The organism is Pseudomonas sp. B40(2017) (genome assembly GCF_002112855.1).
GTDB classification, from domain to species: Bacteria; Pseudomonadota; Gammaproteobacteria; order Pseudomonadales; family Pseudomonadaceae; genus Aquipseudomonas; species Aquipseudomonas pharyngis.
In genome coordinates this window covers 224,555-451,841 of the sequence record NZ_NEIT01000003.1, presented here as the reverse complement: position 1 = coordinate 451,841, position 227,287 = coordinate 224,555, and the positions used below count along the sequence as shown (strand labels likewise).

At 60.6% G+C, this 227,287-nt stretch carries 225 protein-coding genes, 4 tRNA genes, 1 pseudogene and 1 riboswitch (2 of these 231 cut by a window edge); of the genes and pseudogenes, 78 read left to right on the top strand and 152 right to left on the bottom strand.

What is annotated here, in order from left to right:
- Together CAF76_RS09570 and CAF76_RS09565 are read right to left on the bottom strand one after the other, a co-directional pair.
- Positions 1-991: the start of a 3-hydroxyacyl-CoA dehydrogenase NAD-binding domain-containing protein gene (locus tag CAF76_RS09570; RefSeq protein WP_085649382.1), read on the bottom strand. 1,154 nt of this gene lie to the left of the window's left edge; only the first 991 of its 2,145 coding nucleotides appear in the window; the start codon lies at positions 989-991; the stop codon falls past the left edge of the window.
- Between the two features lie 17 nt (positions 992-1,008).
- Complete coding sequence (locus CAF76_RS09565; protein ID WP_085613481.1) at positions 1,009-2,214, bottom strand: acetyl-CoA C-acetyltransferase; 1,206 nt, start codon at positions 2,212-2,214, stop codon at positions 1,009-1,011.
- Positions 2,215-2,498: 284 nt separating this feature from the next.
- On the opposite strand from CAF76_RS09565, the gene CAF76_RS28410 reads away from it, so the two are divergent.
- Together CAF76_RS28410 and CAF76_RS09560 are read left to right on the top strand one after the other, a co-directional pair.
- Positions 2,499-2,702 carry a hypothetical protein gene (locus CAF76_RS28410; RefSeq protein WP_143491825.1) on the top strand — a complete coding sequence of 68 codons (204 nt, stop codon included), beginning with the start codon at positions 2,499-2,501 and terminating at the stop codon, positions 2,700-2,702.
- 137 nt (positions 2,703-2,839) lie between these two features.
- Complete coding sequence (locus CAF76_RS09560) at positions 2,840-3,619, top strand: cytochrome c (protein WP_085649386.1); 780 nt, start codon at positions 2,840-2,842, stop codon at positions 3,617-3,619.
- Positions 3,620-3,762: 143 nt separating this feature from the next.
- On the opposite strand, the gene CAF76_RS09555 is transcribed toward CAF76_RS09560, so the two are convergent.
- From CAF76_RS09555 to CAF76_RS09510, 10 genes are all read right to left on the bottom strand, one after another.
- Positions 3,763-4,572, bottom strand: a complete 810-nt coding sequence (locus CAF76_RS09555; protein WP_085649381.1) for a transglutaminase family protein — start codon at positions 4,570-4,572, stop codon at positions 3,763-3,765.
- Positions 4,569-5,519, bottom strand: a complete 951-nt coding sequence (locus CAF76_RS09550) for an alpha-E domain-containing protein (RefSeq protein ID WP_007959974.1) — start codon at positions 5,517-5,519, stop codon at positions 4,569-4,571. Before CAF76_RS09550 ends, CAF76_RS09555 begins: the two co-directional genes overlap by 4 nt.
- Before the next feature lie 12 nt (positions 5,520-5,531).
- The gene (locus CAF76_RS09545) at positions 5,532-6,941 is read right to left on the bottom strand and encodes a circularly permuted type 2 ATP-grasp protein (RefSeq protein ID WP_039769936.1); all 1,410 of its coding nucleotides are present in this window, start codon (positions 6,939-6,941) and stop codon (positions 5,532-5,534) included.
- Positions 6,942-7,418: 477 nt separating this feature from the next.
- Complete coding sequence (locus tag CAF76_RS09540) at positions 7,419-7,766, bottom strand: ribonuclease E inhibitor RraB (protein ID WP_085649380.1); 348 nt, start codon at positions 7,764-7,766, stop codon at positions 7,419-7,421.
- A gap of 210 nt (positions 7,767-7,976) precedes the next feature.
- Complete coding sequence (locus CAF76_RS09535) at positions 7,977-8,210, bottom strand: hypothetical protein (RefSeq protein WP_085649379.1); 234 nt, start codon at positions 8,208-8,210, stop codon at positions 7,977-7,979.
- A 216-nt stretch (positions 8,211-8,426) separates the two neighbouring features.
- Positions 8,427-9,302 (bottom strand): polyamine aminopropyltransferase, encoded by an 876-nt coding sequence (gene speE / locus CAF76_RS09530; protein WP_007959983.1) that lies wholly within the window; start codon positions 9,300-9,302, stop codon positions 8,427-8,429.
- Between the two features lie 134 nt (positions 9,303-9,436).
- On the bottom strand, positions 9,437-9,628 hold the full coding sequence (locus tag CAF76_RS09525; protein WP_007959984.1) for a PLDc N-terminal domain-containing protein: 192 nt from the start codon (positions 9,626-9,628) through the stop codon (positions 9,437-9,439).
- Between the two features lie 71 nt (positions 9,629-9,699).
- Positions 9,700-10,230 carry a hypothetical protein gene (locus CAF76_RS09520; protein WP_085649378.1) on the bottom strand — a complete coding sequence of 177 codons (531 nt, stop codon included), beginning with the start codon at positions 10,228-10,230 and terminating at the stop codon, positions 9,700-9,702.
- A 90-nt stretch (positions 10,231-10,320) separates the two neighbouring features.
- Positions 10,321-10,839, bottom strand: coding sequence for an ankyrin repeat domain-containing protein (locus tag CAF76_RS09515; protein WP_039769928.1), 519 nt, complete (start codon positions 10,837-10,839; stop codon positions 10,321-10,323).
- A 96-nt stretch (positions 10,840-10,935) separates the two neighbouring features.
- Positions 10,936-12,774, bottom strand: a complete 1,839-nt coding sequence (locus tag CAF76_RS09510; protein ID WP_085649377.1) for a long-chain-acyl-CoA synthetase — start codon at positions 12,772-12,774, stop codon at positions 10,936-10,938.
- 389 nt (positions 12,775-13,163) lie between these two features.
- On the opposite strand from CAF76_RS09510, the gene CAF76_RS09505 reads away from it, so the two are divergent.
- Complete coding sequence (locus tag CAF76_RS09505; protein WP_039769924.1) at positions 13,164-13,442, top strand: DUF3509 domain-containing protein; 279 nt, start codon at positions 13,164-13,166, stop codon at positions 13,440-13,442.
- A 77-nt stretch (positions 13,443-13,519) separates the two neighbouring features.
- Here the strand turns inward: CAF76_RS09505 and mtnC are convergent, their stop codons facing one another.
- From mtnC to aroC, 5 genes are all read right to left on the bottom strand, one after another.
- A complete protein-coding gene (gene mtnC / locus CAF76_RS09500; protein ID WP_064594630.1) occupies positions 13,520-14,203 on the bottom strand; it encodes an acireductone synthase in 684 nt (227 codons plus the stop codon).
- A gap of 4 nt (positions 14,204-14,207) precedes the next feature.
- The gene (locus tag CAF76_RS09495; RefSeq protein WP_039770173.1) at positions 14,208-14,753 is read right to left on the bottom strand and encodes an acireductone dioxygenase; all 546 of its coding nucleotides are present in this window, start codon (positions 14,751-14,753) and stop codon (positions 14,208-14,210) included.
- Between the two features lie 91 nt (positions 14,754-14,844).
- Entirely contained in the window at positions 14,845-15,471 is a 627-nt protein-coding gene (locus tag CAF76_RS09490; protein ID WP_007959997.1) for a methylthioribulose 1-phosphate dehydratase, read from the bottom strand.
- Positions 15,468-16,613 (bottom strand): MFS transporter, encoded by a 1,146-nt coding sequence (locus CAF76_RS09485; RefSeq protein ID WP_085649376.1) that lies wholly within the window; start codon positions 16,611-16,613, stop codon positions 15,468-15,470. Before CAF76_RS09485 ends, CAF76_RS09490 begins: the two co-directional genes overlap by 4 nt.
- A gap of 31 nt (positions 16,614-16,644) precedes the next feature.
- Positions 16,645-17,736 (bottom strand): chorismate synthase, encoded by a 1,092-nt coding sequence (aroC, locus tag CAF76_RS09480; RefSeq protein ID WP_085649375.1) that lies wholly within the window; start codon positions 17,734-17,736, stop codon positions 16,645-16,647.
- A gap of 130 nt (positions 17,737-17,866) precedes the next feature.
- Here aroC and CAF76_RS09475 point away from each other — a divergent pair, with 130 nt between their 5' ends.
- Positions 17,867-18,820, top strand: coding sequence for an alpha/beta hydrolase (locus CAF76_RS09475; RefSeq protein WP_039769918.1), 954 nt, complete (start codon positions 17,867-17,869; stop codon positions 18,818-18,820).
- 97 nt (positions 18,821-18,917) lie between these two features.
- Positions 18,918-19,709, top strand: coding sequence for a hypothetical protein (locus CAF76_RS09470; RefSeq protein WP_085649374.1), 792 nt, complete (start codon positions 18,918-18,920; stop codon positions 19,707-19,709).
- Positions 19,710-19,751: 42 nt separating this feature from the next.
- On the opposite strand, the gene prmB is transcribed toward CAF76_RS09470, so the two are convergent.
- The gene (gene prmB / locus CAF76_RS09465; RefSeq protein ID WP_064594620.1) at positions 19,752-20,660 is read right to left on the bottom strand and encodes a 50S ribosomal protein L3 N(5)-glutamine methyltransferase; all 909 of its coding nucleotides are present in this window, start codon (positions 20,658-20,660) and stop codon (positions 19,752-19,754) included.
- A gap of 239 nt (positions 20,661-20,899) precedes the next feature.
- Here prmB and CAF76_RS09460 point away from each other — a divergent pair, with 239 nt between their 5' ends.
- From CAF76_RS09460 to CAF76_RS09440, 5 genes are all read left to right on the top strand, one after another.
- Entirely contained in the window at positions 20,900-21,490 is a 591-nt protein-coding gene (locus CAF76_RS09460) for a cysteine hydrolase family protein (RefSeq protein WP_011333204.1), read from the top strand.
- Positions 21,491-21,621: 131 nt separating this feature from the next.
- On the top strand, positions 21,622-21,942 hold the full coding sequence (locus tag CAF76_RS09455) for a hypothetical protein (RefSeq protein WP_085649373.1): 321 nt from the start codon (positions 21,622-21,624) through the stop codon (positions 21,940-21,942).
- 73 nt (positions 21,943-22,015) lie between these two features.
- Entirely contained in the window at positions 22,016-22,573 is a 558-nt protein-coding gene (locus CAF76_RS09450) for a Smr/MutS family protein (protein ID WP_085649372.1), read from the top strand.
- 77 nt (positions 22,574-22,650) lie between these two features.
- Positions 22,651-23,196, top strand: a complete 546-nt coding sequence (gene folE, locus CAF76_RS09445) for a GTP cyclohydrolase I FolE (RefSeq protein ID WP_003204506.1) — start codon at positions 22,651-22,653, stop codon at positions 23,194-23,196.
- Positions 23,197-23,297: 101 nt separating this feature from the next.
- Entirely contained in the window at positions 23,298-23,669 is a 372-nt protein-coding gene (locus tag CAF76_RS09440; protein WP_085649371.1) for a glutathione S-transferase N-terminal domain-containing protein, read from the top strand.
- Positions 23,670-23,700: 31 nt separating this feature from the next.
- Here the strand turns inward: CAF76_RS09440 and CAF76_RS09435 are convergent, their stop codons facing one another.
- Positions 23,701-24,867 carry a PLP-dependent aminotransferase family protein gene (locus tag CAF76_RS09435; protein WP_085649370.1) on the bottom strand — a complete coding sequence of 389 codons (1,167 nt, stop codon included), beginning with the start codon at positions 24,865-24,867 and terminating at the stop codon, positions 23,701-23,703.
- An 82-nt stretch (positions 24,868-24,949) separates the two neighbouring features.
- On the opposite strand from CAF76_RS09435, the gene CAF76_RS09430 reads away from it, so the two are divergent.
- The 4 genes from CAF76_RS09430 (at position 24,950) to CAF76_RS09415 (ending at position 29,334) form a co-directional block, all read left to right on the top strand.
- Positions 24,950-25,393 carry a MarR family winged helix-turn-helix transcriptional regulator gene (locus CAF76_RS09430; protein ID WP_085649369.1) on the top strand — a complete coding sequence of 148 codons (444 nt, stop codon included), beginning with the start codon at positions 24,950-24,952 and terminating at the stop codon, positions 25,391-25,393.
- A gap of 196 nt (positions 25,394-25,589) precedes the next feature.
- A complete protein-coding gene (locus tag CAF76_RS09425) occupies positions 25,590-26,939 on the top strand; it encodes an NCS2 family permease (RefSeq protein WP_064594610.1) in 1,350 nt (449 codons plus the stop codon).
- 87 nt (positions 26,940-27,026) lie between these two features.
- The gene (locus tag CAF76_RS09420) at positions 27,027-27,656 is read left to right on the top strand and encodes a LysE family translocator (RefSeq protein WP_085649368.1); all 630 of its coding nucleotides are present in this window, start codon (positions 27,027-27,029) and stop codon (positions 27,654-27,656) included.
- Positions 27,657-27,795: 139 nt separating this feature from the next.
- On the top strand, positions 27,796-29,334 hold the full coding sequence (locus CAF76_RS09415) for a hypothetical protein (RefSeq protein WP_143491826.1): 1,539 nt from the start codon (positions 27,796-27,798) through the stop codon (positions 29,332-29,334).
- A gap of 122 nt (positions 29,335-29,456) precedes the next feature.
- Here the strand turns inward: CAF76_RS09415 and uraH are convergent, their stop codons facing one another.
- Entirely contained in the window at positions 29,457-29,810 is a 354-nt protein-coding gene (uraH, locus tag CAF76_RS09410; protein WP_011333195.1) for a hydroxyisourate hydrolase, read from the bottom strand.
- A gap of 429 nt (positions 29,811-30,239) precedes the next feature.
- Here uraH and puuE point away from each other — a divergent pair, with 429 nt between their 5' ends.
- From puuE to CAF76_RS09370, 9 genes are all read left to right on the top strand, one after another.
- Entirely contained in the window at positions 30,240-31,166 is a 927-nt protein-coding gene (gene puuE / locus CAF76_RS09405; protein ID WP_064594599.1) for an allantoinase PuuE, read from the top strand.
- Positions 31,163-31,678 carry a 2-oxo-4-hydroxy-4-carboxy-5-ureidoimidazoline decarboxylase gene (uraD, locus tag CAF76_RS09400; protein WP_039769895.1) on the top strand — a complete coding sequence of 172 codons (516 nt, stop codon included), beginning with the start codon at positions 31,163-31,165 and terminating at the stop codon, positions 31,676-31,678. Before puuE ends, uraD begins: the two co-directional genes overlap by 4 nt.
- A 90-nt stretch (positions 31,679-31,768) precedes the next feature.
- Positions 31,769-32,764, top strand: coding sequence for an allantoicase (gene alc, locus CAF76_RS09395; RefSeq protein ID WP_007960036.1), 996 nt, complete (start codon positions 31,769-31,771; stop codon positions 32,762-32,764).
- A gap of 120 nt (positions 32,765-32,884) precedes the next feature.
- Positions 32,885-33,388 (top strand): ureidoglycolate lyase, encoded by a 504-nt coding sequence (locus CAF76_RS09390; protein WP_011333190.1) that lies wholly within the window; start codon positions 32,885-32,887, stop codon positions 33,386-33,388.
- Positions 33,389-33,439: 51 nt separating this feature from the next.
- Positions 33,440-34,753 (top strand): urate hydroxylase PuuD, encoded by a 1,314-nt coding sequence (locus tag CAF76_RS09385; protein WP_085649366.1) that lies wholly within the window; start codon positions 33,440-33,442, stop codon positions 34,751-34,753.
- Positions 34,754-34,921: 168 nt separating this feature from the next.
- Positions 34,922-36,280 carry a nucleobase:cation symporter-2 family protein gene (locus CAF76_RS09380; protein WP_085649365.1) on the top strand — a complete coding sequence of 453 codons (1,359 nt, stop codon included), beginning with the start codon at positions 34,922-34,924 and terminating at the stop codon, positions 36,278-36,280.
- 87 nt (positions 36,281-36,367) lie between these two features.
- Positions 36,368-37,153, top strand: coding sequence for an outer membrane protein OmpK (locus tag CAF76_RS09375; protein ID WP_085649364.1), 786 nt, complete (start codon positions 36,368-36,370; stop codon positions 37,151-37,153).
- A gap of 1 nt (position 37,154) precedes the next feature.
- The gene (locus CAF76_RS28650) at positions 37,155-37,496 is read left to right on the top strand and encodes a hypothetical protein (RefSeq protein ID WP_129973340.1); all 342 of its coding nucleotides are present in this window, start codon (positions 37,155-37,157) and stop codon (positions 37,494-37,496) included.
- Between the two features lie 30 nt (positions 37,497-37,526).
- On the top strand, positions 37,527-38,312 hold the full coding sequence (locus CAF76_RS09370) for an outer membrane protein OmpK (protein WP_085649363.1): 786 nt from the start codon (positions 37,527-37,529) through the stop codon (positions 38,310-38,312).
- 123 nt (positions 38,313-38,435) lie between these two features.
- On the opposite strand, the gene CAF76_RS09365 is transcribed toward CAF76_RS09370, so the two are convergent.
- Both CAF76_RS09365 and CAF76_RS09360 read right to left on the bottom strand, forming a co-directional pair.
- Positions 38,436-39,608: a patatin-like phospholipase family protein gene (locus tag CAF76_RS09365; protein ID WP_085649362.1), complete on the bottom strand. Its 1,173-nt coding sequence runs from the start codon at positions 39,606-39,608 to the stop codon at positions 38,436-38,438.
- A gap of 36 nt (positions 39,609-39,644) precedes the next feature.
- A complete protein-coding gene (locus CAF76_RS09360) occupies positions 39,645-40,577 on the bottom strand; it encodes a lipid A biosynthesis lauroyl acyltransferase (protein WP_064594584.1) in 933 nt (310 codons plus the stop codon).
- Positions 40,578-40,694: 117 nt separating this feature from the next.
- On the opposite strand from CAF76_RS09360, the gene minC reads away from it, so the two are divergent.
- The 8 genes from minC to CAF76_RS09325 all read left to right on the top strand — a co-directional run bounded on the left by minC (position 40,695) and on the right by CAF76_RS09325 (position 48,452).
- Positions 40,695-41,432 (top strand): septum site-determining protein MinC, encoded by a 738-nt coding sequence (gene minC, locus CAF76_RS09355; RefSeq protein WP_039769884.1) that lies wholly within the window; start codon positions 40,695-40,697, stop codon positions 41,430-41,432.
- A gap of 169 nt (positions 41,433-41,601) precedes the next feature.
- A complete protein-coding gene (minD, locus tag CAF76_RS09350; RefSeq protein WP_039769880.1) occupies positions 41,602-42,414 on the top strand; it encodes a septum site-determining protein MinD in 813 nt (270 codons plus the stop codon).
- Positions 42,414-42,668: a cell division topological specificity factor MinE gene (gene minE / locus CAF76_RS09345; protein WP_007960071.1), complete on the top strand. Its 255-nt coding sequence runs from the start codon at positions 42,414-42,416 to the stop codon at positions 42,666-42,668. Before minD ends, minE begins: the two co-directional genes overlap by 1 nt.
- A gap of 91 nt (positions 42,669-42,759) precedes the next feature.
- On the top strand, positions 42,760-43,395 hold the full coding sequence (locus CAF76_RS09340; protein ID WP_039769876.1) for an RluA family pseudouridine synthase: 636 nt from the start codon (positions 42,760-42,762) through the stop codon (positions 43,393-43,395).
- A gap of 46 nt (positions 43,396-43,441) precedes the next feature.
- On the top strand, positions 43,442-44,542 hold the full coding sequence (locus tag CAF76_RS09335; protein WP_085649361.1) for a hypothetical protein: 1,101 nt from the start codon (positions 43,442-43,444) through the stop codon (positions 44,540-44,542).
- Positions 44,543-44,618: 76 nt separating this feature from the next.
- Entirely contained in the window at positions 44,619-45,908 is a 1,290-nt protein-coding gene (locus CAF76_RS09330) for a M18 family aminopeptidase (RefSeq protein ID WP_085649360.1), read from the top strand.
- Positions 45,909-46,039: 131 nt separating this feature from the next.
- On the top strand, positions 46,040-46,216 hold the full coding sequence (locus CAF76_RS28720) for a hypothetical protein (RefSeq protein ID WP_165369545.1): 177 nt from the start codon (positions 46,040-46,042) through the stop codon (positions 46,214-46,216).
- 76 nt (positions 46,217-46,292) lie between these two features.
- Positions 46,293-48,452 carry a mechanosensitive ion channel family protein gene (locus CAF76_RS09325; RefSeq protein ID WP_085613507.1) on the top strand — a complete coding sequence of 720 codons (2,160 nt, stop codon included), beginning with the start codon at positions 46,293-46,295 and terminating at the stop codon, positions 48,450-48,452.
- A 440-nt stretch (positions 48,453-48,892) separates the two neighbouring features.
- Here the strand turns inward: CAF76_RS09325 and CAF76_RS09320 are convergent, their stop codons facing one another.
- The gene (locus tag CAF76_RS09320; RefSeq protein ID WP_011333178.1) at positions 48,893-49,606 is read right to left on the bottom strand and encodes a UTRA domain-containing protein; all 714 of its coding nucleotides are present in this window, start codon (positions 49,604-49,606) and stop codon (positions 48,893-48,895) included.
- Positions 49,607-49,957: 351 nt separating this feature from the next.
- Between CAF76_RS09320 and CAF76_RS09315 the strand changes: the two genes are divergently transcribed.
- The 6 genes from CAF76_RS09315 to CAF76_RS09290 all read left to right on the top strand — a co-directional run bounded on the left by CAF76_RS09315 (position 49,958) and on the right by CAF76_RS09290 (position 55,313).
- Positions 49,958-51,022 carry an ABC transporter substrate-binding protein gene (locus CAF76_RS09315; RefSeq protein ID WP_064594574.1) on the top strand — a complete coding sequence of 355 codons (1,065 nt, stop codon included), beginning with the start codon at positions 49,958-49,960 and terminating at the stop codon, positions 51,020-51,022.
- Positions 51,023-51,203: 181 nt separating this feature from the next.
- Positions 51,204-52,010, top strand: a complete 807-nt coding sequence (locus CAF76_RS09310; protein WP_085649359.1) for an alkaline phosphatase family protein — start codon at positions 51,204-51,206, stop codon at positions 52,008-52,010.
- A gap of 5 nt (positions 52,011-52,015) precedes the next feature.
- Complete coding sequence (locus CAF76_RS09305) at positions 52,016-52,852, top strand: ABC transporter permease subunit (RefSeq protein WP_172829520.1); 837 nt, start codon at positions 52,016-52,018, stop codon at positions 52,850-52,852.
- Entirely contained in the window at positions 52,839-53,639 is an 801-nt protein-coding gene (locus tag CAF76_RS09300; protein ID WP_039769862.1) for an ABC transporter permease, read from the top strand. The genes CAF76_RS09305 and CAF76_RS09300 overlap by 14 nt, the downstream gene beginning before the upstream one ends.
- On the top strand, positions 53,636-54,625 hold the full coding sequence (locus tag CAF76_RS09295) for an ABC transporter ATP-binding protein (protein WP_085649358.1): 990 nt from the start codon (positions 53,636-53,638) through the stop codon (positions 54,623-54,625). Before CAF76_RS09300 ends, CAF76_RS09295 begins: the two co-directional genes overlap by 4 nt.
- Before the next feature lie 34 nt (positions 54,626-54,659).
- Positions 54,660-55,313 (top strand): HAD family phosphatase, encoded by a 654-nt coding sequence (locus tag CAF76_RS09290; protein WP_085613511.1) that lies wholly within the window; start codon positions 54,660-54,662, stop codon positions 55,311-55,313.
- Positions 55,314-55,358: 45 nt separating this feature from the next.
- On the opposite strand, the gene CAF76_RS09285 is transcribed toward CAF76_RS09290, so the two are convergent.
- Positions 55,359-56,321, bottom strand: coding sequence for a zinc-binding dehydrogenase (locus tag CAF76_RS09285; protein WP_085649357.1), 963 nt, complete (start codon positions 56,319-56,321; stop codon positions 55,359-55,361).
- Positions 56,322-56,502: 181 nt separating this feature from the next.
- On the opposite strand from CAF76_RS09285, the gene CAF76_RS09280 reads away from it, so the two are divergent.
- Positions 56,503-58,587: a carboxy terminal-processing peptidase gene (locus CAF76_RS09280; protein ID WP_166742345.1), complete on the top strand. Its 2,085-nt coding sequence runs from the start codon at positions 56,503-56,505 to the stop codon at positions 58,585-58,587.
- Positions 58,588-58,721: 134 nt separating this feature from the next.
- The gene (locus CAF76_RS09275; RefSeq protein ID WP_064594563.1) at positions 58,722-60,512 is read left to right on the top strand and encodes a bifunctional diguanylate cyclase/phosphodiesterase; all 1,791 of its coding nucleotides are present in this window, start codon (positions 58,722-58,724) and stop codon (positions 60,510-60,512) included.
- Between the two features lie 16 nt (positions 60,513-60,528).
- Here the strand turns inward: CAF76_RS09275 and CAF76_RS09270 are convergent, their stop codons facing one another.
- The 8 genes from CAF76_RS09270 to CAF76_RS09235 all read right to left on the bottom strand — a co-directional run bounded on the left by CAF76_RS09270 (position 60,529) and on the right by CAF76_RS09235 (position 69,166).
- On the bottom strand, positions 60,529-60,945 hold the full coding sequence (locus tag CAF76_RS09270) for a hypothetical protein (RefSeq protein WP_178076169.1): 417 nt from the start codon (positions 60,943-60,945) through the stop codon (positions 60,529-60,531).
- A gap of 148 nt (positions 60,946-61,093) precedes the next feature.
- A complete protein-coding gene (locus CAF76_RS09265) occupies positions 61,094-61,459 on the bottom strand; it encodes a hypothetical protein (RefSeq protein WP_074687587.1) in 366 nt (121 codons plus the stop codon).
- Positions 61,460-61,465: 6 nt separating this feature from the next.
- Positions 61,466-66,232 carry an RHS repeat-associated core domain-containing protein gene (locus tag CAF76_RS09260; protein ID WP_085695471.1) on the bottom strand — a complete coding sequence of 1,589 codons (4,767 nt, stop codon included), beginning with the start codon at positions 66,230-66,232 and terminating at the stop codon, positions 61,466-61,468.
- Positions 66,233-66,458: 226 nt separating this feature from the next.
- Positions 66,459-66,866, bottom strand: coding sequence for an SEL1-like repeat protein (locus CAF76_RS09255; RefSeq protein WP_039769853.1), 408 nt, complete (start codon positions 66,864-66,866; stop codon positions 66,459-66,461).
- Positions 66,867-67,238, bottom strand: coding sequence for a hypothetical protein (locus CAF76_RS09250; RefSeq protein WP_003223109.1), 372 nt, complete (start codon positions 67,236-67,238; stop codon positions 66,867-66,869).
- Complete coding sequence (locus CAF76_RS09245) at positions 67,235-67,576, bottom strand: helix-turn-helix transcriptional regulator (RefSeq protein WP_007950435.1); 342 nt, start codon at positions 67,574-67,576, stop codon at positions 67,235-67,237. Before CAF76_RS09245 ends, CAF76_RS09250 begins: the two co-directional genes overlap by 4 nt.
- A 114-nt stretch (positions 67,577-67,690) precedes the next feature.
- Positions 67,691-68,146, bottom strand: coding sequence for a YkvA family protein (locus tag CAF76_RS09240; RefSeq protein ID WP_007950434.1), 456 nt, complete (start codon positions 68,144-68,146; stop codon positions 67,691-67,693).
- Between the two features lie 297 nt (positions 68,147-68,443).
- Positions 68,444-69,166, bottom strand: coding sequence for an FKBP-type peptidyl-prolyl cis-trans isomerase (locus CAF76_RS09235; RefSeq protein ID WP_085648469.1), 723 nt, complete (start codon positions 69,164-69,166; stop codon positions 68,444-68,446).
- 270 nt (positions 69,167-69,436) lie between these two features.
- Between CAF76_RS09235 and CAF76_RS09230 the strand changes: the two genes are divergently transcribed.
- On the top strand, positions 69,437-71,245 hold the full coding sequence (locus CAF76_RS09230; protein WP_085648637.1) for a di-heme-cytochrome C peroxidase: 1,809 nt from the start codon (positions 69,437-69,439) through the stop codon (positions 71,243-71,245).
- Positions 71,246-71,271: 26 nt separating this feature from the next.
- The gene (locus CAF76_RS09225; protein ID WP_178076171.1) at positions 71,272-72,408 is read left to right on the top strand and encodes a catalase family protein; all 1,137 of its coding nucleotides are present in this window, start codon (positions 71,272-71,274) and stop codon (positions 72,406-72,408) included.
- A gap of 144 nt (positions 72,409-72,552) precedes the next feature.
- Here the strand turns inward: CAF76_RS09225 and CAF76_RS09220 are convergent.
- The 4 genes from CAF76_RS09220 to CAF76_RS09205 form a co-directional block, all read right to left on the bottom strand.
- Positions 72,553-72,629 (bottom strand) — tRNA-Asp (locus tag CAF76_RS09220).
- Between the two features lie 19 nt (positions 72,630-72,648).
- Positions 72,649-72,724 (bottom strand) — tRNA-Val (locus tag CAF76_RS09215).
- Between the two features lie 190 nt (positions 72,725-72,914).
- Positions 72,915-72,991 (bottom strand) — tRNA-Asp (locus tag CAF76_RS09210).
- A 19-nt stretch (positions 72,992-73,010) separates the two neighbouring features.
- Positions 73,011-73,086 (bottom strand) — tRNA-Val (locus CAF76_RS09205).
- A gap of 159 nt (positions 73,087-73,245) precedes the next feature.
- On the opposite strand from CAF76_RS09205, the gene rdgC reads away from it, so the two are divergent.
- The 3 genes from rdgC to sugE all read left to right on the top strand — a co-directional run bounded on the left by rdgC (position 73,246) and on the right by sugE (position 75,639).
- Positions 73,246-74,166, top strand: coding sequence for a recombination-associated protein RdgC (gene rdgC, locus CAF76_RS09200; RefSeq protein WP_007950430.1), 921 nt, complete (start codon positions 73,246-73,248; stop codon positions 74,164-74,166).
- A 74-nt stretch (positions 74,167-74,240) separates the two neighbouring features.
- Positions 74,241-75,206, top strand: coding sequence for a bile acid:sodium symporter family protein (locus CAF76_RS09195; RefSeq protein ID WP_085611471.1), 966 nt, complete (start codon positions 74,241-74,243; stop codon positions 75,204-75,206).
- Between the two features lie 118 nt (positions 75,207-75,324).
- On the top strand, positions 75,325-75,639 hold the full coding sequence (sugE, locus tag CAF76_RS09190; RefSeq protein WP_003223093.1) for a quaternary ammonium compound efflux SMR transporter SugE: 315 nt from the start codon (positions 75,325-75,327) through the stop codon (positions 75,637-75,639).
- 104 nt (positions 75,640-75,743) lie between these two features.
- Here the strand turns inward: sugE and CAF76_RS09185 are convergent, their stop codons facing one another.
- The 4 genes from CAF76_RS09185 to CAF76_RS09170 form a co-directional block, all read right to left on the bottom strand.
- Positions 75,744-77,618, bottom strand: coding sequence for an MFS transporter (locus tag CAF76_RS09185; protein WP_085648471.1), 1,875 nt, complete (start codon positions 77,616-77,618; stop codon positions 75,744-75,746).
- Between the two features lie 110 nt (positions 77,619-77,728).
- A complete protein-coding gene (locus CAF76_RS09180; protein WP_085648472.1) occupies positions 77,729-78,880 on the bottom strand; it encodes a TDT family transporter in 1,152 nt (383 codons plus the stop codon).
- A 105-nt stretch (positions 78,881-78,985) separates the two neighbouring features.
- On the bottom strand, positions 78,986-79,297 hold the full coding sequence (locus tag CAF76_RS09175; protein ID WP_085648473.1) for a cupin: 312 nt from the start codon (positions 79,295-79,297) through the stop codon (positions 78,986-78,988).
- A 53-nt stretch (positions 79,298-79,350) separates the two neighbouring features.
- On the bottom strand, positions 79,351-80,538 hold the full coding sequence (locus CAF76_RS09170) for an MFS transporter (RefSeq protein WP_085648474.1): 1,188 nt from the start codon (positions 80,536-80,538) through the stop codon (positions 79,351-79,353).
- Positions 80,539-80,629: 91 nt separating this feature from the next.
- Between CAF76_RS09170 and CAF76_RS09165 the strand changes: the two genes are divergently transcribed.
- Both CAF76_RS09165 and CAF76_RS09160 read left to right on the top strand, forming a co-directional pair.
- Positions 80,630-81,172, top strand: coding sequence for a TetR/AcrR family transcriptional regulator (locus tag CAF76_RS09165; RefSeq protein ID WP_085648475.1), 543 nt, complete (start codon positions 80,630-80,632; stop codon positions 81,170-81,172).
- A 134-nt stretch (positions 81,173-81,306) separates the two neighbouring features.
- Positions 81,307-84,777 (top strand): hybrid sensor histidine kinase/response regulator, encoded by a 3,471-nt coding sequence (locus tag CAF76_RS09160; protein ID WP_085648476.1) that lies wholly within the window; start codon positions 81,307-81,309, stop codon positions 84,775-84,777.
- 9 nt (positions 84,778-84,786) lie between these two features.
- Here CAF76_RS09160 and rmuC read toward each other — a convergent pair whose 3' ends face one another.
- A complete protein-coding gene (gene rmuC, locus CAF76_RS09155) occupies positions 84,787-86,151 on the bottom strand; it encodes a DNA recombination protein RmuC (protein ID WP_178076170.1) in 1,365 nt (454 codons plus the stop codon).
- A gap of 175 nt (positions 86,152-86,326) precedes the next feature.
- Positions 86,327-86,650, bottom strand: coding sequence for a hypothetical protein (locus CAF76_RS09150; protein WP_082934370.1), 324 nt, complete (start codon positions 86,648-86,650; stop codon positions 86,327-86,329).
- Positions 86,651-87,604: 954 nt separating this feature from the next.
- Between CAF76_RS09150 and CAF76_RS09140 the strand changes: the two genes are divergently transcribed.
- From CAF76_RS09140 to CAF76_RS09130, 3 genes are all read left to right on the top strand, one after another.
- The gene (locus CAF76_RS09140; protein ID WP_007950419.1) at positions 87,605-87,829 is read left to right on the top strand and encodes a hypothetical protein; all 225 of its coding nucleotides are present in this window, start codon (positions 87,605-87,607) and stop codon (positions 87,827-87,829) included.
- A gap of 276 nt (positions 87,830-88,105) precedes the next feature.
- Positions 88,106-88,588 carry a hypothetical protein gene (locus tag CAF76_RS09135; RefSeq protein ID WP_064594536.1) on the top strand — a complete coding sequence of 161 codons (483 nt, stop codon included), beginning with the start codon at positions 88,106-88,108 and terminating at the stop codon, positions 88,586-88,588.
- Between the two features lie 146 nt (positions 88,589-88,734).
- A complete protein-coding gene (locus CAF76_RS09130; RefSeq protein ID WP_085648477.1) occupies positions 88,735-90,006 on the top strand; it encodes an OmpP1/FadL family transporter in 1,272 nt (423 codons plus the stop codon).
- Positions 90,007-90,103: 97 nt separating this feature from the next.
- Here the strand turns inward: CAF76_RS09130 and CAF76_RS09125 are convergent, their stop codons facing one another.
- From CAF76_RS09125 to cobO, 14 genes and pseudogenes are all read right to left on the bottom strand, one after another.
- Positions 90,104-90,664 carry a glutathione peroxidase gene (locus tag CAF76_RS09125; RefSeq protein ID WP_039769833.1) on the bottom strand — a complete coding sequence of 187 codons (561 nt, stop codon included), beginning with the start codon at positions 90,662-90,664 and terminating at the stop codon, positions 90,104-90,106.
- Positions 90,665-90,719: 55 nt separating this feature from the next.
- A complete protein-coding gene (locus CAF76_RS28830; RefSeq protein ID WP_007950415.1) occupies positions 90,720-90,842 on the bottom strand; it encodes a hypothetical protein in 123 nt (40 codons plus the stop codon).
- Positions 90,839-92,047, bottom strand: a complete 1,209-nt coding sequence (locus tag CAF76_RS09120) for an MFS transporter (RefSeq protein ID WP_011333148.1) — start codon at positions 92,045-92,047, stop codon at positions 90,839-90,841. The genes CAF76_RS28830 and CAF76_RS09120 overlap by 4 nt, the downstream gene beginning before the upstream one ends.
- Positions 92,048-92,101: 54 nt before the next feature.
- A complete protein-coding gene (locus CAF76_RS09115; protein WP_007950413.1) occupies positions 92,102-92,506 on the bottom strand; it encodes a MarR family winged helix-turn-helix transcriptional regulator in 405 nt (134 codons plus the stop codon).
- Between the two features lie 56 nt (positions 92,507-92,562).
- Positions 92,563-93,294, bottom strand: coding sequence for an adenosylcobinamide-GDP ribazoletransferase (locus CAF76_RS09110; protein ID WP_085648478.1), 732 nt, complete (start codon positions 93,292-93,294; stop codon positions 92,563-92,565).
- A gap of 1 nt (position 93,295) precedes the next feature.
- Entirely contained in the window at positions 93,296-93,871 is a 576-nt protein-coding gene (gene cobC / locus CAF76_RS09105) for an alpha-ribazole phosphatase family protein (RefSeq protein ID WP_074687573.1), read from the bottom strand.
- Positions 93,868-94,923 (bottom strand): nicotinate-nucleotide--dimethylbenzimidazole phosphoribosyltransferase, encoded by a 1,056-nt coding sequence (gene cobT / locus CAF76_RS09100; protein ID WP_085648479.1) that lies wholly within the window; start codon positions 94,921-94,923, stop codon positions 93,868-93,870. Before cobT ends, cobC begins: the two co-directional genes overlap by 4 nt.
- The gene (cobU, locus tag CAF76_RS09095) at positions 94,920-95,441 is read right to left on the bottom strand and encodes a bifunctional adenosylcobinamide kinase/adenosylcobinamide-phosphate guanylyltransferase (protein ID WP_085648480.1); all 522 of its coding nucleotides are present in this window, start codon (positions 95,439-95,441) and stop codon (positions 94,920-94,922) included. The genes cobT and cobU overlap by 4 nt, the downstream gene beginning before the upstream one ends.
- Positions 95,437-96,895: pseudogene (locus CAF76_RS09090) on the bottom strand (cobyric acid synthase); the annotation flags it as partial. The gene cobU and the pseudogene CAF76_RS09090, both read right to left, overlap by 5 nt.
- Entirely contained in the window at positions 96,892-97,902 is a 1,011-nt protein-coding gene (cobD, locus tag CAF76_RS09085) for a threonine-phosphate decarboxylase CobD (protein WP_085648482.1), read from the bottom strand. The pseudogene CAF76_RS09090 and the gene cobD, both read right to left, overlap by 4 nt.
- Positions 97,895-98,803, bottom strand: coding sequence for an adenosylcobinamide-phosphate synthase CbiB (gene cbiB, locus CAF76_RS09080; RefSeq protein WP_085648483.1), 909 nt, complete (start codon positions 98,801-98,803; stop codon positions 97,895-97,897). Before cbiB ends, cobD begins: the two co-directional genes overlap by 8 nt.
- Positions 98,800-99,450, bottom strand: a complete 651-nt coding sequence (gene bluB / locus CAF76_RS09075) for a 5,6-dimethylbenzimidazole synthase (RefSeq protein WP_085648484.1) — start codon at positions 99,448-99,450, stop codon at positions 98,800-98,802. The genes cbiB and bluB overlap by 4 nt, the downstream gene beginning before the upstream one ends.
- Positions 99,447-100,742 carry a cobyrinate a,c-diamide synthase gene (locus tag CAF76_RS09070; RefSeq protein WP_085648485.1) on the bottom strand — a complete coding sequence of 432 codons (1,296 nt, stop codon included), beginning with the start codon at positions 100,740-100,742 and terminating at the stop codon, positions 99,447-99,449. Before CAF76_RS09070 ends, bluB begins: the two co-directional genes overlap by 4 nt.
- On the bottom strand, positions 100,739-101,350 hold the full coding sequence (gene cobO, locus CAF76_RS09065; protein WP_007950401.1) for a cob(I)yrinic acid a,c-diamide adenosyltransferase: 612 nt from the start codon (positions 101,348-101,350) through the stop codon (positions 100,739-100,741). Before cobO ends, CAF76_RS09070 begins: the two co-directional genes overlap by 4 nt.
- Positions 101,351-101,430: 80 nt before the next feature.
- A riboswitch (cobalamin riboswitch) is annotated at positions 101,431-101,657 on the bottom strand.
- Positions 101,658-101,823: 166 nt separating this feature from the next.
- Between cobO and CAF76_RS09060 the strand changes: the two genes are divergently transcribed.
- Both CAF76_RS09060 and CAF76_RS09055 read left to right on the top strand, forming a co-directional pair.
- On the top strand, positions 101,824-102,408 hold the full coding sequence (locus tag CAF76_RS09060) for a hypothetical protein (RefSeq protein ID WP_039769816.1): 585 nt from the start codon (positions 101,824-101,826) through the stop codon (positions 102,406-102,408).
- A 65-nt stretch (positions 102,409-102,473) separates the two neighbouring features.
- On the top strand, positions 102,474-103,787 hold the full coding sequence (locus CAF76_RS09055; RefSeq protein ID WP_085648486.1) for a sorbosone dehydrogenase family protein: 1,314 nt from the start codon (positions 102,474-102,476) through the stop codon (positions 103,785-103,787).
- Between the two features lie 65 nt (positions 103,788-103,852).
- Here CAF76_RS09055 and CAF76_RS09050 read toward each other — a convergent pair whose 3' ends face one another.
- The 5 genes from CAF76_RS09050 to CAF76_RS09030 all read right to left on the bottom strand — a co-directional run bounded on the left by CAF76_RS09050 (position 103,853) and on the right by CAF76_RS09030 (position 108,527).
- Positions 103,853-104,389 (bottom strand): C40 family peptidase, encoded by a 537-nt coding sequence (locus tag CAF76_RS09050; RefSeq protein WP_011333136.1) that lies wholly within the window; start codon positions 104,387-104,389, stop codon positions 103,853-103,855.
- Between the two features lie 220 nt (positions 104,390-104,609).
- Positions 104,610-105,230 (bottom strand): C40 family peptidase, encoded by a 621-nt coding sequence (locus CAF76_RS09045; protein WP_039769810.1) that lies wholly within the window; start codon positions 105,228-105,230, stop codon positions 104,610-104,612.
- 214 nt (positions 105,231-105,444) lie between these two features.
- Complete coding sequence (gene hda / locus CAF76_RS09040; protein WP_007950396.1) at positions 105,445-106,149, bottom strand: DnaA regulatory inactivator Hda; 705 nt, start codon at positions 106,147-106,149, stop codon at positions 105,445-105,447.
- Between the two features lie 210 nt (positions 106,150-106,359).
- A complete protein-coding gene (locus tag CAF76_RS09035) occupies positions 106,360-107,433 on the bottom strand; it encodes an AI-2E family transporter (protein ID WP_064594507.1) in 1,074 nt (357 codons plus the stop codon).
- 35 nt (positions 107,434-107,468) lie between these two features.
- Positions 107,469-108,527: a DUF2066 domain-containing protein gene (locus CAF76_RS09030; RefSeq protein WP_085648487.1), complete on the bottom strand. Its 1,059-nt coding sequence runs from the start codon at positions 108,525-108,527 to the stop codon at positions 107,469-107,471.
- A gap of 375 nt (positions 108,528-108,902) precedes the next feature.
- Here CAF76_RS09030 and purM point away from each other — a divergent pair, with 375 nt between their 5' ends.
- Genes purM through CAF76_RS09015 form a run of 3 tightly spaced genes read left to right on the top strand, consistent with a single transcriptional unit; the run spans position 108,903 to position 111,333 of the window.
- Complete coding sequence (purM, locus tag CAF76_RS09025) at positions 108,903-109,961, top strand: phosphoribosylformylglycinamidine cyclo-ligase (protein ID WP_007950393.1); 1,059 nt, start codon at positions 108,903-108,905, stop codon at positions 109,959-109,961.
- A complete protein-coding gene (gene purN, locus CAF76_RS09020; RefSeq protein ID WP_064378664.1) occupies positions 109,961-110,611 on the top strand; it encodes a phosphoribosylglycinamide formyltransferase in 651 nt (216 codons plus the stop codon). Before purM ends, purN begins: the two co-directional genes overlap by 1 nt.
- Before the next feature lie 8 nt (positions 110,612-110,619).
- Positions 110,620-111,333: a DUF3108 domain-containing protein gene (locus CAF76_RS09015; RefSeq protein WP_007950391.1), complete on the top strand. Its 714-nt coding sequence runs from the start codon at positions 110,620-110,622 to the stop codon at positions 111,331-111,333.
- Positions 111,334-111,386: 53 nt separating this feature from the next.
- Here the strand turns inward: CAF76_RS09015 and CAF76_RS09010 are convergent, their stop codons facing one another.
- Positions 111,387-113,012: a methyl-accepting chemotaxis protein gene (locus CAF76_RS09010; RefSeq protein ID WP_085648488.1), complete on the bottom strand. Its 1,626-nt coding sequence runs from the start codon at positions 113,010-113,012 to the stop codon at positions 111,387-111,389.
- 130 nt (positions 113,013-113,142) lie between these two features.
- Complete coding sequence (locus CAF76_RS09005; protein ID WP_371857899.1) at positions 113,143-114,180, bottom strand: amidohydrolase family protein; 1,038 nt, start codon at positions 114,178-114,180, stop codon at positions 113,143-113,145.
- A gap of 147 nt (positions 114,181-114,327) precedes the next feature.
- Here CAF76_RS09005 and CAF76_RS09000 point away from each other — a divergent pair, with 147 nt between their 5' ends.
- Positions 114,328-114,744 carry an OsmC family protein gene (locus tag CAF76_RS09000; protein WP_007959010.1) on the top strand — a complete coding sequence of 139 codons (417 nt, stop codon included), beginning with the start codon at positions 114,328-114,330 and terminating at the stop codon, positions 114,742-114,744.
- A gap of 61 nt (positions 114,745-114,805) precedes the next feature.
- Positions 114,806-115,672 carry a pirin family protein gene (locus CAF76_RS08995; protein WP_085648490.1) on the top strand — a complete coding sequence of 289 codons (867 nt, stop codon included), beginning with the start codon at positions 114,806-114,808 and terminating at the stop codon, positions 115,670-115,672.
- A 216-nt stretch (positions 115,673-115,888) separates the two neighbouring features.
- Here the strand turns inward: CAF76_RS08995 and CAF76_RS08990 are convergent, their stop codons facing one another.
- From CAF76_RS08990 to CAF76_RS08975, 4 genes are all read right to left on the bottom strand, one after another.
- Complete coding sequence (locus tag CAF76_RS08990) at positions 115,889-116,617, bottom strand: dienelactone hydrolase family protein (protein ID WP_085648491.1); 729 nt, start codon at positions 116,615-116,617, stop codon at positions 115,889-115,891.
- A gap of 68 nt (positions 116,618-116,685) precedes the next feature.
- A complete protein-coding gene (gene htpG, locus CAF76_RS08985; protein WP_085648638.1) occupies positions 116,686-118,590 on the bottom strand; it encodes a molecular chaperone HtpG in 1,905 nt (634 codons plus the stop codon).
- 81 nt (positions 118,591-118,671) lie between these two features.
- Positions 118,672-119,124, bottom strand: a complete 453-nt coding sequence (locus CAF76_RS08980; protein WP_064594494.1) for a PaaI family thioesterase — start codon at positions 119,122-119,124, stop codon at positions 118,672-118,674.
- Entirely contained in the window at positions 119,121-119,597 is a 477-nt protein-coding gene (locus CAF76_RS08975) for a PaaI family thioesterase (protein WP_085648492.1), read from the bottom strand. The genes CAF76_RS08980 and CAF76_RS08975 overlap by 4 nt, the downstream gene beginning before the upstream one ends.
- A 158-nt stretch (positions 119,598-119,755) precedes the next feature.
- Here CAF76_RS08975 and CAF76_RS08970 point away from each other — a divergent pair, with 158 nt between their 5' ends.
- Complete coding sequence (locus tag CAF76_RS08970; protein ID WP_007959016.1) at positions 119,756-119,992, top strand: hypothetical protein; 237 nt, start codon at positions 119,756-119,758, stop codon at positions 119,990-119,992.
- 77 nt (positions 119,993-120,069) lie between these two features.
- Here the strand turns inward: CAF76_RS08970 and CAF76_RS08965 are convergent, their stop codons facing one another.
- The 12 genes from CAF76_RS08965 to sdhC all read right to left on the bottom strand — a co-directional run bounded on the left by CAF76_RS08965 (position 120,070) and on the right by sdhC (position 134,367).
- Positions 120,070-120,471, bottom strand: a complete 402-nt coding sequence (locus CAF76_RS08965; RefSeq protein WP_085648493.1) for an MAPEG family protein — start codon at positions 120,469-120,471, stop codon at positions 120,070-120,072.
- Entirely contained in the window at positions 120,471-121,208 is a 738-nt protein-coding gene (locus CAF76_RS08960; RefSeq protein ID WP_011333121.1) for a DUF599 domain-containing protein, read from the bottom strand. The genes CAF76_RS08965 and CAF76_RS08960 overlap by 1 nt, the downstream gene beginning before the upstream one ends.
- A gap of 151 nt (positions 121,209-121,359) precedes the next feature.
- Positions 121,360-122,673: a branched-chain amino acid transport system II carrier protein gene (gene brnQ / locus CAF76_RS08955; RefSeq protein ID WP_039769790.1), complete on the bottom strand. Its 1,314-nt coding sequence runs from the start codon at positions 122,671-122,673 to the stop codon at positions 121,360-121,362.
- A gap of 328 nt (positions 122,674-123,001) precedes the next feature.
- The gene (gene sucD, locus CAF76_RS08950) at positions 123,002-123,886 is read right to left on the bottom strand and encodes a succinate--CoA ligase subunit alpha (RefSeq protein ID WP_011333119.1); all 885 of its coding nucleotides are present in this window, start codon (positions 123,884-123,886) and stop codon (positions 123,002-123,004) included.
- The gene (gene sucC, locus CAF76_RS08945) at positions 123,886-125,052 is read right to left on the bottom strand and encodes an ADP-forming succinate--CoA ligase subunit beta (protein WP_064594483.1); all 1,167 of its coding nucleotides are present in this window, start codon (positions 125,050-125,052) and stop codon (positions 123,886-123,888) included. The genes sucD and sucC overlap by 1 nt, the downstream gene beginning before the upstream one ends.
- Positions 125,053-125,253: 201 nt before the next feature.
- Positions 125,254-126,690 (bottom strand): dihydrolipoyl dehydrogenase, encoded by a 1,437-nt coding sequence (lpdA, locus tag CAF76_RS08940; RefSeq protein ID WP_064594480.1) that lies wholly within the window; start codon positions 126,688-126,690, stop codon positions 125,254-125,256.
- A gap of 97 nt (positions 126,691-126,787) precedes the next feature.
- Positions 126,788-128,011 (bottom strand): 2-oxoglutarate dehydrogenase complex dihydrolipoyllysine-residue succinyltransferase, encoded by a 1,224-nt coding sequence (odhB, locus tag CAF76_RS08935; protein ID WP_085648494.1) that lies wholly within the window; start codon positions 128,009-128,011, stop codon positions 126,788-126,790.
- 42 nt (positions 128,012-128,053) lie between these two features.
- Positions 128,054-130,885, bottom strand: a complete 2,832-nt coding sequence (locus tag CAF76_RS08930) for a 2-oxoglutarate dehydrogenase E1 component (protein WP_039769786.1) — start codon at positions 130,883-130,885, stop codon at positions 128,054-128,056.
- 253 nt (positions 130,886-131,138) lie between these two features.
- Positions 131,139-131,843 (bottom strand): succinate dehydrogenase iron-sulfur subunit, encoded by a 705-nt coding sequence (locus CAF76_RS08925; protein ID WP_007959035.1) that lies wholly within the window; start codon positions 131,841-131,843, stop codon positions 131,139-131,141.
- An 11-nt stretch (positions 131,844-131,854) separates the two neighbouring features.
- On the bottom strand, positions 131,855-133,627 hold the full coding sequence (sdhA, locus tag CAF76_RS08920; RefSeq protein WP_011333114.1) for a succinate dehydrogenase flavoprotein subunit: 1,773 nt from the start codon (positions 133,625-133,627) through the stop codon (positions 131,855-131,857).
- A 3-nt stretch (positions 133,628-133,630) separates the two neighbouring features.
- Entirely contained in the window at positions 133,631-133,999 is a 369-nt protein-coding gene (gene sdhD / locus CAF76_RS08915) for a succinate dehydrogenase, hydrophobic membrane anchor protein (protein WP_007977503.1), read from the bottom strand.
- Complete coding sequence (sdhC, locus tag CAF76_RS08910; protein WP_011333113.1) at positions 133,993-134,367, bottom strand: succinate dehydrogenase, cytochrome b556 subunit; 375 nt, start codon at positions 134,365-134,367, stop codon at positions 133,993-133,995. The genes sdhD and sdhC overlap by 7 nt, the downstream gene beginning before the upstream one ends.
- Positions 134,368-134,731: 364 nt before the next feature.
- Here sdhC and gltA point away from each other — a divergent pair, with 364 nt between their 5' ends.
- A complete protein-coding gene (gene gltA / locus CAF76_RS08905; protein ID WP_007959044.1) occupies positions 134,732-136,021 on the top strand; it encodes a citrate synthase in 1,290 nt (429 codons plus the stop codon).
- A 1,035-nt stretch (positions 136,022-137,056) separates the two neighbouring features.
- Here gltA and CAF76_RS08900 read toward each other — a convergent pair.
- The 3 genes from CAF76_RS08900 to CAF76_RS08890 all read right to left on the bottom strand — a co-directional run bounded on the left by CAF76_RS08900 (position 137,057) and on the right by CAF76_RS08890 (position 140,105).
- Positions 137,057-138,715: a cation acetate symporter gene (locus CAF76_RS08900; RefSeq protein WP_085648495.1), complete on the bottom strand. Its 1,659-nt coding sequence runs from the start codon at positions 138,713-138,715 to the stop codon at positions 137,057-137,059.
- Positions 138,712-139,023 (bottom strand): DUF485 domain-containing protein, encoded by a 312-nt coding sequence (locus tag CAF76_RS08895; RefSeq protein ID WP_011333111.1) that lies wholly within the window; start codon positions 139,021-139,023, stop codon positions 138,712-138,714. The genes CAF76_RS08900 and CAF76_RS08895 overlap by 4 nt, the downstream gene beginning before the upstream one ends.
- 230 nt (positions 139,024-139,253) lie before the next feature.
- Positions 139,254-140,105: a glycine betaine ABC transporter substrate-binding protein gene (locus CAF76_RS08890; RefSeq protein WP_064594471.1), complete on the bottom strand. Its 852-nt coding sequence runs from the start codon at positions 140,103-140,105 to the stop codon at positions 139,254-139,256.
- Between the two features lie 287 nt (positions 140,106-140,392).
- Here CAF76_RS08890 and CAF76_RS08880 point away from each other — a divergent pair, with 287 nt between their 5' ends.
- Entirely contained in the window at positions 140,393-141,988 is a 1,596-nt protein-coding gene (locus tag CAF76_RS08880) for a beta (1-6) glucans synthase (protein ID WP_085648496.1), read from the top strand.
- Positions 141,989-142,092: 104 nt separating this feature from the next.
- Here CAF76_RS08880 and CAF76_RS08875 read toward each other — a convergent pair whose 3' ends face one another.
- A complete protein-coding gene (locus CAF76_RS08875; RefSeq protein ID WP_064594465.1) occupies positions 142,093-142,461 on the bottom strand; it encodes a hypothetical protein in 369 nt (122 codons plus the stop codon).
- Between the two features lie 223 nt (positions 142,462-142,684).
- On the opposite strand from CAF76_RS08875, the gene CAF76_RS08870 reads away from it, so the two are divergent.
- A complete protein-coding gene (locus CAF76_RS08870) occupies positions 142,685-143,983 on the top strand; it encodes a serine/threonine protein kinase (RefSeq protein ID WP_085648497.1) in 1,299 nt (432 codons plus the stop codon).
- Complete coding sequence (locus CAF76_RS08865; protein WP_085648498.1) at positions 143,976-144,764, top strand: VacJ family lipoprotein; 789 nt, start codon at positions 143,976-143,978, stop codon at positions 144,762-144,764. The genes CAF76_RS08870 and CAF76_RS08865 overlap by 8 nt, the downstream gene beginning before the upstream one ends.
- A 64-nt stretch (positions 144,765-144,828) precedes the next feature.
- Here the strand turns inward: CAF76_RS08865 and CAF76_RS08860 are convergent, their stop codons facing one another.
- Entirely contained in the window at positions 144,829-145,743 is a 915-nt protein-coding gene (locus tag CAF76_RS08860) for a DUF808 domain-containing protein (protein ID WP_007959291.1), read from the bottom strand.
- 134 nt (positions 145,744-145,877) lie between these two features.
- Between CAF76_RS08860 and CAF76_RS08855 the strand changes: the two genes are divergently transcribed.
- A complete protein-coding gene (locus CAF76_RS08855) occupies positions 145,878-146,483 on the top strand; it encodes a TetR/AcrR family transcriptional regulator (RefSeq protein WP_007959290.1) in 606 nt (201 codons plus the stop codon).
- A 91-nt stretch (positions 146,484-146,574) separates the two neighbouring features.
- On the opposite strand, the gene CAF76_RS08850 is transcribed toward CAF76_RS08855, so the two are convergent.
- Positions 146,575-147,015: a heme-binding protein gene (locus CAF76_RS08850; RefSeq protein WP_011333104.1), complete on the bottom strand. Its 441-nt coding sequence runs from the start codon at positions 147,013-147,015 to the stop codon at positions 146,575-146,577.
- Between the two features lie 268 nt (positions 147,016-147,283).
- On the opposite strand from CAF76_RS08850, the gene gcl reads away from it, so the two are divergent.
- The 8 genes from gcl (at position 147,284) to CAF76_RS08810 (ending at position 156,772) form a co-directional block, all read left to right on the top strand.
- A complete protein-coding gene (gene gcl, locus CAF76_RS08845; RefSeq protein ID WP_064594456.1) occupies positions 147,284-149,059 on the top strand; it encodes a glyoxylate carboligase in 1,776 nt (591 codons plus the stop codon).
- 137 nt (positions 149,060-149,196) lie between these two features.
- On the top strand, positions 149,197-149,979 hold the full coding sequence (gene hyi, locus CAF76_RS08840) for a hydroxypyruvate isomerase (RefSeq protein ID WP_011333102.1): 783 nt from the start codon (positions 149,197-149,199) through the stop codon (positions 149,977-149,979).
- Positions 149,980-150,022: 43 nt separating this feature from the next.
- Positions 150,023-150,916: a 2-hydroxy-3-oxopropionate reductase gene (locus tag CAF76_RS08835; protein WP_085648499.1), complete on the top strand. Its 894-nt coding sequence runs from the start codon at positions 150,023-150,025 to the stop codon at positions 150,914-150,916.
- 159 nt (positions 150,917-151,075) lie between these two features.
- Positions 151,076-152,350, top strand: coding sequence for a glycerate kinase (locus CAF76_RS08830; RefSeq protein ID WP_085611505.1), 1,275 nt, complete (start codon positions 151,076-151,078; stop codon positions 152,348-152,350).
- The gene (gene pyk / locus CAF76_RS08825; RefSeq protein ID WP_085648500.1) at positions 152,347-153,762 is read left to right on the top strand and encodes a pyruvate kinase; all 1,416 of its coding nucleotides are present in this window, start codon (positions 152,347-152,349) and stop codon (positions 153,760-153,762) included. Before CAF76_RS08830 ends, pyk begins: the two co-directional genes overlap by 4 nt.
- Positions 153,763-153,907: 145 nt before the next feature.
- Positions 153,908-154,822, top strand: a complete 915-nt coding sequence (locus CAF76_RS08820) for an urea transporter (protein WP_085648501.1) — start codon at positions 153,908-153,910, stop codon at positions 154,820-154,822.
- Between the two features lie 21 nt (positions 154,823-154,843).
- Positions 154,844-155,668: an ion transporter gene (locus tag CAF76_RS08815; RefSeq protein WP_039769763.1), complete on the top strand. Its 825-nt coding sequence runs from the start codon at positions 154,844-154,846 to the stop codon at positions 155,666-155,668.
- Between the two features lie 105 nt (positions 155,669-155,773).
- Positions 155,774-156,772: a sulfate ABC transporter substrate-binding protein gene (locus CAF76_RS08810; RefSeq protein ID WP_085648502.1), complete on the top strand. Its 999-nt coding sequence runs from the start codon at positions 155,774-155,776 to the stop codon at positions 156,770-156,772.
- 55 nt (positions 156,773-156,827) lie between these two features.
- Here CAF76_RS08810 and CAF76_RS08805 read toward each other — a convergent pair whose 3' ends face one another.
- Positions 156,828-157,448: a DUF5666 domain-containing protein gene (locus tag CAF76_RS08805; RefSeq protein WP_085648503.1), complete on the bottom strand. Its 621-nt coding sequence runs from the start codon at positions 157,446-157,448 to the stop codon at positions 156,828-156,830.
- Positions 157,449-157,689: 241 nt separating this feature from the next.
- On the opposite strand from CAF76_RS08805, the gene CAF76_RS08800 reads away from it, so the two are divergent.
- Positions 157,690-158,877, top strand: a complete 1,188-nt coding sequence (locus tag CAF76_RS08800) for an MFS transporter (protein WP_085648504.1) — start codon at positions 157,690-157,692, stop codon at positions 158,875-158,877.
- A 46-nt stretch (positions 158,878-158,923) separates the two neighbouring features.
- Here CAF76_RS08800 and CAF76_RS08795 read toward each other — a convergent pair whose 3' ends face one another.
- Positions 158,924-159,328: a type II toxin-antitoxin system HicB family antitoxin gene (locus CAF76_RS08795; protein WP_085648505.1), complete on the bottom strand. Its 405-nt coding sequence runs from the start codon at positions 159,326-159,328 to the stop codon at positions 158,924-158,926.
- Positions 159,329-159,608: 280 nt separating this feature from the next.
- Here CAF76_RS08795 and CAF76_RS08790 point away from each other — a divergent pair, with 280 nt between their 5' ends.
- Positions 159,609-160,076: a helix-turn-helix domain-containing protein gene (locus tag CAF76_RS08790; protein ID WP_085648506.1), complete on the top strand. Its 468-nt coding sequence runs from the start codon at positions 159,609-159,611 to the stop codon at positions 160,074-160,076.
- Positions 160,073-160,648 (top strand): PIN domain-containing protein, encoded by a 576-nt coding sequence (locus CAF76_RS08785; protein ID WP_085648507.1) that lies wholly within the window; start codon positions 160,073-160,075, stop codon positions 160,646-160,648. The genes CAF76_RS08790 and CAF76_RS08785 overlap by 4 nt, the downstream gene beginning before the upstream one ends.
- A gap of 52 nt (positions 160,649-160,700) precedes the next feature.
- On the opposite strand, the gene CAF76_RS08780 is transcribed toward CAF76_RS08785, so the two are convergent.
- The 10 genes from CAF76_RS08780 to ccmA form a co-directional block, all read right to left on the bottom strand.
- Complete coding sequence (locus CAF76_RS08780; protein ID WP_085648508.1) at positions 160,701-161,108, bottom strand: hypothetical protein; 408 nt, start codon at positions 161,106-161,108, stop codon at positions 160,701-160,703.
- A gap of 25 nt (positions 161,109-161,133) precedes the next feature.
- Complete coding sequence (gene ccmI, locus CAF76_RS08775) at positions 161,134-162,336, bottom strand: c-type cytochrome biogenesis protein CcmI (RefSeq protein ID WP_085648509.1); 1,203 nt, start codon at positions 162,334-162,336, stop codon at positions 161,134-161,136.
- Positions 162,333-162,803 (bottom strand): cytochrome c-type biogenesis protein, encoded by a 471-nt coding sequence (locus CAF76_RS08770; RefSeq protein ID WP_011333089.1) that lies wholly within the window; start codon positions 162,801-162,803, stop codon positions 162,333-162,335. Before CAF76_RS08770 ends, ccmI begins: the two co-directional genes overlap by 4 nt.
- The gene (locus CAF76_RS08765) at positions 162,800-163,336 is read right to left on the bottom strand and encodes a DsbE family thiol:disulfide interchange protein (protein ID WP_039769747.1); all 537 of its coding nucleotides are present in this window, start codon (positions 163,334-163,336) and stop codon (positions 162,800-162,802) included. Before CAF76_RS08765 ends, CAF76_RS08770 begins: the two co-directional genes overlap by 4 nt.
- Complete coding sequence (locus tag CAF76_RS08760) at positions 163,333-165,321, bottom strand: heme lyase CcmF/NrfE family subunit (RefSeq protein ID WP_085648510.1); 1,989 nt, start codon at positions 165,319-165,321, stop codon at positions 163,333-163,335. The genes CAF76_RS08765 and CAF76_RS08760 overlap by 4 nt, the downstream gene beginning before the upstream one ends.
- Before the next feature lie 3 nt (positions 165,322-165,324).
- Positions 165,325-165,780: a cytochrome c maturation protein CcmE gene (ccmE, locus tag CAF76_RS08755; RefSeq protein ID WP_011333086.1), complete on the bottom strand. Its 456-nt coding sequence runs from the start codon at positions 165,778-165,780 to the stop codon at positions 165,325-165,327.
- Complete coding sequence (ccmD, locus tag CAF76_RS08750; RefSeq protein ID WP_011333085.1) at positions 165,777-165,953, bottom strand: heme exporter protein CcmD; 177 nt, start codon at positions 165,951-165,953, stop codon at positions 165,777-165,779. The genes ccmE and ccmD overlap by 4 nt, the downstream gene beginning before the upstream one ends.
- Positions 165,950-166,705 (bottom strand): heme ABC transporter permease, encoded by a 756-nt coding sequence (gene ccmC / locus CAF76_RS08745; RefSeq protein ID WP_085648511.1) that lies wholly within the window; start codon positions 166,703-166,705, stop codon positions 165,950-165,952. The genes ccmD and ccmC overlap by 4 nt, the downstream gene beginning before the upstream one ends.
- Before the next feature lie 78 nt (positions 166,706-166,783).
- Positions 166,784-167,452 carry a heme exporter protein CcmB gene (gene ccmB / locus CAF76_RS08740; protein WP_011333083.1) on the bottom strand — a complete coding sequence of 223 codons (669 nt, stop codon included), beginning with the start codon at positions 167,450-167,452 and terminating at the stop codon, positions 166,784-166,786.
- Positions 167,449-168,084, bottom strand: a complete 636-nt coding sequence (ccmA, locus tag CAF76_RS08735; RefSeq protein ID WP_007959232.1) for a cytochrome c biogenesis heme-transporting ATPase CcmA — start codon at positions 168,082-168,084, stop codon at positions 167,449-167,451. The genes ccmB and ccmA overlap by 4 nt, the downstream gene beginning before the upstream one ends.
- A 197-nt stretch (positions 168,085-168,281) precedes the next feature.
- On the opposite strand from ccmA, the gene CAF76_RS08730 reads away from it, so the two are divergent.
- Both CAF76_RS08730 and CAF76_RS08725 read left to right on the top strand, forming a co-directional pair.
- Positions 168,282-169,856, top strand: coding sequence for a flagellar hook-length control protein FliK (locus tag CAF76_RS08730; RefSeq protein ID WP_085648512.1), 1,575 nt, complete (start codon positions 168,282-168,284; stop codon positions 169,854-169,856).
- Positions 169,853-170,182 carry an EscU/YscU/HrcU family type III secretion system export apparatus switch protein gene (locus tag CAF76_RS08725; RefSeq protein ID WP_085648513.1) on the top strand — a complete coding sequence of 110 codons (330 nt, stop codon included), beginning with the start codon at positions 169,853-169,855 and terminating at the stop codon, positions 170,180-170,182. Before CAF76_RS08730 ends, CAF76_RS08725 begins: the two co-directional genes overlap by 4 nt.
- 89 nt (positions 170,183-170,271) lie before the next feature.
- Here CAF76_RS08725 and CAF76_RS28400 read toward each other — a convergent pair whose 3' ends face one another.
- From CAF76_RS28400 to CAF76_RS08650, 16 genes are all read right to left on the bottom strand, one after another.
- Entirely contained in the window at positions 170,272-170,514 is a 243-nt protein-coding gene (locus CAF76_RS28400) for a hypothetical protein (protein WP_143491828.1), read from the bottom strand.
- 274 nt (positions 170,515-170,788) lie between these two features.
- Positions 170,789-171,184 (bottom strand): DUF2802 domain-containing protein, encoded by a 396-nt coding sequence (locus CAF76_RS08720; RefSeq protein WP_007959226.1) that lies wholly within the window; start codon positions 171,182-171,184, stop codon positions 170,789-170,791.
- Entirely contained in the window at positions 171,185-171,670 is a 486-nt protein-coding gene (locus tag CAF76_RS08715) for a chemotaxis protein CheW (RefSeq protein ID WP_007959223.1), read from the bottom strand.
- A 73-nt stretch (positions 171,671-171,743) separates the two neighbouring features.
- On the bottom strand, positions 171,744-172,697 hold the full coding sequence (locus CAF76_RS08710; RefSeq protein WP_085648514.1) for a CheW domain-containing protein: 954 nt from the start codon (positions 172,695-172,697) through the stop codon (positions 171,744-171,746).
- 2 nt (positions 172,698-172,699) lie between these two features.
- Positions 172,700-173,488, bottom strand: a complete 789-nt coding sequence (locus CAF76_RS08705) for a ParA family protein (protein ID WP_007959220.1) — start codon at positions 173,486-173,488, stop codon at positions 172,700-172,702.
- 43 nt (positions 173,489-173,531) lie between these two features.
- Complete coding sequence (gene motD / locus CAF76_RS08700; protein ID WP_011333075.1) at positions 173,532-174,422, bottom strand: flagellar motor protein MotD; 891 nt, start codon at positions 174,420-174,422, stop codon at positions 173,532-173,534.
- A 12-nt stretch (positions 174,423-174,434) separates the two neighbouring features.
- A complete protein-coding gene (locus CAF76_RS08695; protein ID WP_039769734.1) occupies positions 174,435-175,175 on the bottom strand; it encodes a flagellar motor protein in 741 nt (246 codons plus the stop codon).
- A complete protein-coding gene (locus CAF76_RS08690; RefSeq protein WP_085605808.1) occupies positions 175,175-176,311 on the bottom strand; it encodes a chemotaxis response regulator protein-glutamate methylesterase in 1,137 nt (378 codons plus the stop codon). Before CAF76_RS08690 ends, CAF76_RS08695 begins: the two co-directional genes overlap by 1 nt.
- 49 nt (positions 176,312-176,360) lie before the next feature.
- Positions 176,361-178,631, bottom strand: a complete 2,271-nt coding sequence (locus CAF76_RS08685) for a chemotaxis protein CheA (protein ID WP_085648515.1) — start codon at positions 178,629-178,631, stop codon at positions 176,361-176,363.
- A gap of 39 nt (positions 178,632-178,670) precedes the next feature.
- Positions 178,671-179,459: a protein phosphatase CheZ gene (locus CAF76_RS08680; protein ID WP_011333071.1), complete on the bottom strand. Its 789-nt coding sequence runs from the start codon at positions 179,457-179,459 to the stop codon at positions 178,671-178,673.
- An 18-nt stretch (positions 179,460-179,477) separates the two neighbouring features.
- On the bottom strand, positions 179,478-179,849 hold the full coding sequence (locus CAF76_RS08675; protein ID WP_003183998.1) for a chemotaxis response regulator CheY: 372 nt from the start codon (positions 179,847-179,849) through the stop codon (positions 179,478-179,480).
- A 167-nt stretch (positions 179,850-180,016) separates the two neighbouring features.
- Positions 180,017-180,757: an RNA polymerase sigma factor FliA gene (gene fliA, locus CAF76_RS08670; protein ID WP_011333070.1), complete on the bottom strand. Its 741-nt coding sequence runs from the start codon at positions 180,755-180,757 to the stop codon at positions 180,017-180,019.
- Positions 180,754-181,584 carry a flagellar synthesis regulator FleN gene (fleN, locus tag CAF76_RS08665; protein ID WP_003222917.1) on the bottom strand — a complete coding sequence of 277 codons (831 nt, stop codon included), beginning with the start codon at positions 181,582-181,584 and terminating at the stop codon, positions 180,754-180,756. The genes fliA and fleN overlap by 4 nt, the downstream gene beginning before the upstream one ends.
- Before the next feature lie 113 nt (positions 181,585-181,697).
- Positions 181,698-183,038, bottom strand: a complete 1,341-nt coding sequence (gene flhF, locus CAF76_RS08660) for a flagellar biosynthesis protein FlhF (RefSeq protein WP_064594406.1) — start codon at positions 183,036-183,038, stop codon at positions 181,698-181,700.
- Between the two features lie 11 nt (positions 183,039-183,049).
- Positions 183,050-185,179 (bottom strand): flagellar biosynthesis protein FlhA, encoded by a 2,130-nt coding sequence (gene flhA, locus CAF76_RS08655; protein WP_085611522.1) that lies wholly within the window; start codon positions 185,177-185,179, stop codon positions 183,050-183,052.
- A 187-nt stretch (positions 185,180-185,366) separates the two neighbouring features.
- Positions 185,367-186,035, bottom strand: coding sequence for a hypothetical protein (locus tag CAF76_RS08650; protein WP_085648516.1), 669 nt, complete (start codon positions 186,033-186,035; stop codon positions 185,367-185,369).
- 230 nt (positions 186,036-186,265) lie between these two features.
- On the opposite strand from CAF76_RS08650, the gene CAF76_RS08645 reads away from it, so the two are divergent.
- The 3 genes from CAF76_RS08645 (at position 186,266) to CAF76_RS08635 (ending at position 190,016) form a co-directional block, all read left to right on the top strand.
- Positions 186,266-186,604 (top strand): DUF6124 family protein, encoded by a 339-nt coding sequence (locus tag CAF76_RS08645; RefSeq protein ID WP_085648517.1) that lies wholly within the window; start codon positions 186,266-186,268, stop codon positions 186,602-186,604.
- A 242-nt stretch (positions 186,605-186,846) separates the two neighbouring features.
- Positions 186,847-189,162 (top strand): hypothetical protein, encoded by a 2,316-nt coding sequence (locus CAF76_RS08640; RefSeq protein ID WP_085648518.1) that lies wholly within the window; start codon positions 186,847-186,849, stop codon positions 189,160-189,162.
- Between the two features lie 479 nt (positions 189,163-189,641).
- A complete protein-coding gene (locus CAF76_RS08635; RefSeq protein WP_085648519.1) occupies positions 189,642-190,016 on the top strand; it encodes a DUF6124 family protein in 375 nt (124 codons plus the stop codon).
- A gap of 184 nt (positions 190,017-190,200) precedes the next feature.
- Here CAF76_RS08635 and flhB read toward each other — a convergent pair whose 3' ends face one another.
- The 39 genes from flhB to CAF76_RS08440 all read right to left on the bottom strand — a co-directional run.
- The gene (gene flhB, locus CAF76_RS08630) at positions 190,201-191,340 is read right to left on the bottom strand and encodes a flagellar biosynthesis protein FlhB (RefSeq protein WP_085648520.1); all 1,140 of its coding nucleotides are present in this window, start codon (positions 191,338-191,340) and stop codon (positions 190,201-190,203) included.
- Between the two features lie 3 nt (positions 191,341-191,343).
- Positions 191,344-192,129, bottom strand: coding sequence for a flagellar biosynthetic protein FliR (gene fliR, locus CAF76_RS08625; protein ID WP_039765607.1), 786 nt, complete (start codon positions 192,127-192,129; stop codon positions 191,344-191,346).
- A gap of 3 nt (positions 192,130-192,132) precedes the next feature.
- A complete protein-coding gene (gene fliQ, locus CAF76_RS08620) occupies positions 192,133-192,402 on the bottom strand; it encodes a flagellar biosynthesis protein FliQ (RefSeq protein ID WP_007951951.1) in 270 nt (89 codons plus the stop codon).
- On the bottom strand, positions 192,399-193,157 hold the full coding sequence (gene fliP / locus CAF76_RS08615; RefSeq protein ID WP_039765605.1) for a flagellar type III secretion system pore protein FliP: 759 nt from the start codon (positions 193,155-193,157) through the stop codon (positions 192,399-192,401). The genes fliQ and fliP overlap by 4 nt, the downstream gene beginning before the upstream one ends.
- Positions 193,157-193,615 carry a flagellar biosynthetic protein FliO gene (gene fliO / locus CAF76_RS08610; RefSeq protein ID WP_085648521.1) on the bottom strand — a complete coding sequence of 153 codons (459 nt, stop codon included), beginning with the start codon at positions 193,613-193,615 and terminating at the stop codon, positions 193,157-193,159. Before fliO ends, fliP begins: the two co-directional genes overlap by 1 nt.
- Entirely contained in the window at positions 193,616-194,074 is a 459-nt protein-coding gene (gene fliN / locus CAF76_RS08605) for a flagellar motor switch protein FliN (protein ID WP_007951948.1), read from the bottom strand.
- A 57-nt stretch (positions 194,075-194,131) separates the two neighbouring features.
- The gene (gene fliM / locus CAF76_RS08600; RefSeq protein WP_003222890.1) at positions 194,132-195,100 is read right to left on the bottom strand and encodes a flagellar motor switch protein FliM; all 969 of its coding nucleotides are present in this window, start codon (positions 195,098-195,100) and stop codon (positions 194,132-194,134) included.
- Between the two features lie 9 nt (positions 195,101-195,109).
- On the bottom strand, positions 195,110-195,613 hold the full coding sequence (fliL, locus tag CAF76_RS08595) for a flagellar basal body-associated protein FliL (RefSeq protein ID WP_064594377.1): 504 nt from the start codon (positions 195,611-195,613) through the stop codon (positions 195,110-195,112).
- A gap of 215 nt (positions 195,614-195,828) precedes the next feature.
- On the bottom strand, positions 195,829-197,190 hold the full coding sequence (locus CAF76_RS08590) for a flagellar hook-length control protein FliK (RefSeq protein WP_085648522.1): 1,362 nt from the start codon (positions 197,188-197,190) through the stop codon (positions 195,829-195,831).
- A 105-nt stretch (positions 197,191-197,295) separates the two neighbouring features.
- On the bottom strand, positions 197,296-197,643 hold the full coding sequence (locus CAF76_RS08585) for an Hpt domain-containing protein (protein ID WP_007951942.1): 348 nt from the start codon (positions 197,641-197,643) through the stop codon (positions 197,296-197,298).
- Positions 197,644-197,673: 30 nt separating this feature from the next.
- Positions 197,674-199,377, bottom strand: a complete 1,704-nt coding sequence (locus CAF76_RS08580) for a fused response regulator/phosphatase (RefSeq protein WP_085648523.1) — start codon at positions 199,375-199,377, stop codon at positions 197,674-197,676.
- A 5-nt stretch (positions 199,378-199,382) separates the two neighbouring features.
- Positions 199,383-199,688 carry an STAS domain-containing protein gene (locus CAF76_RS08575; RefSeq protein WP_039765597.1) on the bottom strand — a complete coding sequence of 102 codons (306 nt, stop codon included), beginning with the start codon at positions 199,686-199,688 and terminating at the stop codon, positions 199,383-199,385.
- A 101-nt stretch (positions 199,689-199,789) separates the two neighbouring features.
- Positions 199,790-200,239 (bottom strand): flagellar export protein FliJ, encoded by a 450-nt coding sequence (gene fliJ, locus CAF76_RS08570; protein ID WP_039765596.1) that lies wholly within the window; start codon positions 200,237-200,239, stop codon positions 199,790-199,792.
- A 6-nt stretch (positions 200,240-200,245) separates the two neighbouring features.
- Positions 200,246-201,604, bottom strand: a complete 1,359-nt coding sequence (fliI, locus tag CAF76_RS08565; protein ID WP_085648524.1) for a flagellar protein export ATPase FliI — start codon at positions 201,602-201,604, stop codon at positions 200,246-200,248.
- The gene (fliH, locus tag CAF76_RS08560; protein WP_085648525.1) at positions 201,594-202,400 is read right to left on the bottom strand and encodes a flagellar assembly protein FliH; all 807 of its coding nucleotides are present in this window, start codon (positions 202,398-202,400) and stop codon (positions 201,594-201,596) included. The genes fliI and fliH overlap by 11 nt, the downstream gene beginning before the upstream one ends.
- 4 nt (positions 202,401-202,404) lie before the next feature.
- Positions 202,405-203,424, bottom strand: coding sequence for a flagellar motor switch protein FliG (fliG, locus tag CAF76_RS08555; protein WP_007958288.1), 1,020 nt, complete (start codon positions 203,422-203,424; stop codon positions 202,405-202,407).
- Positions 203,417-205,204, bottom strand: coding sequence for a flagellar basal-body MS-ring/collar protein FliF (fliF, locus tag CAF76_RS08550; RefSeq protein WP_007958290.1), 1,788 nt, complete (start codon positions 205,202-205,204; stop codon positions 203,417-203,419). Before fliF ends, fliG begins: the two co-directional genes overlap by 8 nt.
- Positions 205,205-205,219: 15 nt before the next feature.
- Positions 205,220-205,549 carry a flagellar hook-basal body complex protein FliE gene (fliE, locus tag CAF76_RS08545; RefSeq protein WP_011333048.1) on the bottom strand — a complete coding sequence of 110 codons (330 nt, stop codon included), beginning with the start codon at positions 205,547-205,549 and terminating at the stop codon, positions 205,220-205,222.
- 128 nt (positions 205,550-205,677) lie between these two features.
- A complete protein-coding gene (locus tag CAF76_RS08540; RefSeq protein ID WP_085648526.1) occupies positions 205,678-207,069 on the bottom strand; it encodes a sigma-54 dependent transcriptional regulator in 1,392 nt (463 codons plus the stop codon).
- Positions 207,070-207,074: 5 nt separating this feature from the next.
- A complete protein-coding gene (locus CAF76_RS08535; RefSeq protein WP_039765586.1) occupies positions 207,075-208,286 on the bottom strand; it encodes a PAS domain-containing sensor histidine kinase in 1,212 nt (403 codons plus the stop codon).
- A gap of 110 nt (positions 208,287-208,396) precedes the next feature.
- A complete protein-coding gene (locus tag CAF76_RS08530) occupies positions 208,397-209,872 on the bottom strand; it encodes a sigma-54 dependent transcriptional regulator (RefSeq protein WP_039765583.1) in 1,476 nt (491 codons plus the stop codon).
- Between the two features lie 172 nt (positions 209,873-210,044).
- Complete coding sequence (locus tag CAF76_RS08525; RefSeq protein ID WP_039765621.1) at positions 210,045-210,341, bottom strand: hypothetical protein; 297 nt, start codon at positions 210,339-210,341, stop codon at positions 210,045-210,047.
- Positions 210,342-210,351: 10 nt separating this feature from the next.
- The gene (gene fliS / locus CAF76_RS08520; RefSeq protein ID WP_064594357.1) at positions 210,352-210,750 is read right to left on the bottom strand and encodes a flagellar export chaperone FliS; all 399 of its coding nucleotides are present in this window, start codon (positions 210,748-210,750) and stop codon (positions 210,352-210,354) included.
- A 129-nt stretch (positions 210,751-210,879) separates the two neighbouring features.
- Positions 210,880-212,346: a flagellar filament capping protein FliD gene (gene fliD / locus CAF76_RS08515; protein WP_064594352.1), complete on the bottom strand. Its 1,467-nt coding sequence runs from the start codon at positions 212,344-212,346 to the stop codon at positions 210,880-210,882.
- An 80-nt stretch (positions 212,347-212,426) separates the two neighbouring features.
- Positions 212,427-212,783 (bottom strand): flagellar protein FlaG, encoded by a 357-nt coding sequence (locus CAF76_RS08510; RefSeq protein ID WP_064594351.1) that lies wholly within the window; start codon positions 212,781-212,783, stop codon positions 212,427-212,429.
- 71 nt (positions 212,784-212,854) lie between these two features.
- On the bottom strand, positions 212,855-213,706 hold the full coding sequence (locus tag CAF76_RS08505; RefSeq protein ID WP_064594348.1) for a flagellin domain-containing protein: 852 nt from the start codon (positions 213,704-213,706) through the stop codon (positions 212,855-212,857).
- A 243-nt stretch (positions 213,707-213,949) separates the two neighbouring features.
- Entirely contained in the window at positions 213,950-214,216 is a 267-nt protein-coding gene (locus tag CAF76_RS08500) for a hypothetical protein (RefSeq protein WP_085648527.1), read from the bottom strand.
- The gene (locus CAF76_RS08495; protein ID WP_085648528.1) at positions 214,213-215,505 is read right to left on the bottom strand and encodes a motility associated factor glycosyltransferase family protein; all 1,293 of its coding nucleotides are present in this window, start codon (positions 215,503-215,505) and stop codon (positions 214,213-214,215) included. Before CAF76_RS08495 ends, CAF76_RS08500 begins: the two co-directional genes overlap by 4 nt.
- Before the next feature lie 86 nt (positions 215,506-215,591).
- Positions 215,592-216,518, bottom strand: a complete 927-nt coding sequence (locus tag CAF76_RS08490; protein ID WP_085611535.1) for a ketoacyl-ACP synthase III — start codon at positions 216,516-216,518, stop codon at positions 215,592-215,594.
- Between the two features lie 226 nt (positions 216,519-216,744).
- Complete coding sequence (gene pseI / locus CAF76_RS08485; protein WP_085648529.1) at positions 216,745-217,797, bottom strand: pseudaminic acid synthase; 1,053 nt, start codon at positions 217,795-217,797, stop codon at positions 216,745-216,747.
- Positions 217,794-219,296 carry a UDP-2,4-diacetamido-2,4,6-trideoxy-beta-L-altropyranose hydrolase gene (pseG, locus tag CAF76_RS08480; protein ID WP_085648530.1) on the bottom strand — a complete coding sequence of 501 codons (1,503 nt, stop codon included), beginning with the start codon at positions 219,294-219,296 and terminating at the stop codon, positions 217,794-217,796. Before pseG ends, pseI begins: the two co-directional genes overlap by 4 nt.
- Positions 219,293-219,988 (bottom strand): pseudaminic acid cytidylyltransferase, encoded by a 696-nt coding sequence (gene pseF, locus CAF76_RS08475; protein ID WP_085648531.1) that lies wholly within the window; start codon positions 219,986-219,988, stop codon positions 219,293-219,295. The genes pseG and pseF overlap by 4 nt, the downstream gene beginning before the upstream one ends.
- Positions 219,985-220,605, bottom strand: coding sequence for a pseudaminic acid biosynthesis-associated methylase (locus CAF76_RS08470; protein ID WP_085648532.1), 621 nt, complete (start codon positions 220,603-220,605; stop codon positions 219,985-219,987). The genes pseF and CAF76_RS08470 overlap by 4 nt, the downstream gene beginning before the upstream one ends.
- Positions 220,606-220,636: 31 nt before the next feature.
- Positions 220,637-221,794 carry a UDP-4-amino-4,6-dideoxy-N-acetyl-beta-L-altrosamine transaminase gene (gene pseC, locus CAF76_RS08465; RefSeq protein WP_085648533.1) on the bottom strand — a complete coding sequence of 386 codons (1,158 nt, stop codon included), beginning with the start codon at positions 221,792-221,794 and terminating at the stop codon, positions 220,637-220,639.
- Positions 221,791-222,792, bottom strand: coding sequence for a UDP-N-acetylglucosamine 4,6-dehydratase (inverting) (gene pseB, locus CAF76_RS08460; protein WP_085648534.1), 1,002 nt, complete (start codon positions 222,790-222,792; stop codon positions 221,791-221,793). Before pseB ends, pseC begins: the two co-directional genes overlap by 4 nt.
- 32 nt (positions 222,793-222,824) lie before the next feature.
- Positions 222,825-225,749 carry a TIGR00180 family glycosyltransferase gene (locus CAF76_RS08455; protein WP_085648535.1) on the bottom strand — a complete coding sequence of 975 codons (2,925 nt, stop codon included), beginning with the start codon at positions 225,747-225,749 and terminating at the stop codon, positions 222,825-222,827.
- A gap of 51 nt (positions 225,750-225,800) precedes the next feature.
- Positions 225,801-226,529, bottom strand: a complete 729-nt coding sequence (locus CAF76_RS08450) for a cephalosporin hydroxylase family protein (RefSeq protein ID WP_085648536.1) — start codon at positions 226,527-226,529, stop codon at positions 225,801-225,803.
- Between the two features lie 30 nt (positions 226,530-226,559).
- Entirely contained in the window at positions 226,560-227,225 is a 666-nt protein-coding gene (locus CAF76_RS08445) for an acetyltransferase (RefSeq protein WP_064594314.1), read from the bottom strand.
- A protein-coding gene (locus CAF76_RS08440) for a DegT/DnrJ/EryC1/StrS aminotransferase family protein (RefSeq protein WP_064594311.1) crosses the window boundary here: on the bottom strand, positions 227,222-227,287 show its 3' portion. 1,056 nt of this gene lie beyond the right edge of the window; only the last 66 of its 1,122 coding nucleotides appear in the window; its start codon lies off the right edge, out of view; the stop codon is at positions 227,222-227,224. Before CAF76_RS08440 ends, CAF76_RS08445 begins: the two co-directional genes overlap by 4 nt.

Here is a 227,287-nt window from a genome sequence, read left to right as displayed (position 1 = left end):
TTCCCGCCCCCATCATTCCGGCGCCGAGGACGCCCACGCGCTTCGTCACATAAGGCGCAAAACCCTGCGGACGCGAACCGCCAGCATTGATTTCATTGAGCTGGAACCAGAAGGTGCCAATCAGGTTTTTCGAGATCTGCCCGGTGGTCAGTTCGGTGAAATAACGGGTTTCGATCAGGTGCGCCGTGTCGAAATCCACCTGCGCACCTTCCACCGCCGCGCACAGAATCTTCTCCGGCGCCGGCAACGTGCCCTGGGTTTTGGTGCGCAGGATCGACGGCGCAATCGCCAGCATCTGCGCGACTTTCGGATTGGAGGGCGTGCCGCCGGGAATCTGATAGCCCTTCACATCCCAACGCTGCACCGCCGCAGGATTGGCCAGAATCCAGGCCCGGGCCTTGGCCAGCAGCTCATCGCGATCCGCTGCCAATTCATCAATCAGCCCCGCCTGCAACGCCTGCTGCGGACGGACTTTCTTGCCTTCGAGCAGATACGGCAAAGCCTTTTCGATGCCCAACATGCGCACCATCCGCACCACGCCACCGCCGCCCGGCAACAGGCCGAGGGTCACTTCCGGCAAACCGAGCTGCACCGACGCATCGTCCAGTGCCACCCGGTGGTGGCAGGCCAGGCAGATTTCCCAGCCGCCGCCGAGCGCCGCGCCGTTGATCGCCGCGACCACCGGTTTGCCGAGGGTTTCCAGGGTGCGCAACTGGCCCTTGAGGGTCAGCACCATGTCATAGAAGGCCTTGGCTTCGGGCTTGCCGACCTTGATCAGTTCATTCAGGTCGCCGCCGGCGAAGAAGGTTTTCTTGGCCGAGGTGATGATCACCCCGGCGATCTCATCTTTTTCCGCCAGCAGTCGGGCGACGCTTTCAGCCATGGCCTCGCGGTACACCGCGTTCATGGTGTTGGCGCTCTGGCCCGGCATGTCGATGGTCAGGAGAACGATGCCGTCCTGGCCTTTTTCGTAACGAATGGCTTGGGTCATGACAGGTTTCCTTGAGGTCAGAGGCGTTCGATGATGGTGGCGATGCCCATGCCGCCGCCGACGCACAGCGTCGCGAGGCCGTAGCGCAGGCGTCGGGCTTCCAGTTCATCGAGCAAGGTGCCGAGGATCGCGCAACCGGTGGCGCCCAGCGGGTGGCCCATGGCGATCGAGCCGCCATTGACGTTGACCTTGTCCGGGTCGACGGCCATGTCCTTGATGAATTTCAGCACCACCGAGGCGAACGCCTCGTTGACTTCAAACAGGTCGATGTCTTCCACCCGCAGCCCGGCCTTGGCCAGTGCCTTGCGAGTGGCCGGCGCCGGGCCGGTGAGCATGATGGTCGGATCGGTGCTGGTGACCGCCGTGGCGACAATCCGCGCCCGGGGTTGCAGGCCCAACGCGCGTCCCTTGGCCTCGGAGCCGATCAACATCAGCGCCGCGCCGTCGACGATCCCCGAGCTGTTGCCCGGCGTGTGCACATGGTTGATCCGCTCGACATGGCTGTAGACCCGCAGTGCCGTGGCGTCGAAGCCCATCTGGCCGATCATCTCGAAGCTCGGCTTGAGTTTGCCCAGACCTTCGAGGGTCGACTCGGCGCGAATGAACTCATCGTGATCGAGCAGGATGATGCCGTTCTGGTCCTGCACCGGCACCAACGACCTGTTGAACGAACCGTCGGCCCGGGCACGGGCGGCTTTCTGTTGCGAGTGCAGCGCGTAGGCATCGACGTCCTGCCGGCTGAAGCCTTCAAGGGTGGCGATCAGGTCGGCGCCGACGCCTTGTGGCGTGAAGTGGCTGTGCAGATTGGTCTGCGGGTCCAGCGCCCAGGCGCCGCCGTCGCTGCCCATCGGCACGCGGGACATGGATTCGACGCCGCCGACCACCACCAGCTCTTCGAACCCGGAGCGCACTTTCATCGCTCCCAGGTTCACCGCCTCCAGCCCGGAAGCGCAGAAGCGGTTGATCTGCACGCCGGCGACGCTGACGTCCCAATCGGCCACCTGCACGGCGGTCTTGGCGATGTCCGAGCCCTGATCGCCAATCGGCGTAACACAGCCAAGCACCACGTCATCGACCTGGCTGGTGTCCAACGCCGTGCGTGCCTGCAAAGCGGTCAGCAGCCCGGCCACCAGGTTCACCGGCTTGACGCTGTGCAGCGAACCGTCGGCCTTGCCCTTGCCACGGGGCGTGCGTAACGCGTCGAAAATCAAAGCTTGGGTCATGACGTCCTCGAACCTGTGCGGTGAGTGAAATTCGTGCTGTCACTGTTGTCTTCGCAGGCGACGGATTCAATGACCACAGCGCTCAATGACGTTGACGCGCACGCTCAGACGGACGGTCATCCATGGCTTGGTTAACCGGTTCAGGTGAGCGAGCTGTCTAGCAAACGGGCGGCAAAGAAGCTGGCAATGGGCCTCATGCCTTTTTAATCGCGACCGGCAGCAAGTACATACGAAATGGATCTAAGCAAAGCGTGACGCGGGCCCTAAGGTGAAGATGTACGTTGTTGTCGTCGGGTTTTGCCGAGGCAGACGTTCTTCAACAGGAAGTGCAGCGCTTGCCATCATGGATATGCAGGCAGGCATCAGGAAATAACAAAAAAGGCGGTCAAGCCATGTTCAAACAACCAAAAGTACGGCAAGCAGGGCTCATTCTTTTCGCCACGACGCTGTTGTTGATTCTGCCGAACCTCACCAAGGTCATCGGCTGATTCAAGCGGCAGGTATTGTTCATCGCCACTGAAAATGTGACTGGCCCGCTATCCGGGCCAGCGTGGCTGTGCCAACCTTTGCGCACTTCCACGACACGGACGGCGATCACTTGAAAACGCTCATTCTGTTCGGGGCCATGCTGCTGAGCATGCCCCTGTCTGCCGCGCAGCTGAACCTGGAGCTGGGCGCGAACAGCCGCACCTGGCAGACCGAGGAATTGCTCAAGCATCCTCAGGTACAAACCCTCACGGTCAAGAATGATGTGTCCTACAAAAAGGACATGACTTATCGCGCCGTGCCGATGGCCGCGCTGCTGACCGGCATCAAACCGGACGATCACCTGCAAGCCGTAGCGCTGGACGGTTTCGCCGCCGAGCTGTCCGCCGCGCCGCTACTGAACAATAAAGGCTCGCGCGCCTGGCTGGCCATCGAGGATCCGGCGCAGCCCTGGCCGCCGCTGTCGGAAGGCAAGCACAGCGCCGGGCCGTTTTATCTGGTGTGGACCGATCCGCAGGCCGGCAATATCAGCCCGGAACAATGGCCATTCGAAGTGGCGAGCATCAAGCGCATGGCTCCGGTGGCCGAGCGCTTCCCTGCCCTGTTGCCGGACCCTGCGTTGAAGGCCGATGACCCGGTGAATCAGGGGTTTGCGCTGTTCCAGAAGAACTGCCTGGCCTGCCATCGCCTGAATGGCGCAGGGGATGCGCAGTTCGGGCCGGATCTCAATATTCCCTACAACCCGACCGAGTACTTCGGCGCGGACTTCCTCAAGCGCTACATCCGCGATCCTCAGAGTCTGCGTCAGTGGCCGCAGGCGAAGATGCCGGGGTTTTCTGCCGAGGTGTTGCCGGATGCGGATCTGCAGAAGCTGATCGGGTATTTGCAGCATATGGCCGGGCGCAAGGTTAAGCCTTGATCACTTGAGTCTTGTAGTGCTCTCACTGGCCTCTTCGCGGGCAAGCCCGCTCCCACAGGTTATGCGCTGGATTTGAATCAGCGGCATTTCTGTGGGAGCTGCGGTGCGACGACTCGACTTGCCAGCGATCGGTATCTCGAATCTTACTGCTGCTGCACCGAGATGATTGGCGCTGGTGTCGGCGACACCAGCACTTTCGCATGCATCTGCTCTGACCCGCCGCCCCGGCGCATGCCGCGCACCGGGCAGGCATCCAGATAATCCAGACCCACCGCCAGTTTCAGGTGCCGCTCCGGCCGCGCCAGTTCATTGGTCACGTCAAAGCTGTACCAGGCGTCATCGATCCAGGCTTCGGCCCAGGCGTGACTGGCGAGATGCTCACAATCCTCGCTGTACAGATAACCCGACACATAACGTGACGGCACCCCGAGACTGCGCGCGCAGGCCAGAAACGCGTGGGCGTGATCCTGGCAAACACCCGCCCGTCCGGCGAATGCCTCGGCGGCGCTGGTGTCGACTTCAGTGGAACCCGGCTTGTAAGTCATGTGCTGGCTCAAACCGTGCATCAGGTCGATCAGTGCATTGCGGTCGCGTCGCTGCTTGCAGGATTGTTCGGCAAACGCCCGCAACGCCTCGTCAGCCTCGGTCAGCCGGGTGAAACGCAGGAACGGCAGCGCCGACTGACTCTCGTGCTCCGCCTCGCGCAATTCGTCGATATCAACCTGCCCCCGGGCGCCGATGATGATCGCTTCGTGGGGCTCGTCCATGGTCAGGACGTGCAGGATGTTGCCGAACGGATCGAGCTGGGCGCGCACCGGGCGCGGCAGGTCAAGCTGCCAGCTCAGCACGTGCTGACGCTCGCTGTCGTGGGGTGTCAGGCGCAGGTACTGGATGCTCGCGCGCACCTGATCTTCGTAGTGATAGGTGGTCTCGTGGCTGATGGAAAGTCTCATGCGGCCTCCAGGTAGGAACTGTGAATGGCGTTGCCCAACTGGCGCACCAGCGGGATGAATTCGGTGAGCCAGGCGTGCAGCCCTTCCTCGAGAATTTCTTGAATGCCGGTATAGCGCAGGCGCGCGTCCATTTCCGCTGCCAGGCGTTGGGCGGGACGGCCGTTGGCCCCCGGTAACTGCGCCAGAATCTGGTCGATTTCTTCGGTGCAGGCCCGCAGCGAGCGCGGCACATCGGCGCGCAACAGCAGCAATTCCGCCACATGCCGGGCGCCGGGCGCATCGCGATAGATCTCGGTGTACGCCTCGAACGAGGACAGCGCCCGCAACAACGCACTCCACTGGTAATAGGCGTGGGCCGTGCCGTCGCTGACCGCTTCGGCCTGATCGCCAGCCATTTCGTAACGGGCGTCGAGCAGACGCAAGGTGTTGTCCGCCCGCTCGATGAACGTACCCAGGCGAATGAAACGAAACGCGTCGTTGCGCATGATGGTGCCGTAGGACGCGCCCCGAAAAAGGTGCGAACGCTCCTTGATCCACTCGCAGAAGCGGCTCATGCCATAGCGGCTGAGGCCCTGATTGGCGATCCCGCGGATTTCCAGCCAGGTGGCGTTGATGTTTTCCCACATGTCCGCGGTGATCCGCCCGCGCACCGCGTGGGCGCTGGCTCGCGCCGCGCCGAGGCAGCTGTAGATGCTCGCCGGGTTGGCCGCGTCGAGGGCGAAGAAGTGCAGCAAGCGCTCGGCATGCAGCTCGCCGTGGCGTTCCAGGTAATCGTCCAGCGTGCCGGTGATCAGCAACGGCATCGCCAGTTCGTGCAAACCGTCGCCACGGCCGTCCTGCGGCATCAGCGACAGCGAATAGCTGACATCGAGCATCCGTGCGAGGTTTTCCGCCCGCTCCAGGTAACGCGACATCCAGTACAGATCCGAGGCAGTTCTACTTAACATGGCAGGCTTCCTTCAATCCTCGACCACCCAGGTGTCCTTGGTTCCGCCGCCCTGGGATGAATTCACCACCAGAGAGCCTTCACGCAGGGCGACACGGGTCAAACCGCCGGGCACGACCCGGGTTTCGCGGCCGGACAATACGAACGGGCGCAGGTCGATGTGGCGCGGCGCAATGCCGTTTTCGACAAAGGTCGGACAGGTCGACAGTGACAGCGTCGGTTGTGCGATATAGGCGTGAGGCTTGGCCTTGATCCGCTCGCGGAACGCATCGATTTCCGCGGTCGTCGCCGCCGGCCCCACGAGCATTCCGTAACCGCCGGAGCCCTGGGTTTCCTTGACCACCAGATCTGGAAGATTGGCGAGGACATGGGAAAGCTCGGACGGGTTACGGCATTGCCAGGTCGGCACGTTCTTCAGGATCGGTTCTTCGTCGAGGTAGAAACGGATCATCTCGGTGACAAACGGATACACCGATTTGTCATCCGCCACGCCGGTGCCGATGGCATTGGCCAGCACCACGTTGCCGGAGCGATAGGACGACAGCAGTCCCGGCACGCCGAGCATCGAGTCCGGGCGGAAGGCCAGCGGATCGAGGAACGCGTCGTCGAGCCGGCGGTAGATCACGTCCACCGCTTTCGGGCCGTCGGTGGTGCGCATGAAGACCTTGTCGTCGCGCACGAACAGGTCCGCGCCTTCTACCAGCTCCACGCCCATTTCCCGGGCGAGGAACGCATGCTCGAAAAACGCGCTGTTGAAGCGTCCCGGTGTCAGCACCACGACGCTCGGGTCGTCGATCGGGCTCGAGCTTTTCAGGGTGTCGAGCAGCAGGTTCGGGTAATGATCGATGGGCGCGATGCGCTGGGCCGCGAACAGCTCGGGAAACAGACGCATCATCATCTTGCGGTCTTCGAGCATGTAGCTCACGCCGCTCGGCGTGCGCAGGTTGTCCTCGAGCACGTAATACGTGCCGTCGCCGTCGCGCACCAGATCGACGCCGGAGATGTGCGAATAGATATCGCGATGCAAATCCAGCCCCTGCATCGCCAACTGGTATTGCTCGTTGGCCAGCACTTGTTCGGCGGGAATGATCCCGGCCTTGATGATGCGCTGCTCGTGGTAAAGGTCGGCGAGGAACATGTTCAACGCCTTGACTCGCTGAATGCAGCCGCGCTCGACAATCCGCCATTCGCTGGCGGGAATGCTTCGCGGAATGGTGTCGAAGGGAATCAGACGCTCTGTCCCCTGCTCGTCCCCGTAGAGCGTGAAGGTGATCCCGGCGCGATGGAACAGCAGATCGGCCTCGCGTCGCCGCTGGGCCAGCAGCTCGTCAGGTGTCTCGGCCAGCCACCGGGCAAACTCCCGGTAATGCGGGCGGATCTGGCCGCCGGCATCATACATCTCATCAAAATAGGTGCGGATCATGCCGTACTCCTTGTCACTCCGGACATACAGGCCTTCGCAAGGCCCGTGCCATCGGCATAAACGCTTTGATTTCAATCGGTTGGATATTCACGCCACACGCACCGCACCATTCCTGTGCGGCAAATGCTCCAACCTGATCGCCCCCGCTTCATTGCGACGCAGTCCCGTCGCCTATCACCAGCATAGTCAGAGTTGATTTCACTGCCCGCAGGCCACTGCGGATAATCCGCGCATCCGCTGCAAAAACGTCGTTGACGAAGTATGCAGCCTAACTGATCCGGCTTGCCTCGGCAGCCCTCCCGGCCGTAACCCTGACCGGTTTCCTCTCCTTCCGGTCTTCCCTTTCAGCCACCTTTTCAGGTGGCTTTTTTTTGCGCCGGTTTCTTGTTTCAGGGTTTTGCCATGCGCTTTCGGGGCCGTAGAAACGACAACGGCCGACCCGAAGGTCAGCCGTAGCTCGACGTGTTGCGAGAGTGATCAGTTCAAACGGTGCCGGTTGCGGATCTCCTGTTTCACGCCCCAGCCTTCGATGATGCCGCCCAAGGGCTCGACCACCGCCGAGAAGCCCTGCTCGAAATCGCCAATGTCGTCGTAGGTTGCGTACATCACCTTGCTCAATTCCAGATACCAGGCGCCGTCGTCGCGCGCACTGACCTGGGCATTGATGGATTCACCGCGAAATTTGCCTGCCGCCCTGCGTGCCCGCTCCTCGTCCGGGAAAATGGCGTAGAACTCGATGGGATGGAATCGGGAAAAATCGAAACCGCCTTCTTTCATGCGGCGCAGCACGCTGCTGCTGATGTCTTCTTGATAGGCTGTGCTCATGAATCGTCCCCCTCGCATAGATGGATAGACTTTCCGTATTCCCTGCACTGGCCCACTGGGCCCGGGTGCTTACGGCAACCGCGTTGCCGGCGGGAAACAAGCATGTAGCTGACAAGACCAGACCTTAGCGATCCGTTCGCTGATCTCGCTTGCAGAGTAGCCCCAAGATAGAGCCGCTGCCAAGGCCTGGTACATGAAGAAAATGAAGATTCAGATTGGGGTGATGCTGCGGATTTCGATGCTGTTCTGGGTTTTCAGGCTTTTTACGCCGGCATCGGCGGTGCGCCCTTCCAGATCGTTCAGGTCAAGCTCGGCGGCGACAGGAAGCAGTCGTTCCTTGATTAGTTGTGCGGCCTCATCGTCACTGGGGCATTCCGCACGCTCGAAGACTTCATCGACAATTTCACCGTGATCATCCACGAAAGTGACTTTCCACTTTTGCATCGGAGCCTCCTCGATCAAACCCGCAAATGGGCTTACCTCTATCTCGACTTTTGTCAGGATTGATCGTTCAAAAGGTTTACATCCGCCGAACATGAAAAAAAGTTATCCCATGTGGAAGCGGGCTTGCTCGCGAAAGCGAACGACCAGTCAACTCCACGTTGAATGATCAGACGCCTTCGCGAGCAAGCCCGCTCCCACAGGGGTTTTATAGTGCTTTTAGTCGTTGCTCGGCTTGTTCACCGCTTGCAGCACGTATTGCGGCAAGGCGAAAGCACCGATGTGGATTTCCGGGTTGTAGTAGCGGGTGACGATGCCGCTGCCGATGAAGCGCTGTTGCAGCACTTCGCGGCTCAGCTTGCGGTAGGCCGGGTTGGTCGAGCCCCAGGCGAAGGTCATCGAACCGCCGATGTAAGTCGGCACGGCCGCCTGATAGAAGTGCCAGTCCGGGAACAGGCTGCGCAGGCGCCCGGCAGTAGTTTTCACTTCTTCGATCTGCATGAACGGCGTGCCGTTCTGGGTCACGAGGATACCGCCCTCGTTCAGGCAGCGGTGGCAGGCCTGGTAAAAGTTTTCCGAGAACAGCACTTCGCCCGGGCCGATCGGGTCGGTGGAGTCGGAAATGATCACGTCGAATTTTTCGGTGGTGGTGGCGACGAAGCGCATGCCGTCGTCGATCACCAGATTCAGGCGTGGATCGTCGTAGGCGCCCTTGGAGTGGTTCGGCAGAAACTCTTTGCACATGTCGACCACGGTGCCGTCGATCTCGACCATGGTGATGTGCTCGACGCTGGCGTGTTTGGTCACTTCGCGCAGCATGCCGCCGTCGCCGCCGCCGATGATCAGCACACGCTTGGCGGTGCCGTGGGCGAGGATCGGCACGTGGGTGAGCATTTCGTGGTAGATGAATTCATCGGCTTCGGTGGTCTGGATCACGCCGTCCAGCGCCATCACCCGGCCCATGCGCGGGTTCTGGAAGATCACCAGGTGCTGGTGTTCGGTGCGCACTTCGTGCAGCAGTTTTTCCATGCGAAAACGCTGGCCGTAGCCTTCGTAGAGGGTTTCCAGGTATTCGCTGGTCTTGGTGACGGTCATGGTGAAGTGCTCCGATGAATGCGCGGGCGCCAATCGTCAGGTTCGATTGCCCGGGAAAGGCGCGCATTCTACGTTGCCGAAGATGACAGGTCGAACCTCAGTTCATCGGCCCGACCCGATCAGGGTGCGAACGGTCAGATCCGCACATTGCCCCGCGGCCCGGCAATCGCCCAGATGATCAGGCCCAGCACCGGCAGGAGGATGATCAGCAGTACCCAGAGGATTTTCATCCCGGTCTCGGCGCCGCTTTTCAGCACATTGATGATCGCCCAGATGTCGAGCGCAAGAATGATCAGGCCGACCAGGCCGTTGAACGTGGAACCCATGGTGTCGCTCCAGAATAGTGGCATGCACTTTTAGGATAGACGGTCGCGCTCAGGGTTCCCTTTTATTGCGCTCAGACGTGAACGGCGACCTTCAAGGCTTCCAGCGACGACGCGGCGGCGATACCGACTTCGGCGCACAGTTCCAGTACGCGCGGCACATCGTTGCCGTAGACCAGCACCACTTGCAGCTCGTCGTCGAGCAACTGGCTGAAGTTCATCAACGTGTAACCGCCGTTTTCCTTGTTCAGGCTGCTCATCTGTACCTGGATTCGGTTGAGCGCGGTCAGCGCCTCGGTTTTGGCCAGTTGCTTGGGCTTGAGGTTGAATTCGACGCCCGGGCCGAACGAGGCAACGATCTGCGCGAACAGTTCGGCGTAGGTGTCGGCCTGGAACAACACGGTCTCCGGCAGGCTGCCGACCACGACCCACTCGCCCAGCGGAATCGGGAAAGTGTCGTCGTAGTTGATGTCCGGGTTGGCGGTCAGAAAAGCATCGGCATCGGCGTAGGCCTGTGCCGCTTCGTCAGCGACCTTCAGGATCTCGTCTTCGCCCATGCAGCCGGAGCTGATTTTGCTGATGAGTTCGGCGAGTGCGGCTTTCATGGGGGCGGATCCTGTGGCGAAGGGAATTTTGAGGGCGCGAAGGATAGCGCATTCTCGCCTTCGCCACAGAGCGGGTTCCGGCCAGCGGCCTCAGCCCAGCAGTTTTTCCAGCTGCGCGGTGGTGTCCACAGCGCCCATGGTGCGGGCCGCGTCCAGCGCGGTGACGCCATTGGCATCTTTGGCTTTCGGGTCGGCGCCCTGGTCGATCAAGTAGTCGACGATTTCAACACGGTTGAACATCGCCGCCATCATCAGCGCCGTGCGGCCATCGAAGGAGGCGCCTTCAATCTGCGCCCCGCCCTCGACCAGGGCCTTGACCACGGCCAGATCGCCCTTGAACGCCGCGCCGGCAATCGGGCTCTGGCCGTTGCCATTGCGTTGTTCCGGATCGGCCTTGTGCTTGAGCAGCACCTGCACCGCGTCCACGTGGCCGTAGTAACTGGCGAGCATCAGCAGGGTGTCGCCTTTGCTGTTCGTCAGGTTCACCGGCAGACCGGCAGTGATCAGGCGATCGAGCATCACCGCATCGCCCTCGCGCGCCTTGTTGAACACCTGTTCAGTGAATTCGGCGGCTTCCTCGGGGGTCATCTGGCGGCTTTGGTCAGACATGGTTCACTCCACTTTCGGTCAATCGGAAAGCCGACAGTTTCCCGAGCGCGGCGATAGCTGTCATCCCCTTTTTTCCAAGACCGCCGATAGCCAATATCAATAGCGGTATTTGCCTGCCCGAATGTCGGCAAGAATTTCATCCGTCACCTGCACGTAGGTTTCGGTCCCCGGCAGCCAGGCATAAATCGGGTCATCCCCCGTCAGGCCGGGGTCGAAGCCTTCGTTTTTCAGGCGCGTCTTCTGGTACTTGAAGGTGCCGGTGGTTTCCATCTTGACCTTGACCCGCAAGAACAGCGGCACCGCGTAGGCCGGCATGCGTTGGCGGGCGAAGGCCAGCAATTCGGCGAAATCCAGGGTCGCCAGCGACTCGGCCGGGGTGATCGCCGCCATCCCGGCGCGACCGTTGGTGTTGGGGATTTCCACGCCATAGGCCACGGCTTCGGAAATGTGCGGATGCTGGAGCAGCAGATTTTCGACCTCGGTGGTCGAGACGTTTTCGCCCTTCCAGCGGTAGGTGTCGCCGAGACGGTCGACAAACTGTGCATGGCCGAAACCGATGTTGCGCAACAGATCGCCGGTGTTGAAGAAGCGGTCGCCCTTGGCGAACACGTCCTGCAGCACGACCTTGGCGGTTTTCTGCGGATCGGTGTAGCCGTCCAGCGGCGCCTTATCGTCGATCCGCGCCAGCAACAGCCCCCGCTCGCCCCGGTCGACCTTGCGCATGAACCCGTCGTCACCGCGAATCGGCTCGCCGCTGTCCTGGTCGTAGGCCACCAACTCCCAGGCCATCAGCGAGAAACCGATGGTGTTGTCGAAATTGAGGATGTTGGTGAAGCCAATATTGCCGTCGCTGGCCGCGTACAGCTCGCAAATGTGATCCACGCCGAAGCGGGTCTTGAACTCGGCCCACGCACCGGGTCGCAGGCCGTTGCCGATCATCTTGCGCACGTCGTGACGACTGTCGTCGGCGCTGAGCGGTTGATCCACCAGATAGCGGCACAACTCGCCGACGTAACCGATGGTGGTGGCGCGGTAGCGGCGCACGTCGCTCCAGAACTGGCGGGCGCTGAACTTGCGGCGAATGGCGAAACCCGAAGCGCCATTGACCGCCGAACCCCAGCACACGCAAAGCCCGGTGGCGTGGTACAGCGGCAAGGTGCAATAGACGATGTCGTCCGGGCGCATATCGAGGGCGATCATGCCGAAGCTCGCCGAACTGCGCATCCAGCGTCCGTGCTTGAACACCCCGGCCTTGGGCAAACCGGTGGTGCCGGAGGTGTAGATGTAGAAGCACGGGTCATCGAAGAAAATCTGCCGGCTGCTGGCCGGGTTGTCGCCCGAAGCGTCGGCACTGGCGCTGATCAGGTTGATATAACCCTCGGGCGCGATGCCCGGATGGCTGAAGGTATCCTGATCGGCAACGAACCAGGCGCGCGCTGCCGGGATCGACACTTGCTCGCGTACCGCCGCAAACGCCGGCAACAACTCTTCACCGACGACAATCGCCGCCGGCATTACCAGATTGATGCTGTGGATCAGCGTATCGCGGGTCTGCGAGGTATTGAGCAGCGCACTGACGGCGCCCACTTTGGCCAGGGCCAGAATCGTCACCAGCAATTCCGGGCGGTTCTCGATGAACACCGCCACCACATCGCCTTTACCGATGCCCTGCCCGTTCAGATAGTGGGCGATGCGGTTGGCCCACTGGTTGACCTGTGAATAACTCAGCACCACCTCGCCCGACAGCAGCGCGGGGCCCTCGGGATTGCGCAGGGTCGCCTGCTCGAATGTCCAGCCCAGGCCACAGGTTTGGGTCGGATCCGTGACGTTGGCCACCTTCATGCCTTTCACCACCCGAGGGATGGCTTTGGCAATCATCGGCAGCTTGCGGAGCATCATGCCCCAGGTAATCGTGTCGCTCGGCGCGTGGCGCATGGCAGCTCCCGTTCGACCTTGACGTGCAGGCCGGATTTTTATTGTCGGGCAATCGGGTGAGGCAACCGGCGCTTCTCGAGCGAGGGTCGAGGCCGAAAATACGTCAGGGCTTCGCGGGCTGTACACGCGGTTTTTGCAATGTTTTGTATCCGCCCGGCGCTGCAACGCACAGCGGGATTCCGACCGGAGATATTGGTTCCATCGGATCGACAGTGATCCCGCAAAATGCAGGATGCACGATGGCCATTCATGCAGATTGCACGACAGACGAAACGAGCTGATTTTATAACTTACTGATTTACAACGATTTTTATAAACATAAATGCTGGCACAATCGCTGCAACTCCCTATACATACTTGCCATTCAAGTGCATACGGAGCTGAAAGACATGAACCTGATCCAAGAAAAATTTACCTCCCTGTTCTCCAACTTCGCCGTCACCACCCAGCCCCGTCCCGATGGCGGGATTCTGCTGACGCTGAAGAGTGCCGACGGCAAAGTGTTCAAGCGTGCGCTCACCTATCAGCAATTGCATACCGGCGACCAACTGTCGTGGGCGATCAGCGCGATCCGTCGTGACCTGGCAGAACAAGCCAGCGAGCTGCCGCAGATCGGCATGCTGCAAAGCCAGCAGCGTTTCGCCCTGCCGACCTATCACTCGATGTAATTCGAACACCGTATAAACAGACAGGCCGTGGAGCTTTCGCTTCACGGCCTGTTTTTTTGCGCGTCGATTGGGTGAACTCAGAACGCTTCCGGCTCAATCCCGGTAAAGCTGTCGACGGTCACATGCCCTGCCAACTCCCCGCCTTCACGGGCCAGCCCGCAGGTTTGCAGGCCGGCAGCCTGGGCGGCGTCGAGTTCCTGGACGATGTCGGACAGGAACAGGATCTCCTGCGGCTCGACCCCGATGGCCTGCTGGATATTGCTGTACGACTGCGCTTCGCGCTTGGGGCCCGACGTGGTGTCGAAGTAGCCGCTGAACAACGGCGTCAGATCCCCTGCTTCCGAGCAGCCGAAAATCAGCTTCTGCGCCTGGATCGAACCGGACGAATAAACAAACAGTTGATACCCGGCCTGATGCCAGCGCTGCAGCGCTTCAACGGCGTCCGGGTAAACATGGCCTTTCAACTGCCCGGCCTGATAGCCCTGTTCCCAGACCATGCCCTGCAACGCTTTGAGCGGCGTGGCTTTGCGGTCTTCGGCGATCCAGGCCAGCAGAACGTCCACAACCCGCTCGACGTCAGCCTGCGGTTCGTTGCTGTCGCGGCGCACGGCGTCCAGTTGCTCGGCAACGTCTGCACGCTGGGCATTCTGGCGAACGAAGTCCGGCAGATGTTTCGCCGCATACGGGAACAGCACGTCGAACACAAAACTCACCGCGCTGGTGGTGCCTTCGATGTCGGTGAGAATGACCTTGATCGACATCGGCTCAGTCCTCCAGACGCGGGAAGCGGCCGGCGATGTCTTCGCCGGTGAAATTGGCGACCCAGCCTTCAGGGTTGTTGAACAGACGAATTGCCACGAAATGCGGGTTCTCGCCCATGTCGAACCAGTGTTTGGTGCCGGCCGGCACCGAAATCAGGTCGTTCTTCTCGCACAGCACGGCGTAGACGTAATCATCGATGTGCAGGGTGAACAGACCACGACCGGCGACGAAGAAGCGCACTTCGTCTTCGCCATGACGATGCTCTTCGAGGAACTTGGCGCGCAGTTCGGCTTTTTGCGGGTGATCGCTGTTGAGGCTGATCACATCGACCGTGATGTAGCCGCGCTCGGTCATCAGTTTGTCGATCTGCTCTTTATAGGCACCGATCACTTCTTCCTGGCTGGCGCCCGGCTGGATCTTCGCGGCGGCTTGCCAGCGGTCGAAGCGCACGCCCTGCTCGGCCAGGGTCGAGGCGATGTCTTCGAAATGGGTCAGCACCTTGTTCGGAATTTCGGGGCTGGAAACGTGATAGACGGACAGGCTGCTCATGGGGCATTCCTCGGTATCGGCCTTGCCGTCCGGTTCTTTCAGACCGGTCGGGCACTGCATTCATCAGGCAAAGGGGCTGGTTCTGGTGAAGTCAGCCTTGGCGGTTCATGACGCTGCGGGTCTTCAACTCGCATTCAAACAGGAATTCAAAGGCCTCGATCTGACGCAGCGCGTCACTCATCTGCGCGCCCCAGGTGTAGAGGCCGTGGCCGCGAATCAGATAGCCGACGCAATCGGGATGGGCGTCGAGCCAAGGCTGCACCTTGGCGGCGAGGCGCGCAATGTCCTGATCGTTGTCGAAGATCGGCACGCGCACCCGGGATTCGTGGGTCGAGATGCCGCTGAAGGCTTTTTGCAATTCGTAGTCTTCGAACTCGATGAAGTCTTGCGGCGTCAGGCGCGACAGCACCGTGGCGTTCACCGAGTGGGTGTGCAGCACCGCGCCGATCTCCGGGCGCCAGCTGTAGAGCTGGGTGTGCAGGAGGGTTTCGGCGGACGGTTTTTTGCCGGGTTCCAGGCTGTTGCCGGACAGGTCGGTGGCGAGCACGTCGTCCAGGCCCAACTGGCCCTTGTGCTTGCCGGAAACGGTCAGCAGCGCTTCGCTCGGTGACAGGCGCGTCGAGTAATTGCTGCTGGTGGCCGGCGACCAGCCGCGACCATAAAGAAAACGCCCGGCGTCGACAATTTGCTGGGCAAGCTGTTCACGGGTAAGGCTCATGGCCTGTCCTCTTGCATTCGAATGGCAATGATAACGGCAGCGGCGAGCGCTGCGAGACTGGCAATACTAAAGGTCAATGTCGCGCCGAGGGCATTCCAGCTGTAGCCGGAATACAACGCGCCGAGCGCGCCACCGGTGCCGGCCAGCGCTGCATACAGCGCCTGGCCCTGCCCTTGCTGACGCGCGCCAAAGCTACGTTGCACGAACGCGATGGCAGCCGCATGAAAGCTGCCGAACGTCGCCGCATGCAGCACCTGGGCAAACAACAGGACCCACAGGAATTCGGCGAACGAACCTAGCAGCAACCAGCGCAATGCCGCCAGCAGAAAACTCGCCATCAGCACCCGCCGCAGGGAAAAACGCGCGAGGATCCGGCTCATGGCCATGAACATCAGCACTTCCGCCACCACGCCGACCGCCCAGACCACCCCGATCACGCCACGGCTGTAGCCCAGACGTTCGAGGTGAAGGGTCAAAAACGTGTAATACGGCCCGTGGCTCAGTTGCATAAGCGCCACGCAACCATAGAACGCCAGCACCCCGGGATGGCGCAACTGCTTGAGAAAGCCCTCGCCCGCCGGCCGGTTGCCCTGGGCCGGTTGCGCATTCGGCACCCACAGGCTGCTGAGCACGATGCCGGCCATGATCAACACCAGCGCCGCCGGGTAGATATCGAGGCTGAGCCACTCGAACAGGCGACCGAGGGCGACCACGGTGATGATGAAACCGATCGAGCCCCAGAGGCGAATCTGACTGTAGCGGGAGGTCTGGCCCTGCAAATGCGCCAGGGTGATGACTTCGAACTGCGGCAGCACCGCGTGCCAGAAGAATGCATGCAAGGCCATGACCATCGCCAGCCAGGCGTAGGTCTTGCTGACGAAAATCAGCGAGAAGGTCAACAGCGTGCAAACCGCACCAAAGCGCACAATGGCCAGGCGCCTGCCGGTGTAATCGCCGAGCCAGCCCCAGATGTTCGGCGCCACGCAGCGCATCAGCATCGGGATCGCCACCAGCTCGCCGATGCGCGCGGCGCTGAATCCGAGATGATCGAAGTACAGCGCCAGAAACGGCGCCGTCGAACCGAGCAAGGCGAAATAGAACAGATAGAAACTGGACAGCCGCCAGTACGGGAGCGCCGCCACGGTCAGACCGCGGCGGCTTTGAGATCACCCATCAAAGCTGACCCAGCACCGGGGTGCTGACGCGCACATCGGCGTTCTGGCCACGGTGGCGCAGCAGGTGATCCATCAACACGATGGCCATCATCGCCTCGGCAATCGGCGTGGCGCGGATACCGACACATGGGTCGTGACGGCCCTTGGTAATGACATCGACCGGGTTGCCTTCGATGTCGATCGAACGGCCTGGGGTGGTGATGCTCGAAGTCGGCTTCAAGGCCAGGTGCGCGACGATCGGCTGACCGGACGAGATCCCGCCGAGAATGCCGCCCGCGTTGTTGCTGAGGAAACCTTCCGGGGTCAGCTCGTCGCGGTGTTCGGTGCCGCGCTGGGCGACGCAGGCAAAACCGGCGCCGATTTCCACGCCTTTGACCGCGTTGATGCTCATCAGCGCATGGGCCAGTTCGGCATCGAGACGGTCGAAGATCGGCTCGCCCAGGCCCGGCATCACACCTTCGGCAACCACGGTGATCCTGGCGCCGACGGAGTCCTGATCGCGACGCAGCTGGTCCATGTAGGCTTCCAGCTCCGGTACTTTGTCCGGATCCGGGCTGAAGAAGGCGTTCTGCTCGACCGAGTCCCAGGTCTTGAACGGGATTTCGATCGGGCCGAGCTGGCTCATGTAGCCGCGAATGACGATGCCCTGGCTGGCCAGGTATTTCTTGGCGATGGCGCCGGCCGCGACGCGCATGGCGGTTTCCCGCGCGGAGCTGCGACCGCCGCCGCGATAATCGCGCTCGCCGTATTTGTGGTGGTAGGTGTAGTCGGCGTGGGCAGGGCGGAACAGATCCTTGATCGCCGAATAGTCCTTGGACTTCTGGTCGGTGTTGCGGATCAGCAGGCCGATGGAGCAACCGGTGGTGCGGCCCTCGAACACCCCGGAGAGGATCTCGACTTCGTCGGCTTCCTGGCGCTGGGTGGTGTGGCGGCTGGTGCCCGGCTTGCGACGGTCAAGGTCGCGTTGCAGGTCTTCAAGGGAAATCTCCAGGCCCGGCGGGCAGCCGTCGACAATGGCGACCAACGCCGGACCATGGCTTTCGCCCGCGGTGGTGACAGTGAACAGCTTGCCGTAGGTATTGCCGGACATGCAGGACGCTCCGTTAAATCGAACCCAGATTCGTGATGCGCGCCAGTATACGCAGGCTAACCGAGTAGTTCATCCTCGAACCTTAGCGGTGTGGGTGAGTCCAACCGGCACCTTGGCAAATGATGGCGTGATGATGCTGCGAGTTTTGATCTTGAGCCTTTCCCTGTTTACCGGCTTCGTCCAGGCGACTGTCCTGCAACGTCCGGTCACGTTGACGACTGACAACGGCGAACTTTTCGGCTCGCTGTTGCTGCCCAAATCCGACAACCCCGTGCCGGTTGTCCTGATCCTTTCTGGCTCGGGTCCTACCGATCGTGACGGAAACAACCCCGACGGTGGACGCAATGACAGCCTCAAGCGACTGGCCTGGGTGCTGGCCAAACACAACATCGCCAGTGTGCGTTTCGACAAGCGCGGCGTGGCGGCCAGCCTGGCGGCAACCCCGGACGAGCGAAACCTGTCGGTGGAAGCCTACGTGGCGGACGCTGTAGCCTGGGGGCAGAAACTGAAAGCCGATCCGCGCTTCGGTCCGTTGATTTTGCTGGGCCACAGCGAAGGTGCATTGATCGCCAGCCTGGCGGCGCCGAAGGTGGACGCCGCAGCAGTGATCTCTCTCTCTGGCACAGCCCGGCCCATTGATCAGGTACTGCGCCGGCAATTGGCCCGCAGCCTCCCTCCTCCTTTGATGCTGCGCAGCAACGAATTGCTCGACAGCCTCAAGGCCGGGCGCACCGACGACAATGTGCCGGCGCCCTTACAGGTGATTTTCCGTCCGAGTGTGCAGCCGTACCTGATTTCGCTGTTCCGTCAGGATCCGGCGGCGGCCTTCGCTCAACTGCAAATGCCGGCGCTGATCGTGCAAGGCAGCAACGACATTCAGGTCCAGGTCGATGATGCGAAATTGCTCAAGGCTGCCAAACCGGACGCGCAACTGGCGCTGATCGAAGGCATGAATCACGTGTTGCGCATCGTGCCCAACGACGTGAAGCGACAACTCGCCTCCTACAAGGACCCGAATTTGCCCCTGGCGGCTGAACTGGGGACACGCGTCCTTGAATTTATTGACGGACTTCGCACCCGTTAAGCGGTGTTTGCCCTCTAGTCCTGGGAAAAACGGCCGATAAGCCTTTGTCGCCAGCGTACTGGCTGGCGGCAAGCAGCTTGGACAGGATCTCGCCGTTATGACTGATACCCAGACTTCACCCGACACCACCGCTGAAAAAGACGCACCGCCAGCGGTCGAGCTGCCATGGGCGGATGTCCACGTCGAGCACCACAAGATGCTCCGCCTGGCGCCGTTGCAGACTGACCGCAATACCGGCGGGCGGCCGCTGCGCTTCGTTGAATTCGGATACGCAGAGCGCAACGGCAAAGAACACAGCCTGATGCGTATGGCGATCAAGTTGCCTGCTCAGCGTGTGCGCAAAGAACAGAATCATCTGGACGTGTGGGTCGATCACACGACCAAACGCGTGCATTTCGGCCCGGACAGCGGTCTGCAGATCGAACCGATGAACCGTGGTATCGGCCGCTTCATGGCCGCCCAGGGCATCAACTGGGCGAAAAAACGCTGGCCCACCTACACCGTCGACGGCATGGACTTGAACAACAAGGACGCGCTGAACGAAGACACTCGCCTGCGCCGCGATCACTTTTTGCGGGTGCATGGCTTTGATGTGGTTTACGCCGATGCCCAGCATTTGAAGGGCAGCGTCAAGGAAGTGAAGGTTGGTGACTTGCTGGGCGACTGGAACAGCGAGAAGTTGCAGATCGTCGAAATTCTTGAAGCTGCGCAAATGCTGCAGCAGGCCGAGCAGAATCTGGCCGAGCAGGAAGTGAAGCTGAAGAAGCAGGAAGACAAGGTCAGCAAGTTCAAGCGCGAAGATGCCGGGTTGCGGTTCACCATTACTTGTCTGGTGGCGTTTGCGGTGTTTCAGGCCGGGTTGCTGATCTGGATTGCAACGCACCGCTAAGACCATGATCGTTCCCACCGAGGTGGGAACGATCGGTTCAGGTCAGACGCGGGAAGCAAACAGTGCCTGATGGGCGCGGCACTGTTCGGCGGTCAGCATGAACACGCCATGCCCGCCGCGCTGGAACTCCAGCCAGGCGAAATCGACTTCCGGGTACAGCGCCTCGACGTGGACCTGGCTGTTGCCCACCTCGACAATCAGCAAACCCTTCTCGGTCAGGTGATCCGCCGCTTCGGCGAGCATCCGGCGTACCAGGTTCAAGCCATCGTCGCCACAGGCAAGGCCCAGTTCCGGCTCGTGCTGGTATTCGTCCGGCATGTCGGCGAAATCTTCCGCATCGACGTAGGGCGGGTTCGACACGATCAGGTCGAAACGTTGACCCGGCAGACCATCAAAACCATCGCCCTGCACAGTGAACACCCGCTCATCGACGCCATGCCGCTCGATGTTCTGGTTCGCCACTTCCAGCGCTTCGAACGACAGATCCGCCAGCACCACTTCGGCGTTCTGGAACTCGTAGGCGCATGCGATGCCGATGCAGCCGGAGCCGGTGCACAGATCGAGAATCCGCGCCGGCTCGTCACCGATCCATGGGGCAAAACGGTTTTCGATCAGCTCGCCAATCGGCGAACGCGGGATCAGCACGCGCTCATCGACGATGAACGACATGCCGCAGAACCAGGCTTCGCCCAGCAGGTAAGCGGTCGGAATGCGTTCTTCGATGCGACGCTTGAGCAGGCGCTGAAGATTGACCAGCTCGTCGTCTTCCAGCGCGCAATCCAGATAGCTGTCGGCGATTTCCCATGGCAGGTGCAAGGCACCGAGCACTAGCTGCCGGGCTTCGTCCCAGGCATTGTCGGTGCCATGGCCGAAAAACAGATCCTCCCCATGGAAGCGGCTGACGGCCCAACGAATGTGGTCGCGCAGGGTACGAAGTCGGGAAGTGATCACGGGGCAGAACTCCAGAAAAAACGACTGGCGATTCTAGCAGCCAAAACGCGCCGCGACGACGCAGGAAAGATTCCGGGGCGACGGTAGGACGCTTCCGATTTTCCCCTCGGCTATTGAACAGATCGTGTAACTTGACAAGTCTGCAGGCCAGCAACGACGGTGTCTACGATGGTAGCGATTCACAGAACCGCTCAGCCAGAGGAGAATGTCGCAAAAGCCCCACCCGAAGGAGCCCCAGAATGTCCGTTCCAAAAACGATGTTTCAACTCAGCGGTCGCGGTTACGCAGCGGCCACGTTGAGCCATGCCACCGTGGTCATCATCGATGCCCAGAAAGAGTACCTCAGCGGCCCGCTGGCCCTGAGCGGCATGGACGCGGCTGTCGCGAACATCAAACAACTGGTTGCCGCCGCCCGCGCGGCCGGCCGGCCGATCGTGCATGTGCGCCACCTCGGCACCGTCGGCGGTCTGTTCGACCCGCAGGGCGAGCGCGGCGAGTTCATCCCCGGCCTGGAACCCCAGGGCGATGAAACCATCATCGGCAAGTTGCTGCCGAGCGCCTTTCACGGCACCGAACTCTACGATCGTCTGCAAACCATCGGCTCGCTGGACCTGATCGTCTGCGGTTTCATGAGTCACTCCAGCGTCAGCACCACCGTGCGCGCGGCGAAGAACCTGGGTTTCCGCTGCACCCTGGTCGAAGATGCCTGTGCCACCCGCGATCTGCCATTCAAGGGCCGCGTGCTCAGCGCCGAACAGGTGCAGGAAGCGGAAATGGCGATCATGGCCGACAACTTCGCCACCCTCGCGCTGACTCAGGACCTGATCTGATCGACCGTAAATGAGCGGCTCAGCCCGCCGCTCATCTGCAAAAACCTCGCATTTGCTTCAATTACCCTAGCCTCAGGAACAACCCGGTCAACTCCCGGTCGAAGGGCCGATACCCATTGAGGAAGGTCGGAATGAAGTTATCCGATGGATTTGACGCACGCCGCTTGCGGCCCAAAGGCCAAAGCAACTGGCGATTTCGATTCGGCGCGGCGATTGCGGCCATACTGGCGACGTTCGGCGTGCTGCTGGCGATGGCCGGGGCCGCCAGCCTGCTGGGGCGCCCACCGGCGCTCGGCGATCTGAACGCAACCCCGCTCGGCTCGGCGATCATTCTCGCAGTCGGCCTGCTGCTCCTGTATTTCGGCGTGGCCCTGTGGCGTCGTTGCCGGCGTCGCGCACGGCAATCGCGGGAATTGAACATGTCCCCGCACCTGATGAAAAAACACGATTGATCGACGGCCTGGCTTTTTGCCGGGCCGTTTTGTATCCGTTTGGGTAAACTGGCCGCCCTTCGCGGAGGCTGACATGCAAGACGACGATTTTTCCCTGTTCAAAAGTGCGATCCAAGGCGTCAAGCCGATCAAGCACGACCGCGCCGACACCGGCAAACCCAAGACTGACCGTGCACAGATCGCCAAGCTGCGCCAGTCCGCCACCGTGCGCACCGACACCACCACCGTTGACGGCCTGTCCGATCAGTTCGTGATTGACGTCGGCCCCGAAGACGAGCTGATGTGGGCCCGTGACGGCGTGCAGGAAAGCCAGATGCGCAAGCTCAAGATCGGGCAGATCCCGTTCGAAGGCAGCCTCGACCTGCACGGCATGAGCGTAGAAAAAGCCCGCGAAACCCTCTGGGCGTTTCTCGCCGAAGCCACCAGATTTGAAATCCGCTGCGTGCGCGTCACCCACGGCAAGGCTGTGCGTCTGGACGGCAAGCGGCCGATGATCAAAAGCCACGTCAACACCTGGCTGCGCCAGCATGCGCAAGTGCTGGGTTTCTGCTCGTGCCAGGCGAAACATGGCGGCGCCGGCGCCGTGTATGTGATGCTCAAACGCACCATGATGGAAGGCCGCGACGAATAATCCCGTCACACCGAACTTGCAGGGTCGTGTCCGCCACCGTACCCTTGCCCTTTGCGAAAATCCCCACAGGTAGTTTCATGTCCCTGGAACAGAATTACACCGCGATTCTCGGCCAACTGGGCGAGGACGTCTCCCGCGAGGGCCTGCTCGACACGCCAAAGCGTGCCGCCAAAGCCATGCAGTACCTCTGCCGCGGTTATGAACAGACGCTCGAAGAGGTCACCAACGGTGCCCTGTTCAGCTCCGACAACAGCGAAATGGTGCTGGTCAAGGACATCGAGCTCTACTCGTTGTGCGAACACCACCTGCTGCCGTTCATCGGCAAGGCCCACGTCGCGTACATCCCGAGCGGCAAAGTGCTGGGCCTGTCGAAGGTCGCGCGGATCGTCGATATGTACGCCCGCCGCCTGCAGATTCAGGAAAACCTCAGCCGCCAGATCGCCGATGCGGTCCAGCAAGTCACCGGCGCGCTGGGCGTGGCCGTAGTGATCGAGGCCAAGCACATGTGCATGATGATGCGCGGTGTGGAGAAACAGAATTCGTCGATGATCACTTCGGTGATGCTCGGTGAGTTCCGTGAAAACGCGGCGACCCGCAGCGAGTTTCTCAGCCTGATCAAGTAATGCGTGACAGAAAAAACCGGCGTTGATCGCCGGTTTTTTTTCGTCCGTGAAAAATCGGGTAAGCTGCGCGCCTTCTTCAATCTCCCTGTGAGGCTTGTAACGTGTTCGTCAAAGCGCTTCGTGTCGGCCTCGGCCAACTGATCATTTTCGTGGACTTTCTGACCCGCCCGGGCAAGAAGCAGCGCCACGCCGCTGCCCAGGCTCAGGTTGATGCCGCCGCCAGGAACCTGACCCTGTATCAGTTCCACGCCTGCCCGTTCTGCGTGAAAACCCGCCGCAGCCTGCGTCGCCTGAACGTTCCGGTGGCCCTGAAGGATGCGAAAAACAACGAGCAGGATCGTCAGACCCTGCTGGAACAGGGCGGCAAGATCAAGGTGCCGTGCCTGCGCATCGAAGAGAACGGCCAGACCACCTGGATGTATGAGTCCAACACCATCATCGAGTATCTGAACCAGCGGTTCGCCGCAGTCTGAATCAAAAAAACCGGCCTGATGGCCGGTTTTTTTATGCCGCCTGTGCGGCCTGTGCCTGGCGCACCACCGCTGCCAGGCGTTTGAGCCCTTCGTCCAGTCGAGCCGGATCGATGTGACTGAAGTTCAGGCGCAGATGCCCGGGGTTGCGATCCGGATCGGGGAAGAACGGTTCGCCGGGCATGAACGCCACATCATTGGCCAGCGCGGTGTTCAGCAACGTGCGGGTGTCCAGCGGTTGCTTCAGGGTCAGCCAGAAAAACAGCCCGCCCTGCGGCGTGTTCCAGTCCGCCAGATCGGCGAAATGGGTTACCAGCGCCGATTGAAAGGCGTCGCGGCGCTGACGATAGAAGCTGCGCAATTCACTCAAGTGCTGCTGATACTGCTCACTGCCGATCCACTGCAACGCCTGCCATTGACCGATGCGATTGGTGTGCAGATCCGCCGATTGCTTGAGTTTGAGCAGGTGCGGGAACAGGTCCGGGCTGGCAATCAGGTAGCCGACGCGCAAGCCTGGCAGCAGGGTTTTCGACACGGTGCCGGTGTAGATCCAGCTGGATTTCTTGAGGCGCCCGGCAATCGGTTGAGCGCTGCCGCCGTCGAAGGTCAGTTCGCGGTAAGGCTCGTCTTCGATCAGGGTCACGCCGAATTCGTCGAGCAATGTCGCAACGGCTTCGCGCTTGGCTTCGCTGTAGCGCACGGCCGATGGGTTCTGGAAGGTCGGAATCAAATAGATGAACGCCGGGCGGTGCTGCTCCAGACGCTGGCGCAACTGTGCGAGGTTCGGGCCATCAGCCTCCAGCGGCACGGTCAGGCAATCGGCGCCGAACAGCTGAAAAATCTGCAAGGCCGCCAGATAGGTCGGTGCTTCGAGCAGGATTTCGGTGCCCTTGTCGATGTACAGCTTGGCCGCCAGGTCCAGAGTCTGCTGGGAACCACTGACTACCAGCACCTGACTCGCCTCACACGGTAAACCCAACGCCCTCGCCTCTGCCGCCAGCGCTTCGCGCAGTGCCGGCTCACCTTCACTCATGCCGTACTGGCCGAGAGAAACTGGCATCTCAGCCCACTCGACCTTCGGCAACATGGCTTCAGCCGGCAAACCGCCAGCGAAAGACATCACTTCCGGACGCTGGGCCGCGGCAAGGATTTCACGGATCAGAGAACTTTTGAGGCGCGAGACACGTTCGGAAAAAGCCATGGAAGTCACCGCTAGCGAGGCAAGGGAAAAATGAGTCAAACTTGTTGACTGAAATTACGACACCTCACTCGGAAACGTCAACATGCTTGACCTTAAAAACTGCGCCAGCCAACAACAGGCCATGGAAGCCTTCTTCTTCGGTTATCAGGCGTTCACCGCCAAGGCCGACGAAATGCTCGAGCGTCGCGGCCTGTCCCGAGTGCATCAACGCATTGTGTTTTTCATTGCCCGCTATCCGAACCTGAGCGTCAAGGAATTGCTCGCGCTGCTCGGCGTCAGCAAGCAGGCGCTGAACATGCCGTTGCGGCAATTGCAGGAAATGCACTTGGTGAACAGCGTCGCGTCCGAGACCGATAAACGTAAACGCCTGCTGGAGCTGACCGTCGAAGGTGCGAAATTTGAGCAGGCGCTGCGTCGTGAACAGGTGAAATTGCTCGAGCGCGTATTTGCCGAAGCCGGCGAAACGGCGGTCAACGGCTGGCTGACGGTGAATCTGGCGCTGGGAACCAATCGCCCAACCGAGTGATATAGCTCGATCACCAGTCTTTTCGTCTACAAAACCAAAAACAATATTTGCTTTATTTGTACACAAAAGCATAATCCACAGCGTGCGAGTTCCTGACTACACGGTCAACAAATTCGCGTATGCCTCAAAGGACCGCTGCCACCCCTCATGGGTCCGGTCCTGGAAATAACAATAAAACTCTTGAGGAGTACTCGCTGTGGAAAGCCGCAAATCCGAAGCATCGACGCTGGAACTCTCGCCGCCGTTACGCACTGGCCTGCTTGAGCGCATCTTCAAACTCAGCTTGCATGGCACCACGGTGAAGACCGAGCTGATTGCCGGTCTGACAACCTTCATCACCATGGCCTACATCATCTTCGTCAATCCGAACATCATGGCCGATGCCGGGATCGATCACGGTGCCGCCTTCGTCGCCACCTGTATCGCCGCCGCGCTGGGCTGCCTGCTGATGGGCCTCTACGCCAACTGGCCGGTGGGCCTGGCGCCGGGCATGGGCCTCAACGCGTTCTTCACCTACACCGTGGTCGGCACCATGGGCTACAACTGGGAAACCGCGCTCGGTGCGGTGTTCGTCTCGGGCGTGCTGTTCATGATTCTGACCTTTTCGCGGATTCGCGAATGGCTGCTCAACAGTATTCCGGTCAGCCTGCGCTATGCGATGGGTGCCGGCGTGGGTCTGTTCCTCGGGCTGATCGGCCTGAAAACCGCCGGCATCGTCGTCGATAGTCCGGCCACCCTGATCAAGCTCGGCTCGCTGCGTGAACCCGGTCCGCTGCTTGCCGCCATCTGCTTCCTGATGATCGCGATCCTCAGCTACCACAAAGTGTTCGGCGCGATCCTCATCAGCATTATCACCGTGACCCTGGCTGGCTGGGGAATTGGTCTGGTGCACTACGAGGGCATCATGTCCGCGCCGCCAAGCCTGGCGCCAACCTTCATGGCCATGAACGTCGCCGGCGTGTTCAACGTCAGCATGATCAGCGTGGTGCTGGCCTTCCTGTTCGTGCACATGTTCGACACCGCCGGCACCCTGATGGGCGTCGCCCAGCGCGCTAACCTGGTGAACCCTGACGGGCGCATCGAAAATCTGTCCCGCGCCATGAAAGCCGACTCCGCCTCCAGCGTATTCGGCGCGGTAGTTGGTGTCCCTCCCGTCACCAGCTACGTGGAAAGTGCAGCCGGTGTGGCCGCTGGTGGTCGGACTGGTCTTACCGCCGTCACCGTGGGTGTGCTATTTATAGCCGCGATGTTCTTTGCACCGCTGGCCGGCATGATTCCCGCCTATGCCACCGCTGGCGCGCTGATTTATGTGGCGATGCTGATGATGGGCGGCATGGCGCACATCGAATGGGACGAAGCGACCGACAGCATTCCGGCGATCGTCACCGCGATCATGATGCCGCTGACCTTCTCGGTCGCCGACGGTATCGCGCTGGGCTTCATTACCTATGTCGCGCTGAAGGCCGGCACCGGTAAATACAAGGAAATCTCCGTCAGCCTGTGGGTGCTCTGCGCGATCTTCATCGCCAAGTTCATCTTCCTGTAAGCACTACGCGGTTCATGCTTCAAAACAGCCTCACCTCACCGGGTGGGGCTTTTGCACATTCTTGATAACGATAAAAAGGAGCACATGATGAGTCTGGAAACCTGGCTGCTGTTCAGCGGCGCTGCGCTGGTGGTGATCCTGATTCCGGGGCCGCTGTCGTTGCTGATGATCAGCAACAGTCTGAATTACGGTCTACGCCGTTCCTACCCGGCCTTTCTGGGTGGCGTGAGTGCATCGATCTGCCTGCTCAGCGCTTCGGCTCTGGGCCTGGGTGCCCTGCTGCTGGCATCGGAAAAGCTGTTCAGCGCATTGAAGATCGTCGGCGCCCTGTACCTGTTCTACCTCGCCTGGCAGAGCTGGCAGCAATCGCGTCAGCCATCGGTCGGGGCCGAAGTCCCGAATGCAGCGCCGGCTCCACGCTTTCGCGCGCTGTTCGGTCGAGCCTTTGTACTGGGTGCAAGCAATCCAAAAGACATCCTGTTCTTTGCCGCCTTCCTGCCGCAGTTCCTTAATGCCGAGCAGCCATTTCTGCAACAACTGCTGGTGATGATCGCGACCTGGACGGTGCTTGATCTGTTGTGCAAGCTGACCTACGGCCTCGGCGCCCACGGCGCGGCGCGTTACCTGCGCAGCGGCAAGGGCCAGAGCTGGTTCAACCGCATCAGCGCCGGATTGTTTGGTGGCGCAGGGGCGGCATCGTTGCTGAGCAGCCACTGACCCCGGCACACCGGCTGACACCTGGAAACACCTGATTCGGTGCGTAGACATATCTACCGCATTTCGCCGAGTCGATTCATTGAACATCCAGCCTCTCCCGTCCGGAGAGACATGAATCGACTCTGCGAGTACCTATCCCATGAGCCCCAAACGTCCAACACGCCCCAAACCTGCAACCTCATCACAGGAATCGAACGTCGGGATCCGCGATTCAACGATTCCGATCATTTCACGTCCACCCCCGACAGCCCCTCATCACGGTATCGACGCAACACCCACAATCGCCCCGCGCGATTTTGTTCACACATCCCTTGAACACAGCGTCCTGGAGATCGTCGATCTCCCCGCTGACACGCGGATAACCCCTGTCGCTCCCCACATGCCGATCGACCAGTATTTTCTCCCACCGAGACTGCTCACCCGCCTGCCCGATCCCGATCCACGATCAGGCATTCGATCAGCCGGGGCGCTGAGGCACTATGTCGATCTCCAGGAAGGTGGAACAGTGCTGGTCGGCAACGATGCGGAAAACGGTTTCAGGGCCAGGCTTGCGAGTGAAATCAACCCTTCCGGCCCTCGGCTCGAACAGATAGAAGGCTCACTTCAATGGCGCGTACGCTCGAGGGCTGAAACCGACGACGCGCCTTCCACGCTGTTCATCAGTCGCGTGCCAGTGCCGCAGGACGCTGCCACATCCGGACAATGGGCTGACCCGTGGCGGCAATGGGAACCTCCTCTCCATCACCGATCGCCAGACGACATCATCGTCGACGGAATCCATTACAAATTGCTGCCGCGTGGCACCGATGCCGGAGATCCGATCGTATATATCAAGAACCCGGAGCACATGATTTACGACTTCGCGCTGTTGGAGCGGGTTCTGCGAAGAGATTTCATGCAACAACCCCGTGGCGCGATCCGCGTACCTCCTGCGTTTCACTGGGAAATCGACCCGAATCCGCCCTTCCAGCAACCGTTGACGGACTATGTCGCCAATCGGTTTCCACAACTGTCCCAAACCACGGTCCGCAACGTGGCCAGACACCAGTTCGTCCTCGCCAATGGCGGCGACATTGCCACGGGCAGCGGACTTACCCGGCTCAGGCAAACCTTCAATGACTGGCGCATGGGCAACGATGCACTGCGCCCGGAGCTGGCCGATCCACTGCTGATGCTGCCGATACTGCATACGTCCAGCAACGCCCACAGCAACGATCTGACGCTGGAGCTTCCGACTCCCAATACGGACGGCTCCCTGCAACGACTGGACTTCGATCCGGAGAGGTTTCGGCCGCAATGGCGAAATTACATGTTGACGCAGTCAGCGGTCGACCTGAAGCGCTTCATGGCGTACGTGCTGCGACACAATGGCTACGAAGTTTTCGATCCCAGCAGGGCAACCGTATATCCAACGTTGGTTCTTCGCCAGAAGATGCACGACTTTGTGTATTGCCTGAGCCTATATCGCGTCAGGGGCCGGAAAGTTCATCGGCTGACGAATCTCGAGCCGAACAACTTCGACGCACGACTGGAGCATCTGGTCGACCCGCCGGCAGCACAGGTGGTCAGAGAGGCACATGCACAAAACCGGTTGATCTGGCTCAAGGGTGGATCTCAAATACTCGCCTCCCACGCGGATACCGTTTTCATCGTCAGGGACAATGACGCGAGGCTTTGAAGCCGTGACTCTGCCTGCCGGGGGTGGTTCGAAACGCAAAAAAAAGCCCGCAGTGTGAGCGGGCGAAAGACCAAAGAAGCTATATGCGCAGTCGCTTCCCGGCAGGGGCAGCTGCTTGGGGGTCAGCTGCCCCGATAGGTGGAATAGCTGTAAGGCGAGATCAGCAACGGCACGTGGTAGTGATCCTGTTCGGCAGAGATGCCGAACCGCAGCACCACCACGTCCAGAAATGCCGGCTCCGGCAACTGGACGCCACGGGCGCGGTAGTAATCGCCGGCGTGGAACTGAACCTGATAGACACCGGTACGGTAGTCATCGCCTTGCAGCAGCGGCGCATCGACCCGGCCATCGCTGTTGGTAAGCGCACTGGCGACCAATTCCAGGTGCGAACCTTCAACGCGGTACAGCTCGACCTTGATCGAGCTGCCCGGGCAACCGTGTGCAGCGTCCAAAACGTGTGTTGTCAAACGTCCCATTGATTCTGCGCGCCTGCCTGCGTGGAGCAGTCAGACCTCGCGCCTCCCGAAGTCAGTTGAAAAGGAGACCGCACCGTTTCGGAGCACGAAAAGCTGCGGCGAGCGACTGATTAAGACACTTTTCAAAAAAATTGTACACAATAAAAACGACATTTTTCCTCCCACCCCCAGCCTCCGCCGATTTTCCGCTGCTCAGGCCTCGAACCATGCATTCATTGAACCTCTGATCCATTAGCTGACTGATCAGGCAGATTTCTTGCAGGCTCTCGCCTTTATCAGCAAAAGAGGACGGCCGGTGAAAAATGCGAAAATTCAGGCTTACAAATTGAGAATAAAGTTGTATACAATCAGCCCATCGCTGTGACGCCAGCTGCCATCCCATCTTCAAGGCGCCACACAATCTGTCAACGAATAAGAAGGAAGACTGCAGTGAGCGCTGACTACCCACGCGACCTGATCGGTTACGGCAGTAACCCTCCTCACCCACACTGGCCGGGCAATGCCCGGATCGCCCTGTCCTTCGTACTCAATTACGAAGAAGGTGGCGAGCGCAACATCCTGCATGGCGACAAAGAATCGGAAGCCTTCCTCTCGGAAATGGTCGCGGCCCAGCCTCTGCAAGGCGCGCGCAACATGAGCATGGAATCGCTTTACGAGTATGGCAGCCGTGCCGGCGTCTGGCGGATCCTGAAACTGTTCAAGGAATTCGACATTCCGCTGACCATCTTCGCCGTGGCCATGGCCGCCCAGCGTCACCCGGATGTGATCCGCGCGATGGTCGCGGCCGGTCACGAGATCTGCAGCCACGGCTACCGCTGGATCGACTACCAGTACATGGACGAGGCGCAGGAACGCGAGCACATGCTCGAAGCGATCCGCATCCTGACCGAACTCACCGGCGAGCGCCCACTGGGCTGGTACACCGGTCGCACCGGCCCCAACACTCGTCGTCTGGTGATGGAAGAAGGCGGTTTCCTCTACGACTGCGACACCTACGACGACGACCTGCCCTACTGGGAACCGAACAACCCGACCGGCAAGCCGCACCTGGTGATCCCGTACACCCTGGACACCAACGACATGCGCTTCACCCAGGTCCAGGGTTTCAACAAGGGCGACGATTTCTTCGAATACCTCAAGGATGCGTTCGACGTGCTTTATGCCGAAGGCGCCGAAGCGCCGAAGATGCTGTCGATCGGTCTGCACTGCCGTCTGATCGGCCGTCCGGCGCGTCTGGCTTCGCTAAAGCGCTTTATCGAATACGCTAAAAGTCATGAACAGGTGTGGTTCAGCCGCCGCGTCGACATCGCGCGCCACTGGCACGAAACCCACCCGTACCAAGGGGCTGCCAAATGAGCACCTTTCAAACCCTGAAACCGTCGACCCTGAGCCGCGACGCCTTCGTCAAAGCCTTCGCCGACATCTACGAACATTCGCCATGGGTGGCCGAGAAGGCCTTCGACCTGGGCCAGGACGCGTCGATCGACCAGATCGAAACCCTGCACCAGCGCATGAGCGACATCCTGTTGAGCGCCGATCACGCCAGCCAGCTGGCACTGATCAACGCTCACCCGGACCTGGCCGGCAAAGCTGCCGTCCAGGGCGAGTTGACCGAAGCCAGCACCCATGAACAGGCTGGCGCCGGTATTCACCAATGCACGGCCGAAGAGTTCCAGCGCTTCACCGAGCTGAACGACGCCTACAAAGCCAAGTTCAAGTTTCCCTTCATCATGGCGGTAAAAGGCAGCAACCGGCATCAGATCCTCGCGGCGTTCGAAACGCGCATTCACAACCCGGTCGACACCGAGTTCAAATGCGCGCTGGCGGAGATCAACAAGATCGCCCTGTTCCGATTACTGACTCTCTAGCAAGCCTGGCCCGAGAAACCTCTAGAACGCTTGCGTTTCCCAGGGCCTTGCAAGCATCCCCAGCCACTTATTTAAAGGCAGACAAGAAGAATGAAAGCTTACGCCGTACCTTTCGAGAAGTTCGTCAACCTGGCCGATGCCCGTCTGGGCACCAAAATCATCTCGGTCACCGATGACTGGTTCGCAGACGCCAATCGTCTGTTTCAGCCGACCCCGGCCGTGTGGAAGGAGGGCGTGTTCGATGACAACGGCAAGTGGATGGACGGCTGGGAGTCGCGCCGCAAGCGCTTCGAAGGCTACGACAGCGCGGTGATCCGCCTGGGCGTACCGGGTTCGATCAAAGGCGTGGACATCGACACTTCATTCTTCACCGGCAACTTCCCGCCATCGGCCTCGCTGGAAGCGTGCTTCCTGGCGTCGGGCGAGCCGGACGAAAACACCCAGTGGACTGAAGTGCTGTCGGCCGTCGAACTGCAAGGCAACAGCCACCACTACCACGAAATCAGCAACGACAAGGCGTTCAGCCACCTGCGCTTCAACATCTACCCGGATGGCGGCGTGGCCCGTCTGCGCGTATACGGCATTCCGTTCCGCGACTGGTCCGCTGTTGGCGACAACGAGCAAGTCGACCTCGCCGCAGCCCTCAACGGTGGCCGCGCCCTCGCCTGCTCCGACGAACACTTCGGCCGCATGAGCAACATCCTCAATCCGGGCCGTGGCATCAACATGGGCGACGGCTGGGAAACCGCACGTCGTCGTACCCCGGGCAATGACTGGGTGATCGTCGCACTGGGTCACCCGGGCGAGATCGAAAAAATCATCGTCGACACCCTGCACTTCAAGGGCAACTACCCGGACACCTGCTCGATCCAGGGCGCGTTCGTCAAGGGCGGCACCGACAGCCAGATCGAAACCCAGTCGCTGTTCTGGCGTGAACTGCTGCCAAGCCAGAAGCTGGAAATGCACGCCGAACACACCTTCGTCGAGCAGATCAAGGCACTGGGCCCGATCACCCACATCCGTCTGAACGTGTTCCCGGATGGTGGTGTGAGCCGCCTGCGCGTACTGGGCAAGGTCGCTAAATAAGCGCTGAACCCGATCGCCAGCAGGCTGGCTCCCACAAGGGAATGTATTCCAGATGTGGGAGCTGGCCTGCCAGCGATAGCAACAGAACCAACAACACAGAATTCGGATAAGAAGAACAGCATGCGCACACTGACGATTGAACCGCTGACCAAAGAAGCCTTCGCCCCTTTCGGTGACGTGATCGAAACCGACGGCAGCGATCACTTCATGATCAACAACGGTTCGACCATGCGCTTCCACAAACTGGCGACGGTCGAAACCGCGACGCCTGAGGACAACGCGATCATCAGCATCTTCCGCGCCGACGCGCAGGACATGCCGCTGACCGTCAGCATGCTGGAACGCCATCCGCTGGGCAGCCAGGCTTTCATTCCGCTGCTCGGCAACCCCTTTCTGATCGTGGTCGCGCCACTTGGCGATGTACCTGTATCAGGCTTGGTCCGCGCCTTCGTCACCAACGGCAGGCAGGGCATCAATTACCATCGCGGCGTCTGGCACCACCCGGTGCTGACGATCGAAAAGCGGGATGACTTCCTGGTGGTTGATCGCAGTGGCAAAGGCAATAACTGCGATGAGCATTTTTTCAAAGAGGATGAGCGTTTGATCCTCGCCCCCCACCAATAAGAGAAGGTCTGATCACTCGACAACAAGAGTGACAGGCGAGAGGTAAAGACTGTGGAAGCACATCTGTTGGAATGGCTGAACCTGAGCGTGCGCTGGGTTCACATGATCACTGGCGTGGCCTGGATCGGCGCGTCGTTCTACTTCGTCTGGCTGGAGAACAACCTCAACCGCGTCAACCCGAAAACCGGTCTGGCCGGTGATCTGTGGGCGATCCACGGCGGCGGTATCTATCACCTGGAAAAATACAAACTGGCCCCTCCGTCGATGCCGGAGAACCTGCACTGGTTCAAATGGGAAGCCTACTTCACCTGGATGTCGGGGATCGCGCTGCTGTGCGTGGTGTTCTACTCCAACCCCGTGCTCTACCTCGTGGCACCCGGCAGCGGCCTGACCGGCCCTGAAGGCGTGGCCATCGGCATCGGTTCGCTGATCGCCGGCTGGTTCATCTACGACTTCCTCTGCGACTCGCCTCTGGGCAAGAAACCGGCCCTGCTCGGCTTCATCCTGTTCGTGCTGATCATCGGCGCGGCGTATGGCTTCAGCAAGGTATTCAGCGGTCGCGGTGCCTACCTGCACGTCGGCGCGATCATCGGCACCATCATGGTCGGCAACGTGTTCCGCATCATCATGCCGGCCCAGCGCGCACTGGTCGCCGCGATCGCCGAGAACCGCACGCCGGATCCGGCGCTGCCGGCCAAAGGCCTGCTGCGTTCGCGTCACAACAACTACTTCACCCTGCCGGTGCTGTTCATCATGATCAGCAACCACTTCCCGAGCACCTACGGCAGCCAGTACAACTGGCTGATCCTGGCCGGGATCGCCGTGCTGGCGGTGTTGGTGCGTCACTACTTCAACACCCGTCACGACAGCCACAAGTTTGCCTGGACCCTGCCAGTGGCAGCGGTGGGCATGATCAGTCTGGCGTACGTCACCGGCCCGGCGCCGATGTCGACCGCTCCGGACGTGGCCAAGGCCCCTGCGAAAATCGAGTACCAGCCACTGCCGGAAACGGCGCTGGGTGGTGGCGCGAAACCGGCTGACGCGGCACAACCGGCAGCCCCTGCCGCTCCTGCTGCCGCTCCGGCGCAGGCGTCCAATGCCGGCCCGGGTTTCGACAAGGTGCACTCGGTGATCCAGGAACGCTGCGCGGTCTGCCACTCGGCCAAACCGACCAGCCCGCTGTTCAGCGCTGCACCGGCCGGTGTGATGTTCGACACCCCCGAGCAGATCCGCCAGAACGCGGCACGGATCCAGGCGCAAGCCATCACCACGCAGATCATGCCACTGGGCAACATCACGCAGATGACCCAGCAGGAACGTGATCTGATCGGTGCATGGATCGCCCAGGGAGCCCAGACCAACTAAGCAACAAAGCTTCGCGAGCAGGCTCGCTCCCACAGAGATCACGCATTTCCTGTGCGAGCGAGCCTGCTCGCGAATCGCCTTAGCGCGGTTTTACCTGATGCAAAGAAACAGCTGTGAGCAACCCGGCAGCTGTTCAATCACAAGAATAAAAAAGATCCGAGGTGTTGCATGTCCGAGCTGTCCAAAGCGCGCATCCCCGACGCACCCGCCATTCAGCGTTTGCCCCTTTTGCAACTGATCCTGGTCGGTCTGCAACATGTTCTGCTGATGTACGGCGGCGCCATCGCGGTACCGCTGATCATCGGACAGGCCGCTGGCCTGAGTCGTGAAGAAATCGCCTTCCTGATCAACGCCGACCTGCTGGTCGCCGGCATTGCCACCATCGTGCAGTCCTTGGGCATCGGCCCGATGGGCATTCGCATGCCGGTGATGATGGGCGCCAGTTTCGCCGCCGTCGGCAGCATGGTCGCCATGGCCGGCATGCCGGGCATCGGTCTGCAGGGGATTTTCGGCGCGACCATCGCCGCCGGTTTTTTCGGCATGCTCATCGCGCCGTTCATGTCCAGAGTCGTGCGCTTCTTCCCTCCTCTGGTGACTGGCACGGTCATCACCTCGATCGGTCTGTCGCTGTTTCCCGTGGCCGTGAACTGGGCCGGTGGCGGCGCCGCCGCTGCGCAATTCGGTTCACCGATTTACCTGGCCATCGCCGCACTGGTGCTGGCCACCATTCTGTTGATCCACCGCTTCATGCGCGGTTTCTGGGTCAATATTTCCGTGCTGATCGGCATGTGCCTGGGCTACGTGCTCTGCGGCGCCATCGGCATGGTCGACCTGAGCGGCATGGCCAACGCGCCGTGGGTTCAGTTCGTCACCCCGCTGCATTTCGGCATGCCGAAATTCGAACTGGCACCGATCCTGTCGATGTGTCTGGTGGTGGTGATCATCTTCGTCGAGTCCACCGGGATGTTTCTGGCGCTGGGCAAGATCACCGGCCAGGAAGTCTGCCCGCGCATGCTGCGTCGCGGCCTGCTGTGTGATGCCGGCGCGTCGTTCTTCGCCGGTTTCTTCAACACCTTCACCCACTCCTCCTTCGCGCAGAACATCGGCCTGGTGCAGATGACCGGCGTGCGCTGCCGCTCGGTGACCATCGTCGCCGGCGGTCTGCTGATCGTCCTGAGCCTGCTGCCGAAAGCGGCGTTCCTGGTGGCGTCGATTCCACCGGCGGTGCTCGGTGGCGCGGCGATTGCGATGTTCGGCATGGTCGCGGCCACCGGCATCAAGATTCTGCAAGAGGCCGACATCGGCGACCGTCGCAACCAATTGCTGGTAGCCGTGAGCATCGGCATGGGCCTGATCCCGGTGGTGCGTCCGGAATTCTTCGCCCACTTGCCATTGTGGATGAGCCCGATCACCCACAGCGGGATCGCCATGGCCACCCTCAGCGCGCTGACGCTGAACCTGTTGTTCAACATCCTCGGCGGCACCGAACGCGCCGCGATCAACGACTGCCACGCACACCCGCACTGATCCGAAGAGTAAAAAAAGGGGGCTCGCCCAAGCCTGCCCCCTCGCGACAGCTTTGCCTCAAACAATAAAAACAAGAGGGAGCAACAGATGATCCGGACTCAAACCAACGTGTTGTTGGGTGGCGGCCTGCTGGCCGCCTCGCAAGCCATGGCCGGCGATTTACTGCTATGGCAGACCAACAGCCTGAGCTACCTGTACGGCAAGAACTTCGCGATCAACCCGTCGATCCAGCAGACGGTGACGTTCGAGCACGCCGACAAGTGGAAGTACGGCGACAACTTCCTGTTCGTCGACAAGATCTTCTACAACGGCCAGGAAGACCGCAACAAAGGGCCCCACGCGTTCTATGGCGAATTCAGCCCGCGCCTGTCGTTCGGCAAGATCTTCGACAGGAAGCTGGAGTTCGGCCCGATCAAGGACGTACTGCTGGCCATGACCTACGAGTACGGCGAAGGCGACAGCGAGGCCTACCTGATCGGCCCCGGCTTCGACCTCAAGGTGCCGGGCTTCAACTATTTCACCCTGAACTTCTACCGCCGCCAGACCGAAGGCCCGCGCCCCGGCGATGGCGTCTGGCAGATCACTCCCGGCTGGTCCTACAGCATTCCCGTGGGCAATTCCGACCTGTTGATCGACGGCTATCTGGACTGGGTGGTCGACAACGATCAGAACTCGCGCGGCACCTATCACGCCAACCTGCACATCAACCCGCAGATCAAATACGACCTGGGCAAAGCCCTCGGCTGGGGTGAAAAGCAGGTGTACGTCGGCACCGAATACAGCTACTGGAAAAACAAATACGGGGTCGAAAACACCCACAGTTTCGACACCAACCAGAACACCGCCAGCCTGCTGGTCAAGGTGCACTTCTAAGATGACCCGCAACCGTGCCCCGTACCTGTCGTCGGTGCTCTGTTGCGGGGCACTTGAGGCCTGGCCGTTGAGTCAGTATTCTCCGCGGCCTCCTGAATTCGGTCTAAAAAAAAGCCCGAATTTAATTTCTGACCGAAAAGCCAACTTATCCAGGCTTCGGTCAGTACCGAGGCATCCCGAAAACACGCTCAATCGACTGTTTTTCAGCAGCCGACGGGCGTTTTTTTGCTTTTCGAAAAGCCTTGGCTCAGCTCTTGCTAACAGCATGAAAGCTGACCGGATGGATGATTTTTTGCTGCAACGAAAAAAGGCGCCACACCAGAGCGCCGACTCAAAAAAATAAACGTGGAACACCTACTTTGGGAGCAACCGAATGAAACGTATGTGCACCAGCCTGATGCTTGCGGGATCGCTGCTGGCAGGGGGTCAGGCCATGGCCGACGGCCTGCTGCAATGGCAGAACAACAGCCTGACCTACCTCTATGGCAAGGATTTCCAGGTCAACCCGCGCATTCAGCAGACCGTCACCTTCGAACACGCCGATGCCTGGAAGTACGGCGACAACTTCGTGTTCGTCGACAAGATCTTCTACAACGGCAAGGATGACGGCGGTGTGGGTTCGAACACCTACTACGGCGAAATCAGCCCGCGTCTGTCGTTCGGCAAGATCTTCGATCAGAAACTGGCTTTCGGTCCGGTCACCGACATACTGCTGGCCATGACCTACGAATTCGGTGAAGGCGATACCGAGTCGTACCTGATCGGTCCAGGCTTTGACCTGGCGATCCCGGGCTTCGACTACTTCCAGCTGAACTTCTACCAGCGCCACACCGAAGGCTCCCGCGCCGGTGACAACGTCTGGCAGATCACCCCGGTCTGGTCCTACACGATTCCGGTCGGCGACTCGAACATCCTGATCGACGGCTTCATGGACTGGGTGGTCGACAACGACTCCAACTCCAAAGGCGATTACCACGCCAACCTGCACTTCAACCCACAGGTCAAATACGACCTAGGCAAGGCGCTGAGCATTGGCGAGAAGCAGCTGTATGTGGGTGTCGAGTACGACTACTGGTCGGACAAGTACGGGATCAAGGACAGCCAGTACTTCAAGACCGATCAGAGCACCACGAGCTTCCTGGTGAAGTTCCACTTCTGATCCTGGTGTCAGTGGCGTCTGAAAGGACGCCTTCGCGAGCAAGCCCGCTCCCACACTGGTTTTGTGTCGTTCACAAAACCAGTGTGGGAGCGGGCTTGCTCGCGAATGGCGGCACCACAAATCTCAAGCGGGAGCCACCGCCTCGCCAATCCCGAGAAACCGGCACAGCTCATCGCGCTTGGCCAAGGCATCGCGCCGCCCCAGGTCGATCAATTCGCTGCAATACCCCGCCTCGAACAGCAAGTAACTCAACACCCCTGCCCCGCTCGTTTTGGTCGCTCCCGGCCCACGCAAGAACAGCCGCAACGCCGCCGGCAATTCCTGACGATGCCGCGCCGCGATTTCATCGATCGGCTGACTTGGTGAAATCACCAACACTTCCACCGGCGCCACACCCAGAGCGCGGGTCGGTGTGCCTTCGGGCATCAGATGACTGAACTGGTTCAGACGCTGAAGCAGCTCAATGTCGCTTTCCAGGCTATCAATGAAGGTGCTGTTGAGCATGTGCCCGCCGATCTGCGCCAGCGTCGGCTGCTGCCCGGTATAGGCGCGCTCCAGCGGTTGCGCCGGATCGAAACCGCGCGGGTTGCCGCTGACACCCACCACCAGCACCCGGCTCGCGCCCAGGTGCAGCGCCGGGCTGATCGGTGCCGATTGCCGCACCGCGCCATCACCGAAATATTCATCGCCGATCTTCACCGGCGCGAACAACAGCGGGATCGCCGAACTGGCCAGCAAGTGCTCCACCGACAACTGCGTCGGTACGCCGATGCGCCGATGACGCAGCCAGGAGTCGATGGTGCCGCCGCCCTGGTAGAAGGTCACGGCTTGCCCGGACTCGTAGCCGAACGCCGTCACTGCCACCGCGTGCAATTGCTTGCGCGCGATGGACTCGGCGATGCCGGGCAGGTGCAGTTTTTCGTTGAGAAGATGACGCAGCGGCGAGCTGTCGAGCAGCGCCACCGGCAGTTGCCGGCCCATGCCCAACAGGCTGTGGCTGACGAAACGACTGGCCTGGCGGATCACCCCTGGCCAGTCGCTGCGCAACACGCGATGGCTGCGAAAGCCTTGCCAGAACAGCGTCAGGCGTTCGATGGCGGCGCGAAAATCCGTAGCGCCACTGGCCAGGCTGACCGCGTTGATCGCCCCGGCGGAGGTGCCGACAATCACCGGAAACGGATTGTCCGCCCCCAGCGGCAACAATTCGGCAATCGCCGCCAGCACCCCCACCTGATACGCCGCCCGAGCCCCGCCGCCGGAAAGAATCAAACCTGTGACCGGTTCAGCTGGGCTCATCGCAACGCTCCGTGGTGCTTGTGGGGATGGGTCGAATCAACCGCGTTTGGCGTACAGCTTCGGCTCGCCCGGTGGCCGGCTCTTGAATCGCCGGTGTGCCCACAGGTATTGCTCGGGGCACTCACGCAACACGCCTTCGACCCACTGATTGATGCGGATGCAATCTTCTTCTTCGGTCTCGCCCGGGAAACCTTCCAGCGGCGGATGGATCACCAGACGATAACCGCTGCCGTCCGCCAGACGTTCCTGGGTGAACGGCACCACCAGTGCCTTGCCCAACCGGGCGAACTTGCTGGTGGCGGTGACGGTCGCGGCCTGAATACCAAACAGCGGCACGAAGATGCTCTGCTTGGCGCCGTAATCCTGATCCGGCGCGTACCAGATCGCCCGACCCGCGCGCAGCAGTTTGAGCATGCCGCGCACGTCGTCACGTTCCACCGCCAGCGAATCAAGATTGTGCCGCTCGCGGCCCTGACGCTGGACGAAGTCGAACAGCGGGTTCTTGTGTTCGCGGTACATGCCGTCGATGGTGTGTTGCTGGCCGAGCAGCGCCGCGCCGATTTCCAGGGTGGTGAAATGCACCGCCATCAGAATCACGCCCTTGCCTTCGCGCTGGGCCTTTTGCAAATGCTCCAGGCCTTCGACGTGGGCCAGTTTCGCCAGACGCTGACGCGACCACCACCAGCTCATCGCCATTTCAAAGAAGGCGATGCCGGTGGAGGCGAAGTTTTCCTTGAGCAGTCGCTTGCGCTCGGCGGCGGATTTTTCCGGGAAACACAGTTCCAGATTGCGCTTGGCGATGCGCCGCCGGTCGCCGGCGAAGCGATACATCAGGGCACCAAGAAAACGACCGATGGCCAGCAACGCCGGATACGGCAGTTGCACGGTCAGCCACAACAGCCCGAGGCCGCACCAGAGCGGCCAGAAGCGTGGGGCAAGAAATGCTTTTCGAAAACGCGGGCGATCCATTAAAGCTTCCGTAAATACAGTGGCCGCGCATTCTACATCGTTCGACCCGGCTTGCGGCCTGCGGGCGTTCTCGTTATAAGTCTCGGCACTTTTAGTGACAAGCCGTTGTATGCCGACATGAGCCAAACCGAACCGAAAGACCAAGATCCCGTGTTCCAGCTGAAGGGCAGCATGCTCGCCATTACGGTGCTGGAGCTGTCCCGCAACGACCTGGACAGCCTCGATCGGCAATTGGCCGCCAAAGTCGCCCAGGCACCGAATTTCTTCAGCAACGCGCCGCTGGTTCTGGCGCTGGACAAACTGCCGCCAAGCGAAGGCGCCGTCGACCTGCCGGGCCTGATGCGCGTGTGCCGTCAGCACGGCCTGCGTACCCTGGCGATCCGCGCCAGCCGCATCGAAGACATCGCTGCCGCCATCGCCATCGACATCCCGGTGCTGCCGCCGTCCGGCGCCCGCGAACGACCGCTGGAAGCAGCCGAACCCGTCGCCCCGAAGAAGCCGGAAAAGCCGTCGGAGCCGGCCGTCAAACCGACCCGCGTCATCACCACGCCAGTACGTGGTGGCCAACAGATATATGCGCAAGGTGGCGATCTGGTGGTGGTTTCCTCGGTCAGCCCGGGGGCGGAACTTCTCGCCGATGGCAACATCCATGTATACGGCCCGATGCGCGGTCGTGCGCTGGCTGGGGTCAAGGGCGACACCAAGGCGCGGATTTTCTGTCAGCAATTGAGCGCTGAACTGATCTCCATCGCAGGCCATTACAAGGTTTCCGAGGACCTGCGTCGCGATCCGATGTGGGGTTCGGGCGTACAGGTCAGCCTGTCGGGCGACGTGTTGAACATCATTCGGCTTTAACGGATACTGCCGCATTTTCCAAGCATCTCTAAAACGTAGCGAAAACGGCTCAAACGAAGTAGGAAAAAGGCCAAAAGCCGAATTCCAGCCAAGGCTGTCCGACTGCAGTAGTTTTCTAGAGATGTTTTTCAGGGGCTGAACAGTCCTTCTTCCTTAGGGGTGAAACACCTTGGCCAAGATTCTCGTGGTTACATCCGGCAAGGGTGGTGTGGGTAAGACCACCACCAGCGCCGCTATCGGTACCGGCCTCGCTCTGCGCGGCCACAAAACAGTGATCGTCGACTTCGACGTGGGCTTGCGTAACCTCGACCTGATCATGGGTTGCGAACGCCGCGTGGTGTATGACTTCGTCAACGTCGTCAACGGCGAAGCCAACCTGCAACAGGCCCTGATCAAAGACAAGCGCCTGGAAAACCTCTATGTACTGGCCGCCAGCCAGACCCGCGACAAAGACGCGCTGACCGTCGAAGGCGTGGAAAAAGTCCTGATGGAGCTCAAGGAACAATTCGACTTCGTCGTCTGCGACTCCCCGGCGGGTATCGAGAAAGGCGCGCACCTGGCCATGTACTTCGCTGACGAAGCGATCGTCGTGACCAACCCGGAAGTCTCCTCGGTACGTGACTCCGACCGCATGCTCGGCCTGCTGGCCAGCAAGTCCCGTCGCGCCGAACGCGGCGAAGAGCCGATCCAGGAACACCTGCTGATCACCCGCTACCACCCGGAGCGCGTCGAAAAAGGCGAAATGCTCGGCGTCGAAGACGTCAAGGAAATCCTCGCCGTACGCCTGCTGGGCGTCATCCCGGAATCCCAGGCCGTGCTCAAGGCCTCCAACCAGGGCGTACCTGTGATCCTCGATGATCAAAGCGACGCCGGCCAGGCCTACAGCGATACCGTTGATCGCCTGCTGGGCAAGGAAAAAGAACACCGGTTCCTGAATGTCGAGAAGAAGGGATTCTTCGAGCGTCTGTTTGGAGGTAGGTAATGAACCTTTTTGACTTCTTTCGTGCCAACAAAAAGCCAAGTACCGCCTCGGTCGCGAAAGAGCGTCTACAGATCATCGTGGCGCATGAACGCGGCCAGCGCAGCACCCCGGACTACCTGCCCTCCTTGCAGAAGGAACTGGTGGAAGTGATCCGCAAGTACGTCAACATCGGCAACGACGACGTGCACGTGGCACTGGAAAGCCAGGGCAGCTGCTCGATTCTGGAACTCAACATCACCCTGCCAGACCGCTGAGTCGATCCGGCAGGAACGACGGCGGCTCAGGGCCCTTCCGACACCGGAGGGGCCCTGAGCCGCCGTTGGCATTTGTTACGAGGCTGTTTTAATGCCGTTGTCCAACGTCCAAATCATTCATCAGGACGCCGCCGTTCTGGTGGTGAACAAACCGACCCTGTTGCTCTCCGTCCCCGGCCGGGCCGATGACAACAAGGACTGCCTGATCACCCGTCTGCAGGAAAACGGCTACCCGGAAGCACGCATCGTCCATCGCCTGGACTGGGAAACCTCGGGGATCATTCTGCTGGCCCGCGACGCCGACACCCACCGCGAACTGTCGCGCCAGTTTCATGATCGTGAAACAGAGAAAGCCTACACTGCGCTCTGCTGGGGTCAGCCGGAACTGGACAGCGGCAGCATCGATCTGCCGTTGCGCTACGACCCGCCGACCAAACCGCGCCACGTGGTCGATCACGAACACGGCAAGCACGCCCTGACCTTCTGGCGTGTGCTGGAACGCTGCGGCGACTGGTGCCGCGTCGAACTGACACCGATCACCGGCCGTTCGCACCAGTTGCGGGTGCACATGTTGTCCATCGGTCATCCGTTGCTCGGTGATGGCCTTTACGCCCACGAACAAGCCCTGGCCGCCTGGCCGCGTCTGTGCCTGCACGCGAGCATGCTCAGCTTCACCCATCCTCAGTCCGGCGAACGCTTGCGTTTCGAATGCCCGGCACCGTTTTAAGCACTGTCGGACCGACAGCTGCCCGATTTATAGGATTTTGTTCCGGATGAGTTGTACTGATTCCCTGGCAACACCCGTCAAGAAGACCCGTCATCAACTGCTCTACCTGATTTACGGCAATCAGGATGTCTACCGGCGCGAAGCCAAGTTCAGCATCCTGACCGCCCTGTCCCAGGCCAAAAACGGCAAGCGCCCGGCGATCAGAATCCTCACTGACCGGCCGCAGGATTACGAAGGCTGGCCGGTCGACACCGTGCTGCTCGACGAAGCGACCCTGACCCGCTGGCAAGGGCAGAACGGCTATCACCATCGGCGCAAGGCCTGCGCGATCGCCGCCGGCCTGCAACTGGCCGAGAAAACCCTGTTCGTCGACACCGACACCCTGTTCACCAGCCACCCTAGCAGCCTGTTCCAATATATCGAGGCGAATCAGCCAGTGATGGATCGCTTCGAATACGACTGGAAAGACGTCTTCGAGCGACCGGATTACCTGAAGCTCGCTCGCGACCTCAGAGCCCATGGCGTTTGCCCGCAGAACGGTTTCAAGCTCTACAACAGCGGCCTGTGTGGTGTCACCGACCGCGATTCGGCGCTGTTCGAGGAATCGATCCGCCTGATCGATGAATGGACGGCCGACGGATTCGAGATTCACACCATCGAGCAGATCGCCCTGTCCTACGCGATGCGCGAACGGTCGGTGGTGGAAGCGCGCAAACATGTCTATCACTACTTCGCGGAAAAACGCTTCTTCCACGCGATGCAGGCGTTTTTCTTCGCTCAGCACGGCGAGAAATTCAGCCAGCGACTGGTGGACCTGTGCACTGACGTGCCCCGGGTCAAACCCTTTCCGTCCGCCTGGCAGCGCCTGAAGATCAAGTGGAAACTGCGCAACCAGAGCGGCGCCATGCGCAAGGTGGGTCGGGATCTGTTGTATGGCAGCGCCGCGCCGGATCACCCGTACTACAGCGCCTGTCGTCATGAGTGGTGGGAATGCGCCTCGCGGGAGATTCTGCGCTGGGACGAGAGCCGTCAGAAAAAGCTTCTGGAACAGAGTCGCTGGCCAAAACAGCTACCCCGTCCGGACAAGCCTGAAGACGAAAAAGTGATCATGAACTACCTGAAAAAACGCGTGGCCGCCGCTCGTTGACGCGAGCGGCACATGTCATGTCCCAAGCATCAGGCCGATGCGTTAAACTCCCGCCCATTGCTGTCTGGAGCTTCTTATGCGCGAAGAGTTGAACCAAGGCCTGATCGACTTCCTCAAGGCCTCCCCTACCCCGTTCCACGCCACCGCCAGCCTTGTTCAACGCTTGGAGGCCGCCGGTTATGTGCGCCTCGACGAGCGCGAAACCTGGCACACCGAAGCCAATGGTCGTTACTACGTCACCCGTAACGATTCCTCGATTGTCGCGATCAAGATGGGCCGCAATTCGCCGCTGCACGACGGCATCCGTCTGGTCGGCGCCCACACCGACAGCCCGTGCCTGCGGGTCAAGCCACAACCTGAATTGCAGCGCCAGGGCTTCTGGCAGCTCGGCGTCGAAGTCTACGGCGGCGCGCTGCTGGCGCCATGGTTCGACCGCGACCTGTCGCTGGCCGGCCGCGTCACCTTCCGCCGCGACGGCAAGGTTGAAAGCCAGCTGATCGACTTCAAGGCCCCGATCGCGATCATTCCCAACCTCGCGATCCACCTCAATCGTGAAGCCAATCAGGGCTGGGCCATCAACGCCCAGACCGAACTGCCGCCGATTCTCGCGCAGTTCGCCGGTGACGAGCGCGTGGATTTCCGCGCGGTGCTCACCGATCAACTGGCTCGCGAACACGGCCTCAACGCCGACGTGGTGCTGGATTACGAGCTGAGTTTCTACGACACCCAGAGTGCTGCGGTCATCGGCCTGCATGGCGACTTCATCGCCGGCGCGCGCCTGGACAACCTGCTGTCGTGTTACGCCGGCCTGCAAGCCCTGCTGACCGCCGACACTGAAGAAACCTGCGTGCTGGTGTGCAACGACCACGAAGAAGTCGGTTCCTGCTCGGCCTGCGGCGCCGACGGCCCGATGCTGGAACAGACCCTGCGCCGCCTGCTGCCGGAAGGTGAAGAGTTCGTACGCACCATTCAGAAATCCCTGCTGGTCTCGGCCGACAACGCCCACGGCGTACACCCGAACTACGCCGAGAAGCACGACGCCAACCACGGCCCGAAACTCAACGCCGGCCCGGTGATCAAGGTCAACAGCAACCAGCGCTACGCCACCAACAGCGAAACCGCCGGCTTCTTCCGCCATCTGTGCATGGCCGAAGAAGTGCCGGTGCAAAGCTTCGTGGTGCGTAGCGACATGGGCTGCGGCTCGACCATCGGCCCGATCACCGCCAGCCACTTGGGGGTGCGCACCGTCGACATCGGCCTGCCAACGTTCGCCATGCACTCGATCCGCGAACTGTGCGGCAGCCACGACCTGGCTCACCTGGTCAAAGTACTGAGCGCGTTCTACGCCAGTCGCGAACTGCCATAGGAAACAGCCGGGATCGCAGCGTCGCGCTGCGATCCCCGGCCTTTAGAACCGGCTCATTTCTGATACACATCAGCACCGTCCATCGAAAACCCACCTAGACTTGAATAATCACCTTCGACAAGGCTGTCGCCATGATCTCGATGTCTGCGTTTCACTCCATGCTCATTCCCATCCTCGGCGGAATGATTCTGCTGGCCATCGGTTTCAACTTCCGTGACAAGAACGCCGGTGTGTTCGCCATGTGGATCGGCATGCTGATGATCCTGGCCACCGTGGTCTACAAGATCCTTGCCAAACTCAACGAATAAATCCGCGCCCGGCTCGCATTGAATCTGGCGGGCTCGTACACTCGCCCGATCCGCCCCTTGCGAGGTTGACCGCCTAGTGTTTGCTCGTCTTTTTGCCCTGCCCTGCCTCTTTCTCGTTTGCCTGATGACCCTGGTGTCGCCGGCGCCTGCCGACGCCGCCGGTCTGCCGGGATTGCTCACGGGCGCCGGCAAGGCTCAGCCCGAAGCTCAGGAACCGCTCGGCCAGTCTCTGGACGAAGTCATCAAGTCGCTGGAAAACGACAAGCAACGCGCCCAGTTGCTGACTGACCTGAAAAAACTGCGCGACGCCACGAAAAAAGCCCAGGCCACCCCGGAAGAAGGGGTGCTGGGACTGATCGGCGGCACCCTCGCCACTTTCGAAAAACAGTTCTCCGGTGCCGACAGCCCGCTCAATCGCTGGTCCGCCGAATTCGACATGGCCAAGGACGAGCTCAAAGGCCTGATGCTACCGGCCAGCGAATGGCTGCCGATCATCTTCGCCTTCGCCGTGATCCTCGCGGTCTGGAGCCTGCTCGCCGCCGCGCTGATCTGGCTTGGTCATCGGGTACGCATGCGCTTCGGTCTGACCGAAGAACTGCCGCAACATCCCCGAGCCCTCGACATGCTGCGCTTCGCCCTGCGCAAGCTCGGGCCGTGGATGATCGCCCTGGTCATCACCGTGTACATGAGTTACGCGCTGCCATCGTCGCTGGGCAAAAGCCTGGCGATGGTGTTGGCCTATGCGCTGGTGGTCGGCACCTGCTTCTCGGCCATCTGCGTGATTGCCTTTTCCGTACTCGACGGCCCGCACCGCCACCGGGCGCTGTACATCCTGCGTCACCAGGCCTTCCGCCCGTTGTGGCTGATCGGCAGCTTCGCCGCGTTCGGGGAAGCCCTGAGCGATCCGCGACTGATAGCCGGCCTCGGCGTGCACCTGGCCCACACCGCCGCCACCGTCGCCAACGTCCTCGCGGCACTGTCGACCGGTCTGTTCATCCTGCGTTTCCGCCGGCCGATCGCCCACCTGATCCGCAACCAGCCACTGTCCCGCCGCCTGACCCGCCGCGCCCTCAGCGACACCATCGAAATCCTCGGCACCTTCTGGTACGTCCCGGCGCTGGTGCTGGTGGGCATTTCGCTGTTCGCCACCTTCGTCTCCGCTGGCGACACCAGCACCGCCCTGCGCCAGTCGCTGATCTGCACCGTGCTGCTGGTGTTGTGCATGGTCATCAACGGCCTCGTCCGCCGCCATGCCCTCAAGCCTCAACGCGGCCCGAAACGCCACGCGCTGTATTCCGAGCGCCTGAAAAGCTTCTTCTACACCCTCGCCCATTTGCTGGTATGGCTGGCTTTCATCGAACTCGGCCTGCGGGTCTGGGGCATGTCACTGATCGGCTTCACCGAAGGCGAAGGCCACGACGTCAGCGTCAAACTGTTCAGCCTGATCGGCACGCTGATCTTCGCCTGGCTGATCTGGATCCTCAGCGACACCGCCGTGCACCACGCCCTCACCCGCTCCCGCAAAGGCCTGGCCAACGCCCGCGCACAAACCATGATGCCGCTGATCCGTAACGTGCTGTTCGTGGCGATCTTCATCATCGCCCTGATCGTCGCCCTGGCGAACATGGGCATGAACGTCACGCCCCTGCTGGCCGGTGCCGGCGTAATCGGCCTGGCGATCGGCTTCGGCGCCCAGTCACTGGTGGCCGACCTGATCACTGGCCTGTTCATCATCATCGAAGACTCCCTGGCCATCGACGACTACGTCGACGTCGGCGGCCACCTCGGCACCGTCGAAGGCCTGACCATCCGCACCGTACGCCTGCGAGACATCGACGGCATCGTCCACACCATCCCGTTCAGCGAAATCAAAAGCATCAAAAACTACTCCCGCGAATTCGGCTACGCCATCTTCCGCGTGGCCGTGCCGTTCAACATGAGCATCGACGAAGCGATCAAACTGATGCGCGACGTCGGCCAGAAAATGCGCACCGACCCGCTGCAACGACGCAACATCTGGTCACCGCTGGAGTTTCAGGGCGTGGAAAGCTTTGAATCCGGCAACGCGATATTGCGGGCAAGGTTCAAGACCGCACCGATCAAACAATGGGAAGTTTCACGAGCATTCAACCTGTCGCTGAAACGGCATCTGGATGAGGCCGGACTGGATTTGGCGACGCCAAGGATGAATGTGCAAGTGATCACCGCAGGCGGTGGCGGCCAAACTCAAGAATAGATCCGGAGAATCTGACCGACTTCAGGCCGCCATCGCTGGCAAGCCAACTCCCACAGAGAGCAAAAGCAACACATATGCCCTTCCACCACTCAACACAATGAGCGTTAGCTCGAGTACCGCTTTTGACGTGCCGGCCCCATCGGAAGGCTGAGTGGAGGGATTTATCCGGGGGTGGGAGCGCAGCGACCGTGCGGCGAAGCCGCATGCATCGAGAGGAGGTGCAGCGAAGCAAACCGTAGGCGATGCCCCCGGATGAATCCCGGAACGAAGGAACACCGAGCCAAAGCGAGGGGCCGAACGCCGGGGCCCAGCGTTTTGGTTACTTTGGGGCGTTTGCCAAAGTGACTCGCCGTAAGGGCGAAACCGTCAGCGGCAGCACCCGAAGAAACGGATATGTACACAGTCAACCCAAAACCTGGTCGGCCCAGCGGCCGCCAAGGTCAAACAACATCAACCCCAACGTGAATCGCATCATGCCGCCAAAACTCCAGATCACAATCAATCAACCGCCCAAACTGATCATAATTAACCCTAGCAATCCTCAACCCCGGACTCCCCACCGACACCCGTAAAGCCGCCGCCGCATCCACCGACAACGACGTAGGCACAATCTCGAACCGCACCCGCCCATAGTGCAAATCGTAATGCCGCGCATACAGCTCGGTAATCGACTGATTCAAATCAAACTCCAGAATCCCCGGAAAAAACTGCGGATTCAGATAATGCTCCACATACAACACCAGCCGCCCATCGATCCGCCGCGACCGGCAGATCTGAATCACGCTCGACAACGCCGGCAACTGCAACCACGCACAGACCGCCGCTGAAGCCGGCTGCAACCGCGCCGAAATCACCTCGGTCGACGGCACCCGCCCCTGCGCACTGACCATCGCGTGAAAGTGACTGCGCTGCATCAGGTTGTAAGCCAGACGCGGTGGCGACACGAACCAGCCACGCCGCTCCTCGCGATAAATCTGCCCTTGCGCCTCCAGCTGCAACAAGGCTTCGCGTACCGTAATTCGCGTCGTGCCGAACAGCTCACTGAGCTTGCGCTCGGCCGGCAACTTGCTCCCCGCCGCCAGCAACCCATGGTCGAGTTGCTCCTGAAGGATCTGGCCAATCGCTGTCACCGCTTTTGTTGCCTCATCGCGCATCAACGTTACCTATCTGGACTAGACCAGCACTGTTTCGGGGCAAAACCGCACAGCAATCGTGCCGTCCGGTTGTGTTGCAAGCCTAGGCAGTGCAGATGACCGAGAGATGACAAAACTACCGAACGGTCGCCCTGACAACTTGCAATACATCGGCCAAGTCCCTTGCCCACCGGGACTTGGCGGGTGGTCTACGCTTACCGGGCACTCGCTGATACCGGAGATAGAAAAGGCTGGGCGCGCCATCGCCGACATCAAAGTGTCATCGAGCCCCCTTAAATTGGCTCAGGTATTGCTGACCTAGACCAACACAAACCGCAATTGCAGCGTTGAACACGACCAAGGAGCTTTGGAATGAAACAGTTTTTCCTGGCATCACTGTTAGGCTCGACCATTGCCATGTGCACCGCCGCCATGGCGGCTGACGATCTGAAAACCCTCGAAGCCGCTGCGAAAGCGGAAGGCGCCGTCAACAGTGTTGGCATGCCCGATGACTGGGCCAACTGGAAAGGCACCTGGGAAGACCTGGCCAAGAAATACGGCCTGAAACACATCGACACCGACATGAGCTCGGCCCAGGAAATCGCCAAGTTCGCCGCTGAAAAAGACAACGCCACCGCCGACATCGGCGATGTCGGCGCGGCTTTCGGCCCGATCGCGGTCAAGCAGGGCGTGGTGCAACCGTACAAGCCGAGTACTTGGGACCAGGTGCCGGACTGGGCCAAGGACAAGGACGGCAACTGGGCGCTGGCCTACACCGGCACCATCGCCTTCATCGTCAACAAGAAGCTGCTGCACGGCTCCGAAGTACCGACCAAATGGGCTGACCTCAAGGGCGGCAAATACAAGGTTTCCATCGGTGACGTGAGCACTGCCGCACAAGCTGCCAACGGCGTACTCGCCGCCGCACTGGCCAACGGCGGCGACGAGAAAAACATCCAGCCTGCCCTGCTGCTGTTCGCGGACATCGCCAAGCAGGGGCGCCTGTCGATGGCCAACCCGACCATCGCCACCATGGAAAAAGGCGAGATCGAAGTCGGCGTGGTCTGGGACTTCAACGGCTTGAGCTACAAGGCCAAGATGGCCAACCCGGATGACTACGTGGTGCTGATCCCGTCCGACGGTTCGGTGATTTCCGGCTACACCACCATCATCAACAAATACGCGAAAAACCCGAACGCCGCCAAGCTGACCCGCGAATACATCTTCAGCGACGCCGGCCAGACCAACCTCGCCCGTGGCAACGCCCGCCCGATCCGCGCCGAGCACCTGCAACTGCCGGAAGACGTGAAGGCCAAGCTGCTGCCGAACGAGCAGTACAAAAAGGTCACGCCGATCAAGGACGCCGATGCCTGGGAAAAAACCTCCAAGGCCCTGCCGCAGAAATGGAACGAAGAAGTCATCGTCGAGATGAAGTAAGGCAGCAGCTCACCTCTGTGTGATTTGTTGGAGATCCAATTGTGGGAGCGAGCCTGCTCGCGAATGCGCCGTCTCAATCAACATCATCGTTGAGTGAACAACCGCCTTCGCGAGCAGGCTCGCTCCCACAGGGGATTGAGTTGATTTCGAGATATTTGAATTTCGCGGAGTTTTTGCCCCTATGAAGCACACCGTCATCCTTGTCGTGCTCGACGGCCTCAACTATGAGGTCGCGCGTCACGCCATGGGGCATCTGCAGGCTTACGTTGGCGCAGGACGCGCCGCGCTCTACCAGTTGGAGTGCGAGCTGCCGGCCCTGTCCCGACCACTTTACGAATGCATCCTCACGGGCGTGCCACCGATCGACAGCGGCATCGTCCATAACAACGTCTCGCGCCTGTCCAACCAGCGCAGCATCTATCACTACGCCCGCGATGCCGGCCTGAAAACCGCTGCCGCGGCGTACCACTGGGTCAGCGAGCTCTACAACCGCTCGCCATTCGTGGCGGCACGGGATCGGCATACTGATGACCCGACGCTACCGATCCAGCACGGCCACTTCTACTGGAACGATCACTACCCGGATTCGCACCTGTTCGCCGACGCGGAAAACCTGCGCCTGCGCCATGCACCGGACTTTCTGCTGATCCACCCGATGAACATCGACGACGCCGGGCACAAGCACGGCCTCGACACCCCGCAATACCGCAACAGCGCACGCAGCGCCGATATCATCCTCGCCGACTACCTGCAAGGCTGGCTCGACGCCGGTTGCCAGGTGCTGGTGACCGCCGACCATGGCATGAACAACGACCGCTCGCACAACGGCCTGCTGCCGGAAGAGCGCCAGGTACCGCTGTTCGTGATCGGTGATGCGTTCAGCCTGAACAGTGACGCTGCACCGAAGCAGACCGACATCTGCGGCACCGTGTGCGAACTGCTCGGCGTGCCCCACGACAAACCTGTGTGCCGGGAGTTGCTCAAGTGAACTCAATGACTCGCGGCAAATGGCTGGCCGCCCTGTGCCTGGTGCCTTTCGCGCTGTTCTTTATCGTGTTCGAAATCGCCCCGCTGATCTGGGTGATGATCAACAGCCTGCAATCGGAAGAGTTCGGCTGGGGCTTCGCCAACTTCAGCAAGATCTTCAATTCGAAGTTCTATTTGCAGGCGATCCGGTACAGCCTCGAAATCAGTTTCTGGTCGAGTGTGTTCGGGATCATCATCGCGGTGCTGGGTGCGTATTCTCTGCGCCGGGTCGACTCGAAACTGCGCAACTTCGTCAACGCCTTCGCCAACATGACCAGCAACTTTGCCGGCGTGCCCCTGGCCTTCGCGTTCATCATCCTGCTCGGCTTCAACGGCAGCATCACCATCATGTTGAAGCAGGCCGGGATCATCGAGGACTTCAACCTGTATTCGAAAACCGGGCTGATCATCCTCTACACCTACTTCCAGATTCCCCTCGGCGTCTTGCTGCTGTACCCGGCATTCGACGCACTGCGTGAAGACTGGCGCGAATCCGCCGCACTGCTCGGCGCCGACAGCTGGCAGTTCTGGCGCCACATCGGCCTGCCGGTACTGACCCCGGCCCTGCTCGGCACCTTCGTGATTCTGTTGGCCAACGCCCTCGGCGCCTACGCCACGGTTTACGCGCTGACCACCGGCAATTTCAACGTGCTGCCGATCCGGATCGCGGCGATGGTCTCCGGCGACATTTCCCTCGATCCGAACCTGGCCAGTGCCCTGGCCGTGGTGCTGGTGGCGCTGATGACCCTGGTGACCGTCGTGCATCAACTGCTGCTGAAGAGGAGCTACCATGTCTCGCGCTGAATCCGGACCGGCCGGCGTCTACCACCGCGTCGTGGTCTATCTGTTGTTCGCCATCCTGCTGCTGCCGCTGGTGGGCACGCTGATCTATTCGATCGCCAGCAGTTGGTCGGCCACCATCCTGCCCAGCGGTTTCACCTTCAAGTGGTACCTCCAGCTGTGGAGCGATCCGCGTTTTCTGCACGCCTTCGGCCAGTCGTTGCTGGTGTGCGTCGGCGCGCTGTTCCTGTCGGTGGTGCTGATCCTGCCGCTGCTGTTCGTGGTGCATTACCACTTCCCGAAACTCGATGCGCTGATGAACATCCTGATCCTGCTGCCCTTTGCGGTGCCGCCGGTGGTGTCGTCGGTGGGGCTGTTGCAGCTCTACGGTTCCGGGCCGTTCGCGATGGTCGGCACGCCGTGGATCCTGATCGGTTGCTACTTCACCGTGGCGCTGCCGTTCATGTACCGGGCGATCACCAACAACCTGCAAGCGATCAACCTGCGCGACCTGATGGACGCCGCCCAACTGCTCGGCGCCAGCACTTTTCAGGCAGCCTTCCTGGTAGTGCTGCCGAACCTGCGCAAAGGCCTGATGGTCGCGTTGCTGCTGTCGTTCTCGTTCCTGTTCGGTGAGTTCGTGTTCGCCAACATCCTGGTCGGCACTCGCTACGAAACCCTGCAGGTTTATCTGAACAACATGCGCAACAGCAGCGGCCACTTCACCAGTGCGCTGGTGATCTCCTACTTCTTTTTCGTGCTGGTCCTGACCTGGGTCGCCAACATCTTGAACAAGGACAAAAGCGAATGAGCTATGTCAGCGTCCAACACCTGCAAAAAAACTACGCCGGCACCACAGTGTTCAGCGACATCAACTGCGAAATCCAGAAGGGTGAATTCGTCACCCTGCTCGGCCCGTCCGGTTGCGGCAAGTCCACCCTGCTGCGTTGCATCGCCGGCCTGACGCCGGTGGATGGCGGCCAGATTCTGCTCGATGGTGTCGACATCGTGCCGCTTACCCCGCAGAAACGCGGGATCGGCATGGTGTTCCAGAGCTACGCGCTGTTCCCCAACATGACCGTCGAACAGAACGTCGCCTTCGGCTTGCGCATGCAAAAGGTCAACACCGACGACAGCCACAAGCGGGTTGCCGAGGTGTTGAAACTGGTTGAACTCAACGATTTCGCCAGTCGCTATCCGCATCAGTTGTCCGGCGGTCAATGCCAGCGTGTCGCCCTCGCCCGCTCACTGGTGACCCGTCCGCGTCTGTTGCTGCTGGATGAACCGCTGTCGGCCCTCGATGCGCGGATTCGCAAACACCTGCGCGAACAGATCCGTCAGATCCAGCGCGAACTCGGCCTGACCACGATTTTCGTCACACACGATCAGGAAGAGGCCCTGACCATGTCTGACCGGATTTTCCTGATGAATCAGGGAAAGATCGTACAAAGCGGCGATGCCGAAACCCTCTACACCGCGCCGGTCGACGTGTTCGCCGCCGGCTTCATCGGCAACTACAACCTGCTGGATGCCGAGAGCGCGTCAAAGCTGTTGCAACGGCCGATCAGCCACCGCATCGCGATTCGCCCGGAGGCCATCGAGCTGAGCCTCAACGGCGAACCCGATGCGCAAATCCGCAGCCACAGCCTGCTGGGCAACGTTATTCGCTATCGCGTCGAAGCTCGGGGCGTGGAACTGGTGGTGGATGTGCTCAACCGCTCGGCGGCGGATCTGCATCCCGACGGTCAGCGCCTGTCACTTTCCATCGATCCCACCGCCCTGTGTAAGGTAGCCTGATGACTTTGCTGACACCCAAGAGGGAACTGAACTGATGGCCCTGGCAATTTTTGATCTGGACGACACCCTGATCCACGGCGACTGCGCCACCCTCTGGTGCGAGCAGATGGGGCGCCTGGGCTGGGTCGATCCCGAGTCGTTCATGCGCAGGAACAACGAGCTGATGGACGCCTACAGCCATGGCAAGTTGCGCATGGAAGACTACATGGACTTCAGCCTTGAACCGATGATCGGACGTACCCCTGAGGAAGTCGAGCATCTGGTCGGGCCGTGGGTTGAAGACTTCATCGAGCCGATCATCTTCAGCGACGCCACCAAGACCATCGCCGCTCACCGCAAGGCCGGCGACCGGATCCTGGTGATCTCGGCCTCGGGCACGCACCTGGTCAAACCCATCGCCGAGCGGCTGGGCATCGACGAGGTCCTGGCAATCGAGCTGGAAGTGGCGCACGGCGTCTACAGCGGCCACACCGTGGGCACCCTGACCTATCGCGAAGGCAAGATCACCCGTTTGCTGGAATGGCTGGACGCCGAAGAGGAAAACCTTGAGGGCGCGAGTTTCTATTCCGACTCACGCAATGATCTGCCGCTGCTGTTGAAGGTGGATTACCCGCATGTGGTCAATCCGGATCCGGTACTGCTTGCAGAGGCCGAGAAGTCGGGCTGGCCGATCCACCTCTGGAAATAGGCGATTGGCTTGTGGGAGCAGACCTGCTCCCACAAGCATCGATGATCAGCTCAGGCTTTCGTCGATCACCAGCACCAGCTTCCCTGCTACGGTGTTGCTCGCAAGCTCCGCAAACGCAGCCTCGGCATCCTTGATCGGGAACGCCTTGGCCAGTTGCGGCTTCAGGCGTCCTTCGGAAAACAGTGGCCACACGTGCTGGCTCAGATCGCTGAACAGATCCGCCTTGAACTGATCGTCACGGCTGCGCAGGGTCGAACCCAGCAGTTGCACGCGCTTGGCCAGCACCTGGGCCAGATCCAGTTTTGCCTCGCGGCCGCCCATCAGACCGATCAGCACCCAGCGTCCGTCCTGCGCCATCAGCTTGAGGTTCAAAGCCGAATAGTTGCCGCCCACCGGATCCAGGATCACATCGAACGGCCCGAAATCCCGCAGGCTTTCCAGGTCGTCGGTGCGCACCACCCCGCCCTGGGCACCCAACGACTCGCAATAGACCAGCCGCTCAGCCGAACCGACGCTGACCCAGCACGGATTGCCGAAAGCCTTGCACAGTTGAATCGCGGCTGAGCCGATACCACTGGCTCCGGCGTGCAGAAGAACTTTCTCACCCGGTTTGAGCGCCGCAAGTTGAAACACATTCAGCCAGACGGTCGCGTACACCTCGGGCAAGCCAGCGGCCTCGATCAGCGATACACCTTCCGGAACCGGCAGCACATGCCGTCCGTCGACGACCACTTCTTCGGCCATCCCGCCCCCGGCCAGCAAGGCGCAGACCCGGTCACCGACCTGCCAGGGCGATCCTGCACCGACCTCGCTGATCACCCCGGAACACTCAAGACCCAGCACCTGGCTGGCACCCGGAGGGGGTGGATAAAGTCCTGCTTTCTGTAATAAATCCGCGCGATTGAGGCCCGCTGCCGCCACCCGAATGCGAACTTGTCCTACATCGCATGTAGGACTTGGTTCATCAACCCATGCCACTTGACCTTCAACGCCTTGCAATGCCTTCACAGTGCCTCCATAGTGAGTCTGGACTGAGCCCGAAGCTGTAGCGCCGGGCTTTTTGCATTATGCGACCGGCCCTGGGGTCTGAACGAACGCTGAACAGCAGTTATCGTACAGAGCGTAGCGGTACCGGCGACTTCAAAGACGGCCTAATATGCGTTATCAATTGTCCCCGCGTCGAATCAGCATGAAGCATCTGCTCCCCAGCACCGCCCTCGCTCTTTTCATCGGTATCGGTCTGTTGCCGGTGTCGGGCACCACATTCGCAGCCAACAGCTGGGACAAGTTACAGCCTGATCGCGACGAAGTGATCGCCAGTCTGAACGTCGTCGAGTTGCTCAAGCGTCATCACTACAGCAAGCCGCCGCTCGACGATGCGCGCTCGGTGATCATCTACGACAGCTACATCAAGCTGCTCGACCCGTCGCGCAGCTATTTCATGGCCAGCGACATTGCCGAATTCGACAAGTGGAAGACCCAATTCGACGACTTCCTCAAGAGCGGCGACCTCAACGCCGGGTTCACCATCTACAAGCGCTACCTGGACCGCGTGAAAGCGCGTCTGGACTTCGCCCTTGCCGAGCTGAACAAAGGCGTCGACAAGATGGACTTCACCACCAGGGAAACCTTGCTGATCGATCGCAAGGATGCTCCGTGGCTCAAGTCCACCGCCGAACTCGATGACCTGTGGCGCAAACGCGTCAAGGACGAAGTGCTGCGGCAGAAGATCGCCGGCAAAGAGCCGAAGCAGATCCAGGAAACCCTGACCAAGCGCTACAAGAATCAACTGGCGCGTCTGGACCAGACCCGCGCCGAAGACATCTTCCAGGCGTACATCAACACCTTCGCCATGTCTTATGATCCGCACACCAACTATCTGTCGCCGGATAACGCGGAGAACTTCGACATCAACATGAGCCTGTCCCTCGAGGGCATCGGCGCCGTGTTGCAGAGCGACAACGACCAGGTGAAAGTCGTGCGCCTGGTGCCGGCAGGCCCGGCCGACAAGACCAAGCAGGTTGCTCCGGCCGACAAGATCATCGGCGTTGCCCAGGGCAACAAAGAGATGGTTGACGTGGTCGGCTGGCGTCTGGACGAAGTGGTCAAGCTGATCCGTGGCCCGAAAGGCACCGTGGTGCGTCTGGAAGTCATCCCGGCCAGCAATGCGCCGAACGATCAGACCAGCAAGATCGTGCCGATCACCCGCGAAGCGGTGAAGCTCGAAGACCAGGCCGTGAAGAAGTCCGTGCTGAACCTGAAACAGGACGGCAAGGACTACAAGCTCGGCGTGATCGAGATTCCGGCGTTCTACCTCGACTTCAAGGCCTTCCGTGCCGGCGATCCGGACTACAAGAGCACCACTCGCGACGTCAAGAAGCTGCTGACCGAACTGCAGAAAGAGAAAGTCGACGGCGTGGTCATCGACCTGCGCAACAACGGCGGCGGTTCCCTGCAGGAAGCCACCGAGCTGACCAGCCTGTTCATCGACAAGGGCCCTACCGTGCTCGTGCGTAACGCCGATGGCCGGGTCGATGTACTTGAAGATGAAAACCCGGGCGCCTTCTACAAAGGCCCGATGGCGCTGCTGGTCAACCGCCTGTCCGCCTCGGCTTCGGAGATTTTCGCCGGCGCCATGCAGGACTACCACCGTGCGCTGATCATCGGTGGCCAGACCTTCGGTAAAGGCACCGTGCAGACCATCCAGCCGCTGAACCACGGCGAACTGAAACTGACCCTGGCCAAGTTCTACCGGGTTTCCGGCCAGAGCACCCAGCATCAGGGCGTACTGCCGGACATCGATTACCCGTCGATCATCGACACCAAGGAAATCGGCGAAAGCGCCCTGCCGGAAGCCATGCCGTGGGACACCATCCGCGCAGCGATCAAACCGGCGAGTGATCCGTTCAAGCCGTACCTGGCCCAGCTGAAATCCGAGCATGACAGCCGTTCTGCCAAGGATGCGGAGTTCGTGTTCATCCGCGACAAGCTGGCCCTGGCGCAGAAGCTGCTGGAAGAAAAAACCGTCAGCCTCAATGAAGCCGAACGCCGTGCCCAGCACGCCGACATCGACGCCAAGCAACTGGCGATGGAGAACATCCGTCGCAAGGCCAAAGGCGAAGAACCGCTCAAAGAGCTGAAGAAAGAAGACGACGACGCGCTGGCCGCCGCCGAGCCGGACAAGGTCAAACCGGAAGACGACGCCTACCTGAGCGAGACCGGGCGAGTGCTGCTGGATTACCTGAAGCTGAGCAACCAGGTCGCAAAGAAGTAAGGTGATGGCAATTTAATGCTGACGATCCCCGGATCGTCATCAAACAGTCATCATTCTGTCGTGCAATAAAGGACTGGGAGCTGTTCTCTTCATCGAGAACGCTCCCAGTCCTTTTTTTATCGCCAGAGATTGCCATGACCACGACCGAACAGCTGAGTGCCTTGAGCTCGATCCTGACTCAAAGCGGATTACACAGCCTGTTCCAGCCGATCATTTGCCTCTCCGAACGGCGCATTCTCGGCTACGAAGCCCTGACCCGCGGCCCGTCCAACAGCCCACTGCACTCCCCCATCGCCCTGTTCGCCGTGGCCCGTCAGGCCGGGCGCTTGAGCGAACTGGAAATCGCTTGTCGCCAAAGTGCATGCCGGCGCTTCAACGAACAACAACTGCCGGGCAAGCTGTTTCTCAACGTCTCTCCCGAATCCCTGCTCGAAGCCGCGCACCAGCCGGGGCGCACGCTGCAGCTGCTGCAGGATTTCGGTATTCCGCCGAGCCAGGTGGTGATCGAACTCACCGAACAGACGCCGATCGATGATTTCCAGTTGCTGCAAACAGCACTGCATCACTATCGGGCGATGGGGTTTTCGATTGCCCTCGACGATCTTGGGGCCGGTTATTCAAGCCTGCGTCTGTGGTCGGAGCTGCGGCCGGATTACGTGAAGATCGACCGGCACTTCATCGACGGCATTCATCAGGATGCGTTGAAACGCGAGTTCGTCGGATCAATCCTGCAAATCGCCAAGGCTTCCCGGGCGCAGGTGATTGCCGAAGGTATCGAGTTGCCAGAGGAACTGGCGGTACTGACCGAAATGGGTGTGGATCTGGTACAGGGCTACCTGCTCGGCCGTCCTCAGGAACACCCGTCGCGCGATGCCCGGGCCTTGATGCCCAAGCACGACAGCAGCGCCGTGGCGCTGAACGATGAAGGCAGCGATCTCAGCGCCCTGCTCAACGATCAACCCGCCGTGAATCGCGACACACCGACCGCCACCGTACTGGAGGCTTTCCGCCGCCAGGCCAACCTCAACTCGCTGGCGGTGCTCGATGAACAGGGCCAACCGTGCGGCATCGTTCATCGTCACTCGTTGTCCGATGCGCTGCTCAAACCCTTTGCCACCGACCTGTTCGCCCGCAAACCGATCAGCCGCCTGATGAACGACGACTTCCTCGCCGTGGAAATGAGCCAGTCGCTGCAACAGGTCAGCCGCCTGATCACCAGCCGCGCCCGCCAACGCATCGAAGAGGATTTCATCATCACCCTAAACGGCAGCTACCTGGGCCTGGGCCGGGTGATTGACGTGCTCAAACTGATCACCGAACTGAAAATCCAGCAGGCCCGCTATGCCAATCCGCTGACCTTGCTGCCGGGGAATGTGCCGATTCAGCAATGTTTGACGAGGTTGCTGCAGCAGGGGCGCGAGTCGGTCATTTGCTATGTCGACATCGACAGTTTCAAACCCTTTAACGATATCTACGGGTATGGACGTGGGGATGAGGTGCTGCTGTGTCTGGCGCAATGCCTCAACGAACGCGTCGACCCGTCTCGCGACTTTGTCGGGCATATTGGAGGGGACGATTTTCTGTTGGTGCTCGGCCCGGAGGATTGGCGCAAACGACTTAACCAGTTGCTGGATGATTTCCAGAGCCAATGCCGACGGTTTTATCGTCCCGAACACCTTGAGGCTGGGTGTTTTGTTGCGCCGAATCGCCAAGGGATTCGTCAGGAGTTTCCGTTGCTGTCATTGTCCATTGGCGTGGTGCATTTGCATCCTGAAGCGTGTGCACAACTGGATGCGAGTCAGTTGGCAGAGATGGCTTCGCAGGCGAAGCATCATGCGAAGAATGTTCCGGGGTATAGCGTGCATGTTATCGACAGCATACGTGCACTACCTTTTAACGAAGCGCTCGTTTCAGGTCATCGCTGATGTAAAGGCTCGATAACTACCATGTGGACCGATCCTCACCAGCGGCATTCGCAAGATCCTCACCCCAAATTTCCTTCGCAAGCCTGTAGATATCTTGGAAGAAGCCGCGTGGATCCTCTAGAGAGTACCATTCCCCTCGTGGCCAACTTGCTGCTTCGTATTCATCGATCTCGAATAGTTCTTGAAAGTCATAATTTTGTTCCAAGAGCAGCAATTCCAAATTTTCAACTAGTACTAGCTTATGCCTATAGGAAAGGTATGGCAGATTAAGACAATACTTCCTGACAAGAAGCTCTCTATCAGCAGAATCATTAGGACTGTAAACCTCGAGTTCGGCACCTCGAGTTTCCTCCCGATCATAAACGTCGAAAACGCCTATAAACCACATCAAATCCGGTTCAAACTCTTCATTCAAATATGGATCTTTCAACATCACTTCACCACGATTGGAAACGTGGCGAACTAACTTTGGTTAAATAAATTAGCTCCCAAAATTTTCACCATCATTATAAAAACCAAATAAAACAACCATTCTACCAAAAACCCAAAACATATAAAAACCTCAAGCCTAGAATGTAATTCTAGAAATTTTTAACTTTACCTATCTCAGCCTGATATAAGGAAAGACATTCTAGCAACACGCGCATAAAGCCACGCCCATCGACTATCTCGTCAGAAAATAAAAAACTCCTCTTTTCCAAAACCTCAACAAATGTTTCTCCCCTTTCCAAATAATAGGAAATCGTATCAATTATCCAACACCTATCCGATTCAGAGTACCCAACAAATTCCGGTTTCAGAACAGCATCAAAAACCCTAATCAAATCAGAAGAGTCATTTACATCAGCCAGACATATTAGTTCTTCAACGGCCCCTTCATGAGGATAGTCAATGTCAAAAACAAATAGAAAGCCAGGCAAAATTGAAAGTTTTGGATTAGGTTTCATTTGATATCAATCCACATAAGCTGTTATAGCCTCACCATGACTATCGAGTATAACAACAGTTCTTGTTGGCTCTATATATTCCACTTGTTTCCCCCTATACCCCTCCCCTACCTTTCTTCCCATTTCCACTGGGAGCGATGAGAGCGATAGACTCCCAGTCCGTCGGAAAATTAATTTAGCACGATTAATTGCATTCAATTGATCCCTATGACTCATAAATTTAGTTGCAGCTCGCGGAATGCTTGGCTCCATAAGCTTAGTTTTTTTATTTAATTTCATCTCAACTTTACCCGTAGTAGGGTTTTTAGCATATAGCAGACGTTCTTGCTGCGAAGCAAGAGTGGTTTGGGCGCCATGTTTTTGTAAAAAGTGAGATTTTTTGTTAGCGCTCTCCATTTGTTTCAACTCTTTTAATGCAATATTTTCTGCTAACTCATCAATTCTCGCCCGCCGCTCCTGCGCCGTCATCTTCGGTAGCGCTGGCTCCCCCTCATCAACAACCGAACCACTCACCCCATCTGGAACGGGACATCCCGGCTTGTTCGGCGGCGGACAATTGGACGTCAACCCCAACGGATCCACCCACCCCGTCGGATTCGGCACGTACCGGTACTGATTCAGCCCACCCGCCAGCTTCACCGGATCCGGCGTCAGGTACCGTCCCATGTCCGGGTCGTAATACCGGTGCCGGTTGTAATGCAGCCCGCTTTCGTCATCGAAATATTGCCCCTGAAAGCGCAGCGGCTGGTTCAGGTAGTCCTCGGTTGCCAGCTCCAGCGAGGTGACCTTGCCGTAGGCGCTGTATTTGGCTGACCAGACGATCTCGCCGCTGTAGTCGGTCAACTCCTGCGGGGTGCCGAGGTGGTCGAGCTGGTAGTAGAACGGGCAGGCGCGTTTCGGGCCTTTGCCGTCGAGCATCGCCAGCGGGCGGAAGGTGCCGGGTTCGTAGATGAAGCTGCGGTGCTGGTCCTTGCTGCTTTCGGCGATCAGGTGGTCGCCTTGCCAGAAGAATTCGGTGCTCTGGCCGTCGACGGTCTTGCGGATGCGCCGGCCGAAGGCGTCGTACTGGTAGCTGGCGCTGGTGCCGTCGGGGCGGGTCAGGCCGATCAGGCGGTGCTGGCTGTCGTAGCGGTATTCGGTGATCAGTATCTGCGCGCGGCCGCGGCGTTCGCGGATCAGGTTGCCGAAGGCGTCGTAGTCGTAATGACGGTCGCCCTGCATCAGCAGGCGATTGCCCTTGATCTGTGCCGGCCCCGGACGGTCCTGCATCAGCAGGTTGCCGGCCGGGTCGTGGGCGAAGTTTTCCGGCAGGTCGTCGCGGGTGTGGCGCACGCTGGCCAGACGGTCGAGCGCGTCGTAGTAATAGCTACGTTGACCGTGACGACTGTCGGCGATAGACGCCAGGTTGCCATTAACCGCGTAACTGTAGTGGCGCAGGTACAGCGCGCGGTCATGTTGATGAACAGAATGAACCCGCAACCGGCCCTGTTCGTCGTAGGCATATTCGCTGAGCAGCAGGCCTTGTTGACGTTGCTGTTCGCGGCCGTTCTGGTAGACGTGGCGGGTCAGCAAGGCGCCGTTGAGGTCGATCGCGGTCAGCGCGCCGCCCTTGGCGTAGTGGTAGTCGAGCTTGCTGTTGTCCGGCAGACGCATGCGAGTGAGCTGGCCGCAGGCGTCGTAGGTGTAACGCAAGGTGCCCCAGCCCTGATGCTCGCGCACCAGCCGGTCCTGCAGGTCGTATTCGAAGGCCAGCGGGTGATCCTGGCCGTCATCCACGCCGACCAAACGGCCTAAACGGTCATAGCGATAGCTGACCTCGACCCCGTCCGGCAGGGTCTTGAGCAGCAATCGCCCGGCGCTGTCGCGCTGGTAAGTGGTGACCAGCGTCGAGCCGTCGTCGCCGAACTCGGTCTTTTCCAGCAGGTGGCCGTTGCGGTCGTAGGCATACGCCGTACGCCGGCCATCGAAGCCGGTTTCCTGTCGGATCAGTCCGGTGGGCGTGTAGTCCAGCCGATATTTTTCGCCGGACTCGTTCTCGATTTCCGTGAGCAGCAGCTGCGCATGGTCGTAGCGGTACTGCAGCCGCGTGCCGTCGGGGTTGATCCGCCGGCTGACCAAATGCAGGTCGTCGTCATATTCGTAGCGGGTGATGCGCCCCAGCTCATCGCGTTCGGCGGTGATCTGGCCGTAGGCGCTGTAGGACCAGGCGCGGGTGGCGCCATTCGGCGAGGTGGTCTGGATCAGCCGGCCAACGGCGTCCCACGCGTGACGGGTGACCGCGCCATGTTCGTCCTGAACCGTCGTCCGCCGCCCCAAGGCATCGTAGGAAAACTTGCGAACCCCACCGTCCGGCAAGCTCTCCTCGACCAACTGGCCCAGGTCGTTCCAGACGAACACATGGCGGCCACTGTCCGGATAACGGATCGACAGCAACCGCCCCTGCGCGTCGTAGTGGTAATGGGTGACGTGGTCATCCGGGTCGACCGCTTCGGTGATATCGCCCTGGGCATTGCGCCGGTACGTCCACACCGCATCGCCACGCGAACGGCTGTGCAGGAAACCGTTGCGGTACTCGTAGGTCGTCGGCGCATCGTCCGGCGGAATCAGCGCGATCAGCCGCCCGGCGTCGTCATAGCGGTATTCGGTGACCGCGCCCAGCGCATCCTGCTCGGCGACCAATCGGCCCTGCGCGTCGTAGGCCTTGAGCTGTTCGCCACCATCGGCGGCGACCTGACGCACCAGCCGCGCCGTATCGTCGTGGACGTAGGTTTCTTCAGTGCCGTCGACGTACTGCACCGTGACACTGCCGGCGTCATCCCAGACGTAACGCGTATCCATCTGCGAAAACGACGCCCAGTGCCGCACGCAACGCGCTGCCTTGCCGGCACGCTCCCACTCCCAGAAGAAACTCGCGCCGCCCGCCAGTTGCCGTTGCAGGATGACGTGCTGGTCGTCGTAGTCGTAACGCTCGCACTCGCCGACCGCGTTCGACGCCTCGATCAATCGATGGCGGGCATCAAAGCGGTAGCTGGCCAGCGTTTGCTCGGTGCGCCAGACCGCATCGCGCCAAACCTGATAATCGACCGCAACCAGATGCGCTCGCTCATAGCGCAGCAACAAGGAACGGCCAGCCCCGTTGTCCAGGCGCTGAATCCGGTCGGAAAGATCCCGATGCACGGTCAGACGATTGCCATACGCATCGCTGACAGCCGTCAGACGCCCAACCCGAAAGTGATAAAACCGCGCCGCGTCCCCCGCCAGCGCAACAATCAACTCTTCCGGGTCATCCCCGAGAAAGATCGCCGCCCGCGACAAGCTGTTGTGAATGGCTGGCCGCTCGACATTCGGCAGCGGAAACCGCGTCCGCCGGTTCTCGTGATCCACCCAGACCACCGAAGCGCCATCGACCTCCAGCCGATGCGCCAGCGAATGACTCCAGCCAAACCCCAGCCCGACGTCGATCTCGGCCGCACTGCTGCGGTACAACCGACTGAACTCGAACGGCAACAGCCCATCGAGCACACCATCGGTCAGCGTCAGCAGCTCTTCGCCAGTGACCATCGACACCGGACAGCCATTGGTGCAGGTCAGCGGCGCACAATCGGCGCTGTCACCGTTGGGGTTCTTCGCCTGATCTGGCGTGTCGTCGTGGTGCTCGTCTTTTTTCAGGGAAGCATTACGCCGGGCATCCCAGCGCAATTGCATGCGGCCCTTTTTCACCCCGGCGGCGATGCCTCGTGCGGCGACGGTTTTGTACTGGTTCACGTAGCCGATGAAGGTGCTGACGATGCCGAACATCGCCTTCACCAGGCGCGTCACCGCCGACAGCAACTGAGCGCCACGCTCCGCCAGACGCAAGGTCAGATACGCAATCCCCGCCCCGGCACCGACAAAGGTCAGCACAACGCCGATCAACACATCGATCAGCAGTTGCACCACCACCATCGAGACGGCCTCGGCGGTTTTTCCGGCAATTTCATTAGGTGGCAGCATCTCCAGCCAGAGGCTGGCGGTACGCAGCAACAGGCACAGCGCCGCCTCGTCACTGACGAGCAGTTGGAGCTGCTCCATCTTTTCGGGCATCGACACCGCGAACTCGGCCAACGCTGTCGCGCTGTCTCCCAGACGACCACCAAACTCGAGCGGATTCTTGAGGATCTCCGACAGCAACCCGATGCTGTCCCACACTCCCTCGATCGCCGCCCAGCTCCCGGCCAGCATGCCGTTCCCGGCTGCTGTGACCACCGACTGCGACCATTGCGGCTTGAAGCCCTGCCATTCGCTGCGCAGCCAGCCATCCAGCTGCCGAGTCAGGCCATCGTAGGATTCGAAAAGCGCATCAACCTGCTGCTCGCTGGCCTCGCCGTGCACCACCACCCGGTAGAACTTGCCCGCCTCACCGGTGAACTCCCCTTTGCCCTGAGCATCAAGGGTGACGGACTTGACTGCGCCGCCCTCCACCGCCACCACATCGACAACGATGCCGCCCAACGGAATGTCGTAGGCCGACTCGAACTTGCTCTCGATCTCCATCGGCCCGGATTCCGGGCATTGCACGATCGCAGAAGAGAAGCGGTTGTCGTCAATCGCGACTGCCGTACTGTGTTCGCCGAATCGGATGACCCGCTCCATCCCCATCAGCGACGGCAGATCGGCCGCATGACTGACGCCGTCTGCCGAGCGACTGAGCCAGTGCTTCAGCTGTTCGCGATAGAGATCGAGAGTGCGGGGAAAGCTGTCGAGTTCTTGCTCGATGCGGGTGACGGCATCCATCAGCGCATTCCCATGCGCATGGCGAAACGAAAAACCGGGTCGAACATATGCGTTCCCTCGCGCAAAAATCAGGCGAGGGACTTTGCGGGGGATCAATCAGAAAAGAAGTCAGGCGAGTAGGCAGAGGATGTAGGAGAAGTCTGTAACTGATTTTTTATCGAATTGCAGACGCAAAAACGGGGCGGGAGGTTTCCCTCACGCCCCGTTCACGGAACAGGTGATTTGCTTATTGAGAAGCGTCTCGACCAGCCAGCTCTTTCAACTTGAGCTCGGCCAACGGATGCCCGGCCCTGGCGGCCATGGTCCACCAGCGAGCGGCTTCCGAAGGATCTGGCGCTTTGCTCGGCGTACCTGCAAGACTGATGACACCGACCTGATACGCCGCTTTGCCATCCCCGGCCAGCGCTGCCAGTCGCAACAACCGCACACCTTCTTCACGCGCGCCCAGGCCAACCCCGCGAAACGTCAGGATGTGCCCGTAAAAACTTTGCGCGCCGACATCGCCCAGGTTGGCCATGCGCGCAAACTGCCCTTCGAGCCAGCGCCAGCCGCGGGGCTGACGAACAAACCACGACCAGTGAAACAGCCTACGGGCCAGCCAGTAACTTGCCCGCGCCTTGAGTCGTAAAAACACTCAGGCCTCCGCCGATTCCGGGTACTCGTACTCAAACACCCGTACCACTTCCGAGGCATGCCAGGAGGCGGCGGCAACACCGTCGGACGGCCCGGAAAAACGCCCCAGGCGCTCGACACACTCAAAGAAACCGGTGCGTGGCAGGCGACTGGCACCCTGGCTGATCACCAGCGAACTGCGCAACGGTTGTTCGGCTTTCGCGTCCAGTGCGGCGAGATGCTCCAGTGCAGCAGTCAATGTCTGCATGGCCGGCGTGGGCAGTTGCAGACGTTCAAGCAAGGCTCGATAAGTCAAAAGATGGCGCTGCCTGCGCGCCTGATCCAGCTCCCCCAGCAATCCGTCCCAATGTTGACGACTGATGCGTACGCTCACGATTGTTCCCTCCACCCTGGCACCGTCAACTCCCAGGCCAGGCTGCGGCGAATCGCGGCGTCGGGCAGACGCTCGCCACTTTCAATCATGGCCAGGTAAGACGGGCTGATGCCTACCGTGCGGGCCAGCGCCTCGATGGCGATGCCCTTCCCTTCGCGCAAACTGCGTAACTGATCCAGACCTGGAAGAATCGGGTCCGGGGTTGCCGCAAGCGGCGCTGGAGCCGGTTGCGACGGTGCTTCGTTGATGCCTGCTGCTTTCAGTAGAGCCTGATACTGAGCCCATGGCAGAACCGCATATTCGGGTTCGCCATCGCGTGCAATTATCTGAATATCCATGACTACCCCGTAGGACAACAACACTTAGCGAGTCGGCACTTTTCCCTAGAAGTGTAATCCTAACAGCGGCCAAGGTCGTGGGGGGTATCTATCTGTATAAGAGGCTGTCGCGATTCAGGACTTTTTCGGCCCCTGAAGCTGAAGTTGCTCGGGCGTATCGGGCAGACGCTCGACCACTCTGAGCTTTTCCGGCGCCTGGCGCTGACGCCACAGGCGGAAGGCGTTCAGTTCATCGTCGAGGGTTTTCATTAGCCAGGCGAGAACGGCGATGTCATCGAGCATGCCGAACATGGGAATGAAATCCGGGATCGCATCCACCGGGCTGAGGAAGTACATCAGACCGGCCACCACCGAAACGATCGCCTTGGCGCTGATCGCGCGGTATTCGCCGCGCCAGTACGCCAGGCACAGCGCCTGCAACAGACGCAAATCGTCCTTCAGCTTGCCGAGGCGATTGCCTTGGGCGGCGCCTTTGCTGGCCACGGCGAACAACAAGGTCGGCAAGCGGCCTCGCGCCAGCAAACGTCCGGCCAAAGGCAGGAATCGGGCGAAATTCCACGGCGCTTTCATTTATTTCTCCCGTTGAAATGTTATCCACACAAATTGTGGATAACCTTGTGAACAGAGCTGCATTTCAGCGCTGAGAGCCCCGTTTCATAAGGGCTGCGCTCAGATCGGGCGTTTTTTACACACATAAAAAAACCCAATATTTCATTGACTTGGCGGCTCCGGGCGTCTAGCGCGGGCAACCTTAAAGTCTAGGACTGCCATGACCGGCATCGGTTCGGTCTGTTTACGCCGACCATCGTCCAGATGCAACAACGCCCCGCATAAGCGAGGCGTTGTTGTTGAAACCGGTGCCGATGCTTATTGCTTGGCGGCAGCGGCGTCTTCTTTGGCTGGATCCTTGATACCCAACAGTTCCAGGTCGAAGACCAGAACCGAGTTGGCCGGGATTGCCGGGCTTGGCGATTGTGCGCCGTAAGCCAGATCGCTAGGGATGTACAGCTTGTACTTCTCGCCAACGTGCATCAGTTGCAGGCCTTCGACCCAACCCGGGATCACACCGCTGACCGGCAGATCGATCGGGCTGCCGCGCTCGACGGAGCTGTCGAATACGGTGCCGTTGGTCAGCTTGCCGGTGTAGTGAACGGTCACGACATCGGTAGGCTTAGGCTGTGGGCCGTCGGCTTTCTTGACCACTTCGTACTGCAAGCCGGAAGCGGTGGTGGTCACGCCGGCTTTCTTGCCGTTTTCTTCGAGGAATTTCTTGCCGGCGGCTGCCGACTCTTCGCTCATCTTGGCCATGCGCTCTTCGGCACGCTTTTGCAGCGCGGCGAAAGCTTCGACCAGTTCTTCATCTTTCAGCTTCTGTTCTTTCTTGCCAACGGCATCTTCGATGCCCTGGGCTACCGCTTTGGAGTCCAGTTCATCCATGCCTTCCTGAGCAAGGCTCTTGCCCATGTTCAGGCCGATACCGTAGGAAGCTTTTTGCGCCGGGGTTTTCAGCTCTACGCTGGTCTGCGAATCACAACCCGCGAGTACCAGGCTAACCAGGGCAACCGCCGCCGCCAACCGATGCTGTTTCATGCTATTTCCTTGTTCATGCGCCGAAAGGGCAATCGAGTAAAGCCGCGAGCTTATCAGGCCGCCACGACCAATGGCTACCGGCATGAGAGCAGGAATCTTCCGATAAGTTCAGGGATTAAAACGCATTTGGCCAACGCCGTGATGAAGCTTCTGTCATCTGGCTCTGACGACAATTGATGTCACCTCCCACAACACTTGGCGTAATGGCCACTTGCCGCACACCACCCGCCTCAGGCATAACAGCGCAACAAATCGACAAGGATGTTCATCTTGCGCCTCTTATACCGTGTGCTGACGCTGATCGTGGTGCTGCTGGGACTGGTTCTGGCGGTGGTTCTTTACTATGTCGCCAATCCGAGATTGCCCTTCTCGACGCCCGCGAAACAGGTGCATTACCTGGATCAGTGGACTGAGCAAGAGCGCCAGACCTACTACTTCACCCCACAGGGAACGCAGGTCAAAGGCTTGCGTTACGAATGGTTTCAGGCGCTGGAGCTGCCGTTCTCGCAGCAACGCTTCGCCTCCCCGGAATACCTCGCGCGCTTCGGTTTTCTGATCGATCCGCAGCAGAAAGCCACGCCGGACAACCCGGGCAATCTGCCGGTGGGTTTCGCCAGGCATCAGAATCCCGGCAGCTCCGAGCAATATCTCGACATCACCTGCGCGGCCTGCCACACCGGCGAATTGCACTTCAATGGCCAGGCAGTGCGCATAGACGGCGGCTCGGCTCAGCATGTGTTGCCTTCCAGCGTTCCTACATTGCGCGGCGGCAGTTTCGGACAGGCATTGGTCGCCAGTCTCACCTCGACTTACTACAACCCGTGGAAATTCGAGCGCTTTGCCCGCCACGTGCTGGGCAACGACTACGACGCACGCCACGAACAACTGCGCAAAGACTTCAAACGCTCACTGAACACCTTCATCAAAGTGGCCTGGAATGACACCCATCGCGGCCTCTACCCCACCGAAGAAGGCCCCGGCCGCACCGATGCCTTCGGGCGTATCGCCAACGCGACCTTCGGCGATGCGATCTCCCCAAGCAACTATCGCGTGGCCAACGCCCCGGTGGATTACCCGCAGCTATGGGACATGTGGACCTTCGACTGGGTGCAATGGAACGGCTCGGCGCAGCAACCGATGGCGCGCAATATCGGCGAGGCGCTGGGGGTCGGCGCCACGCTGAATTTCTTCGACGCCAACGGCCAGCCGCTGCAGGGCGATGACCGCTATGCCTCCAGCGTACGTGTGCGTGATCTGCACAAGATCGAAGAAACCCTGCAAAAACTGCGACCGCCGGCATGGCCTGAAGAGGTGCTCGGCGTCATCGACAAACCCTTGGCGGCCAAGGGCCGAGCTCTGTTCGCCGAGAATTGCGCCGGGTGCCACGTACCGAGCCAGACCCAGGAAGGCGACCGCTGGGTGCAACACCTGCACATGCTACCGGTGGATGTCATCGGCACCGACCCGAATGCCGCCAACAACATTGCCAATCACCGTTTCGACCTGACTGCCCTGCAATGGGACTTGGCGGAACTCGAACAAATGGACGTGAAGTTACACCCCAAACCCAAGGAACCGCTGGACCTCAGCCAGCTTTCAGTGGCCAAGGGACTGGCTTACGTCACCGCCTTCGTGGAAAACCGCGCGTACCGCGAAGCCGGCGTCACTGCTGCCGAGAAACCCCGGCTCGACGGCTTCGGTCTGCCGATCGGCGTTCGCGAAAAAGTCGCCTACAAGGCGCGTCCGCTTGCTGGTGTATGGGCCACGGCCCCGTTCCTGCACAACGGCTCGGTGCCGAGCCTTTATCAGTTGCTGTCGCCTCAGGACGAGCGCGCCACCACCTTCTATAAAGGCACCTTCGAATACGACCCGCGCCATCTGGGCTACCGCACCGAAGCCTTCACCAACGGCTTCCTGTTCGACACCCGCATTACCGGCAACCACAACAGTGGCCACGAATTCCGTGCCGGCGAGCGCGGCAACGGCGTCATCGGCCGACTGTTGCAGCCTGAAGAACGCTGGGCGTTGCTGGAATACCTGAAAGTGCTGGGCGGCCCGCTGGAGGCGCAACTGCCATGATCTTCAATTCCTTCAAAAGACCTTCGCTGCTCGCGCGTTTCTGGCTCTGGCTGGGACGGTTACTAGGTAAAACCCTGTTGATCCTGCTGGTGATCGGACTGATCGGCTGGGCCCTGAACACCGCGTGGTTCGCCTGGCAGCACCGTGGTCCGGTGTCGGCGCTGGAACAGATTCCGGACGGCGAGGCCGCCATGACCCAGGACGTGATTCAGACCGCGGTGCGCATCGTCGATCAGCACCGCGAAAGCACCCGCTACCTGCGCGACGCCCATGCCAAGGCCCATGGCTGCGTGAAGGCCGATGTGCAGGTGTTGCCGGATTTGGCTCAGGAATTGCGCCAGGGCGTCTTCAGCGAACCGGGCAAGCTGTGGAAAGCGACGATGCGCCTGTCCAACGGCAACGCCTATCCGCAATTCGACAGCATCCGCGATGCCCGGGGCATGGCGCTCAAACTGCTCGATGTGCCGGGCAAGCAGTTGCTGGGTGACCGCCAGGGTCTGAATGAGCAGGACTTTGTGATGTTCAGTCACCCGAACTTCTTTGTCAGCGATGTCGCCGAGTACCGTCAGAATGTGGCGGCGCAGGCTGACGGCAAGAAGGTCATGGCGTTTTTTCCGGGGTGGGATCCGCGCCAGTGGCAAATTCGGCACCTGTTCATTGCGCTGGCGACTCTTTCGCCACCACCAGAGAGCCCGACACGTACGACCTACTTTTCGGTCTCGCCCTACAAGTTCGGCGAGGCCAATGCCAAGTTCCGGGTGATGCCGGATCCGGAGCGCTGCCCTACATATACCTTGCCGAAACAGAACCAGGATCTGCCGAACTTCCTGCGCACCGCGTTGAATCAACAGCTGTCGACCGACCGGATACCGGCGTGTTTCGTGTTGCAGATCCAGCGCCAGGACGCGAACAAGTACATGCCGATCGAAGACACCAGCATCGAATGGCGCGAGCAGGACAGCCCATTCCAGACAGTGGCGAGGATCACCCTGCCCCCGCAGGACTTCGACACCCCGGCGTTGAACCTGCAATGCGACAACCTGTCGTTCAATCCCTGGTTCGGCATCGACGCTCATCGCCCGATTGGCGGGATCAACCGCCTGCGCAAAGCGGTGTATGAAGCGGTCAGCGATTACCGGCACAGCCGCAACTCGGCGCAATAGCAGCGCCAGAAACGAAAAAAGCGACCGGCAAAGGTCGCTTTCTCATGTTCAGGCCCGGCAAAGCCAAATCCCGGACAGCAAAAAGCCCGCACCAGGCGGGCTTTCTGTGGTGATCTGGCGTTCAGTGTTCCAGATAACCGAATATGGCGCAGCGGACGGGACTCGAACCCGCGACCCCCGGCGTGACAGGCCGGTATTCTAACCGACTGAACTACCGCTGCGCGAAACGCTTGAAACGAATGGTGGGTGATGACGGGATCGAACCGCCGACATTCTGCTTGTAAGGCAGACGCTCTCCCAGCTGAGCTAATCACCCTTCGCTTCGTTACGGGGCGCATTATGCCACAAGTTTTCGTAAAGTGTTGATTTAATTGAATTTTTTTTCAAAAAAATCCGAAAACCGGTGAAACGATACATCCCGCATATACAACTCGAGGCAGAAAAAAACCCGCCTTGGCGGGTTTTTCCGTGGTGACCTGGCGTTCAGTGTTCCAGGTTACCGAATATGGCGCAGCGGACGGGACTCGAACCCGCGACCCCCGGCGTGACAGGCCGGTATTCTAACCGACTGAACTACCGCTGCGCTAAACACTTGAAACGAATGGTGGGTGATGACGGGATCGAACCGCCGACATTCTGCTTGTAAGGCAGACGCTCTCCCAGCTGAGCTAATCACCCTTCGCTTCGGTGTGGCGCGCATTCTACGGAGCGACCCAACCTCTGGCAAGCACTTTTTTAAATAATTTTCTCAGCCCTTCCAAAGGCTTAGAGAAGGGTTGGCCTATGACCCGGCGAAGACAATAATGCCCCCCTTTGTATAAAGGAGAGACTCACCCCATGTGGTTCAAGAACCTGCTTATCTATCGCCTGACCCAAGACCTGCCTGTCGATGCCGAGGCGCTGGAAACTGCACTGGCCACCAAACTGGCGCGTCCATGTGCAAGCCAGGAGTTGACCACCTACGGTTTCGTCGCGCCGTTCGGCAAGGGCGAAGATGCTCCACTGGTGCACGTCAGCGGTGACTTCCTGCTGATCTCCGCCCGTAAAGAAGAACGCATCCTGCCGGGCAGCGTCGTGCGTGACGCGGTCAAGGAGAAGGTCGAAGAGATCGAAGCCGAGCAGATGCGCAAGGTCTATAAGAAGGAACGCGATCAAATCAAGGATGAAATCATCCAGGCGTTCCTGCCGCGCGCGTTTATCCGCCGCTCGTCGACCTTCGCCGCCATCGCGCCGAAACAGGGCCTGATCCTGGTCAACTCGGCCAGCCCGAAACGCGCCGAAGACCTGCTCTCCACCCTGCGTGAGGTGATCGGCACCCTGCCGGTTCGTCCGCTGACAGTCAAAACCGCGCCGACCGCCGTGATGACCGAATGGGTCACCACCCAGCAAGCCGCCCCGGACTTCTTCGTCCTGGACGAGTGCGAACTGCGCGACACCCATGAAGACGGCGGCATCGTGCGTTGCAAGCGTCAGGACCTGACCAGCGAAGAAATCCAGCTGCACCTGAGCACCGGCAAGGTGGTGACTCAACTGTCGCTGGCATGGCAGGACAAACTGTCGTTCATGCTCGACGACAAGATGACCGTCAAGCGCCTGAAATTCGAAGATCTGTTGCAGGATCAGGCGGAACAGGACGGCGGCGACGAAGCCCTGGGCCAACTGGACGCCAGCTTCACCCTGATGATGCTGACGTTCGGCGACTTCCTGCCGGCGCTGGTTGAAGCGCTGGGCGGCGAAGAGACTCCGCAGGGCATCTAAGCCTCTGCGCAGTCTTTGGGTTATCTTCAAACGCCACCGCTTCGGTGGCGTTTTCACATAATAAGGAACAGGCCATGCGCGCACTGGCTGCACTGAGTCGTTTTGTTGGCAACACCTTCGCTTACTGGGTTCTGATTTTCGCGGTGATCGCGTTCTTGCAACCGGCCTGGTTCCTCGGCCTCAAAGGCGCGATCGTGCCGTTGCTCGGGCTGGTGATGTTCGGCATGGGCCTGACCCTCAAACTCGACGACTTCGCCGCCGTCGCCCGCCATCCGTGGCGTGTGGCCCTGGGCGTGGTCGCGCACTTTGTGATCATGCCGGGGATGGCCTGGTTGCTTTGCCAGATCTTTCATCTGCCGCCGGAAATCGCCGTCGGCGTGATTCTGGTCGGTTGCTGCCCGAGCGGCACCTCCTCGAACGTCATGACCTGGCTGGCCCGTGGTGACCTGGCGCTGTCGGTGGCCATCGCCGCCGTCACCACCCTCCTCGCCCCGCTGCTGACGCCCGCGCTGATCTGGCTGCTGGCCTCGGCCTGGTTGCCGGTTTCGTTCATGGAATTGTTCTGGTCGATCCTGCAAGTGGTCCTGCTGCCAATCGTCCTCGGCGTGGTCGCGCAACGTGTGCTTGGTGACAAGGTGCGCCACGCGGTGGAAGTGCTGCCGCTGGTGTCGGTGGTCAGCATCGTGATCATCGTTGCCGCCGTGGTCGCCGCCAGCCAGGCGAAAATTGCCGAATCCGGTCTGCTGATCATGGCCGTGGTGATGTTGCACAACAGCTTCGGCTATTTGCTGGGGTATTTCACCGGACGCCTGTTCGGCCTGCCGCTGCCGCAGCGCAAGTCCCTGGCGCTGGAAGTCGGCATGCAGAACTCGGGGCTGGGTGCTGCGCTGGCCAGTGCGCACTTTTCGCCACTGGCGGCGGTGCCAAGTGCATTGTTCAGTGTGTGGCACAACATTTCCGGGGCGCTGCTGTCGACCTGGTTCCGGCGGATGAGCGAAAAAGAAGACCGTGAGACGTTGGCACAACAGACGGCCGACTGATTCCGGATCGCGGTGCGGCGCACATTTTTAGGTAGTATGTGCGCCACGCGGGGACGACCCTGCGGCTCAATCGAGTTTTCAATCAGGGGACGGCCCCGTCAATCGATGGAGGTCTTTCATGTCCTGGATCATTCTGTTTTTCGCCGGCCTGTTCGAAGTCGGCTGGGCCGTCGGCCTGAAATACACTGATGGTTTCACCCGTCCGCTTCCGACCGTTCTCACCGTTGCCGCCATGGCGATCAGCCTTGGCCTGCTGGGTCTGGCGATGAAGGAATTACCGCTGGGCACGGCTTATGCGATCTGGACTGGCGTCGGCGCTGTGGGCACGGTGATTGCCGGGATCATCCTGTTTGGCGAATCGATGGCGTTGATACGCCTGGCCAGCGTTGCACTGATCATCACCGGATTGATCGGGCTCAAGGTCAGCGCCTGATTCACTACCGCTATCGCGAGCAGGCTCGCTCCCACATTGGAACTGTGAATACGGAACTACTGTGGGAGCGAGCCTGCTCGCGATGAGGCCAGCACAGCCAATGATTATCTGACTGTCCCGCGCAATTCCCCGACCAACGCCTGCAGTTCCGCTGGCTGCGCCGCTTCGACGGCGACCGGCGAACCCGCCACCAGCGTCACCCGCGACCACAAGCGCCGGAACACTCCCTTGTTCGGATCGCGACTGAAGAAACTGCCCCACAACCCCTGCAACGCCAGCGGAATCACCGGCACCGGCGTCTCCTCGAGAATCCGCGTCAGCCCGCCCTTGAACTCGTTGATCTCGCCATCGGCGGTCAACTTGCCTTCCGGGAAGATGCAGACCAGCTCACCTTCCTTCAGGTATTGGGCAATCCGGGTGAAGGCCTTTTCGTAGATCTCGATGTCTTCCTGGCGTCCGGCGATAGGAATGGTCCCCGCCGTGCGGAAGATAAAGTTCAGCACCGGCAGGTTGTAGATCTTGTAGTACATGACAAAGCGAATCGGCCGACGCACCGCGCCGCCAATCAGCAAGGCATCGACGAACGACACGTGGTTGCACACCAGCAACGCCGCGCCTTCATCCGGAATCGCGTCAAGGTTGCGATGCTCGACGCGGTACATGGAATGGCTCAGCAGCCAGATCATGAAACGCATGCTGAACTCGGGGACGATCTTGAAGATGTAGGCGTTGACGCCGATGTTCAGCAGCGACACCACCAGGAACAGCTGCGGAATCGACAGTTTGACCACGCTCAGCAACACGATGGTGACAATCGCCGAAATCACCATGAACAGCGCGTTGAGAATGTTGTTGGCGGCAATCACTCGCGCCCGCTCGTTCTCGGCGGTGCGCGACTGGATCAACGCGTACAGCGGCACGATGTAGAAACCGCCAAAGATCCCGAGGCCCAGCACATCGACCAACACCGCCCAGGCATGGCCGAAACTCAGCACTTCGGTCCAGCTATGGCCAACAGCGCTTTCTGGAATTCCACCGGAGTGCCACCACAGCAACAGCCCGAAAACCGTCAGGCCGAACGAGCCGAACGGCACCAGGCCGATCTCGACTTTACGCCCGGAAAGTTTCTCGCACAGCATCGAACCCAGCGCGATACCGACCGAAAACACCGTCAGAATCAGGGTGACCACGGTTTCGTCACCGTGCATCCACTCCTTGGCGTAAGCCGGAATCTGCGTCAGATAAATCGCCCCGACGAACCAGAACCACGAGTTGCCGACGATCGAGCGCGACACCGCTGGCGTCTGCCCCAGACCCAGCTTCAAGGTCGCCCAGGACTGACTGAAGATGTTCCAGTTCAGGCGCATTTCCGGGGTCGCCGCCGCCGCGCGAGGAATGCTGCGACTGGCCAGATAACCCAGTACGGCGATACCGACAATCGCGGCGGACACCACCGGCGCGTAATTGGCCGACGACATCATCACCCCGGCGCCGATGGTCCCGGCCAGAATGGCCAGAAACGTGCCCATCTCCACCAGCCCGTTGCCGCCGACCAGTTCATCGTCGCGCAAAGCCTGCGGCAGGATCGAATATTTCACCGGCCCGAACAGCGCCGAGTGCGTGCCCATGGCGAACAGCGCCACCAGCATCAGCGACAGGTGATCGAACAGAAAGCCGATGGATCCCACGGCCATGATGGCGATTTCTGCCAGTTTGATCAGACGGATCAACGCGTCCTTGGCGAATTTTTCCCCGAACTGCCCGGCCAGCGCCGAGAACAGAAAGAACGGCAGAATAAACAGCAGCGCACACAGGTTGACCCAGATCGAGCGATCACCCTCGATGGTCAGCCGATAGAGAATGGCGAGGATCAGCGACTGCTTGAACACGTTGTCATTGAACGCGCCCAGCGACTGAGTGATGAAGAACGGCAGGAAGCGCCGGGTACGCAGCAGGTTGAACTGTGAGGGGTGACTCATCTTCCGTGTGACCCTGTTGTTTTTGGAAAGAGAAGGTAGCGAGTGGCCTGGCTACGCTTATAAGAATCTCGAACCGCGATCCAGGCCACACATTACCTAATCTTTGCAGGTTATTTCTTCAAACCTGCAATGCACGGTGAAACAAACAGCTCACCGCGCCACGCGCCTTGCAGGGTGCGTTTACCGACGATCAGCCACATCACCGCCAGCAACGTCACCAGCACACAACCGGCCACGCTGAAGAACGTCAGGTGCAACGTGCTGCCCAGTTTCAGGGTTGCCAGCGAATAAACGCCCAACGGGAAGGTGAATCCCCACCAGCCAAGGTTGAACGGGATGCCATCACGCAGGTAACGCACGGTGATCAGCAGCGCCATCAGCATCCACCACAGACCGAAGCCCCACAGCGTGATCCCGGCGACCAGGCCCAGGCCCGACGCCATTTCGCCGATGCCCGACATACCGTTGGCTGCGAATATCGCTGGCGCGTCACCGCCCAGCAGCAACATGCCCAGGGCGCCGGTGCCGATTGGCCCCAGGGCCAGCCAGCTCGATGCCGCCATGTTTTCGTGGGGCAGTTTGTGCAAGGCCATGCGCAACAAAAGAATGGTCAGAATGCTGAACGCCACGGGTAAGGAAAAAGCCCACAGCACGTAGCTCGTCACCAGCACCACCAGTTGCGAGTGGGCATCAGCCAGGTGCGGCGCCAGCAGCCCGCCGCTGGCAGCCGCCACTTCTGCCGCTACCACCGGCAACAGCCAGACGGCGGTCATCTGATCGATGCTGTGTTCCTGACGGGTAAACATCATGTAGGGAATCAGCACGCCGCAGGCCAGCGACATCGCCACGTCCAGCCACCACAACACCTCGGCAAGTTGAATCATCCCGTCGCCCCAGCGCGGCAAACCGAACAATAGAAAGCCGTTGATGATGGTCGCCAGGCCCATGGGAATGGTGCCGAAGAACATCGAAACCGTGGAGTGGCCGAAGATCCGCCGCGCTTCGTCGAAGAACAAAATCCAGCGCGCGGCATACGCAGCGGTAAACAGCACGAACAACAGAATGTTGAACATCCACAGCCCTTCGGCCACCGCGCGCAGGCCGGGAATGGACACCGGCAATTGCGCCAGCGCCAAGGCCAGCACGCCGGTGCCCATGGTCGCGGCGAACCAGTTCGGGGTGAATTGGCGGATCACTTCACGCGGGTGCTGAAGCTGGCTGAATGGCTTGATGCCGGGTTTGACGCTGTTGGGGCAAATCATCATGAACTCCTGTCCTCAGGTGAGGTTGAGCTCATGGTAGAACCGAATCGAATATCTATATAACGGGTAATATCTCTAACTGTTATCTATTTTGTCGATATTCAGTCAGACACTGCCTTCGGTTTCGATCACCAGAATCCGCGCCGCGCCTTGCGGATGAGCAACATGCTCCGTGCCGATGGACGCGTGGAAGATATCGCCAACGTCGAGCAAGGCCTGCTTCTCCTCACCTTCTTCGCGATAGTGCATGAGCACTTGGCCGTCGAGCACCACGAACACTTCTTCACCGTCATTGACATGCCATTTGTAAGGCTGATCGGTCCAGTGCAGACGCGTGGTGATGCCGTTCATGTTGGCGATGTCGAGCGCGCCCCAGGCGCGGTCGGCGGTGAAGGTCTTGCTGCGGATAATCTTCATGCGTCGATCCGTGAGAAGAGTTGGCTGGCCAAGGCTAACCGAATCCAGAGATGTTATGGAGCGCTGCAGGTCTTCGCCGCTTGCGCGCGGAAGCTCATCAGCAGCGCTCCGACCGCCAACACGATCAGCACCGCGCCATACACATCGGTGGTGGTCAGCAGGCCCACGCTGTGGGTGAAATGTCCGGCCAGTAACGCCGGCAGGCAGAACGCCAGGTAACTCAGCACATAAAACGCCGACATCAACCCGGCGCGCTCATGAGGCAATGCCAACGGCACCAGACTGCGCACCGCTCCGAGAAAACCGGAGCCAAAGCCACACCCGGCCACCAGTGTGCCGAAGAAGAACAGCGACAGACTGGCGCTGTGCACGCCCAACAGAATCAGCACGATACCGGCCGGCAGCAGGCTCGCCCCAAGTTGCAGCGCTCGGGAGGCCGGACGATTGCGCAACGTGAAGATCATTAGCGCACCGGTCACGGTCAACGCCGCCACGGTCGCGCCGCCGATCAGGTTGGAGGTGGAGCCAGTGGCCGTGCGCACCAGCGACGGTGCCAGCGAGGCATAAAAACCGCCGAGCGCCCAGGTCGCGGTATTCAGCGGCAATACTCGCCATAACGTCGAACGCGCCTGGACCGGCACGTGCAGGGTCGGCCGCAACGAGGCCCATGCCCCGGCCTGCGGCGAGACGCTTTCCGGCAGGCGCCACACATAGATGCCTTGCAACACAAACAGCGCGAGCAGCAACCAATAGGTCAATTGCAACGGCGCCGGGGCGAACTCGGCCAGCAAGCCGCAGCCCATGCCACCCAACGCCATGCCCAGCAACGGAGCAACGCTGTTGATCAGCGGCCCCTGCTGACGGTCGGTATCCAGCAGTGTCGCGCTCAACACGGCGGTGGCCATGCCGGTGGCGAAACCTTGCAGCACTCGCGCGCCGATCAGCCAGCCCACGCTGTCGGCGTAGATAAATAGCAACATCGCCAGCACATTGAGCGTCACGGCGGTGAAGATCACCGGTTTGCGTCCCAGGTGATCCGACAGCGACCCGACCGTCAGCAACGCGGCCAGCAGACTGAGGGCATAGACGCCGAAAATCAGGGTCAGCACCGCTGCCGAAAAATGCAGCTGATCCTGATACAGGTGATACAACGGCGTCGGCGCAGTGGAAGCGGCGAGAAAACTCAGTAAGGTGATCGCCAGAAACCACAGGCTGGAACGGTTGGAAGCAAGGCTGGTCATGGGCACACTCCGCAAAAGCTAATTTTTTGCTTTTGCGGAGTGTGCTCTTGGCTTGCGCTTAAAGCAAATTCTTTGTGTTAAGGTCTGCCGCATGGCTATTAAAGAAGGTTTACGCCCCGGCGGTCGCAGCGCCCGGGTGCAGGAGTCGATTCACTCGGCAGTCCGCGCGCTTCTGCAAGAACAGGAGCGCTCAACGGTGACCGTCCCGCAAATCGCGGCGCGCGCCGGGGTAACGCCATCAACCATTTATCGGCGCTGGGGCGATCTGGCGACCTTGCTGGCCGACGTTGCCCTCGCCCGCATGCGCCCCGACAGCGAGCCGGCCGAAACCGGCAGCCTGCGCAGCGACATCCGCGCGTGGGCCGAACAATACCTCGACGAAATGAGTTCGGAACCCGGGCGCAACATGATGCGCGACGTGCAGGCGAGTGCGACGCCGGGCTATTGCGTGGCGATCATCGGCGCGCAGTTGCAAACCATCATCGAGCGCCACCCCAAGGAACCGGCGCCGAGCGTGGATCGGCTGATCAATCTGGTGGTGTCCCCGGTGGTATTTCGCATTCTGTTTTCGGCAGCGCCGCTGGAAGTCGGAGAACTGCACCGCTTGATCGACATCGCGCTGAAACCGGACTGACCGCAGAACCGGCCGGTTCTGTTCCTGCGACACCCCGCCGCGCCACGACCTTGGTCGACACTGACTAACCGCCGCGCCCGTGCGAGACTGTCTGACCGGGCGCGAGTCCGGTCGTTTTCTGTCGGGAGTGTTCCATGTCGTTGTCCACCGGGCTGATCGCCGCCGTCGCCCTGGCCTATATGGCCATCATGTTCGCCATCGCCTTCTACGGCGACCGTCGCAGCACACCCCTGCCGCCACGGGTGCGTGCCTGGGTGTACAGCCTGTCGCTGGCGGTCTACTGCACCAGTTGGACGTTCTTTGGCGCGGTCGGTCAGGCTGCCGAACAACTGTGGTCGTTCCTGCCGATCTACCTCGGGCCGATCCTGCTGCTGCTCGGTGCGCCGTGGGTGCTGCAGAAAATGGTGATGATCAGCAAGCAGGAGAACATCACCTCCATCGCCGACTTCATTGCCGCCCGTTACGGCAAGTCCCAGTCGTTGGCGGTGGTGGTTGCGCTGATCTGTCTGGTCGGCGTTCTGCCTTATATCGCCTTGCAGCTCAAAGGCATTGTCCTCGGCGTGAACCTGCTGATCGGTGCCGGCGCCGACGCCATGGGCACCCGCGCCCAGGACACCGCGCTGATCGTGTCGCTGGTGCTCGCGCTGTTCACCATCGTCTTCGGTACGCGCAACCTCGATGCCACCGAGCACCACCGCGGCATGGTGCTGGCGATTGCCTTTGAATCGCTGGTCAAGCTGTTCGCCTTCCTCGCCGTCGGCGCCTTCGTCACTTATGGCCTGTATGACGGCTTCGACGACCTGTTCAATCAGGCGATGCTCGCCCCGCGCCTGGAGGAATACTGGAAAGAAACCATCAACTGGCCGTCGATGGTGGTACAGACCGGCGTAGCGATGATGGCGATCATCTGCCTGCCCCGACAGTTCCACGTGACGGTGGTCGAGAACATCGACCCGCAGGATCTGCGCCTGGCCAAATGGGTGTTCCCCGCCTACCTCGCACTGGCCGCGCTGTTTGTAGTCCCGATCGCCCTGGCCGGTCAGATGCTGCTGCCCAGCTCGGTCATCCCCGACTCTTTCGTCATCAGCCTGCCATTGGCCCAGGCCCATCCGGCGCTGGCGATGCTGGCGTTTATCGGCGGTGCGTCGGCGGCCACCGGCATGGTGATCGTAGCGAGTGTGGCGCTGTCGACCATGGTCTCCAACGACATGCTGTTACCGTGGCTGCTGCGCCGCAACAATGCCGAGCGGCCGTTCGAAGTGTTCCGTCAGTGGATGCTCTCGGTGCGCCGCGTCAGCATCGTGCTGATTCTGTTGCTGGCCTACGTCAGCTACCGTTTGCTCGGCTCGACTGCGAGCCTGGCGACCATCGGCCAGATCGCCTTCGCCGCCGTCACCCAACTGGCCCCGGCGATGCTCGGCGCGCTGTACTGGAAACAGGCCAACCGGCGTGGTGTATTCGCCGGTCTCGCCGCCGGTACGTTCCTGTGGTTCTACACCTTGATCCTGCCGATCGCTGCGCGCAGCCTCGGTTGGTCGCTGGACAGTTTCCCCGGACTCGCCTGGCTGCACAGCAACCCGTTGAACCTGCCGATCACCCCGCTGACCCAAGGCGTGGTGCTGTCGCTGGCAGGCAACTTCACCCTGTTCGCCTGGGTCTCGGTGCTGTCGCGCACCCGCGTGTCGGAGCACTGGCAGGCCGGGCGTTTTATCGGCCAGGAAATCAGCGCCCGGCCGAATGCACGCTCGATGCTGGCGGTGCAGATCGACGATTTGCTGCAATTGGCGGCACGCTTTGTCGGCGAAGAACGCGCGCGGCAGAGCTTCATCCGCTTCGCCTACCGCCAGGGCAAAGGGTTCAACCCGAACCAGAACGCCGACGGCGAATGGATCGCCCACACTGAGCGTTTGCTGGCCGGTGTCCTTGGCGCTTCGTCAACGCGAGCGGTCGTGAAAGCCGCCATCGAAGGTCGAGAAATGCAGCTGGAGGACGTCGTGCGGATCGCCGACGAAGCCTCGGAAGTGCTGCAGTTCAACCGTGCGCTGCTGCAAGGCGCGATCGAAAATATTACCCAGGGCATCAGCGTGGTCGACCAGTCGCTGAGACTGGTGGCCTGGAACCGCCGCTATCTCGAACTGTTCAACTATCCGGACGGTTTGATCAGCGTTGGCCGACCGATTGCCGACATCATTCGCCATAACGCCGAGCGTGGTTTGTGCGGCCCCGGTGAAGCGGAAGTTCACGTCGCCCGTCGTCTGCACTGGATGCGTCAGGGCCGCGCCCACACCTCCGAGCGACTGTTCCCCAATGGCCGGGTGATCGAGCTGATCGGCAACCCGATGCCTGGCGGCGGTTTCGTCATGAGTTTCACCGACATCACCGCGTTCCGCGAAGCCGAGCAGGCGCTGACCGAGGCCAACGAAGGGCTGGAGCAACGGGTCAGCGAACGGACCCAGGAACTGTCGCAACTCAACGTCGCGTTGACCGAAGCCAAGGGCAATGCCGAGGCGGCCAACCAGTCCAAGACCCGCTTTCTCGCCGCCGTCAGTCACGACCTGATGCAGCCCTTGAACGCCGCACGGCTGTTCTCTGCCGCCCTCTCCCATCAGGAAGACGGCCTGAGCGCGGAGGCGCAGAAACTGGTGCAGCATCTCGACAGTTCGCTGCGCTCGGCCGAAGACCTGATCAGCGACCTGCTGGACATTTCCCGCCTTGAGAACGGCAAGATCAACCCGGATCGCAAGCCGTTCGCGGTCAATGAGCTGTTCGATATTCTCGGCGCGGAATTCAAGGCACTGGCTCAGGAACAGGGCTTGAGTTTCCGGGTACGGGGCAGTCAGTTGCGCATCGACAGCGACATCAAGTTGCTGCGGCGGATTCTGCAGAACTTCCTCACCAACGCTTTCCGCTACGCAAAAGGCCCGGTGCTGCTGGGCGTGCGTCGGCGCAAAGGCGAAATCTGTCTGGAAGTGTGGGATCGCGGGCAGGGGATTCCGGAGGACAAACAGCAAGTGATCTTCGAGGAATTCAAACGCCTCGACAGCCACCAGACCCGCGCCGAAAAAGGTCTGGGCCTGGGTCTGGCGATAGCCGACGGTCTGTGCCGCGTGCTCGGCCATACCTTGCGCGTGCGCTCATGGCCGGGGCGCGGCAGCGTGTTCAGTGTCCGCGTGCCGTTGGCCAAAGCGCAGACCGTGCAACCGCCAGCGGCGGTGGAAATCAATGGCAAATTGCACAGCGGCGCGCAGGTGCTGTGCATCGACAACGAAGACAGCATTCTGATCGGCATGAACAGCCTGCTCACGCGCTGGGGCTGTCAGGTCTGGACCGCGCGAAACCGCGAAGAATGTGCGGCGCTGCTCGATGACGGCGTGCGGCCACAATTGGCGCTGGTGGACTATCACCTCGATCACGGCGAAACCGGCACCGATCTGATGGCCTGGTTGCGCACAAGGCTGGGCGAGCCGGTGCCTGGCGTGGTGATCAGCGCCGACGGGCATCCGGAAACGGTGGCGCAGGTGCACGCGGCGGGGCTGGATTATCTGGCCAAACCGGTGAAACCGGCGGCGTTGCGGGCGTTGTTGAGTCGTTATTTGCCGCTCTAGCAGAGCGGCTTATTCAGGCAGCTCGACCAGGCCGTCGGCATCGGTCATCGCGCGCTCCAGCAGATCCGCCGGCAGGCTTTTGCTGGCCCGCGCGCCGAGCAACTTGAGCTGTTCGCTGCGGCTGACCAGGTTGCCGCGCCCTTCTGTCAGCTTGTTGCGCGCCGCGCTGTAGGCCTTGTCCAGTTGCTGCAAGCGATTGCCGACTTCGTCCAGATCCTGAATGAACAACACGAACTTGTCATACAGCCAACCGGCGCGCTCGGCGATTTCCCGGGCGTTCTGGCTCTGACGCTCCTGCTTCCACAGGCTGTCGATGACCCGCAGCGTTGCTAGCAGCGTGGTCGGGCTGACGATCACGATGTTGCGATCAAAAGCTTCCTGAAACAGTGACGGCTCGGCCTGCAATGCAGCGGAAAACGCTGCTTCGATGGGCACGAACAGCAAGACGAAATCGAGGCTGTGCAAACCTTCCAGTCGCTTGTAATCCTTGCCGGCCAGGCCTTTGACGTGACTGCGCAGGGATAGCACGTGTTGCTTCATGGCGATCTGGCCAATGGCATCGTCGTCCGCCGCGACGTATTGCTGATACGCGGTGAGGCTGACCTTGGAATCCACCACTACCTGCTTGTCGCCCGGCAAGTAAATGATCACGTCCGGCTGAAAACGCTCGCCATCCGGGCCCTTGAGATTGACCTGGGTCTGGTACTCCCGGCCCTTCTCCAGCCCGGCATGCTCAAGCACACGCTCGAGAATCAGCTCGCCCCAGTTGCCCTGGGTTTTCTGGCCCTTCAGGGCGCGGGTCAGGTTGGTCGCTTCGTCGCTCAGGCGCAGGTTCAGTTGCTGCAAACGCTCCAGTTCCTTGGCCAGCGAAAAACGCTCGCGGGCTTCGGCCTGGTAGCTTTCCTCGACACGTTTTTCGAACGACTGGATGCGCTCTTTCAAAGGGTCGAGCAATTGACCAAGACGCTGCTGGCTGGTTTCGGCAAAGCGTTGTTCGCGCTCATCGAAGATCTTGCCGGCCAGTTCGGCGAACTGGGCACGCAACTCGTCACGGGAACCTTGCAGGTCATCCAGACGTTGTTGATGGCTTTCCTGTTGCTCGCGCAATTCGGCATTCAGCGAAGCCGCCTGGGCGTCCAGGCGCCGCAATTCAGCTTCCTTGTTGGCGCGCTCGAGATTCCAGGCGTGGGCGGCGTCACGAGCGTCGTCGCGCTCGATCTGCAATAGTTCGACTTCCCGGCGTACGGCGGCGAGCTCCGCTTGTTTCGAGGCATTGGCCTGGCCGAGATCGGCGACTTCATCGCGGCAGGCTTCAAGTTGTGCAGTGAGGCCGTCCTGGGCCATTTGCGCCATGGCCAGCCGCTCCTCGAGCAACGCGACTTCAGACTGGTTCTGACTGGCCCGACGTTGCAGTTGCCAGGCCAATGCCAGCAACGGCACCGCCGCACCTGCCAGCCCCAGCAGGATGCTGGTCAAGTCCATCGCCATAGTGATTCCCGCCGATCCGATAAAGCCTGAAGGTTAACCAAGGCGTCTGGTCTTGGACAGCTCAGTCTTCGATCAGGCCGAGTTCCTGTTGCGCGCGTCGGTCACCGGCGCGGGCGGCCTGGCGCAGCAGGTCCTGGCCGATCCGGCGATCCCGTGCATTGCCGCACTCGCGGCACATCAACTGGCCGAGGCGACTCTGCGCCGCGACCACCCCTTCCCGGGCCGGTTGCTTGAGCAGGCGGCCGGCGAGGTGCTTGGCATTTCGGCTGTCGCCAAGACGCGGGCTGTCCAGCAGCCATTCGGCCACGCGCACGGAAAATCGCTTGGGAGCGGTAACACGAGGGAGTTGGGAGGTAACAGATTCTGGAGCTGAACGAAACTTCATAAAGCACTGTGGGACAGATCGGAAGGCGCGCCACTCTACTCTTTTTTTCGCACAGGTAAAGTCGAAAAAAACCCGGCACGCCCGTGCTAGAGCAAGCGCTCGGGACAATCCACAGAAGCTGTGGATAACTCAGTGGACAACCGCCCTCCAGTCGCCGCAAAGCCTTGTGGAACGGGGCTCGCAGTCAAACTGACGATTTTTTCACCAGTTAAAAAAAGCGATGTTTTTCATTGACTTAAACTTTCGATGCAGGCAGCCGTCGGGGTCAGGATTGTTGTGACAGCGCCGTTACAGTCTGCGCAACTAATGTGCACAAGTACCTGTTACGCGGTTATATCGACGCGCCTTTTCGGGTCGTTTTGGCATTCGTGCTGGGGATAAGCCGCTGCGCAGAGCGTCAACATCTTTCCGGTGGTGGCGACCGACGGACGTAAAGTGAGCCAGATCGGGGCAGGCGGGGGAGCCCGGGTAGCGGATTCTGATTTTTTTGATCATCGGGTTTGCCTTCTGCGATTCGTTCCGTTAGTATCCGCGGCGTTAGTACCAAGCTGAAAGTCAATTCCGGTCGAACACACCCCCACGGTCAAGTTTCTCTCACAGAGATCTTCACTGAAAAAAGCGGGATCGACCCCTCGATGGTTTCCAGGTAAATCTTGCGACGACACAGTCTTTGAATCGAATGCAAAGAGTGTTGCGAAGACCACTTACTCTGACCGAACCAACCTGCAAATTGATCAGGATCTTCACCAAGGGCCCAGAACCTCTGCCCTTGATATGTTGCCTGTCCTCCTAAGTACCTACCTGCCAGCCCAAGCGCGCCAACTTTTATAGCGCTCGAACTGGCTGCCTTGTTCCAGTCGGGTTCTTCGTTCGACCAATGGTGGTTGACGTTACTGGAACGTTTTAACGTTGCACGGTTCTTATCCGTGTCATTTGTAGGAACACCTAATAACTATGTCGACTCAAATCCAGACTCAGGATGCCATTCGCACCCTAACCAACGCTTTTGCTCCAATGAACTGCCTGATCATGGCCGCTCGCAAAGGCTGCTTCAGCTTCACCGTGGTCAATGAACACGGGATCGCCCGCCACAGCGAGCGTCTGTACCCCGATCAATACTCCAGCGCCGAACCGCTGCAGGCCGTGATTGATCGCACCCGTCAGGCATTGATCGCCTGAGAAGCCGAAATGGCTGCAAAAGCAAAAGCCCTGCTAAAATGCGGGGCTTTTTATTGCCCGATGTTTCACTTTTACCTCTTTCCGCTTAAGCACCAACCGGTATAACGGTTATAACGGCGCGCCGGAAATATTTTAAAAACAGTCCTTTACGTCGCGAATATGACACTACACTTCAACTCAAGCGGCGTGTTCCGCTTCCGGCGAGCCTGAGTCGATCCACAGCTGCCAAGCTCCCCCTTCAGGCCTCGCCGCCCAATAACAAGATCCGAGGGATTTATGGGTATCGCTGCCAGCGAACTGTGCCGCTATGTGATTCGTCCTACGCTGATCTACCTGGGACGTCACTGCGCAACCGCCGAATCCCTGCTGCTGGGCATTGCCGCCAGCCAGTCCGCCCTCGGTTCCGCCCTGCATGACCGCCGCGGCCACGGCCTGTACCGGATTGCCGAACATCGCCATCAGGCCCTCTGGGATCATTACCTGGCGCTGGATCCGGAACGCGCCAGCCTGGTTCGCGGCCTCGCCAGCCAGCATGCCTTCCTCAGCGGCCCGCACCTGGAACTGACCGTCAATTTGCGTTATGCCACAGCCATCGCCTGGCTGCTGGTCGAAGAACAAAACACTACCCTCCCCGAGCCGGACGATCTGCTGGGCATGGCGCGTATCTGGCGTCAGACCTTTCAGCCCCAAGGTCGTCTGCGCGACTTCACCTGCGCCTGGCAAACCTGTGTTTCACCGCTGAATCAGGTCGCTTGCTGACCCGCTGTTTTCACAACATCGCCCAACAGGCAGTGATTTTGGTCGGATTGTCCTACAAAACCGCTCTAACTCAAGGCATACGGACTATAGCGCCGGGACGAAAATGTTGGTAATTTTCGCCCCGGTGATCACCAGGAGTTCTAATAATGAAAAAAGTCATGCTCAAAACCACCCTTAGCCTTGCCGTAACCGTGGCATCCACCCAGATCTTCGCAGCTGGCTTTGCCATCAACGAACACAGCATCAGCGGGATGGGGACTGGGTACGCCGGGCGATCTTCTTCTGCCGACGACGCAAGCACCGTTTATGGCAACCCTGCCGGCATGTCGCGCATCACGCGCGAACAAGTCACCGGTGGCGTTGCATTCCTCGACGCAAAAACCGATATCAGCGACGCCAGCTCCAGCCCGAACGGCGGCAGCAACAAAGGCGACATGGTGCCCTTCACCTCCGTACCTATGGGTTACTACGTCAAGCCGATCGACGAGCATTGGGCATTCGGTCTGGGTGTGTACGTACCCTTCGGCCTGATCACCGACTATGAAAACGGCTTCGCCGGCCGTTACTTCGGCAGCAAGTCAGAAGTCAAGATCATCACCTTCCAGCCAACGGTCAGCTACAAGTTCAACGATGTCGTGTCGATCGGTTTCGGCCCGACCATCAACCGCATCGACGGCTCGCTGGAATCCAACCTGTCGATCACTCAGGCAGCGCCGGATGGCAAGGTCAAGATCAAGGGCGACGACACCGCACTGGGCTACAACATCGGCGTGCTGGTACAGGCTACCGACAGCACTCGCCTGGGTCTGACCTACCACTCGAAAGTCGACTACAAGCTCGATGGCAACACCAAGGTCAACTACGGTGTGCTGGGCGCGATCGGCCTGGGTGCGAACCAGAAGTACGACGCTTCGCTGAAGATCACCACGCCTGAATCCGTGGACCTCTCGGTCACCCAGGCGATCAACGATCGCTGGAACGTCTACGCCGGTACCACCTGGACCCGCTGGAGCCAGTTGGAAAAGATCACCGTCAAGAACTCCGGCGTTCAGCCACTGCTGGCTGGCCAGTTCGGCGAGATCACCGAAGAACAGAACTGGCATGACACCTGGGCTTACGCCATCGGTACGTCCTACCAGTTGAACAAGGAATGGGTACTGCGTACCGGCCTGACGTTCGACCAGTCGCCGACCAACAACGTCGACCGTTCGCCACGCATCCCGACCGGCGACCGGACCATCTTCAGCATCGGTGCCGGCTGGAGCCCGACCGAAGACCTGACCATCGACGTTGCCTACTCGTACCTGAAGGAAGAGAAGGTCAACATCCGCAACGAAAACGATCGTGGCCAGAGCTACAACTCGCAGTATGAAAACTCGGCAAACGGCTTTGGTGTCGGCGCAACCTACCGCTTCTGATGCTGTACGGCGAGGCTGAGCTCTTTACCATTTGAGGCCTCGCCCATTAAAAAGCCCCGCTCTCTTCACAGAGGCGGGGCTTTTTGATGGGTGTCGATCAGGGTTTCAGCGGCTGAGAGGCAATGGCTTTCTCGATGGCTGCCAGAAATTCCGGATCATCCGGTTTGGTCAGGCTGGAGAAATTGGCGATCACTTTGCCCTGGCGGTCGATGACGTATTTGTAGAAATTCCACTTCGGTGCGCTGCTCTGTTTGGCCAGCACCTGGAACAGATGAGTCGCATCGTCACCCCGCACCTTCTGCGGTTCGGTCATGGTGAATGTCACGCCGTAGTTGGCGTAGCAGACCTTGGCGGTCTCGGCGCTGTCCTTGGACTCCTGCTTGAAGTCATTGGACGGTACGCCGAGCATTTCCAGGCCCTGGGCCTTGTAGCGCTGATTCAGCGCTTCCAGCCCCTCGAACTGCGGCGCAAAACCACAGAAGCTGGCCGTGTTAATCACTACCAGCGGTTTGTCGGCGTAGCGCTGACACAGGTCGATGGATTCCTTGGCCCGCAACTTGGGCAACGAGCCTTGCAACAGATCCGGACAGTCCGCGGCCTGGGCCAGTCCGGTCAACGCCATCAGCAACGCGGGAACAGCACACCAGCGCTTGAGCATGTCGGGCATCCTTGAGCAATCGTCAGACCTCGACGTTACTCGCCCTCCCGCCGGTCTAGCAAGCACCCATGCCCAACTGCATCAGCGCCAAACCGCCCTGATGCCAGCCCCACCACACCAGCGCCAGCAACGCGGCGCCGAGTGCGGTGACGACGATCTGCGGCCAGAAACGGTTCATGCAGCGCTCGCACGCGGTTGCAGGCGCTCGACCGGGCGCTCGCGCACCGGCCAGTTCAGCGCCGCCGCCAGCAGACTCAGGAGAATCGCCACTTGCCAGATCAAGTCATAACTCCCGGTTCGGTCATACACCACCCCGCCCAGCCAGCCGCCGAGGAACGAACCCAACTGATGGAACAGAAACACGATGCCGCCGAGCATGGACAGGTTTCGCACGCCAAACAAGGTCGCCACCGTACCGTTGGTCAACGGCACCGTCGACAGCCACAGGAACCCCATGGCCATGCCGAACAGATAGGCCGAGGTCGTCGTCACCGGCAGCCACAGAAACAGCACGATCACCACCGCGCGCAGCAGATAGAGCCCGGTCAGCAGACGCGGTTTGGACATCCGCCCACCGAGCCAACCGGCGGTGTAGGTACCGAAGATGTTGAACAGGCCGATCAACGCCAGCACGGTGGTGCCGACGGTGGCCGGCAGATGCTGATCAACCAGATACGCCGGCAAGTGCACGCCGATGAAAACCACCTGAAATCCGCAGACGAAAAAACCGAATGCCAGCAACCAGAAACCGGAGTGCGAACAGGCTTCGCGCAGGGCTTCGGACAGGGTTTGTTCGTGGCCGAGCACCGGCAGCGGCTTGTCCTTGAGCATGCTCACCAGCGGCACGATCAGCGCCACCAGCAGGCCCAGCACAAGCAATGCCGCCGACCAGCCGAGCCAGCCAATCAGCCCGAGGGTGCCCGGCAACATCGCGAACTGGCCGAAAGAACCGGCAGCACTGGCAATGCCCATGCCCATGCTGCGTTTCTCCGGCGGCACGGCGCGGCCGACGACACCGAGAATCACCGAGAACGAGGTCCCGGACAATCCGATACCGATCAACAGACCGGCGCTCAGGGACAAGCCCAAAGCGGTTTCCGACAGGCCCATGAACACCAGGCCCAAGGCGTAGAGCACACCGCCGATCAACACCACTTTCGCCGCGCCGAAGCGGTCGGCCAGCGCGCCAGTGAACGGTTGCGCCAGCCCCCAGATCAGGTTCTGCAAGGCGATGGCGAAGGCGAACACCTCGCGCCCCCAGCCGAACTGGGCGCTCATCGGCGACAGAAACAAGCCGAAGCCGTGCCGCACGCCCAATGACAACGCCAGAATCAGCGCACTCCCCAGCAACACCCAACCGCACGTACGCCACATCGAACTCATTATTATTCTCCAGTCGCGGGTATATACCCGCTTAGATTCGGAAAAAACCGGCCCTCAGGCCAGTTCATCCAATAGCCGCAGCAAGGTTTCACGCTTCTCGGCACCCAGTCGGTCGATCAACCGCTGTTGCGCCGCTTCCCAGGCCGGCAAGGCTGCTGCCAGGCGTTGCGCACCGGTTTCGGTGAGCCGGACGATGCGGTTGCGCATGTCTTCGCCCTCGGCCAGCGCCACCAGGCCCTCGCCTTCCAGCACCCGCAGATTGCGCCCGAGGGTGCTGCGATCCAGGCCCATGGCCTCGGCCAGTTCGGAAATGCTCGGCTGATCCAGGCGCTGCAGATTGCACAGCAGAGAATACTGGGCAACGTTGATCCCGAAGCCGTCGAGAGCGCCGTCGTAATGCCTGCTGACGCCACGCGCGGCGCGACGCAGGTTGGTGCACAAACACTGAGATGGAAGCATGATGCGTGTATATACCCGCGACTGTGTTAAATCAAGTTACAGATCAAAGTTACTTATCAAAACAAGGCCAGCCCGACCAGCACTGACATCTCCAATAGTTCCAGCAACGCTCCCGCCGTATCACCGGTGGTTCCACCCAGTCGCCGCACCATCAAATGCCGCAGCCAGATGAACACGACAACCGCCAGCAGCAACGCCACGACAGCGTTGAACCCGGCGATCGCCACACACGCCGCCGCACTCCCTGCCAGCACCTGCCAACCCGCCTTGCGCGGCAGATGATCGGCCAGCGCCTGCCCCAACCCGCCAGCCCGCACATAAGTCGTGGTGAGAAACAGCCCGAGCAACGCCGCTCGGCCGATCAGCGGCACGATGATCAATGCCGTGCCCTGCTGTTGTTCGATCAACGCCAGCAACGCGGCGAACTTGAGCAGCAACACCAGCACCAGCGTCACCACCGCGATCGGCCCGCTGCGCGGATCCTTCATGATCGTCAGCGTACGCTCGCGATCACCGAAGCCGCCGAGCCACGCATCGGCGCTGTCCGCCAGCCCATCAAGGTGCAACGCGCCGCTGAGCAGCACCCACACCGCCAGCAACAGCGCCGCATGCAACAGCAACGGCGTGCCGACCAAGGAAATGTTCAGCGCCCAGAGAATGACACCGAACAACAGTCCCACCAGCGGATAAAACAGCAGCGACCGGCCGAGTTGTTCAGGCGCCGGCATGCCCGGCAGACGAATCGGCAGGCTGCTGAGAAATTGCAGGGCGATCCACAGAGGCAGCATGTCAGAGCACTTCCCTGAGCGAACCGTCGGCCTCGACGATCAGCGAAAACAGCGCGCCGTGGCCGACTTCGACATTGAGCAGTTGTTCACGGGGCAAGCCACGGGCCTGCGCCAGCAACAGACGCATGACGCCACCATGACTGACCAGCAACACCCGCTCACCCGCGTGCGCCGCGTGCAGTCGCATCACCGCCGCCAGCACCCGCGCCGAAAAATCGCTGACCGGCTCACCCTGGGGCGGGGTAAACCCATAGGGATCCGCCCAGAACAAGCCCAGGCCCTCGGCATCGGTTTCCATCAGCGCCGCCGCGCTCTGCCCTTCCCAGGCACCGAAATGCAGTTCTTGCAGATTCTTGTCCAGAGAAACCGACAGCTCCCACTGCGCGCTCAACTCTTCAGCAAACCGCGCACAACGCTGCAACGGCGAGCTGACCAGCCGATCCCACGGCCCCTGTCCGCTCACCGCCTCACGCATCTGCGCCCAGCCTTTTTCGGTCAACGCATCGTCGAGGCTGCCGCGCAGGCCGCCGCCGAGTTCGGTTTCACCGTGGCGCAGCAGATCCAGGCGCAAGGTCATGCCGGGCGGTCCGCCACCGCGGCTTCAGCGAAGGTTGCCATCTGGCCGTGCAGGTCGCAGGCCAGACGCAACAACGGCACCGCCAGCGCCGCGCCACTGCCCTCGCCCAGACGCAGGCCCAGTTCCAGCAGCGGTTCAGCGCCGAGGGTTTCCAGTACATGGCGATGGCCCGGCTCGGCACCACGGTGACCGAACAGCAGCCATTCACGGCAGGCCGGATTCAGGCGCACCGCCACCAGTGCCGCGACCGTGCAGATGAAACCATCCACCAGCACCGCCACACCTTCCTGAGCGCACGCCAGATAGGCGCCGACCAGTGCCGCAATCTCGAAGCCGCCGAGATTGAACAGCGTCTGCAACGCATCGCCGCGTTGCGCCGCGTGCAGTGCCAGCGCCCGCTCGATCACCTGCGCCTTGTGGCTGACGCCTTCGGCATTCAGCCCGGTGCCGGGGCCGGTCAGGTGTGCCACCGGGCAGTCGAGCAAAGCACAGGCCAGCGCACTGGCGGCGGTGGTGTTGCCGATGCCCATTTCGCCGCCGATGAACAATTGCGCGCCTGCCGCTTTCGCCCGCAGCACGCTGTCGCGACCGCCCTGCAAGGCGAGTTCGCCTTGGGCCTGAGTCATCGCCGCGCCCTTGGCGAAATTCGCCGTGCCCGGGCCGATGTTCAGGTGACGCACGCCCGACAGGTTCAGCGACGGGGTCACCGTGCCCAGATCCACCACTTCCAGCTGCGCGCCGAGTTGCCGCGCCAGCACGCTGATCGCCGCGCCGCCGCTGACGAAGTTCAGCAGCATCTGCCCGGTGACTTCCTGCGGGAACGCGGAAACCCCTTCGGCGACAACGCCATGGTCACCCGCAAAAATCGCGATCCAGACTTGATCCAGTGTCGGCTTGACCTGGCCCTGCAATCCGGCCAGCTGCACCGCCACCGATTCAAGCTGACCGAGGGAGCCGGCGGGTTTGGTCAATTGCTGCTGACGCGCCGCCGCGTTTGCAACGGCGTCCGTATCTACCGGTTTGCACGGGTTCAGCCACCAGGCTTGGGTCATAACGCAGGTCCTTTCAAAGTCAGGGGCAGGCCGGCGACCGTCAGGACGACTCGCTGACAACGCTCGGCCAGAGCTTGATGCAGCCAACCGGCTTCATCGACGTAGCGGCGAGTCAATTCGCCCAGCGGCACGACACCCATTCCGGTCTCGTTGCTGACAAAAATGATTTCACCCGGCAGCACCGCCAGGCATTCGAGCAGGGCATCGCGCTCGGCGGCGAGGCGTTCAGCGTCATCGAGCATCAGCAGATTGGTCAGCCACAGCGTCAGGCAATCCACCAGCAGGCAACGCTCGGGGCCAGCGTTTTCGCGCAGCACACGGGCCAGTTCCAGCGGCTCTTCGATCAACGCCCATTCGGCAGGACGACGGGCGCGATGATGGGCGACACGCTCATTCATCTCGCCATCCAGTGGTTGGCTGGTGGCGATGTATGTCACGGCCAGCGCGCTGTCAGTGGCGAGTTTTTCGGCCAGACGACTTTTGCCGGAGCGGGCGCCGCCGAGGATCAACTGGAGCATGGGGAGATTCCACAGAGTTCACGCAACAGATCAGTATCCAGATGCTTCTCCACCAGATCCGCCAGCCGCTCGATATCGCGTTCGCGCAGGCCGTGGTAATCCACCTCCTGCACATCGTTCAGACCGGCCCAGCGCAACAGCGCCGCACTGGCCGCCGGCGATTCGAACAGGCCATGCAGGTAGGTGCCGAAAATCTGACCGTCGAGACTTTGCGCGCCGTCACAGCGGCCGTCGTCCAGATGCACGGCAGCATTTTCCAGCGCCGCTCCCGTGGTCACGCCGGCATGAATTTCATAACCGCTGACCTCGGCATCTTCCAGCGCCAGACGCCCGCGAACATTGCGCAACTGTTTCTCGGCTTCGAGCTGCGTTTCAAACGCCAGCAACCCCAGACCGGCGCTGGAACCCGGCGCACCTTCAAGGCCCAGCGGATCGTGCACCTGCTCGCCGAGCATTTGCAGACCGCCGCAGATCCCGAGCAATTTCCCGCCGTAACGCAGGTGACGGCGGATGGCGGATTCCCAGCCATTGGCGCGCAGATACGCCAAGTCACTGCGCACGCTTTTCGAGCCCGGAAGAACGATCAGATCGGCCGGCGGTATCGCTTGCCCCGGGCCGATGAATTGCAGATCAACCTGCGGATGCAGACGCAGCGGATCGAAATCGGTGTGGTTGCTGATGCGCGGCAGCACCGGCACCACCACTTTCAGGACTTGCTCCGCCTTGTCCGTCTGACGCTGGTCGATGCCGTCCTCGGCCTCCAGATGCAAGTCCATCACGTACGGCAGCACGCCCACCACCGGTTTGCCGGTGCGCTGTTCCAGCCAGTCGAGGCCCGGTTGCAGCAAGGCGATGTCGCCGCGAAAACGGTTGATGATGAAACCTTTGACCCGTGCCTGTTCGCTCGGCGACAGCAGTTCCAGCGTGCCCACCAGATGGGCGAAGACGCCGCCACGATTGATGTCGGCGATCAGCAACACCGGGCAATCCACCGCTTCGGCGAAGCCCATGTTGGCGATGTCACCGGCGCGCAGATTGATCTCGGCCGGCGAGCCCGCGCCTTCGACCATCACCAGCGGATAGGCGGCACGCAAACGCTCGTGGGAGGCAAGCACGGCCTGCATGGCGATGGCTTTGTAGTCGTGATAGGCGACGGCGTTCATGCTGGTGACCGCACGACCGTGGATGATGACCTGGGCGCCGGTGTCGCTGTTGGGCTTGAGCAGCACCGGGTTCATGTCGGTGTGCGGCTCGAGAAACGCCGCCTGGGCCTGCACCGCTTGCGCGCGGCCGATCTCGCCGCCGTCGGCAGTCACCGCGCTGTTGAGCGCCATGTTCTGCGGCTTGAACGGCACCACGGCAACGCCCTGACGGGTGGCCCAGCGGCAGAGCGCCGTCACCAGCGTGCTTTTGCCGGCGTCGGAGGTGGTGCCCTGCACCATTAAAGTGGTCATGCTGGTTTGTTTTCCATAGAGCGTTGCAGGGCGAATGCTTGCAGGGCTTGCTCAAGGCGCGCCTCGTCGGCGGCATCGGCGGGCAGCCCGAATCGCAGACTGCTGTTGTGCGCGAAAAGGCGCAGAAGAATGCCACGGCGGGCCATGAATTCGTGCAACGCGGAGGCCTGTTCGGTGATCAGCCACTGAAACAGCGCGCAGCCGCCCTGCGGTTTGAAACCGGAACGTTCGAGCAGCGCAGCCAATCGTTCGCTGGCCTCGTCGCTGCGGATGCGCTGATGCGTGTGGCCTTCGGTGTCGCGCAGACAGGCCTGACCGAGCACGCGGGTCGGCCCGCTGACCGCCCACGGCCCGACCTGTTCGGCCAGCAACCGGAGCAACTTGCGCTCGGCCAGCACGAACCCCAGCCGCACACCGGCCAGACCGAAAAACTTGCCGAACGAGCGCAACACGATCAACCCCACTTGATGCGCATGCGGGGCGAGACTCCGCTGCGGCGTGTTGTCCATGAACGCTTCATCGACCACCAGCCAGCCGCCGCGCTGGGCCAGCCGTGCGTGCCAGTCGAGCAGGCGCGCCGGGGTCAGGTTCAGGCCCGTTGGGTTGTTCGGATTGACCACCACCAGCACGTCGAGGCTGTCGAGAAAGAAATCGACTTCCTGCTCCAGCACCTCACGCACGATATAGCCGCTGCGCCGCCAGGCTTCAGCATGCTCGGCATAACACGGCGACAGCACGCCGACCTTGCCGGCCCGACGCAATCGCGGCAACAACTGAATGGCCATCTGCGAACCGGCCACCGGCAGCACCTGGCTGGTACCGTAGTAATCGCAGGCGGCCTGCTCCAGACCGTCATCGTTTTCCGGCAAGCGTGCCCAGGCCCGCAGCGGAATATCCGGGACCGGAAACGGCCACGGCGCAAGCCCCGTGGACAGGTCGAGCCAGTCTTCTTCCGCGATGCCGTATTCGAGCGCCGCCCTGCGCAACCGGCCACCGTGCTCAAGCATAGAATTCAGCCCCCACGCAGAGAATCAGCAGCCATAACCATACCCCGCGCTGGACCAATTGCCAGCCGCGATCAATGGAATCGGCATCCGCCGGCACGCCCTCGCCCAGTTGCGGACGCTCGTGCAGCTCGCCGTGGTAAATCGCCGGACCACCCAGTTCGACGCCCAAGGCACCCGCGCCGGCGGCCATAACCGGACCGGCGTTCGGGCTGTCCCATTTCGGCGCCTGGGTGCGCCAGCATTTCAGCGCCAGTCGGGTTTTGCCGAGCAGCGCGTAGGTCAACGCCACCAGCCGCGCAGGAATGTAGTTGAGGACGTCGTCGATTTTTGCCGCCGCCCAGCCGAACCGCTCGAAACGTTCGTTGCGATAGCCCCACATCGCGTCGAGCGTATTGCTCAAACGGTAGAGCACCACGCCCGGCGCACCGGCTACGGCAAACCAGAACAGCGCCGCGAACACCGCATCGCTACCGTTCTCCAGCACCGATTCAGTAGCAGCGCGGGCGACAGCGGTGCTGTCCAGCTCATCGGTCTGGCGGCTGACCAGATACCCCACACGCTTGCGCGCCTCTTCCAGATCATCGGCACGCAAGGCCTTGGCCACCGGCTCGACGTGCTCACCCAGGCTGCGCATGCCGAGGGCGCAATACAGCGCAAGAATCTCGACGATCCAGCCCACATACGGCGCCCAGGACAATGCCGTGGCCAGCAGGGTCAGCGGCAACACCGCGATCACCCACGCGGTGACGCCATGGCTGCGCCAGCCACGACCGCCGCTGTTGAAACGTTGCTCGATGCGCCCGGCGAAATTGCCGAACGCCACCAGCGGATGCCAGCGTTTCGGCTCACCCAGCAGCGCATCCAGCGCAACCGCGGCGACACTCAACAACGCCACACTCATTGACTCACTCCCCAGAAATTTTCATACAGCAGCTCATTGAGCGGACGCGCCTGCGCCCACCCTTCGAGTACCAGCATCGGCGCCGGATAAAATTCCTTGACCGGCCCCAGGCAAAGCACCGCCAGCGGCTTGGCACCGGCCGGCAGTTTCAGCAAGTCGGCCAGCGCCTGCGGCTCGAACAGCGACACCCAGCCCATGCCCAGGCCTTCGGCACGCGCGGCGAGCCACAGGTTCTGGATCGCGCAGGACAACGACGCCATGTCCATTTCCGGCAGCGTGCGACGACCGAAAATATGCCGCTCGCGATCGTCCATCAACGCGGCGACCAATACTTCGGCGCAATCGTTGATGCCTTCGACCTTGAGCTTCATGAACGCGTCACTGCGTTCGCCGAGGGCTTCGGCGGTGCGTACGCGTTCTTCTTCAACAAGGTTCTGGATCTGACCACGCAAGGCGCGGTCGCTGATGCGGATGAAGCGCCACGGCTGCATCAGGCCGACGCTCGGTGCCTGATGCGCGGCTTCAAGCAAACGGCGCAACAGTTCAGGCTCGACCGCGCCACCGCTGAAGTGGCGCATGTCGCGGCGTTCGGCGATGGCGCGGTAGACCGCTTCGCGCTCGGCGTCAGTGAAGGCGTTGTCGGTCATGGCACCAACAGCGCGGCAATCGCCGACGGATTTGACGGGAAATAGAAGTGAACGTACGAGGCGGTCATCCGCCCTTGCCGGTATACCGCTTCCGCGCCGCGCCCGCCGTTGGGGCTGTGGCCACGGGCGATTGGCGTCAGTTCGGTGGTGGTCAGGGAATGGTGATAGGTGTGGCCGCGCAACAGGCCTTCCGGCAGGTCGACCTCTTGCAAGGCCAGCGCAGCGAGGCGCTTCTGCATCACGGCGTCGCCACTCAGCAGGCCGACCAAATCAGCGCGGGTGCCTTCGACATCGGTCAGCGAGTCGAGCAGATAAAGCATGCCGCCACATTCGGCGAGCAGCGGTTTGCCGGCGGCGTGGTGAGCGCGGATCGCTTTGAGCATGTCAGTGTTCTGCGACAAGGCAACGTGGTGCAATTCCGGATAGCCGCCGGGCAGGTACAAGCTGTCGGCTTCAGGCAATTGCGCATCGCGGATCGGCGAGAAGAAACTCAGCTCCGCGCCCATCGCCCGAAGCAAGTCGAGACTGGCGCCGTAGGTAAAGGCGAAGGCTTCGTCGCGGGCGACGGCAATTCGTACGCCTTCAAGCAGCTTTTCGGTGTTGACGATTTCAGGCGCGGCGAATTCCACGGCCGGTGGCAGCGCTACCTCGCATGTGCCGGCGAGTGCTTCGGCGGCGGCGTCGAGACGTACGTCGAGATCATTGAGTTCGCTGGCCTGCACCAGCCCCAGATGACGGCTTGGCAGTTCGATCCCGGTTTCCCGGGACAACGCGCCGTACCAGCGCAGGCCTTCGGTGAGGCTGCCTTCGAGCAACTGCGCATGGCGCACGGTGCCGACACGATTGGCCAGCACGCCGGCGAACGGCAGATCAGGCTGATAGCGCGCCAGGCCCAAGGCCAGTGCGCCGAACGTTTGGGCCATGGCCGTGCCGTCGATCACGCCGAGCACCGGTACGCCGAAATGCCGCGCCAGGTCGGCGCTCGACGGCGTGCCATCGAACAGGCCCATCACGCCTTCGATCAGGATCAGATCGGCTTCGGCAGCGGCTTCCCACAACAGACGTCGACTTTCCTGCTCGCCGACCATCCACATGTCCAGTTGATAGACCGGCGCACCGCTGGCGCGCTCGAGGATCATCGGGTCGAGAAAGTCCGGGCCGCACTTGAATACGCGGACCTTGCGCCCCTGATTACGATGCAGACGGGCCAGCGCAGCGGTGACGGTGGTCTTGCCCTGGCCGGAAGCCGGCGCGGCGATCAGTACCGCAGGGCAGTGACGTGGTTGATTCAAAGTTCGACGCCTTTCTGCGCTTTGATGCCGGCCTGGAAGGCGTGCTTGATCATGCCCATTTCGGTGACGGTGTCGCCCATCTCGATCATTTCCGGCTTGGCGGCGCGGCCGGTGACGATCACGTGCTGCATCGGCGGACGGGCCTGCAGATCGCTGAGTACCTGATCCAGATCGAGGTAACCGTGCTTGAGGGCGATGTTCAGTTCATCGAGCACCACCAGACCGATCGACGGATCGCGCAGCAGCTCGCGGGAGACTTCCCAGGCCGCTTCGGCGGCGGCGATGTCGCGCTGACGGTCCTGGGTTTCCCAGGTGAAGCCCTCGCCCATCACATGAAAGCGCACCTGCTCGGGGAAGCGGCGGAAGAACAACTCTTCGCCGGTGCTGTTGCGGCCCTTGATGAACTGCACCACACCGCACTGCATGCCGTGGCCCATGGCGCGGGCGAGCATGCCGAATGCCGAGCTGCTTTTGCCTTTGCCGTTGCCGGTCAGCACCAGCACCAGGCCGCATTCGTCTGGCGAATTGGCGATGCGCTCATCGATCACGGCTTTTTTGCGCTGCATGCGCGCCAGGTGGCGCTCGTCGCGCTCGGGGGAATCAGTCATGGGGGAGCTCTCCGTTGAGGCTGGATAACGGCGGGCAGGCACAAGAATAGACGGCAACAAGCCTGGCATCGCCCACCGTGATGCCGCTGGATGGATCAGGCCGGTCTCCGGGCTCATGAGCGGCTGGTGCCTGGCTGCGCGCCTTCCCGCTGTTAAGCAGTGGCATCAGACGCAGCTTTTACTCATTTACCGTTGCGGGGGCAGCGCCGGGATCGTGAGGGTTCTTCGCTCGAAGACCCGCCTCACCGGCTTCCCTGTTTCACTCTGTCGACATGCGCCACAGAGCACCTGAAACAAGCCGCGAAGGTTAGAGGGTTGGGGGTGGAGCGTCAATTGAAGAGGGGCTTGTGCGGCGAATAACTGCCATCGATCAATTAACTGACGCCAATCTTGTGCCACACTGACATGAGTGATATCAAAGAGCCATGCTCTTTGACTGCAGAGAGCCCATCACAATAACAAGGGAGAACCCCATGCAAGGCATGATCATCAGCAATCCGCGGCTGGAATTCCTGCGCCCGGTGCTGGAACGCTGGTTTGACTGTATCGACCGCTACAACGCCGTGCGCGGCGACAATGACACGCCCTACTGGCACGACGAAAAAGCCAACCTAGGCCTGCTGTCGGCCGCCGCGTGGATGGCTGAACTGGTCACCCTGCGCGACACTGCCACCCGCAAACAGAACGAAGAAGGCGAGCGCAACGCCCGCGCCGATTTGTTTATTGCTGGCGCCGAGGATCGCGCCTTCATTCAGGCGACCCAACGCTGGCCGCGCGTCACCAGCCTGAATCTGACCCAGGCCCTGGCGGATATCACCAGCGACGCCAAGCGCATCAGCTACGCCAGCGACCTGAAACTCGGCTGCCTGTTCGTCGCCCCGCAAAAAGCCCAGCACAGCGCCAGCCCGGAAGAATTGCAGGACATGGTCGACGACCTGCAAAAGGAACACACCTGCGCCGTCGCCTGGTATTTCCCCTACGCCTACCGCAAATTGCGCAGCGAAGCCGGCAACTATCACCCCGGCATTGCCGTGCTGTTCAAGGAAGCCCGCGGCTGAGGGTTGAACCATCGGGCTTGTGCGCTTCTCTATGTTTAGGAATGCATTCATAGGGAAGATCAGCAATGCGCAAGCCCCAGCTCGTTTTCGTCATCATGATCGCCGGAGGGCTCGCCGCCTGTGGTGAATCCTCCAGCCTGCAAGTTACCGACGGCACCGGTCCGTCACCGAAACTGCCCGAACCGAACAAGACCCTGATCCCGACGGTGAACATCGCCCCGGCCATCGGCTGGCCGGCCGGCGCCAAACCGACGGCAGCGGCAGGTACGCAGGTGGCGGAGTTTGCCGAAAATCTCGATCATCCACGCTGGCTCTACGTGCTGCCCAATGGCGATGTGCTGGTGGCGGAAACCAACGCTCCGCCCAAGCCCGACGACGGCAAGGGCATTCGCGGCTGGGTGATGAAAAAAGTCATGGGCCGTGCCGGCGCCGGCGTGCCCAGCCCGAATCGCATCACCCTGCTGCGCGATGCCGATCATGACGGCGTGGCCGAGACCCGCACGGTGTTCCTGCAGAACCTCAACTCGCCGTTCGGCATGACCTTGGTCGGCAATGATCTGTACGTCGCCGATACCGATCGCCTACTGCGCTTTAACTACGAGCCCGGCGCGACCGAAATCAACAGCCAGCCGATCAAGGTCGTGGATTTGCCGGGCGGCACGCTCAACCATCACTGGACCAAGAACGTTATCGCCAGCAAAGACGGCAGCAAGCTGTACGTCACCGTCGGCTCGAACAGCAACGTCGGCGAAAACGGTCTCGACCAGGAAGAAGGCCGCGCGGCGATCTGGGAAGTGGATCGCGCCACCGGCAACCACCGGATCTTCGCCTCGGGCATCCGCAACCCCAACGGCCTGGCCTGGGAGCCGCAAAGCGGTGCGCTGTGGACTGCCGTCAACGAACGCGATGAGATTGGCAGCGATCTGGTGCCGGACTACATCACATCGGTCAAGGACGGTGGTTTCTATGGCTGGCCGTTCAGCTACTACGGCCAGCACGTTGATGTGCGCGTGGAACCCCAGCGGCCGGACATGGTGGCCAAGGCCATCGCTCCGGACTACGCCGTCGGACCGCACACCGCGTCACTGGGCCTGACCTTCGCCGAAGGCAATCGCCTGCCAGCGCAGTTCAAGGAAGGCGCATTCATCGGCCAGCACGGCTCGTGGAACCGCAAGCCGCACAGTGGCTACAAGGTGATCTTCGTACCGTTTGCCGCTGGCAAGCCGAGCGGAACACCGGTTGACGTGCTGACTGGATTTCTCGACAAGGACGAAAACGCGCTGGGTCGTCCGGTCGGCGTGGTGATCGACCAGCAAGGTGGATTGCTGGTAGCCGATGACGTGGGGAACAAGGTGTGGCGGGTGTCAGCGACCCGCTAGTGTGTTGCAGGCATAAAAAAACCCGTGGGAGCCATTCAGCTCCCACGGGTTTTTATGTATCTGGGTTACGGGTTATGCGCCAGATGCTCTGGCTGCAGAACGCGCTTGGCGCTCAGATAGGCTTTCTGCCAATAGGCTTTCGACAGGCTGTCCAGCTTCACCGTGCCGCCAGTGGCCGGTGCGTGAACGAAGCGCCCTTCCCCGACGTAAATTCCCGCATGGCTGACCTGTGAGCCGCCATTGGTGGCGAAGAAGATCAGGTCGCCGGTTTGCAGCCCTTCCTTGCCGACATTCGGCGCCTGCATGACGATCATCTCGCGGGTCGAACGCGGCAGGCTGATGCCGGCGGCATCTCGGTAGACGAAACCGATCAGGCCACTGCAGTCAAAGCCCGAATCCGGCGTATTGCCGCCCCAGCGATAAGGCGTGCCGACCAGCCCTAGCGCGCGGAACAGCACGTCTTCGGCAGCGGGGGAAAAGGCCTGGGAGGATCCGAACACGATCGGAGCGCGAACCACCGGCGCAGGCGGCGGAGTGCGGCTGGCGCAGGCGCTGAGCAGCGCGGCGAAGAACATCAAGGCAAAGCGGGCCGACATCGTCATATGCAGAACATCCTGATCTGGCTGCGGCTTTGACTGCCGATTCGATAGAAAACAAAACCGCCTGCGTTGGGACGCAGGCGGTTTGCCATCAATGATAGATCAGGATTCTAGCGGCTACGCGGCAAACTTCAAGTAAGACTTTAACTTCACCTTGTAAAGTTTAGGTCTATTGCCTCTGAAGAGCCGCTTTGTCGCCACGAACGTGGCGACAAATGCGTGATTACTTGCGAGCGGTAACCACGGTTGGAGCGTTCGCCAAAGCGCGTTTGGCTTCGATGAAGGTCTTGCTCCAGTAGCTGTCGCCCAGGCTGTCGATGCGAACACCGCCGCTGCGACGAGAGCTGGAATGGATGAACTGGTTGTCGCCCAGGTAGATCCCGGCGTGGCTCACACGACCGCGACGACCATTGGTGGCGAAGAACAGCAGATCGCCCGGCTCAAGGTTGCTGCGCGAAACCAGCGGCGCATCCACGTTGATCATTTCGCGAGTGGAGCGTGGCAGGTTCATGCCGGCCTCTTCGCGGAACAGATAGCCGATGAAACCACTGCAATCGAAACCGGCTTCAGAGGTACCACCGAAACGGTAACGGGTACCGATCAGGGACATGCCGCGTTCGAGGATGCTGTCGGCCAGAACCGGAAGCTGGTAAGGCTTCTTGCCGTTGAAGTCGGCGAGTTCTTTTTCGGTGTCCAGCTCTTCCTGGTAAATAACGGAGGACTGGGCGGTGGCAGAATTTTTAACCTGTTGTTGCTGCTCTTGATTAACAGGTGAATGAGCAGCGCAACCGAACAACAGGGTGACGAGTGCGAGAGGCACGAGGGGTGCGAAGCGCTTTAGCATGGGCACGACCGTGGCTGATAGTTGTAAAGAAGCCGAGACTATGCCCGCTATCAGCCTCATTTGCAAATTCAATCGATCTTTTTGTGACTTCTCGGTTTCTCGTTAACATCTAAGCGCTTAAGCCTATTTGAATCGAGACGCAGCCTGTGCAACCCACAGGAAAGCGGGTTTTCTGGCGCCTGAAATATGCCGAAACCGGCTGAAAGCCCCGGTTTTACCAGCCCAGGGTTTCTTTCAGGAAGGGAATGGTCAGCTTGCGCTGAGCCTGCAAAGAGGCCTGATCGAGCTGCTCCAGCAGATCGAAAAGCGCGCTCATGCTGCGGGTACCGCGAGTCAAAATAAAATGCCCGACTTCATCGGTCAGGTGCAGACCGCGACGGGATGCGCGCAATTGCAGGGCACGCAATTTGTCTTCATCGGAGAGCGGACGCATCTGGAAGATCAGCGCCAAGGTCAGGCGCGATTTCAGGTCAGCCAGTTTGATCGGCAATTCACGTGGCGAAGTGGACGCCGCGATCAGCAGACGCCGACCGCTGTCACGCAGACGGTTGAACAGATGAAACATCGCCTCTTCCCAGTCCGCCTTGCCGGCAATCACCTGCAAGTCATCCAGGCAGACCAGTTCGTACTGTTCGAGGTTGTCGAGAATTTCGATGCCGCGATCCATCAGCTCGGCCAGCGGCAGGTACACCGCCGGTTCACCCATCTGTTCGAAGCGCAGGCACGCGGCCTGCAACAGATGCGTCCGCCCTACCCCGTGCTTGCCCCACAGATAGATCAGGCTTTCGGTCCAGCCGGCGTCGGCTTCGCATAGACGCTCGACATAGCCGAGTGCAGCGGCATTGGCGCCTGGGTAGTAGTTGATGAAGGTGGCGTCGTCACGCAGACGCACACCTAGGGGCAGCTGAATCGGTTTCATGCTGACTGAACAGTTCCCAAGGAACCGTTAGTGGCCTCTGTGTAAAGTGAGCGAAGTTTATACCCGTGAAGCGGAGCGCACAATGCGACAGACCCCAAGCAAAATCAAAGGTTTGCGTTAACGTGCTGGTTTTATGACAGTTTCTTTGGCGCCATGGCCTGCATGAGACAGGCCAACCCGGCGATCCACCGGGCAGCCCGACCTTCACGATTACAACTCCGGCTCATCCACCCCGCTATAGATGTCGGAATCCTTGTACAGATCGTGGACGTGTCGCACCAGCACCATGATCACCGCCGCCACCGGCAATGCCAGCAGCACACCAGTGAAGCCGAACAGCTCGCCACCGGCCAGAATCGCGAAAATCACCGCCACCGGGTGCAGACCGATCCGATCCCCCACCAGCAAAGGCGTCAGTACCATGCCTTCCAGTGCCTGACCAACCATGAACACCGCCACGATCCCGATCATCGGATAAAGATCGCCACCGAACTGGAACAACCCGGCAATCAGCGCCGCGCCGATGCCGATCACAAATCCCATGTACGGCACAATCGCCGCCAGCCCCGCGATCAGACCGATCAACAGGCCCAGCTCCAGCCCGACAATCATCAGACCGGCCGCATAGATCACGCCCAGCGCCAGCATCACCAGCAACTGCCCGCGCACGAACGCGCCCAGCACTTCATGACACTCACCCGCCAGCGCCACCACACGCTCTTCGCGATCACGGGGCAACAGGCCACGGATCTTGGCCATCATCACGTCCCAGTCACGCAGCAGGTAAAAGCTCACCACCGGGATCAGCACCAGATTCGCCAGCCAGCCGATCAGTGCCAGGCTCGAGGCCGTCGCCTGACTCAGCACCACACCAACGATATCCGTGGTCTGGCCCATGTGTTCGCTGATCGCGGCTTTGACCTTGTCGAACTTCCAGAAGCCGTCCGACAGCCCCAGCTTCGATTGCGCCCATGGCACGGCAGTGTGCTGCAACCAGTCGAGCATTTGCGGCGCCAGTTCATACAGCCGTACTAATTGCTTGGCGAGCATCGGCACCAGCACCAGCAACAACGCGGTGACGATCAGGGTGAACAAGGCGAACACCGTGATCACACCCCAGGTGCGGGACAACCCCAGGCGCTCAAGACGATCGACGAGCGGATCGAACAGATAGGCGAGCAACAGCGCCACCAGAAACGGCGTAAGGATCGGATGCAGCAACCAGACAAACGCGCAAAGCAGGAGCACCCCACCGAGCCAGAACCAACGCCGCGTATCGGCCATGTAACACTCCATTGCTTATATATAAGAAAGAAAACCTACCAGCGGAACCGCAAAGACGGCGCCACCGGTGCAGGCGTCGGCGCAACGACTGGTGGCGCCCCGGCGACCGCAGGCTGAGGTGCAGCGACCGGAGCCGGCGCCTCGGCCGGCAATTCCTGCAACTTCGCCAGCGACAACTGCGCCCGCAACTGATCGGCACTGCCGTTGACCCGATACAGGATGCGATCGGCATCGACACTCTGCAGACGCACGCCAAACGGTTCGAGTAACCGCAGCAGCGCCGCGTAGTGCTCCAGATTCATGCCCTGGACTTCCAGGGTCTGCTGGCCGGACGCGCCCGGCTTGGCCACAAAGCGTGGCGCCAGCCGTTCAGTCACCGCCAGCATCACCGCATCGGCCACGGCGGCCTGATCCGCGCCCTGCACGTTGCCCGCCTCTTTTTTGTCGCCCAGCCACAATTGCCATTTGGCCTGCCATTGCCCACCGTCTTCGCGGGCATGCACGGCGAGCAAGGCGTCAGCGTTGTAGCGCTCGGAAGCGTTACGCAGCGGCGCCGGGTCGGCACCTTCAAGCGCAGGCGCGGTTGCGACCAATTGCTCGCTCAAGTCCGCCAAAGGCAGGCGCAACGGCAATCCACGGTGCTGGGCGGCGCGGCGCAACTGTGTGGCACTGGCCTGTCCGTCGCCCACCAGGCTCGAACCCTCGGTCGAATCGTTCAGCCACCAACTCAGGATCGAGGGCCGGTTGGCGCCCCACAGCGCCAGCCCGGCGCGGCGCAACGCCTGCTCGGTGGTCCCCGGATCGAAATCGACTTTCAGCACTTCCGGCGGCCCGGCATCGAAACCGAACTGACTGATGATCTGCTGCGGATCCTTGCGAACCGGCGCCAGTCCCGGGTTCTGCGGGGCTTTCGGGTCGCCGGTCAGGCGCAGCACCAGCGTATCCAGTGCAGCCTGGGTCGCGCGATCGCGCTCCTCTGGCGACTGGCCAGTGACCGGCTCACGCACCTGATAAAGACCTTTGAGATTTTCCGCCTGGCTCGCCAGGCTGATCAGAGACAAGCCACCCACTAACAGCAGTTTACACAAACGCATGGAGAATTCCCGTCGACAAGAGCGGCTGGAACAGGCCGCGTGTACCGTTGTGGCAAGCCTGTGACCACAGGCCGTCGCAAAACATTCACACGCGGTCGGTAAGTTTTTGCACAGTCCTAACGATAGACGGTTCCTTATACAGGCACCCGTGATGTCGCCCACAGCGTCAATTGCAAAATTTTTCCACCGATATGCCCCTGCCCGTCGGCGTGAGGATGGCCGCTGCCCCTCAAGCCTGATAAAATCGCGCGCCTTCGCAGACCGGCAACAGCCGGGCACCCCGAACTTCGCGTGAGGCAATCGCCCCTGTCGGATTCGGCGCTCCCGCTGAACTCGGTCGTTACCCCTGAATCCCCTCCCCTAAAGGCCTGGATCATGAGCAAGCAACCCTCCCTGAGCTACAAGGACGCCGGTGTAGACATCGACGCCGGTGAAGCATTGGTCGAACGCATCAAGAGCGTCGCCAAGCGCACTGCGCGCCCGGAAGTCATGGGCGGCCTGGGCGGTTTCGGCGCCCTCTGCGAGATCCCGGCCGGTTACAAGCAGCCGGTACTGGTTTCCGGTACTGACGGCGTCGGCACCAAGCTGCGTCTGGCGCTGAACCTGAACAAGCACGACAGCATCGGCCAGGATCTGGTCGCCATGTGCGTCAACGATCTGGTGGTGTGCGGCGCCGAGCCGCTGTTCTTCCTCGACTACTACGCCACCGGCAAGCTGAACGTCGACGTAGCTGCCACCGTGGTTACCGGTATCGGTGCAGGCTGCGAACTGGCTGGCTGCTCGCTGGTCGGCGGCGAAACCGCTGAAATGCCTGGCATGTACGAAGGCGAAGACTACGACCTGGCCGGTTTCTGCGTCGGCGTCGTGGAAAAAGCCGAAATCATCGACGGCTCGAAAGTCGCCACCGGTGACGCCCTGATCGCCCTGCCATCGTCCGGCCCGCACTCCAACGGCTACTCGCTGATCCGCAAGATCATCGAAGTGTCCGGTGCCGACATCGAAACCGTGCAGCTCGACGGCAAGCCGCTGACCGAACTGCTGATGGCCCCGACCCGCATCTACGTGAAGCCGCTGCTCAAGCTGATCAAGGACACCGGCGCGGTAAAGGCCATGGCCCACATCACCGGTGGTGGCCTGCTGGACAACATCCCGCGCGTTCTGCCAAAAGGCGCTCAAGCCGTGGTTGACGTGGCCAGCTGGAACCGCCCGGCCGTGTTCGACTGGCTGCAAGAGAAAGGCAACGTCGACGAAACCGAAATGCACCGCGTGCTGAACTGCGGCGTGGGCATGGTCATCTGCGTGGCTCAGGAGCACGTTGAAGTTGCCCTGAACACCCTGCGTGACGCCGGCGAGCAGCCTTGGGTCATCGGTCAGATCGCTGTCGCTGCCGAAGGCGCGGCTCAGGTCGAACTGAAGAACCTCAAGGCTCACTGATGTCCCAGACCTGTGATGTCGTGGTGCTGCTGTCCGGCACCGGCAGTAACTTGCAGGCCCTGATCGACAGCACGCGGACCGGCGACAGCCCGGTCCGCATCGCTGCGGTGATTTCCAACCGCGCCGACGCCTACGGCTTGCAACGCGCCAGTGACGCGGGTATCGCCACCCGCTCGCTGGATCACAAGGGATTCGAGGGCCGCGAGGCCTTCGATACCGCCCTGATCGAACTGATCGACGAATTCAACCCCAAACTCGTGGTACTGGCCGGCTTCATGCGCATTCTCAGCGCTGACTTCGTCCGTCACTACCAGGGTCGCCTGCTCAACATCCACCCGTCGCTGCTACCCAAATACAAAGGGTTACACACTCATCAGCGCGCGCTGGAGGCTGGCGACGCCGAACACGGCTGCTCCGTGCACTTCGTCACCGAGGAACTCGATGGCGGACCACTGGTCGTACAGGCAGTAATCCCGGTAGAGTTGCACGATTCGCCGCAAAGTCTGGCGCAGCGGGTTCATGCTCAGGAACACCTGATCTACCCGATGGCCGTACGCTGGTTCGCCGAAGGACGGCTGAGCCTCGGCGAGCAAGGTGCTTTACTGGATGGCCAGCCACTGCCGGCCAGCGGTCACTTGATTCGAAACTAGGAGATATTATGCGTCGCGCCCTGCTCTTCGCTTGCGCTCTGCTCGCCCTGCCCTTCGCGCAGGCGGCAGACCTTCAACCGTTCTCCGCCAGCTACACCGCCGACTGGAAACAGCTGCCCATGAGCGGCACCGCCGAGCGCAGCCTGACCAAACAGGCCAACGGCGTCTGGAAGCTCAGCTTCAAAGCCTCGATGATGATTGCCAGCCTGTCCGAGGAAAGCACCCTGACCCTGGACAAGGACACCCTGCTGCCACAGTCCTACCACTTCGAACGCGGTGGTCTGGGCAAGGCGAAAAAGGCTGACCTGGACTTCGACTGGGCCAACAAGCTGGTGACCGGCACCGACCGCGGCGACGCGGTGAAAATCCCGCTCAACCGTGGCATGGTCGACAAATCCACCTATCAACTGGCGCTGCAGCATGACGTGGCCGCCGGCAAGAAAAGCATGAGCTATCAGGTAGTCGATGATGGCGAAGTCGATACCTACGACTTCCGCGTGCTGGGTTCGGAGAAGGTCGAAACCAAGGCCGGCCAGATCGATGCGATCAAGGTCGAGCGTGTCCGCGATCCGACACAAAGCAAGCGCATCACCGTCCTGTGGTTCGCCAAGGACTGGGATTACCTGCTGGTTCGCCTGCAACAGGTCGAAACCGACGGCAAGGAGTACAACATCATGCTCCTCGACGGTACGGTCAACGGCAAGACAGTCAAAGGCAGCTGATTCAACAAAAAGCCCCGCAAATGCGGGGCTTTTTTTCGCCTGTCGAACGCTGATCAGACCGAGAACCTGGCGACCATGCTGTTCAGGTCCACCGCCAGCCGCGACAACTCCTGGCTCGCAGCGCTGGTCTGATTGGCCCCGGCAGACGTCTGCATCGCCAGGTCACGGATGTTCATCAGGTTGCGATCAACCTCCCGCGCCACGGCCGCCTGCTCTTCCGACGCACTGGCGATCACCAGGTTGCGCTCGTTGATCAAGGTAAACGCCGAAGCGATTTCCTCCAGCGCAATGCCGGCGGCCTTCGCCAGCTCCAGGGTCGAGCGCGCCCGGACGTTGCTCTGCTGCATCGAGCTGACCGCCGAATCGGTGCCCTGCTGGATGCCGCCGATCATCTGCTCGATCTCCTGCGTCGACTGCTGAGTGCGATGGGCCAGCGCCCGCACTTCGTCCGCCACCACCGCAAAACCCCGTCCGGCATCTCCCGCCCGGGCAGCCTCGATCGCCGCGTTCAACGCCAGCAGATTGGTCTGCTCGGCAATCGAGCGGATCACGTCCAGCACTTTGCTGATGCTATAGACCTTCTGCGCCAGATCCTCCACCTGCGTGGCATTGGCGGTGACATCGTCCGCCAGCAGCTCGATGGACGACACGGTCTGCTGCACCTGCTCGCGGCCATGCTGGGCAATACGATCAGACTCACGGGACGCCTCGGAAGTCGCGACGGCATTGCTCGCCACCTCCTCCACCGCCGCCGTCATCTGGTTGACCGCCGTAGCCGCCTGTTCGATTTCCAGACTCTGCTGATGCAGCCCCCGCGTCGCGTCTTCGGTGACGCAGCTCAACTCTTCCGAGGCCGAGGCCAACTGACTGGAGGACTCCGAGATCCGGCGGATAGTGTCACGCAGGTTGTGCTGCATGCTCTTGAGCGCGTGCAGCAGCCGCGCCGGTTCGTCCTTGCCGGAAATGCTGATATCTCCGGTCAGATCGCCTCCGGCCACCACTTCCGCGACATTGAGCGATTGCGACAGCGGCAGCACGATGCTGCGGGTCAGCAATAACGCCAGCGCGATGGTAATCAGCGCAGTGATGCCGATCATCACCCCGACCCACACCCGCGAGTTGGTGAACACCAGCCGTGCGGCCTCTGTGGCGAGGTTGGCGTTGTGCTTGTTCAATTCGACCAACTCACGCAGGGTCACTGCAATTTCATCCGCCAGCGGGCTCATCTGTCCATTGAGAATGGCGGCCGCCTCTTCCACTCGTCCCTGAGCAGACAACGTCATCACCTGTGCCTGAAGCTCCAGGTACTTGTGTTCAGCGACCTTGAAGCGGTCGAACAGCGCGCGCTCTGCGGGCAACGCGATCAGGCTGTCGTAACGTTGCTGGGCTTCACTCAGCACACCGCGCAAATCATCGAGCTTGGCCACGTTCTGCTCCAGCGCCTGCGGATCGCGATTGAGCAACAGGCGCATGGTCAGCGCACGCAGGCGCAGCATGTCCTGGCTCATCTCGCCCACCGCCATCACGCTGGGCAGCCAGTTGTTGTCGACCTCGTCGGATTGCGCACGCATGTTCGACATCTGCAACAGGGCGAACGCCCCAAGGGCAAACACCATCAGCGCCAGCACGCCAAAACCCAGCCCGGCCCGGGGCGCAATATTGAGACTACGGATACTCATTGCTCTGGTTCCTTCCAAAAGCGCTGCATCAACCCTGCAGCTGGTTGTTCTAGAAGGTATCGGCCCTTTTAAAAAATGCGTAAGACCAAAACGCGATATCAAAAGGCCTTGATCCTACGAACCCTCGGCATTAACGATTCAGCGTGGGTTTGCCGGACTTGAGCGCTGTTCGCGGCAATATCGCCAGGAAGTTGTCCCGTGCGACTTTTTTCGCCACGGCTTCCGGCAAGGCGTCGAGAAACGGCTTGAAGCCGTGGATTTCCTTGCCGAGTTTGTTGAATCGCCCGACCACGTCCGAACCGATCATGAACCGATCCGGATAGCGCTCTACCAGTTGCACCCATTCCGCTCGCGGCTGACCCTTTTCGTCCAGCAGATAAGGCGTCAGCAAGCTCCACGACAGATCGATGAACAGGTTCGGGTAATCCTCCAGCATTCGCGTGAGGGTCGGCAGCAGAAAATCCAGCTGCGTCTGATGACGATGGATTTCGGCGCTGGTGCCGGCATGCGCCCAGATGAACCGGGTGTGCGGATGATTACGCAGCGGCTCTTCGATTTCCTTCAGGTACAGGGGGTTCTTCTCACGCTTGGAGGTGATGTTGGAATGCAACATCACCGGCAGATCGTTTTCAGCGGCCAGGTGATAGATGCGGGTCATGGCTTCGTTGTTGGCGCGTGGCGTGTCGCCGGAGGTGAGTGCGGTGAGATCGTCGTGACGAGTGAAGACCTCGCCGATGCCCTGCCACAAGCCGGGATACAGATCGAGCATGCGCTGGATGTGCGCGGCGGAGTTCTTGTCGTTGGGGTTGAAGCCTGAAAGAAACGGGTGAAAGTACTGGCGTTGCTCCGGCGTCAGCTTCTGCACCGCGTCGGCGACGATCACGTCAGTCGCGCTGTACCAATAGGCATCGGCGTCATCGCCGGCGTAGTAACGCGGGCGCTTCGGCTCGTCTTCGTGCCATTTCTTCGCCACGGGAATGCCGGAAATCATCACATGCTCGATGGCATTTTCCTTCATGGCCGTCAGCAATTTCGGCATGCCGGCGGTTTCCTGGAAAAAATCCACGTAATGCAGGTGCGCGTCACTGTAGGTGTATTCCCGGGCACTGGCGGCGCCGGTGAAAGCCATCAGGCAGGCAAGGCTCAAACGAAACACGGACACAAGCATTCTCCGGCAGACAGGCATAGCCTAGACCCTCGCCGGGCAACGAGGGTTCACCCGGCAAGAAAGTGGAACGCGCCTGTGTGGGAAATGCTCTATACCTGCAAGGTCTTTTTTGATCGAATCCCTTTTCCTACAGCTTGCGAGGTTCACATGACCGTTACCGTCAATACCGTGTCCGCCGAAGGTTTTCGCCACACCGTTCAGATCGATGAGCATGAGCTGTTTGCAGACGTCCCGACGACGGCTGGCGGCGAAGGCTCGGCTCCGGAGCCGCACGATTACTTCGACGCCGCCCTTGGTGCCTGCAAGGCCCTGACCCTGAAGCTGTACGCGAAGAAAAAGGACATCCCGCTGACCGGCGTCGGCGTTGAGGTCAAACGCGACAACAGCCAGGAACAGAAAGGCAAATACGCCCTGCACGTGACCCTCACCCTCAAGGGCGTGCTCACCGATGCCCAGCGCGAAGAACTGCTGCGCGTCGCCGATCGCTGCCCGATCCACAAGCTGATGACCACCAGCGAAGTCACCATCGAAACCCACGCGCCAGTCGGCTTCGACAGCCAGTAATCACCTCGATGACACCGGCGGGTTATGCTCCACGCATCACCCGCTCAGCCTGGAATGGACCATGGACACCCAACCCCTGATCATCCGCCCGCGCGCCGAAGACGTCGAAGGCCAGCCGATCCTGCGCCCGCTGCCGTCAGCCAAATGCCGCAGCGTCGGGCCTTTTGTGTTTTTCGACCACATGCTCGAAACGGTTTATCCGGCGGGCAAAGGCATGAACATCCGGCAGCATCCGCACATCGGTCTGTCAACCCTCACGTATTTGTTCGAAGGACAGATCCAGCACAAGGACAGCCTGGGTTCGGATCAGGTGGTCAGCGCCGGCGATGTCAGCTGGATGACGGCTGGTACGGCGATCGCGCACGTCGAGCGCACGCCTGAACCGCTGTGGGAGCAAAGCTTCAAGATGCACGGCCTGCAAATCTGGCTCGCCTCGCCCAAGGATCACGAACAAGGCCCGGGGCATTACAGCCACCACGCGGCCGCGACCTTGCCGGTCAGCGACAACCTCGGCGTGCAGATCCGCATGATTGCCGGGTCAGGCTTTTGCCTGGAATCACCGGTGCCGGTGCTTTCTCCTACGCTGTATGCCGAATTGAAGATGCAGACTGCGACCACGCTGCTGATCCCGACCGAACATGAAGAGCGGGCGCTGTACGTGTTGAGCGGTGATGTGCAATTGAATGGCGAAGCGGTCGAACCCCATGCGCTGGTGGTGTTGCCGGCCGGGGAAGAGATGAGCCTGTTCGCCGAGAGCGACAGCCACGCGGTGTTGTTCGGTGGTGCGCCACTGGATGGGCCACGGCGGATCAACTGGAATTTTGTCGCGAGCGATCCGGCGGCGATCGATGAGGCGCGGCGCAAGTGGGCGGCCGGGGACTGGCCGACGGTACCGGGGGAAGTCGAGCGGATTGAACTGCCGCGTTAAACCGCCGGCCCTCACCCCAGCCCTCTCCCAGGGGGAGAGGGAGCCGACCGAGGTGTCTTGCGTTATACATCGACCTGAAACACCGAGTCGATTATGGATTCAACAATGCAAGTTCAGGTCGGCGTAGCTCTGAAATATGCCCCAATCGATCCCCTCTCCCTTCGGGAGAGGGTTAGGCGGGCGGCGTTCCGATGAGGGGCTTTTGCTCTTCAGGCTTCAGCCCTTGAACACTTCTTCCAGCAAGTCATGCATCGACCTGAACGCCCGCGCTGCGGTCTTCGCGTCGTACATCATCTTGCCCGGCACATTGGCGTGCGGATCGGTGAACGAGTGCACGGCGCCACCGTAGCTCAGCAACTGCCAGTCCACGCCAGCAGCGTTCATCTCGTCCTCGAATGCCGGCAACTGCTCTTTCGGCACCAGCGGGTCCGAAGCACCGTGCAGCACCAGCACCGAGCCCTTGATGTTCTTCGCGTCCGCCGGGTTCGGCGAATCCAGTGTGCCGTGGAACGACACCGCCGCTTTCACCGGGGCACCGGTGCGGGCCAGATCCAGCGCGCAGCAGCCGCCGAAGCAGAAGCCGAACACCGCCAGTTTCGAGGTATCGACCACCGCCTCGCCCTGCTTCTGCAATTGCTCGAATGCGGCCTGCATACGCTTGCGCAGCAGCGCACGATCATTCTTCAGCGGCATCATCGCCGCACCGGCCTGATCAGCGTTCTGCGGACGTACGGCCTGGCCATACACGTCAGCGATCAGCACCACATAACCCTTGGCCGCCACCGATTTGGCGATATCTTCAGCGCCAGCGCTGACACCCATCCAGTTCGGCGCCATCAGCAGACCCGGACGCGCGCCTTTGTGCTCGGCGTCGAAGGCCAGGCGACCTTCATAAGGCTGGCCGTCAATCTGATAGACCACGGAACGTACAGTGACTTGGCTCATTTCTGACTCCAGATTGGTTGAATTCCAGAATGAAAAAACCCGCCGAAGCGGGTTTTTCTGCAGCTTGGTTAAACCGACAGTTCAACCAGCAGCTTGTTCAGACGTTTCACGTAAGCGGCCGGGTCTTTCAAGCTATCGCCCGCCGCCAGGGCGGCCTGGTCGAAGAGGATGTGCGACAGGTCGCTGAAGCGATCTTCGCTGGCCTCGTTGTCGAGCTTCTCGATCAGCGGGTGGCTCGGGTTGAATTCGAAGATCGGCTTCGAATCCGGCACCTTCTGCCCACTGGCCTCGAGGATCTGACGCATTTGCAGACCCAGATCTTGCTCGCCAATCGCCAGAATGGCCGGCGAATCGGTCAGGCGATGGGAAACCCGGACTTCGGCAACGGAATCGCCCAGTGCGGTTTTCAGGCGCTCGACCAGACCTTCTTTCGACTTGGCGACTTCTTCCGCGGCCTTCTTGTCCTCTTCCGAGTCCAGGTTGCCCAGATCCAGGTCACCGCGCGCGACGTCGACAAACGTCTTGCCGTCGAATTCGCTGAGGTAACTCATCAGCCACTCGTCGATACGGTCGGTCAGCAGCAGCACTTCGATGCCTTTCTTGCGGAAGACTTCCAGGTGCGGGCTGTTCTTGACCTGCGCGTAGGTTTCGCCGGTGAGGTAGTAGATCTTGTCCTGACCTTCCTTGGCGCGCGCCAGGTACTCGGCCAGACCGACGATCTGCTCGCCGTCGGTGCCATTGGTCGATGCGAAGCGCAGCAGACCGGCAATTTTTTCCTTGTTGGCGAAATCTTCTGCCGGGCCTTCTTTCATGACCTGACCGAAGTTCTTCCAGAAGCCCTTGTATTGCTCAGGCTCGTTCTTCGCCAGCTTTTCCAGCATGTCCAGCACGCGCTTGGTCAGCGCCGACTTCATCGAGTCGATGATCGGGTCTTTCTGCAGGATTTCCCGCGACACGTTCAGCGACAGGTCGTTGGAGTCGACCACGCCCTTGATGAAGCGCAGGTACAGCGGCAGGAACGACTCGGCCTGATCCATCACGAACACGCGCTGTACGTACAGCTTCAGGCCTTTCGGCGCTTCACGCTGGTACAGATCGAACGGTGCGCGGGCCGGCACGTACAGCAGCGAGCTGTACTCGAGTTTGCCTTCAACCTTGTTGTGACTCCACGACAGCGGGTTTTCGAAGTCGTGAGCGATGTGTTTGTAGAACTCCTGGTATTCCTCGTCCTTCACTTCGGTGCGAGGACGGGTCCACAGGGCGCTGGCGCGGTTGACGGTTTCCCATTCAACTTCAGGCTTCTCTTCGCCTTCGGCAGCGGCCACTTCTTTCGGCAGCTCGATCGGCAGCGCGATGTGGTCGGAGTACTTCTTGATGATGTTGCGCAGGCGCCAGCCATCGGCGAACTCGTCTTCACCGGATTTCAGGTGCAGGACGATGCGGGTGCCGCGCTCCGGCTTGTCGATGGTGGCGACTTCAAATTCGCCCTCGCCTTTCGACGACCAGTGCACGCCTTCGCTGGCAGCAGTGCCGGCGCGACGGCTGTACACGTCAACTTTGTCAGCAACGATGAAGGCCGAGTAGAAACCCACGCCGAACTGACCGATCAGGTGCGAATCCTTCTTCTGATCGCCGGACAGGTTCTTCATGAAATCGGCAGTGCCGGATTTGGCGATGGTACCCAGGTGGGTGATCACATCGTCACGGTTCATGCCGATGCCGTTGTCTTCGAGGGTGACGGTCTTGGCGTCCTTGTCGAAGCTCACACGGATTTTCAGTTCAGCGCCATCTTCGAGCAACTCAGGCTTGGCCAGGGCTTCGAAGCGCAATTTGTCGACAGCGTCAGAGGCGTTCGAGATTAATTCGCGAAGGAAGATTTCCTTGTTGGAATACAGCGAATGGATCATGAGGTGCAGCAGTTGCTTCACCTCGGTCTGGAAGCCCAGGGTTTCCTTTTGAGTTTCCACACTCATGGTCATCAAACTCCAATCAGATGGCATTGGCCGCGACCTTGCTGGCCGGCGGCGGGTTGTTCTGTGAGTTGGGGGCGTGGTTCAGGATTTCAAGGGCTCATCGATTTTGAAGTGAGCACGGGCGGTGGCAATCGGTTCGCTTTCGGTGCTTTGCCAGGCCGTGACTGCGACGTTGGCCACCCGCCGGCCCTGACGGCAGACCTGACACCGGGCCCAGGTGTCGCGAAACTGCCCGGCCCGCAGGTAATCGAGGGAGAAATCGATAATTTTCGGTACACCGGGCGCGCCGGTGAAAATCAGCAGGTGCAGGGCCGCGGACAGCTCCATGAACCCGGCAATCACTCCGCCGTGAATCGCCGGCAATAAAGGGTTACCAATGTTGTCCTTGTTTGCTGGCAGCCTGAACAGCAAGTCATCACCGACTCGCGAACACTCGACGCCGATCAGTCCGGCATAGGGAATCAGCTTCAGCAACGGCGCGTAGTCACCCTTCTCGTGTGCCTCTTGCAGTTGCTGCTTGAAATCGTCGCTCATGGGGTTTCTCCCTTGATCGCGCCACCAAAGCCTTTGGTGCCTTTAAGGCCCTTGCCCATGCGCATGAAGGTGCCGACGACATGGGCAATCGGTTGCTCGGGATCATCCTGATAGGCGAAGCCGCGAGCGAAGATCACATCGGTGGTGACTCGATAACATTGGGCGAAGCCATACACGTCTTTACGCGGCTCGGCGGCGTGCATGTAGTCGATGCGCAGATCGAGGGTCGGGCAGACTTCGAATTCCGGCAGGACGCACAGGGTCGACATGCCGCACGCGGTGTCCATCAATGACGTGATTGCCCCGCCGTGGATGACGCCGGTCAGCGGATTGCCAACGATCTGCGCACTGTACGGCAGCACCACCGTCAGGCCTTCGCTACTTGCGCTGTGCACCTTCAATCCCAGCACCTGACAGTGGCGCAAGGCCGAGAGAAACCGTGTCGCACGCTCAAAAACGGGGTTTTCGGCCATTTGATAATTACTCTTGTTAGTGGCTATTCCCAGTAGTGGAAAGAACAGCAAAAGTTCCATTGCAAAACAAACTTATATATCTGAAAGAAATGAGGAACTTAAGCCGTGGGCCTGAGCTCTTAAGGCCAGTAGTTATTTTCCATAAGGAGAAACACCCCATGCGTAAGACTTTAGCTATTGCCTTGATGTTGACCGCTTCCCTCGGTCTCGCTGCCTGCGATAAAAAATCCGAGGACAAAGCTCAAGATGCCAACCAACATGCTGAACAAGCTCAGCAAGACATGAACAAAGCTCAGGATAAAGTGAACGACGCAGCGAAAGAAAACGCCGAAGCTGCCAAAGCTCAGGCCGAATCGAACGCTGCAGCGCAAGAAGAAGCTGCCAAGAAGCAATAAGCCGCTTCTCGACAGCCCAAAAGAAAACCCGCCAAGTGCGGGTTTTCTTTTGCCTGTGATTTTTTGCCCATGCCGTCTTAGAGCAAGACAGTTCTAAAAGTCGGACTAATCATCAGCAACAATGAACACACTAAGCCGACCAGCCAGACCAGACTGCGCAGCTTGGGAATATCCGCCAGGTAAAACCACAGATAGAAAATCCGTGAGATCACGAAGATGATCGCCAATGAATCGATCAGCCATCCCGCCGTCTGCGTGGTATGCGCCATCAGCACGCCAACGGCGAACAGGATGAACGCTTCGATGCTGTTCTGATGTGCCGCCAGTGCCCGGGCGCCGTAACCGGTGAGTTGCGCCTGCTGCTGACGCGGCAGGTGGTTGTTGTAACCGCCCTGCTCTTTCATGGCCTTGCCGACCGGCATACGCGCCACGTAGATCAACAATGCACTGATAAACACACACCAGAACGGAATACTCATCAAGCAGCCTCTTTGTTCGCTTCGGGCAATGGCGCCTCTGTAGGGGTATAGACCATTACATCGAGCACGTCGGAATGAAACTCCCGGCGATACAACACCAGCACCACGCCGGCGCTCATCAACATGAACAGCCACGGGCTGACGAACCACGCCAGCATGCTCATCCCGAAGTAATACGAACGCAGACCGAAGTTGAACTGGTTGGCCGCCATCGAAATCACCCGCGCCGCCCGCGAGGCGAACGCCTTGCGCTCCTGCTCCGAGACTTGCCGCTCACCGATCATCGGGGCCGAGCCGACCAGAATGGCGGCGAAGTTGTACTGGCGCATGCACCAGCTGAAGGTGAAGAAGGCATAGACGAACACCAGCGCCAGGCACAGCAACTTGATCTCCGACATGCCCTGCGAGGCCTGTTGCACCATCGGAATGTCCGCCAGCAATGACACCGCGCGCTCGGAAGCGCCGAGCACGGTCAGAATGCCCGCCAGAATAATCAGTGTGCTGGAAGCGAAGAACGAGGCGTTGCGTTCAAGGTTGCCGATCACGCTGGCATCGGCGATGCGGTTGTCGCGCAGCAGCATGCGGCGCATCCAGTCTTCGCGGTACAGGTGCAGCACGCTGGCCAGGCACGCGGTGTCACGGCCCTTCCAGGTGGCATAACGGGTGTATCCACCCCAGCAGATGACAAACCAGAGCGCGGCCAGCAGATGGATCAGGTTGGCTTGGATGAACGACATGCAATTCCCTGTGATGAAGATTTCGGCTCCCCTTCGACGTTAGTCGACGGAAAAAGACACTGCCTCACGCCCATAAAAAATGCCCCGTATCGATTGATACGGGGCATTTCTGTTTAATCGCTCGGCAGCCGCTTGTGGCGGCCCGGCAATCTTAGGCGAGTGCTTCGGCGCGCTTGCCCAGCAGGCGGTCACAAACCACGGCAACCACCAGGGTCATCACGCACGGCACCAGCCACGCCAGACCTTGCTCGCTCAGCGGCAGGTGCGCCAGTTGCGATGGCATCCAGTCAGCCAGACCGGCGCCTTTCAGGGCATCGATGGTACCGAACACAAACGACACCAACATTACCGGGCCCATGATGCGGCTCTGTTCATGCCAGAACGCCGCACAGAAGCTCAGGGCCACCAGCACGATGCACGGCGGGTAGATCGCGGTCAGTACCGGGATCGAGAACGCGATCAGCTTGGTCAGGCCCAGGTTGGACACCAGCAGCGAGAACGCCGCCAGGATGATTACCAGGGTCTTGTAGGACAGCGGCAGTACGCGGCTGAAGTATTCGGCACAGGCGCAGGTCAGGCCAACCGCCGTCACCAGGCACGCCAGGGAGATCAGCACGGCGAGGAAGCCGCTGCCCAGCGAACCAAAGGTGTGTTGCACGTAGGCGTGCAGCACCGCCGCGCCGTTGGTCGCGCCCGCCGCCACTTCATGGCTGCCGGACCCCAGACGGAACAGGCTGACATACACCAGTGCCAGACCGACACCGGCAATCAGCCCGGCGATGATCGCGTACCGGGTGATCAGCGCCGGCGACTCGACGCCACGGGAGCGAATCGCGTTGACGATGACGATGCCGAACACCAGCGCGCCGAGGGTATCCATGGTCAGGTAACCATTGATGAAGCCCTGGGAGAACGGTGCCGCAACGTATTCCGGAGTGGCCACGCCGATGTCACCGGCCGGCAGTGCGAATGCGGCGATGCCGAGCACGGCCAGGGCGATGATTTTCAGCGGCGCGAGGAAGCGACCGACGGTGTCCAGCAGACGCCCAGGGTAGAGCGAAATGAAGAACACCAGCAGGAAGTACACCGAACTGTAGAGGAACAGTGCCAGCGGGCTCTCGCCGGTCAGCGGCGCCAGACCTACTTCAAAGGAGACGGTCGCGGTTCGCGGGGTGGCAAACAATGGGCCGACGGCCAGGTAGCAAGCCGCTGCCAGCACGCCACCAGCGATTTTGCCGATCGGGCTGCTCAGGGCGTCCATTGCGCCACCGACCTTGGCCAGTGCGACCACGGTGACCACCGGCAGACCGACCGCCGTGATCAGAAAGCCCAGCGCCGCGATCCAGACGTTAGGCCCGGACTGCAAGCCGACGATAGGCGGGAAGATGATGTTGCCGGCCCCGACGAACAGGGCGAATGTCATAAAACCAAGTGCCAGGATGTCCTGACCTTTCAAAACTTTCATTAAGGAAATACCACACTACTGAATCGGAATTTAGAGGGGGATTTCCCTGTGGGGTTAGGGAAATGCTGTCAATCCGTATAAGACTGACCCGTTTAGCGCGTTGCATGCCTTGTGGGCGGCAGACGCAAAATGGCGGCTAGCCTAACGAATTTGCCCGACAAACGCACTGTTAGAGGGCGAACTATCCGATACGCGACGTTTCTGTGTCGCGTTTTTGCATGTTATTGGGTGAGTGCTTATAAATTGCCATCGTCCACCCGAACGCCAGAAACGACAAAGGCCACCCGAAGGTGGCCTTTGTTGCTGGAGCAGAGAAGTCAGCCGAAGCTTACTTCTTCACTTCCCAGCCAGTCAGCTCGGCCAGGGCCTTGCCGATGTCTGCCAGCGAACGCACGGTTTTCACGCCTGCGTCTTGCAGAGCAGCGAATTTCTCGTCTGCAGTGCCTTTGCCGCCGGAGATGATTGCGCCAGCATGGCCCATGCGCTTGCCCGGAGGAGCAGTCACACCAGCGATGTAGGAAACAACCGGCTTGGTCACGTTAGCCTTGATGTAGGCAGCCGCTTCTTCTTCAGCCGAACCGCCGATCTCGCCGATCATGACGATCGCTTCGGTCTTCGGGTCTTCCTGGAACAGCTTCAGGATGTCGATGAAGTTCGAACCCGGGATCGGGTCACCACCGATGCCGACGCAAGTCGACTGACCGAAACCGGCGTCAGTGGTCTGCTTAACAGCTTCGTAGGTCAGGGTGCCGGAACGGGAAACGATACCGACCTTGCCTGGCAAGTGAATGTGACCTGGCATGATGCCGATCTTGCATTCGCCTGGAGTGATCACGCCTGGGCAGTTAGGGCCGATCAGGGTAACACCCAGCTCGTCGCACTTAACTTTGGCGTCCAGCATGTCCAGGGTAGGAATGCCTTCGGTGATGCAGACGATCAGCTTGATGCCGCCGAAAGCTGCTTCCAGGATCGAGTCCTTGCAGAAAGGAGCCGGAACGTAGATTACGCTGGCGGTGGCGCCAGTAGCTTCTACAGCTTCTTTCACGGTGTTGAACACAGGCAGGTTCAGGTGAGTGGTGCCACCTTTGCCTGGGGTCACGCCGCCAACCATTTTGGTGCCGTAGGCAATGGCTTGTTCGGAGTGGAAAGTACCCTGCGCGCCGGTGAAGCCCTGGCAGATTACTTTGGTGTCTTTATTGATCAGGACGCTCATTACTTGCCCTCCGCAGCTTTAACGACTTGTTGAGCAGCGTCGGTCAGGCTGGTAGCAGCGATGATGTTCAAACCGCTTTCTGCCAGTACTTTAGCGCCCAGTTCAGCGTTGTTGCCTTCAAGACGAACAACAACCGGGATTTTCACGCCGACTTCTTTCACTGCACCGATGATGCCTTCGGCAATCATGTCGCAACGAACGATGCCGCCGAAGATGTTAACCAGTACTGCAGCGACGTTGCTGTCGGACAGAATGATTTTGAAAGCTTCGGTTACGCGTTCTTTGGTAGCACCACCACCTACGTCGAGGAAGTTGGCTGGCTTGCCGCCGTGCAGGTTGACGATGTCCATGGTACCCATGGCCAGGCCGGCACCGTTCACCATGCAGCCGATGTTGCCTTCCAGCGCTACGTAGTTCAGTTCGAACTTGGCAGCGTGCGCTTCGCGCGGATCGTCCTGCGACGGATCGTGGAAAGTCTTCAGCTTGGGCTGGCGGTACATTGCGTTGGCGTCGATGTTGATCTTGGCGTCCAGGCAGTGCAGATCGCCATCAGCCTTGATCACCAGCGGGTTCACTTCCAGCAGAGCCAGGTCGTGATCCTTGAACAGCTTGGCCAGACCTACGAAGATCTTGGCGAACTGAGCAACCTGCTTGCCTTCCAGACCCAGCTGGAATGCCAGCTCGCGACCCTGGAATGGCTGAGCGCCGACCAGTGGATCGATGGTGGCTTTCAGAATTTTTTCTGGAGTGTCGTGAGCGATTTTCTCGATGTCCACGCCACCTTCGGTGGAAGCCATGAACACGATGCGACGGCTCGAACGGTCAACGACAGCGCCCAGGTACAGCTCTTTAGCGATATCAGTGCACGATTCAACCAGGATCTTGGTGACTGGCTGGCCGTTGGCGTCAGTCTGGTAAGTCACCAGACGCTTGCCCAGCCACTGCTGTGCGAAGGCTTTGGCGTCTTCTCTGCTGCGAACCAGCTTGACGCCGCCCGCTTTACCGCGACCACCGGCGTGAACCTGGGCTTTGACAACCCACTCGTTGCCGCCGATTTTGTCGCAAGCTTCTGCTGCTGCTTCCGGGGTGTCTACTGCGAAACCAGTGGAAACTGGCAGGCCGTATTCAGCGAACAGCTGCTTACCCTGATACTCGTGAAGATTCATGCTTTTTACCGTCTTCGTTAGGTACTGCGCATTCGGCGCTGCGCTCTTTATGAGTGCCGCGCCACCTGTGACTGCTGCTTGCGTAGCCTTTCCGGATACCCGGTGCAGCTACGCAAGGCTGCGTCCAGCGGACATTCCGCGGTGAGTCTTGCACGCAAGGCTCACGACGGGCCGTACCGCCGTGGTTTCTTATTGTGTGTCTTAACGCTTCTTGCGGTTGGCAATGTGGATGGCGCCGCCATTCACTGCCAAAGCTGCTTCGTGCAAGGCTTCAGACAGGGTCGGATGGGAGAAAACCATCATGCCCAGGTCTTCAGCGCTGGTGCCGAATTCCATACCGATCGCGCCCTGCTGAACCAGTTCTGCGGCGCTCGGGCCAATCACGTGCACGCCCAATACGCGGTCGGTCTTGGCATCGGCGATGACCTTGACGAAACCACCGGTATCGTTGGCGGCCATGGCACGGCCGGATGCTGCGAACGGGAAGGTGCCGACGTTAACTTCAACGCCTTCAGCTTTCAAGGCCTGCTCGGTTTTACCGACCCATGCGATTTCCGGGTGAGTATAAATAACCGAAGGGATCAGGTCATAGTTCATCTGGGCCTTGTGGCCCTTGATGCGCTCGACAACCATGATGCCCTCTTCCGAGGCCTTGTGAGCCAGCATCATGCCGCGAACCACGTCACCGATGGCGTAAACGCCCGGTACGGTGGTGGCACAGTGATCGTCAACGTGCACGAAACCGCGCTCGTCCAGGGTCACGCCGCTGTCGGCAGCCAGCAGATCAGTGGTCACCGGACGGCGACCAACGGCTACGATCAGCTTGTCGAAAGTGATGGTCTGTTCGCCGTTGGCGTCGGTGTAGTTCACAACGACTTCGTCGCCGTTCACTTTCGAGCCGGTTACGCGAGCGCCCAGTTTGATGTCCAGACCCTGTTTGGTCAGGGTTTTCAGCGCTTCCTTGGAAACAGCGGTGTCCGCTGCCATCAGGAAGGTTTCCAAGGCTTCCAGGACAGTCACTTCCGCACCCAGACGCGACCATACCGAACCCAGTTCCAGACCGATCACGCCAGCGCCGATCACGCCCAGACGCTTAGGTACGGATTGGAATTCCAGAGCGCCAGTCGAATCGACGATGACTTTCTGATCCACCGGAGCCGGTGGAATATCGATCGGACGCGAGCCTGGAGCCAGAATGACGTTTTCGGCTTCGATGACTTCAACCGAGCCGTCCGGCTTGGTGACTTCGACTTTCTTGCCGGCCAGCAGTTTGCCGTGACCCTGGATCGAAGTGACGCCGTTGGCCTTGAACAGGGTGGCAACACCACCGGTCAGGTTCTTGACGATGCCAGCCTTGCGGCCAACCATCGCAGCGACGTCCATTTTGACTTCGCCGGTCGAGATACCGTGGACGTTGAAGCTTTCTTTCGCTTCCTTGTATTTCCAGGAGCTGTCCAGCAGCGCCTTGGAAGGAATGCAGCCTACGTTCAGGCAGGTGCCGCCCAGGGCTTGCTTGCCTTCAGCATCGGTGTACTTCTCGATGCAGGCAGTGCTCAGGCCGAGTTGCGCGGCCTTGATAGCTGCCACGTAGCCGCCAGGGCCCGCACCGATCACTACTACGTCAAATTTCTGCGACATTCAAAAAATCCTCTTTAGCGAAAAGCTTCAAGCCGCGCGCTGCAAGCCAGGCTGCGTTTTCCCGCAGCTTGAAGCTTGCAGCGCGTGACTGCTTCTATCAGATATCCAGCAACAGACGAGCCGGATCTTCCAGCAGGTTCTTGATGGTCACCAGGAAGGTTACAGCTTCTTTGCCATCGATCAGACGGTGATCGTAGGACAGTGCCAGGTACATCATCGGACGGATCACGACCTGACCGTTGATGGCCATCGGACGCTGGATGATGTTGTGCATGCCCAGAATCGCTGCCTGCGGCGGGTTGACGATCGGGGTCGACATCATCGAACCGAAGGTACCACCGTTGGTGATGGTGAAGGTGCCGCCGGTCATTTCGTCCATCGACAGTTTGCCGTCACGGGCTTTCTTGCCGAAGGTGGCGATGCCGCCTTCGATTTCAGCCAGGCTCATGTGCTCGGCGTTACGCAGAACCGGAACTACCAGGCCACGGTCGCTGGAAACAGCGACACCGATGTCGGCATAACCGTGGTAAACGATGTCGTTGCCGTCGATCGAAGCGTTGACCGCCGGGAAGCGTTTCAGCGCTTCGGTGGCAGCCTTGACGAAGAACGACATGAAGCCCAGGCGTACGCCGTTGTGGGACTTCTCGAACAGGTCCTTGTACTTCGAACGCAGGGCCATGACTTCGGTCATGTCGACTTCGTTGAAAGTGGTCAGCATCGCCATGTTCGATTGAGCTTCAACCAGACGCTTGGCAACGGTGGCACGAACGCGGGTCATCGGAACGCGCTTCTCGATGCGGTCGCCGGCGGCGAACACAGGAGCGGCGGCAGCCGGAGCAGCAGCCTTGGCAGGCGCGGCAGCCGGAGCGGCTTTCTTGGCAGCAACGGCTGCAACCACGTCTTCCTTGGTCACGCGACCGCCTTTGCCGGTGCCGGCAACGGAAGCGATGTTGATGCCGTTCTCTTCAGCCAGCTTGCGCGCGGCAGGAGCAGCGATCGGGTCGTCTTCGCCATCAGCGGCAGCCGGGGCAGCGGCAGCAGCGGCCGGAGCAGCAGCGGCAGCCGGAGCGGCGGCAGCAGCGCCGCCTTCAACGATGGAGCCCAGGACTTCGTCGGACAGGACGGTTTCGCCCTCGCCCTTGACGATTGCGCCCAGCACGCCGTCGGCGGTAGCCAGCACTTCCAGTACGACTTTGTCGGTTTCGATGTCGACGATCAGTTCGTCACGCTTGACGGCGTCGCCCGGTTGTTTGTGCCAGGTGGCAACGGTGCCATCGGCAACCGATTCCGGGAAAGTGGGGGCTTTGATCTCGATAGCCATTATCTGTGGTTCCTTAAATTCGGTTTCAGGTGCGCGAAGGCGTTAAACGGTAAACGCGTCTTGCAGCAGTTGTTCCTGCTGCTCGGCGTGCATCGATGCGTAACCACATGCTGGGGCAGCAGAAGCCTCACGGCCCGCGTACTCGAGTACGAGAGATTTGTTGAGGTTGCTGATGCTGCGACGCAGGTGGTGCTGGCTGCAGTACCAGGCGCCCTGGTTCATCGGCTCTTCCTGACACCACACGGCCGCTTTGGCATTGGTGTAAGGAGCCAGGACTTCTTTCAAGTCGTCCTCAGGGAATGGGTACAGCTGCTCGATACGCACGATGGCGATATCTTCGCGGCCTTCGGCACGACGTTTTTCCAGCAGGTCGTAGTAGACCTTGCCGCTGCACAGAACAACGCGCTCGACCTTTTTCGGGTCCAGGGCATCGATTTCCGGGATAACGGTCTGGAACGAACCTTCGGCCAGATCTTCCAGGGTCGAGATGGCCAGTTTGTGGCGCAGCAGCGACTTTGGAGTCAGAACGACCAATGGCTTGCGCAGCGGGCGAATCACCTGACGGCGCAGCAAGTGGTAGATCTGGGCCGGGGTGGTCGGCATGCACACCTGAATGTTGTGCTCGGCGCACAGCTGCAGGTAACGCTCAAGACGTGCCGAGCTGTGCTCAGGGCCCTGACCTTCGTAGCCGTGCGGCAGCAGCATGGTCAGACCGCAGAGACGGCCCCACTTGTGCTCGCCGCTGGTGATGAACTGGTCGATAACAACCTGTGCACCGTTGGCGAAGTCGCCGAACTGGGCTTCCCAGATCACCAGCGCGTTTGGCGTGGTGGTCGAGTAGCCGTATTCGAACGCCAGTACGGCTTCTTCCGACAGGAACGAGTCGTACAGGTCGAAGCGTGGCTGACCTTCATACAGATGCTTGAGCGGAATGTAGGTACCGGCATCTTTCTGGTTGTGCAGCACAGCGTGACGGTGCGAGAACGTACCGCGGCCGATGTCCTGGCCAGTCATGCGGATCGGGTGACCTTCGAACGCCAGGGTCGCGTACGCCATGGTTTCGGCGTAACCCCAGTTGATCGGCAGGCCGCCGGCTTGCATCTTCTGACGGTCTTCGTAGATCTTCGCGACCTGACGCTGAACCACGAAGCCTTCCGGAATTTCCAGCAGCTTGGCGGACAGTTCCTGCAGGGTCTTGAGGTCGAAGCGAGTGTCGTGACGCGCAGTCCAGGCGTGGCCCAGATACGGACGCCAGTCCACGAACAGCTCTTTGTTCGGCTCTTTGACCAGCGATTTCACGACGTGCAGACCGTTGTCCAGCGCGTTGCGGTATTCGTCGACTTTCGCCTGAACACGCTCTGCGTCCAGCACACCGGCCTGGGTCAGACGATCAGCGTACAGCTCACGGGTGGTGCGCTGCTTGGTGATCTGCTGATACATCAGAGGCTGGGTGCCGCTTGGCTCGTCGGCCTCGTTGTGGCCGCGACGACGGTAGCAGACCAGGTCGATCACCACGTCACGCTTGAACTGCATGCGGTAGTCGATGGCCAGCTGGGTCACGAACAATACGGCTTCCGGATCATCACCATTCACATGGAGGATCGGCGCCTGGATCATTTTCGCGACGTCGGTGGCGTACTCGGTGGAACGCGAGTCCAGCGGGTTGCTGATGGTGAAACCGACCTGGTTGTTGATCACGATGTGCACGGTACCGCCGGTCTTGAAACCGCGGGTCTGCGACATCTGGAAGGTTTCCATGACCACGCCTTGGCCGGCGAATGCAGCATCACCGTGGATGGAGATCGGCAGAACCTTCTCACCGGTCGAATCGTTGCGACGGTCCTGACGGGCGCGAACCGAACCCTCGACCACCGGGGAAACGATTTCCAGGTGGGACGGGTTGAACGCCATGGCCAGGTGAACTTCACCGCCGGTGGTCATTACGTTGGACGAGAAGCCCTGGTGGTATTTGACGTCACCGGAACCCAGCTCGACCTTCTTCTTGCCTTCGAACTCGTCGAACAGCTCGCGCGGGTTCTTGCCGAAGGTGTTGACCAGTACGTTCAGACGGCCACGGTGGGCCATGCCGATGACGACTTCCTTGGTGCCGTACGAGCCGGAACGCTGGATCAGTTCGTCGAGCATCGGAATCAGGCTTTCGCCACCTTCCAGACCGAAACGCTTGGTGCCCGGGTATTTGGTACCCAGGTATTTTTCCAGGCCTTCACCGGCCGTCACGCGCTCGAGCAGGTGGCTCTTGATGTCCGCGGAATATTCCGGACGGCCACGCACGCTTTCCAGACGCTGCTGGAACCACTGGCGCTGCTCGGAATCGGTGATGTGCGTAAATTCAGCGCCGATGGTGCGGCAATATGTCTGCTGCAACGCTTCGTGAATTTCGCGTAGGCTCGCTTCCTCTTTGCCGATGAACAGGTCGCCGGCACGGAAGGTCGTATCAAGATCGGCATTGGTCAAGCCGTAGTGATTGATCGACAGGTCTGCAGGTGCAGGACGCTGCCACAGCCCCAGCGGGTCAAGCTGGGCTGCCTGGTGGCCACGCATACGGTAGGCCTGGATCAATCGCAGCACTTCAACCTGCTTCTTCTCGTGCTCACTGCTCACGCTGCCGGCGGAAACCGGTTGGGCGCGGCGCTGGTTCTTTGCCAGCAGCACGAAATGATCGCGAATTGTGGAGTGCGAAACATCGGTGGCAGAGCTGCCGTCGGCAGGCAGCTTCTGAAAGTAGGTGCGCCACTCTTCTGGCACAGCGTTAGGGTCGTGCAGGTAGAGCTCGTAGAGCTCTTCCACATAGGCAGCGTTTCCACCTGAAAGGTAGGCGCTGTTCCACATGCGCTGCATCACGCTTTCTTGCATGCTTGGTCACCCTCGGTTAGGGGAACACCATCGGTGCCGACACCGAGCAAGCTTGCAGAAGTCCGAATGCAGCGACCAAAACAAGCCACTTAGGATCACACTGATAGTCCGGGTACCAGCCCGGATGCCCCTGCTTGTCTCATTTCTTCAAAATAAGAGCCGCAGCTTATGGCTGCTGCTCTGGTTATAGCCATGGCGCGGGTTGAAGCCCGCGCCTAAGCCCTCTGCGGGTACAGCGGTTACAGCAGCTGAATCACACGCCGCTCGAAAGCAGCATGTTACGGATGTGACCGATGGCCTTAGTCGGGTTCAGGCCTTTCGGACATACGTTGACGCAGTTCATGATGCCCCGGCAGCGGAAAACGCTGAACGGGTCATCGAGGGACGCCAGACGCTCGGACGTCTTGGTGTCACGGCTGTCTGCCAGGAAGCGGTACGCTTGCAGCAGGGCAGCTGGACCCAGGAACTTGTCCGGGTTCCACCAGAAGGACGGGCAAGAGGTCGAGCAGCAGGCGCACAGGATGCACTCGTACAGACCGTCGAGCTTTTCACGCTCTTCAGGGGACTGCAGACGCTCGATGGCCGGAGCCGGCGTGTCGTTCTGCAGGAATGGCTTAACCTTCTCGTATTGCTTGTAGAAGATGCTCATATCGACAACCAGGTCACGGATAACCGGCAAACCTGGCAGCGGACGAACGATCAGCTTGTTACCTTTGACGACAGCGGACAGCGGCGTGATGCACGCCAGGCCGTTCTTGCCGTTGATGTTCATGCCGTCGGAGCCACAGACGCCTTCACGGCAGGAGCGACGATAGGAGAAACCTTCGTCCTGCTCTTTGATCAGGGCCAGCACGTCCAGCACCATCAGGTCTTTACCACCGGTATCGACCTGGAATTCCTGCATGAACGGCGCAGCGTCCTGATCAGGGTTGTAACGATAAACACTGACTTGCAACATGGCGGTCACCCTTAATAAGTCCGGACTTTAGGTTCGAAAGTCGGAACAGTCTTCGGCGAGAAGTTCACGGCACGCTTGGCGACGCGTTTCTCACCCGGGAAGTACAGGGTGTGGCACAGCCAGTTTTCGTCGTCACGGTCTTCGAAGTCTTCACGGGCGTGAGCGCCGCGGGACTCTTTACGTACTTCGGCAGCGATGGCGGTAGCTTCAGCCACTTCCAGCAGGTTTTGCAGTTCCAGCGCTTCGATACGTGCAGTGTTGAACGCCTGCGACTTGTCGTTGATCTTCACGTTGGCGATGCGCTTGCGCAGATCAGCCAGCTGGGCAATACCCTTCTGCATGTATTCGCCGGTACGGAATACACCGAAGTAGTTCTGCATGCAGCTTTGCAGCTCGCGACGCAGGGTAGCGACGTCTTCGCCGTCGGTACGGTTGTTCAGGGCGTTCAGACGCGCCAGGGCAGCTTCGATGTCGGCTTCGGTAGCATCGTCGTATTCGATGCCGTCGGTCAGCGCCTTCTCCAGGTGCAGGCCGGCAGCGCGGCCGAATACCACCAGGTCGAGCAGCGAGTTGCCGCCCAGACGGTTGGCACCGTGAACCGATACGCAAGCCACTTCACCTACCGCGAACAGACCAGGAATGATCTGATCCACGCCTTCGGCGTCCTGGGTGATCGCCTGGCCATGAATGTTGGTGGCAACGCCGCCCATCATGTAGTGGCAAGTCGGAACAACCGGAACCGGAGCAACCACCGGGTCAACGTGTGCGAAAGTCTTCGACAGTTCGCAGATGCCTGGCAGACGGCTGTGCAGCACTTCCTCGCCCAGGTGGTCGAGTTTGAGCATCACGTGGTCGCCATTCGGACCGCAACCGTTACCGGCGATGATCTCTTTAACCATCGAACGGGCAACCACGTCACGACCGGCCAGGTCTTTGGCGTTCGGAGCATAACGCTCCATGAAACGCTCGCCGTGCTTGTTGATCAGGTAACCACCTTCACCACGGCAACCTTCGGTAACCAGTACACCAGCGCCGGCGATGCCGGTCGGGTGGAACTGCCACATTTCGATGTCTTGTACCGGCACGCCAGCACGCAGAGCCATGCCGACGCCGTCACCGGTGTTGATCAGGGCGTTGGTGGTGGATGCATAGATACGACCTGCACCGCCGGTAGCCAGTACGGTGGCTTTCGCGCGGATATAGGTGGTTTCGCCGGTTTCGATGCAGATCGCGATCACACCGACGAATTCGCCTTCCTGGTTTTTCACCAGGTCGACAGCGTAGTACTCGTTCAGGAACGTGGTACCGGCTTTCAGGTTGCCCTGATAAAGGGTGTGCAGCAGCGCGTGACCGGTACGGTCGGAAGCGGCGCACGTACGGGCAGCCTGCCCGCCTTTACCGTAATCCTTCGACTGACCGCCGAACGGACGCTGGTAGATACGGCCTTGCTCGGTACGCGAGAACGGCAGACCCATGTGGTCCAGCTCGAAAACGGCAGCCGGGCCTTCCTGACACATGTATTCGATAGCGTCCTGGTCACCGATGTAGTCGGAACCCTTGACGGTATCGTACATGTGCCAGCGCCAGTCATCGTTCGGGTCGGCCGAAGCGATGGCGCAGGTGATCCCGCCCTGTGCGGACACAGTGTGCGAACGGGTCGGGAAAACCTTGGTGATCACGGCAGTCTTGTGACCGCCCTGTGCCAGTTGCAGCGCTGCGCGCATGCCGGCACCGCCGCCACCAATAATGATGGCGTCGAAAGAAATCGTTGGAATGTTAGCCATGAATCAGATACCCCAGAGAATCTGCACACCCCAGACGAAGTAAGCGAACATCGCGACGCCGCATACTGCCTGGAAAAGGAAACGTACTGCAGTCGCGGACTTGCCCAGCGCCATTGGCGTCAGGTAGTCGGTCGCGATGGTCCACATGCCGACCCAGGCGTGAGCGCCCAGGGCAACCAGTGCCAGCAGACTGAAGATACGCATTCCGTTGTGGGCGAACAGGCCGTGCCATTGGTCGTAGCCAATGCCCGGGTTCGCGGCGAGGTAGCCGATCAGGAATATGAAATAAGCCGCGAGAACGACCGCAGACACACGCTGCGCCATCCAGTCATAGAGGCCCGAACGCGAAAGGTTTGTAACGCTGGTTACCATATCCAAACTCCTGCCAGAACGATCAGCACCACGGAAACGGCGATGATCAGTTTCGAGCCCAGGCGGCCGCCTTCCAGCGTCTCACCGATGCCCATGTCCATGATCAAGTGGCGCACACCGGCAACCAGGTGATACAGAAGAGCGGACAGGAGGCCCCATGCTACGAACTTGGCCAGCGGGCTGGTCAAGCATGCCTTCACCTCGACATAACCTTCCTCGGAACCCAGGGATTTGCCCAATGCATAAAGCATGATGCCAAGGCCCAGGAAGAGGATGATGCCGGAAACACGGTGAAGAAACGACGTAACGCCGGTGATGGGGAGTTTGATGGTCCTTAGGTCTAGGTTTACAGGTCGTTGGCTTTTCACGGCTTTTTTTTCACACTGAAGAGCCCCTAACAATCAGGGCAAAGTTGTTGGGGAGTGCACTGGTCAGGTAACCACCACCCAGGGATGCGACCCCCAATGAAAGCAAGCCCAAAAGCCCTTGGCGGTCGGTCGCCGAGTATAGACAGTTAGGCTACTAATGACAACGCAATCGCCTACCCCCAATAGCGGATTGCACAAGTCGTATAAAAGGCGTAAATGGCAGACAATTTCGAGGAAAAAGTACGGTTAAAGCCTTCTGGAGCAAGACTTTAGGCAAATTGACATTCGAATTTATCTCACTATAGTGGTGCGGGCCCTGCGTGGGGGGTCTGTCTGATGATTTCAAGCATAAATAGGAGGCCACATGGCTGACAAAAAAGCGCAGTTGATCATCGAGGGCGCAGCCCCCGTCGAGCTGCCCATTTTAACCGGCACCGTTGGTCCCGATGTTATCGATGTTCGGGGCCTGACGGCCACGGGCCGCTTCACTTTCGACCCCGGTTTCATGTCGACCGCTTCCTGCGAATCGAAGATCACCTATATCGACGGCGACAACGGCATCCTGCTGCACCGCGGCTACCCGATCGAACAGCTGGCTGAAAAGTCGGACTACCTGGAAACCTGCTACCTGCTGCTGAACGGCGAACTGCCGACCGCAGAACAGAAGGCCCAGTTCGTCGGCACCGTGAAGAACCACACCATGGTTCACGAGCAGCTCAAAACCTTCTTCAACGGCTTCCGCCGTGACGCCCACCCGATGGCCGTCATGTGCGGTGTAGTCGGCGCCCTCTCGGCCTTCTACCACGACTCCCTCGACATCAATAACCCGCAGCATCGCGAAATCTCCGCGATCCGCCTGGTTGCCAAGATGCCGACCCTGGCCGCGATGGTTTACAAGTACTCCATGGGTCAACCCATGATGTACCCGCGCAACGACCTGTCGTACGCGGAAAACTTCCTGCACATGATGTTCAACACCCCGTGCGAGATCAAACCGATCAGCCCGGTACTCGCCAAGGCCATGGACCGGATCTTCATCCTCCACGCCGACCACGAGCAGAACGCTTCGACCTCCACCGTGCGTCTGGCGGGCTCTTCGGGTGCCAACCCGTTCGCCTGTATCGCCGCCGGCATCGCCGCCCTGTGGGGCCCTGCCCACGGCGGTGCGAACGAAGCCGTGCTGACCATGCTCGATGAAATCGGCGATGTCTCGAACATCGACAAGTTCATCGCCAAGGCCAAGGACAAGAACGATCCGTTCAAGCTGATGGGCTTCGGTCACCGCGTCTACAAGAACCGCGACCCTCGCGCGACTGTCATGAAGCAGACCTGCGACGAAGTGTTGAAGGAACTGGGCATCCAGAACGATCCACAACTCGAACTGGCCATGCGCCTGGAAGAGATCGCTCTGACCGACCCGTACTTCATCGAGCGCTCGCTGTATCCGAACGTCGACTTCTACTCGGGGATCATCCTCAAGGCGATCGGCATTCCGACCAGCATGTTCACTGTGATTTTCGCCCTGGCACGTACTGTCGGCTGGATTTCGCACTGGAAGGAAATGCTCTCCAGCCCGTACAAGATTGGCCGTCCGCGTCAGCTTTACACTGGTTATGAGTCGCGGGATATCACCAAGCTGGAAGACCGCAAATAAGAGCTGTCTTGCGATAGCGTCTTAGCGTTTTACCGGGAACGGCCTCCATGTGAATGGGGGCCGTTTTTTGTTTTTGGCATATCAGCGGCCTTTGGGCCGACTGTTTTTTTGTTGATTGGGTACATATCCGTTGCTTCGGGTGCTGCCGCTGGCGGTTTCGCTCTTACAGCGACTCACTTTTCCAAACGCCGAAAAGTAAGCAAAAGGCTTTTGCCCCGGCGTACGGCACTTCGCCTAGGCTCAGTGTTCCCTCGCTACGGTGTCCATCAGGGGGCATCGCCTACGGTTTGCTTCGCTGCACCTCCTCTCGATGTATGCGGCTTCGCCGCACGGCGCTGCGCGCCTACCCCCTGATGGACACCTCCGCTCGGCCTGCCGAAGGGACAAAAAATCAAAAGCAGATCAAGAGCCAGATCAAGAGCCCCTCACCCTAGCCCTCTCCCGGAGGGAGAGGGAACTGATCGGGGTGTTTGGAAGAGATACGCCGACGTGCAATACCGAGTCGAACTCAGGTTTTGAAAAGCACAAAAATCGGCCCCCTCTCCCTCTGGGAGAGGGTTGGGGTGAGGGCTAGCCCCACCACAAAACCAAAGCCAAACACTCCCCGCTCCTCCCCACTCACCACAATGAGCGTTAGCTCGAGTACCGCTTTTGATCGCAGGGCCCGTCGGCAGGCTGAGTGGAGGGATTGATCCGGGGGTGGGAGCGCAGCGACCGTGCGGCGCAGCCGCATGCATCGAGAGGAGGTGCAGCGAAGCAAACCGTAGGCGATGCCCCCGGATCAATCCCGGAGCGAAGGAACCCCGAGCCTCAGCGAGGGGCCGTACGTCAGGGTTAGAGACCTTTTGGTTACTTTTGGGGCGCTTGCCAAAAGTGACCCGCCGTAAGGGCGGAACCCCAAGAAGCCGTTACCGCAGCAACGGATATACACCCAATCCCCAAGAACATCCGATAACCGCCCACAAAAAAAAATGCCCCAATCTCTCGACCAGGGCATTTCCATCCAACTCAACCTACATATTCAACCTGAAAGCCTCAGTGCGAAACCGCCCCACTAGCCCCCAACCCAGTCTGCGAACGCACAAACTGCGGGAAGAACGCCGCACGCTCGTTCTCAGCCGCCGCCGACTTGTCGGTAACCGAGAAGAACCAGATCCCGATAAACGCAATGATCATCGAGAACAACGCAGGATACTCGTAAGGGAAGATCGCCTTCTCGTGATGCAGAATCTGCACCCAGATGGTCGGGCCAAGAATCATCAGACCCACCGCACTCACCAGACCCAGCCAGCCGCCAATCATGGCGCCGCGGGTGGTCAGCTCCTTCCAGTACATCGAAAGCAGCAGTACCGGGAAGTTGCAGCTCGCCGCGATGGAGAACGCCAGGCCAACCATGAACGCGATGTTCTGGCTTTCGAACAGGATGCCCAGGCCGATGGCCAGAACGCCCAGTGCGATGGTGGTGATCTTCGAAACGCGGATTTCATCCTTCTCGTTGGCCTTGCCCTTCTTGATCACACTGGCATACAGGTCGTGAGACACCGCCGAAGCACCGGCCAGGGTCAGGCCGGCCACTACTGCCAGAATGGTCGCGAACGCCACCGCCGAGATAAAGCCGAGGAACACGCTGCCGCCCACGGCGTTGGCCAGGTGCACCGCCGCCATGTTGTTGCCGCCGAGCAGAGCGCCCGCTGCATCTTTAAAGGCCGGGTTGGTGCTGACCAGCAGGATCGCGCCGAAACCGATGATGAAGGTCAGGATGTAGAAGTAGCCAATGAAACCGGTCGCGTACAGCACGCTCTTGCGGGCTTCTTTCGCATCGCTGACAGTGAAGAAGCGCATCAGGATGTGCGGCAGGCCGGCGGTACCGAACATCAGCGCCAGACCTAGGGAGAACGCCGAGATCGGGTCTTTTACCAAGCCGCCCGGGCTCATGATCGCTTCGCCCTTGGCGTGAACCTTGATGGCTTCGGAGAACAGGGTGTTGAAGTCGAAGTTGACGTGCTTCATCACCATCAGCGCCATGAACGAGGCACCGGACAGCAACAGCACCGCCTTGATGATCTGCACCCAGGTGGTCGCCAGCATGCCGCCGAACAGCACGTACATGCACATCAGGATACCGACCAGAATCACCGCAACGTGGTAGTCGAGACCGAACAGCAGCTGGATCAGCTTGCCGGCACCGACCATTTGCGCGATCAGGTAGAACGCCACCACCACCAGCGAACCGCAGGCAGACAGCGTGCGGATCTGGGTTTGCCCGAGGCGGTAGGACGCCACGTCGGCAAAGGTGTATTTGCCCAGGTTACGCAGGCGCTCGGCGATCAGGAACAGAATGATCGGCCAGCCCACCAGGAAGCCGATCGAGTAGATCAGGCCGTCGTAGCCGGAGGTGAACACCAGCGCGGAAATCCCCAGGAAGGACGCCGCCGACATGTAGTCACCGGCAATCGCCAGACCGTTCTGGAACCCGGTGATCTTGCCGCCCGCCGCATAGTAGTCGGCCGCCGAGTTGTTGCGCTTGGACGCCCAGTAAGTGATGCACAGGGTCGCGCCAACGAACGCCACGAACATGACGATCGCGGAAACGTTGAGCGGTTGTTTGTGGACTTCGCCGGTCAGGGCGTCAGCGGCCCAGACGGCTGGAGCAAACGCTGCGATGCTCAAAAGAGCCAGTAGACGCCGGATCATTGCTGAGCCTCCTTGAGAATCGCGTTGTTCAGGTCGTCGAACTCGCCATTGGCGCGGCGCACATAGATGCCGGTCAGGATGAAGGCCGAGACAATCAGTCCGACACCGATCGGGATGCCCCAGGTGATGGATGATTCGGGGCTGATTTTCGTCCCGAGCACTTGCGGCCCGTACGCGATCAGAAGGATGAAGCCGGAGTAGAGCCCGAGCATGATCGCCGAGAGTATCCAGGCGAACCTTTCTCTTTTCTTGACCAGCTCCTTGAAGCGCGGGCTGTTCTGAATCGAGAGGTAAATGCTGTCGTTCATTGTTTTTATCCTCGCAGCACAGATTTTTATTTTTGGAACGTATCCACTGTATGCGGCTGCGAGCCGGGTTCCAGACGACCTTAGTAGTAGAACGCCATGACGTTTTTGCCAATTTCCAGACGAGCCGAAAACCGCCACCCCTGCCTATTAATAGAGGACAAACAAAAAAGGCCGCCCGACTGTCATGTCGGGCGGCCTTGGGAAGCGCAGATTAGACGCTTCGGCTTAAATCACTTGGTCCAGTCGGCAACACGCTCAGGGTGCTTGGCAACCCAATCCTTGGCCGCTGCGTCAGGTTTTGCACCGTCCTGAATCGCCAGCATGACTTCGCCGATTTCGTCCTTCGAAGCCCACTGGAAGTTCTTCAGAAACTTGGCCACTTCCGGCGCCTTGGTCGCCAGTTCCTTGCTGCCGATGCTGTTCACGGTTTCAGCCGCGCCGTACACGCCTTTCGGGTCGTCGAGGAAGCGCAGTTTCCACTTGGCAAACATCCAGTGCGGCACCCAGCCGGTAACGGCGATGGATTCGTTTTTCTTCTCGGCGCGGGTCAGCTCGGCAATCATGCCGGCGCCGGAACTGGCCTTGAGTTGGTAGCCGGTCAGGTCGTAATCCTTGATCGCCTGATCAGTCTTGAGCATCACGCCTGAACCGGCGTCGATGCCAACGATGCGTTTCTTGAAGGAGTCGTCGGTTTTCAGGTCTTCGATGGTCTTGGCCTTGACGTACTCCGGCACGATCAGACCGATTTTCGCGTCCTTGAAGTTCGGGCCGTAATCGACGACCTGATCCTTGTTCTTGGTCCAGTATTCGCCGTGGGTCACGGGCAGCCAGGCCGAGAGCATGGCGTCGAGTTTGCCGGTGGCAACGCCCTGCCACATGATGCCGGTGGCGACGGCCTGCAGTTTCACGTCGTAGCCAAGTTTCTGCTTGATCACTTCGGCCGCCACGTGGGTGGTCGCGACGCTGTCGGACCAGCCGTCAACGTAACCGATGTTCAGGGTCTGTTTTTCAGCGCTGGCGAAAGTGGAGCCCATCGCAAGTACCAGAGCGGCACCTGCGCCTAAAAGTCGTCGCATCTTCATCGTTACTTCCCCGAAATGCTGCGCCCGACGGATGCCGGGCATCGTCAACGTGTTGTTATGGTGCTCGGCGCCCCCATCACGCCCGTTCGCGAACTCGTTCGAACATCAGCGGAGTACTGATGAGTCCGATCATCAACCTGACGCCCGTTAAGACCTGCTCTGCCAGCGACCTCGAAGCAACGAGAAACGACATCAGATAGCCATTAACTGCGTCCGGATATTTGGCGCCAGACAATCCGCCCGAACTTTGCATGTCAAAATCGTGCGGGCCACCAACCTGCTTATAAATGCAGGTAACATGCGTCGCTTTGCAGCCACTCGGCCTGACCATGTCCGCGACTTCCCGTTTCCCCTTTCTTCCCTATCTGTTCGCCTGCCTGCTCGGGCTGTTTGCCCTGTGCGGCTTCTGGTACGGCCTCGGCAAACCGGTGATCCTGCCGGACGTCGCCACCCCGACCCACAAGTTGCAATGCGCCTCCTACACCCCGTTCGATAAAGACCAGTCGCCGTTCGACGTGCCGTTCAAACTGCGCCCGGAGCGCATGGACGCCGACCTCGCCCTGCTCGCCACCCGCTTCGAATGCATCCGCACCTATTCCATGACCGGCCTCGAAGCGCTGCCGGATCTGGCGCGCAAGCACGGTTTGAAGTTGATGATCGGCGCGTGGGTCAACAGCAATCCAGTCGACACCGAGAAGGAAGTCGACTTGCTGATCGCCTCGGCCAATGCCAACCCGGACGTGGTCAGCGCGGTGATCGTCGGCAACGAAGCCTTGCTGCGCAAGGAAGTCACCGGTGCGCAACTGGCGAAGCTGATCAACAAGGTCAAGAGCCATATCAAGCAACCAGTCACCTACGCGGATGTCTGGGAGTTCTGGCTCAAGCACCCGGAAGTCGCGCCGGCGGTGGATTTCCTGACCATTCACTTGCTGCCGTACTGGGAAGACGATCCGTCGAACATCGACGCCGCACTGCATCATGTAGCGCAAGTACGTCAGGTGTTCGGCAACAAGTTCGCACCCAAAGACGTGATGATTGGCGAAACCGGCTGGCCGAGCGAAGGCCGCCAGCGTGAGACAGCCCTGCCGAGCCGGGTCAACGAAGCCAAGTTCATTCGTGGTTTTGTCACCCTCGCCGAACAGGAAGGCTGGCGCTACAACCTGATCGAAGCGTTCGACCAGCCGTGGAAGCGCGGCAGCGAAGGCGCGGTCGGCGGTTACTGGGGGCTGTTCGATGCGGACCGCCAGGACAAGGGCGTGTTGGCCGGGCCGGTATCGAATGTGCCGTACTGGTCGCAGTGGCTGGCGGTCGGCGGAGTGATCTTCCTCGGCACATTGCTGCTGGGCGGTCGGGTTCGTACGACGCGCTCGGCGCTGATCCTGCCGTTGCTCGGCGCCCTCGCCGCCTGCTCGATCGGCGCCTGGGGCGATCTGGCGCGGGTGACCACGCGGTTTGCCAGCGAATGGCTGTGGGTCGGCTTGCTGACGATCCTGAATCTGTTGGTGCTGGCCCATGCCGCGCTGACCTTGAGCGCCCGCAATGGCTGGCGTGAACAGGCGTTCAACGCTTTCGAGCGACGGGCCGGCTGGCTGGTGGCGGCGGCCGGTTTCGCCGCTGCCGTGATGATGCTCGAGCTGGTGTTCGATCCGCGCTATCGCAGTTTTCCAAGCGTGGCCTTCATTCTGCCGGCGCTGGTCTACCTGTGCCGCCCGGTCAGCGTGGCCCGTCGGGAGATCGTCCTGCTGACCTTCATCATCGGCGCGGGCATTGCGCCGCAGCTGTTCCGTGAAGGATTGCAGAATCAGCAGGCGTGGGGCTGGGCGCTGGTCAGCGTGTTGATGGTGGCTGCGTTGTGGCGCTGCCTGCGGGTTCGCAAGGGCTGATCTTCAAAGGCTGAACCGGCCTCTTCGCTGGCAAGCCAGCTGCCACAGGTTCTGCATCTACATGGATCAAGCGTGGGAGCTGGCTTGCCAGCGATGGCTGACTGTCAGACGCCGCGAGACTCTCTAACCAGTCGCAACCCGGCAATCACCACCGCAAATACCGCCAGCGTCGTGTTGTACAGCGCCAGCGCCGGCAACCCGAACACCAGCGCCAGCACCGCCAGCCACCACCCTGCCCGGCCCGGCACGACAAAACCGAGCACGGCTGCAGCAACCGCCGCCCAGCCCAGCAGCTGGAAATGAATCATCAGGCCCAGGTTCGAGCGCACCGAGCATTCCCAGCGGCTCGCCTCATCCACGCAGATGCCCACCCACTGCGCGTCCTCCATGAAGCCATAACGCGCGCCATAACTGGCAGCCAGCCACAACGGCAACAGAACGAGCAGCAGAATCACGGGCAAGCGGCGGGACATGGAACACTCCAATCGACGAAATCGGCGGCCAGCTTAATCTGCCGCCGCGCATACGCAAGGACTAACAACTCTTAACTGGTCATTCCTTCCTTGCAAAGTGTATCGTCCGGCTACTATTACTCCGAATTCTGTCAGTTTGGTGCCGTGGCATGGCACTTTGACGCAAACCCGGTGGTCATAGCCTGCGAACTTCATTCGGCACCTTCCTCTAAGGGATCCAGTCATGCTCCGTTCCTTGCGCTTCGCCGCCCTGTTTGGCGGCCTTATTCTGAGTGCGTCCGCGCTGGCGGTGGATATCGACGCCGCCAGCTATGGCTATCCCCTGACCAACCCGTTCGAGGCGACCATCGCCACCACGCCGCCGGACTTGCGCCCGGAACTGCCACTGGACGACGACATCGATCAGGCCGATCGCAGCGTCACCCTGCGCCCCGAGCGGGAATTCATCCTGCCGGACAATTTCTGGCCGGTGAAAAAACTCACCTACCGCATCGCCACCCAGGACAAGGCCGCGCCGCTGATCTTCCTGATCGCCGGCACCGGCGCGCGCTACGACAGCACGCTCAACGAGTACCTGAAGAAGCTTTATTACAAGGCCGGCTACCACGTCGTGCAGCTGTCATCGCCGACCAGCTTCGACTTCATGAGCGCCGCCTCGCGTTTCGCCACCCCCGGCGTGACCAAGGAAGACGCCGAAGACATGTACCGGGTGATGCAGGCCGTGCGGGCGCAGAACCCGAAAGTACCGGTCACCGACTATTACCTCAGCGGCTACAGCCTCGGCGCGCTGGACGCGGCCTTCGTGGCGCATCTGGATGAAACCCGTCGCAGCTTCAACTTCAAGAAAGTCCTGCTGCTGAATCCGCCGGTCAACCTTTACACCTCGATCACCAACCTCGACAAGCTGGTGCAGACCGAGGTCAAGGGCATCAACAACAGCACTACTTTCTATGAACTGGTGCTGAACAAACTGACCCGCTACTTCCAGCAGAAGGGCTACATCGACCTCAACGATGCGCTGCTCTACGACTTCCAGCAGTCCAAGCAGCACCTGAGCAACGAGCAAATGGCGATGCTGATCGGCACCTCGTTCCGCTTCTCGGCAGCCGATATTGCGTTCACTTCGGACCTGATCAACCGTCGCGGCCTGATCACCCCGCCGAAATTCCCGATCACCGAAGGCACCAGCCTCACGCCGTTCCTCAAGCGTGCGCTGCAATGCGACTTCGACTGCTACCTCACCGAACAGGTGATCCCGATGTGGCGCGCCCGCACCGACGGCGGCAGCCTGCTGCAACTGATCGATCAGGTCAGCCTGTACGCATTGAAGGATTATCTGCACGACAGCCCGAAAATCGCCGTCATGCACAACGCCGACGACGTGATCCTCGGCCCGGGCGACCTCGGCTTCCTGCGCCGGACCTTCGGCGATCGCCTGACCGTTTACCCGCTGGGCGGCCATTGCGGCAACCTTAACTACCGCGTCAACAGCGACGCCATGCTGGAGTTCTTCCGTGGCTAAATATCTCCTGCTGATTGCAGCGCTCCTCAGTGCAGGTATGGCCCAGGCCGACAACAGCAAAGCCAATGCACCGGTGGTCATCGACAGCGACGGTTTCAAGGAGCCGCTGTCCAAACTCAAGTTCAACCCGGGGCTGGATCAGCGCGAGTTCGAGCGCTCGACCCTCAGCGCGCTGAACGTCTATGACCCGCTGGAAGAGTGGAACCGCCGCGTCTACCACTTCAACTACCGCTTCGACCAATGGGTGTTCCTGCCGGTGGTCGATGGCTATCGCTACATCACCCCGAGCTTCGTGCGCACCGGCGTGAGCAACTTCTTCAACAACATTGGCGACGTGCCGAACCTGGTCAACAGCCTGTTGCAGTTCAAGGGCAAGCGCTCGATGGAAACCACCGCGCGCCTGCTGCTCAACACCACCATCGGCATCGCCGGACTCTGGGACCCGGCTACCGCCATGGGCCTGCCGCGCCAGAGCGAAGACTTCGGCCAGACCCTGGGCTTCTACGGCGTACCGGGCGGCGCCTACTTCGTGCTGCCGATCCTCGGCCCGTCGAACCTGCGCGACACCGCAGGCCTGGCCGTGGACTACACCGCCGAGTCCGCGATCAACTTCCTCAATGTCTCGGAAGTCAGCTCCAACCACCCGGAAGTCTGGGTACTGCGTGGCATCGACAAGCGTTACCAGACCAGCTTCCGCTACGGTCAGCTGAACTCGCCGTTCGAGTACGAAAAGGTGCGCTACGTCTACACCGAGTCGCGCAAGTTGCAGATCGCCGAGTAAAAACGCCAGCCACAAAAAAGGCCATTCGATGCGAGTCGAATGGCCTTTTTGTTTGCCTCAGGATTTAGCCTTTCAGGGCTTTCCAGACTTTGCCGATCACGGACACGCCCGCCAGCACCACCGCACCCGCGATGATCCCCGCCACGCCGTTCAACAGCATCGGCACCACGAACCCGGCGCCACCGGCCGCTGCGCCGACGCTTTCGATCCAGTGATGCACCACCGGCACACCGTGGGTCAGGATGCCGCCACCGACCAGGAACATCGCCGCCGTGCCGATCACAGACAGGCTTTTCATCATGTACGGCGCAGCGCGCAGGATGCCGTTGCCGATACTTTTGGCCATCTGCCCGGGTTTCTGAGTCAGCCACAGACCGAGGTCATCGAGTTTGACGATACCGGCCACCAGGCCGTAAACGCCCACGGTCATGACAATGGCGATGCCCGACATCACGATCACTTGCTGGGTCAGCGAAGCATCGGCCACGGTGCCGAGGGTGATGGCGATGATTTCCGCCGAGAGGATGAAGTCGGTGCGGATCGCGCCCTTGATCTTGTCCTTCTCGTAGGCCACCAGATCGGTTGCCGGATCAGCCACGGCCTCAACCAACTGGGCGTGCTCGGCTTCATCTTCGGCCTTGCTGTGCAGGAACTTGTGCGCGAGTTTTTCGAAACCTTCGAAACACAGGTAGGCGCCACCGACCATCAACAGCGGTGTCACCAGCCACGGCACGAACGCACTGATCGCCAGCGCCGACGGCACCAGGATCAGTTTGTTGACGAACGAGCCCTTGGCCACCGCCCAGACCACCGGGATTTCCCGCTCCGCGCGTACGCCGGAGACTTGCTGGGCGTTGAGCGCCAAGTCGTCGCCGAGCACGCCGGCGGTCTTCTTGGCAGCCATTTTGGTCATCAACGCAACGTCGTCCAGAACGGTAGCGATGTCGTCGATCAGCACCAGCAAACTGCTTCCTGCCATGAATCATGTTTCCTTATGTGAATAATGCCGCGCAGCATACCGCGACTGCGGGCCACACGGGGCATTGTTGAGCGCCGCGCGAGGCCGGTGCTACCATGCGCAACCGCCAGAACAGGCAAGGAACCACCGGGTTTATGAGCACAATCCGCGAGCGCAACAAAGAACTGATCCTGCGTGCAGCCAGTGAAGAGTTTGCCGACAAGGGCTTCGCTGCGACCAAAACCAGCGACATCGCCGCCAAGGCAGGACTGCCCAAGCCCAACGTCTATTACTACTTCAAGTCCAAGGAAAACCTCTACCGCGAGGTGCTGGAAAGTATCATCGTGCCGATCCTGCAGGCCTCGACCCCGTTCAATCCGGACGGCGTACCGAGCGAAGTGCTGAGCGGCTACATCCGCTCGAAGATCCGCATCTCCCGCGACCTGCCCTTCGCCTCCAAGGTGTTCGCCAGCGAAATCATGCACGGCGCCCCGCACCTGAGCGCCGACCTGGTCGAGCAGCTCAACGGCCAAGCCAAGCACAACATCGACTGCATCCAGACCTGGATCGACCGCGGCCAGATCGCCCCGATCGACCCCAACCACCTGATGTTCAGCATCTGGGCCGCAACCCAGACCTACGCCGACTTCGACTGGCAGATCTCCGCCGTAACCGGCAAGGACAAGCTCGACGAAGCCGACTATGAAGCCGCAGCACAAACCATCATCCGGTTGGTGCTCAAGGGCTGCGAGCCGGACTGAAGTCCGCACCTCCAGACACAAACAAGCCCGCCCTCACATGATCCTGTGAGGGCGGGCTTGTGCGTTTCAGCGGCTATTCGGTTTTAGCCACTCAGGCTGCCACCCCCGCATCCGCCCGCAGGTCCAGGGCCTCTACGGCCTTGATTGCCACCTGCTCATCGATATCCGACAGATCGCCGCTGATGCCGATCGCACCCAGCACGTTCCCCGCCTGATCACGAATCAACACACCGCCCGGTGCCGGCACGACGCTGCCCTGCCCCATGCTGTTGAGCGCGGCGATGAACGCCGGGCGTTGTTGCGCGTCCAGCGCCAGCAGGCGTGAGCCCTTGCCCAGGGCGATGGCGCCCCAGGCTTTGCCGATGGCGATGTTCGGGCGCAGCAGGCTGGCGCCATCTTCGCGCTGCAAGGTGACCAGATGGCCGCCGGTATCCAGTACCGCGATGGTCAGCGGCGCGGCGGAAATGGCCCGCCCTGCATTGATGGCTTCGTTGACCAGCTTGACTGCGACTTTCAAGGTTAAAGCGCTCATGGTGCCGTCCTCATTTTGTTATTGGGAAAGTCGTTGGACTGCGCGCAAGTGCCGCAGCCCGATGCAACAAATAGAACACAATGAATTATTTTTTTGTATACAATAATTCCCGAAAAGCGCTCCATGCGACGAAAAGCCACAGCAGAACAGGCTTCCGACGAATGAAACAGGCGCTTGAGAAAATGGATTGACCTGCGCCGTCCGCCGTGAATACACTCTGCGCAAAGCCACTTGTATACAATTACAAAACGTAAAGAGGCACAAAACCATGAGCAAAATGAGAGCAATCGAAGCCGCCGTTCTGGTGATGCGCCGTGAAGGGGTTGATACCGCTTTTGGCATTCCGGGCGCTGCAATCAACCCGCTGTACTCCGCCCTGCAGAAAGTCGGTGGCATCGATCACGTCCTCGCTCGCCACGTTGAAGGCGCCTCGCACATGGCCGAGGGCTACACCCGCACCAAGGCCGGCAACATCGGCGTGTGCATCGGTACTTCCGGCCCGGCCGGTACCGACATGGTCACCGGTCTGTACAGCGCCTCCGCGGACTCGATCCCGATCCTCTGCATCACCGGGCAGGCACCCCGCGCCCGTATGCACAAGGAAGACTTCCAGGCCGTCGACATCACCAGCATCGTCAAGCCGGTGACCAAGTGGGCGACCACCGTTCTGGAGCCGGGCCAGGTGCCTTATGCGTTCCAGAAAGCCTTCTACGAAATGCGCTCCGGCCGTCCGGGCCCGGTGCTGATCGACCTGCCGTTCGACGTGCAGATGGCTGAAATCGAATTCGACATCGACGCCTACCAGCCACTGCCGCTGGCCAAGCCAAGCGCCACCCGCGTGCAGGTTGAAAAAGCCCTGGCGATGCTGGATCAGGCCGAGCGTCCATTGCTGGTGGCCGGCGGCGGCATCATCAACGCCGACGCCAGCGAGTTGCTGGTCGAGTTCGCCGAGCTGACCGGCATTCCAGTGATCCCGACCCTGATGGGCTGGGGCACCATTCCGGACGATCACCCGCTGATGGTGGGCATGGTCGGTCTGCAGACTTCGCACCGTTACGGCAACGCCACCCTGCTCAAGTCCGACGTGGTGCTGGGTGTCGGCAACCGCTGGGCCAACCGTCACACCGGTTCGGTCGACGTTTACACCGAAGGCCGCAAGTTCATTCACGTCGACATCGAACCGACCCAGATCGGCCGCGTGTTCACCCCGGACCTGGGCATCGTTTCCGACGCTGCCGCCGCGCTGACCGTGTTCATCGAAGTCGCCCGTGAATGGCAAGCCGCCGGCAAGCTGAAAAACCGCTCTGCCTGGCTGCAGGATTGCCAGCAGCGCAAGGCCAGCCTGCACCGCAAGACCCACTTCGACAACGTGCCGGTCAAGCCGCAGCGCGTTTACGAAGAAATGAACCAGGTGTTCGGCAAGGACACCTGCTACGTCAGCACCATTGGTCTGTCGCAGATTGCCGGCGCGCAGTTCCTGCACGTCTACAAGCCGCGTCACTGGATCAACTGCGGTCAGGCCGGCCCGTTGGGCTGGACCATTCCGGCAGCGCTGGGCGTGGTGAAGGCCGATCCGAACCGTAAAGTCGTGGCCCTGTCGGGGGACTATGACTTCCAGTTCATGATCGAAGAACTGGCGGTCGGCGCTCAGTTCAAACTGCCGTACATCCACGTCGTGGTGAACAACTCGTACCTGGGGCTGATCCGTCAGGCCCAGCGCGGGTTCGATATGGACTACTGCGTGCAGCTGTCCTTCGATAACCTGAACGCGCCGGAACTCAACGGTTATGGTGTCGACCACGTCGCAGTCGCCGAGGGCCTGGGCTGCAAGGCACTGCGTGTGTTCGAACCGGCTGACATCGCCCCTGCCCTGCGCAAGGCCGAAGAGCTGATCGAAGAGTTCAAGGTGCCGGTGATCGTCGAGATCATTCTGGAGCGTGTGACCAACATCTCCATGGGGACCGAGATCAACGCCGTCAACGAATTCGAAGACCTGGCGCTGGTCGGCAACGATGCGCCAACGGCGATTTCGTTGCTCGATTAACTGCTGACCGTCACCCCTGTGGGAGCGAGCCTGCTCGCGATGAGGCCGGTACATTCAACATTGATGTTGCCTGACACACCGTCATCGCTAGCAGGCTAGCTCCCACAAGGGCCTGCACAAATTTACGGGAGACCACCATGCCGCGTTTCGCAGCCAACCTGTCCATGCTGTTCACCGAACAGGATTTCCTTGCCCGTTTCGACGCCGCCGCCAAGGCTGGCTTCAGCGGTGTCGAATACCTGTTCCCGTACGATTTCAGCTCTGCCGAAATCAAGGCAAGGCTCGATGCCAACGGTCTGACCCAAGTGCTGTTCAACCTGCCGGCCGGTGACTGGGCCAAGGGCGAGCGCGGTATCGCGTGCCTGCCGGACCGGGTCGAAGAGTTCCGCGCCGGGGTCGACCTGGCCATCGCTTACGCCCAGGTGCTGGGCAACACCCAGGTCAACTGCCTGGCCGGTATCCGTCCGCAGGGCGTGGACGATGCCACCGTTGAAAAGACCTTCGTCGCCAACCTCAAGTACGCCGCCGACAAGCTGCAAGCCGTCGGCATCAAACTGGTGATGGAAGCGATCAACACCCGCGACATCCCGGGCTTCTACCTGAACAATACGGCGCAGGCCCTGTCGATTCGCGAGCAGGTCGGCAGCGCCAACCTGTTCCTGCAATACGACATCTATCACATGCAAATCATGGAAGGCGATCTGGCCCGCACCCTGCAATCGCACCTGGCCGAGATCAACCATGTGCAGCTGGCCGACAACCCGGGCCGCAACGAGCCGGGCACCGGCGAGATCAACTACCGCTTCCTGTTCGAACACCTCGATCGCATCGGTTATCAGGGCTGGGTCGGCTGCGAGTACAAACCGCTGACCACCACGGAAGCGGGCCTCGGCTGGCTGAAGACCCACAACGCGATCTGACCCCCTATTTGCTTGAGCAAGACAAAAACAAGAGGATTTTCTCATGGCTAAAATCGGATTCATCGGCACCGGCATCATGGGCCACCCAATGGCGGCGAACCTGCAGAAAGCCGGTCACAGCCTGTTCCTGTCGGCGCACCACGACGCCGCCCCTGCCGACCTGGTCGCCGCTGGCGCCGTTGCCCTGGCCAACCCGAAAGAAGTGGCCCAGGAAGCTGAATTCATTATCGTGATGGTGCCGGATACCCCCCAGGTCGACGACGTGCTGTTCCGCGCCGACGGCGTCGCGGCCGGTATCGGCAAAGGCAAAGTCGTGATCGACATGAGCTCGATCTCGCCGACCGCCACCAAGGCTTTCGCCGCGAAGATCAACGAGAAAGGCGCGCAATACCTCGACGCTCCGGTGTCCGGCGGTGAAGTCGGCGCCAAGGCTGCAACCCTGAGCATCATGGTCGGTGGCGACGCCGATGCCTTCGAACGCGCACTGCCGCTGTTCCAGGCCATGGGTAAGAACATCACCCTGGTTGGTGGCAATGGCGACGGTCAGACCGCCAAGGTGGCGAACCAGATCATCGTTGCCCTGAACATTCAGGCCGTGGCCGAAGCCCTGCTGTTCGCTTCGAAAAACGGTGCCGATCCGGCCAAGGTGCGTGAAGCGCTGATGGGTGGCTTCGCCTCCTCGAAGATCCTCGAAGTGCACGGTGAGCGCATGATCAAGGGCACCTTCGATCCGGGCTTCCGCATCAGCCTGCACCAGAAGGACCTGAACCTGGCCCTGCAAGGCGCCAAGGAGCTGAACATCAACCTGCCGAACACCGCCAACGCCCAGCAAGTGTTCAGCACCTGCGCGGCCATCGGTGGCAGCAACTGGGACCACTCGGCGCTGATCAAGGGCCTGGAACACATGGCCAACTTCTCGATTCGCGACAAGAAGTAAGCCCTGCCCCAACCTGCATCAAACCTGTGGGAGCCAGCCTGCTGGCGATGGAATCGACGCGGAGTGTCTGCCAGACCTCAGCGCCTGAATCGCTAGCAGGCTAGCTCCCACAGGGTTCCGAGTTGCCCTTTCGAATAACAAGAATTCCGGGAGCCCGCCATGTCGGTCGATCCGCAACAACTGCTGCGCGAGCTGTTTGCCACAGCCATCGACGCGGCCCATCCGAACCAGGTCCTCGAAGCGCATCTGCCGGCCGATCGCACAGGTCGCGTGATCGTCATCGGCGCCGGCAAGGCTGCCGCGGCCATGGCGCAAGTGGTCGAGCGCTGCTGGGAAGGTGAAGTCTCGGGCCTTGTGGTGACCCGCTACGGTCACGGCGCCCCGTGCGAAAAAATCGAAGTGGTCGAAGCCGCGCACCCCGTGCCGGACGCTGCCGGTCTGGCCGTGGCCAAACGCGTGCTGGAACTGGTCAGCAATCTGAGCGAAGACGACCGCGTGATTTTCCTGCTGTCCGGTGGCGGCTCTGCTCTGCTGGCGCTGCCGGCCGAAGGCATCACCCTGGCCGACAAGCAATCGATCAATAAAGCCCTGCTCAAATCCGGCGCGACCATCGGCGAGATGAACTGCGTGCGCAAGCACCTCTCGGCGATCAAGGGCGGACGCCTGGGCAAGGCCTGCTGGCCGGCGACTGTTTACACCTACGCGATTTCCGATGTACCGGGCGATCTCGCCACGGTCATCGCCTCCGGCCCGACCGTGGCCGACCCGAGCACCAGCGCCGAAGCGCTGGCCATCATCAAGCGCTACGGTATCGAGATTCCGGCGTCGGTGCGCAGCTGGCTGCAAAGCCCGGAATCGGAAACCGTCAAACCCGGCGATCCGAGCCTGGCCCGCAGTCACTTCCAGTTGATCGCCCGCCCTCAGCAATCGCTGGATGCGGCGGCGGTGAAATGCCGTCAGGCCGGTTTCAGCACGCTGATCCTCGGCGACCTGGAAGGCGAATCCCGTGAAGTGGCGAAAGTCCACGCCGGCATCGCGCGCCAGATCATCCATCACGGCCAGCCACTGGCTGCACCGTGCGTAATCCTCTCCGGTGGCGAAACCACGGTGACCGTGCGCGGCAATGGCCGGGGCGGACGCAACGCCGAATTCCTCCTCAGCCTCACCGACAGCCTCAAGGGCCAGCCCGGCGTCTATGCGCTGGCCGGCGACACCGACGGCATCGACGGCTCGGAAGATAACGCCGGCGCGATCATGACCCCGGACAGCTATGCCCGTGCCGCCGCCCTGGGCCTGAGCGCCAGCGACGAGCTGGATAACAACAACGGTTACGGCTACTTCGCGGCGCTCGATGCGCTGATCGTCACCGAACCGACCCGCACCAACGTCAACGACTTCCGCGCCATCCTGATCCTCGAGAGCTCTAAATCATGACGCCTGATAAAAAGGTCAAAATCCTCGCCACCCTCGGGCCTGCCGTCGACGGCATCGAAGACATCCGCGAGCTGGTCGAGGCCGGGGTCAATATCTTCCGCCTCAACTTCAGCCACGGCGATCACGCCGACCACGCCAAGCGCTATCAGTGGATCCGCGAAGTCGAGCGCCAGCTCAACTACCCGCTCGGGATCCTGATGGACCTGCAAGGGCCGAAACTGCGGGTCGGCAAGTTCGCTGACGGCAAGGTTCAGTTGCATCGCGGTCAGGCGTTCCGCCTTGATCTGGACGCAACGCCGGGCGATGAGCGCCGGGTGAGCCTGCCGCACCCGGAGATCATCGCGGCGCTGGAAGCCGGGATGGATCTGCTGCTCGATGACGGCAAACTGCGTCTGCGGGTCGTCACCAAATACTCCGACGCGATCGACACCACCGTGCTCAATGGCGGCGAACTGTCGGATCGCAAAGGCGTGAACGTGCCGCAAGCGGTGCTCGATCTGAGCCCGCTGACCACCAAGGATCGTCGCGATCTGAGCTTCGGTCTGGAGCTGGGTGTGGACTGGGTCGCGTTGTCGTTCGTGCAGCGTCCGCAAGACATCATCGAGGCCCGCGCGCTGATCGGCGACAAGGCGTTCCTGATGGCGAAAATCGAGAAGCCGTCGGCCGTCGAGCAACTGCGCGAGATCGCCGAACTGAGCGACGCGATCATGGTGGCTCGCGGTGACCTGGGCGTGGAAGTGCCGGCCGAAAGCGTGCCGCAGATCCAGAAAAACATCATCACCACCTGCCGCCACCTCGGCAAACCGGTGGTGGTGGCGACGCAGATGCTCGAGTCGATGCGCTTCTCCCCGGCGCCGACCCGCGCCGAAGTCACCGACGTGGCCAACGCCGTGGCCGAAGGCGCCGATGCGGTGATGCTGTCGGCGGAAACCGCGTCCGGCGAGTACCCGCTGGAAGCCGTGCAGATGATGAGCAAGATCATCCGCCAGGTGGAGAACGGTCCGGACTACCAGACCCAACTCGACGTCAGCCGGCCGAAAGCCGAGGCGACGGTGTCCGATGCGATCAGCTGCGCGATCCGCCGGATCAGCAACGTGCTGCCGGTGGCGGTGCTGGTCAACTACAGCGAGTCCGGTGCATCGAGTCTGCGTACGGCGCGGGAGCGGCCGAAAGCGCCGATCCTCAACCTGACGCCGAACCTGCAGACCGCCCGCCGCCTCAGCGTGGCGTGGGGCATTCATTCGGTGGTCAATGATCGCCTGCGTCAGGTGGATGAGGTGTGCTCGACCGCGCTGGAAATCGCTCAGGCGCAAGGAATGGCCGAGCGTGGCGATACGTTGCTGATCACCGCGGGTGTGCCGTTCGGGCAGCCGGGGTCGACTAATTCGCTGCGGATCGAAACATTGATTTGACGCCTCACCGGCCTCTTCGCGAGCAGGCTCGCTCCCACAGTTGATTTGTGTGCACCACAAACTCAATGACTGAACAAAGATTCAATGTGGGAGCCAGCCTGCTGGCGATGCGGGCACTCGGTTTCACTGACATTTTAGAACTGCCATGCCTGCCAATCATTTCAACACCCACTGCCCTGACTGGGCCGAGGCTTTGCTCAACGGCTTCAGTCAAATCTTCCTCCAGCGTCATCCGCTGTGTGGACTCCTGTGCCTTTTGGCCATTTTATTTACCGCGCCGGTGCTGTTCGCCGGCGCGCTGCTCGGCGCGGTCGCCGGTTTGCTCACCGCGCAACGACGCAACTACGCCAAGGCGGATCGTCAGGCCGGACTGTTCAGCTACAACGGCGTGTTGGTCGGCCTGTTGCTGAGCCTGTATTTCCCCTGGTCGCCGATGCTGCCGCCGCTGATTCTGGCGGCTGGCGGACTGAGCGCGATGATCACGCAGCAGTGGCTCAAACGCGCACGCCTCACCGAGTACCTGCCCGCCTACACCGCGCCGTTCGTATTGCTGAGCTGGCTGTTCCTGTGTTTCGCCGAGCCTTTGTCCGCCGCACCGGCGCTTGAACTGAATACCGTGAACCTGCTCGGTGCCGGCCTGAAAGGCTTCGGTCAAGTGATGTTCCTCGACCATCCGTTGGCCGGTGGATTGATCGCTGCCGGCTTGTTGATTGCCGATCGCCGGGCTTTTGCCTGGGCGCTGCTGGCTTCGGTAATCGGCCTGGGTTCCAGTCTGTTGCACCACGACAGCCAAATCGCGTTGCTGGGTCTGGGTGGTTACAACGCAGTCCTCGCCGCCCTCGCCTTCAGCACCCAGCGCCAGCAACCGTGGCTGCCGCTGTTCGGCATCGGCCTGGCGCTGCTGTTGACGCCGCTGTTCAGTGCCCTGGGTCTGGCAACCCTCACGGCACCGTTCATTCTCGCCTGCTGGCTGCTGCGCACCGGCATTCGCCTGATGCAGCAACCGCAGATCAGCGGCGCGCCTTGCGCTCGCGGGGAGAATCAACCTAGGCTGCGCTGATCTTTGATTCAGGCGTGATCCATGGACAGTAACCAGCACTGGCGTGAACAGCTTTACGTCATGATTTTCCAGAGCGACACCCCCGCCGGGCGACGTTTCGACGGCATCCTGCTGTTGATCATTCTCGCCAGCCTGGTGATCGTGATGCTCGACAGCATCGACAGCGTTCACCGCAATTACGCCGATGTGCTGGCGTATATCGAGTGGGGGTTCACCATCATCTTTGCCGGCGAGTACATCCTGCGTCTGTACTGCTCGCCCAAACCGTTGCGCTATGCCTTCAGTTTTTACGGATTGGTGGATCTGCTGGCGATCGTGCCGGGCATCCTCGCGCTGTACTACAGCGATGCGCAGTATTTGCTGATTATCCGGATCATCCGGATGCTGCGGATTTTCCGCGTCCTCAAACTCAGTCCGTACCTCAAGCAAGCCAACTACCTGATGTCGGCGCTGCGTGGCAGCAAGCAGAAGATCGTGGTGTTTCTGGTGAGCGTCTGCACACTCGTAACCGTGTTCGGCACGTTGATGTACGTAATCGAAGGCCCGGAACACGGCTTCACCAGCATTCCCAAGGGCATCTATTGGGCTATCGTGACCCTGACCACCGTCGGCTTCGGCGACATCGTGCCGAAGACTCCGTTGGGCCAGGTGATTTCGTCGCTGGTGATGATCACTGGTTACTCGATCATCGCGGTACCCACCGGGATCTTCACCGCCGAACTGGCCAATGCGATGCGTGGTGAACAGTTGCAACACGACTGCCCGGTTTGCCAGAAAAAGAGCCATGAAAGCGGCGCCGCATTCTGTTCGCGATGCGGTAATCCGTTATTCAAGAAAATGGAATAAGCAAAGTTCTTTTTAATCTTTAAGCGACTATGCGCGGCCCGCTATAGTCGCTGGCAAATGGCCTTATCATTGTCAAAAACACCCCCACAGAACAAGGAATGCGCAGTGAAAAAACTCTTTGGCGCCTCACTTCTCGCCGCAGGTCTTGCCTTCGGCAGCGTGGCTCAGGCCGCACCGACCCTGCTCAACGTGTCCTACGACGTGATGCGCGATTTCTACAAGGACTACAACACTGCGTTCCAGAAACACTGGCAGGCCGAACACAACGAAAACATTACGGTGCAGATGTCTTTCGGCGGTTCGAGCAAGCAAGCCCGTTCGGTGATCGACGGCCTGCCGGCTGACGTCATCACCATGAACATGGCCACCGACATCAACGCCCTGGCCGACAACGGCCAATTGGTGCCAAAGGACTGGGTCACTCGGCTGCCGAACAACAGTGCGCCGTTCACCTCGGCCACCGTATTCATCGTCCGCAAGGGCAACCCGAAAGCCCTGAAAGACTGGCCGGACCTGCTCAAGGACGGCGTGCAAGTGATCGTGCCGAACCCGAAAACCTCGGGTAACGGCCGCTACACCTACCTGTCGGCCTGGGGCTACGTGCTGAAAAACGGCGGTGACGAAAACAAGGCCAAGGACTTCGTCGGCAAGCTGTTCAAGCAGGCGCCAGTGCTGGACACCGGTGGCCGCGCCGCCACCACCACGTTCATGACCAACCAGATCGGTGACGTGCTGGTGACCTTCGAGAACGAAGCCGAAATGATCGCCCGCGAGTTCGGCCGCGACCAGTTCGAAGTCATCTACCCAAGCGTTTCCGCTGAAGCCGAGCCGCCGGTGTCGGTGGTCGACAAAGTGGTCGAGAAGAAAGGCTCCCGCGCCGCTGCCGAGGAATACCTGAAGTTCCTGTGGTCGCCGCAAGGTCAGGAAATCGCCGCCGCCAACTACCTGCGTCCACGTGACCCGGCGGTACTGGCCAAATACACCGATCGCTTCCCGAAAGTCGACTTCCTGTCGGTCGAGAAGACCTTCGGCGACTGGCGCACCGTGCAGAAGACCCACTTCAACGATGGCGGAGTCTTCGACCAGATCTACAACGGCCAATAAGGCTTGAGCTGACATGAAAAAGGCGACCTGCAGAGGTCGCCTTTTTTGTGGGCGTTTACATCGGCGGCTTGACGCCATCCTTGCCCGCCGAGATCGATTGCGCGGTCAGCGTGCCGTCCGCGCTCTGGGTCACGAAGGTGACGATCTTCACCCCGACCTTGAGCAGGCTGCGATCACCCGGCGTCAGGTTGACGATCGGCACGTCCTCCGGCACCAGGATCTTCTGCTGGCCGCCCTTGTAGTTGACGGTCAGCACCCGGCCGTTGCTAACCACCAGATCGCCGACGCTGCCATTGGTCATGCTGCTGCCCTTGGCCAGGTCGAACGGCCGATGACCATCGCCGCTGCCGGCCAGCTCCGGCGGGAACACGTGAACCTCCAGCGCCTTGAGCGTGCCATCCTCCTGGGGAATGGCGGCCGAGCCGATGTAGCTGCCGGGCTTGATGTCTTCGATGTTGGCCAGGGTGACCGCACGGACCTTGGTGTCCGGGGTCAACTGGACCACCACGTTTTCACCGCTGTTGACGTGAACCTTGAGCGAGTCGGGACTGACCCCGGTGATCTCGCCGCGCACGCCCATGCGCATGCCGGGCGCTTCGGCGGCCTGCACGGCCGTGGCGCCGAGCAGACTGATCAGGGCAATCGTTGTGGTGTGGCGAAGCAACTGACGAAACATCGCAATCCTCCGTTGATGAACGCTGAAAACCGGTCACAACATAAGCACGCTATCGAACAAGATGTAAGTGAATGTATCATCGACGCTCAACGGTCGGACGCAAGGTTCGCCGATGAACAATGGATTGTTCGGCGCCACCTGTTCCGCAACGGAATAACTGATATCGATCAGAAGCCTCTACTGCCGGCTCGGCCCGTCCCTTAGCCTCACCGCATTCCTTTTCGCTGGATCGAGAAACCCTATGACCGCCACAACTCACGCAATGACCCGAGGCATGGTGCTGCTGTTCGCTTTCTGCTGCGGCGCCATCGTTGCCAACATCTACTACGCCCAGCCGATCATCGGTCTGATCGCGCCGGACATCGGCCTGAGCGACACCATGGCCAGTTTCATCGTGTCGCTGACCCAGATCGGCTATGCGCTGGGCCTGTTCTTCCTGGTGCCACTGGCGGATCTGCTGGAAAACCGCCGGTTGATGATCATCACCACCGTGGTGGCGATTGCCAGCCTGCTCGGCGCGGCGTTTACCGATCAACCGAATGTGTTCCTGCTGATCTCGTTGCTGGTGGGGTTCAGCTCGGTGTCGGTGCAGGTGTTGATTCCATTGGCGGCGCACTTGGCGCCGGAGGAATCCCGTGGCCGGGTGGTCGGCGGGATCATGGGCGGTCTGCTGCTGGGGATTCTGCTGGCGCGGCCAGTGTCGAGCGTGGTCGCCGACCATCTGGGCTGGCGGGCGATGTTCATGATCGCAGCCGCCTTGATGGCGGCGATCAGCGTGGTGCTGGCGCTGACCGTGCCCAAGCGCCAACCGGATCACAGCGCGTCCTACGGCCAGTTGCTGGGTTCGTTGTGGACGCTGCTGCGCAAACAACCGGTGCTGCGTCAGCGGGCGTTTTACCAGGCCTGCATGTTCGCCACGTTCAGCCTGTTCTGGACCGCCGTGCCGCTGGAACTGGCGCGCAACCATGGCCTGTCCCAGAGTGAAATTGCGATCTTCGCCCTGGTCGGCGCGATCGGTGCCATCGCCGCGCCGATCAGCGGACGCCTGGCCGATGCCGGCCACACCCGCATCGCCTCGCTGCTGGCCATGCTGTTCGCCAGCCTGAGCTTCCTGCCCGCCTTCATCCACCCGGCCTACAGCGTGATCGGCCTGGCCGTGACCGGCGTGGTACTCGACTTCTGCGTACAGATGAACATGGTGCTCGGCCAGCGCGCGGTCTACTCTCTCGACGCCAAAAGCCGCGGCCGCCTGAACGCGCTGTACATGACCAGCATCTTCGTCGGCGGCGCCTTCGGCTCGTCGGTGGCGAGTGCGGTGTACGAACATGGCGGCTGGTTGTGGATCGTGATTGTCGGCAGCGCGTTCCCGCTGCTGGCGCTGGTGCGGTTTTTGAGTGCTTCGAAAAAGCCTGTTCTGGCAACGGCCTAGCATCTGAAAAGCCCTGTCGGATCGCTGATCCGACAGGGCTCGAGGTTCAATGCCGGACCAGTTTTTCCATGGCGGCATCCGCCAGAAAAGAGGAGCGGCTTTTGACATTGTGTTCACGCACATAGCGGTCAATGCGCTGGATGACATAGCCCGGCAACGTCACGTTGACCTTTTCGGTCTTGCCCATGTACGGCGAGATGTCCAGCTCGAGCATGCCCCAGCCCATGTCGGCAAACTCCGGGTTGTTGCGATGGGTGGCCGCCGAAGTCGGCATCGGAATCAAATCACCATCCGCCGCGATCTCCTGCAGCATGATGTGGGCAATCTCGACGGCCGCGTTGTAGGCATCCTCAAACGTATCTCCGGCAGTAATCGCGCCGGGAATATCGGGGATCTGAATCCCGATGGCGGTGTTCTCGTCACCCCACTCGATGCAGATTGGGTATTGCATTGTGAAGTAGCCTCGACCATTAAAGTAACTCTAGAGATACCTTTAGTAGCCTGCGGAAGGTTGTGACACAACGTTGGTTGTTTTGCAGGATGTTTTGACTATCTGTCGGCGGTGTTTCCGACGGGTAGGCTGGCCAGTGTCAAGGCGCGGGCGTTCATTGAATATGTGCAGGGGGTTATTGACGAAAAAACCATAAAACCCACACTTGTTTCGTTTATTGCGATTTTCGCTTATTTCGAATAACGTTCCGGCATTCCTCATTTCCAAAGCCGGACTCGCCATGTCGACCGTTATTCATCCCTCCATCAGCCTCCCCGTAGAACGCGAAGTCAAAGCCGCCATTGAAGGACAGCGTGCCCTGGCCGCTTACCTTGCGACCCATTTCGAGACTCAGCACATCCAGATTTTCGACGAGCAGAACGAAGCTCATCGCGTCGAACTGCCCACCTCGGCCCTGCGCTTGCTGATCGACATTCTGGCGGAGCTGGCAGCAGGCAACGCGGTTCAGGTCGTACCGGTGCATGCCGAATTGACGACCCAGGAAGCCGCGGACCTGCTCAACGTCTCACGTCCACACCTCATAAAACTGCTGGAAAGCGGCGAGTTGTCCTACCACAAAACAGGCAAGCACCGACGTGTGCGCTTTGCCGATCTGATGGACTATAAGAACCGGCGCACCATCGCCAGCGAGCAGGCAATGGCGCTTCTCGCAGAGCAAGCTCAGGCGTTAAGGACAGGATACGAGTGAGGCATTCCTCTTTTACTGCTTTGTACGATGCATGCGTCTTGTACCCCGCCCCCTTGAGAGACTTCCTCATGTGGCTTGCCCTCTCGGGGCGATTTCGGGCGAGATGGACCCAGGAGATTCACTGCGAATGGAAACGCAATCTGCTGAAGAACCGCCCTGACCTGACGATGGAACAGCTGGATCGTACGTCAGGCCTGATGGATCAAGCGATACCCGACGCCTGTGTCCATGACTATGAAGACCTGATTGCCGGCCTCACCTTGCCCGACTGCGATGATCGTCATGTTCTAGCGGCGGCAATCCGTTGCGGCGCAAGCGTGATAGTGACGTTCAACCAGAAAGACTTTCCCTGCAAAGCGCTGGAGCCTTTCGGCATCGAAGCGCAACATCCGGACGAGTTCGTCGACAACCTCTTGGGGCTTGATCCGGCAGCAGTGGTTGCAGCGGCCCAAAAGCAGCGTCGGCAGCTGAAAATGCCTGCCATGGACGTCGAACCTTTTCTTGATCTACTGCAACGACAAGGCTTGGTTAAGTCGGTCCAGGCACTCAGCGGCTATCACGCGATTCTTTGAAAGCTCATTACTCCACACAGCAAAACGGCGATCCTGAGATCGCCGTTTTTCATTACTCCCCGAACTGCTTGCCCAGTCCCGCCGGTACGCCGTGGATGTTGGTTTCTTCCCACGGGCCGTTGGGGCTGATCGAGCGGCTCCAGCCGTTGTTCCAGCGGTAGTAGGTGCGCTGACGGTAGAAGGTGTTGGTCTGGTCGTCGAGCACGTAAACGCCCAGTTTCTGGTCCCAGTGGCTGTTGCCGCCCGGTGGCGGGGCGAAGCTGGCGGAGGTGCGCGGGATGGGTTTGGCGGGTTTGGCCGGGATGCCCGGTTTGCTCGGCGTCGGGCTGGTCGACGGGGTCGGGCTGGGTTGTGACGGCGGGATCGGCGGCAGCCTGGTGGTCGGCTCCGGTCGTTGCACCGCACATGCGCTCAAGCCCAGGGCCAGTGTGAGGACTGTGATTCGGGCGATGGCGTTCATGGCGGTGCTTTCCTGTTGGTTCCGGCTATTTGTCCGGGCTGTCGATGGTCAGTGTCTGCGGCGCGGTGGTGCTGCTGGCCAGAGGCCCGCTGCGACCGACCCACTCACCGGCGGTCGGTTGACCGGCACGGGAGATGCGCGCAACCAGTTGGACTTCGGGGAAGTTCGACAGTTTCAATTGCGGCATCATCGCGTCGGCATCGCCCAGTTCCACGGTGACCGGCAGATCGGCGACGGTCAGGCGCTTGGCTGCCAGCGGCGCTGGAGGGCCGGAAACCGCACGGGCAAAAATGAACACGCTGTCGCCCGGTTGCACCTTGGCTTTGAGCTCGCTGGCCAGATCCACACGCACTTTCAACAGCGCCGCCGCTTTTGCCGCCGGTACCTGGGCGACCTTGCCGCCGCTGGCCTGCAGTTTCTCGGTGGCGCGGGTGATGCCGCCCTGCAGGGCCTCGCGGGATTTGTCCTGTGGCGGCAGTTGCGCCAGCAGACGGTTCCAGTAGTCGATGGCTTCCTGATAACGCTCGCCTTCGAACGCGGCGATACCCAACAGGCCAAGACTGGTGACTTCTTTCGGATCGGCTTTCAGCGCTTCATCGGTCAGGGCCTGTACCTTGTCCGACCATTTCTTGTTGTCGGCGAAATATTGGGCCTGCGCCCACTGACCGAGCAGCTCCGGCTGACGACCAGCGAGATTGACCGCGCGTTCGAACATCTTCGCCGCGTCTGCCGGACGATCCTGGGCCATGTAGGTGCGACCGAGGAAATACACGCCTTCAGCCGAATCCGGCTGCGCAGCAACTGCGCGCTCCAGACGCTGAGTCATCTCTTCCATCGACTGCGGCGCCTGGGCGAATTCCCGGGTCAGTTCGACCTTGTCGCTCGCCCCAAAGTGCAGGTACAGGCCGAGGCCCAACACCGGCACCAGTACGGCTGCCAGCAATGGAAGTGGTTTACCCAAACGCGAAACCCGCGCCGGCGCCACACCTTCGGTGTCGGCCAGCAGTTCCCGGGCCGCTTCGGCACGGCCGCTGTCCATTTGCGCAGCATCGAGAATGCCTTCGGCCTGCTGCGATTGCAGTTCGGCGACGCGTTCCTGATACAGCGCGACGTTGAGGGCGGTTCGATCCTCTTCACGCTGGGCGCGACGTTCACGCAGGACGGGGATCAGCAGAAAACTCAGGGCGACCAGAAGCAACAGCCCTGCGGCAAGCCAGAAATCAATCATTCTTGGTTTTTATCCAACAGTTGGTCGAGGCGCTGACGCTCTTCAGGGGACAGCGATTGCGGCGTCTCGGCGCGCTGCCCGCGACGGCGGCGGACGATCACGGCAATCACCACGAACCCACCCAGCAACAGGCCGGCCGGGCCGAACCAGAGCAAAGCGGTCTTGGCATTGAGCGCCGGTTTGTAGCGGACGAAATCACCGTAGCGGTCGACCATGAAGTCGATGATCTGCTGATTGTCCTTGCCTTCGCCGAGCATGCGGAAAATCTCTTTGCGCAGGTCAGCGGCAATCGGCGCGTTGGAGTCGGCGATGTCCTGGTTCTGGCACTTGGGGCAGCGCAGTTCCTTGGTCAGTTCGCGAAAACGCTCGCGATCGCCTTCTTTGGCAAACTCGTAAGTGTCGATGGCCGCGTGGGCCACCCCGGCCAGGCTCAAGCCCAGCACCATGGCAGCTAAGAAGCGCTTCATGGCTTGGCCTCGTCGACCAGCGCCTGATACTTGGCCGCCAGTTTTTCCCGCCAGACCTGCTCGTCGATCACCCCGACGTACTTGTCGCGGATGATGCCCTTGGCGTCGATGAAGAAGGTTTCCGGCGCACCGTAGACACCGAGGTTCAGGCCCAGCGAGCCTTCGTCGTCGCGGATGTCCAGTTGATACGGATTGTGGAATTCGGCCAGCCACTTCAACGCATCGGCGTTGGTGTCCTTGTAGTTGATGCCGTAGATCACCACGCCGCGCTCGGCGAGCTTGTTCAGCACCGGGTGCTCGACCCGGCAGGAAATGCACCAGGTGCCCCAGACGTTAACCAGTGCCGGTTTGCCGAGAATGTCGGACTTGGTCAGGGTCTTGTCGCCCTGCACTGCCGGCAGCGAAAACTCCGGGAACGGCTTGCCGATCATCGCCGACGGCAGCTCCGCCGGATCCAGGTACAGACCGCGATAAAGGAATACGGCCACCAGCAGGAAAATCGCCAATGGCACCAGCATCAACCAACGTCTCATGCAGCGGCTCCTTCCATGCCCAGCGCTTCACGCACGCGGGCTTTGACCTTCACTCGATAACGCCGATCCAGCGCCGCCAGCAGACCACCGAAACCGGTCAGCAGACCGCCGAACCAGATCCAGCGCACGAACGGTTTGACATGCACCCGCACCGCCCAGGCGCCATCGCCCAGCGGTTCGCCCAGGGCGACGTAGAGGTCGCGGGTGAAACCGGCGTCGATCCCGGCCTCGGTCATCACCGAGTTCTGCACGGTGTACAGGCGTTTTTCCGGGTGCAGCACGCTGATTTCCTGACCGTTGCGGATCACCCGGACGGTGCCCTTGTCGGAGGTAAAGTTCGGGCCTTCGAAGTGCTTGGCCCCTTCGAACACGAACTGATAACCGGCCAGGTCCATCGACTCGCCCGGCGCCAGGCGCAGGTCACGCTCGGCACTGTTCTGGCTCGACAACACCACGCCCAGCGCGCAGACGGCGATCCCGAGGTGGGCGATCTGCATGCCCCAGTAGCTGCGGGTCAGGGTCGGCAGGCCTTTGATCAGGCCTTTGTGACGAGTCTTGTCGAAGATATCGCGCACACCGGCCAGCAACACCCAGGCCGCGAGCAGGAACGTCGCGATGACGGCCCAGTTGAAATCGCCGTAGGCGACACCGGCCACCACCGCCAGCGCAACACTGCCCAGCAGCACCGGGGTCAGCATGCTGACCAGCCATTTCACCGGGGTGTCTTTCCAGCGCACGATCACACCGACCGCCATCACCAACATCAACAGCGCCATCAACGGAATGAACAACGCGTTGAAGTACGGCGGGCCGACCGACAGCTTGGCGCCGCTGATCGCATCGAGAATCAGCGGATACAGGGTGCCGAGCAGGATCATCGACGCGGCCACGACCAGCACGAGGTTGTTACCCAGCAGCAGGGTTTCCCGCGACCACAGGTTGAAGCCGACCTGGCTCTTGACCACTGGCGCACGCAGCGCGAACAGGGTCAGCGAACCGCCGACCACAAACAGCAGGAAGATCAGGATGAACACGCCGCGCTCAGGATCCGAAGCAAACGCGTGTACCGAGGTCAGCACGCCGGAACGCACAAGGAAAGTACCGAGCAGGCTCAGGGAGAACGCGGCAATCGCCAGCAACACCGTCCAGCTCTTGAACACGCCACGTTTCTCGGTGACCGCCAGCGAGTGAATCAGCGCCGTGCCCACCAGCCATGGCATGAACGAGGCGTTTTCCACCGGGTCCCAGAACCACCAGCCGCCCCAGCCGAGTTCGTAATAGGCCCACCACGAACCGAGGGTGATGCCGATGCCGAGGAAGGCCCACGCGACGATGGTCCACGGACGCGACCAGCGTGCCCAGGCAGCATCGAGACGACCGCCGAGCAATGCGGCGATGGCGAAAGCAAACGCAACCGAGAAACCGACGTAACCCATGTAGAGCATCGGCGGATGCACGATCAAACCGATGTCCTGCAGCAATGGATTGAGGTCACGACCATCGGCCGGGATCTGCGGCAGGATCCGCGAGAAGGGGTTGGAGGTGAGGATCAGGAACAGCAGAAAACCGGTGCTGATCATGCCCATCACCGCCAGCACACGAGCGAGCATGACTTGCGGCAGTTGCCGCGAGGACACCGACACCGCGAAGGTCCAGCCGCCGAGGATCAACGCCCACAGCAGCAGCGACCCTTCGTGGGCGCCCCACACGGCGCTGAACTTGTAGTACCACGGCAGCGCGCTGTTGGAGTTCATCGCGACGTAGGCCACGGAGAAGTCGTCGGTCATGAACGCATAGGTCAGGCAACCGAAGGCGAACAGCAGGAACGCGAACTGCCCCCACGCGGCCGGTTGGGCGAGGCCCATCCACAGACGGTCGCCGCGCCAGGCACCGAGCAACGGCACCACCGCCTGCACCAGCGCGAAACACAGCGCCAGGATCATGGCCAGATGGCCGAGTTCGGGAATGAAAATGCTGGATGTCATCGATCAACCCTCCTTCGCAGGGGTTGGCGCGGATTGACCGCTGTCCTTCAGGGCTTTGGTCACTTCCGGCGGCATGTATTTCTCGTCGTGCTTGGCCAGCACTTCATCGGCAACCACCACGCCGTCGGCGTTGAGCTTGCCCAGCGCGACGATGCCCTGCCCTTCGCGGAACAGGTCCGGCAGGATCCCGCGATAGGTGATGGTCACGGACTTGTTGAAGTCGGTGACCACGAATTTGACGTCCAGGGAATCCGTGGAGCGTTGCAGCGAGCCCTTCTCGACCATGCCGCCGGCGCGGATGCGGGTGTCCTGCGGCGCTTCGCCGTTGGCGATCTGGGTCGGCGTGTAAAACAGGTTGATGTTCTGCTGCAGGGCGCTCAGGGCCAGGCCGACGGCAGCGCCGACCCCGACCAGAATTGCCAGGATGATGATCAGACGCTTTTTACGCAGCGGATTCACTTGCCGTTCTCCCGGCGCAGACGACGCGCCTCTTGTTGCAGATAACGCTTGCGGGCCGCGATCGGCGCCGCCACGTTGAGGATCAGTACCGCCAGACAGATGCCGTAGGCCGACCAGACATACAGGCCGTGATGGCCCATGGCGAGGAAGTCGCCGAATGACGCGAAACTCATCGAGCGGCCTCCAGGCTGTTCTGCACTTCTTCTTTGACCCAACTGGCGCGGGCTTCGCGCTTGAGCACTTCAAGGCGCATGCGCAACAACAGCACCGCGCCGAAGAAACAGTAGAAACCCAGCACCGTCAGCAGCAGCGGCAGCCACATCTCGACGGGCATCGCCGGTTTTTCGGTGAGGGTAAAGGTCGCGCCCTGGTGCAGGGTGTTCCACCACTCCACCGAGTATTTGATGATCGGAATGTTGATCACGCCGACGATGGCCAGCACCGCGCAGGCCTTGGCGGCGCTGTCGCGATTGCTGATGGCGTTGCCCAGGGCAATCACGCCGAAGTACAGGAACAGCAGAATCAGCATTGAGGTCAGGCGCGCGTCCCAGACCCACCACGCCCCCCAGGTCGGCTTGCCCCAGATCGCCCCGGTGACCAGCGCCACGGCGGTCATCCAGGCACCGATCGGCGCGGCGCATTGCAGGGCGACGTCGGCCAGTTTCATCTTCCACACCAGCCCGACCACGCCGCACACCGCCAGCATCACGTAGATCGACTGAGCAAGCATCGCGGCGGGAACGTGGATATAGATGATGCGAAAGCTGTTGCCTTGCTGATAGTCCGGCGGCGCGAAGGCCAGGCCCCAGATGACGCCAACGCAGATCAGCAACAACGCGGCGAGGCTCAACCACGGCAAAAACTTGCTGCTGATGCCGTAGAACCACTTGGGCGAGCCGAGCTTGTGAAACCAGGTCCAGTTCATACTGTTTCCATCACGGGTGCCGCTCATCGGTGTGAGCAGTCTTAGGGTCTTTGCTGGTTAAATTTTAACCAGACCTCATTATTCGCCGACGCTGATCTTCAGGCCAGCCGCTATTGCAAAAGGTGTCAGGGTTATCGCCAGGGCGGTCAGGCTGCCAAGCCACAACAGATAACCAAGCGCCGGCATGCCCTGCAACGCCGCCTGCAAGGCGCCACTGCCGAGGATCAACACCGGGATGTACAACGGCAGAATCAGCAGCGCCAGCAACAGGCCTCCGCGTTTCAGACCGACCGTCAGCGCCGCGCCCACCGCACCGAGCAAGCTCAGCACCGGTGTTCCCAGCAGCAACGAAAGCAGCAAAACCGGCAGACACGCAGCCGGCAACCCGAGCATCAACGCCAGTAATGGCGAGAGCAAAACCAGTGCCAGCCCGGAAAAAAGCCAGTGTGCCAGCACCTTGGCCAATACCAGAAGTGGCAGGGGGTGCGGCGAAAGGACCCACTGTTCAAGGGAGCCATCTTCGAAATCACTGCGGAACAGCCCGTCCAGCGAGAGCAGGACCGACAAAAGTGCCGCCACCCAGACTAACCCCGGGGACAAGTTTTGCAATACTTGAGTTTCCGGGCCGACGGCCAGCGGGAACAGCGCGATGACGATGGCGAAGAAAATCAGCGGATTGGCCAGCTCCGCCGGGCGGCGGAACAGCAGTCGGGATTCACGGGCAACCAGCAGGCCGAACACACTCATACCGCCCAATTCCCCAGATCGATGTCGCGATAACCGGCTGGCATCCGGCTCAGCGTGTGGTGCGTGGTGAGCACCACCAGGCCGCCCCGTTCGCAGTGCCCGGCCAGGTGTTCTTCAAGCTGCGCCACGCCCTGCTTGTCCAGCGCAGTGAACGGTTCGTCGAGAATCCACAACGGCGGGCTGTCCAGATACAACCGCGCCAGCGCCACGCGGCGCTGCTGGCCGGCGGACAGACTGTGGCAGGGAACATCCTCGAAACCGCGCAATCCAACCGCCGCCAGGGCCTGCCAGATCGCGTCGCGTTCGGCGGGTTGATGCAGGGCGCAGAGCCAGGCGAGGTTTTCTTCCGGGGTGAGCAAGTCCTTGATCCCGGCGGCATGGCCGATCCACAACAGGTTGCGCGCCAGCTCGCTGCGTTGCTCGCCCAGCGGCTTGCCGTTGAGCAGCACCTGACCGTCGGTCGGCTGCATCAGACCGGCCAGCAAACGCAGCAGGCTGGTCTTGCCGCTGCCGTTGGGACCGCTGATCTGCACCATATCGCCACTGGCCAGTCTCAATTCGAGATTGTCGAAGAGCAGTCTGAGATCACGTTCACACGCGAGGGCAACGGTTTGCAGGACAGGACTGGTCAAGGGTTCACGGGCCTTATACGGTTCAAGTCGGCTCTGGCGCGGCCGTTAAAGAGTTGCAGCATAAATGCAATGACGGCTCAATCCAGAGAGCTGCGTCAAACAATTGCTATGTTTTTTGAACGAATGGAAGGACGGGCGGCATTATACATGGCGTCCCCCGCTCTCCCGAGTGCATTTTCCTCAGGTTGTGTCCGCGTATGACAGGCGAAATGAACATCCTCCCGCTCCCGCCCACCACCCCGGCGACCGTTCGCCCGCAGGTGGGTGAGCTGCTGAAGTTGCTGACGCCGGTCGACGGGCTGATTGCCGCCGGCCAGAGCGCCAAAGCCGAGGTGTTGTCGCTCAAGCAGGCGGATCAGACCTTTCAGTTGTTGCTCAAGGTGACGCTGGACAGCGGCCGTCAGACCACCGTGCAGGCGACCAGCAATCTGCCGCTGCCCCAGGGCACCAGTCTGGCGATCACCCAGCCGTCGGCGGGCAATCTGGCGATCACCGTGCAACAGGCCATCGCCAGCAGCGTCGCCACCCTCACCCGCATCGACACTGCGCAACTGCCGGTCGGCACGCTGCTGCAAGGCAAGGTGCTGACGGCTCAGGCCTTGCCGCAGGTGCCGGGGCAGCCGACCGTGTACCGCTCGATGGTCAGCCTGCTCAACACCGCGTTGAGCGGAAGCACCCTGAGCATCGACAGCCCGCAACCGCTGCGCATCGGCACCCTGCTCTCGGCGCTGGTGCAGGACTCGCAAACCCTGAAGTTTCTGCCGCTGAGCAATCGCCAGGAACAACTGGCGGTCAGCCAGCAGCTGGTCAGCCAGCAAAGCCGTCAGGGCTCCCTCGACGGCTTGCTGAAAATGCTCCAGAGCCTGCCCCCCGCCACCGATCAGACGTCCCAGGATTTGCGTGCGGCCGTGGACAAACTGCTCGCCAACCTGCCGGACGTGCAGCAACTGAGCACGCCGAAAGGTCTGGCCCAGGCGCTGGCCAACAGCGGCGTGTTCCTCGAAACCAAACTGCTGACCGGGCAGAACCCGACGCTGGCCCCGGACATGAAAGCCGATCTGCTCAAGCTGATCGCCCAACTCACCCCCGGCCTGCCCGGCAACACCAACCTGAATGCGATCATCGCCGCCAACACGCTGGCTCAAGCATTGCCGAGCTTCGTACGCAACGCCCTCGGCATGCTCGGTCAGGTCAGCGCGAAACCGGTGCCGAGCAGTTTCCCGCTGCCCGAGCGACTGCTGCAAAGCCTGGAAGGTGAAGGCGATCTGGAACATTTGCTGCGCCTCGCCGCCGCTGCCGTGTCGCGCCTGCAAAGCCATCAGCTGTCGAGCCTGGAACAGACCGGCGTGACCGACGACGGCCGCCTGCTCAGCACCTGGCAACTGGAAATCCCGATGCGCAATCTGCAGGACATCGTGCCGTTGCAGGTCAAGTTCCAGCGCGAAGAAGCGCCGGAGAAACAGGATGCGAACGAGCAGCGCCGCGATGAGCGCGAGCCGAAACAACAACTGTGGCGCGTCGATCTGGCGTTTGACATGGAACCGCTGGGGCCGATGCAGATTCAGGCACAGTTGATCAGCGGCAGCCTGTCCAGCCAGTTGTGGGCCGAGCGGCCTTACACCGCCAGCCTGATCGAAAGCAACCTGACCGCACTGCGCCAGCGCCTGCTGGATTCCGGGCTGAACGTCGGCGATCTCGACTGCCACCTCGGCACCCCGCCGCAAGGCATCCAAACCCGCCTCGAACACCGCTGGGTCGACGAAACCGCATGAATGACACCACCGCTCCACGCCAGGCCATCGCCCTCAAATACGACGGCAGCCACGCCCCGACCCTTACCGCCAAGGGCGACGAAGCACTGGCCGAAGAAATCCTGCGGATCGCCCGCGACTGTGAAGTGCCGATCTACGAAAACGCCGAGCTGGTGAAGTTGCTGGCGCGGATGGAACTGGGCGACAGCATCCCCGAAGAGCTGTACCGCACGATCGCGGAGATCATCGCGTTCGCCTGGAACCTCAAGGGCAAGTTCCCGGCGGGACAGGACCCGGATGCGCCGATGGTCGAGAAAGACGTCACCGAACGCGGCGACGATTACTGAAAGCCGATCCTGACTTCTTCGTTTCCTAGAACATACCGATTCTTGCAATTCATCAAAACCGGCATATGTGAGGCTTACAAGCCTCACTATCACTCGAGCTCAACATCCTCCGCGATGTAGCCCTGAGTTCCGCGTGTTGCGAAAAAACTGACACGTTTGCCAAGAAGTGGTCGCCCTGAATACCACTCTGTAAAAGTTTTTTCAGTGAATTTGTAAACAGTGCCATCCCGATCATCTTTGATCGTTCCTTTCACGCGTGAAAGTGGCCAGGTTTCATCTTCCGCTTCAAATGACACTATCGGCCCGGCTGTTTTGTTCGAATCAGTATTCATTTCGAATCCTCACTCTGAAGCTCATGGAGTGCGCAGTCAAAACACGCTGCAATCCAAACACTTTAAAACTATCGGCGCTACTGTCAGATTTGACAGTGGACATCAGGAAGGAAAAGTAAACCGAAAAAACAACCAAGGAATCAAATAGGTCAGGTGAAACTCGCTTCCCAAAAAACAAAAAATCACAGGCTTCTGGAACATCTACACCGGTTACGTTCACCGATAGTAGCTGCCGAGGTCTGTGATCTTTCGGTTTTACTGACGTTTGAAACTTTTAACTGCTTCTGTGCAACTTGCGCATCAACTCCGCCTCAGCCTGGGTCAACCCGCAGGACTGAGTCAGCTCATCGACACTCGCGCCCATCCCCACCAGTTTCGCCGCCTGGGCGAATGACAGGCTGGAAGGATCGCGCTGTTCGAGCTGGGCAAGTTTGTCCGGGATCGGGCCGACCACCGAGCGCAGCTCGTGCAGGGCTTCGCCCATGCGCACGTTGCCGTTCTGGTAATCGTCGACACGCTTGGCCAGGTCCTTGATGCGCTGATCACGCAGCGCATCGCCCTGGGCCTGTTGCGCAGCGATCACGCGCTGCGCCTTGATGTACGCCAGAAACATCGCCAGCGTGCCTGCCCAGAACAGGAACAGGACAATGACCGCTACCTCGAGAATCAATCAGATGTTCTCCAGTTCCGACCACTCTTCTTCGCTCATCATCTTGTCCAGCTCGACCAGGATCAGCAACTCGTTGTTCTTGTTGCACACGCCCTGGATGAACTTGGCCGACTCTTCGTTACCGACGTTCGGTGCGGTCTCGATTTCCGACTGACGCAGGTAAACCACTTCAGCCACGCTGTCGACCATGATGCCCACGACCTGCTTGTCGGCTTCGATGATGACGATACGGGTGTTGTCGCTGATCTCACCGCTCATCAGGCCGAAGCGCTGACGGGTGTCGATCACGGTCACCACGTTGCCGCGCAGGTTGATGATGCCCAGCACGTAGCTTGGCGCACCCGGAACCGGAGCGATCTCGGTGTAGCGCAGGACTTCCTGAACGCGCATCACGTTGATGCCGTAGGTTTCGTTATCCAGCTTGAAGGTCACCCATTGCAGGATCGGATCTTCGGAACCCTTTGCCGCCGTAGCCTTGTCGTTCATACCCTAGCCCCTCGAAAAACCGCGCCTGGCGGTGTGTGTTTCGTTCGCCGGCATTTGAATGCCGGTACTGTCTTTATGTCGGTTTGTGGTTCGGCTTACTGCCGGACATGTGCTTTGCCCCACCGCTGGCGATCAACTCGGCCAGAGCGGAAACATCGAGCAAGGCGCACATGTGTTCAATCACCGTGCCGGCGAGCCATGGCCGCTGACCTCGGTGACTTCTCCATTTGATTTCATTCGGGTCCAGACGCAACGAGCGGCTGACCTGATGCACCGCCAGTCCCCACTCGTAACCCTGCACCGAAATTACGTATTGCAGGCCCTGACGGAAATCGTCGCGGTAGCGATCCGGCATGACCCAGCGTGCGGTGTCCAGCACCTTCAGGTTGCCGGCCTGGCTCGGCAGAATCCCGAGGAACCATTCCGGCTGACCGAACAGCGGCGTCAGCTCGTGGCCGGCCAGCGAGTAGATTGAGCCGAGGCACACCAGTGGCACGGCCAGCGTCAGGCCGGCCACGTCGAACAACAGGCATTCGAACGCTTCCGAAGCCCAGGCCGGACGGCCGTCGGTTTCCACCGGTGGCGGCGTGTTGCTGGGTGGCAGATGCACTTCCACCAGTGGCGCAACCAGGGTCGGTTCGACCGGGGCTGGCGCAGGCGCTTCAGGCTCGGGCTCTGGCGCCGCCGAAACCGGCGGCGTTTGCAGAAGTTGGGTTTGCAGCAACGGCGCCAGCGTCGATACCACGCGCACCGGCTCAGGCTCTTTGATCAACGTCGCAGGTGCCTTCGCTACCACAGCGGCAGGCGCTGCAACCGGGGCGACCGGCCTAGCGGCTTTTTGCGCATCCCGGGCCTGCTCTTCAAGCACGGCGGCCTGGAATTCATCGAGCGCCGCAGCGCTCTCGACCACCTCGACCGGGGCTGCGATTTGCTGCTCGACCTCGTCCGTCACTTCCTGCAGCAAGCCGTCCAGATAGGACTGCAGCGCCAGTTGCGGCTTCGACGTCAGCTTGATCGGCCGATTCATGCTCAAGCCACCTGCGGAACGAGTTGCTGCGCCAGCAGATGCTTGAGCAGCGCGCGGTAAGCCAGCACGCCACGGCTCTTGCCGTCGAACTGTGAAGGGGTGACACCGGCACGACTGGCGTCACGCAGACGGGTATCGACCGGGATGTAACCCTGCCAGATCTCGTCGGGGAATTTGTCGCGCAGCACGCGCAAGGTGCCCATCGACGCCTGGGTGCGGCGGTCGAACAGGGTCGGCACGATGCTGAACGGCAGCGCCTGTTTGCGTGAGCGGTTGATCATCGCCAGCGTGTTGACCATGCGCTCCAGGCCTTTGACGGCCAGGTGCTCAGTCTGCACCGGGATCACCAGTTGTTGACTGGCGGCCAGGGCGTTGACCATCAGAACGCCGAGCAACGGCGGGCTGTCGATGATCGCGTAATCGAAGTCCTGCCACAGCTGCGCCAGACTCTTGGCGATCACCAGACCCAGGCCACTCTGCCCTGGCGACTGGCGCTCGAGGGTGGCCAGCGCGGTGCTCGACGGCAACAGGGAAATGCGTTCATCGCTGGTCGACAGCAGCAGTTGGCCCGGCAGGCCTTGCGGCACGCTGCCCTTGTGCAGAAACAGGTCGTAGTTGCTGTGTTCCAGGCTGTCGGGGTCGTAACCGAAATAGCTGGTCATCGAGCCGTGCGGGTCGAGATCGACCACGACCACGCGCTTGCCCGCCTCGGCCAGCAAACCGGCTAAAGCGATGGAAGAAGTGGTTTTACCAACACCACCCTTTTGATTGGCGACTGCCCAGACTCTCATTCGGATCGTTCCTCCCGGCCGGGATACTCGGCCGAGACATGGTTCAGCGTATTAATGCGGGCGACGGAGAATTGACGGCACTCTCGCGTCCCGGCGTCTTGACCGGGGTCGGTGCAGTTTGTGTGCCAGCACGCTTCAACGCGGCGTCCGGTTGCGCATGAGCGGTTCCGGTGCCGGTCAGGCTGCGGCGCACATCGAGATTGCGCGACACCACCAGCACCACACGACGGTTTTTCGCCCGGCCTTCAGCGGTGGCGTTGTTGGCCACCGGCTGGAATTCGCCGTAGCCCACCGACGCCAGGCGGCCAGGGTTCACGCCCTGCATCGCCAGCATGCGCACGATGCTCGCCGAACGCGCCGAGGACAGTTCCCAGTTGGTCGGGTACTGCGCAGTGCGGATCGGTTGATCGTCGGTGAAGCCTTCGACGTGGATCGGGTTGTCGAACGGTTTGAGGATCGCCGCGACCTTGTCGATGATGTTGAACGCGATGTCACTCGGCATCGCATCACCGCTGCCGAACAACAGGCTGGAGTTGAGTTCGATCTCGACCCACAGCTCGTTGCCGCGCACGGTCATCTGGTTCGAGGAGATCAGGTCGCCGAACGCAGCGCTGATGTCATCGGCGATGCTTTTCAGCGGATCGCTGGCCCCGGCGATGCCGGCATCGACCTGCTCGGCGTCCTTGACCAGCGGCTTGGCCGGGGTCACGGTCTTCGGTCGTTCTTCGCCGATCGGGATCGGCTTGAGCGCGCGGTCGGAGTCGGTGAAGACCCCGATCAGCGCTTCGGAGATGATCTTGTATTTGCCTTCGTTGATCGACGAGATGGAGTACATCACCACGAAAAAGGCAAAGAGCAAGGTAATGAAGTCGGCGTAGGAAACCAGCCAGCGTTCATGGTTTACGTGCTCTTCATGCTGGCGACGACGTGCCATGAGGTCAGTCCCTTAATCCATGAAGCCCTGAAGCTTCAACTCGATGGAGCGTGGGTTTTCACCTTCAGCGATCGACAAAATACCTTCCAACAACATTTCGCGATAACGCGACTGTCGCAACGCGATTGACTTGAGTTTGGCAGCCACCGGCAACAGGATCAGGTTGGCACTGGCCACACCGTAGATGGTGGCGACGAACGCCACCGCAATCCCGTTGCCCAGTTGCGACGGATCGGCCAGATTGCCCATCACGTGGATCAGGCCCATTACCGCACCGATGATGCCGATGGTCGGCGCGTAGCCGCCCATGCTTTCAAACACTTTGGCGGCCTCGATGTCGCGGGCTTCCTGGGTGTAGAAATCCACTTCGAGGATGCTGCGGATCGCTTCCGGCTCGGCGCCGTCGACCAGCAGTTGCAGGCCTTTGCGCGAGTAGGCGTCAGGCTCGGCATCCGCCACGCCTTCCAGACCCAGCAGGCCTTCCTTGCGGGCGGTGAGGCTCCAGTTGACCACGCGGTCGATGCCGCCGGCCAGGTCCACCCGCGGCGGGAAAAAGATCCAGGCCAGAATCTGCATGGCGCGCTTGAACGCGCTCATCGGCGACTGCAGCAGCGCGGCACCGATAGTGCCACCGAGCACGATCAGCGCCGCCGGGCCGTTGGCCAGCGCGCCGAGGTGACCGCCTTCAAGGTAGTTGCCGCCGATGATGGCGACGAACGCCATGATGATCCCGATAAGGCTTAGAACATCCATCAGACGCATGCCTCGACGATGTGCTTGCCGATATCGTCCAGGCTGTACACCGCGTCGGCGAGGTCAGCTTTGACGATGGCCATCGGCATGCCGTAGATCACGCAACTGGCTTCGTCCTGAGCCCAGACCGTGCTGCCGCCCTGCTTGAGCAGGCGAGCACCTTCGCGGCCGTCGGCGCCCATGCCAGTCAGTACCACCGCCAGAACTTTGTCGCTGTAGGATTTGGCTGCAGAACCGAAGGTGATGTCCACGCACGGCTTGTAGTTCAGACGCTCGTCGCCCGGCAGGATTTTCACCGCGCCACGGCCGTCGATCATCATCTGCTTGCCACCCGGTGCCAGCAGCGCCAGGCCCGGACGCAGGATGTCGCCATCCTCGGCTTCCTTGACGCTGATGCGGCACAGCTTGTCCAGGCGTTCGGCGAAGGCCTTGGTGAAGGCCGCCGGCATGTGCTGGATCAGCACGATCGGCGCCGGGAAGCTGGCCGGCAACTGGGTCAGGACCCGTTGCAGCGCTACCGGGCCGCCGGTCGATGTTCCAATCGCCACAAGCTTGTAGTTTTTGCGTTTCGGGGCCGGCGACGAGGCGCTGGCCGCTGGCGCGCGAGTCGGTGCGGGCGCGGGCGCCGGACGGGCCGGAGCGCTGTGGCTGCCAAAGCTCGACGGCGCTGCTGCCGGAGTCGGTGCAGGCGCAGGTGCAGCGGCAGGCGCCGGCGCACTGTAGGCACTGAAACGACGGTTACTGCGCGAGATGCTGTGAACCTTCTCGCACAGCAGTTGCTTGACCTTCTCCGGATTACGGGAGATGTCTTCGAAATTCTTCGGCAGGAAATCCACCGCGCCGGCATCCAGCGCATCCAGGGTGACCCGGGCGCCTTCGTGTGTCAGCGAGGAGAACATCAACACCGGTGTCGGGCAGCGCTGCATGATGTGCCGCACGGCCGTGATGCCATCCATCATCGGCATCTCGTAGTCCATGGTGATCACGTCCGGCTTGAGGGCCAGGGCCTGATCGATCGCCTCTTTACCGTTGGTTGCCGTGCCGACAACCTGGATGCTCGGATCCGCTGAAAGAATTTCCGAGACGCGGCGGCGGAAAAAACCCGAATCGTCCACCACCAGGACTTTGACTGCCATAAACACTCCATTAGGTGCGGCGGGACGTTGTCGCCCCGCCACCCCGGATTCAAATACGCCGTGCGGCGTAACGCTTGAGCATGCTCGGAACATCGAGAATCAGTGCAATGCGGCCGTCACCGGTGATGGTGGCGCCGGACATGCCCGGAGTTCCCTGGAGCATCTTGCCCAATGGCTTGATGACCACTTCTTCCTGGCCGACCAGTTGATCGACGACGAAGCCGATCCGCTGGGTGCCCACCGAAAGGATCACCACATGGCCTTCGCGCTGCTCTTCGTGAGCGGCGGAGCTGACCAGCCAGCGCTTGAGGTAGAACAATGGCAGCGCCTTGTCCCGCACGATCACCACTTCCTGGCCATCCACCACGTTGGTGGTCGACAGGTCGAGGTGGAAGATTTCGTTGACGTTCACCAGCGGGAACGCGAACGCCTGATTGCCGAGCATCACCATCAGGGTCGGCATGATCGCCAGCGTCAGCGGCACCTTGATGACGATCTTCGAGCCCTGGCCCTTGGTCGAGTAGATGTTGATCGAACCGTTGAGCTGGGAAATCTTGGTCTTCACCACGTCCATGCCGACACCGCGGCCGGACACGTCGGAGATCTCGGTCTTGGTCGAGAAACCCGGGGCGAAAATCAGGTTGTAGCACTCGGTGTCGCTCAGGCGATCGGCGGCATCCTTGTCCATCACACCGCGTTTCACGGCGATGGCGCGCAGGACGTTAGGGTCCATGCCCTTGCCGTCGTCGGAGATCGACAGCAGGATGTGGTCGCCTTCCTGCTCGGCCGCCAGGATCACCTTGCCGCCACGGGCCTTGCCCGAGGCTTCGCGTTCTTCCGGCGACTCGATGCCGTGGTCGACCGCGTTGCGCACCAAGTGGACCAGCGGGTCGGCCAGGGCCTCGACGAGGTTCTTGTCGAGGTCGGTCTCTTCGCCCACCAGTTCCAGGTTGATCTCTTTCTTGAGCTGACGAGCCAGGTCGCGAACCAGACGCGGGAAGCGGCCGAAGACTTTCTTGATCGGCTGCATCCGGGTCTTCATCACCGCGGTCTGCAAGTCGGCGGTGACCACGTCGAGGTTCGACACGGCCTTCTGCATCGACTCGTCGCCGCTGTTCAGGCCCAGGCGCACCAGACGGTTACGCACCAGCACCAGCTCGCCGACCATGTTCATGATTTCGTCGAGACGCGCGGTATCAACGCGAACGGTGGTTTCAGCTTCAGTCGTCGGTTTTTCCGGTGGCGGCGTCGCGGGGGCACGGACCGGAGCCGGTGCAGCAGCGGCAGCCGGTTTGGCCGGTTCGGCTTTTGGCTCAGGCGCTTTTGCAGCAGGTTTTGCCGCAGCGGCCGGGGCCTTGGCAGCAGGCGTTGCAACAGCAGAAGCATTGCCGGCAGTCACGACCGCACCGGTGGCGACGTCAGTGAACTTGCCTTTGCCATGCAGATCGTCGAGCAGCGATTCGAACTCGTGGTCGGTGATCAGATCGCTACCGGCCGCAGCCGCTGCCGGGGCAGCGGTCGCAGGAACCGAAGCAATCGCCGATTCCAGCGCATCGACAGCAAAGTTGCCTTTGCCGTGCAACTGATCGAGCAAGGCTTCGAATTCGTCGTCAGTGATGTCCGAGCTGTCGCCCGCCGCCGGAGCAGCAGGCGCAGCGGCCGCCGGTGCCACGGCGTCGGCCGCGAACTGGCCCTTGCCGTGCAACTGGTCGAGCAGCGACTCGAACTCGGCGTCGGTGATTTCATCGCTGGCCGCTTCGGCGGAAGCAGGCGCAGCGGCAGCCGCCGGGGCTTCGGCTTCGGCCTTGACGGCGTTCAGCGAATCCAGCAACTGTTCAAATTCGTTATCAGTGATGTCGCCCGAATCGCCTTCGACGACCAGCTCTTCGATCATCTCGGCAACCGGCGAAGCCGGGGCTTCATCCGCCGATTGCGGTTCGGCCAGACGCGCCAGGGCGGCCAGCAGTTCCGGGGTGGCGGCGGTGATCGGGCTGCGATCGCGGACTTCGCTGAACATGCTGTTCACCGCGTCCAGCGCTTCGAGCACCACGTCCATCAGTTCTGCATCGACGCGTCGTTCACCCTTGCGCAGGATGTCGAACACGTTTTCGGCGATGTGACAGCACTCCACCAGCTCGTTGAGCTGAAGGAAGCCGGCGCCCCCTTTTACAGTGTGGAAACCGCGAAAAATTGCGTTGAGCAGATCTGCGTCATCCGGGCGGCTTTCCAGCTCGACCAGTTGTTCGGACAGTTGCTCAAGAATCTCGCCGGCCTCAACCAGGAAATCCTGAAGGATCTCTTCATCGGCGCCGAAGCTCATTAATGGGGTGCTCCTACAGGTCTAAAAACCCAAAAAAACTCAAAATCCAAGGCTGGATAGCAAATCGTCCACATCGTCCTGACCGGACACAACGTCTTCTCGTTTATCGGCATGAATCTGCGGACCTTCACCCTGCGAGAGATGTTTTTGTGGATCTTTTTCAGCAAGCATCGCCGCACGGTCATGTTCGATGCCCGCAAAGCGGTCCACCTGGCTGGCCATGAGCACGAGCTTGAGCAGGTTGCTTTCGACTTCGGTGACCAATTGGGTCACGCGCTTGATCACCTGACCGGTGAGGTCCTGGTAATCCTGGGCGAGCAGAATGTCATTCAGATTGCTCGACACCGCGCGGTTGTCCGCGCTGCTGCGTGCCAGAAAACCGTCGACCCGGCGCGCCAGTTCGCGGAACTCTTCAGCCCCGACCTCACGGCGCATGAAGCGGCCCCAGTCGGCGCTCAAGGCCTGGGCTTCATCAGCCAGGCCATTGACCACAGGGGTCGCGCTTTCCACCAGATCCATGGTGCGGTTGGCGGCAGCTTCGGTCAGTTTGACCACGTAGCCCAGGCGCTCGGTAGCGTCGGTAATCTGCGACACTTCCTCAGCCTGCGGCATGTGCGGATCGATCTGAAAATTGACGATCGCACTGTGCAGTTCACGCGTGAGCTTGCCCACTTCCTGGTACAGGCCACGGTCACGGGTCTGATTGAGCTCATGGATCAGTTGCACCGCGTCGCCGAACTTGCCTTTTTCAAGGCTTTCGACCAGTTCGACCGCGTGTTTTTTCAGGGTCGACTCAAAATCGCCCTGTGAAGATTCGTTATGCTCCATAGCTCCCCCGCGCGTTCATCAGCCGATGCGTTCGAAAATCTTCTCGATTTTTTCTTTCAACGCCTGGGCCGTGAAAGGTTTGACCACATAGCCGTTCACGCCGGCCTGGGCCGCTTCGATGATCTGCTCGCGCTTGGCTTCAGCGGTCACCATCAGCACCGGCAGGTGCTTGAGCTTTTCATCGGCACGCACGTGACGCAGCAGGTCGATACCGGTCATGCCGGGCATGTTCCAGTCGGTCACCAGAAAGTCGATGCTGCCGCTGTTGAGCACCGGAATGGCAGTGGTGCCATCGTCGGCTTCAACGGTGTTGGTGAACCCCAGATCACGCAACAGGTTCTTGATGATCCGCCGCATCGTTGAGAAGTCATCAACGATGAGGATTTTCATGTCTTTGTTCAATTCGACCTCCAAGCAGTCTTAAACGCGCCCAGCACCTGGACGCGCCATTTCAATCAATCCGGCAAAACACTCGATGACTGTCTGGAGCACAACAGAGCAAGACCGGTGCCGTTCACCACCGCACCAGCCTCGTTCGCAGTGTCCCCACACTGCCTTCAGCGCGCTCGCCACTCCCCCAAACGCCCCCGCAAGCGGGCCGCGCACTGGCTGTGTAACTGGCTGACCCGCGATTCACTGACGCCAAGGACTTCACCGATCTCCTTGAGGTTCAGCTCTTCGTCGTAGTACAGCGCCAACACCAGTCGCTCACGCTCCGGCAAATTGGCAATCGCGTCCGCCAGCGCGGCCTGGAAACGTTCGTCTTCCAGATCGCGCGACGGCTCCAGATGAGCACTGGCGCCATCCTCGTGCAGCCCTTCGTGTTCGCCGTCCTGCAACAGGTCGTCGAAACTGAACAGCCGGCTGCCCAGGGTGTCGTTCAAAATCCCGTAGTAATCGTCGAGACTCAATTGGAGTTCGGCCGCAACTTCGTGATCTTTAGCGTCGCGGCCGGTTTTAGCTTCAATCGAGCGAATTGCGTCGCTGACCATACGGGTGTTGCGGTGAACCGAGCGTGGCGCCCAGTCCCCTTTTCGGACTTCATCGAGCATCGCACCGCGGATCCGGATGCCCGCGTACGTTTCAAAACTGGCGCCCTTGCTGGCGTCGTATTTGGTCGAGACTTCGAGCAGGCCGATCATCCCGGCCTGGATCAGGTCTTCGACCTGCACACTGGCCGGCAATCGCGCCAGCAAGTGGTAGGCGATGCGTTTGACCAGTGGCGCGTAACGCTCGATCAGCTCGTACTGCGCGTCACGCGCCGACTTCTTGTAGAAATTCATACCGCTGGCGGTCATAGCACAGGTCCTGCCGTTTGCTGCACGAGGCGCTCGACGAAAAATTCGAGGTGGCCGCGCGGGTTGGCGGGCAGCGGCCAGGTGTCGACCTTCTGTGCGATCGCCTTGAACGCCAGCGCGCACTTGGAACGCGGGAAGGCTTCATAGACCGCACGCTGCTTCTGCACCGCCTTGCGCACGCTTTCGTCGTAAGGCACCGCACCGACGTATTGTAGGGCGACGTCCAGGAAGCGATCCGTGACCTTGGTCAACTTGGCGAACAGATTGCGACCTTCCTGCGGGCTCTGGGCCATGTTGGCCAGGACGCGGAAGCGGTTCATGCCGTAGTCGCGGTTGAGCAGTTTGATCAGCGCGTAAGCGTCGGTGATCGAGGTCGGCTCGTCGCAGACCACCAGCAACACTTCCTGGGCTGCGCGAACGAAACTGACTACCGAGTCACCGATACCCGCAGCGGTGTCGATCACCAGCACGTCGAGGTTGTCGCCGATGTCGCTGAACGCCTGGATCAGGCCGGCATGCTGGGCCGGGCTCAGGTGAACCATGCTCTGGGTGCCGGAAGCGGCCGGCACGATGCGGATCCCGCCGGGGCCTTGCAACAGCACGTCGCGCAGCTCGCAGCGGCCTTCGATCACGTCGGCCAGGGTGCGTTTGGGGGTGAGGCCCAGCAGAACGTCGACGTTCGCCAGCCCCAGGTCGGCGTCCAGCAGCATGACCCGACGGCCAAGCTCTGCCAGCGCCAGGGACAAGTTCACTGACACATTAGTCTTGCCGACGCCACCTTTGCCGCCGGTCACCGCGATCACCTGTACGGGATGCATGCTGCCCATGTTATTTCTTTACCTTGTCTTGCATAGACGGAGGCCACATTACTGGCTGCGCGTTCACAACCGGAACAATGCATGGCAGACCATCGATGTAGGTACAAAAACGGTTCATTACCTCAGCCAACCTGCTTGGTCGGACTGTGGTAGATATCAGCGAACATGTCAGCCATGGCTTCTTCGCTGGGTTCTTCCTGCATTTGCACACTGACGGCGCGGCTGACCAGTTGATGACGGCGCGGCAGATGCAGATCATCCGGAATACGCGGCCCATCGGTCAGGTAGGCGACCGGCAGTTCGTGACTGATCGCCAGGCTCAGCACTTCGCCAAGGCTGGCCGTCTCATCCAGTTTAGTCAGGATGCAGCCGGCGAGCCCGCAACGCTTGTAACTGTGATACGCGGCGGTTAGAACCTGTTTCTGGCTGGTGGTTGCCAGCACCAGATAATTTTTCGACCGAATGCCACGACCGGCCAGACTTTCCAGCTGCATGCGCAGGGCCGGATCGCTGGCTTGCAGGCCGGCGGTATCGATCAGCACCACGCGTTTGCGCAGCAGTGGATCCAGCGCCTGCACCAGGGACTGGCCCGGATCGACGTGGGTCACCGACACATTGAGGATGCGGCCCAGAGTCTTGAGCTGCTCCTGCGCGCCGATACGGAAACTGTCCATGCTCACCAGCGCGATGTTCTGCGCGCCGTACTTGAGCACGTAGCGGGCGGCCAGCTTGGCCAGGGTGGTGGTCTTGCCCATGCCGGCCGGGCCGACCATGGCAATCACCCCACCCTCTTCCAACGGCTCGACTTCCGGTACGGCTATCATCCGCGCCAGGTGCGCCAGCAGCATGCGCCAGGCCTGACGAGGCTCGTCGATCTCGGTGATCATCGACAGCAGATCCCGGGACAGCGGGCCGGACAAACCGATGCGTTGCAGACGACGGTACAGATTGGCCTGGGCCGGACGGCTGCCTTGCAGCTGGTTCCAGGCCAGGGTGCCGAGTTGCACTTCCATCAGTTCGCGCAGGCTGTTGAGTTCGAAACGCATCGAATCCAGTGCACGCGGGTCGACGCCAGCGGCGGCCGGTGCAGGCGCCGGGGCTGGGCGGGCCGGCGCCTCGTAAGTGGGTTCAGTCAGCGGCTCGGCAGCGGTCAGCGGCAGGCCGGCCGTCAACGGCAGCCCGGCGAACAACTGGCGATTGGTGTTGCCGTCGGCTTCGCCACGCAGGCTCAGCTCGGCCTGGGCGGTAACGATGCGCGACTGAGTCTTGCGCAGCTCATCCTCGAGTTCCATGTTCGGAACGCGCGGGGCCAGCGCCGACAGTTTGTAATCGAGCGCCGCCGTCAGCTCGACGCCGCCGGCGATGCGGCGGTTGCCAATGATGGCGGCATCAGCGCCCAGCTCATCACGAACCAGCTTCATGGCCTGACGCATATCGGCGGCGAAAAAACGCTTAACTTGCATAAACCACTACCTCAGCCGTTGGGCCCTACTGTCGCAACGATGGTCACTTGCTTGTTGTCCGGAATTTCCTGGTAGGCCAGCACATGCAGTCCGGGAACTGCCAGGCGACCAAAGCGCGAGAGCATCGCGCGAACCGGGCCTGCTACCAACAGGATCACCGGCTGACCTTGCATTTCCTGGCGCTGCGCCGCCTCGATCAGCGAACGCTGCAGCTTCTCGGCCATGCTCGGCTCCAGCAGAACGCCCTCTTCCGAGCCTTGTCCTGCCTTCTGCAGACTATTGAGCAATATTTGTTCCAACCTTGGCTCCAGCGTGATAACTGGCAGCTCCGACTCAGTCCCTACAATGCTTTGGACGATGGCGCGGGATACGCCGACCCGCACAGCGGCCACCAAAGCGGCGGTATCTTGACTCTTGGCGGCATTGTTGGCGATGGCTTCGGCAATGCTGCGGATATCGCGCACCGGCACGTGTTCGGCCAGCAACGCCTGCAGCACCTTGAGCAACTGCGACAGCGTAACCACGCCCGGCACCAGCTCTTCAGCCAGTTTCGGCGAGCTCTTGGCCAGCAATTGCATCAATTGCTGCACTTCTTCGTGGCCGATCAGCTCGCTGGAGTGCTTGTACAGAATCTGGTTCAAGTGAGTCGCAACCACCGTACTGGCATCGACCACGGTGTAACCGAGCGATTGCGCCTGGGCGCGCTGGCTGACTTCGATCCACACCGCCTCCAGGCCGAAAGCCGGATCTTTGGCGGTAATGCCGTTGAGCGAGCCGTAGACCTGACCCGGGTTGATCGCCAGTTCGCGATCCGGGTAGATCTCGGCTTCGGCCAGGATCACGCCCATCAGGGTCAGGCGGTAGGCACTCGGCGCCAGGTCGAGGTTGTCGCGGATGTGCACGGTCGGCATCAGGAAGCCCAGATCCTGCGAGAGCTTCTTGCGCACGCCCTTGATCCGCGCCAGCAATTGCCCGCCCTGGTTGCGGTCCACCAACGGAATCAGGCGGTAGCCGACTTCCAGGCCGATCATGTCGATCGGAGTCACGTCGTCCCAGCCCAGCTCCTTGGTTTCCATGGCGCGGGCCGGCGACGGCAGCAGTTCCTGTTGACGCTTTACCTCTTCCAGCGCGATGACCTTGGCCACGTTCTGCTTCTTCCAGAACAGGTAAGCGCCACCGGCAGCCAGTGCAGCCATGGTCAGGAACGAGAAGTGCGGCATGCCCGGCACCAGGCCCATGACCGCCATCAGACCGGCCGCCACCGCCAGCGCTTTGGGCGAGGCGAACATCTGGCGATTGATCTGCTTGCCCATGTCTTCCGAACCGGAAGCACGGGTCACCATGATCGCCGCCGCTGTAGATAACAACAGTGATGGCAATTGCGCCACTAAACCGTCACCGATGGTCAGCAAGGCGTAAACCTTGCCGGCATCGGCGAAAGTCATGTTGTGCTGGAAGATACCGACGGCCATGCCGCCGATCAGGTTGATGAACAGAATCAGCAGACCGGCGATGGCGTCACCGCGCACGAACTTGCTGGCACCGTCCATCGAACCGTAGAACTCGGCCTCCTGGGCCACTTCCTGACGACGGGCCTTGGCCTGGGCCTGATCGATCAGACCGGCGTTGAGGTCGGCGTCGATCGCCATTTGTTTGCCGGGCATCGCATCGAGGGTGAAACGCGCGCTCACCTCGGAAATCCGCCCGGCACCCTTGGTCACCACGACGAAGTTGATGATCATCAAGATCGCGAAAACCACGATACCGACCACGTAGTTACCGCCGATCACCACCTCACCGAAGGCCTGGATCACCTTACCGGCGGCGGCGTGGCCGTCCTGACCGTGGAGCATCACCACCCGCGTCGACGCCACGTTCAGCGCCAGTCGCAACAGCGTCGCCACCAGCAGGATCGTCGGGAACACCGCGAAATCCAGCGGTCGCAAGGCGTACACGCAGACCAGCAGCACGACGATCGACAGGGCAATGTTGAAGGTGAAGAACACGTCGAGCAGGAACGGCGGCACCGGCAACATCATCATCGCCAGCATGACCAGCAGCAACAGCGGCACACCCAGATTGCCTCGACTGAGGTCGGCAACGTTTGTGCGAGCAGTGTTGAATAACTGAGTGCGATCCACCGGTTTTCCCCGTTCCTTTAAAGCAAACTTTTGACGCCCGAAGCAGGCGCACGGCGGCTACTGCAAGAAGCCTTCCAACTTTTGCCAAGGCGTGAAACGGAAGCGGTGATGGATGCACAAATGGGCGGCACGCACGTCGTGCGCCCGCCCCTATTCAGCGATGTTCACGGAGAAGAAACCCTGATAGTCAACTGGCTACCAGAATGTGCGCCGAAGTGATCGGACCGATGGAAAGGGATGCATTATCCAGATAGCGCGTGCCCCTGAACACGCTTTGACCGCCGGCATCGACAACGTCCTGCTCCGTATACATCAGTACCGCCCTGGTGACAGGCGCGACATTAGTGGACTTCTCCTGACCTTCCATCAGATTCAAGGCCCATTCGAAACGTATGAATGGCAGGTCGCTGATTTCGATCGGAGGCGCGCCCGCATCCAGCCGAAAATATTGCCGCGTCGTGATGCGCAATTGGTTGCCGACCACCGTGAACGAGGGTTTTCCATAACGTCGCTCTACGGGCCCGCCATCACTCGCCCACTGGTCCATGTAATAACCAGGGTCGGTGAATAGAGCGAACAACGACGGGTTATCGCTGATATTACCGGCCGCACCAAAGAAGTAATTGTAGGAGTAGTGATACGCAAACCCGGCGAGCTCGGGGCGGATCGCATTTATCGGCGTATCCAGATAACCAGGAATGTACTGATTAGCCATGACCAGAAAGTTGAGAAAGTCCAGCTTCAGGCTGAACGTCACCTCATAGAAAATGGCCCTCTCTCCGGCATCCCTTTCCAGCTTCCCTGAAACGAACTCCATCTCCATGCCCGGCAGTTTTCGGTAAGTGCGCGTTGTCATGTTTTATCCCCGATTTAAAGTGAATGAGCCATCACCCACCGTGCTCGCAGAGCGCGAGCAGGAAACGGCGTGACCTCCGGGTTTATGAGGCGACAGGTAATGACAGCCGTCTACTGTCATAACTAACAGGTCGTGGAAACTTTCAGACCGACGGCACAAAGCGTCTTTTAAACTCTCGCGTTTAAAAGACACCTCCAGGCACGCCTTACTGGCTACGAGCCCTTGCGCCATTGCCTACGGCTACGGCTACGGCTACGCCAGAATCCGCCGATTCCAGAAAGCTTCATGAAGCCGCCGACCGCGCCCTCGATCACTATCTCTGCCCGCCCGGCTCCACGCCCCCACCGCGCAAGACCCGCAGAATGTACGCCGTCACCGCGGACTTCAAAAACGAAGAGCTGCTGGCCGATGCCTGCGAAACCCTGGCTTCAGCCAGAACCATCGTCAATGACTTCAGCCACCTCATGCCCGCCTCGCAGCGCAGGACGCTGGTGGGCATTGGGCAACTGATCATGCTCGGCGAGCTGGCAGTGAATCGGGTGCTGGATAATCTGGAATTGCCGAATTAACGCGTCGCCACTGATGCCCTCCTGTGGGAGTGAGCTTGCTCACGAAGGCTGACTTACAGGCAACACATCTTTCCAGACAAAAAGAACCGCCGTTGCGAATCAACCGGGACGGCGGTTTTTTCATACAGTACACGACCACTCGTCGCAAAACCGCCGTCACCTGTCAGATCTGACAGGTGCGAAATTCATCGTTTAGCGCTCTGATAGCTCCTGCCCGTTCCCACCGCCCAGGAGCCTCAACCGTGAACACTTCAACCCCACCGGACGACACCGTTTTCGTTCTCTATCCGCCAATCGTCAATGGCCAGACCACGCCTGTGGAAGGTGCACATATCGGCGTGCCCTTGGTCGCCTATGATCTGGTCACCGATGGTGAAGGTGCAGTCGTTCTCGTCGATCCGCCGTCGACGGGCACCATGGATCCCGGAGACGTCATGGAGCTTTGGCTTGAGGGTGAGTCAGCTGCGCTGGACAGCAAAACCATTGAGGATCCAGACGTGCGCACCACGTTACGCATTCCCAAGGGCCGACTGCATCCGGACAAGGTCAACAAACTGCACTACACCGTCAGGCGTGGCAGCGACAATCGAGGCACTTCCACACCTCCGCTGGAAATCCTCTACAACCGGATTCGCCCCGGCCTGAAGGATCGCCTGACCGACCCCGGTGGCCACTCCGAACTCAAATTGCTACTGCCCGATGAGATCAAGAACGGCGTCGGCCCGGATTTCGTCAGCGCCGAGGTGTGCGTGGCCTATCCATATTGCCGGGCGTATGACCTTATCACCCTCAAGTGCAATGGCGAACTGCTGGAGCCCAAGCCCAGGGTCAATCCGAATCAGGCGCCGCAACCGCCGAATCCCGGTGACGAAATCCCCATTACCATTTGCTTCACCATCACCCGCGCCTTTCTGGACGAGGCGAAACGGCTGGATAAAAAGCTGCATTTCTCCTACACCGTCACCGATCAGCTCGGCAACGGCCCGGACACCGATGCACCGTGGTCGCCGGTGCAGACGGTGGATGAGGACCTGGATGGTACGCGTCTGCCAATGGCGATCCTGCTGGAGCGGATGGAGGATTATCCCGGCGACGACGCCGAGGAAATCGATCTGGAGAAGCTGGCCGGCGGACCGTTGCTGCTGGTGGTCCTGACGATAAACCAGCGCTTTGTCGCGGGCTATGAAGTCATCGCGACGTACACAGCGAAAAACACGGGGCAACCCGCTGATGTGGTGGTAACCGTCAGCGGCAAAGTAGAAGAAGATCCGTTCGGGCAGAAAAAACCCTGCATCCTTGAAGTGCCGAACAACAAGATCTTTGCCGGTAGCAACGTCATCGTGACTTACGAACTGCGCAAGCCGAACGGCGATCTGGTGGGCAATTCCAAACCGGCGACCGCCACGGTGACGGGATCGACTCCGGAGGATTTGCTACCGCCGTTTCTGGTGGCTCCGGCCGTCAACCCTATCGATGTGTTGGCCTATCCGAATGGAGTGACGGTACGCATCGAACACCTACAGGCGCGGGACGGCGACCGGGCACGCCTGGTGGAGGTCGATCCACCAGCAGGCACGTCACCGTTTCCGTTGGTGGAGTTCAACAACAAGCGGGTGGATATGGTGTTGAGCCCGGCGTTTCTGGCGGCGCGACATGGCAAGGTGATCGACTTGCGCTGGGATTTGAATCGCGATGGTGGAGAAGCGGGTGAATCAGATGCGACCAAGGTGACTTTGCTGAAGATCGCGAATGGAGATCCACGGCTACCCTCGCCGAAAATTCCACAGGCACCGGATGACAAAGTGCTGGATTTGAATTCGTTTCAAGGAAACGCTGAGGTTACCGTGCGGCCGTGGACAGGCATCAGCACGGATAACATTGTGCAACTAATACTTTCGGGAAAAAACAATAGCAATAACGACCATACAATCTCGATATTGACCAACCACAAAATAACCGACCCGGAAACAACCTCTGGAATAAAAGAAACACTGACTAGAGAACAACTATCAACCCTGAAGCATGACACCGACTTCAAAGTATTCTTTGCATTAATACCGAGCACCACCAGCAATTTGACTCCCATTATTTTTCCAAACTTGACTTTAAAGTTATTGAAAAACCCTTTAGTAACTTTAGAAGATTTCCAGACAGGTGAAGTAGGTACCAAGCCCGTTGGCACGAACATGGACTTTCCCGCCATGAGCGTTACGGTAGTGAAAGGACATGTAAGCCTCGGCTCTGACGGCAGTGCTTTTTCCCCTCATATAACCGCAAAGTATTTTTTCATTGGCGTCGGTGCAACTTTAAGATTCACACTAAAACATCCAGCAAAGAGCATTAGATTCGGCATTGCCGACTATAGTCGAATCCCATCAACATACGAATGCTACGACGAGAACCTAGAACTAATTAAAACCCAGCCCACCCCATCATATGGTGGCCAATACGCAACGTGGGTTGACATTACAGAAACACCAAATAGAAAAATCAAATTTATAGATATAACTGATGGAGGAGGCGATTCATCCTTGGATAACTTCTCAATTGTTTATTGAGCGACTTCTCCTTTGCCGTCATACCGCTGAGCATTGCGCATGTCGCCATGCTCAGTGTAACGACGAATCCTAAGGGTCTGATGGGATAGCTCCCAGAGGCTGCCACGCGATCTTTTACCTCTTAAACTCCGGCGTTTAAAAGACACCTCCAGACACGCCTTCGAGGCTACGAACTCTTGCGCCATTGCCTACGGCTACGCCAGAATCCGCCGGCTTGTGCGCCTTGGGGTCGGGTTCTATTGTGGATCGGTCGCTGACGAATCAGCGATCGGGTTTAGCGACTCGAACTTTCTCAGCGCATCAGCGTTCATGGCTTCGTTGTGGGACTCTTCGTCCGCAATAACGTTATGGCGGCTGTATGCGGGAGACCTTTGGGTCTACCGGGGTGCCTGAGACCGGTTCGCTAACCTGCGTACAGCTGCCACCTTTACTTGTTTAGCGACAGGGGAAGAGTGGCTCCATAACTCAGGAGCTTCACCATGATCAAACCCACACCCAACCCACCCGAAACCGATCCCGCCTCGCCCTACGAATCCCTCGATTCCAGAAAGCTTCACGAAGCCGCGGACCGCGCCCTCGATCACTACCTCTGCCCGCCCGGCTCCACGCCACCACCGCGCAAGACCCGCAGAATGTACGCCGTCACCGCAGACTTCAAAAACGAAGAACTGCTGGCCGATGCCTGCGAAACCCTGGCTTCAGCCAGAACCATCGTCAATGACTTCACCCATCTCATGCCCGCCTCGCAGCGCAGGACGCTGGTGGGGATTGGGCAACTGATCATGCTCGGGGAGCTGGCAGTGAATCGGGTGCTGGATAACCTGGAAATACCGCCGTCGCCGAATCCTGTGTAAAGGCTTGAGTGATGTGTCGTGGCGGCTGACGTCATCGCGAGCAGGCTCGCTCCCACATTGGAACGCGGTCAACTGTGGGAGCGAGCCTGCTCGCGAAAGAGGCCTCACAGGCAACACAGGTCATCGGGCATAAAAAAACCGCCACCGGATGCAACCGGATGGCGGTTTTTTTACTTCATCAGCATCAGGAATCGCGCCGCAGATCCGGCGGGATCGGCAGGTCGTCCTTGAGCGGTTCCGGGAACTTGCCCTTGCCCGCGCGGTGCTGGCGGATCTGGTAGACGTAGGCCAGGACCTGAGCGACCGCCAGGTACAGGCCACCGGGGATTTCTTCTTCCAGTTCCGTGGAGTAGTAGATGGAACGCGCCAGCGCTGGCGATTCGAGGAGCATGACGTTATTGGCCACGGCGATTTCGCGGATCTTCAGCGCCAGGAAATCGCTGCCCTTGGCCAGCAGCATCGGCGCCCCGCCCTTCTCGGCGTCGTACTTGAGCGCCACGGCGTAGTGGGTCGGGTTGGTGATGACCACGTCGGCATCCGGGATCGCCGCCATCATCCGGCGCTGCGACATCTCGCGCTGAACCTGGCGAATGCGCTGTTTGACCTCCGGCCGCCCTTCCTGGTCCTTGTGCTCGTCGCGCACTTCCTGCTTGGTCATCTTGAGCTTCTTGATGCTCTCCCAGATCTGCACGGGCACGTCGACGGCGGCGATGATGATCAACCCGCAGGCCAGCCACAGCGAGCTCCAGCCCACCAGTTGCAAGCTGTGGATGATCGCCCGGTCCAGCGGCTCGTGGGCGATGCGCAGCAGATCGTCGATGTCCGCATTGAGCACCACCAGCGCCACGCCCAAGGTGATGAGAAACTTGGCCAGCGCCTTGAGCAGTTCGACCACGGCCTTCATCGAGAACATCCGCTTGAGGCCCGCGGCCGGGTTCATCCGGCTGAACTTGGGGGCCAGCGAACCGACGGCAAACAGCCAGCCACCCAGCGCGATCGGCCCGAGGAAAGCCGCCAGCAACAGGGTGATCATGATCGGCTGAATCGCCAGCAGTGCCTGCAATCCGGAACTCATCAGGAACGTCGCCATGGAGCGCTCGTCCATGATCACTTCCCGCGACAGCGTGAAGTTCTGGCGCATCAGGTCCATCAAATCCTGCGCCAGCATCCCGCCAAAAATCAGCAGCGCGGCAGAGCCGGCGAGCATGATCGCCAGGGTGTTGAGCTCCTTGGAGCGCGCAATCTCGCCCTTTTCCCGGGAGTCCTTTTTGCGCTTCTCCGTGGGGTCTTCTGTTTTGTCCTGACCGCTTTCGCTCTCAGCCATGACTCAGCGCGCCTGTGCCAGTTCGCGTAAAAACTGCAGGGCCTCGGTGGCCAGCGGTTGATACTGATTAAGAATGTCCGCCAGCCCGACCCAGACGATGAACAGGCCGAGTACGAGGGTCAGCGGAAAGCCGATGGAGAAAATGTTGAGCTGTGGCGCGGCGCGGGTCATCACGCCAAAGGCGATGTTGACCACCAGCAGCGCGGTGACTGCCGGCAGCACCAGCAACAACGCGGCGCCCAGCACCCAGCCGAGCTTGCCGGCCAGCTCCCAGTAATGGGTGGTCATCAGCCCGCCGCCGACCGGCAGCGTGGTGAAGCTTTCGGTGAGCACTTCGAACACCACCAGGTGCCCGTTCATCGACAGGAACAACAAGGTCACCAGCATCGTGAAGAACTGCCCGATCACCGCCACCGACACGCCGTTGGTAGGGTCGATCATCGACGCGAAGCCCATGCCCATCTGGATCGCGACGATCTGCCCGGCCACCACGAAAGCCTGAAAGAACAGTTGCAGAGAGAAGCCCAGCACCGCCCCCACCAGAATCTGCTCGGCAATCAGCAGCAGACCGCTGAGGTCCAGAGGGCTGACCGCCGGCATCGGCGGCAGGTTGGGCGTGATCACCACGGTGATCGCAAAAGCGAAGTACAGACGGATCCGCCGGGGCACCAGCGTGGTTCCGAAGACCGGCATCACCATCAACATCGAGGCGACGCGAAACAGCGGCAGCATGAACGTCGCCACCCAGGTACTGATCTGGGTATCGGTCAGCTGAAGCAGCGATTGCATGGCTTAGCCGATGACCATCGGGATGTTTTTGTACAACTGGGTGATGTATTCCATGAACGTCTGCACCAGCCACGGGCCGGCGACGATCAGCGTCACCAGCATCACCAGCAGACGCGGCAGGAAGCTCAGGGTCTGTTCGTTGATCTGGGTGGCGGCCTGGAACATCGACACCAGCAGGCCCACCAGCAGACTCGGCACCACCAGGATCGCCACCATCATGGTGGTCAGCCACAGGGCTTCGCGAAAGATGTCGACCGCTACTTCTGGCGTCATGGCGATACACCTCCGAAACTGCTGGCGAGGGTGCCGATGATCAGCGCCCAGCCATCCACCAGCACGAACAGCATGATTTTGAACGGCAGCGAGATGATCAGCGGCGACAGCATCATCATACCCATCGCCATCAGCACGCTCGCGACCACCAGGTCGATGATCAGGAACGGGATGAAGATCATGAAGCCGATCTGGAACGCGGTTTTCAGTTCAGACGTCACGAATGCCGGCACCAGAATCGTCAGCGGCGCAGCATCCGGAGTGGCGATGTCGGTGCGCTTGGACAGGCGCATGAACAGCTCCAGGTCGCTGGAGCGGGTCTGGGCGAGCATGAAGTCCTTGATCGGCACTTGAGCCTTTTCCACTGCCTGCTGGGCCGTCAGCTTTTCCGCGAGGTACGGCTGCAAGGCATCGTTGTTCACGCGATCAAACACGGGCGCCATGATGAACAGCGTCAGGAACAGCGCCATGCCGGTGAGGATCTGGTTCGACGGCGTCTGCTGCAGGCCGAGGGCCTGACGCAGGATCGAAAAGACGATGATGATCCGGGTGAAACTGGTCATCAGGATGACGGCGGCCGGAATGAAGCTCAGCGCCGTCATGATCAGCAGGATCTGCAGGCTGACCGAGTACTCCTGCGCGCCCTCGGCGTTGGTGCCCAGAGTGATCGCCGGGATCGACAACGGATCGGCGGCGAATGCCAGCGGCGCGGCCAACATCAAGGCCAGGGTCAAGACGATGCGCAACGCACCCATTACTTCTTATCCTTCTGATCCTTGCCGAGGATCTTCAACAGATGCTGGGCAAATTCCGGAGTCGCTTTTTCGGCGGTGCTCGGCACCTCGACCGGCTCTTTGAGCACGTGCAACGCAGTGATGGTTCCGGGGCTAAGACCCAGCAGAATCTGCTCGTTGCCGACCTGCACCAGCACCAGACGGTCACGCGGCCCGAGCGCGCGGGAACCGATCAGCTCGATCACCTGGCCCTTGCCGGCGGGACCTGCCTGCTGCACCCGGCGCAACAGCCAGGCGAGGAAGAAGATCAACCCCAGCACCAGCAACAGACCCAGCACCAGCTGCGTCAGCTGCCCCGCCACGCCGCTGTTGACGGCCGGTGCAGCCGCCGCTGCCGTGGTCGCCACCGGCTCGGCCGCCAGCACGCTGAACGGCAACGCCAGCGCCAGACCGAACAAAGCCCCCAGAACCTTTTTCACTCAGCGCAGCTTCTTGATGCGTTCGCTCGGGCTGATCACGTCAGTCAGACGGATGCCGAACTTTTCGTTGACCACCACCACTTCACCGTGAGCGATCAGGGTGCCGTTGACCAGCACGTCCAGCGGCTCGCCGGCCAGACGATCGAGCTCGATCACCGAACCCTGGTTGAGTTGCAGCAGGTTACGGATGTTGATGTCAGTGCTGCCCACTTCCATCGAGATCGACACCGGAATGTCGAGGATCACGTCCAGGTTCGGACCGTCGAGGGTCACTGGATCGTTGTTCTTCGGCACGCTGCCGAACTCTTCCATCGGCAGACGGTTGGAGCTCGAAGCGCCTGCATCGGCGGCCAGCAGCGCGTCGATGTCGGCCTGCCCGGCTTCACCGGTTTCTTCCAGGGCGGCAGCCCATTCATCGGCCAGTGCCTGATCGTCCTGGGTGTTCATATCGTCGTTCATCATTTGTCCTCGGCGGGCAAAAAACCGGTAAAAGAATCAGGGAGTGAGGGCGCCGCTTCAGCGGCGCTCGATCGGCTCGATCACCTGCAACGCAAGGTTGCCTTTATGCGAACCCATCTTGACCTTGAAGGCCGGCACACCATTGGCGCGCATGATCATGTCTTCCGGCATCTCCACCGGAATCACGTCACCCGGCTGCATGTGCAGGATGTCGCGCAGCTTCAACTGGCGGCGGGCCACGGTGGCACCGATCGGCACGTCGACGTCGAGCACGTCCTGGCGCAGGGCGTTGACCCAGCGTTCGTCCTGGTCGTCGAGGTCCGACTGGAAACCGGCGTCGAGCATTTCGCGCACCGGCTCGATCATCGAGTACGGCATGGTCACGTGCAGATCGCCGCCGCCGCCGTCGAGTTCGATGTGGAACGTGGAAACCACGATCGCTTCGCTCGGGCCGACGATGTTGGCCATGGCCGGGTTCACTTCCGAGTTGATGTACTCGAAGTTGACTTCCATGATCGCCTGCCAGGCTTCCTTCAAATCGACGAACGCCTGCTCCAGCACCATGCGCACCACGCGCAGTTCGGTCGGGGTGAATTCACGCCCTTCGATCTTGGCGTGACGGCCATCGCCGCCGAAGAAGTTGTCCACCAGTTTGAACACCAGTTTGGCGTCGAGGATGAACAGCGCGGTGCCGCGCAGGGGTTTGATCTTGACCAGGTTGAGGCTGGTCGGCACGTACAGCGAGTGTACGTATTCGCCGAACTTCATCACCTGTACGCCACCGACGGCAACGTCCGCCGAGCGGCGCAGCATGTTGAACATGCTGATGCGGGTGTAGCGGGCAAAACGCTCGTTGATCATTTCCAGAGTCGGCATGCGTCCACGGACGATGCGATCCTGGCTGGTCAGGTCGTAGCTTTTGACACTGCCGGGTTCGGCAGCGTTATCGGTCTGTACCAGACCATCGTCGACGCCATGCAACAGCGCGTCGATTTCATCCTGGGACAGCAGATCCTGCACGGCCATGTCGTGTTCCTACTGCAGTACGAAATTAGTGAAAAGCAACTGTTCGATCACCACTTTGCCCAGCTCTTTCTGCGCCACTTCCTGGACGCTGGCTGTGGCCTTCTGGCGCAACATCTCTTGACCGACCGGGGTCGCCAGCGTGGCGAAATCCTGACCGGAGAAGAGCATCACCAGGTTGTTGCGGATCACCGGCATGTGCACTTTGAGCGCTTCCAGATCCGCCTGATTGCGCGCCAGCATGGTGATGCTCACCTGCATGTAGCGCTGACGGCCGTTCTGGTTGTAGTTGGCCACGAAGGCCGGCGCCATGGGCTCGAAAATCGCCGGTTGCTTGCCGACCGGGGCCGCTTCGGCGGCCGCCGCAGGCTTGCTCTGGGCACTGTGCATGAAGAACCACGTCGCCCCCACGGACGTACCGATGGCCAGCAACAGACCCAGCACGATCATGATGATCAGCTTGAGTTTGCCTTTGGTTGCGGGGTCTTTTACTGCTGCAGCTTCGCTCTTCGCCATGCCAATAATCCGTCACTAATCGGGTTTTCACAGTCGCACGGCAAGGCAAGAGCAAGTGTTATGCCAGAAGTGTCGGAGGGAGAAATCGGGCGCACCCGCAAAGCAATGTGGGAGCCAGCCTGCTGGCGATAGCGGTCTGGCAGTCAACAGCTATGTTGACTATCAGGCCCCCATCGCCAGCAGGCTGGCTCCCACAGTTTTTTTTCAGCGCTGAATCAGGCGTAGTAGTCGACGGCGCTGGAGCCGATCACGTGAGTGGCCGTGGCCGCCGCTTCAGCGACCGCCGCTGGCGTCAACTCTTCTTCAGCCGAATCCAGGCGACCGCCGGCAGCGCTGGTGCGACCACTCTGCCCCTGCTGCGCCTGTTCCTGGCCCTGACCCTGCCAGCCACGGTTCTGGTCGGAAACGTTGACGTCGACCTGCCCCATGCCTTGCTGGTTGAACATGTCGCGCAGGCGGTGCATCTGACCGTCGAGGGCTTCACGCACGCTCGGATGCGCGCTCATGAAGGTCACCTGGGTCTGCTGGTCCGGCACCATGTTCACGCGGATATCCAGACGCCCAAGCTCCGCGGGCTGCAACTGGATGTCGGCGGCCTTCAGGTTGTTGCTCGACAGGTACATGACCCGGTTGACCACTTCTTCGGTCCAGCCGTTCTGGTGCATGGCGATCGGCTGGTTCACCGGCACCGCATTGGCGGTTTTCGGTGTGGCTGCCTGGGTCAGCGCCGCCAGACGGTTGGCGAAATCATCCACGCGGGTGTCGCTGGTGGCGGTCTTCAGGTCTTTCAGGCCGTCATCGATCAGACCGCTGAACGCTTTTTCACCGCCCTGACTGGTGCTGTCCTTGTCCGCCTGCACATCCAGCATGCTGGCCATGCCGGCAGCGAAATTCTGCGCCGAGGTCAACTCACCGTCGGCCTGCGCCTGGGCCGGGGTGGCCTTGGGCTGGGACTGGCTGGAAGCGGAAATGTGACCGCTCTGCTCCATGGCCAGGCGCACGGCAGGCAGCGAATCCAGCGGATCCGCCTCGGGGTCGAAGGCCGGGTCAGTGGCCGGCGCCGGATCCTTGACCATTCCTGGCAATGCCGCCACGGCAGGTTTGTCGGTTTCCGGTTGCGCAGTTGTCTCGACGACCGGCGTGGCCACCACCGGTGCCGTGACGACGGGCTCCACCGCCGCCACCAGTGCCGGATCCAGTGGCGCCGTATCGGCAACGGGGGCCGGCGCTGTTTCAGCCGTTTCGTCATCGGCCATGGTCTTGTCGTCCGTTGCCGCCGTCGTCGGTTTGTCGGCGGGCAAGGCTTTGCCGCTATCGGCAACCGCCGGCGTCGGGGCGGCAGACTGATCCTTGCCGAGGTCTTTCTTGCCGCTGTTGTCGGCAACCTTGTCACGGGCAGGCTTGAGCGAATTGTCGACGGTCACCGAGGGCTTGTTCGTGCCTTGATCGGCGAACACCTGAGCGAAGCTGGAGGCCTTGTCCCCGGGCTCTGCGGCCACTGCCGATGATTTGGCGGAGGCAGCTTGCGCCTTGGCCTGGGCGGCGGTCTGAAGAAGAATGTTGGGGCTTGCAGGCATGGCACGGTCTCCGCTGCACTGGGATCGTAGGTACAGTTGGGATAGATGACTGCAAGTGCCGGGCCAGTTTCGTCAGAAATCCGACAAAACCGCCCGGCGGCAGGATCAGTGCGTCAGCGAGCGCTGTCGCTCGGCGACATAAACGGGCCGCACATCGGCGAATTCGCTATGAATATCGGCGACCAGTTTGATGATTTCAGAAGGGCTTTTGTCTTTGGCATGCTGTTCCAGCTCCTGGCACAGCACGGCAAGACGGGTCGCCCCCATGTTGCTGCTGCTGCCCTTGAAGCTGTGCGCAACGGAAGACAATGCGTCGGCATCGGCAGTCTGCTGCAACTCCCGCAGGCGATTTTCGGAATCGGCAAGAAAGGTATCCAGCAGTTCCGGATAGCTGTCTTCCATCACTTCCCGCAGCGCGCTCAGCGCCTCGTGGTCCACATGTGTATCAGCCACTTGTTCACTCCCTGATCAAGAATGCGCGGATTATGCCAGAGCCTCCCAGAAAAACTCCACGCGGGCACTGCGACCATCGTCTGACCAACTGGCATTTCGGGCCAATTGCCGGACCAGACTGACACCGCGCCCCGACAGACGGACATCGTCGAGCGGCCGCTCCATCACGCGCGCGACGTCAAATCCCTGGCCGCTGTCCTCGACTCGCACCACCAGACAACCGCCCTCACCTTCCGGCCGCACCTGCAAATGCACCCGCACATAACCGTCCTGCAGGGCCTCGAGGCGCGCATTGCGCTGCTCGTAATAATGGGCGAAACCCGAAGCATCGCGCTTGAGGCTCGAGTCCAGGCCCAGTACACCATGCTCCAGCGCATTGGAATAAAGCTCGGCCAGCACGCTGTACAACGCGCCACTCTGCGCCCGCAATCCATGCACTTCCAGCAGCAACTGCAACAGGTAAGGCAACGGATTGAAGCGCTTGAGCGTGGCACCGCGAAATTCGAAGCTCACTGACCAGTCCAGCGGACAGGACTGGCCGCTGTCGGAATACACCGGCGCCGATGGATTGATCTGCTCGGCCTCCAGCAGGCTGACCTCGACCATGCTCACATCGTCCCGGGCCTCACCGCGAAAGTCCTGCAGCGCCTGCTCGATGTCCTCGAACAGCCGATCCGGCTGGCGATTGGCGGCGAACACCTTGTGCAGGCGCTCGACACCGAACAGCTGATCGTTGGCATCGCAGGTGTCGATGACCCCGTCCGAGAGCAGGAACACCCGGTCGCCCACCGCCATCGGGTGAACCTCGGTGCGATCATCGAAAGTCTGCGGGCTGAGCACCCCCAGCGGCAGGTGGCGTGCCGCCAGCGGCGTGCGCTCCCCGGTGGCGAGGCAATGCAGATAGCCGTCGGGCATGCCGCCGTTCCAGACCTCCACCGAGCGCCGCTGAAAACTCAGGCACAACAGCGTCGCGCAGCAGAACATGTCCACCGGCAGGATGCGCTTGAGCTTGGCGTTCATTTCCCGCAGGGTTTCGGCCAGACCGTAACCCTTGGCCGTCATGCCATAGAACACCTCGGCAAGCGGCATGGCGCCGACCGCCGCCGGCAAACCGTGACCGGTGAAGTCACCGAGCAACACATGCATGTCGCCGGCCGGGGTGTACGCGGCCAACAGCAGATCGCCGTTGAACAGCGCATAGGGTGATTGCAGGTAACGGATGTTCGGTGCGCTCAGGCAACCGGAATGCGCGACCTTGTCGAACACGGCCTTGGCGACCCGTTGCTCGTTGAGCAGATAGTCGTGGTGTTTGGCGATCAGGTCGCGCTGTTGAAGAACCGTGGCCTGTAAACGTCGCAAGCGATCCATCGCCTTGATTTTGGCGGCGAGGATCACCTGGTTGTACGGCTTCGCCAGAAAGTCGTCACCGCCGGCTTCAAGACAACGGGCCAGCGCTTCACTTTCCGTCAGCGAGGTGAGGAAGATGATCGGCACCAGGCTTTCACCCGCCAGCTTCTTGATCTGCCGTGCAGCTTCGAACCCGTCCATCACCGGCATCATGGCGTCCATCAATACCAGATGCGGCTTTTGCCGGATAAATGCCTCGACCGCCTCCCCACCGTGGGTGGCCGTCAGCACTTCATGCCCCTGACGACGGACAATGGTCGACAACAACAGCCGGTCGGCGGCGCTGTCTTCGGCGATCAGGATCGTCAGCGGCTCTAGCGGCTGCATGGCCGTCAACTGATGTCGAACAGTTTGTCGAAGTTGGAGATGGCGAGAATCTTGCGCACATCCGAATTGCTGTTGACCACCCGCACATCCGAGTCGTCACCGCCGGCGTGATCACGCAACAGAAGCAACATGCCCAGGGCCGAACTGTCGAGATAGGTGGCATCCTTGAGATCCACCACGATGGAGTCAGGCTTTTTAGTGAGCCGCTCGTAGGACTCGCGAAATTCCTGATGGCGACCGAAGTCGAATCGGCCCTTGACGGAAATCGTCAACTTTTGCCCATCCGCAGACACTTCTGTAACGACTGACATGTACTGGCTTCCTTGTCATTGACGAACCTGTACAAGGTTTAGCACTTGGAGGGGCCATGGGCAAGGCGCGATGGCGTTGGGATTTGTGCGAGATCCGCCCGTCAAAACACCTCGTGCCGCGGCAAACGCTGGGACAACTCGTCCAGCAGCTTCTGTTCGCGCTTGTCTTCGGCACGCTGGGCTTCGTCGCGGTAGCGTTGTACAAGTTTGCGCAGGCCTTCGACCCGAGCGAATGCCTGTTGCCAGGCGTCACGGGCCTTGTCCAGGTTGTTCTGGTGCCATTGCAGGCTCTGGCGCTGCTGATCGACGGCGGTGTCGAGTTGTGCCAGGAAGCCCTGAAAACCCAGCAGCCATTGGCCGGTCACGCCGGTGCTGCCGCGCACGATCCACTGCTGCGAATAATCCAGACGAAAGGCGTTGAGGTCGGCGAGTTTGCTCTCGGCGACTTTCACCTGCCCCTGAAAGTAACCCAGGCGTTGCACGGCGGTTTTCTCGGCCTTCTCGGCCATGTCCACCACCGGCGCCAGACGCGCGGCTCGACTCAGGGCCATGACCGGTTACCCGCCGGCCGCCGGGGCGAAAATCGTTTCGAGGTACGCCTCGCTTTCACCCAGGCTGATTTTGTCGTTGAGCCCCTGACGCAGGTATCTGACCAGTTGCGGTTGCAGATTGATGGCAAGGTCCGTCTCGCGGTCACCGCCAGCGACATAGGCGCCGACGCTGATCAGGTCGCGGCTCTGTTGATAGCGTGACCACAGCTGTTTGAAGTATTGCGCGCGCTGCATGTGTTCCGGCGCCACGACTGCAGGCATCACCCGGCTGATCGAGGCTTCGATATCGATGGCCGGGTAATGCCCTTCCTCGGCCAGCCGCCGGGACAGCACGATGTGCCCGTCAAGTACACCCCGCGCAGAGTCGGCAATCGGGTCCTGCTGGTCATCGCCCTCGGACAGCACGGTATAGAACGCTGTGATCGAACCACCGCCCTTCTCCGCGTTACCGGCACGCTCCACCAGTTTCGGCAGTTTGGCGAATACCGACGGCGGATAACCCTTGGTCGCCGGCGGCTCACCGATGGCCAGGGCAATTTCCCGCTGGGCCTGGGCGAAACGGGTCAGGGAATCCATCAGCAACAGGACGTTCTTGCCCTTGTCGCGGAAATATTCGGCGATCCGCGTGCAGTACATCGCCGCACGTAAACGCATCAGCGGCGCATCGTCCGCAGGCGACGCCACCACCACGGAACGCTTGAGGCCTTCTTCACCGAGGATGTGCTCGATGAACTCTTTAACTTCTCGACCCCGCTCACCGATCAGGCCGACGACGATAATGTCGGCCTCGGTGAAGCGGGTCATCATGCCCAGCAACACCGACTTACCGACACCGGTACCGGCGAACAGACCCAGACGCTGACCGCGACCGACCGTCAACAAACCGTTGATGCTACGAATGCCGACATCCAGCGGCACGCTGATCGGGTCTCGGTTGAGCGGGTTGATCGTCGGGCCGTCCATCGGCACCCAGTCTTCGGCTTTCATACCGCCCTTGCCGTCCAGCGCACGTCCGGCGCCGTCCAGCACGCGACCGAGCATGCTCATCCCCATCGGCAGGCGACCGGTGTCGGCCAGCGGCACCACGCGGGCGCCCGGGGCAATGCCGGCCACACTGCCGACCGGCATCAGGAACACCTTGCTGCCGGAGAAGCCCATGACTTCGGCTTCAACCTGGGACGGGTGATAGGTGTCGTCGTTGATCACCATGCAGCGGGTGCCCATGGCGGCGCGCAGGCCTTCGGCTTCGAGCGTCAGGCCGACCATGCGCAGCAGGCGACCTTCGAGAATCGGCGCACCGGCGACTTCGGTGGCCTCGGCGTAAGTGCTCAGGCGCTTGGCGAAACTGGTGCGTTCAAGGCGCATCGGGGGCGTCCGCGAGCGGCTCGTCAGCGACCGGTGCCGGTTTCGGCGTTTCCGGTAAGTCGAGGCTCAGGTCCGGTGCGGCCGGGTGCAGGGCCTGCTCGTGCAACTGGTCGAACAGCTTGGCCATGACCTGGCTGACACGGGTTTCGATACTGGCGTCGATCCGGCTGTGCTCGGTCTCGACCCGGCAACCGCCCGGCAGCAGGGTTTCGTCCTCGACGATGCGCCAGGTTTCCTCATGACGTTCGCGCAGGGCTTTGACCTGTTCGAAATCCTGCGGATTGACGTACAGCCGCACATTGCCCACACCCAGCGGCAACAGCTTGAGTGCGTCGCGCATGACGTGTTCGATCTGCGTCGAGTCGATGGCCAGTTCGCGCTGAATCACCTGACGGGCGATGTGCTGCACGAGGTCGACCAGCGACTTTTCGATCTGGGTGTCTTGCTCGGCAATAGGCTCGAACAGGTGCGCCATCAGTTGCTCAAGGCTGTCGACCTTGGCCGTCAGGACCACTTCGGCTTCCTGGCGCACCTTGAGGGTGGCGCTGTGAAAGCCTTCCTTTTCACCGATGGCGAAGCCCTCGTTGTAGGCCTCCTGACGGATGCTTTCGAGCTCTTCGAGGGTCAGTGGCTGGACTTCCTCCAGCGGCACTTCTTCCATTTCCGGCGGTTCGGGCTCCGGTTCCGGCTCGGGTTCCGGTGCCGGCGGATCGAAGCTCGGGATTGCCCAGGTTTCGAAACCGCGGACGTCCCGGGCACGGATCAGGTCCGTCACATCGTCGTCATGCTTGTCCATGGGCTTAAATCATTTCCTCGCCGCCCTTGCCACCGAGCACAATTTCTCCGGCTTCGGCCATACGGCGGGCGATGGTGAGGATTTCCTTCTGCGCGGTCTCCACGTCGCTGACGCGCACCGGGCCCTTGGCCTCGAGGTCGTCGCGCAGCAGTTCGGCGGCACGCTTGGACATGTTCTTGAAGATCTTCTCCTTGACGCCTTCGTCCGAACCCTTGAGGGCCAGCACCAGCACATCGGAAGAGACTTCGCGCAACAGCGCCTGGATACCGCGGTCGTCGACATCGGCCAGGTTGTTGAACACGAACATGAGGTCTTCGATCTGACCGGACAGGTCTTCGTCGACTTCGCGGATCGAGTCCATGAGCTGGCCTTCGATCGAGCTGTCGAGGAAGTTCATGATGTCCGCCGCCCGCTTGATGCCACCCAGGGTGGTGCGCGAAGCGTTCGAGTTGCCGGAGAACTGCTTCTCGAGGATCTGGTTCAATTCTTTCAGTGCGGCCGGCTGCACGGTGTTCAACGACGAGACGCGCAGGATGATGTCCAGACGCACCTTGTGGTCGAAGTTGCCCAGCACTTCACCGGCCTGATCCGGATCGAGGTACGCGACCACGATCGCCTGGATCTGCGGGTGCTCGTAACGGATCACGTCGGCTACGGCGCGCGGCTCCATCCATTTCAGGCTGTCGAGGCCACTGGTGTTGCCGCCCAGCAGAATGCGGTCGATCAGGCCGTTGGCCTTGTCTTCACCCAGGGCCTGGGTGAGCATTTTGCGCACGTAGTCGTCGGAGCCGACGCCCAGGCTGGTCTGGTCGCCGACGATGTCGACGAACTCGCTCATGACCTGCTCGACCTGCTCACGGTGGACGTTGCCCATCTGGGCCATGGCCACGCCGACCCGCTGGACCTCTTTGGGGCCCATGTGGCGCAGCACTTGTGCGGCATCGGTCGAACCCAGGGACAGCAGCAGAATCGCGGCTTTATCGACCCGGGACAGTTTGGCGACGGCGGCTCGGTTATCACTCATCTGCGTTAATCCACTCTTTCACGACCTGGGCCACACGACCCGGGTCTTCTGCCACCAGACTCTTGATTGCGTTCAACTGAGCGTCATAACCCTCGCTCGGGCTCGGCAGCAGGATGCTGGTCGGGCCGCCGAGGCTGACGCGATCGTTGGACAGTTCACCGTCCAGACCGCCCATGCCACCGAGTTCCATGTCGCCGCCCAGACCGGCCAGCTCCTTGCTTTTGCCGCCACCGGTGATGTTGTTGAGCACCGGACGCAGCACACCGAACACCAGCACCAGGATGAACAACACGCCCAGCACTTGTTTGACGATGTCCCAGAACCATGGCTGGGAGTAGAACGGAATGTCGGCGATCACTTCGCCGCGTTCGGCGGAGAACGGCATGTTGATCACGCTGACGCTGTCGCCACGGCTGGCGTCGAAGCCGACGGCGTCCTGTACCAGACGGGTGAAGCGCGCCAATTCGTCGGCGCTCCACGGCGCGCGAGTCGTTTCGCCGTTGGCCGGGTTGATCTTGACCTGATCGTCCACCACCACCGACACCGACAGGCGATTCAGGCGACCCTGCTGCTGTTTGGTGTGGCTGATGGAACGGTCGAGCTCGAAGTTCTTGGTGGATTGTTGACGCTTGTCCGCCGGATACGGCGCGAGCATCGGCTGGCCGGTGGCCGGGTCCATGATCTGCTGACCGTTGGCATCAACCAGTGGCTGACCTGGCTGCACCATGCTCGCCGGGGCGGCTGCGCCACCGGTGGTCTGCGGCGCCGAAGCCGGCGAAGGTGGCTGGTTGCTCAAGGCACCCGGCACACCTTGTGGGCCATTGCTGGCGGTGCGTTGTTCGTTGACCGACTGTTCGCTGCGCAGGGCCGGTTGATCCGGGTTGAACTGCTCGGCAGTCGACTCGACGGCACTGAAATCGACGTCGGCCGAGACTTCAGCCTTGTAGCGATCGTTGCCCAGTACCGGTTGCAGAATATTGTGCACGCGCTGGGTGAGCATGCTTTCCATGCGGCGGCTGTAGTCGAACTGCTTGCCGGCCATGGTCATTTCGGAGTTTTCCGCCTGATCCGACAGCAGGTTGCCCTTCTGGTCGACGACGGTGATCTGCGATTTGCTCAGCTCGGGAACGGAGGTTGCTACCAGGTTGATGATGGCAACGACCTGACCTGGCTCCAGCGAACGACCGGAGTACAGCTCGACCAGTACCGAAGCGCTTGGCTTGCGCTCGTCACGCACGAACACCGAACTTTTCGGGATCGCCAGGTGAACGCGCGCGCCCTTGACGTTGTTCAGGCTGGAGATGGTGCGGGCCAGTTCGCCTTCGAGGCCGCGACGATAACGGGTCGCTTCCATGAACTGGCTGGTGCCCAGACCCTGTTCCTTGTCGAGGATTTCAAAACCGATGTTGCCGTCGCTGGGAGTGACACCAGCGGCCGCGAGCTTGAGCCGCGCACGGGACAGGTCATCGGCCTTGACCAGCAAGGCGCCGGAATTCGGTTCGACGGTGTAGGGAATGTCGGCGGAGGCCAGGGTGTCCATGACCTGCTTGGCGTCCATGCCGGCAAGGCTGCCGTACAGAGGCCGGTAGTCCGGTTGCTGCGACCACAGCACCACGGCAAAGCCAATCGCCACGCTCGCGGCCAGGCCGACCAACAGGCCCACCTGACGCAGCACGGTCATCTCGGAGAGGTTTTCCAGGAAGGACAGGCCGAACAGCGGCGGTTTGCCGTCTATCGGGGTGGCCTTGGCCGGAACGTTATCGGCGACTGCTTCTGCCATGACTCAATCTCGTCCTTAAACCGGCATCTGCATGATGTCTTGATAAGCCTGAACCAGCTTGTTGCGCACCTGGGTCAGGGCCTGGAACGATACGCTGGCTTTCTGCGAGGCAATCATCACGTCCGTCAGATCGACGCCGCTCTTGCCGATCTCGAACGCGTTGGCCAATTGGCTCGATGCCTGCTGGGTATCGTTCACTTTGTTGATGGCTTGACCGAGCATGTCGGAAAAGTTGCTGCCTGCCACTTCCGGGACAGCGGAAGTCGATTTCGGCTTCGACATGGCGTCCATTTGCATGGCCTTCATGTCCATCATCAACCGATTAAATTCAATACCTTGGCTCATGGTCTACTCTCTTGGGCGGCCCGCAATTTTTTGACACTCACTCGGCGGGTACTCAGGTGTTAGCAACAACGGTGCCAGCTCATGGGCACCGCTTTCAGAAAAGCCGTTTCAAACGTTTGCGCCACCCGTCAGGTGGCGAACAGGTAGCCTTCGACATCCATGCCCGCATCGCGCATTTGCGCCAGTTTGTAACGCAGGGTGCGCGGGCTGATGCCGAGTTTTTCGGCGGCTTCCTTGCGTCGACCGCGCTCGGTACGCAGGGTGTCGATGATCATCTGGAACTCGCGACGACGCAGGTCATCGCCCAGTGCACCGGCCGAATCGGCCTCGATTTCGACTTCACGAATGACCGGCGTAACCGGCACTGCCGCTGGCAACGGGGCGAACAGCGCAGGCCCGGAGAGACAGAAATCCTGCGGCTGGATCAACCCGCCCTGCTGCAGAATCAAGGCCCGCTGGATCGCGTTATCCAGCTCGCGCACATTGCCCGGCCACGGATAACCGATCAGGCACGCTTGCGCCTCGGGCGAGAACTTCGCCATCGCATGCTTCATTTTATTGACGTGTTTGGCCAACAGACGCTCGGCCAGCGGCAGGATATCGGCGGTGCGCTCGCGCAACGGACGCCAGGCCAGCGGAAATACCGACAGACGATAATAGAGGTCTTCACGGAAGCGCCCCGCCGCCACTTCGCCGGCCAGATCACGGTTGGTGGTCGCTACCACGCGAATATCGAGAGTGATCGGCTTGCGGGCGCCGACCCGCTCCACTTCCCGCTCCTGCAACACCCGCAGCAGTTTGGCTTGCAGGCCGAGGGGCATTTCGGAAATTTCATCGAGCAGAATGGTGCCGCCGTCCGCCTGTTCGAACTTGCCGGCCTGGGCCGCGATAGCGCCGGTGAACGAGCCTTTCTCGTGGCCGAACAGGGTGGCTTCGAGCATGTTGTCCGGGATCGCCGCGCAGTTGATCGCAATGAACGGCTGACTGGCACGATGGGATTGCTGGTGAATGTAACGCGCCAATACTTCCTTGCCGGTACCGGACTCGCCGGAAATCAGCACGGTGGAATCACTGCGCGCGACCCGCGCTGCCAGATCCAGCAATTGAGCACTGGCGGGCTCGACCGCGACCGGCCCTTCGGCATCACTGACGCCAAGGCTGCCCAAGGCGTGACGGGCTACCAGATCCAGCAGAGCCTTGGGCTCGAACGGCTTGACCAGATAATCCGCCGCGCCTTGACGCATCGCATCGACCGCGCGCTCGACTGCACCATGCGCGGTCATCAGCAGCACCGGCAATTGCGGTTGCCGCGCGCGCAGCAGGCCGAGCAATTGATGGCCGTCCATGCCCGGCATGTTGACGTCACTGACCACCAGACTGAACGCTTCGCGCTCGACCGCGTTCAGCGCCTCTTCGGCCGAACCCACCGCGTGATAGTCGTGACCGGCCAGCAGCAGCGTATCGGCCAGCGCTTCGCGCAACGAGCGGTCGTCCTCGACCAGCAGAACCTTGATGCCCATGACCTTCACTCAGCTCCCTGAACAGCAGAAAACAACGGCAGAATGACCTGCGCGCACGTACCGCGCCCGACCCGCGAACGCAGCTGCAATTCTCCCTGATGCGCACGCGCCACGGCCTTGACCACGGTCAGGCCCAGGCCGGTCCCGGTAACTTTGGTGGTGAAAAACGGCTCGCCCAGCCGCGCCAGCACCGCCGCATCAATACCGCTGCCGCTGTCGCTGACACACAAACGCAAGGTGTTGTCGCGGGTATAGCAATGAACCTTCAGACGCACCTCACCGGCACTCGCCTGAATCGCGTTTTCAATCAGATTGAGCAGCGCCCCGACCAGCGTGTCGCGATTGCACAGCAACTCGCCGGCATGGCTGTCGCATTGCCAGCGGATCGGCAGATCCTGCACATGGGTCAGCGCCGCGGCCTGCAACGACTGCATCAAGGCATTCGGCGTGACACGGTCGGTCAGCGGCAGCTCGCCACGGGCGAAGACCAGCATGTCGCGCACCTGATGCTCGAGCTCGTGCAGACGCTCCTTGAGGCGACCGGCAAAACGCTGCTGGGTCGCGACCGGCAGTTCCTGCTCGGTCAAATGACTGGCGTACAGCAACGCGGCAGACAACGGTGTGCGGATCTGGTGAGCCAGCGACGCGACCATCCGCCCCAGGGACGAGAGGCGCTCGTGGCGCGCCAGCTGATCCTGCAAGTGACGGGTTTCAGTCAGGTCGTTGAGCAGCACCAACTGCCCAGGCTCGGCATCCAGCGAGCGGGTGGCAATCGACAGGCGTCGACCGTTTTTCAAGGAAATTTCGTGACCGTCATCTTCACGGGGCGCGAAGCAACGGGTGATGACATGGCGCCACAGCTCGCCTTCCAGCGGCAGACCGAGCAATTCGATGGCGGCAGGATTGGCCTCGCACACAATGCCGTGGCCGTCGATGACGATGACGCCACCGGGCAACAGGTCGAGGAGGTTTTGCAGACGGTTGGCCAGGCGTTCTTTTTCCGCCAGTTCCTGCATGCGCTGGGCACTGACCACGGCCAGCTCGCCCTTGAGCTCGGTGACCCGGGCTTCGAGCATGCTGTAGGAGTCGGTCAACTGGCTGGACATCTGGTTGAACAGGGCGAATGCCTGCTCAAGCCCCTGGCGGCTCGCCTGCTCTACGGACGGCAGTTGCCCCGAGGACTCGGGAACAGAAGACATCTGGGAGGCTTGGGGCATTGTGCTTTCTCGCTTGGCTGACCGTCAGTGAAACGGAACGTTGCGAGGGACATAGCAATACCCGTGCCTAAAAAAAACCGCTTATAAATGAAGCAGTTGAAAAACAGGCGTCAATCATCCGCCTGTTCATCACCTTCACGACGGCTCATGCCGTACTTGCGCATCTTCTCCACCAGCGTGGTGCGGCGAATACGCAGGCGCTCGGCGGCGCGAGCCACGATACCATTGGCATCGTCCAGTGCCTGCTGGATCAGGCCCTGCTCCAGACCACCGAGGTAGTCCTTCAGATCCAGACCTTCCGGCGGCAACAGGGCGTTGGCGCTGAAGTCCGGCGTATGGCCGTTGATCGCCACGCGCTCTTCCAGGTCGCTGCGCAGGCTGTCGACCATTTGCTCGTCTTCGTCGTCGACGTAGCGGAATTTCTTCGGCAACTCGACCACGCCGATCACCCCGTACGGGTGCATGATCGCCATGCGCTCCACCAGGTTGGCCAGTTCGCGGACGTTGCCCGGCCAGCCGTGGCGGCACAGGGACATGATTGCGGCGGAGTTGAAGCGGATCGAACCGCGCTTCTCGTGCTCCATGCGCGAGATCAGCTCGTTCATCAGCAGCGGAATGTCTTCGACGCGCTCACGCAGCGGCGCCATCTCGATCGGGAACACGTTCAGGCGGTAGTAGAGATCTTCGCGGAAGGTGCCGATCTCGATCATGCTTTCGAGATTCTTGTGGGTCGCGGCGATGATGCGCACGTCGACGCTCTGGGTTTTGTTGCTGCCCACGCGCTCGAAGGTGCGCTCCTGCAGCACGCGCAGCAGCTTGACCTGCATCGGCAGCGGCATGTCGCCGATTTCGTCGAGGAACAGCGTACCGCCGTTGGCCAGCTCGAAGCGGCCGGCACGGCTGGTGATCGCGCCGGTGAAGGCGCCCTTCTCATGACCGAACAGTTCGCTTTCCAGCAACTCGGCCGGGATCGCCCCGCAGTTGACCGGTACGAACGGCGCGTCGCGACGCTTGGAGTGGTAATGCAGATTGCGCGCAACCACTTCCTTGCCGGTACCGGACTCGCCGAGGATCAGTACGCTGGCGTCGGTGTCGGCCACTTGCTGCATCATCTGACGCACGTGCTGGATCGCGCGACTGGTGCCGACGAGGCTGCGGAACAGGTTGGGTTCGCGATGCCGGCCACGCTCACGGGCCTGGTCGTACATTTCGCGATAGACCTGAGCACGGTGCAGGGAGTCCAGCAGTTTGCTGTAGCTCGGTGGCATTTCGAGGGTCGAAAGTACCCGGCGGCGTTGGTCTTCGGGCAGGTCCACCGAAGAATTATCGCCCATCAGCAAAACCGGAAGGAACTCATCCCAGGTTGAGAGTGTCTTTAGCAAGCCCAAAAGCGCACCAGGAGCATTAACCGTCCCGATCAGTACGCAAATGACCTCACGACTAGACGACAAAGAGCCGACTGCCTGCTGCCAGTCATGGCTTCCGCAGGGTAAATTTTCTTCGCCAAGAAAATTTAAGATCACCGCCAGGTCGCGGCGGCGGACGCTATCGTCATCGATCAGCAGAATTTTGGTTTCACGCCACATGCAATAGCAACTTCCCTAGTCAACTCAATGCCCAAAATGAGGGGCAAGCGAGACGCTTGCAGGACACCTTGTGCCTGTAGACGCCTGAAATCTGAAAACAGCCACTAGTTAAGTCAAAAAACCGTGCACAGTCAAATTTATGGCGCACATGTCTGGATTAACTGGGGGTTAATTAACCAAACAGATGGTAAACCTTTGCCGCGTTCTGCGCTTGGGTGATCTGCGACATCTCGTCGACTATCGCCTGACGCTCACCCATCGCCACTTCCAGAAGCTGCTTGTAGACATGCAGCAACTCTTCCAGATTATCGCGCAACGCGACCTCGTCCACCGAGGCTTCACTCAAGACATCTTCCATGCAGGAACGGCAATCGAGGTCCAATTGACCGATGGCTTCCCAGTTGCGCTCGGCCAGGGCACCGACCAGCGCTACTCGGGTTTCTTCGATTCGCTGCAAAACAAGACTCATGGTGATCTCCTCAGAACTGCGGAGCGGGCGCAGGTGCGATCGCATCCCAGCCTTCCTTGACGGTGCTCAGCAAGCCGGCAACCTCATCAAGAATGCGCGGATCGCTGCTGATGTTCGCCTCGGCGAGACGCTTCATCATGTAGATATAAAGACCGTCCAGATCAGCCAGCGTATCGGCAGACTTTTCCAGATCCAGACCTTCACGCAAGCCGCTGACGATGCCGATGGCCTTGCTGATCGCCGTGCACTTGGCGGCAATGTCCTTGCGCTCGATGGCGCCCTTTGCCTGAGCGATACGGTCCAGACCACCTTCCATCAGCATTTGCACCAGACGGTGGGGACTCGCTTCGGACGTCTGGGCCTGAGCGCCGACTTTCTGGTATTGCCGAAGGGCCAACATCGGATTCATGTTCTACCTCATTTGCAACTATGACTCGTATGAGCAGTGTATCGCCTGCAAGCCAGAAAACTTTAGACCATAAGACAAAAACCCGGCACACGCTCGAAAGCGTAGCCGGGTTTTTGTCGCTATTACATGTTACTTCGCAGACTGCTGGGCGTTCAGCGAACTGAAGAACGACGTAATGTTGCTCGCCGTCGCTTTCATCTGCCCTACCAGCAAGTCCATGGCGTTGTACTTAGCAGTCAACGTCTTGGTCAGGTTGGCGACACGCAGGTCCAGAGCCAACTGCTGGGACGTAATGTTGCGCGTATTGTTGTTCAGGATAGTCAGGCGCTGATCCAGCAGACCGGTGGTGGTCTTGCCATCAGCCGAAGCCTTGAGATATGGGTCAACCGCCTTGCTCATGCGCGCCAACAGACCATTGGTGTCGTTGGTGCCAGTGAACATCTCCTGGACTTTGCCGCTCATGCCCGGCGTAGACATGGCCTTGTTGAACGCAGTCGTGTCGAACGTCAGGTTACCGGTGTTGCGGTCGGTCATGACGCCCAGCTGCGAGAGATAAGCAATCGGACTGCCAGCAGTCGCACTCGGGGCCGTAATCTGCCCGCGGATATCGGCAATCAAGGAACGCGCCAGCGAGTCGCCAGTGAACGCCGCCTGAACGGTCAGCTTGCCATCTTCGTCCGGCGTCGCCTTGGACAACGAATCGATGGTGTTTTTCAAGGTATTGTAGGCATCGACGAACGCCTGAACCGACGTCTGCAATCCCTTGGTGTTACCGTCGACAGTCACTGTGACAGGTGTCGAGGGTGGATCACCGGCACTGACCGTCGTCAGATTCATCGTCAGGCCACTGATGGCGCCGGTGACCGTGTTGCTCTTGCTGGTCACCGCCAGGCCGTCAATGGTCAGCGACGCGTCCTGAGCAAGGCCGTTGACCGCGCCAGAAGCGCCGGCGGCCGGGTTGGTGCCCATGGTCTGGGTGCCGTCGATTTCCAGACCGGCAATGCCGCTGACTTTCATGTCGGAGCCGGCGCCGGTCTTGCTCGAACTGATCACCAGGCGCGAAGCACCCGAGCTGTCGGTTACGATGTTGGCGGAAATACCATTGACGGCCTGAGCCGAGTTGATCGCATCCCGGGTGCTCTGCAAGGTCGCATTGGCCGGGATCGTGACATTGTAATCAGTGCCATTCTGACTGATTTTCAGGGTACCACTCGGAATGGCACTGGCAGCACCGCCGGCAAAGGATGCACTGGCTATTTTCGAGCCGGTGGCCAGCTTATTCACTACAACACTATAAGTACCCGAGACTGCAGTGTTATCCGCAGAAACACCCAACACGGCCGGAGTACCCGAAGTCGCCGTGTAACCCGCAAATGCTGGATTGGTCTTGCTGCCCAGGTTGGTCATCGCCGTCTGGAATGCGGTCAGCGCACTCTTCAACGTGCCGATACCGGAAATCTTCAGCGTGTTGGTTTTGGTGGCGTTGTCGATCTGCGTCTGCTTCGGCGACTTGTCGGCATTGACCAGTGCTGTAACGATCGCACCGATGTCCAGGCCGGAACCCAGGCCCGAACCCGGTAAAATTGGACTTGCCATGTGCTTCTCCCTTGGGTTGTTGCCAGTCTTTTGACCACTACTTGCGTCTAAAGAACTTCAAACACTATTCATGCCAGTTATCAGACTTTGGCGTCGAACAACACGTGACTCGCGTTGGCCAGACTATCTGCCAGCTTGAGTGCTTCTGCGGAAGGGATCTGTCGTACGACCTCGCCCGTCTCGCTTGCGATCACCTTGACAATCACCTTGCCGGAATGCTCATCGATCGAGAACTCCAGATTGCGCTTGATCGACTGAACGAATTTCTCGATCTCCTGCACCGCCAGCTTCAGCTTGGTTTCATCTGATTCCTGGCTCTTTTTCGAGGCAGGAACAGCATCAACGGTCTGAGGCTTGGTTTCCGACGGTTTGTCGGTAACGGTATTGGCTGGCTTGGGAGCCGGATAAGACACGTTAAGCTTGACGCTCATGTCCATGCTCATCACCTCATAACGTAAAAAGCGAGAGAGCACGCAAGCGCACTCCCCCGCTAAAACTCATTCCGAAATTACTGAAGCAGCTTCAGTACAGCGGAAGGCAGTTGGTTGGCTTGAGCCAGAACAGAGGTCGAAGCCTGTTGCAGGGTTTGCTGCTTGGTCAGGTTAGCAGTCTCTGCGGCGAAGTCGGTATCTTGTACGCGACCTTGTGCAGCAGTGGTGTTCTCGGTGATGTTCTGCAAGTTCTGGATGGTGCTGGTCAGACGGTTTTGCGAAGCACCCAGAGCGGCGCGAGTGGCGTTGATGTTCGCAATTGCAGCGTCGATCGCGGTGATCGCGTTGTCGATGTTCGAAGCGGCGGCTGCGGAAGTAGCACCGGTCAGAACAACAGTACCGCTACCTACCGACAGGCTGACGGCGTCGAACTTGCCGCTAAGTACCAGGTCGATGTGGTTGGCGGAGCCAGTGTTGGCGCCAACTTGCAGAGTTACAGTACCAGCCGAACCGTCCAGCAGGTTTTTGCCGTTCAGGTTGGTAGCAGCCGAGATACGGGTGATTTCGTCAGACATCTGAGCGAATTCAGCGTTGGTTGCGGTCTGGTCAGCAGTGCCGTTGGTACCGTTACGAGCTTTAACAGCCAGTTCACGCATACGCTGCAGGATGTCGGTCGAAGCTTGCAGAGCGCCTTCAGCGGTCTGGGCAACGGAGATACCGTCGTTGGCGTTCTGGATCGCCTGGGTGTTACCACGGATCTGCGAGGACATACGGGTAGCGATTTGCAGGCCGGCGGCGTCGTCTTTAGCGCTGTTGATTTTCAGGCCGGAAGACAGGCGCTGCATCGAAGTCGACAGAGCGTCGGAAGCGCGGTTCAGGTTTTTCTGAACGTTCAACGACGTGGTGTTGGTGTTTACTGTTAAAGCCATGACGAATTCCTCGTTGGTTGGGTACTGCGGCTTCCGGCCCTGGCAACCGCCGGGTATGGCCTAGAGAACCTTCGTAATAGTTATCGTCGGGTTTGCAGGTTGCTTGAGGGCTTTTTTGAAAAAATTTGCCATCACCCTGCCACCCCCTAGAAAACAAAGACTTAGCAGCACTTTACCTTCGAAAAAATGACGTCATAAAACCGTCCGTGGCGCAAACCGGCGGGCCAGCGCCTTCGCTCCTCTTCAGGCGGACGATTCTTCCAGCAATTGAATCAACTCGTACTCCATGAAATCGGCAAGACCCAGCCAGTCCTGACGCTCCTGACACGCGAGCATTTGCGTGAGCAACTGCGCCCAGACTCGCTGCGTCTGCGCGCCGGCCAACAGCAATGACTGCTGCGCGCCCTCAAACACATCGACCATGGTCAACGCGGCCTCGACATCACGCCCCAAGCGGAACAGCCCGGCGCACTGGTGGCATTCATCTACCCATGATTGCAGCGCAGTCATTGCACGAACTCCTGATTGAAACCCGTCCCGGCAATCTGTGCCCCCGCGCGGCTGCTATTGAAAAACGCCACCTGCGGCTGACTGGCGATGTATCGCTCCAGCACGCACAGATAGCCGCGAAAATTGAGCTGGGTACTGACGCGCTGGCCATACCCGTCACGCACCCAGTGCCGCGCCTGATTCACCGACGGCCCCAGGTCACCGTCATTCCAGCCGGCATGGGTCTTATTCATCGGGAAGGCAAAATCGGCACCGAACAGCGTGATGCGTGCAGCGCCCATCTTCACCGCCAGGTCCACGGCCGGGTGAATCACACTGCCACCCACATGCAGCAGCGCCCTCGGGTGCTGCTCACGCAATGCCGCGTAGACCGGACTGGCCGAATAGCCACCATAACGCTTGCCCTTCCAGGCCCTCAGCACCTCAGGATCACTCATGGGCAGATACACCAGCGGGATGCCGTCGGATTCCTCGAATGGCAAATGCCGGAAGCTGATGCGCTGATCGATACTCACCACATAGTCGGGCACGATCCCGTGCTCGCGCAGCGGCCGGTACGCGGTATCGACACAAATGATCAACGGACGCCCGGCCCGCTCGCGGATCGCGGCCAGACGTTCGAAATGCTGTTCCAGCGTCGGGCCGGTGCCGATCACATAGATCTCCCGACCGGCACAGGTGCCGAACAGCGTTGCCACATCATCGTCAGCCAGCACTACCGGCAAACAGTCCTGCAGACGCTGTTGAATGAACGGTGACTGCGGATCGAATTCACGATTGTTGAAGCTCAGGTGCACTTCGCTGACCAGCCGATCGCGGATCTTCGCGTTGAAGTCATCGGCCAGCAACATCTCGGCAGGCAATGCGAAGAACGGCGTGCAGATGTCGGACAGGTCGCCGGCGTAGAGCAATTCAACTCGCGGGTCCTGCAACCACTCCCGTTGATCGAGCAATTGCAGCACCAGGGCAAACAGCGCGCCGTTGAGGATGTGCACATACAAGCGCTCGAGCCCGGTGCGCTCCAGCAGCACCGTGGGCAAGTCCCCGAGGCCGGTGCCGTAGACATGCAGTTGCGGTTTGTCCGCTGGCAGGGTGGCAGCCTGAATCTGCGCCTCGCGGACACGGTCATGCCGGCTGGTGAGCTGAATGCCGCCAATGCTCAGCGTCGAGCCCAGCCCCTGCGTCAGCTCAGCCTCGATCGCCGAACTGTCTTCGTTCAGCAATCGTGCGAACAGCGCCGGCCAGCGTCGCTCGACGACTTCAGCATTGGCCTGGAAAAACTCACTCATGGCGCCTCGCGCTCCCTTCAGGCAAAAAAATAGCGTTCAAGGTTAACCCTTGAACGCTATTTTTGTATCCGCCGTTTTTATCCGATTCAAGGACGATAAATGATCGCCGAACCCCACGACAGACCGACGCCGAAACCACTGATCGCGATGCGGTTCCAATCGGAATCCATCACGTGTTTTTCCAGCAGCAGCGGCACACTGGACGACACGGTGTTGCCGGTCTCGACCATGTCCTTGATGAACTTCTCCGGCTCGCCTTCGAAGCGCCGTGCCACGGCGTCGACAATCGCCGCACTGCCCTGGTGAATGCAGAAGGCATCGATGTCATCGGCCTTCAGGCCGGAATCGTCGAGCAGTTCGTGCAGATGCGCAGGCACCTTGAGCAGTGCGAAGTTGAACACCTGACGGCCGTTCATGAAGAACACTCCATCGGTGACTTTCAAGTGCGGTGCGCCGGAACCGTCAGTGCCGAACTTGGCCTTGCCCAGCGCCCAGACCGGGTCTTCGCCCATCCAGGTGGCAGTGGCGGCATCGCCGAACAGCATGGTGGTGTTGCGGTCTTCCGGATCGACGATCTTCGAATACGGGTCGGCGGTGATCAACAGACCATTCTTCAGGCCGGCGGCTTCCATGAAGCCTTTGATCGCATAGATGCCGTAGACGTAACCGGAGCAGCCCAGGGAAATATCGAACGCCGCGACATTGGTCGGCAGGCCGAGTTTGTCCTGGACGATGGCCGCGGTGTGCGGCAGGCCTTCTTCGTCACCGTTCTGGGTGACGACGATCAGCGCATCGATGGATTCACGTTTCAGTTCAGGGTTGTTGGCAAACAGCGCATTGGCCGCTTCAACGCACAGATCGGAGGTTTCCTGTTCCGCGTCTTTGCGTGGGAGGAAGGCCGAACCGATCTTGCCGAGGATGAATTCTTCATCCTTCTCGAATTTTGCACCTTGTGCGTAATTGTCCACGCCGGCTACAGGAACGTAGCTCGCAATGCTTTTTATGCCAATCATTACGGCTTCCCAATAATAAACAGCCCAATACCACCGCTCGCAAGGATTCGAGGGGCGCCGACAAACAGAAAACGGCCGCCACAACGGGCAGCCACGGGGAGCGCAAAGGGCTATCACTGGAACCGAAAACGGGCCAGGCGCCATCTCCCCGGTCATTACAATACAGTGAAGATGCGCGTTATGACTCGCAGGTCACGCTATTTTGCCGAATCGATGACAGATCGGGTCATTCGACCAATGACCAGTTCAGCGGCGTACCGCGTTTGATCGGCTGGCGCGCACGGCGCCCGAGGACGGCATCGGTGTGCTTGGGCGGCAGACCGAGACCGGGACGAATGGCACGTACATTGGCCGCCGTGAAGGGTTCACCGGCCGCCATATCGGCCGTGACGTACAGCGACCGACGGTAAACCAGCGACTTTTGCTCAGCCTCGGTCACGCCGTAATGCACCTGGCCCATGGCCTGCCATGCGCGCTCGGTCTCGACCACCAGGCTGGCCAGTTCCGCCGGTTCCAGCGAGAAACTGGCGTCCACCCCACCGGCAGAACGGTCGAGGGTGAAGTGTTTTTCCACCACCGTCGCGCCCAGCGCCACCGCCGCCACCGACACGCCGACGCCCATCGAGTGGTCTGACAGACCGACCTCACAACCGAACAGCTCACGCAGATGCGGAATCGTGCGCACGTTGCTGTTGATCGGGGTCGCCGGGTAGGTGCTGGTGCACTTGAGCAGCACCAGATCCTTGCATCCCGCCTCACGGGCGGCGCGCACGGTTTCGTCGAGTTCGGCGAGGCTGGCCATGCCGGTGGAAATGATCAACGGTTTGCCAGTCGCTGCGACACGGCGGATCAACGGCAGATCGGTGTTCTCGAAACTGGCGATCTTGTAGGCCGGCACATCGAGGCTTTCGAGAAAGTCCACGGCGCTGTCATCGAACGGTGTCGAAAACGCGAGCACGCCCAGCTCTTTGGCCCGGGCGAAGATCGGCGCATGCCATTCCCAGGGCGTGTGGGCCTTTTCATACAAGTCATAGAGCGAGGTGCCGGCCCACAGGCTGTTCGGATCCTTGATGAAGAATTCGCCTTCGGCCAGATCCAGGGTCATGGTTTCGGCGGTGTAGGTTTGCAGCTTCAAGGCATGAGCACCGGCCTTTGCCGCCGCTTCGACAATCTGCAAGGCGACGTCCAGCGACTGGTTATGGTTGCCGCTCATTTCAGCGATGATGAACGGCGGCGCATCGGCACCGATCCGGCGGTTGCCGATCTTGAAACTGCTCATTGACGGGATTCCTTCAAAACCTTGGTGAACGCGCAGGCACTCTGGGTGAACCCGGCGTCACGAAAAACATTCATCGAGGGCCTATTGGCCGGCAATACCTGGGCGGTAATGGCGGTCATCTGCGGCCAGTGCGCAGCCACAAAGGCTTCACCCTGCGCCAGCAGCGCCCTGCCCCAGCCGAGGCCGAAACGCCCCTCGAAAAGATACAGCGAAACCTCTGCCTCAAAGCCGCGCAAATCGTAGCGCAGGACACCGACCGGGCCGTCATCCGCCTCGGCCACCAGCAGCAACCGCTGAGGATTGCGCAGGCTCGCGCCCAGCCAGTTCAGATGTTGCGTCCAATCAATCGCAGCGCTGTCCAGCGACCATCGGCGCACGGCCTCGGCATTACGTCCATCGAACAGCAACTGCGCGTTATCCGGCGTCGCCGGACGCAACTTGAGCACCGCGCCGGCCAGTGCCGCCGCCACTCGCAGCGCACCACGCCCGTCGACCAGTTGCCGCGAACGCTCGGCCAGACTCTGGCGCAAATAAAAGTTGCCCACGACAAAGCCGATGGCCTCGCGCAGTTGCTCGACGCTGACCTGCTCCCGCGCGCCCATGAACACATGCGCGCCGGCCGCCGCCATCACCTCGCCGTTGGCCTGTTGGTTGTTCGACACCGCAATGCAGATCGTCGGCAGGCCCAGGGCCGCGCGTTCCCAACTGGTGCCGCCGCCGGCACCGATAAACAGGTCGGCCTCGGTCATGCGCCGATGAAAATCACTGACGAAACTGTGCAGCCGCCAGTGCGGCCGCGTTTCGGCCAGCGCCTGCATCTCTGCCCAGGCCGGGTTGTCGGCACCGGCGACGAAATCCACTTCCAGCTCGGAAAAATCGGCCAGCGCCAGCATTGCGTGATGAGTCTGGCGTGCCGCATCAAAGCCGCCGAAATTCACCAGCACCCGGCGCGCCACTGGTTTGATCTCGATGGCCGGGCCACTGAACTCTTCGCGCAGCATGGCGAAGCGCGGTCCGAGCAGTGTTCGGCAACCGGCCGACAGCAGCGGCTGATAATTTTCGCTGAGCCCGGAGAGGTTCTGATTGAGCAACAGGTCCACGCTGTAGCGACGGGTCGCCAGATCATCGACGGCGGCGATCCGTGGTGCGAAGCGACGAGCTGCGGTCTGCCAGTGATGGTCGAGGCCGTAATGGTCGGCAATGACCCATTCAAACTCAGGCTGCCCTTCCAGCTGCGTCGCCAGTGCATCGATATCCGCCTGCCACGGCAGCATCGATTCGATGGTCTGCTCCGGGTCTTCACCGGCATAGCGATCCGGCAACGCGAAGGTCTCGAAGCCTTCGCTCTGCAACGCATCAAGCCGATGCCCCGGCAAACGACGACAGGCGAACGCGACATGACTGCCTTGCGTGCGCAGTACTCGCGCCAGTGTCAGGCACCGGGCGATGTGGCCGCTGCCGATGGTCGGCGAGGCGTCGGCGCGGATCAGCACTCTCATTGCAGTTCTCCGCCGGCCTTTAGCGCCGCGTAAAGATACTCGGCGCGCTTCCAGTCTTCGGCGGTATCGATGTCCTGCACCAGATGGCGTGGCAGGATCACCGGCAGACTGGCCGGCGAATACAACACCTCGCCACCCAGCCACGCCTCGCGGCGACCCCAATAGAACTGGCCGGCATCCTGAAAGGCAGCCGGCAGATCCTGCGAACGGGTATTACGAAACTCGGGGTACAACGCCGTCAGTGCGCCCTGCCCGTCCAGGGTCAGGGCGCGCTGCACCGGAAAGCCGAAATCGGTGACTGAAAAAGCAAAGGACTTGTCCGGATGCTGCGCCAGCAACTCCAGGCCCTGACGCAGAAACCGCGCCTGCAACAGCGGCGCCGTAGCGTACACACAGCAGGCGTATTCGAAGGCCGGCAGTTGCTGCAAGGCATGCACGATCACTGCCGCAGTGCCGGTGAAATCATCGGCCAGCTCCGCCGGACGCATGAACGGCACGTGAGCACCGTTGGCCCGCGCCACGTCGGCGATCTCTGCGTCGTCGGTGCTGACCACCACCTGCTCGAACAACCCTGAGTCGAGGGCCGTGCGAATCGAACGGACAATCATCGGCACACCGTCGAACGGCTTGAGGTTCTTGCGCGGGATGCGTTTGCTGCCCCCGCGGGCCGGGATGATTGCGACGTTGTTCAAGGACGTTTTTCCAAAAGGAACCAGGTGATGTCGTCCACCGGAAATTGCGGATCGCGGTGATAACCGAAGCCGTAGTCCAGCAGTTGCAGATCAGGATAACGATCAAGCATTTCCCCGGCGAAATCACGCTTGAACAGCTTGCCGCTGTTGCCGCGATAGGATACTTCCACCGGCGAGGGATTGTAGTACTCGGCGATCAGGATGTAGCGCGAACTCAACGCATACAACTGCGCATACGCCGTCGCCAGTAGTTCCGGCGCCAGATGGATCAGCACGCCTTTGCTCAGGGTCAGGTCGTATTGGCGTTCACGGGGAAAGTCGAACAGCGAACCGTGCCAGATGTTCGCAATCTCCAGCGCACGCGCCTGGGCACAGGCACTGGCATTGATTTCGACCCCGAACAGCTCACAGCGGGGCAACAGCTGACGCAGCGCCTGCAAGTTGTTGCCGGCGTTGGTGCCCAGCTCCAGCAGGCTGTCGATCCGCCCGGCCCGGGTCAGCGCCTTGGCGAATAACGCCAGATTGGCCGCCACCAGTGGCTGGCCGACGTTGCGCTCAACGTACTGATTGCCGAATTCGCCCTGCCAGAATTGTTCCTGCTCGCTCAGATCACGCATTACCGTTTTCCATCCACCGCCACGGCGGCAATCATTCAGTCAACCGACGCAATTGTTCGACCACGTAGTCCTGCTGCTGATCGCTCAGCAACGGAAACAGCGGCAGGCTGATCGCTTCGGCGTAATAACGCTCGGCTTCGGGAAAGTCGCCCTCGGCAAAACCCAGATCACGATAGTACGGCTGCAGATGCAGCGGAATGTAGTGCAGGTTCACGCCGATGCCGGCGGCGCGCAAGCCTTCGAACACCTGACGGTGGCTGAGGCTGATGCGCTCGGTCTGCAAACGCACCACATAAAGATGCCAGGCCGATTTGGCCTCCGGCTGGAGGCTCGGCACAGTCACCGGCAAGTACGCCAGCAAGCTGTCGTAACGCGCGGCCAGCTCCCGGCGACGGGCGATGAACTCGTCCAGTTTGCCCAACTGCGACAGGCCCAGCGCGGCTTGCAGATCGGTAATCCGGTAATTGAAACCCAGCTCGACCTGCTGGTAATACCACGGGCCGTGGCTGGGTTCGGTCATCTGTTGCTGATCGCGAGTCATGCCGTGGCTGCGCAAGCGTTGCAACCGCTCGGCCAGTTCCGGGCGATTGGTCAGCACCATGCCGCCTTCGCCGCTGGTGATGATCTTCACCGGGTGGAAGCTGAACACGGTCATCGCGGCAAATTCACCGCAGCCCACCGGACGCCCGGCGTAACGGGCGCCGACCGCGTGGGAGGCATCTTCAATGACGGTGAAGTTGTAGCGCACGGCCAGTTCGGCAATCCGCCGCATGTCGCAGCTCTGCCCGGAGAACGCGACCGCCACCAGCACTTTGGGCAAGTTGCCGTCGCGCTCGGCGACATCGAGTTTGCTCGCCAGAACTTCAGCATCGAGGTTCCAGGTCAGCGGGTCGATGTCGACGAAGTCAACGTCGGCACCGCAATAACGGCCGCAGTTGGCCGACGCGAGAAAGGTGTTCGGCGTGGTCCACAAGCGGTCGCCCGCGCCGAGGCCCGCCGCCAGACAGGCAATGTGCAGCGCCGCCGTGGCGTTGCACACCGCCACGGCGAAATCGGCCTGGCAACGCTCGGCCATCGCCTGCTCGAAGCGTTCGATGGTCGGCCCCTGGGTCAACCAGTCGGACTGCAACACCTCGACGACCGCGTCGATGTCCGCCTGGTCGAGGCTTTGCCGACCGTACGGAATCATACCGACAGCTTCGCGTGCAGCTCGGCGATCTGCCCCACCGAAAGGAAGTGCGAGTTGGTGTCGGAGCGGTACTCGAAGTCTTCGCCGACCGGCACCCCACGCTCACCGAGTTTGTCCTCGGCGAAATCCACGTCGACGCTGGTGAAACGGATCGACGGCTGGATGGTGTAGTGATCGGCGAACTCCAGGGTCATCCGCGCATCGTCCAGCGGCACCATCAACTCGTGCAGCTTCTCGCCCGGACGAATGCCGACGTTCTTGTGCGGCAGGTGTTCGGCCATTCCCCGCGCGAGATCGACCACGCGAATCGACGGGATCTTCGGCACGAACACTTCACCGCCGTGCATCCGCGCAAAGCTGTCGAGCACGAACTGCACGCCGTGATCGAGGGTGATCCAGAAGCGGGTCATACGCTCATCGGTGATCGGCAGCTCTGTCGCGCCATCGGCGATCAGCTTGCTGAAAAACGGCACCACTGACCCGCGCGAACCGGCGACGTTGCCGTAGCGCACCACGGCAAAACGCGTTTGTTGCTCACCGGCAATGTTATTGGCCGCGACGAACAACTTGTCCGACAGCAACTTGGTGGCGCCGTACAGGTTGATCGGGCTCGCGGCCTTGTCGGTGGACAGCGCGACGACTTTCTTCACACCGTTGTCGATGGCGGCGGCGATGATGTTTTCCGCGCCGTTGACGTTGGTGCGGATGCATTCGGTTGGGTTGTATTCCGCCGCCGGCACTTGCTTCAACGCCGCGGCATGCACCACGTAATCAATGCCACGCATGGCCTGGCGCAGACGATCGGCGTCGCGCACGTCACCGAGGAAGTAACGCATGCACGGCGCGTTGAACGTCTGCTGCATTTCGTATTGCTTGAGCTCATCCCGGGAGAACACCACCACGCGCTTGGGCTGGTATTGCTCGAGCAGGCGCGCGATGAACTTGCGCCCGAACGAGCCGGTGCCACCGGAGATGAAAATCGATTTACCGTTGAACATGTCTTGAGTCCTGTTTCCTGTACCCCGAGGCATCAGCCCAGCCACTGCGCCCAATTCACCGCAGCACGTTCGTTCAGACCAAAACCTTTGCCGCTGAGGATCAGGTTCGGGTTACCGGCCGAATCCTGAGCGAAGACGGAGGACCATTTTTCAGCCAGTGCTTCCAGAGCCTGCGGCGCTTGCGACAGTTGCCCGTCATGCAGCACCTGCACCAGCGGCGTCCACACGGTGAGGTAACCGGCCTGACCGGCCTTGAGGCACAGGTCGACGTCACTGAAACCTTCGTCGAAGCTTTTGGCGTCCAGCCCGCCCAGGGCGTCGAACAACTCTTTGCTCACCATCAGGCACACGCCCGACACGGCCGAGTAGTTCTGATCAACCTGCAGACGATGCATGTAACCTTCGGCGTCGTGCTTCTCGCCGATGAAGGCCGAACCAACGGTGCCATCCGCGCCGAGAATCAGACCGGCCTGGGAGACTTTCCCGTCGCGGTCGACCAGCTTCGGCCCGACGACGCCCACTTCAGGACGCTGGGCATGGTTGAGCAGCGACTCGATCCAGTTCGGGTTGACGACTTCGCTGTCAGCGGCCATCAGCACCAGGTACTCGCCTTGCGCCTGCTGGCTGGCGGCGTTGCACAACGCCGCGTCGCTCAGCGGTTGATCGGCATGCAGAACGCGGACTTTGGCGTGGCTCAGGGTGCCCAGCCAGTCGTTGACGGCGGCTGACTGACCAGCCCGTGCCGCCAGCAACACTTCATAGCGGGTGTAGCGGGTTCTCAGCAACACGCCTTCCAGGCAACGTTGCAAGGCCGGCAGATCATCGCTGACCGGCAGGATGATCGACACCAGCGGCTGCTCGGTGTGGCGATAATCGATCTGGTAAGTGCCGGGCGTCGACGAGGTGATCTTGGCCTTGTAGCCACGATTGCCCAGGTGACGCAGCAGCGCCTGACGTTCATCGGTGTTCTCTGCCAGCTCCGAAGAGCGGGTAATCAGCAGTGGTTCGTCGAGGTGCGCGAGGCCGCCCAGACCACGCTGCTCGATGATGCGCAGCAACAGGTCGAATTCCAGCGCCTTGCTGAAGTCGGCCTGATAACCACCCGCCTCGATCAGCACTTCACGGCGGATCAGCCAGTGCCGCGCCATGAGGGCTGGCAGACTTTGCAGCAGATCGAGGTTGAAGCCCGGACGGAACACGTCCACTAGGGCACCGTCGGCGCTGCGCTGGATTTCATCGGTGGCCACCGCACGGCAACCGTCGGCCGACTGCAGTTCCAGACCGGCACGCAGCAGACCGCTGGCGGTGAACTCGTCGCCCGCTTCGGCCAGCAGCAGCCAGTCGCACGGCGATTGATTGACGCTCAGGTTCAGCTTGTCGACAAAGTTGCCCTGGGTCACCCGTACAAAGTGCAAGGTATTCTGCGCCGTGGTCGCGGCCGGTGGTTCACCGGTGGTGAACACCACAACCTTGAATGCCTTGCTGTGTCCTTCCAGCAGACTGTCCAGGGTGACCTGCAGCTTGTCGATGTCGTTGTCCAGATCCAGCAGGAAGATGCCGAACTGCGGACTGCCGCCATTGGCCGCCAGTTGACGGGCAATGGCCTGGGCCTGCCCGGCATCCGGCTGACGCTCATCGAGCCACTTGAGCAAACGCCCGGTCAGCATTTTGCCGAATACCGCCTGATTGCCTTCGAGCGACACCGCTTCGAGTCGAGCGACCCACGCACGCAGTTTTTCGGCGTCTTCGTCCTCGCCCAGCAATTGCAGTTGCGCCACCAGACGGTTGATCACCGTGCGGTTGAATACGTTGGCGTCGTGGGCTTGCCACAAGCGGTCCACCACGCTTTCCGGTGTGTCGTTGTTGCGGGCCTGCATCAGGTTTTCCTGGCGGGCCCAGATGCCTTCCAGGCCTTGCAACTGGATGCGGCCGGCCGGCATGGCGTGCAGCAGAAACTCGAACTGGGTCAACTGATCGAAGAACGCCTGATTGTAGAACGGCATTTCGACGTACTGTTTCGGCCCGAAGCGGCGCTGCGGGCCGGCTTCGATGTCGGTCCAGGTCGACTCCAGAATCAATTCGGCGGTCAATGCCCGACCGGTGCGCAGGCTGTCGGCCAGGGCTTCGAAACTTTGCAGGACAAACTGTTTTCCCTGTTGCGGATCCTGATGCTCGACCTGGGTCGGCAACCCGGCCAGGAACGTGGCAAACGCCTCTCGCTCGGACACCGATTTGGCGTCGGTGTAAGCCAGTGAGTGAAAGATCTCGGTGTTGTGATCGGAATGCTGATAGTTGATTTCACGCACAACATAGGGGATCGGCAGGATACGTGCCTTGCCGCGTGCCAGCATGTAGTACGTGTGACCGACTTCCTGCCACTGGAAGATCGTGTCTTGCGGCATCGCGTCATACCAGTCGCGCAGAATCTCGGTGCGCTGCACCGCATAAAACGGCGGCAGGTACTGGGACATGTATTCCAGCAGGCGATCCTGGGCACGATCGGCCGAGTAGTCCTCGCAGACTTTCTTGTCACGACGGTAGTAGCTGACGCCATTGGCCAGCGTCAGGTACATCATGCTGTAGCCGTGGCACAAGCTGTAGTCGGGGTTGGCATCCATGAAATCAACGGCCTGGTGCAAGGCATCGTGCACCAGGAAGTCATCGTCGGCGGCGAACACCATGTAGGGGGTCTGCAACTGCTGCACGCCGTAGGCCAGCTTGGCGCGGATGCCCCAATAGCCGAACTGCGGCAGATGCTGATATTCCACGTTGGCAAATTGCCCGGCCACGCCCGGCAATGCCTCGGCGGACGAGTCCAGCACCAGGATCCTGCACGGCAGGGCGCTGTAGAAACGCACGGCCCTGCGCAGAAACGCCGGGCGTTCGTGAGATATCAGCACAACGGTCAACTGTTCGTTGAGTGCCAAATCGTGTCCAGAACTGTTCTTGCCTTGCATAAATTCCCCACAAGCGGCGAGTCGCCGAAAACTCAACGTTGTTTTTGTCGATTAACGAACGCGACGCAGATAGCCATCCGGCGCGACAGTGATCAGCAACTTGCTGTGAATGGCCTGATCGATTTCGAAATCGCTGTTCTCTTCCAGGTAGGCCCACACAGCGGTTTTCGGGTTGTCACCCTTGCCCCACGGACGATCCGGGAAGGCGTCTTCGGGCATGTCTTCGACCACGGTGTCCATCACCACGCAATAGCTGTCCACCGACACCAGTGGTGCGTACAGGCGCAGCTCTTCGAGGACGTGTTCGTGGGTATGGTTGGAGTCCAGCACCACCAGCACTTTCTTGCCCTGCACGCGATCACGTACCTGGTCGACGATGGCGGTATCGATGCTCGAACCCTGGATCATGCTGATCCGCTTGAACATCGGGTGCGCTTCAATGGCTTCGCGGTTGTGCTGGCGGATGTCGATGTCGACGCCCAGCACTTCGCCGTGACCGATCAGTTCGAGGATCGAGGCGTAGAACACCAGCGAACCGCCGTGGGCGATCCCGGTTTCAACGATCACGTCCGGACGCAGGTTCCAGATGATTTCCTGCATGGCGACCATGTCCTGCGGGAACTGAATGATCGGCCGGCCCATCCAGCTGAAGTTGTAGGTGTACTTGTGTTTTGCGGTGGTGCCGACCCAGCCCAGCGATTCGGTTTGCAGTGCCTTGTCCTGTTGCAGGCCTTCGATGTTGGCTTTTACTTCTTCGCGAAACTGCTCATGTGGATTCATTGCGACTCTCCAAAAATTCGGGAAAACGGCTTACCTGAACACCCTGGCGTCAGGGTATGGCACGGTGTTGGTCTTGATGATCCTGGCGGGATTGCCCACCACGACCGAAAAATCCGGAACGTCTTTTGTCACCACGGCACCGGCGCCGATGGTCACCCAGCGACCGATGCGCAGGCGCGGCAGGATCGTGGCGTTGGTACCGATAAACGTGCCGTCGCCGATTTCCACACAGCCGGCGATGCACACGCCCGGCGCCATGAACACCGAGTGACCGATTCGCCCCTCATGTCCCACGACGCTGCCGGCGCTGATGCTGGTGTTGTCGCCGAGTTCGACTTCGGCCTGCATCAACACGCCTTCCTGCAGATAACTGCCCTGCCCCATGCGGATCATGCTCAGATCGATGCCGGGATGAATGAACTGACCAAGCTTCGCCCCTGCATCTACCAACTGACACGTGGTTTCGTAGCGTAACCGGGTACTGCCGGTGATCAGATTGACGAAGCGCACGTCCGGCCCATTGAGCTCGGCGACCCGCTCCGAACCACCCACCACCGGCACCCCGTAAAACATCGTGTGGTGCTTGCGCGGATCGTTGTCCAGAAACGCGAATTCGACATTCGGCGTACTGCGTTTGACCGCGTGCAGCATGCGTACCGCTTCCGGGTTGGCGGCCCCCAGCAGATACATCTTCACGGCGCGGGCCTGCTTGCCAGCAAGTCCAGCACCACTTGCACGACGCGCTGCTGATCGGCGTC

Excerpts from the sequence above, each read along its gene's own strand:
- CAF76_RS08970 (WP_007959016.1), top strand. The coding sequence starts at position 119,756 with ATGCGTAAGACTTTAGCTATTGCCTTGATGTTGACCGCTTCCCTCGGT.
- cobT (WP_085648479.1), bottom strand. The coding sequence starts at position 94,923 with ATGACCCAAGCCTGGTGGCTGAACCCGTGCAAACCGGTAGATACGGAC.
- CAF76_RS09435 (WP_085649370.1), bottom strand. The coding sequence starts at position 24,867 with ATGGCTTTTTCCGAACGTGTCTCGCGCCTCAAAAGTTCTCTGATCCGT.
- CAF76_RS09000 (WP_007959010.1), top strand. The coding sequence starts at position 114,328 with ATGACCGTTACCGTCAATACCGTGTCCGCCGAAGGTTTTCGCCACACC.
- CAF76_RS09430 (WP_085649369.1), top strand. The coding sequence starts at position 24,950 with ATGCTTGACCTTAAAAACTGCGCCAGCCAACAACAGGCCATGGAAGCC.
- ccmI (WP_085648509.1), bottom strand. The coding sequence starts at position 162,336 with ATGATTGATTTCTGGCTTGCCGCAGGGCTGTTGCTTCTGGTCGCCCTG.
- CAF76_RS09245 (WP_007950435.1), bottom strand. The coding sequence starts at position 67,576 with ATGGATATTCAGATAATTGCACGCGATGGCGAACCCGAATATGCGGTT.
- CAF76_RS28650 (WP_129973340.1), top strand. The coding sequence starts at position 37,155 with ATGACCCGCAACCGTGCCCCGTACCTGTCGTCGGTGCTCTGTTGCGGG.
- pyk (WP_085648500.1), top strand. The coding sequence starts at position 152,347 with ATGACGCCTGATAAAAAGGTCAAAATCCTCGCCACCCTCGGGCCTGCC.
- pseC (WP_085648533.1), bottom strand. The coding sequence starts at position 221,794 with ATGATTCCGTACGGTCGGCAAAGCCTCGACCAGGCGGACATCGACGCG.
- CAF76_RS09375 (WP_085649364.1), top strand. The coding sequence starts at position 36,368 with ATGATCCGGACTCAAACCAACGTGTTGTTGGGTGGCGGCCTGCTGGCC.
- minC (WP_039769884.1), top strand. The coding sequence starts at position 40,695 with ATGAGCCAAACCGAACCGAAAGACCAAGATCCCGTGTTCCAGCTGAAG.
- sdhD (WP_007977503.1), bottom strand. The coding sequence starts at position 133,999 with ATGGTAACCAGCGTTACAAACCTTTCGCGTTCGGGCCTCTATGACTGG.
- rdgC (WP_007950430.1), top strand. The coding sequence starts at position 73,246 with ATGTGGTTCAAGAACCTGCTTATCTATCGCCTGACCCAAGACCTGCCT.
- CAF76_RS09365 (WP_085649362.1), bottom strand. The coding sequence starts at position 39,608 with ATGAGCCCAGCTGAACCGGTCACAGGTTTGATTCTTTCCGGCGGCGGG.
- CAF76_RS09450 (WP_085649372.1), top strand. The coding sequence starts at position 22,016 with ATGCAAGACGACGATTTTTCCCTGTTCAAAAGTGCGATCCAAGGCGTC.
- CAF76_RS08925 (WP_007959035.1), bottom strand. The coding sequence starts at position 131,843 with ATGTTGCAAGTCAGTGTTTATCGTTACAACCCTGATCAGGACGCTGCG.
- fliN (WP_007951948.1), bottom strand. The coding sequence starts at position 194,074 with ATGAACGACGATATGAACACCCAGGACGATCAGGCACTGGCCGATGAA.
- CAF76_RS09135 (WP_064594536.1), top strand. The coding sequence starts at position 88,106 with ATGGGTATCGCTGCCAGCGAACTGTGCCGCTATGTGATTCGTCCTACG.
- CAF76_RS09360 (WP_064594584.1), bottom strand. The coding sequence starts at position 40,577 with ATGGATCGCCCGCGTTTTCGAAAAGCATTTCTTGCCCCACGCTTCTGG.
- CAF76_RS08650 (WP_085648516.1), bottom strand. The coding sequence starts at position 186,035 with ATGACAACGCGCACTTACCGAAAACTGCCGGGCATGGAGATGGAGTTC.
- CAF76_RS09340 (WP_039769876.1), top strand. The coding sequence starts at position 42,760 with ATGCCGTTGTCCAACGTCCAAATCATTCATCAGGACGCCGCCGTTCTG.
- CAF76_RS09180 (WP_085648472.1), bottom strand. The coding sequence starts at position 78,880 with ATGATTTGCCCCAACAGCGTCAAACCCGGCATCAAGCCATTCAGCCAG.
- CAF76_RS09130 (WP_085648477.1), top strand. The coding sequence starts at position 88,735 with ATGAAAAAAGTCATGCTCAAAACCACCCTTAGCCTTGCCGTAACCGTG.
- CAF76_RS09170 (WP_085648474.1), bottom strand. The coding sequence starts at position 80,538 with ATGACCAGCCTTGCTTCCAACCGTTCCAGCCTGTGGTTTCTGGCGATC.
- pseB (WP_085648534.1), bottom strand. The coding sequence starts at position 222,792 with ATGTTCAACGGTAAATCGATTTTCATCTCCGGTGGCACCGGCTCGTTC.
- flhF (WP_064594406.1), bottom strand. The coding sequence starts at position 183,038 with ATGCAAGTTAAGCGTTTTTTCGCCGCCGATATGCGTCAGGCCATGAAG.
- CAF76_RS08965 (WP_085648493.1), bottom strand. The coding sequence starts at position 120,471 with ATGAGTATTCCGTTCTGGTGTGTGTTTATCAGTGCATTGTTGATCTAC.
- CAF76_RS09035 (WP_064594507.1), bottom strand. The coding sequence starts at position 107,433 with ATGGCCGATACGCGGCGTTGGTTCTGGCTCGGTGGGGTGCTCCTGCTT.
- pseG (WP_085648530.1), bottom strand. The coding sequence starts at position 219,296 with ATGAGAGTGCTGATCCGCGCCGACGCCTCGCCGACCATCGGCAGCGGC.
- cobC (WP_074687573.1), bottom strand. The coding sequence starts at position 93,871 with ATGACCTTGCGCCTGGATCTGCTGCGCCACGGTGAAACCGAACTCGGC.
- CAF76_RS09505 (WP_039769924.1), top strand. The coding sequence starts at position 13,164 with ATGAACCTGATCCAAGAAAAATTTACCTCCCTGTTCTCCAACTTCGCC.
- CAF76_RS08540 (WP_085648526.1), bottom strand. The coding sequence starts at position 207,069 with ATGGGCATCAAGGTTCTGCTGGTCGAGGACGACCGCTCGTTGCGCGAA.
- cobO (WP_007950401.1), bottom strand. The coding sequence starts at position 101,350 with ATGACTGATTCCCCCGAGCGCGACGAGCGCCACCTGGCGCGCATGCAG.
- CAF76_RS08860 (WP_007959291.1), bottom strand. The coding sequence starts at position 145,743 with ATGGCAGGAAGCAGTTTGCTGGTGCTGATCGACGACATCGCTACCGTT.
- CAF76_RS08510 (WP_064594351.1), bottom strand. The coding sequence starts at position 212,783 with ATGGACATGAGCGTCAAGCTTAACGTGTCTTATCCGGCTCCCAAGCCA.
- purN (WP_064378664.1), top strand. The coding sequence starts at position 109,961 with ATGTCCCAGACCTGTGATGTCGTGGTGCTGCTGTCCGGCACCGGCAGT.
- CAF76_RS09165 (WP_085648475.1), top strand. The coding sequence starts at position 80,630 with ATGGCTATTAAAGAAGGTTTACGCCCCGGCGGTCGCAGCGCCCGGGTG.
- ccmB (WP_011333083.1), bottom strand. The coding sequence starts at position 167,452 with ATGAGTGTGTTCGGCCTGCTGGTTGCCCGTGAATCCCGACTGCTGTTC.
- CAF76_RS09335 (WP_085649361.1), top strand. The coding sequence starts at position 43,442 with ATGAGTTGTACTGATTCCCTGGCAACACCCGTCAAGAAGACCCGTCAT.
- CAF76_RS09470 (WP_085649374.1), top strand. The coding sequence starts at position 18,918 with ATGACTGATACCCAGACTTCACCCGACACCACCGCTGAAAAAGACGCA.
- cobU (WP_085648480.1), bottom strand. The coding sequence starts at position 95,441 with ATGCTCCAGTTGATCCTCGGCGGCGCCCGCTCCGGCAAAAGTCGTCTG.
- CAF76_RS08495 (WP_085648528.1), bottom strand. The coding sequence starts at position 215,505 with ATGAGTGAGTTTTTCCAGGCCAATGCTGAAGTCGTCGAGCGACGCTGG.
- CAF76_RS09275 (WP_064594563.1), top strand. The coding sequence starts at position 58,722 with ATGACCACGACCGAACAGCTGAGTGCCTTGAGCTCGATCCTGACTCAA.
- CAF76_RS08765 (WP_039769747.1), bottom strand. The coding sequence starts at position 163,336 with ATGAGACGTTGGTTGATGCTGGTGCCATTGGCGATTTTCCTGCTGGTG.
- CAF76_RS08730 (WP_085648512.1), top strand. The coding sequence starts at position 168,282 with ATGACAGGCGAAATGAACATCCTCCCGCTCCCGCCCACCACCCCGGCG.
- CAF76_RS08815 (WP_039769763.1), top strand. The coding sequence starts at position 154,844 with ATGGACAGTAACCAGCACTGGCGTGAACAGCTTTACGTCATGATTTTC.
- ccmC (WP_085648511.1), bottom strand. The coding sequence starts at position 166,705 with ATGAACTGGACCTGGTTTCACAAGCTCGGCTCGCCCAAGTGGTTCTAC.
- CAF76_RS08715 (WP_007959223.1), bottom strand. The coding sequence starts at position 171,670 with ATGAACGACAAGGCTACGGCGGCAAAGGGTTCCGAAGATCCGATCCTG.
- CAF76_RS09420 (WP_085649368.1), top strand. The coding sequence starts at position 27,027 with ATGAGTCTGGAAACCTGGCTGCTGTTCAGCGGCGCTGCGCTGGTGGTG.
- pseI (WP_085648529.1), bottom strand. The coding sequence starts at position 217,797 with ATGAGCAGTTTCAAGATCGGCAACCGCCGGATCGGTGCCGATGCGCCG.
- CAF76_RS08575 (WP_039765597.1), bottom strand. The coding sequence starts at position 199,688 with ATGTCAGTCGTTACAGAAGTGTCTGCGGATGGGCAAAAGTTGACGATT.
- CAF76_RS09295 (WP_085649358.1), top strand. The coding sequence starts at position 53,636 with ATGAGCTATGTCAGCGTCCAACACCTGCAAAAAAACTACGCCGGCACC.
- fliH (WP_085648525.1), bottom strand. The coding sequence starts at position 202,400 with ATGGACAAGCATGACGACGATGTGACGGACCTGATCCGTGCCCGGGAC.
- odhB (WP_085648494.1), bottom strand. The coding sequence starts at position 128,011 with ATGGCTATCGAGATCAAAGCCCCCACTTTCCCGGAATCGGTTGCCGAT.
- CAF76_RS08770 (WP_011333089.1), bottom strand. The coding sequence starts at position 162,803 with ATGAAGCGCTTCTTAGCTGCCATGGTGCTGGGCTTGAGCCTGGCCGGG.
- CAF76_RS08855 (WP_007959290.1), top strand. The coding sequence starts at position 145,878 with ATGAGCACAATCCGCGAGCGCAACAAAGAACTGATCCTGCGTGCAGCC.
- CAF76_RS08780 (WP_085648508.1), bottom strand. The coding sequence starts at position 161,108 with ATGAACGCCATCGCCCGAATCACAGTCCTCACACTGGCCCTGGGCTTG.
- CAF76_RS08850 (WP_011333104.1), bottom strand. The coding sequence starts at position 147,015 with ATGAGCGCTTTAACCTTGAAAGTCGCAGTCAAGCTGGTCAACGAAGCC.
- CAF76_RS08450 (WP_085648536.1), bottom strand. The coding sequence starts at position 226,529 with ATGAATCCACATGAGCAGTTTCGCGAAGAAGTAAAAGCCAACATCGAA.
- CAF76_RS09045 (WP_039769810.1), bottom strand. The coding sequence starts at position 105,230 with ATGCTAAAGCGCTTCGCACCCCTCGTGCCTCTCGCACTCGTCACCCTG.
- CAF76_RS09540 (WP_085649380.1), bottom strand. The coding sequence starts at position 7,766 with ATGAGCACAGCCTATCAAGAAGACATCAGCAGCAGCGTGCTGCGCCGC.
- CAF76_RS09185 (WP_085648471.1), bottom strand. The coding sequence starts at position 77,618 with ATGAGTCACCCCTCACAGTTCAACCTGCTGCGTACCCGGCGCTTCCTG.
- fliQ (WP_007951951.1), bottom strand. The coding sequence starts at position 192,402 with ATGACGCCAGAAGTAGCGGTCGACATCTTTCGCGAAGCCCTGTGGCTG.
- CAF76_RS08500 (WP_085648527.1), bottom strand. The coding sequence starts at position 214,216 with ATGACTGCGCTGCAATCATGGGTAGATGAATGCCACCAGTGCGCCGGG.
- cbiB (WP_085648483.1), bottom strand. The coding sequence starts at position 98,803 with ATGAGTGTGGCGTTGTTGAGTGTCGCCGCGGTTGCGCTGGATGCGCTG.
- CAF76_RS08835 (WP_085648499.1), top strand. The coding sequence starts at position 150,023 with ATGGCTAAAATCGGATTCATCGGCACCGGCATCATGGGCCACCCAATG.
- CAF76_RS09010 (WP_085648488.1), bottom strand. The coding sequence starts at position 113,012 with ATGAGTATCCGTAGTCTCAATATTGCGCCCCGGGCCGGGCTGGGTTTT.
- CAF76_RS08870 (WP_085648497.1), top strand. The coding sequence starts at position 142,685 with ATGCTCCGTTCCTTGCGCTTCGCCGCCCTGTTTGGCGGCCTTATTCTG.
- CAF76_RS09535 (WP_085649379.1), bottom strand. The coding sequence starts at position 8,210 with ATGCAAAAGTGGAAAGTCACTTTCGTGGATGATCACGGTGAAATTGTC.
- fleN (WP_003222917.1), bottom strand. The coding sequence starts at position 181,584 with ATGGGCAGCATGCATCCCGTACAGGTGATCGCGGTGACCGGCGGCAAA.
- CAF76_RS08805 (WP_085648503.1), bottom strand. The coding sequence starts at position 157,448 with ATGTTTCGTCAGTTGCTTCGCCACACCACAACGATTGCCCTGATCAGT.
- CAF76_RS08505 (WP_064594348.1), bottom strand. The coding sequence starts at position 213,706 with ATGGCTTTAACAGTAAACACCAACACCACGTCGTTGAACGTTCAGAAA.
- sucD (WP_011333119.1), bottom strand. The coding sequence starts at position 123,886 with ATGAGCGTCCTGATCAATAAAGACACCAAAGTAATCTGCCAGGGCTTC.
- CAF76_RS08900 (WP_085648495.1), bottom strand. The coding sequence starts at position 138,715 with ATGATCCGGCGTCTACTGGCTCTTTTGAGCATCGCAGCGTTTGCTCCA.
- CAF76_RS08975 (WP_085648492.1), bottom strand. The coding sequence starts at position 119,597 with ATGGCCGAAAACCCCGTTTTTGAGCGTGCGACACGGTTTCTCTCGGCC.
- hyi (WP_011333102.1), top strand. The coding sequence starts at position 149,197 with ATGCCGCGTTTCGCAGCCAACCTGTCCATGCTGTTCACCGAACAGGAT.
- CAF76_RS09260 (WP_085695471.1), bottom strand. The coding sequence starts at position 66,232 with ATGGATGCCGTCACCCGCATCGAGCAAGAACTCGACAGCTTTCCCCGC.
- CAF76_RS08635 (WP_085648519.1), top strand. The coding sequence starts at position 189,642 with ATGATCAAACCCACACCCAACCCACCCGAAACCGATCCCGCCTCGCCC.
- CAF76_RS09305 (WP_172829520.1), top strand. The coding sequence starts at position 52,016 with ATGACTCGCGGCAAATGGCTGGCCGCCCTGTGCCTGGTGCCTTTCGCG.
- CAF76_RS09380 (WP_085649365.1), top strand. The coding sequence starts at position 34,922 with ATGTCCGAGCTGTCCAAAGCGCGCATCCCCGACGCACCCGCCATTCAG.
- CAF76_RS09125 (WP_039769833.1), bottom strand. The coding sequence starts at position 90,664 with ATGCTCAAGCGCTGGTGTGCTGTTCCCGCGTTGCTGATGGCGTTGACC.
- CAF76_RS09280 (WP_166742345.1), top strand. The coding sequence starts at position 56,503 with ATGAAGCATCTGCTCCCCAGCACCGCCCTCGCTCTTTTCATCGGTATC.
- CAF76_RS08525 (WP_039765621.1), bottom strand. The coding sequence starts at position 210,341 with ATGAGTCTTGTTTTGCAGCGAATCGAAGAAACCCGAGTAGCGCTGGTC.
- CAF76_RS08795 (WP_085648505.1), bottom strand. The coding sequence starts at position 159,328 with ATGCAATACCCAATCTGCATCGAGTGGGGTGACGAGAACACCGCCATC.
- uraD (WP_039769895.1), top strand. The coding sequence starts at position 31,163 with ATGAGCACCTTTCAAACCCTGAAACCGTCGACCCTGAGCCGCGACGCC.
- CAF76_RS09150 (WP_082934370.1), bottom strand. The coding sequence starts at position 86,650 with ATGAAGTTTCGTTCAGCTCCAGAATCTGTTACCTCCCAACTCCCTCGT.
- sdhA (WP_011333114.1), bottom strand. The coding sequence starts at position 133,627 with ATGGCTAACATTCCAACGATTTCTTTCGACGCCATCATTATTGGTGGC.
- CAF76_RS09235 (WP_085648469.1), bottom strand. The coding sequence starts at position 69,166 with ATGAAACAGCATCGGTTGGCGGCGGCGGTTGCCCTGGTTAGCCTGGTA.
- CAF76_RS08535 (WP_039765586.1), bottom strand. The coding sequence starts at position 208,286 with ATGCCCCAAGCCTCCCAGATGTCTTCTGTTCCCGAGTCCTCGGGGCAA.
- CAF76_RS09290 (WP_085613511.1), top strand. The coding sequence starts at position 54,660 with ATGGCCCTGGCAATTTTTGATCTGGACGACACCCTGATCCACGGCGAC.
- CAF76_RS09175 (WP_085648473.1), bottom strand. The coding sequence starts at position 79,297 with ATGAAGATTATCCGCAGCAAGACCTTCACCGCCGACCGCGCCTGGGGC.
- CAF76_RS09120 (WP_011333148.1), bottom strand. The coding sequence starts at position 92,047 with ATGAGTTCGATGTGGCGTACGTGCGGTTGGGTGTTGCTGGGGAGTGCG.
- CAF76_RS08590 (WP_085648522.1), bottom strand. The coding sequence starts at position 197,190 with ATGCCTGCAAGCCCCAACATTCTTCTTCAGACCGCCGCCCAGGCCAAG.
- fliF (WP_007958290.1), bottom strand. The coding sequence starts at position 205,204 with ATGGCAGAAGCAGTCGCCGATAACGTTCCGGCCAAGGCCACCCCGATA.
- CAF76_RS09030 (WP_085648487.1), bottom strand. The coding sequence starts at position 108,527 with ATGCGTTTGTGTAAACTGCTGTTAGTGGGTGGCTTGTCTCTGATCAGC.
- CAF76_RS08685 (WP_085648515.1), bottom strand. The coding sequence starts at position 178,631 with ATGAGCTTCGGCGCCGATGAAGAGATCCTTCAGGATTTCCTGGTTGAG.
- CAF76_RS08820 (WP_085648501.1), top strand. The coding sequence starts at position 153,908 with ATGCCTGCCAATCATTTCAACACCCACTGCCCTGACTGGGCCGAGGCT.
- cobD (WP_085648482.1), bottom strand. The coding sequence starts at position 97,902 with ATGCTTGAGCACGGTGGCCGGTTGCGCAGGGCGGCGCTCGAATACGGC.
- CAF76_RS09460 (WP_011333204.1), top strand. The coding sequence starts at position 20,900 with ATGTCCGTTCCAAAAACGATGTTTCAACTCAGCGGTCGCGGTTACGCA.
- CAF76_RS09005 (WP_371857899.1), bottom strand. The coding sequence starts at position 114,180 with ATGCTTGTGTCCGTGTTTCGTTTGAGCCTTGCCTGCCTGATGGCTTTC.
- fliG (WP_007958288.1), bottom strand. The coding sequence starts at position 203,424 with ATGAGTGATAACCGAGCCGCCGTCGCCAAACTGTCCCGGGTCGATAAA.
- fliM (WP_003222890.1), bottom strand. The coding sequence starts at position 195,100 with ATGGCCGTGCAGGATCTGCTGTCCCAGGATGAAATCGACGCGCTGTTG.
- CAF76_RS08830 (WP_085611505.1), top strand. The coding sequence starts at position 151,076 with ATGTCGGTCGATCCGCAACAACTGCTGCGCGAGCTGTTTGCCACAGCC.
- folE (WP_003204506.1), top strand. The coding sequence starts at position 22,651 with ATGTCCCTGGAACAGAATTACACCGCGATTCTCGGCCAACTGGGCGAG.
- CAF76_RS08710 (WP_085648514.1), bottom strand. The coding sequence starts at position 172,697 with ATGAATCGGCCGATCAAGCTGACGTCGAAGCCGCAACTGGCGCTGCAG.
- gcl (WP_064594456.1), top strand. The coding sequence starts at position 147,284 with ATGAGCAAAATGAGAGCAATCGAAGCCGCCGTTCTGGTGATGCGCCGT.
- htpG (WP_085648638.1), bottom strand. The coding sequence starts at position 118,590 with ATGAGTGTGGAAACTCAAAAGGAAACCCTGGGCTTCCAGACCGAGGTG.
- CAF76_RS08990 (WP_085648491.1), bottom strand. The coding sequence starts at position 116,617 with ATGAGCCAAGTCACTGTACGTTCCGTGGTCTATCAGATTGACGGCCAG.
- purM (WP_007950393.1), top strand. The coding sequence starts at position 108,903 with ATGAGCAAGCAACCCTCCCTGAGCTACAAGGACGCCGGTGTAGACATC.
- CAF76_RS09050 (WP_011333136.1), bottom strand. The coding sequence starts at position 104,389 with ATGACGATGTCGGCCCGCTTTGCCTTGATGTTCTTCGCCGCGCTGCTC.
- CAF76_RS08960 (WP_011333121.1), bottom strand. The coding sequence starts at position 121,208 with ATGTCGTTCATCCAAGCCAACCTGATCCATCTGCTGGCCGCGCTCTGG.
- CAF76_RS09240 (WP_007950434.1), bottom strand. The coding sequence starts at position 68,146 with ATGAAAGCGCCGTGGAATTTCGCCCGATTCCTGCCTTTGGCCGGACGT.
- CAF76_RS08725 (WP_085648513.1), top strand. The coding sequence starts at position 169,853 with ATGAATGACACCACCGCTCCACGCCAGGCCATCGCCCTCAAATACGAC.
- fliS (WP_064594357.1), bottom strand. The coding sequence starts at position 210,750 with ATGAATCCGATGTTGGCCCTTCGGCAATACCAGAAAGTCGGCGCTCAG.
- motD (WP_011333075.1), bottom strand. The coding sequence starts at position 174,422 with ATGGCACGTCGTCGCCAGCATGAAGAGCACGTAAACCATGAACGCTGG.
- brnQ (WP_039769790.1), bottom strand. The coding sequence starts at position 122,673 with ATGAAAGTTTTGAAAGGTCAGGACATCCTGGCACTTGGTTTTATGACA.
- CAF76_RS08690 (WP_085605808.1), bottom strand. The coding sequence starts at position 176,311 with ATGGCAGTCAAAGTCCTGGTGGTGGACGATTCGGGTTTTTTCCGCCGC.
- hda (WP_007950396.1), bottom strand. The coding sequence starts at position 106,149 with ATGAAACCGATTCAGCTGCCCCTAGGTGTGCGTCTGCGTGACGACGCC.
- fliD (WP_064594352.1), bottom strand. The coding sequence starts at position 212,346 with ATGGCAAGTCCAATTTTACCGGGTTCGGGCCTGGGTTCCGGCCTGGAC.
- CAF76_RS08695 (WP_039769734.1), bottom strand. The coding sequence starts at position 175,175 with ATGGATGTTCTAAGCCTTATCGGGATCATCATGGCGTTCGTCGCCATC.
- CAF76_RS08930 (WP_039769786.1), bottom strand. The coding sequence starts at position 130,885 with ATGCAAGAAAGCGTGATGCAGCGCATGTGGAACAGCGCCTACCTTTCA.
- minE (WP_007960071.1), top strand. The coding sequence starts at position 42,414 with ATGAACCTTTTTGACTTCTTTCGTGCCAACAAAAAGCCAAGTACCGCC.
- speE (WP_007959983.1), bottom strand. The coding sequence starts at position 9,302 with ATGACCGTCACCAAGACCAGCGAATACCTGGAAACCCTCTACGAAGGC.
- CAF76_RS09370 (WP_085649363.1), top strand. The coding sequence starts at position 37,527 with ATGAAACGTATGTGCACCAGCCTGATGCTTGCGGGATCGCTGCTGGCA.
- CAF76_RS09055 (WP_085648486.1), top strand. The coding sequence starts at position 102,474 with ATGCGCAAGCCCCAGCTCGTTTTCGTCATCATGATCGCCGGAGGGCTC.
- CAF76_RS09415 (WP_143491826.1), top strand. The coding sequence starts at position 27,796 with ATGAGCCCCAAACGTCCAACACGCCCCAAACCTGCAACCTCATCACAG.
- mtnC (WP_064594630.1), bottom strand. The coding sequence starts at position 14,203 with ATGTCGATCAAGGTCATTCTCACCGACATCGAAGGCACCACCAGCGCG.
- CAF76_RS09300 (WP_039769862.1), top strand. The coding sequence starts at position 52,839 with ATGTCTCGCGCTGAATCCGGACCGGCCGGCGTCTACCACCGCGTCGTG.
- CAF76_RS09115 (WP_007950413.1), bottom strand. The coding sequence starts at position 92,506 with ATGCTTCCATCTCAGTGTTTGTGCACCAACCTGCGTCGCGCCGCGCGT.
- CAF76_RS09455 (WP_085649373.1), top strand. The coding sequence starts at position 21,622 with ATGAAGTTATCCGATGGATTTGACGCACGCCGCTTGCGGCCCAAAGGC.
- CAF76_RS08875 (WP_064594465.1), bottom strand. The coding sequence starts at position 142,461 with ATGTCCCGCCGCTTGCCCGTGATTCTGCTGCTCGTTCTGTTGCCGTTG.
- CAF76_RS08705 (WP_007959220.1), bottom strand. The coding sequence starts at position 173,488 with ATGAGAGTCTGGGCAGTCGCCAATCAAAAGGGTGGTGTTGGTAAAACC.
- CAF76_RS09520 (WP_085649378.1), bottom strand. The coding sequence starts at position 10,230 with ATGAAAGCCGCACTCGCCGAACTCATCAGCAAAATCAGCTCCGGCTGC.
- CAF76_RS09015 (WP_007950391.1), top strand. The coding sequence starts at position 110,620 with ATGCGTCGCGCCCTGCTCTTCGCTTGCGCTCTGCTCGCCCTGCCCTTC.
- CAF76_RS09140 (WP_007950419.1), top strand. The coding sequence starts at position 87,605 with ATGTCGACTCAAATCCAGACTCAGGATGCCATTCGCACCCTAACCAAC.
- CAF76_RS09550 (WP_007959974.1), bottom strand. The coding sequence starts at position 5,519 with ATGTTAAGTAGAACTGCCTCGGATCTGTACTGGATGTCGCGTTACCTG.
- bluB (WP_085648484.1), bottom strand. The coding sequence starts at position 99,450 with ATGACCGACAACGCCTTCACTGACGCCGAGCGCGAAGCGGTCTACCGC.
- CAF76_RS09195 (WP_085611471.1), top strand. The coding sequence starts at position 74,241 with ATGCGCGCACTGGCTGCACTGAGTCGTTTTGTTGGCAACACCTTCGCT.
- CAF76_RS08580 (WP_085648523.1), bottom strand. The coding sequence starts at position 199,377 with ATGCAGCCGCTAGAGCCGCTGACGATCCTGATCGCCGAAGACAGCGCC.
- CAF76_RS09555 (WP_085649381.1), bottom strand. The coding sequence starts at position 4,572 with ATGAGACTTTCCATCAGCCACGAGACCACCTATCACTACGAAGATCAG.
- CAF76_RS09565 (WP_085613481.1), bottom strand. The coding sequence starts at position 2,214 with ATGACCCAAGCTTTGATTTTCGACGCGTTACGCACGCCCCGTGGCAAG.
- fliE (WP_011333048.1), bottom strand. The coding sequence starts at position 205,549 with ATGAGCCAAGGTATTGAATTTAATCGGTTGATGATGGACATGAAGGCC.
- CAF76_RS08895 (WP_011333111.1), bottom strand. The coding sequence starts at position 139,023 with ATGAACGACAGCATTTACCTCTCGATTCAGAACAGCCCGCGCTTCAAG.
- lpdA (WP_064594480.1), bottom strand. The coding sequence starts at position 126,690 with ATGTCGCAGAAATTTGACGTAGTAGTGATCGGTGCGGGCCCTGGCGGC.
- CAF76_RS09390 (WP_011333190.1), top strand. The coding sequence starts at position 32,885 with ATGCGCACACTGACGATTGAACCGCTGACCAAAGAAGCCTTCGCCCCT.
- fliA (WP_011333070.1), bottom strand. The coding sequence starts at position 180,757 with ATGACCGCCAGCGGTATGAATTTCTACAAGAAGTCGGCGCGTGACGCG.
- CAF76_RS09320 (WP_011333178.1), bottom strand. The coding sequence starts at position 49,606 with ATGCGCGATGAGGCAACAAAAGCGGTGACAGCGATTGGCCAGATCCTT.
- CAF76_RS08980 (WP_064594494.1), bottom strand. The coding sequence starts at position 119,124 with ATGAGCGACGATTTCAAGCAGCAACTGCAAGAGGCACACGAGAAGGGT.
- CAF76_RS08800 (WP_085648504.1), top strand. The coding sequence starts at position 157,690 with ATGACCGCCACAACTCACGCAATGACCCGAGGCATGGTGCTGCTGTTC.
- CAF76_RS09495 (WP_039770173.1), bottom strand. The coding sequence starts at position 14,753 with ATGAGCAGCCTGTCCGTCTATCACGTTTCCAGCCCCGAAATTCCGAAC.
- CAF76_RS08455 (WP_085648535.1), bottom strand. The coding sequence starts at position 225,749 with ATGCAAGGCAAGAACAGTTCTGGACACGATTTGGCACTCAACGAACAG.
- uraH (WP_011333195.1), bottom strand. The coding sequence starts at position 29,810 with ATGGGACGTTTGACAACACACGTTTTGGACGCTGCACACGGTTGCCCG.
- fliR (WP_039765607.1), bottom strand. The coding sequence starts at position 192,129 with ATGCAATCGCTGCTTCAGCTGACCGATACCCAGATCAGTACCTGGGTG.
- CAF76_RS09490 (WP_007959997.1), bottom strand. The coding sequence starts at position 15,471 with ATGAGCCTTACCCGTGAACAGCTTGCCCAGCAAATTGTCGACGCCGGG.
- CAF76_RS09525 (WP_007959984.1), bottom strand. The coding sequence starts at position 9,628 with ATGGGTTCCACGTTCAACGGCCTGGTCGGCCTGATCATTCTTGCGCTC.
- fliP (WP_039765605.1), bottom strand. The coding sequence starts at position 193,157 with ATGGGTGCGTTGCGCATCGTCTTGACCCTGGCCTTGATGTTGGCCGCG.
- CAF76_RS08470 (WP_085648532.1), bottom strand. The coding sequence starts at position 220,605 with ATGCGTGATCTGAGCGAGCAGGAACAATTCTGGCAGGGCGAATTCGGC.
- CAF76_RS08760 (WP_085648510.1), bottom strand. The coding sequence starts at position 165,321 with ATGACATCCAGCATTTTCATTCCCGAACTCGGCCATCTGGCCATGATC.
- CAF76_RS09330 (WP_085649360.1), top strand. The coding sequence starts at position 44,619 with ATGCGCGAAGAGTTGAACCAAGGCCTGATCGACTTCCTCAAGGCCTCC.
- gltA (WP_007959044.1), top strand. The coding sequence starts at position 134,732 with ATGGCTGACAAAAAAGCGCAGTTGATCATCGAGGGCGCAGCCCCCGTC.
- CAF76_RS08790 (WP_085648506.1), top strand. The coding sequence starts at position 159,609 with ATGTCGACCGTTATTCATCCCTCCATCAGCCTCCCCGTAGAACGCGAA.
- sucC (WP_064594483.1), bottom strand. The coding sequence starts at position 125,052 with ATGAATCTTCACGAGTATCAGGGTAAGCAGCTGTTCGCTGAATACGGC.
- CAF76_RS28720 (WP_165369545.1), top strand. The coding sequence starts at position 46,040 with ATGATCTCGATGTCTGCGTTTCACTCCATGCTCATTCCCATCCTCGGC.
- CAF76_RS09110 (WP_085648478.1), bottom strand. The coding sequence starts at position 93,294 with ATGCTGCCTCTGTGGATCGCCCTGCAATTTCTCAGCAGCCTGCCGATT.
- ccmD (WP_011333085.1), bottom strand. The coding sequence starts at position 165,953 with ATGAGTTTCGCGTCATTCGGCGACTTCCTCGCCATGGGCCATCACGGC.
- sugE (WP_003223093.1), top strand. The coding sequence starts at position 75,325 with ATGTCCTGGATCATTCTGTTTTTCGCCGGCCTGTTCGAAGTCGGCTGG.
- CAF76_RS09160 (WP_085648476.1), top strand. The coding sequence starts at position 81,307 with ATGTCGTTGTCCACCGGGCTGATCGCCGCCGTCGCCCTGGCCTATATG.
- CAF76_RS08880 (WP_085648496.1), top strand. The coding sequence starts at position 140,393 with ATGCAGGTAACATGCGTCGCTTTGCAGCCACTCGGCCTGACCATGTCC.
- CAF76_RS08490 (WP_085611535.1), bottom strand. The coding sequence starts at position 216,518 with ATGATTGGCATAAAAAGCATTGCGAGCTACGTTCCTGTAGCCGGCGTG.
- CAF76_RS08995 (WP_085648490.1), top strand. The coding sequence starts at position 114,806 with ATGGACACCCAACCCCTGATCATCCGCCCGCGCGCCGAAGACGTCGAA.
- CAF76_RS28400 (WP_143491828.1), bottom strand. The coding sequence starts at position 170,514 with ATGAATACTGATTCGAACAAAACAGCCGGGCCGATAGTGTCATTTGAA.
- CAF76_RS09545 (WP_039769936.1), bottom strand. The coding sequence starts at position 6,941 with ATGATCCGCACCTATTTTGATGAGATGTATGATGCCGGCGGCCAGATC.
- flhB (WP_085648520.1), bottom strand. The coding sequence starts at position 191,340 with ATGGCTGAGAGCGAAAGCGGTCAGGACAAAACAGAAGACCCCACGGAG.
- CAF76_RS09060 (WP_039769816.1), top strand. The coding sequence starts at position 101,824 with ATGCAAGGCATGATCATCAGCAATCCGCGGCTGGAATTCCTGCGCCCG.
- CAF76_RS09475 (WP_039769918.1), top strand. The coding sequence starts at position 17,867 with ATGATGCTGCGAGTTTTGATCTTGAGCCTTTCCCTGTTTACCGGCTTC.
- fliI (WP_085648524.1), bottom strand. The coding sequence starts at position 201,604 with ATGCGCCTTGAACGCACCAGTTTCGCCAAGCGCCTGAGCACTTACGCC.
- CAF76_RS28830 (WP_007950415.1), bottom strand. The coding sequence starts at position 90,842 with ATGAACCGTTTCTGGCCGCAGATCGTCGTCACCGCACTCGGCGCCGCG.
- fliL (WP_064594377.1), bottom strand. The coding sequence starts at position 195,613 with ATGGCGAAGAGCGAAGCTGCAGCAGTAAAAGACCCCGCAACCAAAGGC.
- fliJ (WP_039765596.1), bottom strand. The coding sequence starts at position 200,239 with ATGGCCCTGAGTCGAGCCGCGCGTCTGGCGCCGGTGGTGGACATGGCC.
- CAF76_RS08675 (WP_003183998.1), bottom strand. The coding sequence starts at position 179,849 with ATGAAAATCCTCATCGTTGATGACTTCTCAACGATGCGGCGGATCATC.
- CAF76_RS09265 (WP_074687587.1), bottom strand. The coding sequence starts at position 61,459 with ATGAAACCTAATCCAAAACTTTCAATTTTGCCTGGCTTTCTATTTGTT.
- CAF76_RS09560 (WP_085649386.1), top strand. The coding sequence starts at position 2,840 with ATGCTGCTGAGCATGCCCCTGTCTGCCGCGCAGCTGAACCTGGAGCTG.
- CAF76_RS09510 (WP_085649377.1), bottom strand. The coding sequence starts at position 12,774 with ATGCGCCACGCGCCGAGCGACACGATTACCTGGGGCATGATGCTCCGC.
- alc (WP_007960036.1), top strand. The coding sequence starts at position 31,769 with ATGAAAGCTTACGCCGTACCTTTCGAGAAGTTCGTCAACCTGGCCGAT.
- CAF76_RS08890 (WP_064594471.1), bottom strand. The coding sequence starts at position 140,105 with ATGAAGATGCGACGACTTTTAGGCGCAGGTGCCGCTCTGGTACTTGCG.
- CAF76_RS09515 (WP_039769928.1), bottom strand. The coding sequence starts at position 10,839 with ATGTCTGACCAAAGCCGCCAGATGACCCCCGAGGAAGCCGCCGAATTC.
- aroC (WP_085649375.1), bottom strand. The coding sequence starts at position 17,736 with ATGTCCGGCAATACCTACGGCAAGCTGTTCACTGTCACCACCGCGGGC.
- CAF76_RS09270 (WP_178076169.1), bottom strand. The coding sequence starts at position 60,945 with ATGTTGAAAGATCCATATTTGAATGAAGAGTTTGAACCGGATTTGATG.
- CAF76_RS09310 (WP_085649359.1), top strand. The coding sequence starts at position 51,204 with ATGAAGCACACCGTCATCCTTGTCGTGCTCGACGGCCTCAACTATGAG.
- CAF76_RS08530 (WP_039765583.1), bottom strand. The coding sequence starts at position 209,872 with ATGTGGCGTGAAACCAAAATTCTGCTGATCGATGACGATAGCGTCCGC.
- CAF76_RS09315 (WP_064594574.1), top strand. The coding sequence starts at position 49,958 with ATGAAACAGTTTTTCCTGGCATCACTGTTAGGCTCGACCATTGCCATG.
- CAF76_RS08680 (WP_011333071.1), bottom strand. The coding sequence starts at position 179,459 with ATGGAGCATAACGAATCTTCACAGGGCGATTTTGAGTCGACCCTGAAA.